The organism is Pseudomonas sp. ICBG1301 (assembly GCF_016918385.1).
GTDB classification, from domain to species: domain Bacteria; phylum Pseudomonadota; class Gammaproteobacteria; order Pseudomonadales; family Pseudomonadaceae; genus Aquipseudomonas; species Aquipseudomonas palleroniana.
Genome location: NZ_JAEKGB010000008.1, coordinates 57,672 through 282,644, shown reverse-complemented (window position 1 = coordinate 282,644; position 224,973 = coordinate 57,672). Strand labels below are relative to the sequence as shown.

Genomic DNA, 224,973 nt, shown 5'->3' with positions numbered 1-224,973 from the left:
ATCGAAGACACCCTGTCGATTGGCGATTGGGTGGTGCTGGACTCCGGCCACGCCGGTACGGTCGAGGGGCTGACCATCCGAACCCTGCGCCTGCGCGACGGTAAAGGCTTTGTGCACTCGGTGCCGTTCGGGCAGATCAAGGCGGTCACCAACCAGTCGCGGCAATTTGCCTATGCGTTCTTCTCGGTGCAGTTCACCTACGACACCGACGTGGATAAAGCCGTGGAGCTGATCCGCGAGGCCGGCCAGTCGATCCGTGATGACGTGTTCCTCAAGTACAACCTGCAAGGGCCGCTGGAGGTCTTCGGCGTCGACAAGATGGACCTCAATGGCGTGGTGCTCACTGCGCAGTTCCGCACGGTGTCGGGCGGCCAATATGCCGTCAGCCGTGCGTTCAACCAGCGCCTGAAAAAGCTTGTGGATAACTGTGCGCAGGTGCACTTCGCGCAAACTTATCCACAGCAGGTTCTGTTGCCCAAGCGCAACGCCCAGGTGGATGAGCCGGATGAAGAGGCACCGGCGTCAGGGGTGCTGACCGAACAACCGCGCCCTCAATGACCGGGTCGTTTTTTCCGGCATTCCCCTTGTGGGAGGGGGCTTGCTCCCGATGAGGCCCCCCATTTCAATGCCTGATCAACTTCTCCTGCACCGCCTGCTGATCCGTATCCACCAGCAGTTGCTGCTTGCCACTCACCAGCACCGCTGCGGGCAACCCGTCGCGGTACACGATCCGGTTCCCACTCAGTGCCGGCACCTTGCTACCCGGCAACAGGGTACCGACCAGGTTCAACGGGTCCGCGCCACATACGGCAACCAGGCTGCCGTCGTGTGGCCTGCGGCGTACTTCGCGCAGTAACGGGATCGCCTCCGGCAACGCAAACTGTTCCCCCGCCAAGCCACTGACAAAGCGTCCGCCTCGGATTTCCCCACGCGCCTCCAGCCGGTGAAAGGTGCGCAGCAACTCTCGCCAGCTCGGCAGCCACTCCGCCTCGCGCTCCAGCAAACGCCAGAACACCACGCCATAACGGCGCAGCAGCGTCATCGCTACATGCTCCAGCGTTTCGGCCGAATGCGCGCCGGCGGCGCTGGTTGAGCGGCGCACCAAGGCCCAACGGCCGGCATCGTCCATGCCACCGACAAAGGCGCCACGCCCGCGCCGGCTGCTGCGCGCCTGGCGTTTGCTGGCGGGCGTGGTCAGCGCACGCAGCCCGGCAAAGCTGTCGGCATTCACCAACCCGGCACCCACCAGTTCCTGCAATGCGGTTTCCAGTTCACTGCGCAGCAGGTGAGCTTCATGCACCAGTTCATCAAAAAACAGCGCGCCCTGTTCACGCAGGGCTTGGTGGACTTTCTGCGCCTTGGGCGACAACGTCGCGCTGTCGGTCAGTTCGGTCAGCCCACTCCACAATGGCGCCTGGCTGCGGGGCAACAGCACGACCGGGGTACTGCGCAATGCGCTGGCGCTGGCCTTGTTACTCAAACGCATCCACACCAGCTTGCCGCTGCGGCACAGTTCATCGAGCCAGGTGCAGGTGTAGTCCTTGAGTCGCGCGCTGAGCAAGTCGGTGTCCCAGGCGGATGCGGCTGCGGCATAGCCTTCGAACTGGGCCATGACTTGCGCCAACATGGCGCTGCCCTGGCCGCGTGTGGCGGTGGACAGGTGCTGCCAATCAAACAGAAAACGCATGAAGTCCTGCAACGCCACCGGTTCGATTTCGCGGCGCAGGCGCTTGACCGTGTAGCGATGAATGCGCGCGAGCAAATGCCGTTCGCACCATTGTTCCGCGTTGGCGCCGGGGCTGAAGCGACCGCGCAGCACATAGCCTTCCTGCTCCAGACGCGCCAGTGCCTGGGTGACATCGCTCACCGGCAGTTCCAGGGGCGCGGCGATTTCGCTCAGGCTCAATGGGCCGAATCCGCCCAGGCGTGCGCGCAGCACTTCTACCACCGCTTCATCATAGCTCCAGGGTTCATCGAAGCCCGGCAGCAGCGGCCAGTTGCCGGGATAGATCGACTGCAAGCAACTCAAGCGCTCCACGGCCACCCACAGGCCGTTGGGCAACGGATAGGCGCGCCCAGCCTGGGCCAAGGCCTGCAGCCACGCGGCCCATTGCGGCGTGATTTCACGGGCGGCGATACACGCCAGGCTCATCAGTGCCTCATGCATTTCATCCGGGCCGTTGGGCGCCGGCCAGGCTTCTTCACGCACGCCGGCGATAGCGTCGGCGTCCAGCGCACCGAGGTCGTCGGTGCTCTGCGGGTCGCTCCAGCGCCGGTTGAGTACAGCCTGGGTGCGGCGTTCTTCCAGCGGGGCGTCGTCGAGAAAGGTGTAGGGGCGGGCGCTGAGGATTTCGGCGGCCATGGGCGAGGGCGCCGGCAGGTCGCGGCTGATCAGGCGCACCTCGCCGCGCTCCATGCGTCGCAGCAGGGCCAGCCAGGCATCGCTGTCCATGGCTTCGTGCAGGCAGTCGTCGAGGGTTTGTTCGACCAGTGGGTGGTCGGGGACTTCGCGCTCCCCGGCCAGGTTCTCCAGGCAGGCGATCTGGTCGGGGAACACGCTGGCGATCAGGTCTTCGCTTTTCATGCGCTGGATCTGCGGCGCCACCTTGCGCCCACCGGTAAACCTCGGCAACGCCAGGGCCACGCCGGCGTTCCAGCGCCAGCGCACGCCGAACAACGGCGCATCCAGCACGGCCTGGATCAGGATGTGCTCGGCGCTGTGGCTGTTGAGATACCGCCACACCTCATCCAGCGCAAAGCTGTGGCTGGTGGACAGCGACAGCACGATGGCATTTTCACTGGCGGCGGCCTGCAACTCGAAATTGAACGTGCGACAAAACCGCTTGCGCAGGGCCAGGCCCCAGGCGCGGTTGAGGCGGCTGCCGAACGGTGTGTGGATGATCAGTTGAGTGCCGCCGGACTCGTCGAAAAAGCGCTCCATGATCAACGTGTCCTGGGACGGCAAGGCACTCAGTGCCAGGCGCGCGCGGGCCAGGTAATCGAGAATCTGCTCGGCGCTGGCGCGGTTCAGGCCGAGGGTGTCGGTGAGCCAGCCCAGCGCGGCTTGCAAGTCGCCCGGGCTGGCGCCGAGCAGGGCGTCCAGTTGCCCCTGCAAGCGCGCCACCGCCGCCGACAGCTCGTTGCTGCGCCCAGGCGCTTCGCCGAGCCAGAAAGGAATGGTCGGTGGCTGGCCGTGGGCATCCTCGACGCGCACCTTGCCGGCGTCCACGCGCACAATTCGGTAGGACGTATTGCCGAGCTGAAAGATATCCCCGGCGATGCTTTCCACCGCGAAGTCCTCATTGACGCTGCCGATATTCAAGCCCTGGGGTTCGAGCAGCACGCTGTAGTCGGCGTTGTCGGGGATGGTGCCGCCGCTGGTGACGGCCGTCAGCCGGGCGCCCCGGCGACCGCGCAGGGTATGGGTGACCGCGTCGCGGTGCAGGTAGGCGCTGCGGATGCCTTGGCGCCCGTTATAGCCGTCGCTGAGCATATGCAGCAGCGCCTGATAATGGCGCTCATCCAGCGCGGCGTAGGGTGAGGCACGACGAACCAGGTCGAGCAGCGCCTGTTCCGGCCATTCCTGGGCGCTGACTTCGGCGATGATCTGCTGGGCCAGTACGTCCAGCGGCGCCACGGGAATCTGCAGCGTATCCAGCTCGCCCCGCCTGACGCAGTCGAGCAGGGCGGCGCATTCGATCAAGTCATCGCGGGTAGTGGCAAACAGACGGCCCTTGGGCGTGCCGCCGACCTGATGCCCGGAACGGCCAACCCGTTGCAGAAAGCCGTTGATCGAACCGGGTGAGCCGATCTGGCACACCAGGTCCACGTCGCCGATATCAATGCCCAGTTCCAGCGACGCCGTGGCAATCAGTACTTGCAACTCGCCGGCCTTGAGCCGCTGCTCGGCGTCCAGGCGCAGCTCCTTGGCCAGGCTGCCATGGTGCGCGGCCACGGCAGCCTTGCCCAGGCGCTCGCTCAAATGCCGCGCCAGGCGTTCGGCCAGGCGCCGGGTATTGACGAATATCAGGGTGGTGCGGTGTTCGCGGGCCAGTGTGGCGAGGCGGTCGTAGACCAATTCCCACACATCGTTGGCCATCACTGCCGAGAGCGGCACTGGCGGCACTTCGATATCCAGGTCGCGAGCCCGTGCATGGCCGATATCGACGATGGCGCACGCGCGGCCCGTGCCCACCAGAAAGCGCGAGACCGCCTCGATAGGTTTTTGCGTGGCCGACAGGCCGATCCGCGTCAGCGGTTCGGTGCACAGCCCTTGCAGGCGCTCCAGGCTTAACGCCAGGTGACTGCCGCGCTTGCTGGCGGCAATGGCGTGGATCTCATCGACGATCACCGTGCGGGTGCTGCCCAGCATCTGCCGGCCGGAGTCCGAGCCCAGCAGCACATACAGCGATTCGGGGGTGGTCACCAGGATATGCGGTGGACGCTTGCGCATCAGGGCGCGGTCTTTCTGCGGGGTGTCGCCGGTGCGCACGGCGGTGCGGATCACCAATGGCGGCAGGCCCTGGCGCTGTAACTGTGCGGTGATGCCCGCCAAGGGGTTTTGCAGGTTGATCTGGATGTCGTTGGACAGCGCCTTGAGCGGCGACACATACACCACCAGCGTTGCATCCGGCAGTTGCCCGCCATGGGCCAGGCCCTGATGGACGAGGTCATCGAGTACCGCCAGGAAGGCGGTCAGCGTCTTGCCGGAGCCGGTGGGCGCGGCGATCAGGGTCGAGCGACGCTGGCGGATCAGCGGCCAGGCCTGTGCCTGCGCATCGGTCGCCGAGGGGAAGGTATTGCGGAACCAGGCGCTGACGGCGGGGTGGAAGCCGTCCAGGGCCGTGTCCGTGGATTCAGGAAGGTTCATGCGCTCAGTTATGGCGCCGGCCCCGACAAGTTGCAACCCCACACTTTTATCCGTGACGGTTGCGCGATAAACCCGCAAAATGCAACGATTCTTACAAATATCCAAAAACCTTCGTTCCACACAGACCGGGCCTGCTCAATCTATGCGAATGCGCCTTATGTTACTGGGCGGCGGGAATGCCCTCGGGCAGGCGCTGATTCGCCTCGGTGCAGAGGAAGACATCGGTTTCCTCGCACCCAAACCGCCCCAAGATGGCTGGGATGCCGCGAGCCTCACCCAACTGCTCGACGACACCCGTCCCGATGCGTTGATCAACCTCGCCTACTATTTCGACTGGTTCCAGGCCGAGGCCGTCAGCGAAAGCCGTCTGGCCGCCCAGGAGTTCGCCATCGAACGCCTGGCTGAACTGTGCCAGCACCACGGCATCACCTTGCTGCAACCGTCCAGCTACCGCGTGTTCGACGGTTCCCGCGCCACCGCCTACAGCGAAAAAGACGAGCCGGTGCCTTTGGGCCTTCGCGGCCAGGCGTTATGGCGTATTGAACAGAGCGTGCGCGCGACCTGCCCGCAGCATGTGTTGCTGCGTTTTGGCTGGCTGCTGGATGACAGTGTGGAGGGCACCCTGGGGCGCTTTCTGGCCCGTGCCGAAAAAACCGATGAGTTGTTGATGGCGGACGACCGTCGCGGCAACCCGACGCCGGTGGATGACGCTGCGCGGGTGATCATTTCAGTGCTCAAGCAACTCGATTGCGCGGCACCGCTGTGGGGCACCTATCACTACGCCGGCCAAGAGGCGACCACGCCGTTGGCCCTGGGCCAGGCGATCCTCACCGAAGCGCGCAATTATCACGCGCTGACCATCGAATCGCCCACCGCTCAGGCCCACGCGGCACGGCCGGATGCGAGCGATGAACCGCAACATGCGGTGCTGGCCTGCAAGAAAATCCTGCACACCTTCGGCATCAAGCCAAGGGCGTGGCGGGCGGGGCTGCCGGCATTGCTGGACCGCTATTACCGCCACACCTGACCCACCACAAAACCCCATGTGGGAAAGCTCCAAATGTGGGAGGGGGCTTGCCCCCGATTGCAGTGCGTCAGCCAATATACATTTGACTGATGCACCGCGATCGGGAGCAAGCCCCCTCCCACAATCCCCTCCCACAGGGTGATACGGTGTTGCTTAGAACTTGTAGCCGATACCCACCATGTAGACCATCGGGTCCACGTCCACATTCACCTTGGCGCGAGTGCCTTGGCCCAGCGCGTTGTTGTCCACGGTCGCCTTGGTGCTGATGTCGATGTAGCGGGCCTGGGCGTTGATCATCCACTTGTCGTTGATCATGTAGTCGGCGCCGATCTGCGCGGCCCAGCCCCAGGAATTCTCGGCCTTGAAGTTGCTGAAACCGGCTTGCTGTGCACGGCTGCCGACGTGTTCGTCGTAGATCCAGGTGTAGTTGATACCAGCGCCCACGTAGGGTTGGAACGCCGACTTGCTGTCCAGCGGGTAGTACACGACGCTGAGGGTCGGCGGCAGGTGTTTCAAGGTGCCGAGCTTGCCGTTGGCGGCGCCCAGGGCGGTGTTCTTGATCTTCACGTCATGCTCGAACGGAGTGGCGGCCAGCAGTTCGATACCGACGTGGTTGGTCAGCATGTAGGCGAAGTTCAAGCCCAGCTGGGTGTCGCTGCTCATGGTCGCCTTGCCGCCCAGGTTGGTGCCCGCCAATGGGCCCTGGTCAACTTTCACGTGGCCGCTGTCAGCCTTCGGGTTCACGGTGATAGCACCGGCGCGAACCAGAATGTCGCCCGCTTCGTGAGCGTGGACGGCAGGGGCGGCGAGGGCGAGCGCGAAGAGGGACGCGCCGAGCAGGGACTTGTTCATGGGAGCTCCAAAAGGACGTTTAAAAGTTGTACGTCCAATGGTAAAGATCGTTCCGTTCGATCTTTTGACTCAGCTCAATGAATGGGCAATCAGCGCTAGTCCGGCAGTTCGTAGACGTAAATCTTCTCGGCATCCATTTGGTAACCGGCATCCGCCAACTCGCTGGTGGAGGGTTTGACCTGCATTGAACCCTCGATCCAATACGGTTGGTAGAGCTCATCGAGCTTCACGCCGATTTCGCTTTTCACATGCACGATCTGGTTCGACGGCGGCGGCGGTACGTGAATGCACGCGCCGAAATATGGCACCAGCAGAAACTCGGTGGTGCGGCCTTCTTCGCTGACTTCCAGCGGCACGATATAGCCCGGCAAGCGGATATGCTGGCCGTCCAGGCTTTGCACTACCGGCGCGTTGGGCAGTTCCTGCTTGGCCGCGGGCGCGGCCTCGACCGACAAGGCATCGGCCATGTTCGACAGGTCGTGCAACGGTTTCATGTTGGGGATTTCCGGTGGCGCATCCGGCGGGATCATCTCCTGCCAGGACAGGTCCTTGGGCTGGTCGGCGGACCAGGCGGGCACGCTCACCAGCAGCAACAGCGCAAACAGGGCACGACGCATCGAAGCCTTCCTCATAAACGGATCGACAGGCCATCGGCCAGGGATTGCCGATAGGCGCGCCACGCGGGCACGCTGCCCATCAACAACGCTGCGCATAGGATACCGGCGAGCAATGTCCATTCATATTCGCTCGGCCACGACATCGGCAAGTCCAGCCCGTAATTGGCCTGCAAGTACCCGCGCGATGCGGCGATGCACAGGTACAGCAAACCCAAGCCCGCTACCACGCCGGACAACGCCAGGGCGAAGGCTTCGAAGATCAGCAGCGTGGCGATATGCCAAGGCCGCGCGCCCACCGAGCGCAATATCGCCATTTCGCGGCGTCGTTCGTTGAGGCTGGTGAGGATCGCCGTGAGCATGCCGATCAAACCGGTCAGCACCACAAACAACGAGATCACGAACAGCGCCTTTTCGGCGGTGCCCATCATGCTCCACAGCTCTTGCAAGGCCACGCCCGGCAAGATCGCCAGCATGGGCTCGCCACGGAAATCATTGATTTCCCGTTGCAGGGCGAAGGTGGAAATCTTGTTGTTCAGCCCGAGCATGAACGCCGTGATGGCTTGTGGGGTGAGGTCCATATTGCGCGCCTGATCGGCACTGATGCGGCCTTTGCCCTGCGCCGGTACGCCGTTGTGCCAGTCGATATGGATCGCTTCCATGCCGCCGAGGCTGATGTGCAGCGTGCGGTCTACCGGAGTGCCGGTGCGCTTGAGAATGCCGACCACGGTGAACGGCTTGTCATCGTGTTTCACCAGGCTGACGACCGCCACGCCGTGGGCCAGTACCAGCTTGTCACCGAGTTTGTAATGCAGCGCGTCGGCCACTTCGGCGCCCAGTACCACTTCGAACGGGTCGGTGGCGAAAGCGCGGCCGCTGGCCAGTTCGAGGTTCTGTTTGCGGCCGTACTGGTAATGCTCGAAATAGGACTGGTTGGTGCCCATCACGCGGTAACCGCGATGGGAGTCACCGAGGGAAATCGGGATCGCCCACTTCACTTGCGGGCTGGCGGCGAAGTGCTCGAAGCTGTCCCAGCGGATGTTGTTGGTCGCGTTGCCGATGCGGAACACCGAATACAGCAACAGGTTGACCGAGCCTGAGCGGGCGCCGACGATCAAATCGGTGCCGCTGATGGTGCTGGCGAAGCTGTTGCGCGCTTCGGTGCGTACCCGCTCCACGGCGAGCAACAAGCACACTGAAAGCGCGATGGCGAAGGCGGTGAGGATCGCGGTAAAGCGGCGGTTAGCCAGGCTGGCCATGGCTAGACGGAACAGATACATCTCAAACCTCTGCGGGCGTGGCGGCGCGATTGAGTTCGGCCAGCGACAGGTTGCGGTCGAACAGCGGTGCCAGGCTCTGGTCGTGGCTGACAAACAACAGACTGGCGCCCGCTTCGCGGCATTCGGCGAACAGCAACTGGATGAACGCTTCGCGGGCGTCATGATCCAGGGCTGAGGTGGGCTCGTCGGCGATCACCAGTTCCGGCTGGCCGATCAGCGCACGGGCGGCGGCCACCCGTTGCTGCTGGCCGATGGACAGCGAGTCGGCACGGCGCTCCAGCAGGTCTGGAGCGTTGAGCCCCAGATGCGCGAGCAAGGTGGCAGCCGCCTGATCGACACTGCCGTGACGCTGAACCGCCCGTTGCGCGCGCAGCCTGGAGAAGTGGCAGGGCAGTTCGACGTTCTCGCGTACCGACAGAAACGGCAGCAGGTTGAACTGCTGGAAGATATAGCCGGTGTGGTCGACGCGGAAACGGTCGCGGGCACCCGCCGACAGTTCGGTGAGTTCCTGGCCGAGCAGGCGGATGCTGCCGCGGCTGGGTTTCTGCACGCCGCCCAGCAACCCGAGCAGGGTGGTTTTGCCGCTGCCGCTCGGGCCTTTGAGGAACAGGGTTTCACCCGCTTCCAGGCGGAACGCGGGAATGTCCAGCAACTGGGGGTGACCCGGCCAGTTGAAGCCCAGGTCAGACAGTTCGATCAATGCTTGGGTCATGTGTTCAGAACTTCAGGGTGGCTGCGGCGGCCGTCGCTTCAACACCTTGCTGGCCGCTCGGACCGATCAGTTGTACCTGGATTTTCTGGGTCGCGGGGAAGGTCTTGAACACTTGCGTCAGGTCAAGGTTGCTCAATGCCGTCGGCGTGGCGCAGGTGAATTGATAGTGGGCGTGGATCTCGCTGTGATCGTGATGATGCTCGTGGGCGGCGGCGCCTTTGCCGTCGGTGGCATGGTCGTCATCGTCATCGTCGTCGTCATGCTCGGCTTGCGGCTTGTCGCCGAACAGCGGGCTGTTGAGTTCCTGGGTGCTGATCACGCAGCCGGCGGCCTTGGGCAGGTTGAACAGCGCCAGCGGGTTTTCCAGCTGTTTGCGTGCGGCGGCGACCTTGGCCTTGTCGGCGGCGGTGCTGGCCTGGTGTTCGAAACCCACAAGGTTCATGGCCGGGCTGTCGAACTCCACTTCCAGCGCCTGGCCGTCGAGCACGGCGTTAAGGCGGCCGACCCCGTGCTCATGGGCGCCGAGGCTGCCATGTTCATGTTCGTGATCATCATGAGCGTGGGCGACAGCCAATGGCAGCAGGGCAAACGGCAAAGCGAGCAGCAGACGGCGCATGAGAAGGCTCCAGAACATGAAAGTTTTGTTATGTGATCTTATAACAATGTGTGCAGAGTTTGACCGCCCGCTTGGCGTTGCGCAAGCCGCGTGGGAGCATGCCTGTCAGAAAAATGCAGGAGGAAGGACGATGTTGCGAATTCGTGGGACCGTTGGCGATCTGCCGGTGGATTTGACCCTGGAGCTGGACGACGCCGACTGGGCCCGGCTGGGCGCGCAGTTGCAGGCCGCCCCGGCGCCCCTCGCGCCGACTGCTGCGCCAGTCAAGCAGACCGATGATCTATGGCAGAAGGCCCAGGACTTGTTGCGCCAGGCCGGGCAACTCAGCGGGCTGGAATTGCTCGATCAACTGGAAGGGCTGGCCGGCGATGCCGCGTCCGGCAAGCGCCTGTTGGTGCGCTTGCGACACAGTGCCAATGTCAAAGTCGCCAGCGGCGGGGACACGCCGCTGTACCGTTGGGTCGAGGCTTAATACAGCGCGGCGAACAACTTGCGGCGGTATACCGTGACCAGCGGGTGGTCGTTGCCGAGCAATTCGAACACCTGTAGCAGGGTCTTGTGCGGCAAGCCTTCGCTGTAGCTGCGATTGCGGATAAACAGCTTCAGCAGGCCTTCCAGCGCCGCGTCGTACTGCTGGCGCGCCAGTTGTTGAATCGCCAGCTGATAGGCCGCTTCATCATCCTGCGGGTTTTGTGCCAGGCGGCTTTTCAGCTCGGCGGCGTCCGGCAGATCGGCCGCCTGGCGCAGGAAGGTGATCTGTGCCTTCGCCCCGGCGAGTGCGGCTTTGTGATCGTCGCTCTTCACGGCATCCAGCACCGCCTGGGCTTCGCCCAATTCACCGCGTTCGGCCAGGCAGCGTGCGTACAGGATCAGCGCAGCGGCGTGGGTGTTGTCCTCGCCCAGCAGTGCGACCAGCACCGCTTCGGCCTCGCTGATACGCCCTTCGGCAAACAGCGCCTGAGCCTGTTCCAGCGGATCGGCCGCGGCCGGTGGCGGCATCTGCACATGTGGCTCCAGCATCGCCCGCACCGCCGACTCCGGCTGCGCTCCGGCAAACCCGTCCACCGGCTGGCCATCCTTGAACAACACCACCGTCGGCAGGCTGCGAATGCCAAAACGCGCAACGATATCCTGCTCGGCCTCGCAGTCGACCTTGGCCAACAGCAACTCGCCCTGATAACTCTCGGCAATCTGCGCCAACAGCGGCATCAACGCCTTGCACGGGGCACACCACTCGGCCCAGAAATCCACCAACACAGGCTTGTGGAACGAGTTTTCGATGACTGCCTGATCAAAGGTGGCAGTGGTGGCATCGAAGATGTACGGCGTGGGCTCACTCATGGGGCGTCTCGAATAAAGCGGGAATGGGGCAACTATAAGGGCTGGCGCGGGCTACCGGAAGCGGCTTGGCGTTCACTCGCGAGCGGCGTGCCAAAAGGCGTCTTCATACCAATCTCGGGGAAAACCCATCGACTTAAGGTTAACGGCGGGAAACTCACTGATCAGGTGATATAAGCGTTGGTCCCAGCCATATACCAGTGGCTACCGTAGGTAGGTCCCATGGGTTGCTGATAACGGCGCGGGATGCAATCTCAACTCTTTCGATGGCATCCATCGTTAGTAATCGAAGGCGCCGGTCAAAATCGTACAGTTGGGTTAACTGGCGGAACTGGCTGCCCTCACGGAACCGATGGTCGAGACCTTCCGGCTTTTGGAAAGGCCGCATGTAAGGGCTTAATCGAAAGAAACTGACGGCCTGTAAAAAGGACTTGGCGCGGGCTGATGCCAGTCAGTTAAAGGGTGGGCTGTAGAACACATGATCTGTAGTGAGCGGGCTTGCCCCGCGCTGGGTGGCGAAGCCGCCCCAAACCCAGGCACTTCGGTCCTTCTGAAGTACGGCGGCGTCTTTGTTGGGGCGGCTGCGCCACCCAGCGCGGGGCAAGCCCGCTCACTACAGAGTTTGGTTGCGGCAGGTTCTCTTAACTGACTGGCATTACTCGGCGCGGGCCTCATTTTGAATGTGCAAACCGCGCTGCTTGAGCAGTTCCAATTGAGCAGGAACGTCTATGGCAGGCTTGTTGAATGTCCTCATGCTCAAAAAATACCGAGCATAAAAAAACCGCACAATTTGTGCTTGGTTACTGACGCAACCAGAGGCATGGCGGGTGTATTACTGCGAAGGCTAGGCAGCTGCCCGGCGTTTTGCAAGCCCTTCATACGACCGGCGATAGGCGACGGGGTCTGGAAATGCATGCTGATTAATTGTCCAAGTGCGTGCAAAAGGAGGGCATTTTCCACAGCCATTCCTTTTATGTCTCAGCGAACGTATTGCCAGAAATTTGTAACGTTCGGGTTTAACGCCGCGAATGGTACAGGCTCACCTTGCGAAACTCCCAAGGCTCGGCCAGGTCGGGCAGTGTCAGTGCCTCAAGGATCTGCAACCGCCGGTAATCCGGGTGCTGGAAGTCCCTGACCCGCGAGTCGGCCACCAGCGCTTCGCGGCCACGGGTGAGGAATTGATCCAGCAGCGGCAGGTTGGCCCGGTCGTAGAGCACGTCGGCCACCAGGATCAGGTCGAAGCGGTCGGCTTCGGCGAAGAAGTCTGCCGAATAACCCAGCGTCACACCGTTGAGTTCGGCATTGGCCCGGCAGGCGGCCAGCGCCAGTGGGTCAAGGTCACAGGCCACCACTTCGCGTGCGCCCGCCTTGACGGCGGCAATCCCGGCCACGCCGGAGCCGGCGCCGAAGTCCAGTACGCGTTTGTCGGCAACCCACTCGGGGTTGGCCGCCAGATATCGCGCCAGTGCCAGGCCGCTGGCCCAGCAGAAACTCCAGTAGGGCGGCTCATGCAGGATACGCCGGGTTTCTTCCTGGCTGAATTCGCGGTCCATGTTGTCCGCATCCAGCAGCCACAATGACAACTCGGTGCCCGGCAGCGGGCAGGGCACCAGTTGGGCGTCGCCGATCAGCTCGCTGAGGGCGCGCTGCAGAGGCAGCGGTGGCGTCATGGTGCCTTGACGAGTTGCAAGGGACCGGTGGTCTGGGTAATCGCCTGGGTGATACGCACGGCAGGCAGGTGCAGGATCAATTGACCGGACTGGCTGGCGCGGCCGCGTAATTCAACCCGCGCACCGGCCGGGAACGCCTCGGGGTTGAAGCGCAGGCGGAAGGCCAGGGGCTTGCCGTTGGCGGACAACACGCTGCTGGCGAGCAATTGTTGCGGGCGGTTGCGCTCATCGATCACCAGCAGTGCCAATTCGACTTCGGCATTGGCCGGCACGCCGTTGAGGATGCCGCTGATTTCCCGCTGATACGCCGGCAAGGGGCCAAGGTCTTCAATACCCGGGACTTTTTTCTCTTGGGCTGGTGTCGGTTGAGGCGCGGTCGGCTTGGGGGCTTCGCTGCTGCAGGCGACCAGAAAACTGAACAGGCCGAGTAAAACCAGTGGTCGTAACTGCATGTACGGCTCCAGAAGTGACAAAATCCGTGGTTTGAAAATCAAGAAACATAATAGCCCGCCTATATACCGTAAAGGCTATGGCTTGTCTTGCCACGGGGATGCGCTACCATGGCCCTCCCTTTTTTTGTTGCCTGCCACCATGCACTGTCCCTTCTGCGGTGCCAACGACACCAAGGTCATTGATTCGCGTCTGGTCGCCGAGGGCGATCAAGTGCGTCGCCGGCGCGAATGCCTGGCCTGCGGTGAACGTTTCACCACCTTCGAAACCGCCGAACTGGTATTGCCGCGTCTGATCAAGTCCGACGGCAGCCGCCAGCCTTTCGACGAAGACAAACTGCGCGCCGGTATGCAGCGCGCCCTGGAAAAACGCCCGGTGAGTGTCGAGCGGCTGGAGGCGGCGCTGGTGCACATCAAGCACAAGCTGCGCGCCACCGGCGAGCGCGAGGTCAAGAGCCTGGTGGTTGGAGAACTGGTGATGGGCGAGCTGCAAAAGCTCGACGAAGTCGCCTATATCCGTTTCGCCTCGGTGTATCGACGCTTCCAGGACCTCAATGAGTTCCGCGAAGAGATCGACCGCCTGGCCCGTGAGCCGGTCAAAGAATGAACCCGTCTTCCACTGCCGAGCAGGCTGTCCTCGACGCTCATTACATGGCCCGCGCCCTGGAACTGGCGCGCAAGGGCCTGTACACCACCCACCCCAACCCGCGTGTAGGCTGCGTGATCGTGCGCGATGGGCAGGTGGTCGGCGAAGGCTGGCATGAGCGCACCGGCGAACCCCACGCCGAGCCCAACGCCCTGCGCGCCGCCGGCGACAAGGCGCGTGGCGCCACGGTGTACGTGACCCTTGAACCCTGCAGCCATCATGGGCGTACCCCGCCGTGTGCGGATGCATTGGTGAGTGCCGGTGTGGCGCGTGTCGTCGCCGGGATGCAGGACCCGAACCCGGAAGTGGCCGGGCGTGGCATGCAGCGCCTGGCTCAGGCCGGTATCGAGGTGCAGAGCGGTGTGCTGGAAGCACAGGCGCGTGCACTGAACCCGGGCTTCCTCAAACGCATGGAGCACGGCCTGCCGTTTGTGCGGGTCAAGCTGGCAATGAGCCTGGACGGCCGCACCGCCATGGCCAGCGGCGAAAGCCAATGGATCACCGGCCCGGCTGCCCGCGCCGCCGTGCAACGCCTGCGTGCCGAAGCCAGTGTGGTGCTGACCGGCGCCGACACCGTGTTAGCCGACGGCGCCCGCCTGACCGTGCGTGCTGCCGAACTGGGCCTGGATGAGGCGACCACCGCCTTGGCCATGTCGCGTCCGCCCTTGCGCGTGCTGATCGACGGCCGCCTGCGCGTGCCGCTTAACGCGCCGTTCTTCAAGGCCGGCCCGGCCCTGGTCATCACCTGCGTCACTCCGGAGAATCAGTTCCCGCGGGGCCCTGAATGCCTGGTGGTGCCGGGGGTTGATGGCCAGGTCGACCTGCGTTCGGCCCTGGTTGCCCTGGCCGCGCGTGGCGTCAACGAGGTGCTGGTGGAGGCCGGTCCGAGCCTCGCAGGCGCCTTCGCCCAGCAGGGGCTGGTGGACGAGTACGTGATTTTCGTCGCCGGCAAGTTCCTTGGCTCCGCCGCTCGGCCTTTGTTGGACTGGCCGCTTGAGAAACTGGCGGATGCCCCCCAACTCAAGATCACTGAAATGCGCGCTGTGGGCGACGACTGGCGAGTCACTGCCATTCCTTTGCCAGTAGCGAGCGTATAATTTCCGGCCTGCGCCCGGCGCAGCCCTGTTTTCCTGGAGAAGGCCATGTTCACCGGCATTATCGAATCCATCGGCAGCATCCGCGCCATGACCCCAAAAGGCGGCGATGTACGCCTGCTGGTTGAAACCGGCAAGCTCGACCTCGGCGACGTCAAGCTGGGCGACAGCATCGCCGTCAACGGCGTATGCCTGACCGTCATCGAATTGCCGGGCAACGGCTTTGCCGCCGACGTCAGCCGGGAAACCCTGGACTGCACGGCGATGAATGACCTCAAGGCGGGCAGCCCGGTCAACCTGGAAAAAGCCCTGACCCCCACCACCCGCCTGGGCGGTCACCTGGTCAGCGGCCATGTCGACGGCGTCGGCGAAGTGGTGGCGCGCAGCGAAAACGCACGTGCCGTGGAATTTCGCATCCGGGCTCCCAAAGAGTTGGCCAAGTACATCGCCCACAAAGGCTCGATCACCGTCGATGGCACCAGCCTGACCGTTAACGCGGTCAATGGCGCCGAGTTTGAATTGACCATCATTCCCCACACGCTCAGCGAAACGATCATGGCCTCGTACCAGCCGGGTCGCCGGGTGAACCTGGAAGTGGACTTGCTGGCCCGTTACCTGGAGCGCCTGCTGTTGGGCGAAAAGGCCGCAGAGCCAACCGGTAGTAACATCACTGAAAGTTTTCTGGCCGCTAACGGCTACCTGAAATCCTGACCAAGGGGGTGCCGCGTGGCGCTCAATAGCATCGAAGAACTGGTTGAAGACATCCGCCAAGGCAAGATGGTCATCCTGATGGATGACGAAGACCGTGAAAACGAAGGCGACATCATCATGGCCGCCGAGGCCTGCCAGCCTGAGCACATCAACTTCATGGCCAAGCACGCCCGCGGGCTGATCTGCATGCCCATGAGCCGCGAGCGCTGCGAGTTGCTCAAGCTGCCGTTGATGGCGCCGCGCAACGGCTCGGGTTTCGGCACCAAGTTCACGGTTTCCATTGAGGCGACCACCGGCGTCACCACCGGTATCTCCGCCGCTGACCGCGCACGCACCGTGCAAGCCGCCGCCGCCAAAGATGCCAAGGCGGAAGACATCGTCAGCCCGGGTCACATTTTCCCGTTGATGGCCCAGCCGGGCGGCACCCTGGCACGTGCCGGCCACACCGAGGCGGCCTGCGACCTGGCGCGCATGGCCGGTTTTGAGCCGAGCGGGGTGATCTGCGAGGTGATGAACGACGACGGCACCATGGCCCGTCGTCCTGAGCTGGAAGCTTTTGCCGCTGAACACAACCTCAAGATCGGCACCATTGCCGACCTGATTCACTACCGCATGATCCACGAACGTACCGTTCAGCGGATTGCCGAGCAGCCTCTGGACAGCGAACTGGGCCAATTCAATTTGGTGACCTACCGTGATTCAGTGGAAGGCGACGTGCACATGGCCCTGACCCTGGGCAACATCTGCGCCGAAGAACCGACCCTGGTGCGGGTGCACAACATGGACCCGCTGCGTGACCTGCTGATGGTCAAGCAACCGGGGCGCTGGAGCCTGCGGGCCGCCATGGCTGCGGTTTCCGAGGCCGGCAGCGGTGTGGTGCTGCTGCTCGGTCACCCGCTCGATGGTGATGTGCTGCTGGCGCATATCCGCGAAACCGCCGACCACGCGCCGGTGAAAAAACCGACCACCTACAGCATCGTCGGTGCCGGTTCGCAGATCCTGCGTGACCTCGGTGTGCGCAAAATGCGCCTGATGAGTGCACCGATGAAATTTAATGCGATATCCGGTTTCGACCTGGAAGTTGTAGAATACGTGCCCTCCGAATAAAGGCCGGCGATTTTTGCCCCTTGTTCGCGGTTAAATCATCACTAAGGGGCGCCTTTTTCGCGTCCCGGCTCTTTAAGAGATTTGTCGAATGACCCTGAAGACCATCGAAGGTACCTTCATCGCCCCCAAAGGCCGCTATGCCCTGGTGGTTGGCCGCTTCAACAGCTTCGTGGTTGAAAGCCTGGTAAGCGGTGCCGTGGACGCCCTGGTTCGCCACGGTGTGAGCGAAAGCGACATCACCCTCATCCGTGCCCCTGGCGCCTTCGAAATTCCGCTGGTTGCGCAAAAAGTCGCACAGCAGGGCGAATACGCGGCGATCATCGCCCTGGGCGCGGTCATTCGTGGCGGTACTCCGCATTTCGAATACGTGGCTGGCGAATGCACCAAGGGCCTGGCCCAGGTGTCCATGGAATTCGGCGTACCGGTTGCCTTCGGCGTGCTGACCGTTGACTCCATCGAGCAAGCCATCGAGCGCTCCGGCACCAAGGCCGGTAACAAAGGCGCCGAAGCTGCCCTGTCCGCCCTGGAAATGGTCAGCCTGCTGTCGCAGTTGGAGGCCAAGTGATTTCCGACGAGAGCGATCGTTTCAACCCACGCGACCCACGCCCAGCGGATGCCGGCAAGCCATCGAAGAACGAGAAGCGTCGTGCTGCTCGTCAGCTGGCGACCCAGGCGCTGTACCAGCGCCACCTGGCGGGTGCTTCGTTGAACGAAATCGAAGCGCAGTTTCGCGTCGACAACGATTTTACCTTTGCCGACCTGCCGTACTTCCACGACATCCTGCACGGTGTGCATGCCCACCTGACCGAGATCGATGCGGCCCTGGCACCGTGCCTGGACCTGACCATCGAAGAGCTGGACCCGGTTGAACTGTGCGTGATGCGCTTGTCGGCCTGGGAACTGCTCTATCGCGTCGACGTACCGTACCGCGTGGTGATCAACGAAGGCATCGAGCTGGCGAAAGTCTACGGTTCGACCGACGGCCACAAGTTCGTCAACGGCGTGCTCGACAAGCTGGCCCCGCGCCTGCGTGAAGCCGAAGTGAAGGAACACAAGCGCTGATCTGCGCTTGAGTCCCTGATGGGTGAGTTCGAGCTGATCCGCAACTACTTCGCCGCCGCGCCCTGTGCGCAAGGCGGCGAAGGCATTGCCTTGGGGATCGGCGACGACTGCGCCTTGCTGGCGCTCCCGCCTGGGGAGCAGTTGGCAATCTCCACGGATACGTTGGTGGCCGGCGTGCATTTTGCCGACCCTTGCGATCCGTTCCTGCTCGGCCAGCGCTCGTTGGCTGTGGCGGTGAGCGACCTGGCTGGCATGGGCGCCAACCCTCTTGCGTTTACCCTTGCCCTGACGACGCCGACGGTCGATGCCGATTGGCTGCAACGCTATGCCCAGGGTTTGAACGCCATGGCCCAACGCTGCGGTGTGAGCCTGGTGGGTGGCGACACTACACGTGGGCCGTTGAGCCTGACCCTCACGGTATTGGGGCGTGTCCCGGCTGGGCAGGCGTTGACGCGCAGCGGCGCACGGCCGGGTGACCTGCTGTGTGTGGGCGGTGAGTTGGGCAACGCTGCCGGTGCCTTGCCGCTGGTGCTGGGCCAACGCAGTGCACAGGCGGCCATCGCCGATCCGTTGCTGGCGCATTACTGGTCGCCGCAACCGCAGCTGGCCTTGGGGCTGGCGTTACGGGGCAAGGCCACGTCTGCGATGGATATCTCCGACGGGCTGCTGGCCGATTGCGGGCATATTGCCAAGGCGTCATCTGTCGGCCTGTTGGTCGAACGTCAGAAACTGCCACTGTCCACGGCCTTGCTGGCGTTTGTCGGCGATGACGAGGCGCGTGTGGCCGCCTTGAGTGGCGGCGACGACTATGTGCTGGTATTTACCTTGCCACCGGCCCAGTTGGCGCCGCTGCAGGCCGACGGCTGGCCGATCCATGTGATCGGTCGGGTCGAGGCGGGGCAGGGCGTGAAGCTGCTCGATGTAAACGGGCAGGACATCACCCCGGCCGTGCGGGGCTATCAGCATTTTTGCGAAACGCCATGAACCGGCGAGCTGCGCTACCCTTTATACGGTCCACACTGTGTTGGAGACCGTCACCATGCCTATGCGTCACTGGCTGCTGATTGCGTTGTGTGCCGTCGCCCCGCTGGTGCAGGCGGATGAAGCTTCGCCCCCAGGCAAGATCATGCTGGCCAGCGAGGAATGGAACGACTACACCAACGCGGATGGTACGGGGCTGGCCTGGGACGTGTTACGTCAGATCTTCGAGCCGGCAGGCATCACCTTGCAACACCGCAGCGTGCCTTATACGCGCTCCGTTGGCCTGGCCCAGCGCGGCGAAGTGGATGGCTGGGTGGGGTCGTACCGCAACGAAGCCGATGGCGTGCTGTACCCCCACTGGCACTTTGACTCGGATCACATCTACGCCCTCGGGCTGGCCGCCGCGCCGACACCGAGTATCGCCACGCTGGGCAACTATCGTCTGGCCTGGGTGCGTGGCTATAAATATGAGGCGTACCTGCCCAATGTGAAGCGCTTCCACCCGATTGAGCGGCGCAGCGGCATTCTGCCGATGCTGCAACACGGCCGCGCCGATTTTTACATCGATGCGCTCCCCGAAACCCAGTATGTCCTTGCCCAGGCGGACGATCCCACCCAATTCAAGCTCACCCATATCGCCGATCTGCCGGTGTTTATAGGCTTTGCCGATAACGAGCGGGGGCGTGCCTTGATGGCGGTGTATGACCAGCGCATCGCTGTCCTGGTCAAAAGTGGTGAGCTGAAGCCGATTTTTGCGTGCTGGAAACAGCCCTATCCGTTCTGACCTGCATAGAACCAGGACGAAGGCCAATCGAACCGATTGATCTTTATCAGCGATAATTCAGCTTAAGCGTCTGTAGGAACCTGCTGTTACAATGACCGCCTCTGTGAAATCTAGAAATCAGGAGCACACAGTGCCCGTCGTTTTCGTCGCCGCCTCCAAGCTGCCTACCCCTTTTGCCACCTTCACCATGAACGGCTTCCTTGAAGAGGCCACCGGCCGCGAGCACGTTGTGCTCAGCCTGGGTGACATCGCCGACGGCGCGCCGGTGCTGGGCCGTGTGCATTCTGAGTGCCTGACCGGTGACGCACTGTTCAGCCAGCGTTGTGACTGCGGTTCGCAATTGGAAGCCGCTTTGCGCGCCATCGCCCGTGAAGGCCGTGGCGTGTTGTTGTACCTGCGTCAGGAAGGCCGTGGTATTGGCCTGATGAACAAGATCCGCGCCTATGAGCTGCAGGACGGCGGCGCCGATACGGTGGAAGCCAACGAGCGCCTGGGCTTTGCCGCCGACCAGCGTGACTACGCCATCTGCCTGCCGATGCTGGAGCATCTGGGTGTGAAATCCCTGCGCTTGATGACCAACAACCCGCGCAAGGTCAAAGCCTTGACCGAGATGGGCATCACCGTGGCCGAGCGTGTGCCGCTGCACACGGGGCACAACCCGCACAACAAGCTCTACCTGGCGACCAAGGCCAGCAAACTCGACCATATGATGGGCAACGAACATCAGGGCGAGGTCGACCGCGCGTGACCCGTGGCCAGGTAAAGCGGCGGCTGTCCTTCAATTGGTGGCAGTACCTGGCCCTGGCGTTGCTGCCCTTGTTCTCGATCAACCTGCTGTTCAGCCAGGCCGAACCCATGCTATCGGTGCTGGCCATGCCGTTTTTTATCGCCGGCGTGGCCTCGATGTTTCTGAGCCTGCGCTACTTCAACGGCTATAAACACGCGCTGATCGCCACCTCTAAAGCCCTCGACACCCCCGATGAACCGGCCGCCTGGATTACCCTCGCGGCGCGTCGACGCACGGCGTTGATGGTGGCTGCCCTGCCGGCCTGGATCGGTACGCTGGCGGTATTCGTGGGCCTGGAAGCCGTGCCGTTGTGTTTGCTGGCACTGTCGACCCTGGTGTTGTTCTACCTTTATCGCATCCCGCGTCAGCTGGGATGAGGCGTCATTGGCTGGCGGTGCTGCTGCTGGCATTCAGTGTGCCGGGGCTGGCCGTTGAACGGGTGGTCAGCCTGGCGCCATCTCTCTCTGAAATCGTCGTGGAGCTGGGGGCGGCCGACCTGCTGGTGGGCGTGTTCGACGGCGGCGAACGTCCTGCTGCATTGGCCAAGGTGCCCTCGGTCGGGCATTACGGCCAACTGGATATGGAGCGCCTGCTCAGCCTCAAGCCGGACCTTATCCTGCTGTGGCCCGGCAGCATCGGCCCGGCCCAGCGTGAGCAACTGCAACGCCTGGATATCCCCGTGTATGTCGCCGAACCCCACAGCCTTGAGCAACTGACCGGCCAAATCCAAGCCATCGCCGAGCAGTTGGGGCGGGCCGAGGCGGGTCGGCAGTTGGCGGGGCAGTTGCATAAGCGCTTGGCCGACCTGCGCCAGAGCTACCAACGGGCCGAGCCGCTGCGGGTGTTTTATCAGGTGTGGAACCAGCCGCTGTATACCGTCGGTGGCGGGCAGATCATCAGCGATGCGTTGAGTGTGTGCGGTGCGCGCAATGTGTTCGATGACCTCAAGCTGCCCGCGCCGCAAGTCAGCATCGAGTCGGTGTTGCAGCGCAATCCCGAGGTGATCCTGGTCGGCGATCAACTTCAGTTGGAAGCATGGAAAGCATGGCCTCAAGTCGCCGCAGTGGCGCAGGGGCGGTTGCTAGTGGTGCCGGACAAGGGCCTTGAGCGGCCCAGCGGGCAGATGCTGGAGGCGGTGGCGCGCTTGTGTGAGGTGCTTGCCCGTTAGAGTTCCGGAGTCCAGGTGATGCCAAACATCAGCGTCCTACCTTCTTCGCGGTAGCCATATTGCTGGCCTTGATACTGATACAACGCCCGGCTGTAGCGTTTATCCAGCAGGTTATCGAGCTTCATGTTCAGCGCGATTTCGCGGCTCATGGCCCAACTGGCGCGTAACCCGAGCAGTCCATAGCCGCCCAACGGGTGTTGGTTCTTCGGGTCGTCGTAGCTGCTGCTGACGGCTTGCCAGCTGGCGCCTACGCCGAAACGCTCGAATTGCCGATCCAGGTCCAGGCTCAGGGTACGCCGGGCGCGACGTGCCAAGGTGCGCCCGGTATCGCGGTCGCGTGGGTCAATCATGGCCAGGCCCAGGCTGCCTTGCCAGCCGAACAGATCCTGCCTGAGTGTGGCTTCGAAGCCATTGATGCGTGCCGAACTGACGTTTTGCGGGCCGTCGCTGCCGAACACGATCGCGTCCTGGATATCGGTGCGGTACAGCGAAGCTTCCAGGCGGGCGGTGTCGCTGAGTTGGCTGCGCCACTGCACTTCGTAACTTTTCGAGGTTTCGGGGCGCAGGTTCGGGTTGCTGTTTTTAAAGCCGTATTCGTCCGGGTAGTACAGGTCATTGAACGTCGGGGCGCGAAACCCCTCGCTATAACTGAACAGCAGGTCGTTGTCCGGGTTGACGGGCAGGGTCAAGCTGCCGCTCCAGCTGTTGTGGCCGCCGAACTGCTGGTTCTGGTCGCGACGCAGGCCCAGCTCGGTGGAAAAGTACCGCGCTGCAAAGCGATGCTGGATAAACACCGCACGGTTCCAACGGCTGTCTTCGGCGAGCGCGGTGCTGCTGTTGACCCGATCTTCGTAGCCATCGGCGCCCAGGATCAGGCTGTTCTGATCATTGAGGGTCAGGTCGTTCTGCCAGTTCAGCGAATTGCGGTAGGTGTTGAACACACTGCGTTCATCGCTGAGTTTATCCAGCGACTCTTCGCGGTTTTCGCTGTGGCCCAGTTCGACGCGGGACTTCCAGGTGTCGTTGATCCGCGCATCGATAAAGCTGCTGACGTTACTGACGCTGAAGTCGGTGTAGGGTTTCTGTTGGAAACTCTGGAAGGTGGTCGAGTCATAGCGACCAAACGGGTTGTCGTACTCGCTTTTGCCACGGTTATCCAACACGTTGATGCCGGCGTCGACCTGGTCGCTGAAGGCGTGGCTCAGGCTGAAACTGAGGGCCTGGTTGCGATAGGCATCATGATCGCCATCGCTGGGGTAGGAGGTGTAGGTGCGGTTGATCCCGGCGGTGTCATCCAGGCTGGCGCCGAGGTTGAAGCGGGTCTGCGAGTCGCCCCCGGACAATCCCAAGCTACGTTCCCACGTCTGGCGGCTGCCGAAGCCCAGGTGAAGGCGCGGTTGCAGACCGGACGTCGTATTGCGCCGAGTGAAGATCTGAATCACCCCGCCAATGGCATCACTGCCGTAGATCGCCGAGCGTGAGCCGCGCAGCACCTCGACGCGCTCGATCTGCTCGATATTGAGGTATTGCAGGTTGCTGGTGCCGGTGGTGGAACTGCTGATGCGTTGGCCATCCACCAGTACCAGGCTCTGGGCAGTGGAGGTCCCCCGAATGTAAACGTTGGTCGCGCTGCCGCGGCCACCACTCTGTGCTACCTGCACGCCCGGCACGCGGCTCAGCAAGTCGCTCACGCTGCTGGGCTGCAAGCGGTCGATATCGTCGCGGGTGAAGACCGTGTTGGCGGTGCTGCTGTCACTACGTGCCTGGACCTGGCGGTTGGCGCTGATGACCACGTCGGGGAGTTTCAGGGCGTCGTCGCGGGTGTCGGCGAGCAGTTCGCAGGAAGGCAGAAGCAGCAGGGCGAGGCACAGGCGTTTCATGGTCTTTCCGTAGTTTTGAAGTGAACACCCATCAAATGTGGGAGGGGGCTTGCTCCCGATAGCGGTGCATCAGTCATAGATATCGAGACTGACACACGGCAATCGGGAGCAAGCCCCCTCCCACAGTTTGATGCTTGTTACAGGCCCAGCAGCGTCATGCGCTCACGCACCGCCGCCTCGATACCGGCTTCATCCAGCCCGCATTCAGCCAGCATCTGCGCCGGCTTGGCATGTTCGACGTACACATCCGGCAAGCCCAGGTGCAGTACCGACTTGAGCACATTCTCCCGCGCCAGGAACTCGCTGACCGCCGCGCCCGCACCGCCCATGATGGCGTTCTCTTCGAGGGTCACCAGCAGCTCATGGCTACCGGCGATCTCGCGCACGAGTGCTTCATCCAGCGGCTTGACGAAACGCATGTCGACCACGGTGGCGTCGATCTTTTCGGCCACTTTCAAGGCTTCGGCCAATTGCACGCCAAACACCAGGAATGCCGTCTGGCGGCCTTGGCGGCGCACGATGCCCTTGCCGATCTCGATCGGTTCCAGGTCCTTCTCGATCACCGCATTCGGGCCCGTGCCGCGTGGGTAACGCACTGCAGCCGGGCCGTTGTACAGGTGGCCGGTGCTGAGCATTTTGCGCAGTTCGTTCTCGTCGCTTGGCGTCATCACCAGCATGCCGGGGATGCAACGCAGGTACGACAGATCGAAACTGCCGGCGTGGGTCGGGCCGTCTTCGCCCACCAGGCCGGCGCGGTCGATGGCGAACAAGACGTCGAGATTCTGCACGGCCACATCGTGGACGAGTTGGTCGTAACCGCGCTGCAGGAACGTCGAGTAGATCGCCACCACGGGCTTGGCGCCTTCACAGGCCATGCCGGCGGCGAAGGTGACCGCGTGCTGCTCGGCAATCGCCACGTCGAAGTAACGCAGCGGGAAACGCTCGCTGAACGCCACCAGGTCGGAGCCTTCCTTCATGGCCGGGGTAATGCCCACCAGGCGCGGGTCGGCGGCGGCCATGTCGCACAGCCATTCGCCAAATACCCCGGAATACTTCGGCCCGCTGGCCTTTTTCGGCGCAGCGGCGGGGGCGTCCAGTGGCTCCAGCTTGGTGATCGCGTGGTAACCGATCGGGTCGACTTCCGCCGGCGCGAAGCCTTTGCCCTTCTTGGTGACGATATGCAGGAACTGCGGGCCCTTGAGGTCGCGCATATTGCGCAGTGTGGCGATCAGGGTCGGCAGGTCGTGGCCGTCGATGGGGCCGATGTAATTCCAGCCCAGCTCTTCGAACAGGGTGCCAGGCACCAGCATGCCCTTGGCGTACTCTTCGGTGCGCCGGGCAATTTCCCACGCGCCCGGCAGACGCGAGAGCACTTTCTTGCTGCCTTCACGCATGCTCGCATAAGTGCGGCTGGAGAGGATTTTGGCCAGGTAGTTGGACAGGCCACCGACATTGCGCGAGATCGACATGTCGTTGTCGTTGAGGATCACCAGCATATTGGCGTCCACTTCCGGCGCATGGTTCAGCGCCTCGAAGGCCATGCCGGCGGTCAATGCGCCGTCACCAATCACCGCAATCGCCTTGCGCTCGCTGCCTTGCAGGCGGGCGGCAATCGCCATGCCCAGCGCTGCACTGATGGAGGTGCTGGAGTGGCCGACGCCAAAGGTGTCGTACTCGCTCTCGGAGCGACGCGGGAAGGCGGCCACGCCGTCCTTCTGGCGCAGCGTGCTCATGCGCTCGCGACGACCGGTCAGGATTTTATGCGGGTACGCCTGGTGGCCCACGTCCCACACCAGCCGGTCGTCCGGAGTGTCGAACACGTAATGCAGGGCGATGGTCAGCTCGATAACGCCCAGCCCGGCACCGAAATGCCCACCGGTCTGGCCGACCGTGTAGAGCAATTCCAGGCGCAACTCATCGGCCAGGGTTTCCAGCTCGGCTTCACCCAGTCGACGCAGGCCGTCCGGCGTGGCAGCACGGTCGAGCAGGGGCGTGGACGGGCGCTTGCGGGGAATCTCTTGAAACGTCGTGGGCATCAGGCGAATCGTTATAGGTATAAAAGAGGCGGCAGTTTACCTCAAGCATCGCAAACTGCCCACGCGAAGCGCCGAACTTGGCTGATTAGGCGGCGCGAATGGCCGCACTTGCTCAGTGGCGGCTCAGTGGCGGCGTTCGACGATATACCGCGCCAGGTCGCGCAGCGGCTCGGCGGCCGCGTCGAAAGGTCGCAGGGCCTCCAGGGCCTGGTCGCGCAGTTCCAGGGCATAGACCTTGGCGGCTTCAAGGCCGAGCAGGGACGGATAAGTCGGTTTGTCCCGCGCGATATCGGCACCTTGGCGTTTGCCCAGGGTGGCGGTGTCACTTTCCACATCCAGAATGTCGTCCTGCACCTGGAACGCCAGGCCGATGGCCCGGGAGTAGGTCTGCAGGGCTGCCAATTGCGCAGCTTGCGCGCGGCCACTGGCCAGGGCGCCCAGGTGCACGGCGGCTTCGATCAGCGCGCCGGTCTTGTGGCGATGCATGTGTTCCAGGGCGTGCTGGTCCAGCTTGAGGCTGACGGAGCCCATGTCGATGGCTTGCCCGCCGACCATGCCGGCCGGGCCGGCGGCGTGGGCGAGTGTGGTCACCATGCGCAGCCGGATCTCGGCATTCACGCTGCTCAAGCGCGGGTCCAGCAAGGCGCTGAACGCCAGGCTCTGCAGGCCATCACCGGCCAGAATCGCATAGGCCTCATCAAAGGCTTTGTGAGTCGTCGGCTGGCCGCGACGCAGATCGTCGTCGTCCATGGCCGGCAAATCGTCATGCACCAGGGAGTAGGCGTGAATCAGTTCCACCGCACACGCCGCGCCATTGGCCTCCTCGGCCGGCGCACCCAGGGCTTCACAGGCGGCATACGCCAGCAATGGGCGCACGCGCTTGCCGCCATTCATCACGCTGTAGCGCATGGCGGCATACAGGCGGTTCATTTCCGGGCTGGGCGCCACAAACAAGGGTTCCAGCGCCGCGTTGACCCGGGCTTGGCTACTGGCCTGATACGCGTCGATCATTCCGGCTGTTCCGCATCGAAAGGTTCCTCGGCCAGCTCCCCGTCACGTTCCAGCAGCACTTGCACCTTCTGCTCCGCCTGCGCCAACGCGCTCTGGCAGTCGCGAGTCAGGCCGATGCCTTGCTCAAACGCCGTCAACGAGTCTTCCAGCGACAACTCGCCGTTCTCCAGACGCTCGACCAGGGCTTGCAGGTCGGCGAGGGATTGTTCGAAATCGAGTGCAACTTTTTTGCGGGCCATGGCGGCTATTCCGGTAGACGGTAAACCGGCGCGACACTAGCAGACATGGGGGATTGGGGCAAATGAGTGGGGGCGGATGCTCATTCAGTGAGCCGAATGATCGGCTTATTCGGCTCACTGAATGAGCCGATTAGCCACTTTATTCGGCTCACTGGCTATCACGCGGTCTTTGCCAATGTTGAGCACTGTCTTTGTGCATCTTTTAATTGGCTTTCGAACTCAAGCAATCCTGCCTGCATCTTTTGCAGGGCCACGATCTGCACAGACAGTTCGTGTTTCTTGCTGGCGATGGCCTGTTCCGCCCGTTCCCAAGGCAATGCGTCACCCTGATGGCCCTGGAGGATTTCCTGCAACTCCTTGAGTTTGAACCCCAGCTGTTGCGCGCACTTGATAAACATCAGCAACTCAACGCTCTGCTCCGAATAGACCCGGTATTGGCCTTGGCGCTGCGGTTCTGGCAGCAGCCCAATCGCCTCATAGTGACGGATCGCCTTGATGGTCGTGCCTGACAACTGCGCGGCTTTGCCGATGTACATGAAAGCTCCCTTTTCCTATTAAAGCGCCGGCCTGTTTCAGCCACTTGTCTCGCTGCGCCGCAGTAGAGCCCAGCACCGGCCCGAACTGCAACGTCTTGACCGGCTTGATGCCGCAAAACGCCAGTGTGGTCTTGCGCATCTGATGGATGCCCGGCATGCGATAGAACCAGCGGTAATACCAGGGTGGTGTGTCCAGGGTCACCAACAAGTGTGCGGTCCGGCCCTGCAGCAGCTTGTCAGGGAACGCCTTGCCGGCTCGGTATTTGAAGGCGAAGCCGGACAGGAACACGCGATCGATGAAGCCCTTCATCAAGGCGGGGATGCCGCCCCACCAGACCGGGAAAACAAACGTCAGATGGTTGGCCCAAAGGATGTCGCATTGCGCGCTGAGCAGGTCGAGCTCCAGTGGTTGGGCCTGGCTGTAGCCGTGGTGCAGGACGGGGTCGAAAGCCAGCTCCCCCAGGCGCAACACGCGTACTTCATGGCCGGCGGCTTTTGCGGCATGGATGTAGGCGTCGGCCAGGGCCGAACAGAAGCTGGCGTTAGAGGGGTGGCCGAGAATAACCAGAGTGCGCGGCGGCATGAGGTGGGGTCCTGAACAAGGTGTTTCAGGGTAAGGGTTGCCGTATAGGGGAGAGTCAAGCGTGGGGTCCGCAATGCGCCGATTTGTCATTGCCAGCAGGACGTTTCGGTAATCCTCGGAAGGCTGTTCCTGAACCGCCCTTGGCCCCTTGTGACAGCCAATACCCCTGACTAGCCTGCCTCAAAACTCAACGAGTGAAACGGCATGAGCGAAACCTGTATCGGCTTGACTACGCCTCCAGCGGGCTACAGCGACTGGCTGACGGACCTGAAAGGGCGTATTCACGCGGCGCAACAGCGCGCCACATTGGCGGTCAATCGGGAGCTGGTGTTGCTCTATTGGCAGATTGGCCACGACATCTTGACCCGCCAGGCCGAGCAGGGGTGGGGGAGCAAAGTCATTGATCACCTGGCCCAGGATTTGCGCACGGCTTTTCCCCGCATGAAGGGGTTCTCGCCGCGAAATCTCAAGTACATGCGCGCTTTTGCCGAGGCGTGGCCAGACTCGGAATTTGTGCAAGAGGTGCTTGCACAATTGCCTTGGTATCACCAACTTGCGCTACTGGACAAACTCCCCAGCCCCGAAACCCGGCGCTGGTATATCGCCCAGGCAATCGAGCACAACTGGTCGCGTAATACCCTGGTCATGCAGATCGAAAACCGATTGCTGGAGCGCAGTGGCAAGGCTGTCAGCAACTTCGAATATCACCTGCCCAAACCGCAATCCGACCTGGCGCGGGAATCGCTAAAAGATCCCTATCGTTTCGATTTCCTCAGCCTGGGCCTGGACGCGCAGGAGCGTGATATCGAAAACGCCTTGATCAAGCACGTCACCGATTTCTTGTTGGAGCTCGGTGCGGGTTTCGCCTTCGTTGGCCAGCAGGTATTGCTGGACGTCGGCGGCGATGAGTTCTTCGTCGACCTGTTGTTCTATCACTTGAAGCTGCGCTGCTACGTGGTGATAGAACTGAAAGCGGGCAAGTTCAAACCCGAGCACTTGGGGAAGTTGAGCTTTTATCTCGCGGCTGTCGATGCCCAGCTTAAGCATCCACAAGACGGACCCACCATCGGCCTGCTGTTGTGCAAGAGCAAGGACGAAGTCGTCGCCGAATATGCGCTGCGCGACAACAATCGACCGATTGGCGTGGCGCAATACCAGTTGGTTGAGTCGTTGCCCGCAGAGTTGCAAACCAATCTGCCGAGTATCGAGCAGATCGAACGGGAACTGGCGGGCTGAGTCGCTGGACGGCTAGTGGCCTCAGAACCCCGGCGGGATATACCCCGGCACGAACGGCACATTGAGGCACTTGCCATGGAGGATGCGGCCATCTTCAATCCGGAACAGCACGATCTTCTTGGCCTTGTTCACCGTCGCCTCAAGTTTGCAATCCGAACTGTGCCCCACGGTCTGGTAATACTCCGTATAAACCATCCCGTTGCCGGTGTGGTTCATTGAAGTGCCTGCGGCTTCCGTGGTGGTCCAGGACGCGGATTTGTGCCAGGTCATCACCACCTGGGTTTCGCCATTGGCTGCGTTTTGCTTCGTCATTGAGTCGGGTTTGCCGAATAAATTCAGCGCTTCCTGGACGTCGCGGCCTTCCCAGCGCGATTGTGCGATCAGGTGGCACCCATTGATAAACAGCGTGGTGGGTAACAAGAGCCCCGCGAGTAACCGCCTTGTCCATGTAGGCATCATGAGTCCTTTTTGTCGGTAGCTCGGTTCAGTGTTTATTGCCCAGCATGTCGTCGAGGTCGTCGATCATCTGGCTCTTTTCCTGGGTTGGCCCCAATTGCTCGAGCATCGCCTTGGTGGTCTGGATCATCTGCAAATGGGTCATCTTGCCCATCGCGATGGTGTCCTTGCTTTTGCCCGGCTCACAGACAAAAGCGAGGGTGCGATCGAGCCAGAACTCCTTCGGCGTCTGCCAGGTATTCGAGACTTTCAAGTGTGTGAGGGTGTAGGAAAATGGCGCGACCGATTGCCCGTTGAGAAAGCGCAGCTTTCGCGTCGAGCACTGCACCTCGAGGTTGTAGGCATCGATCATGGGCTTGCCCGGTGCCTCATACACCAAGGTCACCGCGACCAACTGGGCGCCCTTGGTATGGTTCGATGCAACCACCGAAGTGCGGTCGGCCACATACATCACATTTTGATGCGCCCGGCCGCTGCCGTAGATGATTGACCAGTCGCCCACCGGTGTTTGCTCGGCGGCGAATGCCAAAGGGGGGCAGGCCAGTAATGCTACCGGCAGTGCAAAGTAACGACCGACCTTGGTTAATGTCTTCAACAGCGTCCTTCCTTGAGGCCCGAAACAAGGAAATGACTTTAGTGATGAGCCTACCCAGTCACAATTAGGGCGGGTGTGCTAATGGCGAATGGCTAGTTAGCAACTAAAAAAGCCTGCTGTTCAAGGCAGGCTTAGTGGGTGCAGCAGTGGACTCAGTCTTTGCGCGCCGTCAGCGCCGAATAACTATTCATCAAGTTGCGATAGTTAGGGATGCGCTGGGACAACAGGTTCCCTAGCCCTTCAATGTCGTTGCGCCAGTCGCGGTGCAGCTCACACGCCACCGAGAACCAGTTCATCAACTGCGCCCCGGCTTGGGTCATCCGGCTCCACGCCGCTTGCTGCACCGTGGTGTTGAACGTACCGGACGCATCGGTGACCACAAACACCTCAAACCCTTCGGCCAATGCCGACAACGTCGGGAACGCTACGCACACATCCGTCACCACACCGGCAATGATGATCTGCTTGCGGCCGGTGGCCTTGATCGCCTTGACGAAATCTTCGTTGTCCCACGCATTGATCTGACCAGGGCGAGCGATGTACGGCGCGTCCGGGAACATTTCCTTCAGCTCCGGCACCAGTGGGCCGTTAGGGCCTTGCTCGAAGCTGGTGGTCAGGATGGTCGGCAGGTTGAAGAACTTGGCCAGGTCGGCCAGGGCGAGCACGTTGTTCTTGAATTCGTTGGGGGAGAAGTCCTGCACCAGAGAGATCAGGCCGGTCTGGTGGTCAACCAGCAGAACGATGGCGTCGTCTTTGTTGAGGCGGTTGTAGGTTAGAGTGCTCATGGTTGAATCCTTTTTGTTTAAGTGGGTTTGGCGTTGCGTTCAACATGGGCACAGATTACTGGGGGAGTGCTGGGCGATAAATCGGCTGAAACAAGTCATACCGTCAACTCAAAAGGGACAATCATGGATGGCTAAAAATCTCACGCGTGAGCTATTGAGCCCGGCAAGCATTACCTGTAGATTTTCTCACGCGTGAGTTTTTCAGAGCGAGGTCAGTGGTATGAACAGCAGCTCTCCATCGAGCCCGTCAGCAGGGCCCGAGACCGATTCAGCAAGCCTTCAGGGAGAGCGCTTGAAACCGTCCGCGAAAAAACCATCGAGCTTCTACATGAAGCAGATGCGCGCGGGCCTGGCGGCCGCCGGTTATGTGAAACACGAGACTTGGGTGCTTCCCGAAAATCGAAGCCTGCTCAAGCAAATGGAGAAACAGCTTCGCCAGCCGATTCTAGCTGGCTCATTCTTGTCGGAGACTTATATGAGCGCAGGTACTAACTGGAACATCGATCGCCTCTTCAGCGCGCTTCAGGCCCTGGACGAGGTGGTCAACAAGGACATCACGCTTTCTCTGCTTCAAGGCTCCGAGTCCAGTATCAAGCTGGAAATGAACGACTTCGGTGGCTTGCCGATTTACATCGCGGTGGTGGGCGAGCAGATCATCGTGGATACCGTGCTGGTCGACGTCGAATCCATCAACGATGTACCCCGGTTCAATGACGCGGTGCTGCGCAGCCGGGAAATGTTCCCGCTGTCTTCCATCGGTATCGAGTCCATGCCTAACGGGCAGGTCGTCTACAACATGTTCGGCGCGTTGAGCTCCGACTCCAGCCTGACCAACATCGTGACCGAGGTGAAAACCCTCGTCGACAACGTGCAGCGCGCCAGCGAAGCCTTTGAACGTTTCTTCAATTAAGTATTCGGGAGTATCCAATGACTCAATCCATCTGGAGCAAACTGTTCACCGCGCTGCGTGGCGGTGCCAACGAAGTCGGCGAATCGATCGTCGACCAGCAAGCCTTGCGTATCCTCGACCAGGAAATCCGCGATGCCGACAGCGCCCTGGCCAACGCCAAGCGTGAACTGGTCAGCATCATGGCCAAGCACAAACTGGCGACTGATCGCGTCAATGAGTACAACGCCAAGATCTCTGACCTGGAGGCCAAGGCGATGGCCGCGATCCAGGCCAATCGTGAAGACCTGGCCCTTGAAGTGGCCGAAGCCATTTCGACCCTGACCAACGACCGCGACGTCGAGCAAAAGCAGGCGGCCGAGTTCGGTGGCTATGCCGACGGCATGCGCAAGGACATCACCAAGGCCGAAGGCCGGATCAAAAGCCTGCGCCAGCAAGTGGATATGGCCAAGGCGCGTGAAAGCGTGCAGAAGGCTCAGGTCAGCGCTTCCATCGCCAGCGGCGGTGCCAACGGCAAGCTGGAAACCGCCGTCGGTACGCTCAATCGTCTGCAGGCCAAGCAGCAGCAACGCGCCGCTGAGCTGCAAGCCCAGGACGAACTGGCCGATGCATCGACCGGTACCGACCTCGAGCGCAAGCTTCGCGAAGCTGGCATCACGCCGAACGAAGGCAGTGCCAATGCGATTCTGGAGCGTCTGAAGCAAAAGTCGGCCGAGTAAATACAGCCGCAACAAGAAGGGCGCTGTCTGCCCTTCTTTTATGTCGAGGTCAGGATGGACGCCCTGAAAGGTTTCAAGACAATCGCAGGCCTGGCTCTGTTCATGGTCGCGCTGCAACTGCTGAATGTAGCGACCGGCTACAGCCTCATGGCGTTTGGTCTGATCCCAAGAACACTGCAGGGGTTGGCCGGCATCCTCACGTCACCGTTTTTGCATGCGTCTTTCGCCCACCTGAGTGCGAACCTGATTGCCTTCCTGGTACTGGGCACGCTGGTGATTATCGAAGGGCTCAATCGATTCGTGACCGTCAGCGCGATCATTATTCTGCTGGGCGGTTCGCTGGTCTGGTTATTCGGTTTTGCGGGCATACACGTGGGGGCCAGCGGTTGGGTATTCGGCTTATGGGCCTACCTGTTGTCTCGCGCCTGGTTTCACAGGAGCTGGGGCAACCTCATAACAGCGGGTGTCGTGGCGGCTCTGTACGGCGGCCTGGTCCTGGGCTTTCTTCCTCGCCAAGGGGTTTCCTTCGAAGGGCATCTGTTTGGTGCATTCGCCGGATTTATTGCTGCCAAGGTACTTCTCTCCAAACCACGTAGCAGGTTTAATGCCGGCTGAGCGCACTCGAGCATCCAGATGCCGAGGCGACGACATCAGGAAGCAAGAACCCAGGGAACCAGGGACGAAATGTCGATTTTTCTTCTATTGCGCATGTACGCTTCCTCCCTTTTTCACCGTTTCGGCTGGGCAGGTCTGGTCATTGCCTTGGGCGTTCACATGAGCACGGCTTATCTGGGCCTGGTATATCTGGGCGAGCAACACCTGACCGCTCTCGCCACATTTGTTTACTTCTATCTCACCACCACGCTGACCGTCGGCTATGGCGACCTTGCGCCGCAGACTTCGGCAGGCCGAGTGTTCGTGGCGGCTTGGGTCATGCTCGGAGGCATCGCGCTGCTGACCGCAGCCATCGGTAAAACCACCAGCAGTGTCATCGATGCATGGAGAAAAGGCATGAAGGGAAAAGGCGATTTCACCGGCAAGGTCGGCCATACCGTGCTCATCGGCTGGGAAGGCGCATCCAGTGAGCGGGTCATTGAGTTGTTGCTGCAAGACGAGACCTCGAACGACAACCTGATCGTCATCTGCGATTGCACCCTCGACGAAAACCCGATGCCGGGCAAGGCGGCATTCATCCGCGGCGAAAGCCTGTCTTCCATCGCGTTATTGCTGCGTGCGGGGGTGCCCGGTGCAGAGCGCGTACTGGTGCGGACCCCCTCTGACGATCTGACCCTGGCCACCGTGCTGGCGGTGAACCAACTCAATCCTGTCGGGCATGTGGTCGCCCACTTCAATGACAGTGAAATCGCCGCACTGGCCAGCTCCTATGCACCCCGCCTGGAGTGCACCTCAAGCATGGCCATCGAGATGCTGGTGCGCGCCTCTCAGGATCCGGGCTCGTCGGTGGTCATTAATGAGCTGCTGTGCGTGGGGCAGGGTGCCACCCAATACCTGATGAAATTGCCCGAAGCCTTTGAAGCCACCTTCGGTGACCTGTACACCCGGATGAAAGAACAGCACAACGCCACGCTCATCGGCTATCGCGCCAAAGATGCCCAGCAACCGTCGATCAACCCGCCCAGCGCCACCCGCGTTGAAGGCGGCGAACTTTTCTACATCGCCTCCACCCGCCTCAAGGAAATCTCCAATGGGATGGTTTAAACAATTGATGGGGCTTGAGGCCCCGAACGCGAATACCCCAGCGAACCGGGCCGCCGCCGAACCGCTGCCGACGACCGGGCCGCTGGGCCTGGCGCCGGGCAAAGGCGTGATGTTCGACAGCAGCCTGAAGTTGCTGCTCGACGGGCAAACCACAGTGGTCATTCCCGGCTCCCAGGAAATCTGGAGCAACGGCACCATTGACCTCGAGCAGTCGACCTGGCTGTCGCGTTATTACATGAACGATGAAGATTACTGGTTGCAGGTGCACACCACAGGCGACATCGCCGGCCAGGTGGAGTCAGTGATCCTGTTCAACTACCTGAGTTACGTCACTATCAGCAGCGAATCGGAACTGCGTCGGCTGGCCGGCCCGCAAAGCCTGATCGGGTTGCCGACCTACACCCACGACGGCGTTGAATACGCGCGCGTATGGGGCAGCGAAAATGGCCAGACAGAACTGGTAGCGATGAGCGAGCAGGTGATAAACCCCGAGACCTCCTACAGCGTCGAGCACCGCTCGATGCTATATGCCCGTGATACCGGCCTGACCGATCGCCGGGAGTTCCTGCTGTTCTCCGTCGAGGAAGACGCTGAAGGCACCGTCAGCCTGAGCACGTCGCTGGGCATCTCGCTGTACACAACCGATTTGAATGTGCTCTAAAAAAGGAAGAAGTCCATGCTCGAAGCTCTCTCTATTTCCCTGAACAAAGCGGCCGTGTTCGGGTTTGTCATCTATATCCTGGGGGCTGCCGTGCTGTTCGGCCTGTTCCAGTTCATCTACACCCGCGTCACCCCGCACAAGGAGTTCGAGCTGATCCGTGCGAACAACGTGTCGGCGGCGGTCGCGCTGGGCGGTGCGATTATCGGTTTCGCGATTCCGGCCAGCAATGTGATTGCGTACTCGATCAACCTCCTCGACTTCGCCGTCTGGGCGGTGATCGCAGCCGTCGTCCAGCTGTTGGCGTTTCTGCTGACCAGCCTGGTGCTCAAAGGCACGTCCGAGCGCATCAAGAACGGCGAGCTCGCGGCCGGTATCTACGTGGCCGCCGTCGCCATCAGCGTCGGCATGTTGAATGCCGCGTGCATGACGCCTACCCAGAACTGATTGCGCACGGAGCCTTTGATGAAACGAAGCAAGTATGTCCAGTTGTCGCTGGCTGCGTCGGTCGCCATGGCGATATCCGGTTGTGGGCCGACGGAAAAAACCTACGATTTGCAGAAGAAGTACAACTTCCAGTCGGTTCAGCAATGCGCCGATGAAAAGCTTCCGGTGGACGTCTGTTCGGATGCCTACATGACGGCCATGGCTGAGCACCGCCGCATTGCGCCGGTGTACGACAGCCAGGCCGATTGCGATGCCGACTTTGTCGCCGACTGGTGCCAGCAGGACTCCACCGGCAAGTTCATCCCCAGGCTGGGCGGTTTCGAACTGACCGCGGCGGGCCAGGTGACACAGTCCCAGGTCGACGCTGCCAACGCCCAAGTGGCTGGCGCGCAAGCCAGCGGTGGCGGCTCCGGCTTCTCCACCAGCAGCCTGCTGACCGGGCTGCTGATCGGCAACATGCTGAGCAACAACCGCAACAGCTACAGCTCCGAGCCGGTGTATCGCTATCGCGATGATCGCGGCAACTACGCCTCCTCGACGCTCAACCAGCGCGTGTCCAATGGGGCTACATTCGGCCGCTCGAACCAGGCCCGGTACGGCAGCAGCAACTACTCGAACACGCTGCGCTCTTCGAGCAAGCCGGTGTCCGTTGCATCGTCCACCTCCCGTGGCGGTTTTGGCAGCAAGGCCAGCGCACGCAGCGGCTGGGGTGGCGGCGGGTCGAGCAGTTAAGGAAATCTGGCCATGAAGAAGATCCATTGCGCAGAGCGTCATGACTGGAAACAGACGGCCGAAAGCCTCGGCTTTCTGTTCCATACCATTGACGACGAACCCTACTGGGACGAGCGCGCGTATTACCAGTTCACGCTCAAGCAAATCGAGCAAGACCTCGAAGACCCGACCACCGAGATCCATGACATGTGCATGGACCTCGTGGCCCGCGTGGTCCACAGCGAAGAGCTGCTCGGGCGCCTGAGCATTCCCGCAGCCTTCTTCGACATGATCCGAACCTCATGGCTCGAAGGGCACCCGCACTTGTATGGGCGCATGGACTTCTCCTACAACGGCGCCGGGCCGGCCAAGTTGCTGGAACTCAACTACGACACACCGACCAGCTTGTATGAAGCGGCGGCGTTCCAGTGGGGCTGGTTGGAACAATGCATCGAGCGCGGCTTGCTGCCCAAGCATGCCGACCAGTTCAACAGCATCGACACCAAACTGCACCAGGCCTTCGCCCAGTTGCAGGTCAAGCAGCCATTCTACTTCGCCTCGATGAAAGACTCGGTCGAAGACAAGGGCACCACCGATTACCTGCGCCTGGTCGCGGAAACAGTCGGCATCGAATCGCGCCACATCGACATCGAAGACATCGGCCTGACCAGTGAAGGCCGTTTCGTCGATCTCGAAGATCGCTGGATTCCCCACCTGTTCAAACTGCACGCCTGGGAATTCATCTTCCACGAGCCTTTTGGTGCGGCGATCGCCCAGAGTGACACGCAGTTTTTCGAGCCCGCCTGGAAATCCATCCTCTCCAACAAAGGCATCCTGCCGCTGTTGTGGGAGTTCAACAAAGGCCACCCGAATCTGCTCGCGTCCCACCTGGATACCGCCCCCGGCAAGGCCGTGCCGAAGGGCTGGGTGCGCAAGCCGTTCTTCTCGCGGGAAGGTGCGAATATTGAGCTGCAAACCGCTGACGGCCTGATCGTGAAAGAGGACGGGCCTTACACGGATGCGCCGTTTATCCTTCAAGAGTTTGCGCCGCTGCCACGGTTTGGCGACAGCTACACGCTGATTGGCTCTTGGGTGATTGGCGATCAGGCCGCAGGCATCGGCGTGCGGGAGGACAATAGTCTGATTACCAAGGATTCGAGCCGGTTTTTGCCGCACTTGATATTGGACTGAGCACATCCGCTGGGGTACGAATGATCAGCGGCGGGCAGCCAGGGTTTCCAGGCCGCAGAGGAGGGTGTCGACGTAGAACGTGAAGCTGTCATTCAGCGCCGCGTCGACACCATTTTGCCAACGCAGGCTGAAGCCGCGATTGCTCAATTGGTCCATGTTCTGCGCGAGCGTGGGGTGTTGCTCCGCGTCGACGGCCCGCAGGTTTTCCTGCACCTGGCGCTGCCAGGCAGCGGTGTTCTCCGGCAGGGGGGCGAACTCCAGTGTGGTGAACCCGGCGAGGGCGGCGATAAAGGAGTTATAGGCCCCAGCCAGGGAAGGGCCGCTGAAACCGGCCTGTTGCAACGCGGCCAACACGCCTTCGACCAACTTGAAATCCGTGCTGGCGTTGGACACCAATTGCGAACCTAGCAGTGGTGCGATATTCGGATGCCGGCGTACCGCGTCATGGCAGTTGACCATCGCTGCACGCAGATAATCCTGCCAGCGTTCCTGAGGGTCGGGGGCTACATGTTCCAGGACTTTGGCCAGCACTTCGCTTAACAACAACTCCCGCGACGAGACATACCAATAGATGGCCGTCGGGTATACGCCCAGGCTGCCGGCCAGGTTGCGCAGGCTGCATTTCTCCAGACCCTCGCGGTCGATCAGCGCCAATGCGGCGCTGATGATGGTGTCTTTGTTGAGTGGGTTTTTGGCCTCTTCGCCAGCGGCTTTTTTACGCCTGCCGCGTGGGTTTGCGGTTTTGCTGGTCATGGTCAGGGCTCCGGTTAAGCGACGGCGAAAGGATAGCGGTTCACCGATTCGCTGTCGCTCTTCCGGGGGGTGGCGTCAGTGGCCTGCGTAGCGCTCGACGAACAACTGCGTGGCCGTCACCAGTCGGTTCAGTTCGTGCTCGGTCAGGGGTAGGCTCAGCGCAAACAACCCGCGTCGCGCACTGTAGATCCCAGATTCGAGCAGGTGAAAGAAGAACAGATCACGCAGGTGGTTCTGGCCCGTCGGAATATCCGCGGGGCGCCTGATCGGCAAGCCGCTGGGATGCAGGTTCATCACCGAACCTTGTCCGGTAAATTGCATCGATACAGGTGCCAGCACCGCATTGAGTTGCTCGCGCAGCCGGTCGCCACGGGCGTTGAGTTTCAAGGCTGCGTCGCGGGTATACACCTGCTCCAATCCCGCGATCCCCGCCGCCATGGTCAGCACATTGTTGTTGAATGTGCCGGCATGGGAGAGGCCGCCACGCCGAGGGTCAAACAGCGCCATGATCTCCTGCCGGCCGCCGAGTACGCCGCACGGCATGCCGCCGCCGAGGTACTTGCCCAGGGTGATCAGGTCGGGCGTGATCGCGAGTTTTTCCTGCAGGCCACCGGGGCCCAGGCGTGAGGTCATCACTTCGTCGAAGATCAGCAGCGTGCCATGGGCCTGGCTCCGCTCCCGCAACCCTTGGAGAAAACCTGGCGCGGCGCAGATACATCCACCCGCACCCAACATGGGCTCCACCAGGATTGCCGCAATGTCGACCTGTTCATGCAGCAGCCTCTCCACGCTGCCCAGGTCGTTATAGTCGGCCAGGTACACCCGGTGCGGCACATTCATCGGCGTGTGCGCCCCGGCAAAACTCAACACGCCACCGTGATAGCCGCCGTTGAAGGCGATGACACCACTGCGCCCGGTGTAGGCTTTTGCCGCCGCCAGCGCGAGTAAATTCGCCTCGGTGCCGGAGTTGGTAAAGCGCACCTGCTCGATACAAGCGAAGCGCTCCACAATCAACGTCGCCAGGCGCGCCTCCCACTCCGTGTGGGCACTCAGGTTCAAACCGTTTGCCATGGCGCTCGCCAGGGCATGGGTGATGATCGGGTGGGAGTGCCCATACAGCGCTGCGGTGTATTCGGCCAGGAAGTCGACGTAGCGATGCCCGTCCAGGTCATCAAGAAAACACCCGCTGCCTCCCTTCATCACCAGTGGGAAGGGTTCATAAAACAACACCGACCGCGTATTCCCGCCAGGCATCACCCGCGCCGCCCAATCCAACTGGCGGGCACTGTTGGGGTTGGCGCGAATGTAGCGTTGGATGCAGCGCTCAAGCTCAAGCATTCCAGGCATCACTCACCCCCTTCTTCGACGCGGCGCGTTTCGGATACACCAGCATCAACAGCGCAAACCACGCCGCCGCCACATAAAACGCCGCGCGCGTCTCCGGGTCGCGGATCACCAGCACCGTCAGCACGCTCAGGTAACCCAGCACCAGCACACTGCTGACCTGGGGCCAGGGCAAGCGATAGTGCACCTCCTTCAATTCGTTGCGCCGCACCTTGCGGCGATAGGCCATATGCGCCGTGATAATCACCACCCACACCCAAATCAGCAAGCCCAGGATTCCGGTCATCAACAGGCTGAAAATGCTCTCCGGGATCCAGTAGTTGAGCAGCACGCCGACCAGCAAAATCGCGGTCGATACCATCAAGCAGCGGGCCGGCACCTGGCGTGGGCTCAACACCTGCAGTTGGCGGGGCGCTTGCTGAAGATGCGACAGCGCAAACAACATCCGGCTGGTGGCAAACAGCCCGGTATTACACGAAGACGCCAACGCACTGATCACCACAAAATTGATAAGCCCGGCGGCCATCCCCAGCCCGAGACTGTCGAACACCATCACAAACGGGCTTTGCGCCGTATCGATCTGATTCCACGGATACAACGCCATGATCACCGCCGTCGACCCGAGATAAAAAATCGCCATGCGCCACAGGATGCTGTTGATTGCACGCGGCAACGTACGCTGCGGCTGCGCCGTTTCCGCCGCCACCAAACCCACCACCTCAACCCCCGCAAAGGTAAATGCGGCGACAGGTACCGCGAACCAAAAGCCGCTCCAGCCATTCGGAAAAAAGCCATCATGCCGCCAGAGATTGGCCACCGAAGGTGCCGTCTGCGCCGAGGTTTCCAACCCAAACAACAGAATTACCAACCCTGCCGCAATCAGCCCGACAATCGTCAACACCTTGATCAACGCCAGCCAGAACTCCACCTCGCCAAATGTCTTCACCGCAAACAGATTGATCACCATCAACACGCCCACGGTGACCAACGCCGGAATCCACTGCGGCAAATCCGGGTACCAATACTTCATCAACAAACCAATCCCGGTGACCTCCAGCACCCCCACCAGAATCCAGATCATCCAATACGACCACCCCGTGATAAACGCCACCCGCGGCCCCAGAAACTCCTCCGCATAGGTCGCAAACGACCCACTGCTGGGCCGATACAACGACAACTCCCCCAGCGCCCGCGCAATCAGATAAACCATCCCCCCACACAACGCATACGCCAGCAACAACGCCGGCCCCGCCGTGGCAATCGCCTTGCCCGAGCCCAAAAACAAACCGGCCCCGATAATCCCGCCAATCGCAATCAGCATCACATGACGCTCCTTGAGCGACCGCGCCAGGCCATGGTTGGAAGAGTGAAGCGGTGTTGTAGTCATCAGCATTCCCCGAGCTGCATTGCGCAGCAGTGGTTGACATGAATCCGGCTCAGGCCGGTTTTATTGTACGGTGTGCAATAAGCAGGTTTTGGGCCAGCGCAGAAGGGAGGCGTGGGTATTGGAGTTAAACGGTTTGTTTAGATATGCGTGTAGGACGTTTCATCTGGCGTTTATCGGGAAGGGCAAGGCGGGCAAGTGTCACCAGAGAACACAGGTGGGTGGGCGGAACACAGGGGCGAGAATGCGCTGACTTCCAAGGGCCAGCAGGGCGGGTCGCTTTCATTTGCGGGACGTTTCCGAGAGAATCCCAAGCGCATTGCGCCAGCGGGGATGCGTGACTAGGCTGCGGTTTGTCACTGCTTATTCAGTGATCGGGTTTAGTCGCCCGGATTCGATTGGCGCATTAGCAACTCATGAGTCAGGCACCCCTTCGCCTGCATCTTATGGTGGCTGTGCGCAGGGCACCTCCGGGTGCGCCGGGCCCAATCGACCGGTCGACTAACCTGCGTACAGCTGCCGCCTTTTGTTTAGTCGCACGAAGTGGCAGCTCCAAATTATCGATTGGAGATTTGCTATGGGTAACGTTGTTTCTGATTCGTCGTCGGTCACCAAGCCTTTTGTCGTAAATGAAGAGCTGAGCTTTGAGGACGCTTGGGTGCGGGTTGCGGAGTTGCTGCAGTGCGCGGTGGCGACGTCGCAGGGGCTCGGAGAGCCGCTGGGTGCGCCGCAGAGGGCGGTGATGCATTTGGTGGAAATGGCGAAGATGGTGGCGGATCGTGCGGTGGAGTGTTTGCAGCCTGGCTAACACCCTTCGGAGGCGGATGTGCAGTATGCAAGCCATCCACTATTGATCATTTAGTTGTCCAACAGTCGTTGGACAACTGTTTGGGGATTTTACAGACATTAAAAAGCCGGCTTGTGGCCGGCTTCTCGGGGACTGCCTCAGCTTGTTTTTGACAAACCTCAGCAGCCTTCAAATCGCTCAGCCAACATCGCGTCTGGCTGAATAGTAGGGGCATCCGCGGGAACTCCTCCGCTTCGCCTGGCAGGGTGTGTGGCTGAAAGCCTCCCCTGCCCAATGTGCCGCGCATGATACCCACATTCACCTCAATTGCCCACCTCCGGTTCCGATTTAGAGCCTTCCCAGCCCAAAAGCTGGTCATCCAGCGGCACGGGTGGGCGGCGGTTGTTGAGGGTGGACCACCAGAATACCCAGCCCACGATCTCAAAGTTCTGTTCGAAGCGTTGTTCGTAGGTGAGGTATTCGTCGGGGTGTTCGGCGGCGTTGTGGCTGCGCATGCGCAGGCCGCCGCCGGGGCGGTTGTAGAGGTATTTGATGCGTAGCATGCCGTCGTGTTCGACGGCGTAGATTTCGCCGTCGATGATTTGGGTGCGGCCACGGTCGACGGCGAGGGTGGCGCCTTGTTGGATGATCTCGATCATGCTGTTGTCGACCATGTAGGCGCCACAGGCGCGGTCAGGGTTTACTGTGAGGAGGTCGAGGGTGTGCCGGGAGACGCGGATGCGTTCGGTGGAGGTGAATGTGGGGTGGAGGGGGATCTCCACGTCGAGTTTTTCCGCAGGGCAGGCCGGGCCTGTGAGGTATTTGCCGGTGTCTTCGCGGGTGAGTGCAGTCCTTGCAGTGGGGCCGTCCAACAGGAAGTTGGCCGGTGGATGTTTGGGGCCCAGGCCGGTGTTCAGCCACCGGCTGGAGACGCATAACAACTCTGCGATCTCGTTGAGTCGGCCCATGGGGACGCCGCGCTTGAACCAGTTGTTCACGTGTTGAGGCGTGACGCCGCGGTTCTTGGCGAAGTCGGAGGCGGAAAGATGAACTTCCCGTAATAGCGCTTTTAAACGATCACCTGATGTATTCATAAACGCAGAGTTTACTGGCCGGGAAAACTAATCAAATAAACTATGCGTTGAATTGCGCTTGTAGGCTTTTACTGGGTTGTAGCCGGATTTTTCTATAGTTTCAGGATATTAAACATCGGTAGTTGTTAGTTGAACTTGGTGTTTAATTTCATGCATAAAAAAGCCCCGAATAGTCGGGGCTTTTTTGTATTGCCTAAGCAATGAAGAGCCGGTATCAGCCTTTGTAGGCGGCAACCGACTTCATGATCTCGGCGCGGGCGGCGTCTGCGTTGCCCCAACCGTCGATCTTCACCCATTTGCCTTTTTCGAGGTCTTTGTAGTTCTCGAAGAAGTGCTTGATCTGTTCCAGCAACAGTGGTGGCAGGTCGGTGTATTCCTTCACGTCCACGTACAGCTGGGACAGTTTGTCGTGGGGGACTGCGATAACTTTGGCATCGCCGCCGCCATCGTCGGTCATGTTCAGGATGCCGACCGGGCGTGCACGGATAACCGAGCCTGGGGTCACCGGGTAAGGGGTTACCACCAGCACGTCGAGGGGGTCACCGTCGTCAGCCAGGGTGTTGGGGATGAAACCGTAGTTGGCCGGGTAGAACATTGGGGTGGCCATGAAACGGTCAACGAACAGGCAGTCGCTGTCTTTGTCGATTTCGTATTTGATCGGCGCGTGGTTGGCCGGAATCTCGATGGCGACGTAGATGTCGTTCGGCAGGTCTTTGCCAGCCGGAATCTTGCTGTAGCTCATTGGGCGTTGCCCCCGTTAATTGGCCAAGAAACTTGGCCGGATTGGCCTAAAAGTGGCGGCGATTATAGGCATATTCTGACGCTGATGCCATGCGCCAGACGTCGTAAGCTCATTCGCCGTGCGGCGAGTAGCGCGGGTCATGGGCTTGCAGCCGGACCAGGCGTTCCAGCGGGTCCTGGCGGTAAAAACGGCTGAGTTGCGCGTATACCTGCGGATAATGGCTGACCAGTAAATCCGGGGCACTGAAGAAATATTCGCTGGTGACGGCGAAGAACTCCGCCGGGTTTTCGGCGGCGTAGGGGTCGATCTCGGTTTCGGCGTCCGGGTTGGCGTCCAGTTGGCGATTGAGGTCATCAAACGCGCTTTGCATCACGCTGGCCCATTCCTGCACGCGCATGTCGTGATGCAGCGGCGGCAGGCCGTTGGCGTCGCCGTTGAGCATGTCGAGTTTGTGCGCCAGTTCGTGGATCACCAGGTTGTAGCCTTCCCAGTTGCCGCTGGCCAGGACGCCGGGCCAGGCGAGGATCACCGGGCCTTGTTGCCAGGCCTCGCCGCTGTGTTCGCCGTCCCATTCATGCTCGACGCCGCTGGCATCGCGATGGCGCTGCGGGCTCAGGAAGTCGTCGGGGTACAGCACGATTTCATGGAAGCCCTGGTACCAGTCCAGGTCTCCCAGATTCATCAAGGGCAGTTGCGCCTGGGCGGCGAGCAGCAGGCGTTGTTCCTGATGCAGTTCGACGCCGGGCAGGGCGGTGAGGTGCTTTTCGGCGAGGAACACCACGCAGGCTTCGCGCAGCCACTGGTCTTGCTCGGCGCTGATGCCGTCGAGGAAGGTCAGGTGGTGGCGCACCCGCTGCCAGGTGTCATCGGCAATCGGGTGCTTGGCCAGCAGGCGCCGGCGACGCCAGGCGCTGAGGGACCACATCGGTGATCAGGGCTTGGCTTCGGAGGAAGCGTTGCCGAAGCGGCTGCGGATCACGCCGATGATCATCGGCACCAGGGACAGCAGAATGATGAACACCACCAGCAACGACAGGTTTTTCTTGATAAAGGGCACGTTGCCGAAGAAGTAACCCAAGGTCACCAGGCCACCGACCCAGATCACGGTGCCGAACACGCTGAACCCGAAGAAGCGCGGGTAAGGCATCTTGGCGATACCGGCGACGAACGGGGCAAAGGTGCGCAGGATCGGCAGGAAACGCGCCAGGGTCACGGTTTTGCCGCCGTGCTTGTCGTAGAAATCGTGAGTCTTTTGCAGGTAGTCGCGGCGGAAGATCTTCGAGTTCGGGTTACTGAACAAGCGTTCTCCCGCCGTTCGTCCGATCACATAGTTGGTGCTGTCCCCCAGGATCGCCGCCAACATCAACAGGCCGGCCAGCAACACCGGGTCCATGCCGCCACCTGCGGCGACGGCGCCGGCGATGAACAGCAGCGAATCACCTGGCAGGAATGGCATGACCACCAGGCCGGTTTCACAAAAAATAACCAGGAACAAAATGGCGTAGATCCACACACCGTAGTTTTTCACCAGCATGTCGAGGTACACGTCGAGATGCAGGATAAGGTCGAGCGGGTTGAAATCCATGAAAGGCACCTGTGTGAATGGCCCGGCTCAGCAGGCCAGTGCGGGGGGGCTACGGTTAAGTTGGGCTACAAGCTTATGTCGTGATTCTTACAACCGAAAGAGGCCCGCATTATACGGATCGGCAAGTGAAAAGCGTGTTGGTTTTGTAGCGGGGGATGTCGCGATTATCAAAGCTATACATCAATTCAGGTGCGGGAGATGTGGGAGGGGGCTTGCTCCCGATAGCGCAGTGTCAGTCGATACATCGATTGGCTGACCTGCCGCTATCGGGAGCAAGCCCCCTCCCACAGGTCACCTTCCACAGGTGATTGAGGGTGTTCTGCGGTCAGTCTTCACTGATCGGCAATACATAGTTCTTGAACTCGGTGTCTTCACGAAACCCGATCGACTCGTAGGTCTTCTGCGCCACCTTATTGTCACTGCTGGTGGATACTCGCAGCCGCACCGCCTGGGTTTCCTTGGCCATCTTCTTCGCCGTGCGCATCAGGTTGTCCGCCACCAGTTGTCGGCGGGCGTCTTCGGCGACGTAGATGTCGTTGAGAATCCACACGCGCTTGAGCGACAACGACGAAAAGCTTGGGTACAGCTGGCAGAACCCCAGCAGTTTCTTGTCGTCGTCATCCGCCAGGGCCAGGTAAATCACCGACTCCTTGCGCCGCAGGCGCTTTTCCAGGAAGTTTCGCGAGGAGTCCGGGAACGGCAGTGCGCCGTAGAATTCGCGGTATTTGACGAACAGGGGCGTCAGCAGGTCCAGGTGTTCCAGGGTCGCTTGAGTAATCCGCATGTCAGGCCTCGACGTCAAATGGGGGGATGACCACGCAAGCGGCCGTGACTCGATGCTGCCTAATGGCGCTAAAAAGCGCAATCACGCGGCTATCGGTCATCCGCTGGGCTAAGCAGGAAATTCCCTTTCATCAGGTCCGGATCATCCGACTCGATGGTCTGAACCTGCGCCTCGTCCTTGAGGTTGACGCCCGACAGTTGCCGGCGGCACGCCTCTTTCATCAAGTAAAGCAGGCGATGAGCCGCCATGCCGTAACTGAGCCCCTCCAGGCGCACATTCGAGATGCAATTACGGTAAGCGTCGGTGAGGCCGACCTTGGGGTTGTAGGTGAAATACAGCCCCAGGCTATCTGGCGAGCTTAGCCCTGGACGTTCACCGATCAGGATCACGACCATCTTGGCGCCGAGCAATTGGCCGATTTCGTCGGCCACCGCCACACGGCCCTGTTCCACCAGAATGACGGGAGACAAAGACCAGCCTTCGATGTGGGTCTGTTCTTCCATGCGCGTCAGAAATGGCAGCGTATGTTTATGCACCGCCAGCGCCGACAAACCATCCGCGACCACCACGGCCAGGTCGACCCCGCCAGGGTGGGCGCTCGCGTAGTCGCGCAACTGTTGCGCCGAGTCATCGCTCAGGCGTCGCCCCAGGTCCGGGCGTTGCAGGTACATATGCCGGTCGACGGCGGCGCTGTGCAGCAACAGGCTGTCACGGCCACGTTCGGCCAGTTGGCGGCTCAGGCCGGCGTGGTCGAAGGGCAAGTGCACCGCGTCACGCGCCTGGGCGTGGGCGAATTGAAAATCCAGCTGCGCCTGGGTGGGAATGCTGGTGCCGGTGCGGCCCAGCGCAATGCGCGCCGGCGTCAGGCGGCGCAGTTCCAGCCAGGGGTTGTCGGGGAGTTCTACGGGTTGCACAGGCGGCTCCTTCATCCCAATTGCGCCAAGGCGTGGCGAAACGCTGGTGGCAGGCTGTTGCCGAAGTGCACCTTGCCGTCGGCTTGCGTGAAGATGCCCATTTTCGCCAGCCACTGTTCAAACTCCGGTGCCGGTTTCAGCCCCAGGGTCTGGCGGGCGTACAAGGCATCGTGGAACGAGGTGGTCTGGTAGTTGAGCATGATGTCGTCGGAGCCCGGGATGCCCATGATGAAGTTGATCCCGGCCACACCCAGCAGGGTCAGCAGGGTGTCCATGTCATCCTGGTCGGCTTCGGCGTGGTTGGTGTAGCAGATGTCGCAACCCATCGGCACGCCCAGTAATTTGCCGCAGAAGTGATCTTCAAGGCCGGCGCGGATGATCTGTTTGCCGTTGTACAGGTACTCCGGGCCGATAAATCCTACGACTGTGTTGACCAGAAACGGCTTGAAATGCCGCGCCACGGCGTAGGCACGGGTTTCGCAGGTTTGCTGGTCCACGCCAAAGTGTGCGTTGGCCGACAAGGCACTGCCCTGGCCGGTTTCGAAATACATCAGGTTCTGGCCCAACGTGCCGCGGTTCAGGCTCAGGCCGGCGTCGTAACCTTCCTGCAGCACGCTCAGGCTGATGCCGAAACTGGCGTTGGCCGCCTCGGTACCGGCAATCGACTGAAACACCAGGTCCAGCGGCACGCCACGGTTGATCGCCTCGATGGAGGTGGTGACATGGGTGAGCACGCAGGCTTGGGTGGGGATTTCGTAGCGTTGGATGATCGCGTCGAGCATTTCCAGCATGGCGCAGATCGAGGCGATGCTGTCGGTGGCCGGGTTGATGCCGATCATGGCGTCGCCATTGCCATAGAGCAGGCCATCGAGAATGCTCGCGGCGATGCCTGCCGGTTCATCCGTCGGGTGGTTGGGTTGCAGGCGGGTGGATAAGCGCCCGCGCAGGCCCAGGGTGCCGCGAAACTTTGTGACCACGCGGATCTTCTGCGCCACCAGCACCAGGTCCTGCACGCGCATGATCTTCGATACGGCGGCGGCCATTTCGGGTGTCAGCCCTGGCGCCAGGGCGCGTAGGGATTGTTCATCGGCGGCGTCGCTGAGCAGCCAATCGCGCAGGCCACCGACGGTCAGGTGGCTGACGGCGGCAAACGCCTGTTGATCATGGGTGTCGATGATCAGCCGGGTGACTTCATCGCTTTCATACGGGATCAGCGCTTCCTGCAGAAAGTGCTTAAGCGGGATATTCGCCAACGCCATCTGCGCGGCCACCCGTTCACCGTCGTTCTGCGCGGCTACGCCAGCAAGAAAATCCCCGGAGCGTGCAGGGCTGGCCTTGGCCATCACGTCCTTGAGACTGTCGAAGCGGTAGGTTTGCGTACCCACCGCGTGAGAAAAACTTGCCATACAGTGTCTCCTTGGCGGCACGGGCAAGGCGCCCGCGTCGAGGTTTACGGCATTTCAGTGCAAGGCGGCTTCCGCGGCCTGGATCGCCGCGAATTCCTCTTCCGGCGTGCCTGCTACCAAGTGATGCCGGCTGTAGAAAGCAAAGTAAGCAATTAATACTCCATAGATGATCGCGGCGCCAATGACGACGCGAGGGTCGACCAGAAAGCCCGCCACCACGGCCACGCAGGCCAGCACCAGGGCGACACCCGAGGTAAAGATCCCGCCCGGTGTGCGGTACGGACGGTCCATTTTGGGGCGGCGGATGCGCAAGGTGATGTGCGCGGCCATCATCAGTACGTAGGAAATGGTCGCGCCAAACACCGCCACCAGAATCAGCAAATCACCTTGGCCGGTCAGCGACAGGCCAAAGCCGATGATGCCGGGGATCACCAAGGCAAAGACCGGTGCTTTGCTTTTGGTGGTCTGGGACAGTTTGCGCGGCAGGTAACCGGCGCGGGACAAGGCGAAGATCTGCCGCGAATACGCGTAGATAATCGAGAAAAAGCTGGCGATCAACCCGGCCAGGCCAACCAGGTTGACGAAGCCGCCCATCCAGGTCGAACCGCCGTAGGACAGCGCCAGCGCTTCAACCAGCGGGTTACCCGACTTGATCAGCGCATAGGTGCCCGCGCCGCCGGGTGCAATGACCAGAATCAGCAAGGCGAAACTGGTCAGCACCACAATGGCGCCGATCAGGCCCCGAGGCAGGTCGCGCTTGGGGTTCTTGGTTTCTTCGGCGGCCAGGGGCACGCCCTCTACGGCGAGGAAAAACCAGATCGCATAGGGGATCGCCGCCCACACCCCGACGTAGCCGAAGGGCAGGAAGGTGCTGGCGCCCTTGGCTTGCGTCACCGGTATATCCAACAGGTTGGCGACGTTGAAGTGCGGCGCCATCGACACCAGGAACACCCCCAGGGCAATGGCTGCGATGGCGGTGATCACAAACATCAGCTTCAGGGCTTCGCCCACGCCGAAGATGTGGATGCCGATAAAAATGATGTAGAACGCGAGGTAAATCATCCAGCCGCCAATGCCGAACAGCGACTCGCAATAAGCCCCGATAAACACCGCGATGGCGGCTGGCGCAATGGCGTATTCAATCAGGATGGCGGTGCCCGTGAGGAACCCGCCCCAAGGGCCGAAGGCACTGCGGGCAAACCCGTAGCCGCCGCCGGCGGTTGGGATCATCGAGGACAGTTCGGCCAGGGAAAAACACATGCACAGGTACATGGTGGCCATCAGCAATGTCGCCAGGAACATGCCGCCCCAGCCACCTTGGGCCAGGCCGAAGTTCCACCCGGCGTAGTCGCCGGAGATGACATAGGCAACGCCAAGGCCGACCAACAGCACCCAGCCGGCGGCGCCTTTTTTCAGTTCGCGTTGTTGGAAGTATTCGGAGTCGACTTTTTCGAAGTCGACGGAAGAACTCGTGGGTTCGCTAGGCATGGGAAGTACCTTCCATTCTTATTGTTTTTAACTCGGCCTCTGTGTGCCGAATGTGGGAGGGGGCAAGCCCTAATGCCAGTCAGTTAAGAGAATCTGCCGCACCAAACTCTGTAGTGAGCGGGCTTGTCCCGCGCTGGGTGGCAAAGCCGCCCCAACAAAGACGCCGCGGTATTTCAGGAGGACCGAGGTGCCTGGGTTTGGGGCGGCTGCGCCACCCAGCGCGGGGCAAGCCCGCTCACTACAGATGATGTGTTCTACATCCCACCCTTTAACTGACTGGCATTAGGGCAAGCCCCCTCCCACAGTTGAGTGCATTTCAAATGCAGGAGAGGGGTATTAGTTAGAAAAAGCCCAACGGATTAATGTCGTAACTGACCAGCAAGTTTTTAGTCTGCTGGTAGTGATCCAACATCATCTTGTGCGTTTCACGGCCCACGCCGGATTTCTTGTAACCGCCAAACGCGGCATGCGCCGGGTACAGGTGGTAGCAGTTGGTCCACACGCGACCGGCCTTGATCGCCCGGCCCATGCGGTAGGCGCGGTTGATGTCGCGGGTCCATACACCGGCGCCCAGGCCGAACTCGGTGTCGTTGGCAATGGCCAGGGCTTCGGCTTCGTCCTTGAAGGTGGTGATGCTCACCACCGGGCCGAAGATTTCTTCCTGGAACACGCGCATCTGGTTGTTGCCCTTGAGCAGGGTCGGCTGGATGTAATAGCCGCCGGCCATGTCGCCGCTGAGCTGCTCGACCTTACCGCCGGTCAGCAGTTGCGCACCTTCGCCCTTGGCGATATCCAGGTAGGACAAGATCTTGTCGAACTGCTGCTCGGACGCCTGGGCGCCGACCATGGTGTCGGTGTCCAGCGGGTCGCCCCGTTTGATCTGTTCGATCTTCTTCATCACCACCTTCATGAAGTCGTCGTAGATCGACTCTTGCACCAGCGCCCGCGACGGGCAGGTGCACACTTCACCTTGGTTGAAGAACGCCAGCACCAGGCCTTCGGCGGCTTTTTCGATAAACGAAGGCTCGGCCTTCATGATGTCTTCGAAGAAGATGTTCGGCGACTTGCCACCCAGTTCAACGGTGGACGGAATAATGTTGGTGGCCGCTGCATGCATGATGTGCGAGCCCACCGGCGTGGAACCGGTGAAGGCGATCTTGGCGATGCGCTTGCTGGTGGCCAGGGCTTCGCCGGCTTCTTTGCCGAAGCCATGCACCACGTTCAGCACGCCCGGCGGCAGCAGGTCGCCGATCACTTCCAGCAGCACGTTGATCCCCAGCGGGGTTTGCTCGGCAGGCTTGAGCACCACGCAGTTGCCGGCGGCCAGGGCCGGGGCGAGTTTCCACGCGGCCATCAGCAGCGGGAAGTTCCACGGGATGATCTGGCCGACTACGCCCAGGGGTTCGTGGAAGTGGTAGGCGGCGGTGTGTTCGTTGATTTCGGCGCTAGTGCCTTCCTGGGCACGGATGCAACCGGCGAAGTAGCGGAAATGGTCGGCGGCCAGCGGGATGTCGGCGTTGAGGGTTTCACGCACGGCCTTGCCGTTGTCCCAGGTTTCGGTGATGGCCAGCAGTTCGAGGTTCTGCTCGATGCGGTCGGCGATTTTCAGCAGCACCAGCGAGCGGTCCTGGGCCGAGGTCTTGCCCCAGCCGTCAGCGGCGGCATGGGCGGCGTCCAGCGCCTTGTCGATGTCTTTGGCTGTGGAACGGGGGAATTCGGCGATAGGCTTGCCGTTGACCGGCGAGGTGTTGGTGAAATAGTTGCCCTCGACAGGCGCAACGAATTCGCCACCAATGTAGTTGCCGTACTTGGCCTTGAACGAAACGATCGCGCCTTCAGTACCGGGGTGTGCGTAACGCATGGTGGGTATCTCCTGGCTTTTATGTTTATTGGAGTGCAGCGCAAAGCGCTTGATAAAGCGTAGAGCAAAGGTTGGGCCACTGCTGCGCGAGCCAGGCAAATCAAGGGGTTAGGGTTTGTTGCAAGGCATTGCTGTGACGTAGCTGGTACAGGCGGTGTGACAGTTTGTGCCACACGCGATACAGCCTGTGACCGGTGAGTCTGCCCGGGATTGCAATGGTCGGATGGCTGGGGGATGCTGGCTGTTCTCACGCAGGGAGAATAATAAGAACATGCACAACGATCATTTCAGTCGCCATGCCCAGCAAGTCTTGACCGTCACCCGTGGGCAAGACCTTTCCCAGGGCCCGGGCAGCGACCCGTCCATCGCCCGCTCCTGGCTGCGCTGCCTGGAGGACTATCACCTCGACCCCGCCCAGACCCTCGCCCCCACCGTGCTTGAACACGGCCGCCTGCTGGAAAGCCGCGAGCGCCTGCAACAAGTGCTGCACATTGCGGGCAGCGAAATGAACAGCCTGCACCAGCAATTATCGGGCGCCGGCCATGCCGTGCTGCTCACCGATGCGCGCGGGGTGATCCTCAACTGTGTGACCGCGCCGTCCGAGCGCAAGATTTTCGAGCGCGCCGGGCTGTGGCTCGGCGCCGATTGGAGCGAGGCCTGTGAGGGCACCAATGGCATCGGCACCTGCCTGGTGGAGCGCCAGTCCCTGACCATTCACCGCGACGAGCATTTTCGCGGCCGTCATACCGGGCTGACCTGCTCGGCGAGCCCGGTGTTCGACCCGCAAGGTGAATTGCTCGCGGTGCTGGATGTGTCATCTGCGCGGGAGGCGGTCTCGCGCCAGAGCCAGTTCCACACCATGGCACTGGTGAACCTGTCGGCGAAGATGATCGAGAGCTGCTATTTCCTGCGGCATTTTGAACATCACTGGCTGTTGCGCTTTCACCTGCAAGCCGAGTCGGTGGGGCTGTTCAGCGAAGGGCTGGTGGCGTTCGATGGCGACGGGCGTATCTGTGCGGTCAATCAGAGCGCATTGAACCTGCTGGGGCAGGGGCGCAGTGGCCTGTTGGGGCAGCCGGTGGAAGCCTATTTCGACTGCTCCCTGGACTTGCTGCTGGGCCGGGCCAGCGCCAATGCCACGGCCAGTTGGCCGCTGCGCACCCGTGATGGCCGGCAGTTGTTCGCCGCTGTGAGGGGGCAGTCGCGCAGCGTACCGGTCGCCATGCCGGTTCCTGCGGTGAAGAGCGAGCCGCCTCGCCAACCGGGGATCTGCCTGGGCGATCCGGCCCTGCAAAACGATTTTCGCAAGGCGCTGCGGGTTTTCGAGCGCGACGTACCGTTGCTGGTCAGCGGTGAAACCGGGTCCGGCAAGGAAGCGTTCGCCAAGGCCGTGCACCAGGCCAGTCAGCGCGCCGATAAAGCCTTTATCGCCCTCAACTGTGCGGCCATCCCGGAAAGCCTGATTGAAAGTGAACTGTTTGGTTATCGTGCCGGCAGCTTTACTGGCGCCCGTAAGGAGGGCATGCAGGGCAAGTTGCAACAGGCCGACGGGGGTACGCTGTTCCTCGATGAAATCGGTGACATGCCGCTCGCGTTGCAATCGCGGCTCTTGAGGGTGCTGGAAGATCGCATGGTGGTGCCCCTGGGCGGCGAGCCCCAGGCGGTGAATGTCAGAATTGTCAGCGCCACGCACCGCAATCTGATTGAGCGCGTGCAGGAAGGCAGCTTTCGAGAGGACTTGTACTATCGACTGAACGGCCTGGAAGTTTCTTTGCCCGCAGTGCGTGAGCGCACTGATAAAGAGCAGTTGCTGGCGTTTGTGCTGGAGCAGGAAGCCAGCGGGCAGCCGGTTTCGCTGCACGCCGCAGCGCGCCAGGCACTGTTGGCGTATGCCTGGCCGGGCAATGTGCGGCAGTTGCGTACGGTGTTACGCACGTTGGTCGCGTTGTGCGATGACGAATGGATCGGCCTGGATGACTTGCCCGCCATGATTCGCCAGGCGTCACCGCGCCAAGGCGTGGCGGATGTGCCGTCCCGCTCGATGCTGGAGGATGCCGAGCGCCTGGCGTTGGTCAGCGTCCTGGAACAACAGCGCTGGCAGATGACCCGTGCCGCCGAGCAGTTGGGGGTCAGCCGTAATACCCTCTATCGAAAGTTGCGTAAGTATGGCGTCGAGTTGCGTATTAAACGTGAACAGGGGTAATTATGTAGTTTCTACTGTGTGTGGATATGTGGAACTGGGGAATTTTTTTTTCCACTTATTGAGTGCCACTGAATGATTGGCTCAATAAGGTGATTGCGATGAGAATTCCCGCTATTTTTAACCCGTTTAAAAGTGCTCTCCATAAAATCAGCCCGCCAAAAGTTGAGGTACCTGCTGCGGGTACTGCAGGTAAGTACCTACCTGTTCCCCGTACGAACTTGCCCAACGTTCCGTCTGATCCCCATCGAGTGCTAGCTAATCAGAACTTCAAAAAACTCTTGTTGGATATGAAGAGTCCTGGTGCCGCGGGTGCCAAGCTTCCTTCACATTCGCACCCTGCTCCAAAGACGATGGGTGACGTTGTACAGAACATGATCACGGCGGACCGCTTGGTCAAGGCGGGTGTTTTCAAGACTGGGCCAGACTTGAAAACGGTGACCCGCGACGCTTTTGTCAATGCGGCGGTCAATGGGCTGGTCAGCACGCCCCTGAGCATTGCGACCTATGCAGGCTCCGTCTGGAGTGGTGAGCAGATCAAGGGCGCGTTCTCCGCCAATACGCCCTTGTTGCCTGCGGCGCACCAGCCGGCACCCAGCCAACAGTCCAAAGGGGTGGCAGGCTTGGGCAATGAGCTGCCCAAGCCATCGGCGCAAGATCTGCAGTTACGCCTGGAAAACGCGGAATTAAAGCTGCTGTTGACGGTTAATACCATCCAGTCATTTGCCGAGGGAGGTAAGGGGCTTGCTTTGGATAAGTCGGCAGGCTGGCCAACTGAGTCGAGTGCACGTCTTGATCATCTGGAAAAGTTATATGACGCCGCCGAAACTTCCTTGAAAGCGCTCGCCGAACATAACGAGTTCATCTTCAAACCTTATAAAAATCCATTGCTGACGCCTGAAACTTCCATGACGTCGCGCCTTGATGTGCTGGATAAGAGAAACGAAGTTATCCAGAAAATGATTGTTCGTATGCTTAATGTCTTGCAGGAAGAGGCGCCTCAGGAATCTGCGCAAGTCGTTTAATAATAGCGTTTGGTCGGGTACTGGCGCAGTGTCCGGGCATCGGACTCCGGGGGGAGGGGGCGGCAGCCTGCCAGGGCAAGCGCCGTGTGTAGGTAAAAGAGTGCCATTTGCCCCTCCCTGCGCTAACCTGCCTCGATGTTTTACGAGGTCGACTATGCACATTCATATTCTTGGTATCTGCGGCACATTCATGGGCTCGATGGCGGTTCTGGCCAAAGAGTTGGGCCATCATGTCACCGGCTCCGATGCCAACGTCTACCCCCCCATGAGCACGCAACTCGAGGCACAGGGCATCGAGCTGACCCAAGGCTATGACCCGTCGCAATTCGACCCGGTGCCCGACCTGGTAGTGATCGGCAATGCCATGTCCCGTGGCAACCCGGCGGTCGAGTACGTGCTCAATAAAGGTTTGCCTTATGTCTCCGGCCCGCAGTGGCTGGCGGACCATGTGTTGCAAGGCCGCTGGGTGTTGGCGGTGGCCGGCACGCACGGCAAGACCACCACCAGCAGCATGCTGGCCTGGGTGCTGGAGCACGCGGGCATGAGCCCGGGTTTCCTGATCGGCGGTGTACCGCAGAACTTCTCGGTGTCGGCGCGCCTCGGCGATACGCCGTTCTTCGTGATTGAGGCGGATGAGTACGACAGCGCGTTCTTCGACAAGCGTTCCAAATTTGTCCATTACCGCCCGCGCACGGCGATATTGAACAACCTTGAGTTCGATCACGCGGATATCTTCCCTGACCTGGCAGCGATCGAGCGGCAGTTCCATCATCTGGTGCGCACCATCCCGAGTGAAGGCCTGGTTATCCACCCGACCACTGAGCCTGCGTTGCAGCGCGTGATCGAGATGGGCTGCTGGACCCCGGTGCAAACCACCGGCGCGCACGGGCAGTGGCAGGTCAAACTGCTGAGCGGCGATGGTTCAAGGTTTGAAGTGCTGTTTGAGGGTGAGTCCCAGGGCATTGTCGATTGGGGCATGACCGGCCAGCACAACGTCGCCAACGCGTTGGTCACCCTGGCGGCGGCACGCCATGTGGGCGTGGTGCCCTCCATGGGGATTGCCGCGTTGAGCGCTTTCAAGAGCGTCAAGCGCCGTATGGAAAAGGTCGCCGAGGTGAATGGGGTGACGATCTACGACGACTTCGCCCACCATCCGACGGCGATTGCCACCACCCTGGACGGCCTGCGCAAACGTGTTGGCGACGCGCCGATCATTGCCATTGTCGAGCCGCGCTCCAATTCGATGAAGCTTGGTGCGCACCGTGATGGCTTGCCGGAAAGCGTCAACGACGCCGATCATGTGGTCTGGTACGCGCCGGCCAACCTGGGGTGGGACCTGCCGGCCATTGCGGCGCTGTGCACGGTGCCGTCGAAGGTCTGTGATTCGATCGAAGGCATCATCGAACACGTCAAGCAACGGGTCACGCCTGGCACTCACGTCGTGGTGATGAGCAACGGCGGTTTTGGCGGCCTGCACGGTAAATTGGCCGAGGCGCTGAAATGAGCGGCCCCGAGCGCGTCACCCTGGCGATGACCGGCGCCTCCGGCGCGCCCTATGGGCTGCGCCTGCTCGATTGCCTGGTACGCGAAGACCGTGAAGTGCACTTCCTGATCTCCAAGGCGGCGCAGTTGGTGATGGCGACCGAGACCGATGTCGCGCTGCCGGCCAAGGTCCAGACGATGCAGGCGTTCCTCACCGAATACACCGGTGCGGCGGCGGGGCAGATCAAGGTCTACGGCAAAGAAGACTGGATGTCGCCGGTCGCCTCCGGCTCCGGCGCGCCGGCCGCGATGGTGGTGGTGCCGTGTTCCACCGGTACCTTGTCGGCGATTGCGACGGGTGCTTGTAACAACCTGATCGAGCGGGCGGCGGATGTGACGCTGAAGGAGCGTCGCCAGTTGATCCTGGTGCCACGCGAAGCGCCGTATTCGAGCATTCACCTGGAACACATGCTGAAGTTGTCGAACATGGGCGTGACCATCTTGCCGGCCTCGCCAGGCTTCTATCACCAGCCGCAGACCATCGATGACCTGGTGGATTTCGTGGTGGCGCGCATTCTGAACCTGCTGAATATTCCCCAGGACATGCTGCCACGTTGGGGTGAACATCATCTGAGCAATGATGAGTAAGGCGCTGTTGCTGTTACTGGCGCTGCAACTGACGGGCTGCGCGACCGCACGCACGCTGGATGCGGCGCAACCTGGCGCGCCGGTAGTGTATGCCGGCACGCGCTTGGACCTGTATGCAATGAACGGCGGTTGCTGCGCCAAGGACCGGTTTGGCGCTGAGGCCCCGGCTTATCCTGGCGTGGACCTACCGGCAAGCGCAGTCCTGGATACGCTGCTGTTGCCACTGTCGGTGTTGACGGTACTGGGCGTGGGATTCAACGCAACGGGTGGCCTCTGACCTGAGTCTTCAAAACCCCACAAAACCATTGTGGGAGGGGGCTTGCTCCCGATAGCAGTGTGCCAGTCAGCTTATCTGTAACTGACCTGCCGCCATCGGGAGCAAGCCCCCTCCCACAGGTTTTTGTGTTGCCAGGTCTTTAAATGGGTTATTTGCCGAGCGTGCGCAGCTCATCCGACTTCAGTACCCGCACTCCATCTCTGGCATGGATCTACCGGCAAGCGCAGTCTTGGATACGCTGTTGTTGCCACTGTCGGGGGCTTCAAAACAACATAAAACCATTGTGGGAGGGGGCTTGCTCCCGATAGCAGTATGTCAGTCAGCTTATCTGTAACTGACCTGCCGCTATCGGGAGCAAGCCCCCTCCCACAGGGTTTTGTGTTTTCAGGTCTTTAAGTGGGTTATTTGCCGAGCTTGCGCAGCTCGTCCGACTCCACCACCCGCACGCCATCCTGCTCTTCCAGCGCCAGACGCCACATGGCGCGGGCCAGTTCACAGACTTCGATGCCGCGGTATTTGCCCGGGATCAATCGCGACAATGGCCCGGCCAATTGTTCGGCCAATCGCGGCTCCAGGCGCTCCCCCAGCAATAGCGAAGGCCGCACGATGGTCAGTTGCGGCCAGTCCTGTGCCTTCAACGCCAGCTCCATTTCGCCTTTGACCCGGTTGTAGAAAATCGAGGATTTCGGATCGGCGCCAATGGCGCTGATCACGATCAAGTGGCGCGCGCCCAATTCCCGTGCGCGCTTGGCAAAGGCCACCACCATGTCCAGGTCAACGGCGCGAAAGGCGGCTTCCGAGCCCGCTTGCTTGATGGTGGTGCCCAGGCAGCAGAAGGCGATATCCACCTGGCCACCCAGTTGCGGCAGAAGCACGGCGGGGTCACCTACAGGGTTCTCCAGGCGCGGGTGTTCGGCCAGGGGTTTGCGGCTCGGCGCCAGTACGCGGGTCACCGTAGGCTCGTTGAGCAAGCGGTCGAGCAGATGCTCGCCGGTCAGCCCGGAAGCTCCGGCCAACAGGATATGTTGAGGTGTCAGGTACATGGTGTTTCCCCCCTTGTTACACGTTACAGCTTAGTTGCCTTTGGCTTCCTTGCTATTCATTGAGACGCTTTCGAGCGCCTTTCGGGCCTGCTGTTTACGTAAGAGTTGCCAATGGGCAATCACGCCTTTGGGGGCCCACATCTGCGGTTCCGAGGCTTCGAAGTTGTCAGCTTGTTCGCGCTCGGCCACGTGTAGTTGTGCCAGCTTGAACGCGTGTTGTAAATCGTCGGTCTGGTTGAAAGCCTGTACGAAAAGGGCATCGCCAAAGTAGGTAAAGTCTGCTTCTTCTGAGCAGCCGAAGGACACGCGATCAGCGCGCGAAGCGGTCATGATCAAGGTGCGTTCATCCTTGAGTGCCGGAATGAAGCCGCCGGAATAGCAGGCGGAGATTACGATGATCTTGTCACGGTTTTTCAGCGGCTCGAGCACGGCGGCCAATTCGTCGGCGGGCAGGTCGGCCAGTTCCATGCGCGGCTGGTCCAGCACGAACTCATGTTCGTGGGTGCCGTGGCTGGTCATGTAAATGAACACCAGGTCTTCCGGCCCGGTGCGTTCGGCCAGGGTCTGCACGGCGCGGCGCAGGCTCTCGCGAGTGGCCAGCGGGCGGTCGGTGATATGGTCGCGGTGGTTGACCAGGCGAATCTGCCCTCGCGCACCGAAGCGGCTGGCGAGCATATTGCTGACGTAGTCGGCTTCGCGCAGGAACACGCTTTGCTTGCCATCGCCGGCTATGGCCAAGGTGTAGAGCTCGACGGCGGGCGTGGAGGGCGGCACCGCCGCGAGGGCCGCCTCGAGCAAGCGGCCTTGGGCCAGCACGCCGATTTCCAGCGGGTCGGGCAGCAGCTTGCCGTCGGCATCACGCACGCGCATGCCGTTGACCCAGGTGCCGGCCTGTACCGTGCCGTCGGTGAGGACGAGGGTGCCTTTGCCTTGATAGTTGTCGCTGTCGAAACCACCGATATAGAAGCTGCCATCGGTGAGGTTCAGGCGACCCTCGCCGGTAAAGCGCCATTCGCTGAACTGGCCCACATAGTGGCTGCCATCGATGCCGATCAGCTCGCCCTTGCCGCTCAGTGCGCCTTCCTTGAACTGGCCGATCCACACGTCGCCGTCGGCGTTTTCATAGCGGCCTTTGCCGTTGAGCTGGTTCTGCTTGAACTGGCCGACATAGATATCACCGTCGGCGCTGTTGAAGGTGCCATTGCCTTCGAGCTGGCCATCGACGAAGTGGCCGCTGAACTGGTTGCCGCTGTCGTCGTTGCGCTGGCCTTCGCCATTGGGTTTGCCGTGGGCGAACTGCCCCTGGTACTGGCTGCCATCAGCCAGCTCGAGGCGACCGAGGCCGGAATACTGGTCGTCGAGGAACTCGCCGCGATAGGTCATCTGCCCTTCTTTGAGGGTGCCTTCGCCGTTGCGTCGACCGTTTTTGAACCCGCCGACGTAGCTGCTGCCCGGGGTGGTCAGGCTGCCCTGACCGTCGAACAAGCCTTGCTTGAACTGGCCTTTATAGACCTCGCCGTTGCTGCCATGCCATTCGCCTTGGCCGTGCCACTGGCCCTTGTCGAAATGGCCGGCGTACCAACTGCCGTTGGGGTAGTCCACACGGCCCTGGCCTTGCAACAAACCGTCGACCACATCGCCACGATAGCGGCCGCCATCGGGCAGGCGCGCATCGGGCGGCAACAGCGATTCGCCGTCTCCGCAAGCGGTGAGCAACAGGGCAAGGGCAAGGGGAGCAAGTGGGCGCATAGCGGGATCCGGATAATTGAGCGCCGAGTATGCCGCAGCTGCGAGGTTCATACATAAATTTACATACACTGTGGCAAGGTTTATCACCTCACCACAGGCACGCCGTTACACGAAGCAGAGTGACAGCGACTCGGCGATGTAAGCGGGTTTTTCCTGGCCTTCGATTTCCAGGGTGGCGGTGGCTTTAAATAGCCATTGGCCAGGTTTCTTCTCAGTGACGTCGGTGAGGGTGACGTTCAGGCGGACCTTGGAGTTCACTTTCACCGGCTGGATGAAACGTACGCTGTCCAGGCCATAGTTGACCGCCATCTTCAGGCCCTCGGGCATGATCAGGATGTCTTCCATCAGCTTGGGCATCAGCGACAGCGACAGGAAACCGTGGGCGATGGTGCTGCCGAACGGTGTCTGGGCGGCCTTGACCGGATCGACGTGGATGAACTGATGATCGCCCGTGGCTTCGGCGAACAGGTTGATACGCGCCTGGTCGATGGTGAGCCATTCGGAACGTCCCAGTTCCTTGCCGACATAATCTTTGAGCTGCGCTACAGGTACATAGGGCATTGCGACTCTCCTTGGTTCATCGGTTTTTTATAGGGGGCCAGATCCATGGTAGATCATCATGGGCAATCAGCCCGGTCAACCCACCATGCCTTTGGCGAATGCCGGAGCATAGGGCGGGCATGCTTATAATGCGGGCGAGTCTTGAGGGGGGAGAGAGCGGATGCTGTTACGTGGCCTGACCTGGCTGGTGCTGTTTCAATTGATCGGTACGGCGATCAACCACTTGCTGTTGCCGGTGCTGCCGGGGCCGATCATTGGCTTGCTGCTGATGCTGGGTTTCCTGATCTGGCGCGGTGAAGTTGGCGAGCCCCTGAGCCTGGCGGCCGGCAGCCTGTTGCGTTACTTGCCGCTGCTACTGGTGCCGCCGGCGGTGGGGGTGATGGTGTACGCCAAGGACATTGCCGCCGACTTCTGGGCTATCGTCGGTGCGCTGGTGGTGTCGTTGGTGATCGCCATGGGCTTTGTCGGCGTGCTGATGCAACAGCTGGTCAAGCGCAAGGAGAAGGACCAATGACCTTCGACTGGTCGGGCGCGTGGGTGGCGGTGATTCATCATCCGCTATTCGGTATCGGCATCACCCTGGGCGCCTATCAACTGGTGTTGGCCGGTTTCGAGAAAACCCGCTGGATCTTCTTGCAACCCGTGCTGGTCTCCATGTTGCTGGTGGTCGCGGTGCTGCTCACCTGTGGCCTGAGTTACACCGAATACCGCAAGAGCACCGAGATCATGGGCATCCTGCTCGGCCCCGCGACCGTCGCCCTGGCTGTACCGCTTTATCTGAATTTGCGGCGGATTCGCCAATTATTCTGGCCGATTTTTACTACGCTGGTGGTAGGCGGGGTATTGGCCACCGGCCTGTGCGTGTGGCTGGGCTGGTGGTTTGGTGCCGAGCATATGATGTTGATGACCATGGCACCCAAGTCGGTGACTTCACCGATCGCCATGCTGGTGGCTGAGCAGATCGGCGGCGTGGCGGCGTTGGCGGCGGTGTTTGTGCTGATCACCGGAGTGATCGGCGCGATGATCGGGCCGGCGTACCTGTCGGCACTGGGCGTGCGCAGCCCTGAAGCGCGTGGCATGGCCCTGGGCATGACCGCCCACGCGGTGGGCACGTCGGTGGCCTTGCAGGAAAGCGAAGAGTGCGGCGCCTTTGCGGCGCTGGCCATGAGTCTGATGGGCGTGGCCACGGCAGTGTTCCTGCCGTTGGCCGTGTCGGTGATCGTTTAAACCGGGGTTAAGGAAACCTTTATGAGTCTGGCGCTGTTCCCGCTCAATACCGTGCTGTTCCCAGGCTGCACCCTCGATTTGCAGCTGTTCGAGGCGCGTTACCTGGACATGATCAGCCGTTGCATGAAACGGGGCGAAAGCTTCGGCGTGGTGTGCATCCTCGATGGCAAGGAGGTCGGCCAGGCGCCCGACGGTTACGCGCTGATCGGCTGTGAAGCGTTGATCCGCGACTTCAAGCAGCAGGACAACGGCCTGTTGGGCATTCGTGTCGAAGGCGGGCGGCGTTTTCGCGTGCGGGAGGCCGGTGTGCAGAAAGACCAGTTGCTGGTGGCCGAGGTGCAATGGCTCGAAGAGCTGCCGGACCAGCCGCTGGAAGAGGAGGATGCAGACCTGCTGGCGCTGCTGCAGGCCCTGGCCGAACACCCGATGGTTGCCTCGCTGGACATGGGCACCCAGGCCGAGGGCCAGCAGGCCCTGGGCAATCAACTGGCTTATCTACTGCCGTTCACCGAGGCGGACAAGGTCGACCTGCTGCAACTCGACGATCCGCAACAACGGTTGGATGCCATCCAGATGTTGCTCGACGAGTTGCAGGGCGAACTTTTCGCTCAGTAGGCGTAGCGCAGCAGGGCGCTGGAGGTGCCGGTGAAGGCGATGACACTCAGCACCGCCACGATCACCGGCAACAGCAACCACCAGGTTTTTTGCGGCATGGCGGGCAGCGGGCTGCGGTATTGGCTGGCGGTCAGGCTCAAGGCACACACGCTCATCGCCAGCAGCGTGCCGGCCAGAATATCCGTTGGCCAATGCGCGCCCAGGTAAACCCGTGACAGCGCGATGAATGCGGCGGGAATGCAGCCCAGCAGCAGCCAGGTCAGGCGCAGGCGTGTGGGTTGGCCGCGACCGGCCAGCACGGCCAGGGCGAGGAAGAACGCAAATGAACCTGAGGCGTGCCCGCTGGGCATGCTGAAACTGGTCAAGGGGTCGGTGAGGATTTCAGGGCGGCCACGAGCGAAAAACAACTTGGTGCCCGTGTTGATCACCGCCGCCCCGGCCAAGGTCGCGCCGACGAACAGGGCATGGCGCCATTGCCGCGCCAAGAACAGCAGGCCGGTGAACACGGCGCTGGCGACAAACATCTTCTTGAACTCGCCCAACTGGGTGACCATCACCATGGCCTCGTCCAGCCACGGGCTGCGGTGTTCCTGCACCAGTGCGCTCAAGCCCTGATCGAACGCGTCGAGGTGCGGGTAGCCGATAAACAGTGCAACCAATAGCGTCAGGCTGGCGCAGCCTATCCATAAAGTGGCACGACGATGGCCGCGCAAGCTGGCGTTCAAGCTCAGCCCCAGCAGCACCGCGAGGCAGGCGGCGACCACCCCGGCCTGGGGCCAGAAGCCTTCGGGCAGCGGCAAGCGGAACGCTGCGCCCGTCGCCCAGCCCGGCAACAGATAGGCCACCGACCAACCTGCCGCCGCCACAAGGCTCACGGCGGCGAAGCGTGGGAAGGGCATGTCGCACATGCCGGCCACCATCGGCAGCATGGGGCGCAACGGGCCTATGAACCGTCCTACCAACAGACTGGCGATGCCGTACTTGTGGAAATAGGTTTCGGCACCGTTCATCCATTCTGGATGGTGGCGCAGGCCGGGCAGGCGCCGGATATTCTGATGGAAGTGTCGGCCCAGGTAGTAGGAAACCCCATCTCCCAGCAAGCCGCCGAGGAAGCCCAGCAACAGGGTTTCACTCAAGGACAGCGCGCCGCTGCCCGCCAGCGCGGCAATCGCAAACAGCAACACCGTGCCGGGTACGATCAGCCCGGCAATGGCCAGGCACTCCACGCACGCGACGACAAACACCGCCACCGCCAGCCATTCGGGGTTCAGCGTCAGCCAGCCGGTAATGCTATCGAGCCATTGGCTCATAAATCCTCACTCCCACATGCCTTGTTCACAATAAAAAATAATCGCGGCCTTCGACCTGGCCCCGGCGCAGCGGGTTCCGCGTGCAATAAGCGGCGTAGCCGGCATCGACAAAGCGGTACATCAGGTGTTCGTCGCGCCCGCTGGGGATGCCCAGGCGAGTGGTCTGGAGGATATGCGTCGGCGCCTGGCCGACGTCTTCCACGTAGAGCGATTGCGGGTCAAAACGTTTGGCGTCCCACATCGGCACTTTCAGACCCAGCGCTTTGCACAGCAGGGTCTGGCCGGCGCACAGCTTGTGCGAGGGGCGCGGGTGGCCGTTGGCGTCCGGGTTGTTCAGCAGCATCTGCGCCAGGCTGGCCGGGCCGGACACTTCGTCGACCCAGGGATAGGCTGATTTGATCAGCACGGCATTGCCGGGGCCCTTGGCGCTGAAGTTCAGCGAATCGCCACCGCGGGCGTAATACATATAGATATGACCACCATCCAGAAACAAAGCCTTACGCTTTTCTGTGTAGCCGAGTGAGGCGTGGCTGCCTTTTTCGGCCACGTAGTAGGCTTCGGTTTCAATAATTCGCGCTGAAAGCCAGAGATCGCCGACGCGATGACGTATGACTTTTCCGAGTAAATCGCGTGCAAGCATTTGCGCGTCGCGGTCGAAAAAGCTGTCGGGCAGCGCGCTGGCGGGGTGTTCGGGCAAAAAAATCGACATGGCGGTAGGGGGGAATACGGCTAAATGTGACGGAATCATAACAACTCCCACCTTAATTACCGCTGAACCTCGGATTTTTACAGTTCATTTCGACCATCCGCCCCTCACCGCTGTCAGTCGAGCGGCGTCACAGCTATAATCTGCCGCTTTCCTCCCTGCCAAGACTCCCTGACTATGACTGAGTCCGTTCTTGACTACATGACCCGCCTGGGTCGCGCCGCCCGTCAGGCCTCGCGATTGATCGCCCGTGCGAGCACCGCGCAGAAGAACCGCGCCCTGATGGCCGCCGCCGATGCTCTGGACGCCTCGCGCTCCGAGCTGACCGCCGCCAACGAGCTGGACCTGGCCAACGGCCGCGCCAATGGCCTTGAGCCAGCCCTGCTGGACCGCCTGGCGCTGACCCCGGCGCGTATCGACGACATGATCGAAGGCCTGCGTCAGGTGGCCAAGCTGCCTGACCCCATCGGTGAAATCCGCGATATGCGCTACCTGCCGTCCGGCATCCAGGTCGGCAAGATGCGCGTGCCCCTGGGCGTGATCGGCATCATCTATGAGTCGCGCCCGAACGTGACCATCGACGCCGCGAGCCTGTGCCTCAAGTCCGGCAATGCCACCATCCTGCGCGGCGGTTCCGAGGCGATCAATTCCAACCGCGCCATTGCCGCGTGCATTCAGCAGGGCCTGGCAGTGGCCGAGTTGCCGGCCGAAGTGGTGCAAGTGGTGGAAACCACCGACCGCGCTGCCGTAGGTGCGCTGATCACCATGCCGGAGTTTGTCGACGTCATCGTGCCACGCGGTGGCAAGAGCCTGATCGAGCGCGTCAGCCGTGATGCCAAGGTGCCAGTGATCAAGCACCTGGACGGCGTGTGCCACGTGTTCATCGACGTCGCCGCCGATATCGACAAGGCCATCCGCATTGCCGACAACGCCAAGACCCACCGCTACGCTCCGTGCAACACCATGGAAACCCTGTTGGTGCACGCCGGCATTGCCGAGCGCGTGCTGCCGCCGCTGGCTGCCATCTACCGGGACAAGGGCGTGGAACTGCGCGGTTGTGTGCGTACCCGTGCGTTGCTGGGCGCGGACGTGATCGAAGCGACCGAGCTGGACTGGTACACCGAATACACCGCGCCGATCCTGTCGATCAAGATTGTCGACGACCTGGACGAAGCCATCGAACACATCAACACCTACGGTTCCAAGCACACCGACGCCATCGTTTCCGAGCATTTCAGCGATGCCCGGCGTTTCCTCAACGAAGTGGACTCCGCTTCGGTGATGATCAACGCCTCGACGCGTTTTGCCGACGGCTTCGAGTATGGCCTGGGGGCGGAGATCGGTATCTCCACCGACAAGCTGCACGCTCGCGGCCCGGTGGGCCTGGAAGGCCTGACCAGCGAGAAATACGTGGTGTTCGGCGACGGTCATGTGCGCACTTGATGACTAAACGCATCGGGCTGCTCGGCGGTACCTTCGACCCCGTGCATATCGGCCATTTGCGCAGCGCGCTGGAAGTCGCGGATGCCCTCGCGCTGGATGAGCTGCGCATGATGCCCAACGCACGGCCGCCGCATCGTGATACGCCGCAGGTGTCACCGCAGCAGCGCCTGGAAATGGTGCGCCTGGCGGTGGAGGGCATTGCGCCGCTGGTGATGGACGACCGCGAGCTCAAGCGCGATAAACCGTCCTACACTGTTGACACCCTGGAGCTGATGCGCGCCGAGTTGGCTGCGGATGACCAGTTGTTTCTGCTTTTGGGCTGGGACGCATTTTGCGGCCTGCCCTCTTGGCATCGCTGGGAGGAACTCCTCCAGCATTGCCACATCCTGGTTTTGCAACGCCCGGATGCCGACAGCGAACCGCCGGATGCCTTGCGCAACCTGCTGGCCGCGCGGTCGGTAAGTGACCCCTTGGCCCTGACCGGGCCGAACGGGAATATTGCATTCGTCTGGCAGACCCCGCTTGCGGTGTCCGCCACCCAGATCCGTCAACTGCTGGCCAGCGGGAAGTCGGTACGTTTCCTGGTGCCTGACGCGGTCCTGGCCTACATCGATGCGCACGGGCTTTACCGTGCGTCGAACTGAAAAGGCGCGCTTGAACGCACGCACAGTCGTGCAGCGAGCGCCCGAACATACGAGCAAAACGAGTTTTATATGACGAACAAAGACGTAAGCAAAGTTAAGCGCAAAGGCACCTTCAAAAGCGCGCCACTGCCGGTTGAAGCCCATGTTGGCCCGGAGCTGGCCGGCGAAGAGCTGGTGAAGGTTGCCGTGGCCGCCCTGGAAGACGTCAAGGCCCAGGACATCCAGGTGCTGGACGTACGCGACAAGCAGAGCATCACCGACTTCATGATCATCGCCACCGGTACTTCGAACCGCCAGATCGGCGCGATGCTGGACAAGGTCCGCGAAGCCGTCAAAGCCCAGGGCGTGAAGCCGCTGGGTGAAGAAGGCAAGGGCGACAGCGACTGGGTGCTGCTGGACATGGACGACGTGATCGTTCACATGATGACGTCCAACGCCCGCCAGTTCTACGACCTGGAGCGTCTGTGGAAAGGCGCCGAGCAGAGCCGCGCGGCTGACGGCAAGCACCACAGCCCGGAAGTGGGCCACGCACACTTCGACAAGCTCAACAAAGACCAGGAATAAGGAACGGCTGTGCGCCTGCGTCTGATCGCTGTCGGTTCACGCATGCCCAAGTGGGTGGAAGAAGGCTGGCACGAGTATGCCAAGCGTCTGCCCGCTGAGCTGTCGCTGGAACTGGTGGAAATACCGCTCAATACCCGGGGCAAGAATGCCGACGTGGCTCGCTTTATCCGTCAGGAAGGCGAAGCCATGCTGGCCAAGGTCGGCCCCAACGAGCGCATAGTCACCCTCGAAGTGCACGGCAAACCCTGGAGCACCGAGCAGTTGGCGGTGGAGCTGGATCGCTGGCGCCTGGACTCGCGCACCGTCAACTTCATGGTCGGCGGCCCCGAAGGGCTGGCCCCGGAAGTCTGTGCGCGGGCCGACCAGCGCTGGTCGCTGTCGGCGCTGACGTTGCCGCACCCGTTGGTAAGGATCCTGATCGGTGAACAGCTGTATCGCGCCTGGACAGTGCTGTCCGGGCACCCTTACCACAAATAGTCTGCGCCCCTCCCGATGACCCAGCCGATCCGCATCAAGGACCACGAGAAAGACGCACGTCTGGTACGTTCGCGGGTGGTGTTTGGTGCGATTCTGGTGGTCACGCTGCTGGGTGTGCTGATTGCGCGCCTGTATTTCCTGCAGGTGATCCAGTACGACTATCACTCCACGTTGTCGGAGAACAACCGGGTGCATGTGCAGCCGATTCCGCCGACCCGTGGCCTGATTTTCGACCGCAATGGCGTGGTGGTGGCGGACAACCGACCCAGCTTCAGCCTGAGCATGACCCGCGAGCGTTCCGGCGACTGGCAGCAGGTCCTCGACGTGATCGTCGAGGTGCTGCAACTGACGCCGGAAGACCGGGCGATCTTCGAGAAGCGCATGAAACAGGGGCGTCGGCCATTCGAGCCGGTGCCGATCCTGTTTGAGCTGACCGAAGAACAGATCGCACGGATCGCGGTGAACCAGTTCCGCCTGCCGGGTGTGGAAGTGGTGGCGCAGTTGGTGCGGCATTACCCGCAAGGGCCGCACTTTGCCCACTCCGTAGGCTATATGGGGCGGATCAACGAGAAAGAGCTGAAAACCCTCGACCCGGTCAATTACAGCGGTACTCACCATATCGGCAAAACCGGTATCGAGCGGTTCTACGAGCCCGAGCTGCACGGCCAGGTCGGTTACGAAGAAGTCGAGACCAACGCTCGCGGCCGGGTGCTGCGGGTGCTCAAGCGTACCGATCCGGTGCCGGGCAAAGACATTGTGTTGAGCCTGGACATCAAGCTGCAGGAAGCGGCTGAGATGGCGCTGGGTGGGCGTCGTGGCGCCGTGGTAGCGCTGGACCCGAAGACAGGCGAAGTGCTCGCGATGGTCAGCCAGCCGAGCTTCGACCCGAACCTGTTTGTCACCGGCATCAGCTTCAAGGCCTACGCCGAGCTGCGCGACTCCATCGACCGGCCGCTGTTCAACCGCGTGCTGCGCGGCCTGTATCCGCCGGGTTCGACGATCAAGCCCGCCGTGGCAATTGCCGGCCTGGATGCTGGCGTGGTGACAGCCTCCAGCCGTGTGTACGACCCCGGCTATTACATGCTGCCCAACTACGATCACAAATACCGTAACTGGAACCGTACCGGCGACGGCTATGTCGACCTGGACACTGCGATCATGCGTTCCAACGACACTTATTTTTACGACCTGGCCCATAAGCTGGGGATCGATCGCCTGTCCGCCTATATGAGCAAGTTCGGCCTCGGTCAGAAAGTCTCCCTGGACATGTTCGAAGAATCCCCCGGCCTGATGCCGTCGCGGGAGTGGAAGCGTGCGACCCGTCGCCAGGCCTGGTTCCCAGGTGAAACCCTGATCCTCGGCATCGGCCAGGGTTATATGCAGGCCACGCCTTTGCAACTGGCCCAGGCGACGGCGCTGGTGGCCAACAAAGGGATCTGGAACCGCCCGCACCTGGCCAAGACCATCGAAGGCGAGAAGCCGGTGGATGAAAACCCGATCCCGGACATCGTGCTGCGCGACTCGTCCGATTGGACCAAGGTCAATCACGGCATGCAGCAGGTAATGCACGGCGCCCGTGGTACGGCGCGCAAGGCGGCAATCGGCGCTCAATACCGCATCGCCGGCAAGAGCGGTACGGCCCAGGTGGTCGCGATCAAGCAGGGCGAGAAATACGACCGCTCCAAGGTTCAGGAACGCCACCGTGACCACGCGTTGTTTGTTGGTTTCGCTCCGGCGGACGACCCGAAGATCGTGGTGGCCGTGATGGTCGAAAACGGTGAGTCCGGTTCCGGCGTTGCCGCGCCCGTGGTGCGCCAAGTGATGGACGCCTGGTTGTTGGCCGACGACGGCAGGCTCAAGCCCGAATATGGTGGCCCCCCTTCAAGCCCCGAGGTTACGGCCCGTGAAGAGTAATTTTGACCGCATCCTCTCCAGCGACGATGTGATGCGTCGCCGTGCGACGCTGCTGCAGCGCATGCACATTGATGGCCCGTTGTTGATCCTGCTGCTGACCCTGGCGGCCGGCAGCCTGTTCGTGCTGTATTCGGCCAGCGGCAAGAACTGGGATTTGCTGATCAAACAAGCGTCCTCGTTCGGCCTGGGCCTGTTGTCGATGGTGGTGATTGCCCAACTGGAGCCACGGTTCATGGCGCGCTGGGTGCCGCTGGGTTACGTGGCCGGTGTGTTGCTGCTGGTGGTGGTGGATGTGATGGGGCACAACGCCATGGGCGCGACTCGCTGGATCAACATTCCAGGGGTGATTCGCTTCCAGCCGTCGGAATTCATGAAGATCCTGATGCCGGCGACCATCGCCTGGTACTTGTCCAAGCGCACCTTGCCGCCGCAGCTCAAGCATGTGGGCATCAGCCTGATCCTGATCGGCGTACCGTTTATCCTGATCGTGCGCCAACCCGACCTTGGCACCTCGCTGTTGATTCTCGCGGGTGGTGCGTTCGTGCTGTTCATGGGCGGGCTGCGCTGGCGCTGGATTCTCAGCGTATTGGCTGCCGCCATCCCCGTGGCCGTGGCCATGTGGTTCTTCTTTATGCACGATTACCAGAAGCAACGGATCTTGACCTTCCTCGATCCGGAAAGCGACCCGTTGGGCACCGGCTGGAACATCATCCAGTCCAAGGCGGCCATTGGCTCGGGTGGCGTATTCGGCAAGGGCTGGTTGCTGGGCACCCAGTCGCACCTGGACTTTTTGCCGGAAAGCCACACCGACTTCATTATTGCGGTGATGGGCGAAGAGTTCGGCCTGGTGGGCATTTGCGCGCTGTTGCTGATCTATCTGCTGTTGATCGGTCGCGGGCTGGTGATTACCGCCCAGGCGCAGACGCTGTTCGGTAAATTGCTGGCCGGCAGCCTGACCATGACTTTTTTTGTTTACGTTTTCGTCAACATCGGTATGGTCAGTGGCCTGCTGCCGGTGGTGGGGGTGCCGTTGCCGTTCATTAGCTACGGCGGAACTTCGCTGGTGACATTGCTGTCAGCGTTTGGGGTTTTGATGTCGATTCATACGCATCGCAAGTGGATCGCACAGGTTTGAATAAGGTGAAGATGTCAATGCAAGTAATGCGCGGCTGGGCGACTCGGCACGCGTCCTGGATGGGCCTGATCGGGCTGCTGGGCGCGACGCAGGAGGCGCTGGCCGGTGACTACGATGGTTCACCCCAGGTTGCCGAATTTGTCGGTGAAATGACCCGCGACTACGGTTTCGCTGGCGAGCAGCTGATGGGTGTGTTTCGCGAAGCCCAGCGCAAGCAGGCGATCCTCGACGCGATTTCGCGCCCCGCCGAACGCGTGAAGCAGTGGAAGGAATATCGTCCCATGTTCCTCACCGATGCCCGCGTGGCGCGTGGTGTGGACTTCTGGCGTCAGCACGAGGCTGCACTGGCCCGCGCCGAGCAGGAATACGGTGTGCCGGCCCAGGTCATCGTTGCGATCATCGGCATTGAAACCTTCTACGGGCGCAATACCGGCAGTTACCGGGTGATCGACGCCTTGTCGACCCTGGGTTTCGATTACCCGCCACGCGCCGAATTCTTCCGTAAGGAGCTGCGCGAATTCCTCTTGCTGGCTCGCGAAGAGCAGGTTGATCCGTTGACCCTCAAGGGTTCCTACGCCGGCGCGATGGGCCTGCCGCAATTCATGCCGAGCAGCTTCCGGGCTTATGCGGTGGATTTCGACGGTGATGGCCATATCAATATCTGGAGCAACCCCGACGACGCGATTGGCAGCGTGGCCAGCTACTTCAAGCGCCACGGCTGGGTGGCCGGCGAACCTGTGGTGATCCGTGCCGATGTGACCGGCGATCGCGCCGATGAAGGCCTGACCCAGGGCATCGAGCCTGCCAAGACGGTCGGGGAGTTGCGGGCGCTGGGCTGGTCGAGTCAGAATGCGCCACGCGATGATATGCCGGTGACGGCGTTCCGCCTGGAAGGTGAAAATGGCCCGGAATACTGGATGGGCCTGAAGAATTTCTACGCAATCACGCGTTATAACCGCAGCGTGATGTACGCCATGGCCGTGCATCAGCTGTCAGACATGCTGGTCCAAGCACGGGGCAACAAGTAATGCGGGTATCGCCGTTCAATAAACCGCTCAAGCTGGTGGCGTTTGCCGCGTTGTCCTTGCTGGTTGTCAGTTGCTCCTCCACGACCAGTCGCGCACCGGCGCAGAAGGGCGGGGCTATCGTCCGCGCCCAGCCGGGTCTGGACATCAACCGCGCGCATAAAGATGGCGCACCGTGGTGGGATGTCGATGTTTCGAAGATCCCGGACGCCACCCCAACCCTGCACACCGGCCCGTACAAGGCCAACCCCTATACCGTGCTGGGTAAAAACTACTTCCCGTTGCAGGAATCCAAGAGCTACTCGCAAACGGGTACGGCGTCCTGGTACGGCACCAAGTTCCACGGCCAGAACACCGCCAATGGCGAAGTGTATGACCTGTACGGCATGAGCGCGGCCCACAAGACCTTGCCGCTGCCCAGCTATGTGCGGGTGACCAACCTGGACAACAACCGCACGGTGATCCTGCGGGTCAATGACCGTGGGCCGTTCTATTCCGACCGGATCATCGACCTGTCCTACGCGGCCGCCAAGAAGCTCGGTTATGCCGAGACCGGTACGGCGCGGGTGAAGGTCGAAGGTATCGACCCGGCGCAGTACTGGGCCCAGCGTGGCAAGCCGGCGCCGTTGATGCTCAACGAACCGCAGACGCCGCAGCCACAGGTCACCGCTTCGGCCGGCAAGATCGAACAGTGGACGCCGCCGCCGGCGCAGCACGCACCGGATACCGTGGTTGTACCGCGTGCCGCACCCGGCGCCTCGATGGCCGGCGGGCAATACCTGCAAGTGGGCGCTTTCGCCAACCCGGACGCGGCGGAACTGCTAAGGTCGAAACTCAGCGGTATGGTCAGGGCGCCGGTATTCATCAGCTCCATCGTGCGTAACCAGCAGACCCTGCACCGTGTGCGCATGGGCCCGATCGGCTCGCCGAGCGAGGTTGCGCAAGTACAGAACAGCGTGCGTCTGGCCAACCTGGGGCAACCCAGCGTGGTCACCGCAGAGTAAAAGTAAGGGATTGATGGCTTGGGCCCGCACGCGGGTTCGAGCCTTGGTTGTTGGCTCGTTGAACAATAAAAACCCAGGGGCAAGGGGTGAGCGGGCAACCGAACACGCGACAGTCTGGAAGCGGGCTGTCTGAATAGTTTTGCCCGCGAGGGCAAGTTTTTATAAGCAATTTCGAGAGACGGATGAACATCACCACCTTAGCCAAACGCACGTGCCTGCTTCTTTCGCTGATCATCACCCCGGCCGCCTGGGCGGCTGAGATGGTGCCGGCTTCCCCGCAACTGGCCGCCAAGGCCTGGGTCCTCATGGATGCCGCCAGCGGCAACGTGCTGGTCGAGAGCAACGGTGACGAACGCCTGCCACCGGCCAGCCTGACCAAGCTGATGACGGCTTACATCGCGACCCTGGAAATCCGTCGCGGCCAGATCGGCGAGAACGACCCGGTGACCGTCAGCGAAAACGCCTGGCGTACCGGCGGTTCGCGGATGTTCATCAAGGTGGGTTCGCAGGTGACTGTCAGTGACCTGCTGCACGGCATCATTATCCAGTCCGGTAACGACGCCAGCGTCGCCCTGTCCGAGCACATCGCCGGCAGCGAAGATGCATTCGCCGACCTGATGAACAAGACCGCCGGCGACCTGGGCATGACCAATAGCCACTTCATGAACCCGACCGGCCTGCCGAACCCTGAGCATTACTCGTCGGCGCATGACATGGCGGTGCTGGCTCGCGCCATCATCCGTGTCGACCCGGTTCACTACGCGATCTACTCCCAGAAAGAATTCTTCTGGAACAACATCAAGCAGCCTAACCGCAACCTGTTGCTGTGGCGTGACAAGACCGTCGACGGTCTGAAAACCGGCCACACCGACGAAGCCGGCTACTGCATGGTGTCGTCCGCTGTACGTGATGGCCAGCGTCTGATCGCTGTAGTCTTCGGTACCAACAGCGAGCAGGCTCGTGCGGCCGAGACGCAAAAACTGCTGACTTACGGCTTCCGTTTCTTCGAAACCCAGACCTTCTACAAGAAGGGTGCCGAGCTTGCGACCGCGCCGGTATGGAAAGGCGCCACCTCCCAGGTCAAGGCCGGCCTGGCTGAAGACCTGACCCTGACCATGCCGAAAGGCCAGCTGAAAAAGCTCGCCGCCAGCATGACCATGAACCCGCATCTGGTTGCGCCAATCGCCAAGGGCGACGTGATCGGTAAGGTCGAAGTGAAGCTGGACGACAAAGTGGTGCACAGCGCCGACTTGATCGCTCTGGACGCCGTCGATGAAGGTGGTATCTTCCGCCGCGTGTGGGATAGCATCCGTCTATTCTTCTACAGCTTGTTCAACTGATAGTGTGCACCTGCAAAGCCCCGTGTCGACCCGACACGGGGCTTTGCCCGTCGCCACGGCTTACGCTTACGAGGCCGTTACGCCATGACCGATAAAGAAGTAAAGGCGCCAAAGATCGAATTCCCAGTGACTGATTATCCAGTCAAAGTGATCAGCGATACCGGTGTAGGCAACAAGGACAAGATTCTCGAGATCGTGCGTAAACACGCCACGATCAACGACAACCGGGTGGACGAGCGTTCGAGCACCAACGGTAAGTACACCACGATCCAATTGCACATCGTTGCGACGGATCAGGACCAGCTCTACAACATCAACAGCGAACTGCGGGCCACCGGCTTCGTACACATGGTGCTGTGATGTCGCAGGTCCTGGGCTTTCGCGAGCTCGGCCGGATGGACTACGAGCCCGTCTGGCATGCCATGCAGCGCTTCACCAACGAACGCGGTACCTCGGCTCCCGACGAAGTCTGGCTGGTGGAACACCCGCCGGTGTTCACCCAGGGCCAAGCCGGCAAGGCCGAGCATCTGCTGCTGCCGGGTGATATTCCGGTGGTGCAGGTCGACCGAGGTGGCCAGGTGACTTACCATGGGCCTGGTCAACTGGTGGCTTACCTGCTGCTGGACGTACGCAAGCTGGGTTTCGGCGTACGCGATCTGGTCAGCCGCATGGAGGCTTGCCTGATCGAGCTGTTGGCCAGTTACGGCGTGACGGCCGCGGCCAAGCCCGATGCGCCGGGTGTGTACGTGCAAGGCGCGAAAATCGCTTCGCTGGGGCTGCGTATTCGTCATGGGTGTTCCTTTCATGGCCTGGCCCTGAACGTGGACATGGACCTGGCGCCGTTTCGCCGGATCAACCCGTGCGGTTACGCCGGGCTGGCCATGACCCAATTGAGCGAGCATGCCACACCGATTAAATTTGCCGAGGTAAGTGCCCGGCTGCGTGCGCAGCTCGTCAAACACCTCGACTATGCTGAGCAGACGACCCTGACGGGCGGAATCGACTGATTATGACTACTGATGCAGTGCAAACCATGATCCCGACGGTGGACGTTACCGAACGTCCGGCCCCGGCCCCGCGTGCCAAGGTGGAAGCCGGCGTCAAGCTGCGCGGCGCCGAGAAGGTTGCACGCATCCCGGTGAAGATCATCCCGACCACCGAACTGCCGAAGAAACCTGACTGGATCCGCGTGCGCATCCCGGTTTCCCCGGAAGTCGACCGTATCAAGTCCCTGCTGCGCAAGCACAAGCTGCATAGCGTGTGCGAAGAGGCCTCCTGCCCGAACCTGGGCGAATGCTTCTCCGGCGGCACCGCCACCTTCATGATCATGGGTGATATCTGCACCCGTCGTTGCCCGTTCTGCGACGTTGGCCACGGCCGGCCGAAGCCATTGGACGTCAACGAGCCGGAAAGCCTGGCCATCGCCATCGCCGACCTGCGCCTCAAGTACGTAGTGATCACTTCGGTAGACCGTGACGACCTGCGCGACGGCGGTGCCCAGCACTTTGCCGACTGCATTCGTGAAATCCGCAAGCTGTCGCCGAACGTGATGCTGGAAACCCTGGTGCCGGACTACCGCGGCCGTATGGACGTAGCGCTTGAAATCACCGCTGCCGAGCCGCCGGATGTGTTCAACCACAACCTGGAAACCGTGCCACGCTTGTACAAGGCTGCACGTCCTGGTTCGGACTACCAGTGGTCGCTGACCCTGCTGCAGAAATTCAAGCAGATGATGCCGCACATTCCGACCAAATCCGGCCTGATGCTCGGCCTGGGCGAGACGGACGAGGAAGTGATCGAAGTCATGAAGCGCATGCGCGAGCACGACATCGACATGCTGACCCTGGGCCAGTACTTGCAACCGTCGCGCAGCCACCTGCCGGTGCAGCGTTTCGTGCACCCGGACACCTTCGCCTGGTTCGCCGAGGAAGGTTACAAGATGGGCTTCAAGAACGTGGCTTCCGGCCCGTTGGTACGCTCCTCGTACCATGCCGATGAGCAGGCCAAGCTGGTCAAGGCAAGCCTGGTTTCCTGATAGGGATTCAGACCCAATGTGGGAGGGGGCTTGCTCCCGATAACGGAGTATCAGGCAGCTTATGTGCTGCAGATGTACCGCTATCGGGAGCAAGCCCCCTCCCACATTTCGTTGCGTGTCAGTTAGGGAGAGTTGTGTATGACCGTAGCCGTTCCAGCCCTGCGTTCCGAAGGCACCATTGCCCTGATCGCACCCGCCGGCCCCGCCGCGCTGGATGTCGAAAAAGCTGGCCAGTGGATGCGCGCCCGCGGCTACCAGCTGCGAATCTTTCCTGGGGTCTACGAGCGCGACGGCTACCTTGCCGGCAGCGATAAAACCCGCCTCAACGATCTTCACAAGGCGTTTGCCGACCCTGACATCGACGCGATCTTCTGCCTGCGCGGCGGCTACGGCACGCCCCGGCTGCTCGATAGCATCGATTTCGACCTGCTACGCACCCACCCCAAGCCTTTCGTGGGCTATAGCGACATTACCGCGCTGCACCTGGCAATCAGCCGTTACGCCGGGTTCGTGACCTTCCATGGCCCCATGCTCAATGCCGACCTGTTGGGCGACAAGCTGCCACCTACCGAGTCTTCATTGTTCGCCATGCTGCGCGGCCAACTGGGCACCGGCAGCGTGCTGGCGCACCCGGTGGCCTACCCGTTGAGCACCGTCTCGCCGGGCATTGCCTGCGGGCGCTTGCTGGGCGGCAACCTGTCGATGATCGCGGCAGTGATGGGCACGCCTTACGAGATCGAGGCTGAGGGCATCATCCTGTTGATCGAAGACGTCAACGAACCCCTTTACCGGATTGACCGGCTGCTGACCCATTTGCGCCTGGCAGGCAAGTTGGCCCAGGTCGCCGGCGTGCTGGTGGGGGATGTCGCCGGGGTGGATCAAGCGGCGTTAGAGCGCCTGCTGAAGCAAACCTTCGAGCCGCTGTGCATTCCGGTGCTGTCCGGCTGGCGCAGTGGGCATTGCGATCCGAACCTGACACTGCCGATGGGCGCGTTGGTGCGGTTGGATGCGGGGGAGCAGCGGGTGGTGTTGGAACAGGATGTGGTGTTTAAACCCTGAAACCGCCATCGGGAGCAAGCCCCCTCCCACACTTGCTGTATTCACATATCTGAATTTGTGAACACCGTCAGTGTGGGAGGGGGCTTGCTCCCGATGGCGTCAGTCGCCATAAGCTGATCTACCGGCTCTGCAACGACTCCAGCAGCTTCACTGTCGGATACCCATCCGCCGGCCAGCCCAATGACTGCTGCGCCGCGCGAATGGCCTTGCGCGTATTCGCGCCGATGATCCCGTCTGCGTTGCCCGCGTCATAACCCTTGGCGCTGAGCACTGTCTGCAAATCTATACGCTGGGAGCGGCTCAGCGGCAGCTCGTCCTTCGGCCAACTGCCGAGGATCACACCTGCTCCGCTGAACCGCTGCGACAACAAGCCCACCGCCAGCGCATAGGATGAAGAGTTGTTGTACTTGAGGATTGCCCGGAAGTTATCCAGCACCAGGAATGCCGGGCCTCGATAACCGGCCGGCAGCAGCAGGGCGGCGGAGAGTTGCTCGACATTCGGCGGCATACTGCTGCCGGGCGGCAGTTGGATACCCAGCCGCATCCATTCGGCGACGGTCTTGCGGATGCCGCCGTCGGCCAGGCTGTAGTCGAAGTTGGCTGGCAATTGCCGTACTTCAAAGCCCCACGGCTGGCCGCGCTGCCAGCCGGAGCTCTGCAGGTAATGGGCGGTGGAGGCGAGGGCGTCGGCCGGGCTGTTCCAGATGTCGCGGCGACCGTCGCCGTCGAAGTCGACCGCGTGGGTGTTATAGGTGGTCGGGATGAACTGGGTCTGGCCCATGGCGCCGGCCCAGGAGCCTTTCATCTGGTCGGCAGCGATATCGCCATGCTGGATGATTTGCAGCGCCGCCAGCAGTTGGGCCTGGGCGAACGCCGGGCGACGGCCTTCATAGGCCAGGGTCGCCAGGGAGCGAATCACCGAATTGTTGCCCTGGAACTGGCCGAAGTTGCTTTCCATGCCCCAGACGGAGACCAGTGCTTGGCGATCAACGCCGTAACGCTCCTCGATGCGTTGCAGGATGTCGGCGTATTTGATCAGCAAGGCCTGGCCATTACGTACACGCAGCGGCGACAGTGCACCGTCGAGGTATTCCCATACCGGGCGGGAAAACTCTGGTTGGCTGCGGTCGGCGCGGATAACCGCCATATCGGGAGTGACCCCGGCAAAGGCGTTATCGAACACCGCCGGCGTGATGCCGGCCTTCAGGGCTTCGGCACGAAACCCGGCCATCCACTCGGCAAAGGTTTGGGTCGGCTGGATATCGAGATTGTCCACCGCCAACGGGGCCACCACTGCGGGCGCTACGGCCGGCGCGGTCTGGAGTTTAGGCAGGGGCTGGGCATCTGCGGCGGTGGGTTTTTCCGCGCAGGCGACAAGCAGAATGAGGCTGGAGGCAGCGATCAATTGGCGAAGGTGCCAACGACGGGAAAGACTAGAGGGCATGCACAGGTCCAGGAATTACAGATCAGGTGCAGACCTTATCATGCCGGAGGGGCGCTTGCCTTCAGGCAGCCAGAAAGTAAGAAGCCTCCCAGCTATTAGACTGGAAGGCTTCGCGGCGGTAACTGCCTTTGCCCTTGCCGGCGCGTTCCTGACGGCTGCGGAACAGTGGCTGGGCGATGATGGATTTGGCCTTGTTGGGGCCATGCTTGGATGGCTTTTTGCTCATGGTGGGTACTCTCGTTGGGGGGGAAGAAGCGGTGCAAATAATCTGCCGAAGTTGTGCGGCTGTAAAGCCTGAGAAGTTTCTTGGAATGTAAGCGCAGTCAAAATCTGCGAAGGACGGTTATTCGGCGGGAAGGCTGAGCCGCTGACCCGCCATCAACAGCGACAAGCGACTCAGGCTCATCCACGGCGAACCTGCCGCCTGGCCCTTGATCTGCGCGTCAATGCGTTGTGCCTCCAGCAATAACTGCGCCCAGCGTTGCGCCGAGTGCCGTTGCAGGGCTTTGCTCATCAGGGGTTTGCGTTTGTCCCAGACGGGTGGCTTGGCCTGGCTGAAGGCTCTGTCCAGGGGCGTACCCTGGCTGTATTGCAGGGCAATATTGGCCAGCACCCGTAGCTCCCGGGCCAGGGCCCAGAGAATCACCGGCGGTTCGACGCCTTCGCCGCGCAACCCTTCGAGCATGCGCAGGGCGTGGGCGGGCTCACCGTTGAGGATCGCATCCACCAGCCCGAATACATCGAAGCGCGCGCTGTCAGCCACTGCGCCTTGCACGGTTTCGACGGTGATCTGCCCGTCTTCGGCCATCAGCTTGAGCTTTTCGATCTCCTGGGCGGCGGCAAGCAGGTTGCCTTCGACCCGCGCAGCGATCAGCTCGACCGCGTCTTGCGTCGCCGACAGCCCCGATTGGGACAGCCGTTGACGAATCCACTGGGGCAACTGGTTGCTGTCTACCGGCCAGATCTGGATGAACTGAGTCTGCACACCCTCAACCAGCGCCTTGCCCCACTTGGTCTTCTGCGCACTGCCATCGAGTTTGGGCAAGCTGATCAGTAAGACCGTGTCTTCGGCGGGGCGTGAGCAGTATTCCAGTAAGGCGGCTGCGCCCTTGTCACCGGGTTTGCCCGAAGGCAGGCGCAGTTCCAGCAGGCGTTTTTCGGCGAACAGCGACATGCTCGCGCCGGCTTGCAGCAACGTCCCCCAGTCGAAACTGGCATCGGCGCTGAACACCTGGCGTTCATCGAAGCCCTGCTGGCGCGCAGCCACGCGGATAGCGTCGGCAGCTTCCTGGCACAGCAGCGGGTCATCCCCGCTGACGATGTAGACAGGCGCGAGGCCACTTTGCAGGTGTTTGGCGAGTTGAGCGGGAGCGAGTTTCATAGGCAGGGCGAACGGGGCGCCTGGGGCGCCCCGTATGGCTTACTCGGCTGGGACTTCAACAGGCGATTGTTTCGGCGTGTTGTCTTCATACTCCTGCGCGGCTTTCAGGGCATCGGCGTCAGCCTTGGCCTTGTTGTCAGCCGTCTGTTGCAGGGCTGCCAGCTTTTCCGGGGTCAGCTGTTGCAGGCGGACCATCAGACGCTGGATCAGCTCACGACGCATTTCCTTGCGCACCTGGATAATTTCCGAGTCCGAGCCCACCAGGTTGTTGCCGTCGTGGCTGACGACCTTCTGCACTTCAACCTTGTCGCCCATCAATGGCAGTTGATCACGGCCACGCAGTTCATACACGACTTTGGTATTCAGCTCGATGTCCGACGCACGACCGGCGCTGGCGTAGCTGAGGTTACGCTGGGTTTCCTGCTCGTCGATCAGGTTCAGCTTGTAGGTCGCACCGTTGTAGACGTGCACGCCGCTGTTTTCCAGGGTCTGGCGCAGTTGCTTGACGGTTTCGCCGTAGGCGTTGCGGGCGCTGACGTCGAGTTCCTTGAGTGACAGCTCGTTGGTGCCGGTACCGCGCAGCTGGAAGCCGCAAGCGCTCAGCAGCACGGCAAGGCCCATTACCAGCAGGTTGCGTTTGATCATTTTGTTGCTCCCCTTGAAACCATGTGGGCCCTATCGAGGCCCTGAAGGCTTTGTTCGGCGCAGGGCCCAAGCCCTGCGCCCGATCCGATTAGCTAGCGACGATATTGACCAGTTTGCCAGGCACCACGATCACTTTGCGGATCGTCAGGCCTTCGGTAAAGCGCAGCACGTTTTCGTTGCAACGCGCCGCCGCTTCAACTTCCTCGCGAGAGGCGCTGGCCGGCATGTCGATCTGGCCGCGCAGTTTACCGTTGACCTGGATCACCAGTTGCAGCGTGTCCTGTACCAGGGCGCTGTCGTCCTGCACTGGCCAGCGCGCATCGATGACCGCGTCGCTGTGGCCCAGGCGGCTCCACAGTTCGTGGCTGATGTGCGGCGTGATCGGTGCCAGCAACAGGGTGACGGTTTCCAGGCCTTCCTGGATCAACGCACGGTCCTGTTCGGTGGCTTGCGGTGCTTTTTCCAGCACGTTCATCAGCGTCATCACCTGGGCGATGGCGGTGTTGAATTTGTGGTTCTGGCCCACGTCCTGGCTGGCTTGGCGGATAGCCAGGTGAGTGCTGCGGCGAACGGCTTTCTGCTCATCGCTCAAGGCTGCAACGTCCAGCTTGCCCGGCAGGCCCTGGCTGACATGGGCGTGCGCCAGACGCCAGACGCGCTTGAGGAAGCGGTGTGAACCTTCGACGCCCGAGTCGGACCATTCGGCGCTCATGTCGGGCGGCGAGGCGAACATCATGAACAGGCGGCAGGTGTCGGCGCCGAACTGGTCGATCATCGACTGTGGGTCGACGCCATTGTTCTTCGACTTGGCCATCTTCTCGGTGCCGCCGATTTCCACCGGCAGGCCGTCGGCTTTCAGCTTGGCGCTGATCACCTTGGCTTTGCTGTCGCGCTCAAGCTCCACGTCCGCCGGGTTGAACCAGGTGTAGGCGCCATTGGCTTCGCGGCGATAGTAAGTCTCGGCGATCACCATGCCCTGGGTCAGCAGGTTCTTGAACGGTTCATCGGAGCTTACCAGGCCTTCATCGCGCATCAGCTTGTGGAAGAAACGCGCGTACAGCAGGTGAAGAATGGCGTGTTCGATACCGCCGATGTACTGATCCACCGGCAGCCAGTGGTCGGCCGCGGCTTTTTCCACCAGGCCGCCCTCATAGTGCGGCGAGGCGTAGCGGGCGTAGTACCACGAGGACTCGACGAAGGTGTCCATGGTGTCGGTTTCACGCTTGGCCGGCTGTCCGCATTTCGGGCAGTTGCACTCGTAGAACTCGGGCATGCGCGCCAGCGGCGAACCGGCGCCATCCGGCACCACGTCTTCCGGCAGTACCACCGGCAATTGGTCTTCCGGCACCGGTACGTCACCGCAGCTTTCGCAGTGGATGATCGGGATCGGGCAGCCCCAGTAGCGCTGGCGGCTGATACCCCAGTCGCGCAGGCGGAACTGGGTGCGCGAGGCGCCGAGGTTTTTCTTGATCAGGGCGACTTCAATGGCGTCGAAAGCGCCCTGGAAATCCAGGCCATCGAACTCACCGGAGTTGATCAGCGTGCCGTGCTCGCCATAGGCGTCTTGCCACGGGGCCGGGTTGGTGTCACCGGAACTGGTGCGCACCACGGATTTGATCGGCAGGCTGTACTTGGTGGCGAACTCGAAATCGCGTTCATCGTGCGCCGGCACAGCCATTACCGCGCCGTCACCGTAGTGCATCAATACGTAGTTGGCGACCCACACCGGCAGCTTCTCGCCGGTCAGCGGGTGTTCGACGAACAGGCCGGTTGGCAGGCCTTTCTTTTCCTGGGTGGCGACGTCGGCTTCGGCCACGCTGCCGCCTTTGCATTCGGCGATGAATGCCTGCAGCTCAGGGTTGTTCTGCGCGGCCTGGGTGGCCAGCGGGTGTTCGGCGGCGACGGCAACGTAGGTTGCGCCCATCAGGGTGTCCGGACGGGTGGTGAAGACTTTCAGTGCGCCCGCTTCGCCGATCGAATCGACGTTGTACGGGAACTGCACTTCCATGCCCTTGGATTTGCCGATCCAGTTGCGCTGCATGGTCTTGACCTGTTCCGGCCAGCCCGGCAAGTCGTCGAGGCTCGACAGCAGTTCATCCGCGTAGGCGGTGATCTTGAAGTAGTACATCGGGATTTCGCGCTTTTCGATCAGCGCGCCGGAACGCCAGCCGCGACCGTCGATGACCTGCTCGTTGGCCAGTACGGTCTGGTCGATCGGGTCCCAGTTCACGGTGCCGTTCTTGCGGTAGATCACGCCTTTTTCGAACAGGCGCGTAAACAGCCATTGTTCCCAGCGGTAGTAGTCCGGCTTGCAGGTGGTCACTTCGCGCGACCAGTCCACCGCCAGGCCCAGGCTGCGCAGCTGGGTCTTCATGTAGGCGATGTTTTCGTAGGTCCACTTGGCGGGCGCCACGTTGTTTTTCATCGCAGCGTTTTCCGCCGGCATGCCGAAGGCGTCCCAACCCATGGGTTGCAGGACGTTCTTGCCGAGCATGCGCTGGTAGCGGGAAATGACGTCGCCGATGGTGTAGTTGCGCACGTGCCCCATGTGTAGCTTGCCGCTGGGGTAAGGGAACATCGATAGGCAGTAATAAGTCTCCTTGCCTGGCTGTTCACTGACTTCAAAGGACTTTTGCTCGTCCCAGAAGGTTTGGGCGGCATTTTCTATTTCACGGGGCTGATATTGTTCGTGCATGGCTACTTTTGAACTGAATAGGGGTGGCCTAATCCTCTTCGGTACAACATTCAGGTGATCGACGCCAAAAAGCGGCGCGTCTGTGCCCAAACCCTGCGGGAAGTGGAGTTACAGGAAGCGCCGTAGCATACATGACCCCACTCTATCGAGGGAAACCCTGATTGCGCGGTCGAGGCCGTCTGTCGCGGCGCCGGGCAGGCACAGTCACGCAGACTACGCTGTTTATTGGGGAGCAAGTATTTCTTCAATGAGGTGAGGGGATGGGTGAATCGCAGCGAACCTTAACGAAACCGCAATTGTATGAAGGGCTGATCGACCGTTTGGGTCGGGCATTGGATGCTGCAAAAACCGCAGGCCGATTGCGTGATGAGCGGCCTCTGGAACTGGAGTTGCGAGGCTTGAGCCAGGCTGAACTTGAACTGATCAAGCGCTACCTGGAATTGAATCAACATCGCGCCTCTTCTGGGCAGGCTTCCCCGCCGTCCCAGTCTCAAGAGCCGACGCGTTCAGCCAAGGTGATCTGGCTGAAGGACCTGTCCGCCGGGCGGGCAGGCGACAAACTCAAGGCGGTGAGGTGCAAGTGAAATAAACCGCGTGTCTGTCGTTGGTTTTTCTCGGAATGTGCTGGTAAGGATTGTCGCTGAACCCCGTTGCATCTAGGCTTCGGGCATCTTAGGAGATGCCCGATGCCTTTTCGTTATTTCATCAAACAACTATTGCTGCCGCCCGGCATCTTCTTGCTGTTGCTGGCGTTCGCCTGGTGGGTTCGTCGCAGCCGCCCGCGCCTGGCAGGGTTTTGCTTTGCCCTGGATTTGGGGGGCATGTGGCTGATGAGCCTGCCGGTGATGGTGCAATGGGGAGCGCATGCGCTGGAGACCGAACCACCCCTGGCCCGTGAAGAGTGGGCGAGCCTGGCGCAACGGGCCGATGCGATTGTGGTGCTGGGTTCGGGGCGCGAGCGCGGTGACTCCGCATGGGGAACCGACCAGCCGACCGGGATCGGGTTGGAGCGCGAGCGTTATGCCGCACGTCTGGCCAAGGCATCCGGCTTGCCGGTGTTGACCAGCGGCGGCTTGCACTACGGCACGCCGCCCAGCGAGGCCGAGCTGATGGCTGTGTCGATGCAGGATGACTTTGGCGTCACCGTACGCTGGAAGGAAGAGCGTAGCCGTACCACCTGGGAAAACGCGCAGATGAGTGCCGAGATCCTGTTGCCCCAGGGCATCAAGCGCGTCGTCGTGGTGACCCAGGCCTGGCATATGCCGCGTTCGGTGTGGAGCTTCGAGAAGGCCGGTTTCACGGTGGTGCCGGGGCCGGTGGGGTTCCTTGGCGTAGACAATGCGCGACCGCTAGGAGGCTGGATGCCCGAGTTCAAGTCGGTGTGGCAGAGCGGGCAGTTGCTCAACGAGGCCGTGGGGCAGGTAGGGTATCGGTTGTTCTACCGATAACACCGCAGATCAAAATGTGGGAGGGAGCAAGTCCCCTCCCACATTCTCGGTTAGAGCGCCTTGGACATCCGGCCGGCCAGCAGCGCCCAGCCAAACAGCAGCACGCACACGATGATCAGCGGCCACGAACGCCATTGCAGGTACGGCGTGAGGTTGTGCATCGGCACGACCTCTCCGTAGAGAATCCCGCGTTCGAACTGTGGGATCTGCGCAGTGATCTGCCCGAATGGGTTGATCAGGCCGGTCACGCCGTTGTTGGTGGCGCGGATCATCCAGCGACCGGCTTCCAAAGCCCGCATCTGCGCCATTTGCAGGTGTTGCAATGGGCCGATGGAGCGGCCGAACCACGTGTCGTTGCTGATGGTCAGCAGCAGGTCGCTCTGGGCCGCCAGGCCTGCGGCAAACTCCGGGTACACCACTTCGTAGCAAATGAACGGCGCAACGTGATAGCCCTTGGCCTGGAGCATGGCCTGGTCAGAAGGGCCTCGGGCGAAGTCCGACATGGGCAGGTCGAAGAAGGCGATCAGCCCGCGCAACAGGTCTTGCAGCGGCACGTACTCACCGAAAGGCACCAGCTTTTGCTTGAGGTAGGTGCCGTCGCCTTCGCCTACAACCGTGATGCCGTTGAAGTAGCGCTTCTCGTGATGGACTTCCTGGCGAATCGGTACGCCGGTGATCAGCGCGGAATTCCGCTCGGCGGCGAACTTGCCCATCATGCCCAGGTAACCTTCGACGGACTCCTTGAGCACCGGTACAGCGGTTTCCGGCCATATCAGCAGGTCGGTGCGCTTGGCGCTGAAGCTCATGTCGCGGTACAGCGCCAGCTGCGCATTGAGTTGCTCGGGGTCCCACTTCATGCTTTGTTCGACGTTGCCCTGGATCGCGGCCACGCTCAGTGGCGCGCCGGCAGGGCTGGTCCAGGCATGGTGTTTAAGTGCAAAGCCGACGGCCCATGGCCCAACCAGCAGCACCAGGCCCGCGCCGATAAAAGCGTTGCGCTTGCCCGCCAACAGGCGGGGCAGGTTGCACAGCAGGGCCGCCGTGAGTGCCAGGGCAAAGGAAATCAGCCACATGCCGCCCAGCGGGGCGAGTCCGCTGAGCGGGCCGTCGAGCTGGCTATAGCCGGAGTACAGCCACGGGAAGCCAGTGAGGAACCAACCGCGGAACGCTTCCTGGCCGACCCACAACGCAGCAAAGGCCAGCGCGTCCGCCAGCGGCGCCTCATTACGGCGCAGCCAGCGCGCCCATAGCCACGCGGGCAGGGCGAAGAACCAGGCGATGGCGGCGGTGAACAGCAGCATCAGGAAGCCGGCCAGCAGCGCCGAAGCACCACCAAAATGGTGGATGCTGTAGTAGATCCAGCTGGTGCCGGCGCCAAACAGGCCGAAACCGAAACACCAGCCACGGCCCAGGGCCTGGCGTGGCGTCAGTTCCCGGAGCCCGACATAGAACAATCCGACGGCCACCAGGGCAAACGGCCACAGGTCGAACGGTGCCAGGGCCAGGGTGGTGACGGCGCCGGCCACCACGGCCAGCAAGTTACCGGGCCAGCCGGGGGCTATAAAGCGGCGCATATCAGTCCTTAGCGGGCAATAGGTGTCAGGCGGATCAAGTGGATGCGACGGCTGTCCGCATTCAGGATGCGAAAGCGATACGCACCGATTTCGGTAGTTTCGTTACGCTTTGGCAGGTGCCCGAACGCATTCATTACCAGGCCGCCTACTGTGTCGAACTCATCGTCGGAGAATTCGCTGTCGAAGAACTCGTTGAAGTTCTCGATCGGCGTCAGCGCCTTGATCAGGAAGTCACCGCTGGGCAGGGGCTTGATGTAGCTGTCTTCTTCGACGTCGTGTTCGTCTTCGATGTCGCCGACGATCTGCTCCAGTACGTCTTCGATCGTTACCAGGCCAGCCACGCCACCGTATTCGTCGATCACAATGGCCATGTGATTGTGGTTGGCGCGGAACTCGCGCAGCAACACATTCAGGCGCTTGGATTCAGGCACGAAGGTGGCCGGACGCAGCAGGTCCTTGATGTTGAAGTTGTCACCGTTCTCCTTGAGGATCAGCGGCAACAGGTCCTTGGCCAGCAGGACACCCATGACATCGTCATGGCTTTCACCGATCACCGGGTAGCGCGAGTGCGCCGAGTCGATCACGGCCGGGAGGAATTCCCGTGGGGTCTGGGTCGCCTTGATGCTGATCATCTGCGAGCGCGGTACCATGATGTCCCGTACTTGCAGGTCAGCGACCTGGATGGCGCCCTCGACGATGGCCAGCGCTTCGCTGTCCAGCAACTTGTTCTGATGGGCTTCGCGCAGCAGCTCCAGCAGCTCCTGGCGGTTTTTCGGCTCGTGGGCAAAAGCCTGGGTCAACTTGCCCAGCCATGACTTCTGCCCGTTGCTCGATCGGTCTTCGCTCATAGCGATTACTCTGAATCCTTTGTTGTATAGGTTAAGTGTTGATCAGTTTTCGTCATCTGCATAAGGGTCAGGGTGACCCAGTTCTGCAAGCAACGTTTGTTCCAGTGTTTCCATTTCCTCGGCTTCGTCATCGTCTATATGGTCGTAACCCAAGAGATGCAAGCAGCCGTGGATGACTAGATGGGCCCAGTGGGCTTCAAGTTCCTTGCCTTGTTCACGCGCCTCGCGCTCCACCACCGGCACGCAGATGACCAGATCGCCCAGCAGGGGAATATCCAGTAACTCATCCGGTACGTCGGCGGGGAAGGACAGCACGTTGGTGGCGTAATCCTTTTGCCGCCAGGTGTGATTCAACTCACGGCCCTCAGGCTCGTCCACCAGGCGGATGGTCAGCTCAGAGTCGGCGGTGCGCTGGCGCAGGGCCAGGGCGCACCAGCGGCGAAACTGTTCTTCACTGGGCGCGGGCGCGTCGGTCGCCAGTTGCAGGTCTAGCTCAAGCATCGTGGCGTGCGTCCTTCGGGGCGTCGCCCTGGTGTTCGAAGCGCTCGTAGGCTTCGACGATGCGCTGCACCAGCGGGTGGCGCACGACGTCCTTGGGCATGAAATGCGTGAAGCTGATGCCCGGCACATCCTTGAGTACCTCGATCACCTGGCCCAGACCCGATTTGGTGCCCTTGGGCAGGTCGACCTGGGTGATGTCACCGGTAATCACGGCGGTGGAGCCGAAACCGATACGGGTCAGGAACATTTTCATCTGCTCGACGGTGGTGTTCTGGCTCTCGTCGAGGATGATGAAGCTGTTGTTCAAGGTGCGACCGCGCATATAGGCGAGCGGGGCGATCTCGATCACCTGGCGCTCGATCAGTTTGGCCACGTATTCAAAGCCGAGCATCTCGTAAAGTGCGTCGTAGAGCGGGCGCAGGTACGGGTCGATCTTCTGCGCCAGGTCGCCGGGCAGGAAGCCGAGTTTCTCGCCGGCTTCGACCGCTGGGCGCACCAGCAGGATGCGGCGTACTTGCTCGCGCTCCAGGGCATCCACCGCGCAGGCTACGGCCAGGTAGGTCTTGCCGGTACCGGCGGGGCCGATGCCGAAGTTGATGTCGTTGCCGAGGATTTCCTTGACGTAGCGCTGCTGATTCAAGCCGCGTGGGCGAGTCATGCCTTTCTTGGTGCGCAGGGCCACGCTGGCTTCGGCCACCGGGTTGTTGGCCAGGTCTTGCACGGCGGATTCCTGCAGGTACAGGTGCACGGTCTCCGGCGACAGCTCACTACCTTTGGTTTCGCGGTAGAGGCGACGCAGCAGGTTTTCTGCCGACGTGGTGTGCTGGGGTTCGCCAATCAGCTCGAACTGATTACCGCGGTTGCGGATCTCGATGCTCAGACGTTGTTCGATCAGGCGCAAGTGCTCGTCGAACTGTCCGCACAGGTTGGCGAAACGGCGAGCCTCAAAAGGCTCGAGGAGAAAACGATGAGGTTCTATGGGTGCGTTCAAGGTCGCTTTTAGCCGCCCTTTGGCTGTTGAGGTGAAAGAGAGGATAACGCCAGCCGCCGGTGTGCGAAAGCACTTATATAACCCGAATTCGGCGTAATCCCAGTGTGGGAGGGGGCTTGCTCCCGATAGCAGTGGTCCAGATAAAGCATCTGGGGCTGACACGCCCTCATCGGGAGCAAGCCCCCTCCCACATTTGATCTGTGTCGTTCACAAGGTCACGGCAATAACGACCCGCGCAACGAGTGCGGTTGTGCCGCGTCGATGTGCACGTCGGCGAATTGGCCGATCAGGGTCGGATTGTCGCAGCGGAAGTTGACGATTCGGTTGTTCTCGGTGCGGCCTTGCAGTTCGCCCGGGTCTTTTTTCGAATAGTCGGTGACCAGGATGCGTTGGATCGAGCCGACCATTTGTCGGCTGATCTCGAAACCTTGCTGGTTCAGGCGATGTTGCAGTGCGTTCAGGCGTTCTTTTTTCAGCGCTTCGGGGGTGTCGTCCGCCAGATCGGCGGCCGGGGTGCCCGGGCGCGGGCTGTAGACGAACGAGTAGGAAAAGTCGAAACCAACATCTTCGATCAGCTTCATGGTCTGCTCGAAGTCTTTTTCGGTCTCGCCCGGGAAGCCGACGATGAAGTCCGAGCTGATGCAGATGCCCGGCACCGCCGCCCGCAGTTTGCGCAGTTTGGATTTGTATTCCAGGGCGGTATGGTTGCGCTTCATGGCCGCCAGAATGCGGTCCGAGCCCGACTGCACCGGCAAGTGCAGGTGCTTGACCAGTTCCGGCACTTCGGCGTGGGCCTGGATCAGGCTGTCGGAGAACTCCAGCGGATGGGAGGTGGTGTAGCGAATGCGTTCGATGCCGTCGACCGCGGCCACCACGCGGATCAGCTCCGCCAGGTCGGCCATTCGTCCGTCATGGGTCTGGCCGCGATAGCCATTGACGTTCTGGCCCAGTAGGGTCACTTCGCGCACGCCGTTTTCGGCCAGGTGGATGATTTCCGACAGCACATCGTCAAACGGCCGGCTGACTTCTTCACCGCGTGTGTAAGGCACTACGCAGAAGGTGCAGTACTTGCTGCAACCTTCCATCACCGACACGTAGGCGCTCGGCCCGTCGATGCGCGGCTCGGGCAAGTGGTCGAATTTTTCGATTTCCGGGAACGAGACATCGACCTGCGGCAACTTGGTCACGCGGGCGGCGTCGATCATTTCCGGCAGGCGGTGCAGGGTCTGTGGGCCGAAGACCACATCGACATAGGGCGCGCGGTCGCGGATCGCAGCACCTTCCTGGCTGGCCACGCAGCCGCCGACGGCGATTACCATCTCCGGGTTCGCCAGCTTCAATTCGCGCCAGCGGCCCAGCTGGGAGTACACACGGTCCTGGGCTCGTTCGCGGATCGAGCAGGTGTTGAGCAGGATCACGTCGGCATCTTCGGCGCGGGCGGTGACTTCCAGGGCCTGGTGTTCGCCCAGCAGATCGACCATGCGCGAGCTGTCGTACTCGTTCATCTGGCAACCGTGGGTTTCGATGTAAAGCTTCTTGGCCATGGGGATCGTCAACTGGTGGTAAAGAACCGCGCATTATAGGGGGCATGCCCATGGGTTCCTAGCGTTGTGCATCGGGTGGCATGCTATAGTTCGCGCCCCCTTTTATATCCCCCGATGTGTTGTTTGCCCGCCATGACCAAACGTGAAGCTCCAATCTACAAGGTGATTTTCCTCAACCAGGGCCAGGTGTTCGAAATGTACGCCAAGCAGATCTATCAAAGTGATCTGTGGGGCTTCCTGGAAGTGGAAGAGTTCGTCTTTGGCGAGCGCACCCAGTTGGTCGTCGACCCGGGCGAGGAAAAGCTCAAGGCGCAGTTTGAAGGCGTGGTGCGCAGCTTTGTGCCGATGCATTCGATTGTGCGCATCGACGAGGTGGAGCGCCTGGGCACGCCGAAGATCAGCGAGGCCCGGGGCGTGGGCAATGTCATGCCGTTTCCGATGCCGATGCCTGAGAAATAAAGCGTGGTAGTGAGCGGGCTTGCCCCGCGCTGGGTGGCGAAGCCGCCCCAACAAGGACGCTGGTGTGTTTCAGGTAGACCGAGGCGCCTGGGTTTGGGGCGGCTTTGCCACCCAGCGCGGGACAAGCCCGCTCACTACAGGTTCTGATCAGGGGAGGGGGGAGAAGGGCGAGCGCCCATCGGCACTCTGCAATTCCTGCAGGTAATTGCGGAAGATCTGGCCCAGTACTTGGGTGGCTACTTCCAACTCATCACGCTGCATGTGTTCGGCGACTTCGTCGGCGGTGTCCAGCGCGTCTTCGGCGCCGTTGACCGCGGCCATTTTCAGCACGATATACGCCTGGACGTTATTGGCCGGTACGCCTTCGCCCTTGAAGAACATGTTGCCCAGCTGGAATTGCGCCTGGGCGTGGCCCTGCAACGAGGCTTTCTCGAAGTAGCTCAAGGCTTTGTTGAGGTCGCGGGCCGGATTTTTACTGTCGTGGTAATACTCACCCAACTCGTATTGCGCCTGCGCATCACCGCCGTCGGCCTGTTTCTGGCACGCGCTCAAGGCTTCGGCCTGGCTGTCTGGCTGTGTATTGAGGGTGCAACGACCCATCGCTGGGATTAACAACGAGTTGCCGCCTGCTTGTGCATGTGCCAGCAGCGGCTGAAGGAGCAACAGGCAGCCCAGTACCAGGGTGCGGCCGGTGCGTTTCATGGGAATCGACTTACCTCTGACGGGGCGCGTGGACCCTCGGGGAGTCCAATGAGCGCGCATTATGAAATAAGCAGGCCCCTGCTTACAAAGTCTTTACTCGATTTTCTGCTGCGAGGGCAAGTTATCTGCCGGATTGCAGGGAGATTCTCGAAAAAACTAGGAAAAGTCTGTAGGCAAAGTAGTAAATCAGGCGTCGCCCAAGGCAACGCCTGACGTGTTGTCACTGTTATTTCAACGCGGCGAAGGCACGCTCGGCAGCATCCAGGGTCAGTTTCAGCTCGGCTTCGCCATGGGCGATCGAAGTGAAGCCGGCTTCAAAGGCGCTCGGAGCCAGGTACACACCGCCTTCCAGCATCAGGTGGAAGAAGCGTTTGAACAGGTCGGCATCGCTGCCCATGACGTCATCGAAGGTGACGATGTCGTCGGCACCGCTGAAGTACAGGCCGAACATGCCGCCCGCCTGAGTGGTGACAAACGGGATGCCCGCGGCATCGGCGCGCAGTTGCAGGCCGTCCAGCAGGCGCGTGGTGTAGTCGGTCAGCTCGGCGTGGAAGCCTGGGCGGCTGATCAGGCGCAGGGTGGTCAGGCCGGCCGCCATCGCCAACGGGTTACCCGACAAGGTGCCGGCCTGGTACACCGGGCCCAACGGTGCGATGTGCTGCATGATTTCGCGTTTGCCGCCGAAGCAGCCTACTGGCATGCCGCCACCAATGATCTTGCCGAAGGTGCTCAAGTCCGGCGTGACGCCGTAGTAGGCCTGGGCGCCGCCGAGCGCGACTCGGAAACCGGTCATCACTTCATCAAAGATCAGCACCACACCATGTTTGTCGCACTGTTCGCGCAAGCCTTCGAGGAAGCCTGGCGCCGGTGGTACGCAGTTCATGTTGCCGGCCACCGGTTCGACGATGATGCACGCCACGTCTTGGCCGACTTCATTGAGCATCTGCTCGACGGCGGCGATGTCGTTGAACGGCAGGGTCAGGGTGTGTTTGGCGAACGCCGCCGGTACGCCGGCCGAGCTTGGCACACCTTGGGTCAGCAGGCCGGAACCGGCTTTCACCAGCAGGCTGTCGGAGTGGCCGTGGTAGCAGCCTTCGAACTTGATGATGCTGTCGCGGCCGGTAAAGCCACGGGCCAGGCGGATCGCGCTCATGGTGGCTTCGGTGCCCGAGCTGACCATGCGCACCATCTCCATGGATGGCACGATGGCACACACCAGGTCGGCCATCTCGGTCTCCATGGCGGTCGGCGCGCCATAGGACAGGCCGTGTTCCAGTTGCTTGCGCACGGCGTCGAGTACGTCCGGGTGGCTGTGGCCGAGGATCATCGGGCCCCAGGAACCCACGTAATCCACATAGCGTTTGTCATCTTCGTCGGTGACGTAGGCGCCTTCAGCATGCTTGAAGAACAGTGGCGTGCCACCCACGCTCTTGAACGCACGCACGGGGGAGTTCACACCGCCGGGGATGTGTTTCTGGGCATTGGCAAACAGCGTTTCGGAACGGGACATGTCGGGGCTCTCTGAATTCAGGTGTGTTGTCTATTTAAGGCGCAGAAGGTCGTTGAATGCGCGGGCGCGGCGCGTGACTTCCTGGGTGCTTTCGGCACCGAACAGGCCATGCACCACGGCCAGCAGGTCGGCACCGTGGGCCACCAGTGGTTCGGCGTTTTCCAGGGTGATGCCGCCGATTACGCAGATCGGCAACTGCAACCGGGTGCGGGCCTGGGCGAGCATTTCGACGGTGGCAGCGGGGGCGCCAGGCTTGGTATTGGAATTGAAGAAACGGCCGAAAGCGACGTAGCTTGCGCCTTCCCTGGCGGCCTGCTCCGCCAGTTCGATCTGGCTGTGGCAGGTGGCGCCGATAATCGCCTTGGAACCCAGCAGGGCGCGGGCAGGGGTCAGCGGGCCGTCGGTCTGGCCCAGATGCACGCCGACGCCCAGGCGTGCGGCCAATTCGGCGTCGTCATTGATAATCAGCTGGGTCTTGTAGCGCGAGCACAGCTCTCGCAGCTTCTCGGCTTCGCGCAGGCGCCGTGCTTCGTCGCTGCTTTTGTCGCGGTATTGCAACAGGCTCACACCGCCTTCCAACGCCGCTTCGACGTAGGCGAGGAATTTGCCGGCCAACAGTTGGCTGTCGGTTATGGCATACAGGCCACGTAGTTTCATCGGGCAGGCCTCTTGCTTTTAAGGACGAAAAGTTACGAGCAGAAATCCAGCGGCAGCCGGCGCGGCACGAACTGGCCCTGGCCGAGTTGTTCGGCGTCGCGCAGGGTCCGCCAAGTGTAGTTGAGCGCCGATTGCACGGCACTGGCCAAGCCTTCGCCCTGGGCGATGCGGCCGGCCAGCGCACTGGCCAGCGTGCAACCCGAGCCGTGATAACTGCCGGGCAAGCGCTGGCAGGTAAAGGTCTGGCGGCTGCCGTCACGGCTGTACAGGCGGTTGTGCACTTCGTGCTCGTCGCCATGGCCGCCGGTGATCAGCAGGTGCTTGATATAGGGCAACAGCTTCTCGGCGCATTCGTCCGCCGTCCCCTCAGGCAACTCGGCGAGGATGCGCGCTTCAGGCAGGTTCGGCGTGGCGATCAGCGACAGCGGCAACAGGCGCTCACGCATCGCATAGCCGACTTCGTCCTTGCCCAGGCTGCCACCACCGCCGGCGCGCAGCACCGGGTCGCACACCACTGGCAGGTGCGGATGCGCCTGTAGCAGTTCGACCACGGTGTCGACCATTGCGATGGAGCCCAGCATGCCCAGTTTGACCGACGCCACTTCGGAGTCGCCGAGCACGGCATTGGCCTGGGCCAGCACCCATTCGCGGTCGAGCACGCGGAAATCACTGACGTTGACCGTGTTCTGCACGGTCAACGCGGTGACGGCCGGGGCCGCATGGCAGCCTTGGGCGAGCAGGGCTTCGATATCTGCCTGCAAGCCGGCGCCACCACTGGGGTCGTGGCCGGAGAGACAGAGGACAACGGGACGAGAGCTGTAGATATTCATGGTGCGCGAGCTTACCACCAAACGCTTTTGGCGTGGCTGTCGGGCGTGGGGGGAATTAATGGCTTGAAAACCTCCTGGATATTCCCCGCCAACGATCTGACTGAGCCGATGAAAAAGCGCTGAAAGCCTCGTGATAGAGGCTTTCAAAAAATTATTTCAATAGTGTCTAATGGCCTTTACTGGCTATGCTAGAGTGGATTCAAACAACTCACGGTATCGCCGGTGTACGTCTACTCAAAAGGAATGGGGGGCTTTTGACATAACCGGACAGTCCACGCTGGGGCTCTATGCGCTATTTGCTGATCTTATTGTTGTGCGGGTTGCCGCTGCTCGCCAACGCCGTCGACTTCGATCAGGAGACTCGAAGCCTGCCGCTGGGCCGGGTCATGCAAGTGCTCGAAGACCCCACGGATGCCCTCACCATCGCCGAAGTCAGTTCCCCGGCTTACGCTGCCCAGTTCAAGACCCATGACAAAGCCACCCTCAATGCCGGCTATTCACGCTCGGTGTTCTGGCTCAAGGTCGACCTGCATTACCTCGCCCAAGACCCTCGCGCCCCGCGTGGCTGGTTTCTGGAACTGGCCTATCCGCCGCTCAACCATGTGGACCTGTACCAGAAGGACGGCACCGGTCACTACCGCCTGACGGCGCGCACGGGCAGCGCCCTGCCGTTTTCCAGCCGTGAGGTCCGCCAGAGCAACTACCTGTTCAAGCTCAACTTCGTGCCCGACCAGCAGGAAACCGTCTATCTGCGCCTGCAAAGTGAAGGTTCGATCCAGGCGCCGCTGACACTGTGGTCCGGCACCGCCTACCTGGAACAGCAACCACTGCGCCTTTACGTGCTCGGGGCCATCTATGGCGTATTGCTGGGGATGCTGGTCTACAACCTGTTCATCTACTTGAGCGTGCGCGACACCAGCTACCTCTATTACATCCTCTACATTGCCTCGTTCGGCCTCTATCAGCTGGCGGTCAATGGCGTGGCGATGGAGTATTTCTGGCCGAACAGCCCGTGGTGGGCGAATGCGGCGGTGCCGTTCCTGATCGGCTCGGCAGCGCTGTTCGGCAGCCTGTTCGCACGCAGCTTCCTGCACACGGCGCAGCACAGCCGCTGGCTTGATCGTCTGTTGCTGGCGTTGGCGGCCTGCGGCGCGGTGGTGATGGTGCTGGCGCTGCTGACCAGCTATGCACTGGCCTTGCGCCTGGCGACCGGCCTGGCGCTGGTGTTTACCGTGACCATCTTTTTCACGGCCATCAAGGCCTGGTTCTGTGGCCAGCGCATGGCGCGTTATTTCATCATTGCCTGGTCGGCGTTCCTGTTGGGCGGGGTGGTCAACACGATGATGGTGCTGGGCTACCTGCCCAATGTGTTCCTGACCATGTACGCCAGCCAACTCGGCTCGGCCATTGAGGTGGCGTTGCTGTCCCTGGCCCTGGCCGATCGCATCAACGGCATGCGTGAGCAACAGGCGCAAATCCTCTTCGATGCCAGCCAGAAGCTCGAAGTGCTCAACCAGCAATTGGCCCGCAGCAACCGTCTCAAGGATGAATTCCTCGCCACGCTGACCCACGAGTTGCGTACGCCGATGAATGGCGTGATCGGTTCCCTGGAGCTGATGCACACCGTGCCGCTGGACGATGACTTGGCGCAGTACCAGCAAACGGCTGCCGGCTCGGCGCGGGACATGATGCGCATGGTCAACGGCATCCTCACCTTGACCGAGCTGCAAGCCGGGCGCCTCACCGCTCAGCCCCAGGTATTCAGCCTGCGCGGCACCCTGGATACTTTGCGCCAGCAGTTCAGCGCCAGCGCCCAGAGCAAGGGGCTGGCGTTTTCCATCGATGTCGCCGATGAACTGCCGGACCGCATGATCGGTGACGCGGGCAAACTCACTCAGTGCCTGGATTGCCTGTTGGACAATGCCTTCAAGTTCACCCACGAAGGCAGTGTGCGTTTGCGCGTGGTGGGCGTGCCCCATGCGGATGGCGGGTTGCGCTTGAGCTTTATCGTAACCGACACCGGCGTGGGCTTCGCCTTTCTGGACGAGGCCACGCTGTACCAACGCTTCTTCCAACTCGATGGTTCGACCACCCGCGAATACGGCGGCCTGGGTATTGGCTTGGCGATTTGCCGGCAGTTGATCGAGTTGCTGGGCGGGCGTCTGACCCACCATTCCGAGCCGCGTAAAGGCAGCCGGTTCCAGTTGGAGATGGAAGTCGGCGCGGCGCCGTCTGAACTGAAAGTGCCGTCTGAACCGAAAGTCGCCCTCGACAGGCAGCGTGCTCCTCAGGATTGCGCGGTGCTGTTGGTGGACGACAACAGCGTGGGCCAACTGGCGGTACGCGGGATGTTGCTCAAGCTCGGTTACCGGGTGAAAACCGCAGACAGTGGCGCGTCAGCCCTGGCGCTCCTGCAAGACGAAACCTTCGATGCCGTGTTGCTGGATGTGCCCGAAGGTGGTTTCTCATTGTGCTGTCAGATCCGTGCCTTGCCGGGGTGCGGTGAGTTGCCGGTGATTGCCCTGAGTACCTCGTTGCAGGTGCCGGAACGTGAGCGTTGCCACGGTGTCGGCGTCAGCGACCGCCTGTCAAAACCCGTGCGCTTCGACGCTTTGCAGGCGGTGCTGGAGCGGCGTGTGCTGTGCTCGGTAGAGGGCGAAAGCGCCGGACATTCGGCGTTTATGCCACTTTTTAAAGGCCGATGACGGTGCTTAACTGAAACTTCGGCCCTACCGGTAGGCAGCGTGCAGGAGCGAGCAAGCTCGCTCCTGTAAACCGCCTTGATCGACGTGGCCTTTATTTCAGGAGGCCCGCCATGAACCTGCACTCGTTCGCCGAAACCCACGACGTCACCAACCAGCCGCCCTCCCTGGACGGTACCAACCTCTACCGCGTCGACTTGCCCCTGCAAGAATGGTCGCGGCGTTTCGGCGCCGGCTGGGCGCAGACACGTATCGATGCTTACGGTGCGCTGGCCGGTGGCCCGTTGATGGAAGCCGGGTTCCTGGCCAACCAGAACAAGCCGGTGTTCAACAGCCATGACCGTTATGGTCATCGCATCGACCTGGTTGAATTTCACCCGGCTTATCATGAACTGATGCGCACCGCCGTCGAACATGGCCTGCCGTCGCTGCCGTGGGCCCATCCGCAGCCCGGTGCCCATGTGGCCCGCGCGGCGATGACCTACCTGCACAGCCAGGCCGAAGCCGGCACCGGTTGCCCACTGACCATGACCTTCGCCTGCGTGCCGGCGCTGCGCCTGCAACCGGACCTGGCGCAGACCTGGCTGCCCAAAGTGCTCAATACCCAATACGACCCGCGCAATGTCGGCATCGCCCACAAGGGCGGTGTCACCATCGGCATGGCCATGACCGAAAAACAGGGTGGCACCGATGTGCGCGCCAACACCACCCGTGCCTACCCGGTGGGCGCGGGCGGCCCCGGGCAAGCCTATGAACTGGTGGGGCACAAGTGGTTCTGCTCGGCACCGATGTGCGACGCGTTCCTGACCCTGGCCCAGACCGACAAGGGGCTCACCTGTTTCCTGCTGCCCAGACACCGCCCGGATGACACGCGCAACGAGTTCTACATCCAGCGTCTGAAAAACAAACTCGGCAACTGCTCCAATGCGTCCAGCGAAGTGGAGTTTCGCGGCGCCCTGGCCTGGATGATCGGCGAGGAGGGGCGTGGCGTGCCGACCATCATCGAGATGGTCGCCATGACTCGCTTCGATTGCATGGTCGGCTCCAGTGCCCTGATGCGCCAGGCGCTGACCCAGGCCAGCCATCATTGCGCCCATCGCTCGGTCGGCGGCCGCGTGCTCAGCGAGCAACCGCTGATGCAAAACGTACTGGCCGACCTGGCCCTGGAGAGCGAAGCCTCCCTGGCATTGAGCCTGCGCATGGGGCGGGCATTGGACCATCTCGCTGACGAGCAGGAAGCCAAGTTCGCCCGGCTGGTCACGGCGGTGGGCAAATATTGGATCTGCAAGCGTGCGCCGGCGATGATCAACGAAGCGGCCGAATGCATGGGCGGCGCCGGGTATGTGGAGGACAGCATCCTGCCGCGTCTGTACCGCGAGGCACCGGTGAATTCGACGTGGGAAGGTTCGGGCAATGTGCAGTGCCTGGACGTGCTGCGGGCGTTGTCCAAAGAGCCGGGCGTGCTGGAGGGACTGTTCGTCGAACTGGGCAGCGGTCACGGCGATAAACAACTGGCGCGGCATATCGAACAGTTGAAGACGGCGTTCATGGACACCCAGGATATCCAGTACCGCGCACGGCAACTGACCGAGGATATCGCCCTGGCCTTACAGGCAAAGCTGTTGCTGGAAGCGGGGAATGCGGCGGTCAGTGATGGGTTTATCGCCAGCCGGCTGGGGGCATCGTCCGGCCGCGTGTATGGCACCTTGCCGCGAGGGGTGGAGGTCGAGGCGATTGTTGCGCGTTCCACGCCAGCCCTTTGATGCGCTCGGTCAAGCCCACACATTTTGCTCGCATTTCAATCCTTGGTTTCCGTCCAGCAGGGATACAGGCAAGATAAAGGCCTGCAAGTCAGAACACAGGATGCTTACCGTGACCGAAGCTTTTGTTGTCGTTCAAACCGCTGAAGAAGCCGTGGACCGGCTGGCGGCTCTGCATGAGCGCGCTACCGGCGCGCTCAATCAGGCTCTCAAGCAATACCTCAAGAACCGCGTCGAACCCGACGCCGAACAACGCGCACTGTTTCGCTACCCGGAACTGCGCCTGACCTATCACTGCCACGGTGAAGTCCCACAGACCACCCGGGCATATGCCAAGGTCCAGCTGCCGGGAACCTACAGCGTTACCGTCACCCATCCTGCGGCGTTCCGTAAGTATCTGCTGGAGCAACTGGTGCCGCTGATGCACGACTTCACCGTGACGGTGGAAGTGGGCGTCAGCCAGCAGAACATCCCTTACCCGTACGTGGTGGAGCAGGGCGACGAACTGGCCGGCTCCGGCGTTACCGCTGCGACCCTGGCTCGCGTATTCCCCAGCACCGACCTGTCCGCCGCCACCGACGGCATTGCCGATGGCCTCTACGATTGGGAAAACACCGACCCGCTGCCTCTGGCACTGTTCGATGCGGCCCGCGTGGACTTTTCCCTGCGTCGCCTGGTGCACTACACCGGTAGCGACTGGCGCCATGTGCAGCCGTGGATTCTGCTGACCAACTACCATCGCTATGTTGACCAGTTCATCGTGCATGGCCTGGAGCAACTGCGCAGCGACCCGCGCTTTATCCGCATGGTGCTGCCGGGCAACGTGGTGATCGACAAGAGCATGGATCACGGCGAAGCCTCGGCGATTGCCGCCGGTGTGGTCTGGCACCGCTATCAGATGCCGGCCTACCACTTGCAGGCCGCTGACGGCCACGGCGTGACCCTGGTGAACATTGGCGTCGGCCCGTCCAACGCCAAGAACATCACCGACCACCTGGCTGTGCTGCGCCCTCATTGCTGGCTGATGATCGGCCACTGCGGCGGCCTGCGCCAATCCCAGACCATCGGCGACTACGTACTGGCCCACGCCTATATGCGCCGCGACGGGATTCTCGACCGCGTCGTGCCGCCGAACATTCCGATCCCGGCCCTGGCCGAAGTGCAACTGGCGTTGCAGCAGGCCGCGGCGAATGTCACCGGCGAGAAAGGCGAAGAGCTGAAAAAACGCCTGCGCACCGGCACCGTGCTGACCTACGACGACCGCAACTGGGAACTGCGTTGGGCCCAGGAACGGCCGCTGATCAACCTGTCCCGCGCCGTGGCGGTGGACATGGAAAGCGGCACCATTGCCGCCCAGGGCTACCGCTTGCGTGTGCCTTACGGCACCTTGCTGTGTGTGTCGGACAAACCGTTGCACAGTGAGATCAAGCTGCCAGGTTCGGCCAACGCGTTCTACGAGCGTGCGGTCAGCCAGCACTTGAAGATCGGCATCGAGGCGGTCGACCTGTTGCGCACCGAGCTCAACTCGCTGCACTCGCGCAAGCTGCGCAGCTTCGACGAACCACCGTTCCGCTAAGCGGTTGGGATGGTCATTTAGCGGTCAGGCCACTAGCATTGTCGGTCCTGACCGTTAGATGTTCTTTTTGCCATGTCCCGTCCCACTCGCCCCGATTCGCGCCGCCCTGGCGTGAAACCTCCGTATACCGCTGCGCGGCGTGTCGCCAAGGCGCCCCCGGCCGAGCCGAAGCTGATCCTGTTCAATAAGCCGTTCGATGTACTGACCCAGTTCAGCGACGAAGGCGGGCGTGCGACCCTCAAGGACTTTATCGACATCCCCGGTATCTACCCGGCCGGTCGCCTGGACCGTGACAGCGAGGGGTTGTTGTTGCTGACCAACGATGGGCAACTGCAGGCGCGGATTGCCGACCCCAAGCATAAGCTGGCGAAAACCTACTGGGTGCAAGTCGAAGGCGAGCCAACGCCAGAGCAGCTGCAACGCCTGCGTGACGGCGTGGAGCTTAACGACGGCATGACCCTGCCCGCCGAAGCGCGCCAATTGGATGAGCCCCAGTTGTGGCCACGCAACCCACCGGTACGCTTTCGCAAAAGCGTGCCGACGTCGTGGCTGGAGTTGGTGATTCGCGAAGGCCGCAACCGCCAAGTGCGGCGCATGACGGCGGCGGTTGGGTTGCCGACCTTGCGCCTGGTGCGGGTACGCATTGGCGGCTGGTCGATCGATGGCCTGGATCAAGGCCAGTGGAAGGAAGTGCCGGCGCGTTTATAGGGCGCCGGATTCGATCAGGCCGATCACCACGCTTTTGATGATGAACGCCGCCACGCCCAGCCCCAGTACGAAAAACAGGATGAACGAGCCAAAGCGACCGGCTTTGGACTTCTTCGCGAGGTCCCAGACGATAAAACCCATGAAAATAATCAGGACAGTGACCAGGCCGGTCATCATCCATTCTTCAAACAGGGCGGGGTCGATGTTGTTCATGGGGATTTTTCCGACAGTGAAGGCGGCGAGTATACGGCAGCGCTACTGACGCAATATTGACCTGGATCGAAGTCCGTTCCAACTGTGGGAGGGGGCAAGCCCCCTCCCACAGTTGGAACGCCATTGTTCTTGGGGTCAGGTGCGCAGGTGGGTCAGGGGCAGTTCGGTGCTGTTCAACACCTGGTTCAGCACAAAGCTCGACCGCACGCTGGTCACGCCTTCGATGCGGGTCAGGTGGCCCAGCAGCAATTTTTGATAGTGGTCCATATCCGGCACCACGACTTTCAATTGATAGTCCGCATCCATCCCGGTCACCAGGCTGCATTCCAGCACCTGGGGCAGGGTGCGGATGGCCGCTTCGAAGTTCTCGAAACGCTCTGGCGTGTGACGGTCCATGCCGATCAATACATAGGCTGTGAGGCTCAGGCCCAGCATCTTGCGGTCGAGCAAGGCGACCTGGCGGGCAATGTAGCCGTCGTCTTCCAATTGCTTGACCCGGCGAGAGCAGGGCGACGGTGACAGGCCGATGCGCTCGGCCAACTCCTGATTGGAGATCCTCGCGTCGCGCTGCAATTCCGCCAAAATACTCAGGTCGTATCGGTCAAGCTTGCTCATTGGGTTGGCCTTTGTCGTAACTATTGCGGTGAATTATCTATGAAGGGTTAAAAATTGCGCAAGCACTGTTTATTGACGCAATCTTCGCAATCATCTGTCGGGCACACGCGGGTATCGTTATCAACAGAATCACCGCCTGGACAACAGTCCACTCCCAGCGAGCCCAATCAGGCACGCTGCGGCCGCCGCCCCAGCAGGGTTGAGCCGGCCTCCAGGCTGCACACTGTCTACCAGACGGCGTGAGGTGAGCCAACGTCAAAAGCGTTGAGCCAGGACAAAATTCTCAAGGGGTGGCCGACGGGTCGCCCCTTTTTCTTTGCCTTGAGAAAATTGTTCTCGTGACTGATAACCTGTCTCAGAACCGGGTGAGGCTTTTCCAGTCTCATATATGAGGCCGGGTATCCAGGCCCTAATCCGCAGTGAGGAATAGCATGAAACGCATCTGGCGTTTGGCAGGTGTAGGTTTGCTGATGGTCACCGTCAGCGCGCAAGTGATGGCTGATGACCCCCGTTCTGAAGGCGGCGGCCAACATGAAAGAGGGCCGGAGGGTGGGCGGCAGGGCAACGAACCGCCCCGCCCGCAAAACAACCAGCCCCGTCCACAGAATCAACATTTCGAGAACAATGCGCCGCGCCCGCAAAACGAGCATTTCGAGCGTGGCGAGCAGCAGGGGCACGGGCAGTGGCAAGGCCGGCCGCAAGGCGCCGAATCGCCTCGGCCAGCGCCGCAGCCTGCGAATAACCTGCCGATCCAGGGGCGCCCGGACACCGTTCGGCAAACCCAGGAGCCGCGCCAGGGTTACTATCAGGACATCCCACGGCGTAATGACGGCAATCCGCACTGGCAGCCCGGTAATGGCCCCGGGCCGCGTCCCGGTGGCGGTTTCAACAATGGCCGCCCCGATGACCACCGCTGGCCAGGCCGCCCCGATGGGCACGGCAACGGCTGGGGCCCAGGCCCGCAATACCGACCGGGCTATGTCGTCGACCGTTTCCCCGAGCGTAATTACCGCGTTCCCTACCGTGGCCAGGATTATTTCTACTCTGGTGGCTATTGGTATCGCCCGCAAGGCCCGCGTTATGTGGTGGTAACGCCGCCGTACGGTATCCGCGTGCAATACCTGCCGGATTACGCACGGGAAGTGTGGGTGGGCAGTGCGCTGTTCTTCCTCGCGGCCGGCGCCTATTACACCTACGAAAGCAGCACCCAGCAGTACGTGGTGGTGCAACCGCCGACCCAAGTGCCGACGCCGCCGCCGGCGCCACAGGGCAATGGTTACGACGTGGTGGCCTACCCGGCCAACGGCCAGTCACCGGGCCAGGTGCAACAGGATGGTTATGACTGCTATCGCTGGGCGGTGCAGCAAAGCGGTTTTGATCCGCAGGCGGTGACCTACGCCCCGGCGCCTGCGGTGGTGCAAACCTACCGTCAGGCCCAGGGCAACTGCCTGAGCAGTCGCGGTTATCAGGTGCAGTATTAGGTTTTATTGCCAGTGACCACTTCCCGCGGGTCGGCGTGCACCAGCACTTCGGCACGCGGGTAGGCTTGGTGAATGGCGTCGGCGGCTTGATCGCTGATGCCATGGGCGACTGACAGCGTCAATTCCCCCGGCAATTCCAGATGCAACTGCACGAACCAGTGGCTGCCGGAGATTCGCGTGCGCAAGTCATGGGCGCCCAATACACCGGGGACGCCACGGGCCAGTTCCAGCATGTGCTGGCTCACGTCCGGTGGCAGTTCCTCGTCCATCAATACCGCAAAGCTCTCCCGAGCGATCTGGATGGCGCTCCACAAGATGTAGGCGGCAATGCCCAGGCCGAACCAGGCGTCGACCTGATGGTAACCAAAACCCGCCAACACCAGCGCCACCAGGATGCTGCCGTTGAGCATCAAGTCCGAGCGGTAGTGCAGCGAGTCGGCGCGTACCGCGTTGGAGCCGGTTTCACGGATGACCCGGTGTTGCAGCATCAGCAGCGCCACCGTCATCAACAGCGAAAAGACGATCACCCCGATGCTCAACCACGGCGCGCCGACGGGTTCCGGATGCTGCAAGCGCTGGTACGCCTGGAACGCGATCAACACCGCGCTGCCGGCGATAAACAGCGCCTGGGCCATGCCCGACAGCGATTCCGCCTTGCCGTGCCCATAACGGTGGTCGTCATCGGCCGGGCGCAGCGCGTAATGCACGGCGAGCAAATTCAGCAGCGAGGTCACGCCATCGAGCAGCGAGTCGGTCAACCCGGCGAGCATGCTCACCGAGCCGCTGAACCACCAGGCGATGGCCTTGGTGATAATCAGCGCGGAGGCCACGCCCACTGAAGCGCGGGTGGCCAGGCGCAGGAGCCTGGCGTGTTCAGGACTGCTGGTCATGGACGATCCTTAGGCAGCGGGTTGCAGGCCCAGGGCGGCCAGTTGTTGCACGCTGCCCTTGAACTGGATCAGACGCGGGTCATCCAGTGGCAGGCTGCGCCCGGTTTCTTGCTGGATGATGGTTTGCAGCTTGGCGTTGTCGACCTTGCCGTCTGCGCCAATGGCGTCGTGGAGTTTTGCCGGGTCAACCTGGGCGGTCTTGCCCGGTTCGAAGTAGATGGCGCCGGTGGCGAAGTCCACGCCGAACGCGATCAGGCCGGGGATTACATAGAACAGCAGGCCCACGGCGTCGAGCACGGCAATCGCCGGGTCGATCTTGCCGTCGATCTGGCCACGGCGGTCCGGGTAGAAGATCGAACCGCAGGCGGTCAGCTGGCTCAACAGGGTGACGGCGAGGACACCGCCGATGATGCGGGAAGCGATACGCATGGAAACTCTCCTGAACACGTTTTAAGGGTGAATATAAGCCAGTTTTGTCAGGCGACGATGATCAAGTGTGGGAGGGGGCTTGCTCCCGATGGCAATGTGTCAGGCAACTGCTTGGCTACTGACCCACTGCTATCGGGAGCAAGCCCCCTCCCACAGTTGACCGCGTCGACAGCCCAGAACCGTGGTGTTGTTGAGACCATCATCGGCATCCGGCAGTTCGCCGTTATACTCGCCGCTCTGTTCTGGAGCCAGTATGAATTCGTTGCCGATTGATGAAGTTTTACCCGCCCTGCGTGACGCCTTGGCGATTCGCCATGAAGCCGTGCTGGAAGCGCCGCCCGGCGCCGGTAAAACCACCCGCGTGCCCTTGGCCTTGTTGAACGAGCCGTGGCTGGCCGGGCAAACCATCCTGATGCTCGAACCCCGGCGCCTGGCCGCTCGCGCCGCGGCCGAACGCCTGGCCAGTGAGTTGGGTGAAAAAGTCGGCGAAACCGTCGGTTATCGCATTCGCCTGGACAGCAAGGTCGGCCCGAACACCCGTATCGAGGTCGTCACCGAAGGCATTCTCACCCGTCGCCTGCAGGACGATCCGGCACTGGAGGGCGTGGGCTTGCTGATCTTCGACGAATTCCACGAGCGCAGCCTCGATGCCGACCTGGCGCTGGCCCTGAGCCTCAATGGCCGCGAGCTGTTTCGTGATGAGCAGCCGCTGAAAATCCTGTTGATGTCGGCCACCCTCGAAGGTGAACGCCTGGCGAGCCTGCTCGATGATGCGCCGATCCTGCGCAGCGAAGGACGCATGTTCCCGGTGCAGGTGCGTTGGGGGCGGCCGTATCAGGCCGGTGAATTTATCGAGCCGCGTGTGCTGCAGACCATCCTTGAGGCCTTGCAGGACGAAGCCGGCAGTGTGCTGGTGTTCCTGCCGGGGCAGGCGGAAATTCGTCGGGTCAACCAGCAACTGGCGGACGCCCTGGGCGAGCGCAATGATGTGCTGCTCTGCCCGCTGCATGGCGAACTGGACCTCAACGCCCAACGCGCCGCCATCGACCCGGCGCCTGTCGGTAAACGCAAAGTGGTACTGGCTACCAACATCGCTGAGACCAGCTTGACGATTGACGGTGTGCGCGTAGTGATCGACGCCGGGTTGGCGCGGGTGCCGCGTTTCGACCCCGGCAGCGGCATGACCCGCCTCGACACCCAGCGCATCTCCCGCGCCAGTGCCACGCAGCGCGCCGGCCGGGCGGGGCGTCTGGAGCCGGGGGTGTGTTATCGGTTGTGGTCCGAGGATCAGCATGAAGGTTTGGCGGCGTATGGCAGCGCGGAAATCCTCGCGGCGGATCTCGCGGGCCTGGCCTTGCAACTGGCGCGTTGGGGCGTGGCCCCGACGCAACTGGTGTGGCTGGATGTGCCGCCGACCGCCGCCTATGCCCAGGCTCAGGACTTGCTGGTGCGCCTGGGAGCGCTGGAGGACGACAAGCTGACCCCGCATGGTCAGAAAATGGCCGAGTTGCCGGCGCATCCGCGTATCGCTCATTTATTGCTGCGTGGGCAGGACCTGGGCTTGGCGGCCACGGCCTGTGAGGTGGCCGCCCTGTTGGGCGAGCGCGATATCCTGCGCGGTGGCGGTGCCGATTTGCACAGTCGGTTGGCCTTGCTGTCCGGCGAAGAGCGCGCACGCGGCACCCAGGGTGGTGTGCAAAGAGCCAGGCAACTGGCCCGGCAGTACCGTGGTTATCTGCGCGGCAAGGCGACTCAGGCGGTGGCTGATCCCGACCACCCGCGCTGGCTCGGCGCCTTGCTGGCCCTGGCCTACCCGGACCGCGTCGCACAACAACGTCGCCCGGGTGGCGCCGAATACCGCCTGGCCAATGGGCGCGCCGCGCTGTTCGCCGAGGCTGACAGCCTGATGAAGCAACCTTGGCTGGTGATCGCCGACCTCGGCAGCCGCCAGGGCCAGCGGGAAGAACGCATCTACCTCGCGGCGGATTTCGACCCGGCGCTATTCGATACGGTATTGGCCGAACAAGTGCGCAACGTCGACCAGTTGGATTGGGACGAGCGCGAAGGCGTGCTGCGCGCCGAGCGCCAACGCAAAGTCGGCGAACTGGTGCTCAGCCGCGAGCCCCTGACCGGCCTGGATGAGTCCGCCCGCAGCCAGGCGTTGGTCAACCTCATCCGCCGCAAGGGGCTGGCGCTGTTGCCCTGGACCCCTGAGCTGCGTCAATGGCAGGCCCGTGTCATGCTGCTGCGCCAGCTGGACGCTGGAAAAACCAGCGAATGGCCCGACCTTAGCGACAGTGCCTTGCTCGCCAGCCTGGAGCACTGGCTGATGCCGTACTTGGGCAAGGTCTCGCGCCTCAGTCACTTTTCCAATCTGGATATCTCCAGTTTCCTCCACAACCTGCTGCCCTGGCCGCTGCCCCAACGCCTGGACGAACTGGCACCGCAGCATGTGAAGGTGCCATCGGGTTCGTCGGTGCGACTGGACTACAGCGAACAGCCGCCGATCCTGGCGGTGCGCCTGCAGGAATTGTTCGGGTTGGCGGATACGCCGCGCATTGCCGGTGGGCGGCAGGTGGTGAAGCTGCACTTGTTGTCGCCTGCGCGGCGCCCGGTGCAGGTGACGCAGGACCTGGCGAACTTCTGGCGCAGCACCTATGCCGAGGTGAAGAAGGATTTGAAAGGGCGCTATCCAAAGCATTACTGGCCGGATGATCCATTGGTCGCCGAGGCGACGGCCCGGATCAAACCCCGCAAGTAGCAACCACCAAGAACAATGGTGGGAGGGGGTGCCTGTCAGGGCGCGGCGGGCAGCAGGAACCGGGCAATCACCGGCAAATGGTTGGAAATGCGCAACGTATCCTCCTGCCGTACCTTGGCTTCGACCCGCTTGATGCGTGGGCTGTAGAACAGATAGTCCAAGGTGCGATCCGGGCCGTCGAGGCTTGGGTCGTTGGGGTAGTGCGTCAGCCATTTCGCACGGTCGATGCCGCTGGCTTCGCTGTTGCTGGGGATCATCGGGTATTTGTCCCACAGCAAATGCAACTCGCTGTCCGGCGAATACTGACCGCGCTTGCCCGCTTCCAGGCGCAGGAACTGCCCCAGCGGTAGCAGGTTGAAATCCCCGCCGATCAACCAGGGCGTGCCTCGGCCTTCGAGCTTATCCAGCAATTTCACCGTTGCCTTGACTTGCTCATCCACCGCCGAGCGCCCAGGCATATCGCGACCCAGACGCGTATTGAGCACCGCCAGTTGGCCGCCATCGCTCAGCGGCAGATACGTCAGCAGCAAGGCCGGTTTGGGTTGGAACTGGCGGCTGATGAAGTTGCCGGGCGATACCGGCAGTTGCAGGCGTTCGGCGTGTTCGATCTGGTAGCGGCTCAGGGTCGCCAGTTTGCGGCCGACACTGCCGAAAATATGCAGGCTGGGGATGAAGTCAGCTTTCCAGTCGAACGCCTGGGCGCTGCACGGGTAAAGGTCGACCAGGCGTTCCTGCAACAGGGCCAGCTGGTCTTGATAGTGGGATGGCTTGGCGTTTTCGTCGAGTTCCTGCAGCTGCAGGATGTCGGGTTGTTCGTCACGGATCACCCGCGCCACTTCATCGAGGCTGTAGGCCATGTCTTCCACGGTCGGACGGTCGTCCGGGCCGCTGCCGTCGGGAGTGTCGTACCAGAACACGTAGTTTTTGCCGGCCAGGTATTGCACGTTCCAGGTCATCACCTTGAGCGCCTGCCCCGGCAGCAGGGTCGGCGCGCGGGGGGCGCCACAGCTGACGGGCAGAGTTTGCTTGTCGGCAGGGCGCCAGGTCAGGCTGTAGATCAGGGCAGTGAGCAGGCCTGCGATGATCAGCAGGCCCAGCAGGAAGATGCGCAATAAACGGGTCATTGGCTCGGCTTATCAGCGTGTCAGGACAGGCACGGAGCATATCACCGTGCGTCGGCGTCGCCACCGATCAGCATGAATAAACGGAACAACACCACACTGGTAAACAACTGCAGGAAACTGTGGGCGCTGTCCATCAACAGCCCCAGTAACGGACCCGGGTCTGGATAGGCCGCGGCGCTGGCGCCCTTGAGCAACCACAGCGGCGTCATCACGCACAGCAGGCAGACCAGGATTCGCCAGAAGTGCCCACGGCTCAGGCGAAAGCTTTCCTTCATCGCGTCCAGTGCCGGCATGCCGCGCAGCACCAGCAGGTACTCGGCAAACGCCAGCACCACCATCAGCCACAGGCCGGGCAGGAAGTACAACGACAAGCCCAGCAGAATCAGCAGCGTGCTCATGGCCGTCAGCAGGGCGAAGCGTGGCCACAGGGTCAGGGCCATGGCCCAGACATCTTTAGTGCGCGGCGACTCGCCGCGGGTGCGCGCATCCAGAAACAGGATCAGGGCGCCGGTGTACAGCGGATACACCAGCAGCCCGACGACCACGCTGTAACCGGGGAACGCATCCGGCCCCAGCGTGTGGTCCAGCACCTGTTGCAGCAGGGCTTCGAGGATCACCAGCGGCAGGCACAGCTGGACGATGGCGCCCAGGTTGCGTTGGGTGAAACGGAAGGAGTCGCGCAGTACGTCTAACGGATTCATCAGGTTCATCGCAGGCCAAAAAGCAAGGCCCACACTTTAACCGATCAGGGCTGGCGTTAAGCAAACGTAAACCTTACGTAAAGACTATTGAAACGTCTGGTAACAGCCCCATAACTAGTCGCGTAGCTTGCCTGGTCCCAGGCAGGCCCATGATTTCTACCGGCAATCTAACGAGGTCGCCATGAACAGCGAAGAGCAAACCCTGATCGATGGACTGTTTTCACGGTTGCAACAAGCCGAAAAGGACTCAGCCCCCCGCGACGCACTGGCCGAAGCGCGGATCAAGGAACACATGACTCGCCAACCGGCCGCCGGGTACTACATGACCCAGTCGATCCTGGTGCAGGAACACGCGATCAAGAGTCTCGACGCGCAGAACAAGCAGCAGGCACAGCAGATCCAGCAATTGCAGGATGAGCTGCAACAAGCCCGTTCCCAGGCGGCCCAGCCTGCGCCGAGCAGTGGCGGTTTTCTGTCGAGCATCTTTGGCGGCGGTTCCCGCGATCCGCAACCGGCTCAGAGCGCGCCGGCGTCGACGGGTGGCGGCTGGCGTGAACCGGGGCGGCCATCGTTCGGCCAGCCTGCGCCGCAACAAAACTACGCTGCACCGCCGCCTAACTATCAACAGCCGCAACAGGCACCGGCAGCGCCGATTGGCAGTGGTTTTCTCGGTGGCGCCCTGAAAACCGCCGCTGGCGTGGCCGGTGGTGTGATGCTGGCCGAAGGCATCAGCAGCTTGTTCAACCACAACTCTCAACAGCCGCAGGTCGTGGAAGAAATCATCCGCGAAGAGCCCGCGCCGGCCAGTGACAACGGCAACTGGGGCAATGACGACCAGCGTTTCGCCGGGAATGACAGTTGGGGCGGCAACAACGCTGACAACTTTTCAGACAGCGATTATTCCGACAATTCCTCGTCTTTTGACGACGACGATTCCTACGTCTGACCCGCATTCACCCGGGGCGCTTCGTCGCCCCGGGCTGATTTTTCTCGGAAACTTTCCCATGGCTGGCATACTGGCGCCTTTGCGGACCTTCGTGTCCGGCGTCCAAGTGGTAAGCCTGGGGAAGTGCGGTGAAAAAAATTGCGGTGTTCGCCGATGTACAAAACCTCTATTACACCGTGCGCCAAGCCTATGGTTGCCACTTCAATTACGCCGCCTTGTGGGCTGACATCGGTTCACGCGGGCAGATCGTAGAGGCGTATGCCTATGCCATCGACCGTGGCGACAGCAAGCAGCAGCAATTCCAGCAGATCCTGCGCAACCTGGGCTTTACGGTAAAACTCAAGCCTTACATCCAGCGCAGCGATGGCTCGGCCAAGGGCGACTGGGACGTGGGCATCACCCTCGACATCATGGATGCCGCCGACCACGTCGACGAAATCGTACTGGCCTCCGGCGACGGCGATTTCGACATGCTGCTCGAGCGCGTTATCCACAAGCATGGCGTCGAAGCCGTGGCCTACGGTGTCCCGGGGTTGACGGCCAACTCACTGATACGCGCCGCCAGCCGCTATGTGCCGATCGAAGGCGCGCTGCTGCTCAAATAGCACGCTGCGGCTTGATAAACAGTTAGACGGAGTTGGAACGGGTTTGGAACGTATAGCGGTCATCGACTTTGAAACCACCGGCATCACCCCGAGCAGCCACTGCCGGGCCACGGAAATCGCGGTGGTCATCCTCGAGCGCGGCCAGATCGTGGATCGCTACCAGAGCCTGATGAACGCCGGTGTGCGTGTGCCGGGCTTTATCGAGCAACTCACCGGCATCAGTAACGCCATGTTGCGCAGCGCACCGCCGGCCGAGCGTGTGATGAACGAGGTCAACGAGTTCGTCGGCACGACGCCACTGCTGGCGCACAACGCGGCATTCGACCAGAAGTTCTGGGACTATGAGCTGGGCCTGATCCGCCGCACCCGCCTGCAGAAATTTGCTTGCTCGCTGTTACTCGCCCGCCGCCTGATGCCCGCGGCGCCCAACCACAAACTCGGCACCCTCAACAGCTACGCCCAGTTGCCCCACACCGGCAAGGCTCACCGGGCGCTGGCGGATGCGGAGATGGCGGCCAACCTCACGGCGTACCTGGCCCAGGAACTGCGCGGGACTCATGGCTTGCGCGAACTCTCCCACGACCTGCTGTGCACCCTGCAGAAAGTGCCGGCGGCGAAGATCACCGAACACCTGAAGAAGCACCGCGGGTTCTGAGCCCCTGACAATGAAACTCCAACTGTGGGAGGGGGCTTGCTCCCGATAGCGGTGTGTCAGCTCCAGATTAGCGGGCTGGTCCACCGCCATCGGGAGCAAGCCCCCTCCCACAGTGTCGTCAGGGAATAAACGCCATCACCGATGCGGGCGACCCTGATCCGCCTTCGAGCGCCAAGACACCTATCACCAATGTTGCACCCTTGGCCGGCAGGCGGTCGAGATGGGTCAAACACTCCAGCACAATCCCATTCCTGGCCAGCACCGCACGATTGGTCGCGAATGCAGTGCTCTGCCCCGGATCAACCCCATGGGTATCAATACCGACCCCGGCGATCCGACGCTGCTCAAGCAAAAAACCAATCGCCGTCTCGCCGATCCCCGGAAAGTGCGAGCCTTGCGCGTCCAGCCCGAAGAACGCCGCCGGGTCGTGCCAAAGGTGTTGCCAGCCGGTGTATATCAAGACCACCGAGCCGGGCTCGATTGGCCCGTGCTGGCGTTCCCACTCTTCAATATCCTGCAGGCTGATTGCGTAATCGGGGTTGCCCTGGGTTTTACTGCGCACGTCCACTACCACTGCCGGCCGCACCAAGTCTTCGGGTTGATAACCGTCGATCCCCATTGCGTCGGCGTAGAAGCTGTTCGGCGCATTCATATGCGTGGCGCTGTGTTCACCCATGCTGAAACGTCGCAGGAAATAGCCATCCTTTTCCAGGGCGGCGACCTCTGCAAAAACCACCGGAGGGTCGCCCGGCCATAGCGGGATACGTGGGCTGACCGGGTGGCTGAGGCTGATGACCTTGCGCTGTTTATCCAGCATTTCTGGCCTCCAACTGCCCCAGCGGCACCCGCCGCTCTATCGCGCTCGACAAAATGATCGAGGTCTTGCTGAACCCGAATTTTGCGATCCGGTTGATCAGGTTCTCCAACTCCGGCATCGAGCCCACGGCGGCTTGCATGATCACGCACGGGTCACCGGTCACGCGGTGACATTCGGTGAGCTCGGGAATTTCGGATAAGGCGTCATACACCTTCTGGCTGCCGTGATTGGTCAGGCGCAGCTCAATCACACACTGAATCGGCAAACCCACTTTGGACAGGTCCACCTTGGCCTGATACCCGGTGATCACGCCACTGGCCTCCAGCTTGGCCACGCGCTCAGCCACGGCGGGGGCGGAGAGGTTGACCGTGCGAGCCAGTTGCGCAAACGAGGCGCGGCCGTCTTCGAGCAAGGCACTGAGGAGCATGCGGTCGTATTTGTCCAATGATAAGGCTCCGTAATGTGCGGCTTTCGAATCTATGGTTTATATCCCTCATAACCGTGTTTTGAAAAGTGTATTGGCGTTTTAAACAGGTTTTGTAACTTATGTTTATCAACCTGCCTTTTTAGAATATGTCTTCTGTCCTCCTGCCATAGAGCCGCCCAATGCCTGGCCCACGTCGCTTTCCCTTACCGTTGATCGCCGCCTTTTTTGCGTTGTACGTGATCTGGGGGTCCACCTACCTGGTGATTCGTGTCGGCGTGGAGTACTGGCCGCCGTTGTTGCTGGCCGGGATTCGGTTTTGCACGGCCGGGGTGTTGATGTACGGCTTCCTCAGGTGGCGCGGGGTGCCGGCGCCGACCTGGGCTCAGTGGAAAGCGGCCGGGATGATTGGCATCTTGTTGCTCACCATCGGCAATGGTGGCGTGAGCATGGCTGAACATATGGGCGTGTCGTCCGGCGTGGCGGCGTTGGCCGTGGCAACCGTGCCGTTGTTCACTTTGCTCTGTGGGTATTTCTGGGGCGCACGTAATACCCGTCTGGAATGGGCCGGGGTGATCCTGGGCATTATCGGCATTGCCATGCTCAACATGGGCAGCACGTTGCAATCGAGCCCCATGGGCGCTGTTCTGCTGTTGGTGGCGGCCGCGTCCTGGGCGTTCGGTTCGGTGTGGAGCCGGCAATTGCCGCTGCCCCAGGGCGCCATGGCCAGTGCTGCGGAGATGCTGGTCGCCGGTGTGGCGCTGCTGCTGGTCAGCGCGCTTTCCGGTGAGCGCCTGCAGGCCGTGCCGCCACTGGAAGGCTGGCTGGCGCTGGCCTACCTGACCGTGTTCGGTTCGATCATTGCCTTCAACGCCTACATGTACCTGCTCAAGCACGTGCGGCCGGCGGCGGCGACCAGCTATGCCTATGTGAACCCGGCAGTGGCCGTGTTGCTGGGGATCGTGTTCGTCGGTGAGACCATCGGCATGGAAGAAGCCTTGGCAATGCTGGTGATCATCAGCGCGGTGCTGTTGATCAGCCTGCCCCAGTGGCGAAAGCCCCGGCCGGAATAAGGTAAACTGCGCCGAATTGCGGTTTTTTTACCCGCTCATGCGCTGAATTTTCTTACGGTAGACACATGACTTTCGCCACCCTTGGCCTGATCGAACCCTTGCTGCGCGCCCTTGAGACGCTTGGCTACCAGACCCCGACGCCGGTGCAGGCGCAGGCCATTCCGGCGGTGCTGGCCGGTCGCGACCTGATGGCCGCGGCCCAGACCGGCACCGGCAAGACCGCAGGTTTCGCTGTGCCGCTCCTGCAATTGCTGACCCTGGAAGGGCCGAAAGTCGCCCCCAACTCGGCGCGCGCGCTGATCCTGTGCCCGACCCGCGAGCTGGCCGAGCAGGTTCACGCCAGTGTCGCCGAGTACGCTCAACACCTGCCGCTGACCACTTATGCGGTGTACGGCGGCGTGAGTATCAACCCACAGATGATGAAGCTGCGCAAAGGTGTCGACATTCTGGTCGCCACCCCTGGCCGCCTGATCGACCTGTTCCGCCAGAACGCGCTGAAACTCAATCAGCTGCAAACCCTGGTGCTGGATGAGGCCGACCGCATGCTCGACCTGGGCTTTTCCGAAGAACTGGCGAACATCTACCGCATGCTGCCGAAAAAGCGCCAGACCCTGCTGTTCTCCGCGACCTTCTCCGATGACATCCGCCTGCTCGCCGGGCAGATGCTCAACGACCCGCTGAGTATCGAAGTCAGCCCGCGCAACGTCGCCGCCAACACCGTCAAGCAATGGGTGGTGCCGGTGGACAAGAAGCGCAAGCCAGAGCTGTTTGTGCACCTGATGCGCAAAGGCCGCTGGAAGCAGGTACTGGTGTTCGCCAAGACCCGTAACGGCGTGGATGCGCTGGTGGATAAGTTGCAGGGCCTGGGCGTCAATGCCGATGGCATTCACGGTGACAAACCGCAGGCCACCCGCCAACGGGCGCTGGACCGCTTCAAGGCCGGCGAGGTGCAGATCCTGGTGGCCTCCGATGTGGCCGCCCGTGGCCTGGATATCGAAGACTTGCCGCTGGTGGTCAACTTCGACCTGCCGATCGTCGCCGAAGATTACATCCACCGTATTGGCCGCACCGGGCGTGCGGGCAACACCGGTGAGGCGATCTCTTTGGTGTGCGCCGATGAAGTGAACATGCTGTCGGCCATCGAGATGCTGACGCGTCAGACCTTGACCCGCAAAGTCGAGCCGGATTTCGAGCCCGAGCACCGCGTGCCGGACACCGATGCCAGTGGGCAGGTGGTAAAGAAACCGAAAAAACCGAAGAAGCCCAAGGCTTCGGGCGGTGGCGGCAAACGTAACCTGGGCAAATGGGTGGACAGTGGCGAAGTGGCGCCGGCGGAGCCATCGATCAAACCGGTGCGCAAGGTGCCGGTGTTTAACACCGGGCCGCGTAAGAAGAAGTAATTTGCTGCGTGGCTGATAGCCTCATCGGAAGCAAGCCCCCACATTTTGAATCTGTTCGCCGTTCAAAATGTGGGAGGGGCTTGCCCCCGATGGCGGCATTAAAATCACCACAAATCTTAGCGCTTGAGCCACTCCAGCATCCCATGCCCCGCCGCTTTGCCGCTGGCAAAACACCCCGTCAGCAAATACCCGCCCGTCGGTGCTTCCCAGTCCAGCATCTCTCCCGCACAGAACACCCCCGGTAACTGCTTGAGCATCAAGCGCTCATCCAACGCCTCGAACGGCACGCCGCCCGCGGTGCTGATCGCTTCATCGATTGGCCGGGTTTTAACCAGTGTCAACGGCAGCGCCTTGATAGCCACCGCCAACTGCGTCGGATCATTGAAGCGTTCAGCTGGCGTCAGCTCCCGCAACAAGGCCGACTTGACCCCATCCAGGCCCAACTGGCTGTGCAAGTGCTTGCTCATCGAACGCGAGCCACGGGGCTTGGCCAAGGCGGCTTGCACCTTGTCCAGCGGCTTGCTCGGTAGCAGGTCGAGATGCACGGTGGCTGAACCGTCGCGATGGATCGCTTCGCGAATCGGTGCCGACAGCGCATAGATCAAGCTGCCCTCGATGCCCGTGGCGGTGACCACACATTCCCCCAGCCGCGGCTTGTCATCCGCCAGGCCGACGGCGACGTTTTTCAGTGGTGCACCGGCGAATTTGCTGATCATCAAGTCGCTCCAGGCCGACACCTCGAAACCACAATTGCTCGGCTGCAAAGGGGCGTACGGCACGCCTTGATCTTCGAACAGCTTAAGCCAGGCACCGTCGGAACCCAGGCGCGACCAACTGCCGCCACCAAGGGCCAACAATACGGCAGGGCTGTGGACAGTTTTTTCGCCGTCCGGGCTGTGGATAACCAGCCCGCCGTCTGCGGTCCAGCCCACCCAGCGATGGCGGGTGTGGATAACCACGCCCTGGTCGCGCAAGCGCTTGAGCCAGGCGCGTAACAGCGGGGCGGCCTTCATGTCCGTAGGAAAGACGCGGCCCGAAGTGCCGACAAAGGTCTGTATGCCCAGGCCGTGAATCCATTCGCACAACGCCTGGGCACCAAACGCGCGCAGCAATGGCGCCATTTGTGGGGCGCGCTCGGCATAACGCGACAGGAACGCCGGGTACGCTTCCGAATGGGTGATGTTCATGCCGCCTACACCCGCCAGCAGGAACTTGCGCCCCACCGACGGCATGCCGTCGTACAGGTCGACCCGCACACCTGCCTGGCTCAAGACTTCAGCGGCCATCAGCCCGGCAGGGCCGCCACCGATAATGATGACGTGTTGGGAAGGGGTATCGGGCATGGGGCAGGGCTACGGTCGCTTGAATAGGCCGAGCATTCTACCCGACGACAGCGCAAACGCCTGATCAAAAAACATACAGCTTCCTACAGGCCTTACGTAAAGCAGCGTTCAGACGCTTACGCTCAAGTTATCCACAGGTGGTTCCACAGGCATTGTGGGTAACGCCCAGGTTTCAATGACAACCTGATGACGCCCACACCCGCTGGGCGCTGTGATGCAAGATGCCGTGGCGACGGGCCAGGGCGGGGCGGTCTTTGCTGTAACCGCCGCCGATCACGCCCATCACCGCAATATCACGGCCCAGGCAGTGGCGCATCACGCTTTCGTCGCGGGCGGCGACACCTGCGTCGGTCAGCTTCAGGTAGCCGAGGGCGTCGTCCTTGTGCACGTCGACGCCGGCGTCGTACAGCACCAGGTCCGGCTGGTAGAGCGGCAACAGGTAGTTGAGTGCGTCGTCCACCACCTTGAGGTAGTCGGCGTCCCCCATGCCCATGGGCAGCGGGATGTCCCAGTCGCTTTGGGCCTTGCGTGCCGGGAAGTTCTTTTCGCAATGCAGCGACACCGTGACCGCCTCCGGCGTGTCGTGGAGGATACGTGCGGTGCCGTCGCCCTGATGCACGTCGCAGTCGAAGATCAGCACGCGGTTGACCCGGCCGCTGGCCAGCAGGTAATGGCTGATCACCGCCAGGTCGTTGAAGATGCAAAAGCCCGCCGGGTAATCGTAATGGGCGTGATGGGTGCCGCCCGCCAAGTGGCAGGCCAGGCCGTGTTCCAATGCCTGCTCCGCCGCCAGTAGCGAGCCGCCGACCGCCCGCACGGTGCGCCGGGCCAGGGCTTCGCTCCAGGGCAGGCCGAGGCGCCGCTGGTCTTCACGGGACAACTCGCCGCTCATATAGCGCTCGATATATCCACGGTCATGCGCCAGGGCCAGAATCTCGGGTGGGCACAGTTGCGGGCGCAGCAGTTGGCGGTCTTCGGTCAGGCCGCTGTCGACCAGGTGGTCGCGCAGCAGGCGGAATTTGTCCATGGGGAACCGATGGTCCGCCGGGAACTCGGGGCTGTAGTCATCGTGATAGATCAATGGCAAGGGCATGGGATTTTCTGACGGGAACCTGCGACGCATCTTACCCGCGTTGTACACTCACGCACATGGCAAGGGAGGGGACCCATGGAGCCGATACTGGAATTGGAAAGCGCACGCCTGGTGCTGCGCCAATGGCGCGACAGCGACCTGCCGGAATTTGCGCGCATGTGCGCCGACCCGCAGGTGATGCGCTATTTCCCGGCTAAATTGAGCCACCTGGAAACGGCTGCGTTGATCGGGCGGATTCGCGGGCACTTTGCCGAGTACGGCTTTGGTTTTTGGGCCTTGCAGCGCAAGGACACTCGCGAGTTTATCGGCCTGACCGGGCTGCAGAATGTCAACTTCGAGGCCGACTTTACCCCGGCCGTGGAGATTGGCTGGCGCCTGGCCCGCGAACACTGGGGCCTGGGTTATGCCAGCGAGGCGGCGTGGACCGCCTTGCGTTGCGGCTTCGATCGTTTGCAGGTGGATGAGATCCTGGCCTTCACCACTGAGTCCAATCTGCCATCACAAAAAGTCATGCAGGCCATCGGTATGCATTACGATCCCCAGGCAGATTTTGAACACCCCAAGGTCGCAGCCGATGACCCGCTGCGCCATCATGTTTTGTATCGCATCACCCGCGCCCAATGGTTGGACACGCTGCACGGATAAGCAGACCGGAATGCCCCATAGATTGTAGGAGTTGCTCTATGAGCCAAGTATTGGAAGATCTGGTGGACCTGCTGACCCTGGAGCCGATCGAGGAAAACCTCTTTCGTGGCCGCAGCCAGGACCTGGGGTTTCGCCAACTGTTCGGCGGCCAGGTGCTCGGCCAGTCGCTGTCGGCGGCCAGCCAGACCGTAGAAGACGCGCGGCATGTGCATTCCCTGCATGGCTATTTCCTGCGCCCGGGCGATGCCGCATTGCCGGTGGTGTACTCGGTGGACCGCGTACGTGACGGCGGTAGTTTCAGCACGCGCCGCGTCACCGCGATCCAGAAGGGCAACCCGATCTTCACCTGCAGCGCCTCGTTCCAATATGACGAGGAAGGTTTTACGCACCAGAGCACGATGCCTGTGGTGGTCGGCCCGGAAAACCTGCCCTCCGAGCTGGAACTGACCCAGCAACGCGCCCACCTGATCCCCGAGCACATGCGCGACAAGCTGCTGTGCCCCAAGCCGATCGAAGTGCGCCCGGTGACCGAGAAAGACCCGTTCAACCCGCAGCCGTCCGACCCGGTCAAGTACGTATGGTTTCGTGCCGACGGCGCCCTGGCCGACTTGCCCGCGCTGCATAAGTACCTGCTGGCCTACGCCTCGGATTTCGGTCTGCTGACCACCTCGCTGCTGCCCCACGGCAAGACCGTGTGGCAGAAAGACATGCAGGTCGCCAGCCTCGATCATGCGCTGTGGTTCCACGCCGACCTGCGTGCCGATGACTGGCTGCTTTACGCCATGGACAGCCCGTGGGCGGGCAACTCCCGCGGCTTCTCCCGTGGCAGCGTGTACAACCGCGCCGGGCAGCTGGTGGCCTCGGTGACCCAGGAAGGCTTGATTCGTCATCGCAAGGATTGGGCATGAGCCTGGCGCATATCCAACATTGGGTCTTTGACATGGACGGCACCCTCACGGTGGCCGTGCATGATTTTGCAGCGATTCGCGTGGCCCTGGACATTCCGCCGGAGGACGACATCCTCACCCACCTGGCGGCGTTGCCGGCCGATGTTGCAGCGGCCAAGCATGCCTGGTTGCTGGAGCATGAGCGCGAGTTGGCGGTGGGCTCGGTTGCCGCGCCAGGCGCGGTGGAGCTGGTGCGCGAGCTGGCCGGGCGTGGTTATCGCCTGGGCATCCTGACCCGCAATGCGCGGGAGCTGGCGCATATCACCCTGGCGGCGATTGGCTTGGCGGACTGCTTTGCCGCCGAGGATGTATTAGGCCGTGATGATGCGCCGCCCAAACCAGACCCGGGCGGCTTGCTGAAGCTGGCGGCGGCCTGGGATGTTTCGCCGAGCCGGATGGTGATGGTGGGGGATTACCGCTTTGATCTGGATTGCGGCCGGGCGGCGGGAGCCCGGACGGTGTTGGTGAACTTGCCGGAGAACCCGTGGCCAGAGTTGGCGGATTGGCATGCCGCAGACTGTGTGGCATTGCACCAGATGATCCAGGCCAGCCACTGAAAAAGCGAAGTGTGGGAGGGGGCAAGCCCTAATGCCTGTCAGTTAAGAGATAGAGCGGACGATGGATAACCTGTGGGAGGGGGCTTGCTCCCGATAGGCCGCGCAGCGGCCTCAAAAATGGGCCTGCTACGCAGTCCATCGGGAGCAAGCCCCCTCCCACATTTTGAGTTGGTTTATTCAGTGCTTACTGGGTAAACAGCACCTTCTCGCCCGCAGGCGAGGTGAACATCTTGTCGCCGTCATGGCCCACGCCCGGTACTTCCACCAGCTTATGGCTCAGTTGCGGATGGCGCGTCTTGAGGTAGTCAAAGTAGTTGTGCCCACGAACCAGCCGGTACGCGCCCTGGGTTTCGGCTTCGCAGCTTTTATCCAGGGCCGGGTGGTTCGGGTCGGTGTCCTGCTGGCCCAGCAGGTAGGTGATGTCGCGTGACACGTAAGCCTGCTCAAGCTGCTCGGCGCCCTGGCCTGTTGCGTAGGCGGGCAGGTGCTGCATGCCGTACTTCCATTCGTTGAAGCTTGGGCAACTGGCCACATCGAACTTCACTGGGCGCTGCGGGCTGAAATAGGCGTACGACGAGGGGTTCGCCACCACGTAACGCAGGCTGATGCCTTCGGTTTGCAGCAGCGGGTGATCGTGGCCGGTGAGGGCAAAACGCTGCACCACTTGGCCGCCGCCGGAGTGGCCGGCGACCACGATTTCTTTCAGCGCCGGGAACAGTTTGCGGTTGCCCAGGTGCTTGATGACCTGGTCCAGCGCACCGTAGGAGCTGAGTTGGCCCGGGCCGGTCGACAGTTCGCCGGCCATCCAGTCATTGCCGTGCCAGCGCAGCACCTGCTTATCCAGATGATTGCGTTGCACGTCCAGCTCGTTGAGAAACTGCGGTGCGATCACCAGGGTATGGCTGGCAACGCCTGCGTGTGCGGCGGCATCTTCGCCACTTTTGAGATAGGTCTGCGCATTGCGCAAGCGACCGTGCACGATGATCAGTGCACGGGTGACGTCGGGCAGCGGCTGGCGCCAGTCCTGGCTCAGGCCCAGGCTCAGGTCACCCGCCTGCAGATGGAAACGCTCGGGGCTGACCACTTTGACGCCGTGCGCTTGCTCGGCGGCCGAGGTGTTGGCGGAACAGCTGATCATCAAGCCCAGCAGTAGACCCAGTCGTTGGTTCATTTAGAGGCTCTTGGCGGCAAAGGTATCGCATTGAGTGATCTGCCCCTCGGTAAAGCCGGTCTTGAACCAGCGCACGCGCTGTGCCGAGGTGCCGTGGGTAAACGAGTCCGGCACGACGCGCCCTTGACCCTGTTGCTGCAAGCGGTCATCGCCAATGGCGTTGGCGGCATTCAGTGCGGCTTCAATGTCGCCGGGCTCCAGCCAGTTCAGGCGTTTTTGCGCACGGTTGGCCCACACCCCGGCGAAGCAGTCGGCCTGCAGCTCCTGGCGTACCAGCAAACCGCCGTCACCTTGCATTTGCCGGCCTTGCTGGCGCGCGGCCTGGATCTTGGACGAGATGCCCAGCAGTGTCTGCACGTGGTGCCCGACTTCGTGGGCGATCACATACGCCTGGGCGAACTCGCCGGCGGCCTGGAAACGTTGCGACATTTCCCGGAAGAAATCCAGGTCCAGATAGACTTGCTGGTCGGCCGGGCAGTAGAACGGGCCGCTGGCCGAGGTGGCGCTACCGCAGGCTGAGTTGACCCGGCCACGGAACAGAATCAGCTTGGGATTCTTGTAGACCAGGCCATTTTCCTTGAACACCTGGCCCCAGGTGTCCTCGGTGTCGCCCAGCACGGCGCGCACGAAGTCAGCCTGTTGGTCGTTGGCCGGCGGTGCCTGGCGGGTTTGCGTGCTCACCGAAGGCGCTTGCTCCATCTGGCCGGTCAACTGGCCGAGGATCTGCAGCGGGTCCTGGCCGGTCAGCCAGCCTATGCCGACGATCAGCACAATCGCCGTGAGGCTCAGGCCCTTGCCGCCACCAAAGCGCATGCCTCCACCACCGCCGCCACTGTCATCGCGGGCATCCACCACGTTGTCGCTGCGTCGGCCTTTTTTCCATAGCATGGGGGCAATCCTCTCGGTAAACGGTCTTACATTAATTGGGAAAGAGTATGGCCGTTAATCGCGGCAATAACCTTCGCCGGTATCGACAATCAAGCAGTCCTTTTTATCCGCCAGCCATTTCAGGCCGGTGGCCTCGCCGTCGCCGGCGCTCAATTGCTGCGGGCCGTCGGGGCGGGTAAAGGTAATGCCGTCTTCGTTGGCTTCCCCTTTGAAGGTGCCGGCGTCGTCGTTATCCAGGCCGTATTTCATGGTCAGCAGGTAGTGGCCACGGCCGATGCTGTCGTCCTTGGCGATGGTCAGGCTCAAGCCTTCGACGCCGATCCACTTGCCAACCCATTTATCGGTCGGCGGGGTTGCCGGTACCAGCGTGGCCTGTACCGAGGCGGGAGCGGGCTTGGGCGCGGGCGTTGGCTCTTTATTGCAGGCGGTGAGCAGGGCAAGGGCAGGCAGAACAAAGAGTATTTTTTTCATAGCGACATGGCCTTGATCAAAAAGTGTGCAGCCCTTGGGCAAACGTGCTGCGTTGGACTCGAATACCGTGATTTAGTGCGCTGTTCGCACGGTGTTTGGTTATGCTCTTGGGGCAGACTCCGACCCGGCTGCTAGATTACCGGGTTGAGTGCTGCCGTGTTCAGTGCTCAGCGTTCAGCCCGCCATGCAAGAGAATTCAATGACCGTCAGCACCCCCCTTTCCGGCGTCAACCGTCCCTTCAAAGGCATTTTGCTGATTGTGGTGGCGACCTTTCTGTTTTCCAGTCACGACGCCTTGTCCAAATACCTGGCCGGGTTCTATCCGATCGTGATGGTGGTGTGGGCGCGTTACCTGGTGCACACCCTGTTGATGGCCGGGATCTTCCTGCCGCAATCGGGCTTGCGGGTACTGCGCAGTAAACGCCCGGGCATGCAGGTGGTGCGCGCTTTGTGCCTGTTGGGCACCAGCCTGTTTTTCACCACGGCGCTGCATTACATCCCGTTGGCGGAAGCCACGGCGGTGAACTTCCTCGCGCCGATCCTGGTGACGGCGCTGTCCGTGCCGCTGCTCGGCGAGCATGTCACGCGTGGCCAGTGGCTGGCGGTGATCTGCGGGTTTGTCGGGGTGCTGGTGATCATCCATCCGGGGGGCGAGTTGTTTACCCCGGCGGTGTTGCTGCCGCTGTGTTCGGCGCTGTTTTTCTGCTTCTATCAACTACTCACGCGCATCCTCAGCCAATACGACACACCGACCACCAGCAACTTCTTCGCCGGCCTGTGCAATACCCTAGTGATGAGTGCCATGGTGCCGTTCTTCTGGCAAATCCCCACGTTATGGCACGCGGTGTTGATGCTGGCGTTGGGGACGTGCGGGATGACGGCGCACCTGCTGTTGACCCAGGCGTTCCGCTTCGCGGCGCCGGCCTTGCTGGCGCCGTTCGGCTATTGCCAGATCGTGTTCGCAGGGTTGTTGGGCTGGCTGGTGTTCAATCACATCCCGGACCTGACCACGGTGGTCGGGATCGGGGTGATCTGCATGAGCGGGTTGGCCGCCGCCTGGCAGCAGCGGCGTAGATAGCTCAGGGGATAGCTCCGGGGGGTAGCTCAGACGTCTACGGTAGGAATTCTGCGCGGTGCCATGAAGTACATCCAGGTCAGGGCAATGAAGTACATCGCCGGGATCAGAGTGAACAGCACCGTGTAGTTGTTGTTCGTGACCGTGAGGATATGCCCGACGATCTGGGTCATGAACATGCCGCCGATCGCCGCGCACATGCCACCGAAACCGAACACCGTGCTCATCATGTGCTTGGGCGTGTAGTCCATCACCAGGCTCCAGATATTGGCGGTCCAGGCCTGGTGCGCGCCGATGGCCAGGGAAATGGCAAACACTGCGACCCACAGCTGGCTGGAACCGGCGGCCATGATCACTCCGATGATGCAGCAGGCAAACAGCAGCATCGACAGCAACCGCGCCTTGATCGGGTTCATCCCGCGGCCGATCAGGAACGACGACAGAATGCCCCCGCCCACACTACCGAAGTCGGCAGTCAGGTAAATGATGATCAGCGGAATGCCCATCTGGGTCACGTTGATGCCCAGGTTGTATTGCTGGTTCAGGAACGGCGGCAGCCAGTACAGGTAGAACCAGAACACTGGTGCGGTCATTGCGTAGGCAAGGGCGAAGGCCCAGGTACCACGCATGCGCAGGATGCGGCTGAACGGGACGCGAGGTTGTTCCGGTTCGAGTTCCTGCTGTACGTAATCCAGTTCGGATTGTTTAACGGTGGGGTGGTCTTCCGGGTTGTAGTACTTCAGGCCCCAGCACACCAGCCAGATCCCGCCGAGTGCCGACATGCACAGGAATGCCGCCTGCCAGCCCCACACGTGCAGGATCAACGGCAGCAGCATCGGCGTCACCATCGCACCGACGTTGGTGCCGGCGTTGAAGATGCCGGTGGCGACTGCGCGCTCACCCGCCGGGAACCACAGGCGCGTGGTCTTGACGCAGGCCGGGTAGTTGGCGGCTTCGGTGATGCCGAGGATAAAACGGCAGACCATAAAGCCGACCGCCGAGGTGGCCAGGCCGTGGGCGCCGGTGGCCAGGCTCCACAGCAAGACCGCGCAGAAGAACACGCGCTTGACGCCGATGCGGTCGATCAGCCGGCCTTGCAGTACAAAACCGATGGCATAACCCACCTGGAACCAGAAGTTGATGTTGGCGTAGTCCATCGCCGTCCAGCTCATTTCCTTGGCCAGGATCGGTTGCATCACGCCCAGGGCGGCGCGGTCGATGTAGTTCAGTGTGGTGGCGAAGAACACCAGGGCCAGCATGCCCCAGCGGGTTTTACCCACGGCCAGGGCGCCGCGGATCTTGTCGCCGATGCCGGCGTGCGGGTTGCCCGGGCGCGCGGCCAGGACGGAGTTTTGCGAAGGCATGAGGTGGTACCCGTTTTTGAAATTGTTATGGTGTGTGCTGGGCTTCTTTTTCGGGTGTAGCTGCGAGAACGATGGTGCGTAGCGGTTAAAAAATCGTCAATTCGCCAAAGGGGCTTAGTGTTCGATAATCGCACCAAAAACTAACCGGTTCGTACATTTTAATTGCTGCGTGTAGGCTGGGGGCGAATAATTTGCCACAAACAACAATTGCCGGGAGTCGCCCCATGCAACGTTCCATTGCCACCGTTTCCTTGAGCGGTACTCTGCCGGAAAAGCTTGAAGCCATTGCCGCCGCCGGGTTTGACGGGGTCGAGATCTTCGAGAATGACTTGTTGTATTACGACGGCAGCCCGCGGGAAGTCAGGCAAATGTGTGCTGACCTGGGCATTGCCATCACCTTGTTCCAGCCCTTTCGCGACTTCGAGGGCTGCCGCCGCGACCGCCTGGTGCGCAACCTTGAGCGGGCCGAGCGCAAGTTCGATTTGATGCAGGAGCTGGGCACCGACCTGGTGCTGGTGTGCAGTAATGCTTCGGCCGATTGCGTGGGCGATGAACGCATTTTGCTCGACGACTTGAGCCTGCTGGCCGAACACGCCGGGCGCCGTGGCCTGCGCATTGGTTATGAAGCGCTGGCCTGGGGCAAGCATGTCAACACCTGGCAGCAGGTGTGGAACCTGGTGCGCCAGGTCGATCACCCCAGCCTCGGCGTGCTGCTCGACAGCTTCCACACCTTGTCGCTCAAGGGCGACCCGGGCGCGATCGCGCAGATCCCTGGCGACAAGATCTTCTTTGTGCAAATGGCTGACGCGCCGATCCTGGCCATGGACGTGCTGGAGTGGAGCCGGCACTTCCGTTGCTTCCCCGGGCAGGGCGAATTCGACCTGGCGGGGTTCCTCGCACCGATCATCCAGAGCGGTTACACCGGGCCGTTATCCCTGGAGATCTTCAACGATGGTTTCCGCGCGGCACCCACCCGGGCGAATGCGGCGGACGGCTTGCGCTCGCTGCTGTACCTGGAAGAGAAAACCCGTGAACGCCTCCAGCAGCAAGCGCCTGCCCAGCCCGTCGATATCCTGTTCGATACCCCGCCCGCCAGCGAATACGGTGGCATCGAGTTCCTGGAGTTCGCCGTGGATGAAAACCTCGGGGCCAGGCTCACTCAATGGCTGGAGCGCCTGGGCTTCGTCAAGGCCGGGCAGCACCGTTCCAAGAGTGTGAGCCTGTTGCGCCAGGGGGATATCAACCTGATCCTCAACTGTGAGCCGTATTCCTTCGCGCACAATTTTTTCGAGGCCCATGGGCCATCGTTGTGTGCCACGGCGATTCGGGTCAAGGACAGCGCCAAGGCGATGGCACGGGCAGTGGCCTACAAAGGCCAGCCGTATCGCGGATTGGTGGGGCCCAACGAGTTGGAACTGGGCGCGGTTCGCGCACCGGATGGCAGCCTGATTTACCTGGTGGACCCAAGCGAAGGCGATTTGTACGACACTGATTTCAACCTGCAGCCGGCAGCGCTTTCCAGCGGCGGCCTGCTGCGCATTGACCATATGGCGATGGCCTTGCCGGCCGACAGCCTCGACAGTTGGGTGCTGTTCTACAAGAGCCTGCTGGATTTTGAGGCCGATGACGAAGTGGTATTGCCCGACCCTTACGGCCTGGTGAAAAGCCGTGCACTGCGTAGCCGTTGCAGCTCGATCCGCCTGCCGTTGAATATTTCCGAGAACCGCAACACCGCCATTTCCCACGCACTATCGAGCTATCGAGGCTCGGGGGTGCACCACATTGCGTTCGACTGCGCGGATATTTTCGCCGAGGTGAGCCGGGCGAAGGCGGCAGGTGTGCCGTTGCTGGATATCCCGCTCAACTACTATGACGACCTGGCGGCGCGGTTTGATTTCGACGATGAGTTCCTCAGCGAGTTGGCGTATTACAACGTGCTGTACGACCGCGACGCCCAGGGCGGTGAGTTGTTTCATGTGTACACCGAGGCCTTCGAAGGGCGGTTTTTCTTCGAGATTATCCAGCGCAAGAACGGTTACGCCGGTTATGGCGCGGCCAACGTGGCGGTACGTCTGGCGGCGATGGCCAAATCCCGTAGCGGCGCGGCGCGGCAGGCACGTTTATAACGGCGGGTCAGGTGCTTCCTTCGGCGGGCGGCGCGGCCCATAATCACCGCCTGCATAACACTGGCCGTGAGCGCACCATGACCTCCGAAGCACCGCGCAAGAGTCGTAAGAACAATCCGGAAAAGACCCGCGAAAACATCCTTCAGGAAGCCATCGTCGAGTTCGTTCAACAGGGCCTGTCCGGCGCTCGCGTGGATGCGATCGCCGAGCGCATCCACACTTCCAAACGCATGATCTATTACTACTTCGGCAGTAAGGAGCAGCTCTACGTCGAAGTACTGGAGAAGCTCTACGGCGACATCCGTAATACCGAAACCCGTATGAACCTCACCGCGCTGGAGCCCCGTGAAGCGATCCGGCGCCTGGTGGAGTTCACCTTTGATCACCACGACCAGAACGTGGATTTCGTGCGGATCGTCAGCATCGAGAATATCCACAACGCCGAATACGTGAAGCGTTCGGATGCGATCAAGGCGATGAACAGCAACATCCTTGAAGCGCTGGGCGCCACTTTGCGTCGGGGGGCCGAGATGGGGCTGTTCCGCGAGGGGCTGGAGCCGTTGGACGTGCACCTGCTGATCAACTCTTTCAGCTTTTACCGAGTGTCCAACCGCCATACGTTCAGTGAGATTTTTCAGATCGAGCTGTCGGACGAGGCGATCAAGCAGCGCCACCGCGAGATGATTTGTGATTCGGTGATGCGTTACTTGCAGGCCTAAGGCTGAAACAGGACGCATGTGGGAGGGGGCTTGCTCCCGATAGCGTTGTGCCAGTCAGCAGTTTTTCGACTGACTTGCCGCTATCGGGAGCAAGCCCCCTCCCACAGGTTAACCATCGTCCGCTCTATCGCTTAACTGACTGGCATTAGGGCAAGCCGCTCCCACATTGGGATTTTTTGCCGGTCAGGTATTCATGCTCTGGAAGTGCGCCAACATGCGGTCGGCATCCGGCGCCTTGCCACTGAACAACTCAAACGCCTTCACCGCCTGAAACACCGCCATGTTGCCGCCATCCAGGGTGCGGCAACCCAAGGCGCGGGCGTCGCGCAGCAGTTGGGTTTCCAGGGGAAAGTACACAATTTCCGCGACCCATAATTCAGCCCGCAACAGCGCGGGCGGCACCGGCGTGCCCGGCAGTTTGGCCATGCCCATCGGTGTGGTGTTGACCAACCCATCGGCTTCGGCCATGGCGCTTTCCAGGTGGCTGCCGACCTGGGCACGCCCGCTGCCGAAACGCTGCGCAAGGTTATCGACAAGGTCGCGGGCGCGGCTGATCTCCACGTCAAAAATACTCAAGTGCTGTACGCCTTCGGCCAACAGTGCGTGGGCCACGGCCGCTCCCGCACCGCCGGCGCCCATCTGAACCACGCGTTGGCGCGCGACATCATTGAAGTTGCGCCGAAACCCTTCGGCAAACCCCAGGCAGTCGGTGTTGTGGCCGATTCGCTTGCCGGCCTTGAATACCACGGTGTTGACCGCGCCGATGCCTCGGGCTTCGTCGGAGAGTTCATCGAGCAACGGCAGGATCGCCTGCTTGCACGGGTAGGTAATGTTCAGCCCGGTGAAGTGCATCAACTCGGCGGCGCGCAGCAGCTCGGGCAGGGCGTTGATGTCCAGGTGCAGCGGTGCAAGATCAATCAGGCGATACAGGTAACGCAGGCCTTGGGCGTCACCTTCCTGCTCATGCAGCGCCGGGGTGCGGGAGGCCTGGATGCCCGAGCCGATCAGGCCGGCGAGAATGCGCGGTTTCATCGGGTCGATCCTTTTAGCAACTGGCTGAAGTGGCTCAGGGCCAAGTGGTAGCCGTGGCTGCCGAAGCCGGCCAGCACTGCGGTGGCGACCGGCGATACAAAGGAGTGATGCCGAAACGCCTCACGCGCATGCACATTGGATAAGTGCACTTCGATCACCGGCACTTCACTGGCTACCAGTGCGTCACGAATCGCGACCGAGGTGTGGGTCCAGGCGGCCGGGTTGATCACGATCCCGGCGCAACGGGCGCGGGCGCCGTGGATCCAGTCGAGCAGTTCGCCTTCGTGGTTGGTTTGGCGAAACTCCAGTTTCAACCCCAGTTGTTCAGCGCTGCGGCCACACAGGGCAGCGATGTCGGCCAGGGTTTCATGGCCGTAGGTGGCCGGCTCACGGGTGCCGAGCAGATTGAGATTGGGGCCGTTGAGCACCAGGATGAGGGGCGGCATGGGGTGTCTCCACAATTATTGTTCGTTGTGGAGGTAAAATGTACTGAATGGTTAATTTGGTCAATCGACGGCAGTATGCCCCGGTTGGCATGTGTTCGATTATCGAACCATTAATCCAGGGCAGTCGCTGCAGAAGGTGCGCCGCCCGAATACGGGCGGCGCACGGGTCAGCGTCGGGTCAACAACACGCCGGATTCCATGTGGTGCGTCCACGGGAACTGGTCAAACATTGCACAGCGGGTAATGCGGTGCGTGTCATGCAGTTGCGCGATGTTCGCGGCCAGGGTCTCCGGGTTGCAGGAGATGTACAGGATGTTGTCGAAGCGCCGGGTCAGCTCGCAGGTGTCCGGGTCCATGCCTGCGCGGGGCGGGTCGACGAACACGCTGCCGAATTCGTAGCTCTTCAGGTCGATGCCTTGCAGGCGGCGGAACGGACGCACTTCATTGAGCGCCTCGGTGAGTTCTTCGGCAGACAGGCGCACCAGGGTGACGTTGTCCACAGCGTTTTCATCGAGGTTGGCCAGCGCTGCGTTCACGGAGGTTTTGCTGATCTCGGTGGCCAGCACCTTACGCACGCGGGTGGCCAGCGGCAGGGTGAAGTTGCCGTTGCCGCAGTACAGTTCCAGCAAGTCATCCGGGCGATCGCCCAAGGCTTCATACGCCCAGTTGAGCATCTTCTGGTTCACCGTGCCGTTGGGCTGGGTGAACGCGCCTTCGGGTTGGCGATAGCTGAAGGTACGGCCGCCGACTTCGAGCCTTTCCACCACGTAGTCATGGCCGATCACATCGCGCTTGCCCTTGGAGCGGCCGATGATGCTGACATTCAAGTCGGCGGCCAGTTGGTTGGCGGCGGTGTGCCAATGCTCATCCAGTGGGCGGTGATAGCACAGGGTGATCATCGCGTCGCCGGCCAGTGTGGTGAGGAACTCCACCTGGAACAGCTTGTGGCTCAGGGCGGCGCTGGCTTGCCAGGCGGCCTTGAGTTGCGGCATCAACTGGTTGATGCGGTGGCTGGCGATGGGGAACTCTTCGATCAGGATCGGCGTGCGCTTGTCGTCCTGGGAGAACATCGCGTAGTGGCGTTCACCGCCTTCGCGCCACAGGCGGAACTCCGCCCGCAGGCGGAAGTTCTGCAGCGGCGAATCGAAGACCTGTGGCTCGGGTGCGTCGAACGGTGCCAGCAGGTCACGCAAGCGCGTGACCTTGTCTTGCAGTTGAGCGGTGTAGCGTGCGGCGTCAAAAGTCATGCGTTGAACCAGCCCAGCTTGATCACGAACAGAATCGACAGGATCACCAGTGCCGGGTTCAGCTCACGGTAGCGGCCCGAAAGCAGCTTGATGGCGGTCCAGGCGATGAAACCGAAGGCGATGCCGTTGGCGATGGAGTAAGTGAAAGGCATCGCCAGGGCGGTGATCACCACCGGTGCTGCCACGGTAATGTCATCCCAGTCGATTTCCGCCAGGCCCGACGTCATCAACACGGCCACGAACAGCAGCGCCGGTGCGGTGGCGAAGGCCGGCACGCTGGCGGCCAGTGGCGAGAAGAACAGCGCCAGCAGGAACAGGATCGCCACCACGATGGCGGTCAAGCCGGTACGGCCACCGGCGCTTACGCCTGCGGCGGACTCGATGTAGCTGGTGGTGGTCGAGGTGCCCAGCAGGGAACCGGCCATGGCGGCGGTGCTGTCGGCGATCAGCGCACGGCCCATTTTCGGCATGTGGCCATCCTTGCCCATCAGCCCGGCCCGCTTGGCGACGCCGATCAGGGTGCCGGAGTTGTCGAACAGGTCGACGAACAGGAACGCGAAGATCACGCTGACCAGGCCGATATCCAACGCGCCTTTGATATCCAGTTGCAGGAAGGTCGGCGCCAGCGAGGGTGGCATCGAGGTCACGCCGCCGAACGGGGTGAAGCCCATGACGATGGAGACGATGGTCACCGCCAGGATGCCGATCAGCACCGCGCCGCGCACGGCCAGGGCTTCCAGCGCCACGATCAGCGCGAAACCGAGGGTGGCGAGGATCGGCGCCGGTTGTTTCAGGTCGCCGAGGCCGACCATGGTGGCCGGGTTGCTGACCACGATACCGGCGTTATGCAGGGCGATCAGCGCCAGGAACAGGCCGATACCGGCGGCAATCGCCGAGCGCAGCGGCAGCGGGATGCTGTTGATGATCCACTCACGGATACGGAAGATCGACAGCAGGAAGAACAGCACTGCCGAAATGAATACCGCACCCAGGGCAACCTGCCAGGTGTGGCCCATGTGCAGCACCACGGTGTAGGTAAAGAAGGCGTTGAGGCCCATGCCCGGTGCCAGGGCGATCGGGTAGTTGGCGATCAGGCCCATCACGGTCGAACCGATGGCGGCCGCCAGGCAGGTCGCGACGAACACGGCGCCCTTGTCCATGCCGGTTTCGCCGAGGATGCTCGGGTTCACGAACAGGATGTAGGCCATCGCCAGGAACGTGGTGATACCCGCGAGAATCTCGGTGCGCACGTTGGTGTTGTGTGCTTTGAGTTGAAACAGCTTTTCCAGCATGCCGGCTCCCTGTGACGCTATCTTGCGTCGTTATTTGTTGACCTCTAAGTCAAAGCACAAACTGCGCCAAGCGCCTGTGGTTTCAGAGAGGATCGGAAAAAGCGGCGCATCATACCAGCAGCCGAGGCCGTGTGGCGCACGGGGTTGGCTTGGCGATGCATGGCTGTGGATCATGGCCTTGAGGCATACTGCGCCGACGTTCAAGGCAGGGTCGTTAACAGCATGAAAAAAGCCAACGCGTGGAGTCTAGCTCTGATCGCCAGTCTCAGCCTGTGGTGGGGTGCGGCACCAGCGTGGGGCGCAGCTGCACCGCCCTTGAGCGAGGTGCGGGTGTTCAAGGTCGAGTCGGCGCGTTGCAGCGAGAAAGTCGCGGAAGGCGCCCAGAGTACCCAGATGTGCGAGCACCGTGGCCCGACCCAGGTTTCGGTGATGGAAGTCGGCCTGGGTAACAGCCCCATGGGCCGCTTCAATGGCGCCGAGTTGGACGGGCGGCGCACGCCGGTGTGCCAGGTCGGCAATATCAGCGAGGCGTGCAATGGCGTGGGCACGCTGATGGGCTACATCTATGTGTTTGACTTGAATGTCGAAGCCCAGGGGTGGTTCGAGTTCAGCAATACGTCGATCAACGGCCCGCAAAATACCTTGAAGGTGATGCTCAATATCCGCTGATCAATCCTCTTGAACGCTCATAACCACGGGTAGTCGTACCCCAGAGACGGCGACTTTCCCGAACGCCGCGAACGGACTTCAACCCGTGAGGTGTTTATGAGCGCAATCCCCAATGACGCGGCGGCCCGACCGTTCGTCAGCCACCCGATACACCTGACCCTGAACGGCCAGCAGCGCCAGCTGAACGTGTTGCCCTGGACCACCTTGCTCGACCTGCTGCGCGAACAACTCGACCTGGTCGGCAGCAAAAAGGGCTGCGACCACGGCCAATGTGGTGCCTGCACGGTATTGCGTGACGGCAAACGCGTGAATGCCTGCCTGACCCTGGCGGTGATGTGCGACGGTGCCGAGTTGACCACCATCGAGGGCTTGGCTGACGGCGACGAGCTGCATCCGATGCAGCAGGCGTTTATCAAGCATGACGCGTTCCAGTGTGGCTATTGCACGCCTGGGCAGATTTGTTCTGCCGTTGGCCTGGCCAATGAGGGGCGGGCCCAGGACCCCGCGCAGATCCAGGAACTGATGAGCGGCAATCTGTGCCGCTGTGGTGCCTACAGCAACATCCGCGATGCAATTGAAGCGGTCGTGCTGGGAGACAAACCATGAACCCTTTCCAGTACAGCAAGCCGACCGACGTACATGAAGCGGTGCGGCTGAGTAGCGCCGCCTCGCGCTTTATTGCCGGCGGCACCAATTTGCTGGACCTGATGAAAGAGAACATCAGCCGGCCCGAACACTTGATCGATATCACCGGCCTGCCACTGCATGGCGTTGAACCTACGGCCAGTGGTGGCGTGATGATCGGCGCCCTGGTCAGCAACGCCGACCTGGCCTGGCACCCGTTGATCGAAGCCCGTTACCCTTTGCTGTCCCAGGCGATCCTCGCCGGTGCGTCACCGCAGTTGCGCAACATGGCCAGTACTGGCGGCAACCTGTTGCAGCGCACCCGTTGCTATTACTTCTATGACACCGGCGTGCCCTGCAACAAGCGCGAGCCGGGCAGTGGCTGCCCGGCGCGAACCGGCTTGAACCGCATTCATGCCATTCTCGGCGCCAGCGAGCAGTGCGTGGCGACCCACCCCTCGGACATGTGTGTCGCCCTGGCCGCCCTGGAGGCTCAGGTGCATGTGGAGGGGCGTGGCGGTTCGCGGGTGATTGAGTTTGCCGATTTCCATCGCTTGCCGGGCGACACGCCGCAGCGCGACAACCTGTTGGCCGATGATGAGCTGATCACGGCCATTGAGTTACCGGCCGACCGTCTGGCGGGCCACAGTCATTATCTGAAAGTGCGCGACCGTGCGTCATACGCGTTTGCCCTGGTGTCGGTTGCCGCCGCATTGGAACTGGATGGCGACACCATCGCCGACGCCCGCCTGGCCCTTGGCGGCGTGGCGCACAAACCCTGGCGGGACCGTGCGGTGGAAACCGCGCTGATCGGCCGTACGGTCAGCCGCGAAACCTTCAGCAGTGCCGCTGACGCCTTGTTGCAGGATGCCGAGCCGCTGGAACACAACGCCTTCAAGATCAAGCTGGCGCGTCGGGCGATTATCCGCGCCCTGAGCGATGCCGCTGTCGCAGGAGAACGCCCATGACCGCTATCGGAAAACCCCTGGACCGCGTCGATGGTCTGCTCAAGGTGACGGGCCAGGCACGTTATGCCGGTGAGTTTGCCGGTCAGGACCTGCTCCACGGCAGCGTGGTATCCAGCACTATCGCCAAGGGGCGAGTGGTCAGGATTGATGCGTCCAGAGCCCTGGCATTGCCCGGCGTGGTCATGGTGCTCGATCACCTCAACCGGCCGAAACTCGCCAGTTACGACGACGCGTTTGCCGATGCCGATGCAGCGGACGGTTCGCCGTTTCGCCCGTTGTACAACGACCGCGTACTCTATAGCGGCCAGCCATTGGCCCTGGTGATCGCCGATAACCTGGAGCTGGCGCGACACGCCGGTTCGCTGGTGCATATCGAGTACGAGCGCGAGGCGTTCGACACCGACTTGCTGGCGATGCAGGAGCAGGCCCACGCTTCCCCGCAAACGCCGCCCAAGCCGCGTGGCAACTTTCAGGCGCAGTGGAGCGCCGCCGCCGTCAGCCTGGATCTGCACTACAGCACGCCCATCGAGCATCACAACCCTATGGAGCCGCATGCCAGTACGGTGCTGTATCAACCGGATGGCACCCTGCATATCCATGACAAAACCCAAGGCCCACAGAACTGCCAGGCCTATGTGCATAAGGTGTTCGGCCTGGATAAAAGCCAGGTGCGCATCTTTGCCGCTTTCGTCGGCGGGGCGTTCGGCTCGGGCTTGCGTCCGCAATATCAATTGCCGCTGGCGGTGATGGCGTCGCTGGCGCTCAAGCGTTCGGTACGGGTCTCCCTGACGCGTCAACAGATGTTCACCTTCGGCTACCGGCCGCGCACCTTGCAGCGCCTGCAAATGGGCGCCGCCGCCAACGGGCAACTGCTGGCACTTGGGCATACCGCAATCGGCCAGACTTCGCGTTTCGAGGACTTCAGTGAGCACGTGGTCGAATGGAGCGGCATGCTCTACCACTGCGACAACGTGCAACTGACCTACAAACTTGTGCCGCTCGATGTATTCACCCCGCTGGATATGCGTGCGCCTGGCGCTGCCCTGGGGGTGATCGGCCTGGAGTGCGCCATGGACGAACTGGCGTGTGCCTTGGGCATGGACCCGGTGCAACTGCGCCTGATCAATTACGCCGAGCGTAACCAGAACGAAGACAAACCTTGGTCGAGTAAAGCGCTGCGTGAGTGCTACCGCGAAGGCGCCGAACGTTTCGGCTGGCAGCGGCGCAACCCGGAGCCGCGCAGCATGCGAGAGGGCCGGCAATTGATCGGCTGGGGCATGGCCGGCGGTGTGTGGGAGGCCATGCAGATGAAGGCCAGCGCCAAGGCGCGGATCGACGCGCAGGGCAAGCTGACGGTGAGCAGCGCCACCACGGATATCGGCACCGGAACTTATACCGTGATGACCCAGATCGCGGCCCAGGCCAGTGGGGTGGCGGTCAAGGACGTGGCGTTTCTATTGGGGGATTCATCGTTGCCTACGGCGCCGCTGCAAGGGGGCTCGTTCACCGTCTCTTCCGTCGGGACCGCCGTTCAGCAAGCGTGCGAAGCGTTGAACGCCAAGTTGCTGAAAGTCGCCCGGCAGACTTACCCGGTTTTTAAAGGGGCTGAAGCGGTGCGCTTCGAAGACGGCCAACTGCACTGCGGGGATGTCAGTGTTTCGCTGGCGCAGTTGGTCAAGGACAGCGGTGAAGAGGCGTTGGAAGTCCAGGTCGACAGCGAGCCCGACAAAAAGCGCGAAGGCTACGCCACCGCCACCCATTCAGCGGTGTTCGTGGAGGTGCGGGTGGACGAAGACCTCGGCACTGTCCACGTCAGCCGGGTGGTCAGCGCCGTTGCGGCCGGGCGTGTGGTCAACCCCAAGATGGCCCGCAGCCAGATTCTCGGTGGGGTGGTGTGGGGCATCGGCATGGCGCTGCACGAAGAAACCCAGGTTGACCATCAGCTGGGTCGTTACATGAATCACAGCCTGGCCGAGTACCACATTCCGGTAAACGCCGATATCGGTGACATTGACGTGCTGTTCGTCGAAGAACACGACGAGATCGTCAATGCCCTGGGTTCCAAGGGGGTCGGTGAAATCGGCATTGTCGGGGTGGCGGCAGCCGTCGCGAATGCGGTCTACCACGCCACCGGCAAGCGGGTCAGGGACTTCCCGATCACCCTGGATAAGGTGCTTTAAACCTTGGCCTCTTCGACCGGAACATGCATCCGGTCGCGGTTGGCCAGGGTCGGGAACAGCTTGATCCACACCCCGGTGACCAGCAATGTCCCGACCCCGCCCATGACCACGGCGGGCACGGTGCCGAACCAGTGGGCGGTGATCCCGGACTCGAACTCGCCGAGTTGATTGGACGCGCCGATGAACAGGCCGTTGACCGCACTGACGCGCCCGCGCATTTCATCCGGGGTTTCCAGTTGTACGAACGAGGCGCGGATCACCATGCTGATCATGTCCGCCGCGCCCAACACTACCAGCACCCCCAGGGAGAACCAGAACGAGGTCGACAGGCCGAAGGCGATAGTTGCCACGCCGAATACGCCTACGGCGGTGAACATCACGCGTCCCACGTGCCGGTCCACGGCAAACCGCGCCAGCCACAACGACATCAACAACGCACCCACCGCCGGTGCCGAGCGCAGCAGGCCCAGGCCCCAGGCACCGGTCAGCAGGATGTCCTTGGCGAACACCGGCAGCAACGCGGTGGCGCCGCCCAGCAGCACGGCGAACAGGTCCAGGGAAATGGCGCCGAGGATGTCCGGGCGGCTGCGGATGAAACGGATGCCGGCCAGCAGCGAATCCAGGGTGGCCTTGCCTTTATTGAGTGGGGTCTGGCGGGCGGGCAGGTTGAGGGTCAGCGTGCAGGCAATCAGGTAAAGCACCACGGTAGGCCCGTAGACCCACACGCTGCCGAATGCATACAGCAAACCGCCAAGCGCCGGCGCGACGATGGTCGCCAGTTGCTGGGCCGACTGGGATGACGCCACCGCCCGTGGGAACAATGCGCTGGGCACGATGCTTGGCAGCAGCGCCTGGGTGGTGGGCATTTCAAAAGAGCGTGCGGCGCCCAACAGGAACGCGAGGATGAAGATCATCTCGCGGGTCACGTGGCCGGTCAGGCCGCCGATGGCCAGGCTCAGGGCAATCAATGCCTGCACGGTCTGGCAGATGGCGGCCACCTTGCGGCGCTCGTAACGGTCGGCCACATGCCCGGTATGCAGCATGAACAGTACGCGCGGCACAAATTCGACCAAACCCACCAAGCCCAGGTCCAGCACGTTGCCGGTCAATTGGTAGAGGTTCCAGCCAATCGCCACGGTGAGCATCTGGAAGCCGCTGGCGGTAAAGATCCGCGCCAGCCAGAACGCGATGAAAGGGCGGTGATGGCGCAACAGCAACAGGGGTTCGCTTGGCATCGGGAGTTCAGGTCAGGGCCGGAGAAAGGCCGAGATTATCATCAAGTTGTAACAGATGGTTGCAGGAACTGAGCTGAGGCAGTCTGTCACGCGGCAAAAGACCACGCCGTCCTGCAACGAAAATGGGACTACTCTTTCAGCAATGCTTGATCCAGATCAAAACCGGCCCCGGAATTGTTCTGGCGGCCGCAAGGCCAGAATCCCCGCGTGGTGGGTAAAAAAAAGAAACGAATTGAAATTCGCCAGGCTCCATATCCGTGGGGGCAGTGGGTGCAGGCTCCCGCCAGCAGCCGGTATTACCTGACAGAGGAAAACTTATGTTCGGTTTGGAGGCGCTAGATCTCGCCCGAATTCAATTTGCGTTCACCATCTCGTTTCACATCCTGTTCCCGGCGATCACCATCGGCCTGGCCAGTTACCTTGCGGTGCTGGAAGGTTTGTGGCTCAAGACCCACAACGACACCTACCGTGACCTCTACCACTTCTGGTCGAAGATCTTTGCCGTCAACTTCGGCATGGGCGTGGTCTCCGGGTTGGTCATGGCCTACCAGTTCGGCACCAACTGGAGCCGCTTCTCGGACTTCGCCGGCTCCGTTACCGGCCCGCTGTTGACGTATGAAGTGCTCACGGCGTTCTTCCTGGAAGCAGGCTTCCTGGGGGTGATGCTGTTCGGCTGGAACAAAGTGGGGCGCAAGCTGCACTTCTTCGCCACGGTGATGGTGGCCGTCGGTACGTTGATCTCCACCTTCTGGATCCTGTCGTCCAACAGCTGGATGCAGACGCCGCAGGGCTTTGAGATCGTTGACGGTCGCGTGATCCCGACCGATTGGTTCGCGGTGGTCTTCAACCCGTCGTTCCCTTACCGCTTGGCGCACATGGCCACGGCGGCGTTCGTAGCCACCGCGTTCTTCGTCGGCTCCTCGGCGGCCTGGCACTTGTTGCGTGGCAAGGACAACCCCGCAATCCGCACCATGCTGTCGATGGCCATGTGGATGGCCCTGATCGTCGCGCCTATCCAGGCGGTCATCGGCGACTTCCATGGCCTCAACACCCTCAAGCACCAACCGGCAAAGATTGCCGCGATTGAAGGCCACTGGGAAAACGTCGGCGACGAACCGACGCCGCTGATCCTGTTCGGCTGGCCGGACATGAAGGCCGAAAAAACCAAGTTCGCGGTGGAAATTCCGTACTTGGGAAGCCTGATCCTGACCCACTCCCTGGACAAGCAGGTGCCGGCGCTCAAGGAGTTCCCGCCTGAGGACCGCCCCAACTCGACCATCGTGTTCTGGTCGTTCCGGGTCATGGTTGGCCTGGGTTTCCTGATGATCTTCACCGGCTTGTTCAGCCTCTGGCTGCGCAAGGGCGACAAAATGTACTCGTGCAAACCGTTCCTGTACCTGGCGTTGTGGATGGGCCCGTCCGGGTTGATCGCGATTCTCGCCGGCTGGTTCACCACCGAAATCGGCCGCCAGCCGTGGGTGGTTTACGGTTTGATGCGCACGGCGGATGCGTCTTCCGGACACAGCTTGGCGCAGATGACGATCACCCTGGTGTTGTTCGTAGTGGTGTACTTCGCGCTGTTTGGCGCAGGTCTGGGTTACATGATGCGTCTGGTACGCAAAGGTCCGGTTACTCACGAAAGTACCGAGCCAACCCACGGTGGCCCTGGCCAGAAACGCACACCGGCGCGTCCGTTGTCGGCGGCCGATGACGGCAGTGATGACCAACACGCCGACATCCAGCACAAGGGGAATTGAGATGGGTATTGATCTTCCGCTGATCTGGGCCGTGATCATCATCTTCGGCATCATGATGTACGTGGTGATGGACGGCTTCGACCTGGGTATCGGCATCCTCTTCCCGTTTATTCCGGGCAAAGTCGACCGTGACGTGATGATGAACACCGTCGCCCCGGTATGGGACGGCAACGAGACCTGGCTGGTACTGGGCGGCGCGGCGTTGTTCGGCGCTTTCCCGCTGGCCTATTCGGTGGTGTTGTCGGCGCTGTACCTGCCGCTGATCCTGATGCTGGTCGGGCTGATCTTCCGTGGCGTGGCGTTCGAGTTCCGCTTCAAGGCCAAGGACCACAAGCGCCACCTGTGGGACAAGGCGTTTATCGGCGGCTCGATTGCCGCGACGTTCTTCCAGGGCGTGGCGCTGGGGGCGTTCATTGACGGCATCCCGGTGGTGAACCGTCAGTTCGCCGGCGGCTCGCTGGACTGGTTGACGCCGTTCACGATGTTCTGCGGTGTCGCCCTGGTGGTTGCGTATGCCCTGCTGGGTTGCACCTGGCTGATCATGAAAACCGAAGGCAAGTTGCAGGAGCAGATGCACAACCTGGCGCGGCCATTGGCCTTCGTGGTGTTGGCGGTGATCGGTATCGTCAGCCTGTGGACGCCCCTGTCGCACCCGGAAATCGCCTCGCGCTGGTTCACCTTGCCGAACCTGTTCTGGTTCCTGCCGGTGCCGATCCTGGTGTTGGTGACCATGTACGGGCTGATTCGCGCAGTGGCACGTAATGCCCATTACACGCCGTTCCTGCTGACGCTGGTGTTGATCTTCCTCGGCTACAGCGGCCTGGGGATCAGCCTGTGGCCAAATATCATCCCGCCATCAGTTTCGATCTGGGATGCCGCCGCACCGCCGCAGAGCCAGGGTTTCATGCTGGTGGGCACGTTGTTCATCATTCCGTTCATCCTGGGCTACACCTTCTGGAGCTACTACGTGTTCCGCGGCAAGGTCACCCATGAAGACGGTTACCACTAGGAGGGAGCGTCCCATGTCCGGCAAACCGACGTTGCACGAGATTGAACAGGCCGAGAAACAGCCGTTGTGGCGGCGCCTGGGGTGGTTGGCGATGATCTGGACCGGCAGCGTGCTGGCCCTGTTCATCGTGGCCAGCCTGATGCGCCTGTTCATGAACGCGGCCGGCTTGACCACGCACTGACATCCCAATCCGGGCCTCACGGCCCGGCTTTCAGCCCTGCCATTTGCACGAGTGGCAGGGTTTTTTTATTTGCGCGCTTTGATAATCACGAATTTTGGCGTGGTGGCGATTTGCTCGACACCCCGGAACAACCGGGCCAGTTTGGTGTGGTAGCCCAAGTGACGGTTGCCGACGATGTAAAGAGCACCGCCGACGACCAGGGTTTCCCGCGCCTGCTGGAACATGCGCCACGCGAGGAAATCGCCGACCACCTGTTGCTGATGGAAAGGCGGGTTGCAGAGCACCACGTCCAGCGACTGTGCCTCCTGGCCGGCCAGGCCGTCGCCTGCGCGTATCACCACATCGCGCTCACCCAGCGCGGCGCGCCAGTTCTCGGCGGCCGATTGCACCGCCATAAAGGACTCGTCCACCAAGGTGTAGTGCGCAGCAGGGTTTTGCAAAGCGCTGGCGATCGCCAACACACCGTTGCCACAACCCAGGTCGGCCACTCGGGCGTTGCCCAGGTTTTTCGGCAGGTGGGGCAGGAAGGCGCGGGTGCCGATATCCAGGCCTTCACGGCAGAACACGTTGGCGTGGTTGAGCAGTTCGATGGCCGGGGTGTCGAGGGCGTAGCGGGTGGGGTAGGGCGAGAGGGCGGTGGGCCGTTGGTCGACGGTCGCGATCAACAAGCGTGCCTTCTTGACCGCCAGTGAGGCGTGCATCGGCCCTATGTAGCGCTCCAGCAATTCCCCCGCAGCCCGTGGCAGGTGCTTGATCATCGCCCCGGCGATCACTTCGGCACCCGGTGCCAGCTGACCCTGCAGGCGGATCAACTGTTCCTCCAGTAATGCCAGGGTTTTCGGCACGCGGATCAGCACCCGGTCGAACGGCCCCATGGGCACCTGGCTGGCCGGGATGAACGGCACCGCATCAAACGTCTTGTCGTTGCGTACCAGGTTTTTTTCCAACCCCAGCGCGGCAAGAAACGAATCACCGCTGGAGGTCACTTGTACCTGCCCCTGGAGGCTGGCGGCCAAGGCGCCAAAGCTGTCATTGAGCACCAGCACGCGAGTGGTCGCCGCCGGTTGCTGCTGCGCCAGATAGTCGAGCAGGTATTCGTCGGCGGCATCGAAGGCTTGCAGCGGATCGTTATGTTGCTCGGGTTGGCGGATCAGATCGAGCTGGGCGAACGGGCTGTGGAGCAGGGGCATGGCGGGGGAGGCTCTGGGTGATCATCGGCGGAACCGTCTGAGTGAACTACGAGGTGACACCTGAAGGCGCCGCTCAACACTCAGAATGGGTCGTAAATGGTACTTTTTTTTGAGCCTGATGACATGTGGTGTTTCCGTGCCGGCTAAAACAACCCCGCTTTGGAGGCTCTGAGGACGGCGGCGATCTTGTTGTTGACCCCCAGTTTGTTGAACGTGCTTTTGATGTGAAAGCCTACGGTGCGCTCTGACAGGCACAGAATGGTCGCAATATCCCCGGCGGTCTTGCCCAAGGCTGACCATTTGAGTATTTCGGTCTCCCGAGGGGTCAGTTTGCAGCAGGGCGACGCACTGGGCTCATCGGTGTACTTGCGTGCAACCACCGAGTGCATTGCATGGCAAAGCCATAACACCTGGCCGGCTTTTTCATACAGCTCCTGCGGGCTCACTTCACCACTGCTGCGTGCAAGGGTCAGCATGCTGTAGACACCTTGGAAGTCGTGCACCGGCTGCGTCCAGGCACAATCCACACCAAACGTCTGGGCCAACGACCATAAGTTGGGTGAGGAGTCGAATGCCTTTTGCTCCCAGACAATAGGCAGTACACAGCGTTTACAGTGGGCAACAACAGGGTCGATGGGGAAGAAGTGCGCCTGTTGATACAGCTCGTTCCATTCCTTTGGGTAGTTATTGACTTGAATGGGTTTTGTTTGGTCGTCAGCGAGTTGGGTACTCATAGTAAAGGAACAGAATTGGAAGCCGAGTTCATTGGTACGGTTAAGGACCATGTCAAATACACTGGTAATCTCGTTTTCACCTTCCAGTTTGGGGAGCCGGGTATTGCGCCATTTCACCATTTGTAACTCTCCATGAATTTTGCGTGGCGTGGGTACGTCCTCCTCCCGACGCTGCACGAAAATTAGTGTAGGACATCGCCTACAGGGCCGTGGAAAAAATGTTCTGTTTAACTAGACGTGAGTTGGGTATTGTCTTGTACGGCTATTGCTGGCGTGTACAAGAATTTTTCTCCCCGATAACTTCTTTATGGAATTTAATGAGTTGTGGATAGTGTCAGACTGATGGCGCGTTGGGGCGCTGTTCCATCTGTCGTTAAAAGTTCGCTGGGCTAATAGCTAAATAGTTTGTTTGAACTAATGTGCCGTTATCGGCAACTGTTTTTGATATTGACAAAATCTGTACCGGTGCGCATTGCGACCCCTTCGGCAATGCCAGTACAAATCAGCGGTGTTTGCGCAGGCTGCTTTGAGGGACACTAGGGCTCTGTGCAAAACGGAGTTCCCCATGACGGCCAGTGCTGAGAAATTTACCCGCCAGACCTTGCTCGACGTGCAGTCGCTGACCCCCAGTCTGTTTACCCTGCGCACCACGCGCGACTCCGGCTTTCGGTTTACCGCCGGCCAGTTCGTGCGCTTGGGGGTGACCAAGGCGGATGGCAGCACCGTATGGCGCGCCTATTCCATCGTGTCTGCGCCCTTTGACGAGCACTTGGACTTTTTTTCGATTGTCGTCCCGGGGGGCGAATTCACCAGCGAGCTGAGCCGCTTGCAGGTGGGGGATACGCTGATGGTGGAGCGTCAGGCCACCGGCTTCCTGACCCTGAACCGCTTTGTGGATGGGCGTGATCTCTGGCTGCTGGGCACGGGGACCGGTGTGGCACCTTTTCTGTCGATGCTGCAGGACTTCGAAGTCTGGGAGAAATTTGAGCGTATCGTGCTGGTGTACAGCGCCCGCGAGGCCAAGGAGTTGGCCTACCAATCGTTGATCCACACCCTGGGCGAGCGGGAGTACCTGGCTGAGCACGCCCACAAGCTGACTTATATCCCCATTGTCACCCGTGAACAGCATCCGGGTGCGCTGAATGGGCGCATCACCACCTTGATCGAAAATGGTGAGCTGGAGCGTGCGGCCGGTGTCGAGTTAACCCCGGAACACTCTCGCGTACTGATCTGCGGTAACCCGCAAATGGTCGACGACACACGCCAATTGCTCAAGCAGCGCGATCTGCAACTGAGCCTGAGCCGTCGTCCGGGCCAGGTGGCCGTGGAAAACTACTGGTAGAAAAAAGGCGCCTCGAAGGGCGCCTTTGGGTTGCATCGGTTAAAGCGGCTTGTTGTTCTGAGCCTTGAGCAAGTCGCGGATCTCGGTGAGCAACTCTTCTTCTTTGGTCGGCGTCGGTGGCAAGGTTGGAGCCACCGCTTCTTCGCGCTTGAGACGATTGATGGCCTTCACCCCCATGAAGATCGCGAACGCGATGATCACAAAGTCGATGATGCTCTGGATGAACTTGCCATAGGCCAGTACCACCGCCGGAGCGCCGCCTTGTGCGGCCTTGAGTTGCACCGCCAGGTCCGCGAAGTCCACGCCACCGATCAGCAGGCCGATAGGAGGCATCACCACGTCGCCTACAAACGAGGAAACAATTTTACCGAAGGCGGCACCGATGATGATACCGACGGCCATGTCGACGACATTGCCTTTGACCGCGAAGGCCTTGAACTCACTGATCACGCCCATAGGTTATTCCTTGTTACAGATGAGAAGGGTGGAGGTCAGTGTAAGTCAGTCACAGCAGGCTTGCTTGACACAACTGTTAACACTGACGGCTTTTATCGACACATTAAATCGTAATTAGTTTGCAAAGTGCCATCAATCGCGCGCGAAATACGCCTGAATTCAGTGGTTTACCACATTATTTTCTTAATCGGCCCTGTGGCGTTTTTCTATTTATCTTCTGACTCCCAGGTCACTAGCCTCTGGCAAGCACAACTGAATGTGCACTAAAAAAACCAGAGGAAACCTTGATGAACACTCTCATTCGCCGCAAGCCGGTATCGGCGCGCAGTGCGCTGGCACTGGTGACCGCCAGCCTGCTTTCCCTCTCCGTGCAAGCCGCCAACCTGACCCGTGACAACGGTGCAGCCGTCGGTGACAACCAGAACTCACAAACCGCCGGCGCCAACGGCCCGGTACTGCTGCAAGACGTGCAATTGATTCAGAAACTGCAACGCTTCGACCGCGAGCGCATTCCGGAGCGTGTGGTACACGCCCGTGGCACCGGCGCCCATGGCACCTTCACGGTCACGGATAACCTCAGCGACCTGACCAAGGCCAAGGTGTTCGCCGCCGGTGAAACCACCCCCGTGTTTGTGCGCTTCTCTGCGGTGGTTCACGGCAACCATTCCCCGGAAACCCTGCGTGACCCACGTGGCTTCGCCACCAAGTTCTATACCGCCGAGGGTAATTGGGACCTGGTGGGCAATAACTTCCCGACGTTCTTCATTCGCGACGCCATCAAGTTCCCGGATATGGTCCACGCCTTCAAACCGGACCCACGCACTAACCTGGACGACGACTCACGCCGTTTTGACTTCTTCTCCCATGTACCGGAGTCCACCCGTACGTTGACCGAGTTGTACTCTGACTCCGGCACCCCGGCCAGTTACCGGGAAATGGACGGCAATGGCGTACATGCCTACAAGTTGATTAACGCCAAGGGTGAAGTGCACTACGTCAAGTTCCACTGGAAGAGCCTGCAAGGCATCAAGAACCTTGATCCCAAGCAAGTCACCGAAGTACAGGGCCGTGATTACAGCCATATGACCAATGACTTGGTCACCCATATCAATAAGGGCGATTTCCCCAAGTGGGATTTGTATGTGCAAGTGCTCAAGCCCGAAGACCTGGCGAAGTTTGATTTTGACCCGCTGGACGCCACCAAGATCTGGCCGAATGTACCGGAGCGCAAAGTCGGGCAAATGGTGCTGAACCGCAACCCGGCCAACGTGTTCCAGGAAACCGAGCAAGTCGCCATGGCCCCGGCCAACCTGGTACCCGGCATCGAGCCGTCGGAAGACCGCTTGCTGCAAGGTCGGGTGTTTTCCTATGCCGACACACAAATGTACCGCCTGGGGCCGAACGCCCTGCAACTGCCGATCAACGCCCCACGGGTGACCGTCAACAACGGTAACCAGGATGGCGCGATGAATACCGGCAAGACCACCACCGGTGTGAACTACCAGCCGAGCCGCCTGATGCCGCGGGAAGAGCCGCAAACCGCGCGCTACAGCCAGTCGGCGCTGTCGGGCAGCACTCAGCAGGCGAAGATCCAGCGTGAGCAGAACTTCAAGCAGGCCGGTGATCTGTACCGCTCCTACAGCAAGAAAGAACGTCAGGACTTGATCGACAACTTTGGCGGCTCCCTGGCCACCACCGATGACGAGAGCAAGCACATCATCCTGTCGTTCCTCTACAAAGCCGACCCGGAGTACGGCACCGGCGTGGCCAAGGTCGCCAAGGGTGATTTGGCGCGTGTGAAGGCGCTGGCTGAAAAACTGACTGACTGATCCGTTGGTTCCGATCGACGCTCCCTGGGGCGTCGATCTCTGACAGGAGAACCCTATGCGAATTTCCATCGGTTTGCTGATGGCCATGCTGGCGTTTGTCGCCCATGCCGAATCCCCTGAACCGGCGGCACTCAAGGCGCAGCTTCAGGATTATTACTTTGACGCCGCCCGCCGTGGCGACCTCGACATGCTCAATACCTTTATCGAGTCCGGCTACAGCCTCAATACGCAGGACGACAAGGGTTACACCGCGCTGATCCTCGCCGCCTACCACGGCCAGGGCCCGTTCGTGGAACGTTTGCTCAACGCCGGCGCCGACGCCTGTGTGCAGGACAAACGCGGCAACACCGCGCTGATGGGCGCGATCTTCAAGGGCGAACTTAAAATCGCCCAGCGCCTGCTGGCCACCGACTGCAACCCCGACCAACGCAATGGCGCCGGGCAGACCGCGGCCATGTACGCCGGCTTGTTCAAGCGCGTCGAGTTGCTGGATGCGCTGAAAGCCAAAGGCGCTGATCTCAACGCCGAGGACCCGATCGGCAACAGTGCTTCACGATTGGCCAGTGGTGAAATCCGGACCCCGGCGCCGCGCTGAGCTATCATCGCGGTTTTTCGGTTGGAGGTTCTCAAATGGCAAAGGCCAAGCGCATGTACGGCTGCACGGAGTGCGGCGCGACCTTTCCCAAGTGGGCCGGCCAGTGCAGCGAGTGCGGCGCGTGGAATACCCTGACTGAAACCATGATCGAAAGCGGCGGTGCGGCGGCGCCTGCCGGGCGTGCCGGCTGGACCGGGCAACAGGCGCAGATCAAGACGCTGGCCGAGGTCAGTGTCGAGGAGATCCCGCGGTTCTCCACGGCATCCGGTGAGCTGGACCGCGTGCTCGGCGGCGGCCTGGTGGATGGCTCGGTGGTGTTGATCGGTGGCGACCCGGGCATCGGCAAGTCGACCATCCTGCTGCAAACCCTGTGCAGCATCGCCAGCCGCATGCCGGCGCTGTACGTCACTGGCGAAGAGTCGCAACAGCAAGTGGCCATGCGGGCCCGGCGGCTCGGTTTGCCCCAGGACCAACTGCGGGTGATGACCGAGACCTGCATCGAAAGCATCATTGCCACGGCCCGTCTCGAAAAGCCCAAGGTCATGGTGATCGACTCGATCCAGACCATTTTCACCGAACAACTGCAATCGGCGCCGGGCGGGGTGTCCCAGGTGCGCGAAAGCGCGGCGCTGCTGGTGCGTTATGCCAAGCAGAGCGGTACGGCGATCTTCCTGGTCGGCCATGTGACCAAGGAAGGGGCGCTGGCGGGGCCACGAGTACTTGAGCACATGGTCGACACCGTGCTGTATTTCGAAGGCGAATCCGATGGTCGTCTGCGTTTGTTGCGGGCGGTGAAGAACCGCTTTGGCGCGGTCAACGAACTCGGTGTGTTCGCGATGACCGACAGGGGGTTGAAAGAAGTCTCCAACCCGTCGGCAATTTTTCTGACGCGTGCCCAGGAAGAAGTCCCGGGAAGCGTGGTGATGGCAACGTGGGAAGGCACTCGCCCGATGCTGGTGGAGGTCCAGGCGCTGGTGGATGACAGCCACTTGGCCAACCCGCGACGGGTCACCCTCGGCCTGGATCAGAATCGCCTGGCGATGCTCCTGGCGGTATTGCACCGTCACGGCGGTATTCCCACCCATGACCAGGACGTGTTCCTCAACGTGGTCGGCGGGGTCAAGGTACTGGAAACCGCCTCCGACCTGGCGTTGATGGCGGCGGTGATGTCCAGCCTGCGCAACCGGCCATTGCCCCATGACCTGCTGGTGTTCGGCGAAGTCGGCCTGTCTGGCGAAGTACGCCCGGTGCCCAGTGGCCAGGAGCGCTTGAAGGAAGCTGCCAAGCATGGTTTCAAGCGCGCTATCGTGCCCAAGGGCAACGCGCCTAAAGAGTCGCCGGCAGGTTTGCAAATTATTGCTGTCACGCGCCTGGAGCAGGCGTTGGACGCACTGTTCGAATAAATCGGGAAGGGACGCTATGCAACGATTGAGTTACCCGGGCCTCGCGGCCCTGTTTGTCCTGCTGGTCGGCGCACCCGCCATGGCCTGGGCTGTGGAGCTACCGGCCGGTTACCGCCTGGCGCAGACGCTGACGATCGAAGAGGGCCGTCAGTTGCAGGTGCTGGAAGACCAGCGCATCAGCCCGCAGCTGCACAAGGACAGTTGGGGCAACGGGCAGCTTGAAGACTCGTTTGACGAGCCTGGCGACCTGGTCGACAACCCGCTGCTTGAAGCCCGCGTGCGGCTGGTGTCGGCTGCCGGTGAGGAGATCGCGCAGCAGGACCTGGGCTACCCGTTGGCCAAGGTCAAGAAAGCTGCGCTCAACGGGCTGCCCGAACCTGTGTATTTTTTGATCGTTGATCAAACCGCGCCGATGGGCACCTACAGCGGCCCGGCCACCCAACTGTTGCAGCCGGCTACACAGCAACTCAAGCCGATGAGCTACAAGAATGCCGAGGGCAAAGTCCAGCCGTTGACCCTGGCCCACACGGGCAAGGCGGCCTGGAAAGTGGCTCATCCGGCCAGCGGCGGGCCGGATGAGCTATTGCAGGTGTCATGCTTCATGGAGGGCGAGGGTGAAGGTGAAGAGGATGATTTCACCACCCGTTATCAGACTTATCGCTTTGTCGACGGGCAATGGCAGAGCACTTCAAGCCAGAAACAGGGTTACTGGGACACGGAAAGCGACTTCCCGGCACGAACCGCATTTCCCTGAGGGATCACACTTCCAGTAAGGCGCCGAGTTCGCGCTCGAGTTCTTCCGGGTCACCCAGGTTCAGCTCGATCAGCCGGCGCAGATGGCTGATCGACTCCAGGTCGATTTCCTTGCACACAAACCCTAATTGGTCGTCGCCATCGTGGGCCAGTTTCACCTGCATCTTGATGTGCGCCTTTGGGTCCAGGCGGATATCGACCTCGAACGGTAATGCCTTGTTACCCTTCCAGGCTTCGGGTCGTTTTATTGCCAAACCCTTCAGTGACAAGTCCACTAATTTAACCGGCCATTCGTGGCCGTTTTGCCGAAGTTCGGTCACAGCGTCCATTGCGATCCGGCGGAAGCAGCGACGTTCAGGCGGGTGTTCGGTCATGGTGAATCCCTCTGTGGATAGAAGCAGTGTAGCCCTGCGCCATCATCGGGCGTGGTTTTCTGCTTTTTTTGCCATTGCAAGGCTCTAGACCAACGTAGGGGGGTGGTCTTTGAAGCCAACAGCGCTAAACTCGGGGTGGCTGTCCTTCTGTCCACCCTGGCTGGAATATAAAAATGAAAAATAATAATAGCCTGCTACGCCACCTACCCTGGCTGGTGCTGGCAATTGTAGGAGCGTGCGCCCTGGGCGTAGTGGCCTTGCGCCGCGGCGAGGCGATCAACGCCTTGTGGATTGTGGTCGCGGCGGTGGCCATTTATCTGGTTGCCTATCGCTACTACAGCTTGTTCATCGCTAATAACGTGATGCAACTCGATTCACGGCGGGCCACCCCCGCAGTGCTCAACAATGACGGTCTGGACTATGTGCCGACCAACAAACATATTCTGTTCGGTCACCACTTCGCGGCGATTGCCGGTGCAGGCCCGCTGGTCGGTCCGGTGTTGGCGGCGCAAATGGGCTACCTGCCCGGCACCCTGTGGCTGATTGCCGGTGTGGTACTGGCCGGTGCGGTGCAGGACTTCATGGTGCTGTTCCTGTCCACCCGTCGCAATGGCCGTTCGCTGGGCGACATGGTCCGCGAAGAGATGGGCCGCATCCCGGGAACCATCGCGCTGTTCGGCTGCTTCCTGATCATGATCATCATCCTCGCGGTGCTGGCGCTGATCGTCGTCAAGGCACTGGCCGAGAGCCCATGGGGCATCTTCACGGTGATGGCGACCATCCCGATCGCGATGTTCATGGGCGTGTACATGCGCTACATCCGCCCGGGCCGCATTGGTGAGATCTCGATCCTCGGGGTGTTGCTGCTGCTGGGTTCGATCTGGCTGGGCGGGCAGATCGCGGCCGACCCGGTCTGGGCCAAAGCCTTTACCTTCACCGGTATCCAGATCACCTGGATGCTGATCGGCTACGGTTTCGTCGCTGCGGTGCTGCCAGTGTGGCTGATCCTCGCGCCACGTGACTACCTGTCGACCTTCCTGAAAATCGGCACCATCATCGCCCTGGCAATCGGCATCCTGGTCACCATGCCAGAGCTGAAAATGCCGGCCCTGACCCAATTCATCGACGGCACCGGCCCGGTCTGGAAGGGCGGCCTGTTCCCGTTCCTGTTCATCACCATCGCCTGTGGCGCGGTGTCGGGTTTCCACGCACTGATTTCCTCGGGCACCACGCCCAAGCTGCTGGATAACGAAACCAACGCCCGCTACATCGGTTACGGCGGCATGTTGATGGAGTCGTTCGTGGCGATCATGGCCATGGTTGCCGCCTCGGTGATCGAGCCAGGCGTGTACTTTGCCATGAACAGCCCGGCTGCCGTGGTCGGTGGTGATGTGATGGCCGTGGCGCAAACCGTCAGCAGCTGGGGCTTTGCGATTACGCCCGAGGCGCTGCAGGCCGTGGCCCACGACATTGGTGAAACCACCATCCTGGCCCGTGCCGGTGGTGCGCCGACCCTGGCGGTGGGTATCGCGCAGATCCTGCACAGCGTACTGCCGGGTGAAAACACCATGGCGTTCTGGTACCACTTTGCGATCCTGTTCGAAGCGTTGTTCATCCTCACGGCCGTCGACGCGGGCACCCGTGCCGGTCGCTTCATGCTGCAGGACCTGCTGGGCTCCTTCGTGCCGGCGCTCAAACGCACCGAATCCTGGACCGCCAACCTGATCGCCACCGCAGGGTGCGTAGCGATGTGGGGTTACTTGCTGTACCAAGGCGTGATCGACCCACTGGGCGGCATCAACACCTTGTGGCCGCTGTTCGGTATCTCCAACCAGATGCTCGCGGGTATCGCGCTGATGCTGGGCACTGTGGTGCTGATCAAGATGAAGCGCCAACGCTACATCTGGGTCACCCTGCTGCCGGCGGTATGGCTGCTGATCTGCACGACCACCGCAGGCTTCATCAAGCTGTTCGACGCGAACCCGGCGATCGGTTTCCTGTCGCTGGCCAAGAAGTACAGCGATGCCCTGGCGAACGGCCAGATCCTGGCCCCGGCCAAGAGCATCGACCAGATGCAGCACGTGATCTACAACGCCTACACCAACGCAACGCTGACGGCGCTGTTCCTGTTTGTGGTGTTCAGTATCCTGTTCTATGCGCTCAAGGTGGGTGTCGCCGCCTGGGGCAACAAGGAACGTACGGATAAAGAAGCCCCATTCCAGGCTGTACCAGACGCGTAATCGAGGGTTGCAATCATGTTCAATGACATCAGTCGCCTCGGTAAATACCTCGGTCAGGCCGCGCGCCTGATGGTCGGCATGCCCGACTACGACACTTACGTCGAGCATATGCAAACCAAACACCCGGACAAACCGGTGATGGACTACAAGGCGTTCTTCCGGGAACGCCAGGAGGCCCGTTACGGTGGCAAGGGTGGGCCCAAGTGCTGCTGACCCGTTAGCGCGGGTTGGCGGTTTTCTACTGTGGGAGGGGGCTTGCTCCCGATAGCGGTGTGACAGTCGACGAATGTGTTAACTGAAGCACTGCTATCGGGAGCAAGCCCCCTCCCACATTTGTTTATGTATTGCTTCAGGAGAATTGCGCTTGTCCTCTCCCATTCCGGTCACGGTCCTCAGCGGTTTCCTGGGCGCCGGCAAGACCACCTTGCTGCGGCACCTGCTAAAAGCCGAGCACGGCCTGAAAATCGCCGTGATCGAAAACGAATTCAGCAACGCCGGTATCGACACCCAACTCCTGGGTGATGAGCCGGTGCAAGTCATGACCCTGTCGAACGGCTGCGTGTGCTGCACCATCCACACCGACCTGACCAAAGCCCTGTACCTGCTGCTTGAACGCCTGGACAGCGGTGAGATCGCCTTCGACCGCCTGGTGATCGAATGCACCGGCCTGGCCGACCCCGCGCCCGTGGCCCAGACGTTTTTCATCGACGAAGAACTGCGCGAGCGCTACATCCTCGACGGCATCATCACCCTGGTGGACGCCGCCCATGCCGAACATCACCTGACCCAGACCATCGCCCAGGCGCAGATCGGTTTCGCCGATCGCCTGTTGGTGAGCAAGCGTGATTTGGTGGATGACGCGACGTTTGACGCCCTGAGCCAGCGCCTGACCCGCATCAACCGCCGTGCGCCGATTCGTGTGGTGGACCATGGCGCCATCGATCTGGCCGAACTGCTCGATGTGCGCGGTTTCAACCTCAACGCCGGCATGACACTGCGCCCGGTGAGTGCCGCGCCTTCCATCGACCGCATCTCAAGCCTGGTGCTGCGCACCGACCAGCCGCTGGATATCGATCGTCTCAGCGCGTTCATGAACGAGTTGCTCGAAGATCACGGCAAGCAACTGCTGCGCTACAAAGGCGTGCTGAACATTGCCGGGGAGGATCGACGCCTGGTGTTCCAGGGCGTGCTCAAGCTGTACGGGTTCGATTGGGATACCGAATGGGCCGAGGGCGAGGCGCGGGAGAGTGTGATCGTGTTCATTGCCGATGAGTTGCCGGAACAGAAGATTCGCGACGGGTTCCAGCAGGTTTACCAATCCTGACTTGAAATACAGGCAACTGTGGGAGGGGGCTTGCTCCCGATGACGGGGTGCCAGGCAGTTATCTATCACTGACATACCGCCAATCGGGAGCAAGCCCCCTCCCACAGTTGATGGCATTTCATATTCAAATTGGCATAAAAAAACCCGGCTCTGGAGCCGGGCTTCTTATTCAAACCACTGCAATCAAGCGCCGTATACCGGCAGCTTTTTGCAGATGGCTTTGACCTTCTCACGGACCGCGTCGATCACGGCTTCGTTGTTCAGGTCAGCCAGGATGTCGCAGATCCAGCCGGCCAGTTCCTGGCACTCTGCTTCCTTGAAGCCACGAGTGGTCACAGCCGGGGTGCCGAAGCGCAGGCCGGAGGTGACGAACGGCGAACGTGGGTCGTTCGGTACCGAGTTCTTGTTCACGGTGATGAAGGCTTTGCCCAGGGCAGCGTCAGCATCTTTACCGGAAATGTCCTGCTTGATCAGCGACAGCAGGAACAGGTGGTTTTCAGTACCGCCGGATACCACGTCAAAGCCGCGGTCGATAAACACTTTGGCCATGGCCTGGGCGTTTTTCACCACTTGTTGCTGGTAAGCCTTGAACTCAGGCTGCAGGGCTTCCTTGAAGCAGATCGCCTTGGCCGCGATCACGTGCTCCAGCGGGCCACCCTGGGCGCCTGGGAAGACGGCGGAGTTCAGCTTCTTCTCGATGTCGGCGTTGGCGCGAGCCAGGATCAGGCCGCCACGTGGACCGCGCAGGGTCTTGTGGGTGGTGGTGGTGACCACATCAGCGTAAGGCACTGGGTTCGGGTAGACGCCTGCGGCGACCAGGCCCGCCACGTGGGCCATGTCGACGAACAGGTAAGCGCCGACTTTGTCAGCGATAGCGCGGAAGCGTGGGAAATCCAGGATCTGCGAGTAGGCAGAGAAACCGGCCACGATCATTTTCGGCTTGTGTTCAACCGCCAGGCGCTCGACTTCGTCGTAGTCGATCAGGCCGTTGGCATCGATACCGTATTGAACGGCGTTGTACAGCTTGCCGGAGGAGGAAACGCTGGCGCCGTGGGTCAGGTGACCGCCGTGGGCCAGGCTCATGCCCAGGATGGTGTCGCCGCCTTGCAGCAGGGCCAGGTACACCGCGCTGTTGGCTTGGGAGCCGGCGTGCGGCTGGACGTTGGCGTAATCGGCACCGAACAGTTCTTTGGCGCGATCAATCGCCAACTGCTCGACCACGTCGACGTACTCGCAACCACCGTAGTAGCGCTTGCCTGGGTAGCCTTCGGCGTATTTGTTGGTCAGAACCGAACCTTGAGCCTCCATCACCGCAGGGCTGGTGTAGTTTTCCGAAGCGATCAGCTCAATGTGCTCTTCCTGGCGCTGAGCTTCTTGCTCCATGGCGGCGAAGAGATCGGCGTCGTACTTGGCAATAGTCAAATCACGGCTGAACATGGCGGTCCTCAAGGATCGGGGGGCAGAAAAGGAAGGCATTCTAACTCAATGGGTTTTAGATGGCATATGAAAGGACATCATGTCGCGGACAAGTGGGGCTCATCCACGGATCAGCGGTGCCATTGTGTGGGAGGGGGCTTGCTCGCGATGAGGCCAGTTCAGTCGAACATGAACAGCGCATCATTGCTGAACTGCGCCTCGAACCGGTTGGCCGGCATCGGCCGCCCAAACAGATAACCCTGCACCTCATCACAGCCATGCTCACGCAGGAAGTCCAGTTGCTCATGGGTTTCCACGCCTTCAGCGATTACCGCCAGGTTCAGGCTGTGGGCCATGGCGATAATGGCGCGGGCAATCTGGGCATCCTGTTCGCCTGACGGCAGGCCGTCGACAAAGGTACGGTCGATCTTCAGTACGTCGATGGGAAACTGCTTGAGGTAATTGAGCGACGAATAGCCGGTGCCGAAGTCATCCACCGCAATGCTCAGGCCCAGGTTTTTCAGGCCGGCGAGGATTTGCAGGGCTTCGTTGACCTCGCGCATCAGGATACTTTCGGTCAGCTCCAGCTCCAGGCACGCCGGCGGCAGGCCCGTGTCCTTGAGGATGGTGGCGATGCGTTCACCCAACTGGCCATCCGAGAACTGCCGCGCCGAGATGTTCACCGAGACTTTGGGCACCCGTACCTTGTTGTGGTGCCAGGTCTTGAGTTGACGGCAGGCTTCACTGAGCACCCAGTCGCCCACATCCACCACCAGGCCCAACTCTTCCAGCACCGGGATAAAGTCCCCCGGTGGCACCAGGCCGCGACGGGGGTGGCGCCAGCGCAACAGGGCCTCGGCGCCCGTCAGGCGTTTGCCGTCGCCGCTGAATTGCGGTTGGTAGTAAAGCACGAATTCGTTCTGCTCCAGGGCGTGGCGCAAGTCGCTTTCCAGCTCCAGGCGCTCCAGGGCGCTGGCGTTCATGTCGGCCTGGTAGAACTGGAAGTTGTTCTTGCCGCGCTCCTTGGCGTGATACATCGCGGTGTCGGCGTTTTTCATCAGCTGGCTCAGCTCGTTGCCGTCCTGCGGGCTCAAGGCGATACCAATACTGGCGGTCACGAAAAACTCGCGGCCTTCCAGTACAAAAGGCCGCACCAGGCTGGCGAGAATCTGCTCGGCCACCGTGATCGCACGGTTCAACGCCATCTCACGGCTGACCCGCGGTTGCAGGAGCAAGGTGAACTCGTCGCCGCCCATGCGTGCCACGGTGTCGTCCTCGGCGACACAGCCCAGCAGGCGGGTGGCCATCTCCTTGAGCATGCGGTCGCCGGCGGCGTGGCCGAGGGAGTCGTTGATCGGCTTGAAACGGTCGAGATCGAGGAACATCAGCACCACCCACGACTTTTGCCGCTCGGCCGACTGCAACGCGGTGTGCAGGCGGTCCTGGAACAGCGTGCGGTTGGGCAGGTGGGTCAGGGCGTCGTAATACGCCAGGCGGTGGATGCGTTGTTCGCTGGCCTTGCGCTCGCTGATATCACTGAAGAAACACACGTAGCTGGCCAGGTCGCCTTCATCGTCGAACACGGCGGTAATGCCGACCCAGGCCGGATAATGTTCGCCGTTGCGACGCTTGAGCCACACTTCGCCTTCCCAGGTGCTGTGCTGGTGCAACTGCTTGAGCACGTAGCGCAGGTGAGCTTCCTGTTGTTCGTCGACGGTGAGCATGTTGGGCAACTGGTCGAGCACATCCGCCACGTCATACCCGCTGACCCGGCTGAACGCCTCGTTGGCCTGCACGATATAGCCCGCCGGGTCGGTAATCAGGATCGCCGACGTCGAGTGTTCGAATACCGTGGCCGCCATGCGCAGGTCTTTCTCCGCGCGGCGTTGCTGGCTGATATCGCGGCCCACGCCGAGGATGCCTTCGAACGCGCCGTGCTCATCCCACACCAGCACCAGGCGCAACTCGATCGGCACCTTGCGGCCATCGGCGCGCAGGCAGTCGAACAGGAACAACTGGGTCTGTACCTCATCGCGCAGGGTATTCAGTGCGTCGGCATCACCCAGGGCACGGCTGACTTGCTCCATCAGGGTATAAATGCCGGTCAATTGCTGCGGGTTGGCGATAATCGACTGCCAGCCGTTCTTGAACACCCAGTCCACGTCATACCCGAGCACGGCGTTGACCGACGGGCTGATGTAGTTGAGGGCCAGTTGGCTGTCGGTGGAGCAGATCACGTCACTGATGCTCTCGGCCAGCATGCGGTAGCGTTGCTCGCTGTCGCGCAGGGATTCGCTGGCTTCGATCTGGTCGGTAATGTCCTTGGCCACGCCGATGATCCGCGTGACCACTGCGCTCTTGTCGCGTGCCAGGGCTTGCTCGCGGATATCGAAGCGCCGCCACTGGTTATTGCGATGGCGAAAGCGCAGCTGGCATTGCAATTGGGTCGAATAACCGGCCTGGCGCTGTTGCTGGCGCAGGTCGTGGTAGTACTCGGCGTCTTCGGGGTTCAGCAGGATTTCCCAGAAATACTCACCCATTTGCTGCAGTTCGGCCTTGTTGTAGCCCAGGGTGTGGCCCAAATGGTGGTTGCTGAAGATCATGCGCTGGCTGATGACGTCCTGCACATACAGGTGATCGGGCACGGTGCGCACCACGTCCGACCAGAAGCTTTCGCGCTCCACCAGCGACAGCTCGATCAGCTTGCGGCTGGTGATATCGCTGATGCTCAGGATCACCGCATTAAAATCGTCCTGCTGCTCCGGCAGGCGCATGACCAGCCACAGGTATTGCTCGTTGCCGGCCAGGTCCTTGCAGCGGATTTCCAGCTCCAGCTGGTTCTGGTGAGTGCGCAACGCTTCGAGTATCTGGTGGCCGATGGACGTGGCGTTGTCCGGGCAGTCATTGATCAACCGCTGCCAGGCTTCCTCGCAGGACGACACATTGAGCAGGCGCACCGCAACCTGGTTGACCTCGGTGATGCGTAACTCTTTGAGCAACTGCTTGTGCCCGTGGGGGTTGTCTTGCAGCCAAAGATTCAGTTGCTCGCGGGTCTGCAGGTAGGGCTTGTCAAAAAAGCTGTTGAGGCCCGACAAGTCCAGCACGCACAGGGCCACGCCGGTGCCTTCGAAAATGTCCTGATAGCGCCGCCGGCCTTCATGCACCTGGCGTTGGCGGCGGCGCATGTTCAGCAGCACGATCACCGGCACCAGCGAGAAGGCCAGGCCCAGCAGGCATTTGCCGATAAACGCCGGCAGCAGTTGCTCCAGCACCGCACTGCGGTCGAACAGCCCGCGCAATTGCCAGTCGCTTTTGCTCAAGGGCGTGACCAGCACGCTTTTATCCAACTCGTCCGGGGTCAGCGCAGCAGGCCAGTGAGCCGGCATTCCACTGTCACGGCTGACTACGCGCTGGTTCAGGCGGTTTTCAATCGCCCACATCGGGCGCGGGCCCTGGCCGTCCTGGGGCGTGAGGTTGGTCAGGTAGCTGGGGGCCAGGCGCAAGGCCCAATACACCTTCGAGCCGCCGCTGGGCTGGTGCAGCAGCAGATAAATGAGGGTGCCGTCCTTGTTGTTGCTCAGGTAATAGGACTGGGAATGGCTGCGCTTGACCAGTTCTTCCAGCCAGGCGCCGTCCTGGCTGTCACTGGCGGTATCGCTGATCATCGCGCCGCTGGGCGCGAGCAGGGCGAAGCTGCGCAGCTCCGGCAAGGAGCGCTGTAAGCTGCGCATCAAGGCCTGTTGCTGCTCGGGAGTGCTTGGCGGCTCGACAATGGGCAGCAGGTTGAGAGCGATCTGCGCGCTCAGGGCCATGTTCAGGCTGATCTGTTCAGCCAGGTCGGCACTGTAATCGATGGTGTACTGCTGCTGGTTTTTCTGGTTTTGCTGCAGTTGGTCCAGCAACTGCCAGAACAATAGGGCGAGCAGCATGAGGACAAGCGTCGCCAACGCGCCTTTGAGGGTGCCGTGCAGGGGCGCTCCCGGCGCAATATGAGCGGCGCGCAAGGGAATTGGCGGCGTGACTTTGGACAAGCTGTGATCCTGCGGTTTGGCTGGACTGGCGCGCGACGTGCACTATAAGCCGGACGCCCGAAGGGCGGCTAGCATGCCTTGAGTTGTGGCAAAGTGCCAGTCCCGCTTGGCTGGACTGACCAAGCGCATTGAGGTAGCTTTGCCGGTTACGCGGGGGCGTTCCAGCCCCAGACATTCAGGCTTTTTCCGCACGCAGGCATTGATTTCCGTCAACGGCCCGCGTGGCGCATGGCCTGCACGGGCTTCGCCCGCTTAATCCATCAGTCACTGACGCTAGGTTTACCATGGCTCAATACGTCTTCACCATGCATCGGCTGGGAAAAGTTGTTCCGCCGAAGCGGGAAATCCTGAAAAACATTTCGCTGTCCTTCTTCCCTGGCGCCAAGATCGGCGTGCTCGGCCTCAACGGTTCGGGTAAGTCCACGCTGCTGAAAATCATGGCCGGCGTCGACACCGAGTTCGAAGGCGAAGCCCGCCCGATGCCGGAACTGAACATTGGCTACCTGCCGCAGGAGCCGCAACTGGACCCGGCCAAGACCGTACGTGAAGTGGTCGAAGAGGCCGTCAGCGTTATCAAGGACGCCCAGGCGCGCCTGGACGAGGTCTACGCCGCTTACGCCGAACCGGATGCCGATTTCGACAAGCTTGCCGCCGAACAGGCCAAGCTCGAAGCCATCCTGCAGGCGGGTGACGGTCATAACCTGGAGCGCCAGCTGGAAGTCGCCGCCGATGCGCTGCGCCTGCCGGCGTGGGACGCCAAGGTCGAACACCTGTCTGGTGGTGAAAAACGTCGCGTGGCCCTGTGCCGCCTGCTGCTGTCGGCGCCCGACATGCTGCTGCTCGACGAACCGACCAACCACCTGGATGCCGACTCCGTCGCCTGGCTGGAACACTTCCTTCACGATTTCCCGGGCACCGTGGTTGCGATCACGCACGACCGCTACTTCCTGGACAACGTTGCCGGCTGGATTCTGGAGCTCGACCGCGGCGCCGGTATTCCTTACGAGGGCAACTACTCTGGTTGGCTGGAAGCCAAGTCCGAGCGTCTGGCCGCCGAATCCAAGCAGCAATCGGCCCACGAAAAAGCCATGAAGGAAGAACTGGAATGGGTGCGCAAAGGCGCCAAGGCCCGCCAGTCCAAATCCAAGGCTCGTCTGCAACGCTTTGAAGAAATGCAATCGCAGGAATTCCAGAAGCGCAGCGAGACCAACGAGATCTACATCCCGGCCGGCCCGCGCCTGGGTGACAAGGTCATCGAATTCAAGAACGTCACCAAAGGCTATGGCGACCGCGTGTTGATCGACAACCTGTCGTTCTCCATGCCAAAAGGCGCGATCGTCGGTGTTATTGGCGGTAACGGTGCGGGTAAGTCCACGCTGTTCCGCATGCTGATGGGCAAGGAGACACCGGACTCCGGCAGCATCGAGATCGGCGAAACCGTGCAGCTTGCCTGTGTGGACCAAAGCCGCGACGACCTCGACGGCAGCAAGACCGTGTTCCAGCAGATCTCCGACGGCTCCGACCAGATCCGCATCGGCAACTATGAAATCCCGTCGCGTACCTACGTGGGGCGCTTCAACTTCAAGGGCGGTGACCAGCAGAAGTTCGTCAAGGACCTGTCGGGTGGTGAGCGCGGTCGCTTGCACTTGGCCCTGACCCTGAAAGAGGGCGGCAACGTGCTGCTGCTCGACGAACCGTCCAACGACCTCGACGTTGAAACCCTGCGTTCCCTGGAAGAAGCCCTGCTGGACTTCCCGGGCGCCGCCATTGTGATCTCTCACGACCGGTGGTTCCTTGACCGCGTCGCGACCCACATCCTGGCGTACGAAGATGACTCCCAAGCGGTGTTCTTCGAAGGCAACTACACCGAGTATGAAGCGGACCGTAAAAAGCGCCTGGGCGAAGCAGCTGCCCAGCCGCACCGTGTGCGGCACAAGAAACTGGCCTGATTTGGCTGGTGGATATAAGAACGGAGCCTTCGGGCTCCGTTTTTTTTTACCTTCATCCGGGAGACCGAGGTGGCTTCGTTCGCGAGCAAGCCCGCTCCCACATACGACCGCATTCCAAAGTCTGGAACCCAATCAAGTGTGGGAGGGGGCTTGCTCCCGATAGCTCTCCAACTGTTGGTGCGTGCCTCAGGTTGAAATCACTTTTTTGGTGCAAATAAGCCCAGTTATTTATATTCAATGCACCATTTAAATTCACAAAGGCGACATTTTGCGCTTTTCAGGTGCGATATGAATTGTTAAGGTCCGGGTCAAATCGACCCTGATTACAATAAAATTGCCGAGACTTTTCATGATCGAATCCGTCGAATCCTTCCTCGCTCGCCTCAAGAAACGCGACCCCGACCAGCCGGAATTTCACCAAGCCGTGGAAGAGGTCCTACGCAGCCTGTGGCCGTTTCTTGAAGCCAATCCCCACTACCTGACGTCGGGCATTCTCGAGCGCATCTGTGAGCCGGAACGCGCCATTACCTTCCGGGTGTCTTGGGTGGATGATCACGGCAAGGTCCAGGTCAATCGCGGGTTCCGCATCCAGATGAACAGTGCCATCGGCCCCTATAAAGGCGGCTTGCGTTTTCACCCGTCGGTGAACCTCGGCGTACTGAAATTCCTCGCCTTCGAACAGACCTTCAAAAACTCCCTGACCTCGTTGCCCATGGGCGGCGGCAAAGGCGGCTCGGACTTCGACCCGAAAGGTAAGAGCGATGCCGAAGTCATGCGTTTCTGCCAGGCTTTCATGAGCGAGTTGTACCGCCATATCGGCGCTGACGTGGACGTACCCGCCGGCGATATCGGCGTGGGCGCGCGTGAAATCGGCTTCCTGTTCGGCCAGTACAAACGCCTGAGCAACCAGTTCACCTCCGTGCTGACCGGCAAGGGCATGACCTACGGCGGCAGCCTGATCCGACCTGAAGCCACCGGTTTCGGTTGCGTGTACTTCGCCGAAGAAATGCTCAAGCGCGACGGCCAGCGCGTTGAAGGCAAGCGCGTGGCCATCTCGGGTTCCGGCAACGTCGCGCAATACGCGGCGCGTAAGGTGATGGACCTGGGCGGCAAGGTGATTTCCCTGTCCGACTCCGAGGGCACTCTGTACGCCGAAAGCGGTTTGACCGAGGCGCAATGGTCGGCACTGCTGGAGCTGAAAAACGTGCAGCGCGGTCGCATCAGTGAGCTGGCTGAACGCTTCGGCCTGGAATTCCGTAAGGGTAAAACCCCTTGGGAACTGGCCTGCGATATTGCCCTGCCGTGTGCCACCCAGAACGAACTCGACGCCGAGGCCGCCCGTACCCTGCTGCGCAACGGCTGCCTCTGCGTCGCTGAAGGTGCCAACATGCCGACCACGCTGGAGGCAGTGGATCTCTTCATCGACGCGGGCATCCTGTTTGCGCCGGGCAAGGCGTCCAATGCCGGTGGCGTGGCCGTGAGTGGCCTGGAAATGTCGCAGAACGCCATGCGCCTGTTGTGGACCGCCGGTGAAGTGGACAGCAAGCTGCACAACATCATGCAGTCGATCCATCACGCCTGCGTGCACTACGGCGAAGAAAACGGCCGGGTCAACTACGTGAAGGGCGCGAACATCGCAGGCTTCGTGAAAGTGGCCGACGCGATGCTGGCCCAAGGCATCGTCTAAGCCTCGGGCTCGATACGCATCACTTCGATCAACTGATCGCCGACGGGGCGCTTCCACAGCACCTCGTCGCCCACTTGGGCGCCCAGCAATGCGCGGCCCAGCGGCGAGCCCCAATTGATCAAATGGGCGTGGGCATCGGCCTGGTCTTCTCCGACCAGTTGAATGCGCTGCTGCTCGTCTTGCTCATTGGCAAAGGTCACCCAACTGCCGATCTGCACCTTGTCGGTCGACAAGGCGGGAGGCACCACCTGAGCGCTCTGAACGCGTTGGTTGAAGTAACGCAAATCCCGCTCAAGGTCGGCCTGGCGCTGTTTGTCGGCCTGCTCGCCCTTGGCGGCTTCGGCGCTGTACGCGTGCTGCAATTGCGCAACCCTGGCCTGCAACTGCGCCAGCCCTTGAGCGGTAAGGCGATTGGGCTGGCCGCTGACCTGACGCTCAACCGGCTGGTCGGCCTGGGCGGCGGCGTTGTCTTCATTAACAAAAGCTCGGCTCATGACATTCTCCCTCTATGGAGCTTGGGCCATGTTCGCCGCGCTTTAGTTTCGGCGGATGTCTGAAAGCGACCTATTGCGAGCGATAAGCCCGGGCGGCGTCGCGGTCCTTTTCCTGCTGCCAGGCGCGCTCACGCTCGTCCCAGTGGTTGTCCTTGTAGTCACGCAGCTCTTCGTTCTCACGCATGGCCTTGCACTGGCGAAAGCCATCTTCCCAACCCGCGGCGTATTCGCGTTCTTTCAGATAACGCGGCACGTTCTTGCGAAACTCCCCGCTGATCACCCCGGCAGCCTGGCGACCGCTGCTGCAGCCATCATCGAAGCCATCGGCAAAGGCCGGTGGATAACCCTTGGCCAGCAACTCTTGATGGGTTGACTGGCAACCCGACAACCACACTGCCGCACACAGCATTACCGCATACCGCCACATTGCTTGCTCCCTGGCCGTTTCACGGCTGATAGGGGAAGTCTAGAAGGGAATTTGTCGGGGCGGCGTGAAAGGGGTGTGAGAACGGTGTTGGGTTGATCGTCAGCGCCGCACACTCCGCCAATTCCTGCTGAATAAACGCTGACGAAAGTGTGGGAGGGGGCTTGCTCCCGATAGCGGTGTGTCAGTCAATGGCTACTTGGCTGATGCAATGCTATCGGGAGCAAGCCCCCTCCCACACTTGGAATCAGTAGTGGTACCACTTCACTTCAAGCATCACTTCATTCATCGGCGTCGACAGGTGGCTGTACTCGCGCTGCGCACTCAAGCGTAATCCGAGGTTACGTGACAACTCCCATTGCTGGTTCAGGCTGATACTGCGCCGCACTTCACCATTGGTGAAAAAGTCTCCCTTGGCCTCCAGGCTCAAATTCCCCAGCGGATTTTTCCACAGCACGCCGGTGTTGAACCCGGCCGCTGGGGAGATGGCTTCGCTGAAGTCGTTGTTATGCTCCACGCGTACGGTGCCGAGGGCGAAGCCGAGCATGTCGTCACTCAGTTGCCAGGTGCTGCCGGCGCCACCGTTGACGTGGGCCACCAGGGTTTGGTCGTCGTGCTTGCCCGGCACGCGTTCCAGGCCGCCGGTGACTTGCCATGACCAGGGTTGCAAAAGGGCGTTGCGCGGGGTCAGGGAGCGGATGGTGGCGAGGTCCAGTTGCTGCAGCTGCCAGTGGTTGCCTTCGTACTGGCGCAGTTTCATTTGCAGGATTTCGATCTGTGCACCAAGCGGGAAGCCTTCGGCGTTGTCGTTGAGGTCGTGGTAGGCCATGCGCAGGCCGTATTCGCCGAAGGTCTTGCTGCCACGTGTGCCGACACCGGCCTGCCAGGTGCGTGACTCATGGCCGTTCTCGGGCAGCCCGGGGCGTTCGATCTTGAGGTCGGGCGCCGGGTTCTGGTTGATGGCGCGCAGCAGTTCGAAGCTGCGCTGGGAGCGTTCGCTGTCGCGCTCCAGGCCATTGGCGCGGTAGCGACCGAGGCGGTAGGCCGCGTCGATGATCAGCGCCTGGCGCTCGCGGGGCAGGGCTTTGAAGGCCGGCGCCTGCAATTGCTTCTGGTCGTCGCTGATTTTCAGCACCCATTGCTGTTCATCGCCATCCAGTGGCTTGGCGCGCTCCAGCAGCTCGCGCTCGCGGGACGGGCGATAGTCGATCTTCTCGACCAGCCCCGCATCCTTTACCGCCTTGACGGTGTCGGTTGGAATGGCGGTCAGCGGGAATTGCTCCGTCAGACGCAAGCCGGGGCGGGCCACTTGCAGCAGCTCCAGCAGGCGGTACGAGCAGTTTTCGTCGAAGAAGAAGTAGTCGAACTGAATCTGCTTGAGCTCCCACACATGCTCGACCATGCGTTCGGTTTCGACCTGGGTCAGGTTCAGGCGGTATTCCCACAGGTCGCGGTTTTCGAGGCTGCGGTACTCCGAGAGTTTTTCCTGGTAGGGCACCAGCGCGAACAGGCCGGGATAACCGCCCATCAGGCCCTTCCAGGCGTAAAGAATGCTGTTGTCGGAGCCTTCGATATAGGCGCCGAAGTTGATTGCATAGCTGAGCAGGGCGGTGTTGTTGCTTTGCACGTCAGCCTGGTCGATGCGCAGCAGCGTGTGACCGAACATCGACGACGGGCTGTTGAGGTAGGCCGCCGGGAAGATCATCACGGCGCTATGGGGCGCGACGTCCTTGAACCATTGCTTGAACTCTGTGCAGTCCACGGCGGGCAGGTCGGTCAGGTGCAACTGGTCCTTGAGCCAGCGGGTGCGTGCGGGGTACACGCATTGGGCGTGTTTTTCACCCAGGCTGGCAGGTTGGTACAGCGCCTGGACGGTGGCCTTGAGTTCGGCATCCGGGTGGTGCGCGCCATCGGCAGCAATGAAGAATTTCTTGTCGCTGACATAACTGCGCCAGCCACTGATTTTGCCGGCTTCGTAATGGCCCAAAGATAGCCAGAACGGGTCGTTGGCCAGTTGCTGCAAACGTTGATCATCAATAGGCGCGGCCGCATACAGCGGGGCGCAAGCGAAGAGTGCCAACCAGGCAAAGCGTTTGAGCATAGGGGCAACTTAAGTCGGAATAAGTGAGACCCAAAGGGGGGCGGGTCCAAAAAATAAGGCCCGCGTCTCGCAAGACGCGGGCGGGTCGAGCTTAAGCTTGGGTCGCGTATTTCGCCAAGCGGGCATCGCCTTTCAGTACAGCGAGGGTGTTGGTGTGCACGTCGTCGGCGGTCACGTCAGCTTTGCTGAAGATCTGCTGGAAGTGCTCGTGGGTCACTGCCGCAAAGTGCTCGCGGTCCTCAGGGGCTACGCCCAGTACCACCGCGTAGGTGGTCAGTGCTTCGCCATTGCCTTTGGCCATGTCTTCGGACAGCTCGTTCATCATGCCATTCATGGCAATCCAGGACTTGCCGCCGTAGGTCAGCTTGCTGTTGGTGTTACAGCCGTTGGTGCCCGAGGTCATGCCGAAGGTGGCGTTACCCGAGGTGCCGTTGGTGGTCGACGCGAGGAAGTGCGCCGGAGTACCGCGCTGGCCTTCGAACAGCATGTTGCCCCAACCGCAGTTCGGGCCGCCTGGTGCTTCTGCCATAGCATTGAGGGAGACAACGGTGAAGAGAGTACCAAGAAGGATCCGTTTCATAGCTTTGTTCTCTTTGTGTGCAAACCAATGGACAAGGGGTTCAGGCGCTTCGCAGCGCCCTAAGGGGCCAGTTATTAGTCCAACCCGCGCAGTTTGGAGTTTAGGCATGATCCTGGGGTTCCGTTATTTTTTATAAAACAATCGGCCTTATCGCGATTTTTTTTGCAGGGCGCCTACCGCAGCGCAGCTTTCCCAACGGCGCGCCTTGCCATAGCGCGCAAGCGAGAGCCAGAATGCCGTCATCTGCCCCGCCTGATGTAAGGAAGCCCGATGCCTGATCCTGTTGCTGCCAGCTTGCGTCTAGCGCCCGAAGCGCTGACTCGCCCTTTCTCCGCTGAACAGTTCAGCTTCTCGACCACCAATGATTTGGAGCCTTTTCGCGGTGTGCTTGGCCAGGAACGTGCGGTCGAAGCCTTGCAGTTCGGTGTGGCCATGCCACGCCCCGGTTACAACGTGTTTGTCATGGGCGAGCCCGGTACTGGCCGCTTTTCGTTCGTCAAACGCTACCTGAAGGCCGAAGGCAAACGCCTGCAGACCCCGGCAGACTGGGTCTATGTGAATAATTTCGATGAGCCGCGCGAACCGCGTGCCCTGGAGCTGCCAGGCGGCGCCGCCGCAGCGTTCATCGCCGATATCAACGGCCTGGTCGACAACCTGGTGGCGACTTTCCCGGCGGTCTTCGAACACCCGACTTATCAACAGCGCAAAAGCGCCATCGACCGCGCCTTCAACCAGCGTTACGACAAGGCGTTGGACGTCATCGAACGCCTGGCCCTGGAAAAAGACGTAGCGCTGTACCGCGACAGCTCCAACATCGCCTTCACGCCGATGCTCGACGGCAAGGCGCTGGACGAAGCCGAGTTCTCGCAATTGCCGGAAGCTGACCGCGAGCGCTTCCACACGGACATTTCCGAGTTGGAAGAACGCCTCAACGAGGAACTGGCCAGCCTGCCGCAGTGGAAGCGTGAGTCGAATAACCAACTGCGCCAATTCAACGAAGAAACCATCACCCTGGCCCTGCAGCCATTGCTCGCTCCGCTGTCGGAAAAGTACGCGGAAAACGCCGCCGTCTGCGGTTACCTGCAGGCCATGCAGGTGTACCTGCTCAAGACTGTGGTCGAGCAACTGGTGGACGATGCCAAGACCGACGCCCAGGCCCGCAAGCTGCTCGAGGAGCAATACTGCCCGAGCCTGGTGGTAGGCCACCCGACCAATGGCGGCGCGCCGGTGGTTTTCGAACCGCACCCGACCTACGACAACCTGTTCGGTCGTATCGAATACAGCACCGACCAGGGCGCGCTCTACACCACTTATCGCCAGTTGCGCCCGGGTGCCCTGCACCGTGCCAATGGCGGTTTCCTGATCCTTGAAGCGGAAAAAATGCTCGGCGAGCCGTTTGTGTGGGACGCGCTCAAGCGTTCCCTGCAATCGCGCAAGTTGAAGATGGAGTCGCCCCTGGGCGAGCTGGGCCGCTTGGCCACCGTGACCCTCAACCCGCAGATGATTCCGTTGCAGGTCAAGGTCATCATCATCGGTTCGCGCCAGCTCTACTACGCGTTGCAGGACGCCGATCCGGACTTCCAGGAGATGTTCCGCGTGCTGGTGGACTTCGACGAAGACATCCCGATGGTCGACGAAAGCCTGGAGCAGTTCGCCCAGTTGCTTAAAACCCGCACGTCAGAAGAAGGCATGGCACCGCTGACGTCGGATGCGGTGGCGCGGCTGGCCACCTACAGTGCGCGGCTGGCGGAACATCAGGGGCGTTTGTCGGCGAGGATTGGCGATTTGTTCCAACTGGTCAGCGAAGCGGACTTCATTCGCCATCTGGCGGGTGACGAGATGACCGACGCCGGCCATATCGAACGTGCGCTCAAGGCCAAGGCCACGCGCACCGGGCGTGTGTCGGCGCGGATTCTCGACGACATGCTCGCCGGGGTGATCCTGATCGACACCGCCGGTGCAGCCGTCGGCAAGTGCAACGGGCTGACAGTGCTGGAAGTCGGTGATTCGGCCTTCGGCGTGCCGGCGCGGATTTCCGCCACGGTGTATCCCGGCGGCAGTGGCATCGTCGACATCGAGCGTGAAGTCAACCTCGGCCAGCCGATTCACTCCAAGGGCGTGATGATCCTCACCGGTTACCTGGGCAGCCGGTATGCCCAGGAATTCCCGCTGGCGATCTCGGCGAGTATCGCGCTGGAGCAGTCCTACGGTTACGTGGACGGCGACAGCGCGTCCCTGGGCGAGGCGTGCACGTTGATTTCGGCGTTGTCGAAAACGCCGCTCAAGCAGTGTTTTGCGATCACCGGTTCGATCAACCAGTTTGGTGAAGTGCAGGCGGTGGGCGGGGTCAACGAGAAGATCGAAGGCTTCTTCCGCCTCTGCGAGGCCCGTGGGTTGACCGGCGAGCAAGGGGCGATCATTCCCCAGGCCAACGTCGCCACGCTGATGCTCGACGAGAAGGTGTTGCAGGCGGTGCGCAACGGCCAATTCCACATCTATGCCGTGCGTCAGGCGGATGAGGCCTTGAGCTTGCTGGTGGGCGAGCCTGCCGGCGAGCCGGATGCCGAAGGGCAGTTCCCGGAAGGCAGCGTGAATGCGCGGGTGGTTGAGCGCCTGCGGGCGATTGCGGAGATGATCAGCGAGGAAGACCTGAAGGAAGCCGAGAAAGAGCTGGCACAGCAAGCCCTGGCTGAAACCCCACCCACCTGAATTCGGGTTTGACGCGGGAAGTGTGGGAGGGGGCTTGCTCCCGATAGCGGTAGGTCATCACTGAATAGGTTGACTGACACACCGCTATCGGGAGCAAGCCCCCTCCCACATTGGGTTGGCGGTGTATTTTTTGGGGGTGGCCAGCCAATAAATTGACGCTTCTTGAGGGGCCATGCCCGTTGGTCCCTACAACCTTGGTTTGTTGTGGTTTTCCTCTATTCTGAACTTAAGGGATATCCACAGGAGTCGCAGGATAGAAACAGCCTCGCCATGTGCCTGAGGTTGAACACCGATCTACCGAGGGTCGCCGCCATGTCGCGCAACCTCAGCCTTACCCGCCAGTGCCTGGGCCTGGTCACCCGTATCGAATGCTCCATTCGTCCTCTGGCAGGGGATAACGGGATGTGGACGTTGTTGTTTGCCGCCGGAATGACCGGCGAACAGCCTTCCACCATCAAGTCCCAAGGCCCGTTTCATGGACCCTTCGTGGCAGAAACCATTCTTCAGTCGATTGTCGACAGCCTGACCCTGCACGGTTACGAGCAGGCGGACGATCCGCAGATCTGGTGCCTGCATATGCAGGCACACCTGCGACAGCTCAACGGTAGCCAGGAACGCCTGGCGCTGTAGCCAGGTTATTGGCTCTCAGGTTTGTCCAACTTGACCTCAAAGCCGTATTGCACGGTGCTCAGGTCGGTGCGCTGGTAGCTTTCCAGAGTGGTCGGCTTGCCATAGAAATAATGCACGTCGAACATGGCCGTGCCGTATTCCTCTGCGCGGTGGCTGACACCGAGGATTTCCTTGAGATAGTTGCCGCTGGCGTCCTTGGCGTAGAAGCGCCAGCTGTCGGAAGGGAACGCCTTCTGGTCGACGATCAGGGCGTTGTCCTTGAGTGTCAGGCCCTTGGGCAGTTTGGCGACGTCCATCGTGCTTTTCTCGATGTTCGCCAGGAACAACGGAATCGAGCCCACCACGTATGCCGGGGTTTCCGGGAACAGGTTGAGGTCGTAGGTGAGCGTGCCTCGCGCCGGGTCCAGCTCAAAGGCTTCGCTGGGCAGCTCGATGGGTTCGCCACGTTCGCCTTTTTCGTCCGCAGTGAAGAAGGTGATGGGTTCGTCGCTGCTGCTGTGGTCGTTGCCCACCAGTTCGTCGTTGAAGGTGAAGGGGTGGTCAAACACGATCCTGGCGGCGCTGGCATCGTCGGTCGACTGGCTGATTGTGATGCTTTTTTTCAGCTGGTCTTCGCTCATGCTTGCGTCTTTGAGCCAGCCGGCGGCGCTGTCGTCGTACACCGTGACGGGCATCGGCAAGGCTTGCACCGTATTCTGCAGGCTGTTCTTGTCAAAGCGCATCACCGGCAGGTCCAGGTCCTTATGCGTCAGTGTGGCTTTGGAAAAATCCAGGACGTTGACCTGCAGCGTGTCGATCAGGCCATTGAAATACACCTTGGCATAATGGCTGGTCTGCTTGTGCTCAAAGGCTTTTTGCTCGTCGGTGAGCTGCTTCTCGAAAGCATCGGACCACGTCTTCTGCTTGCGCATCTCGGCCAACTGCTGCTCATAGAACGCCACTTGCGCGGCACTTTCGTTGATTGAGCCCGAACGCGTCAGAAACTGCCCGGTGCTGTCGCGTGCCTGCACCAGCAACGGGTTAGGCGAGTCGTCGCCGACTTCGGCGGCCAGGGGCTCGCTGTTGGTCAGCTCGATCTCGGCGTAGTTTTTTTCAAGCAATACCAGGTTGAGGGTGATGTTGCCTTCGGTGCGCTTGCGGCCCACGTCCTTTTTTGACAAGTCAAAGGTCAGCACCTTGCCCGGTGCCACCACGTCAACCGTGCCTTTGAGGCTGACCGGTTGGGGCTGGCTCTTGTTGTCCGTCTCGACCCCTTCGATAAACGGGTAGCTCACCGTCAGGTCGTCGGGGTTGGTCAGGTTGGAGCTGCTCGGGCTCAGTTGAATGCCGGGATCGGTTTCCGACCATTCCGGTTGGAAGGGGATCACCTTGTTGTTGCTCAACGTCACCGACTGCCATTCGAGGCTGTGAGGGAAGGGGAACTGGTCGGGGCTGTTGAAGCTGAACGGGAAGACCGGCTGCAAATCCGTGAGGTAGTCGGAATGGGAGGTCTTGCGCAGCACGAACAGGCCGTTGATGTAGGTGTCCACCAAGGCTTGGGGCGTGGGGTAATGCTTGAGCAAGGCCAGCGTGTCTTCGCCGTATTCGGCTTCGATCGGCTTGTTGGCGAGCTTGACGCGTGCCCGTTCCAGCAGCAGCAGCGAACCGCCAAGGTCGGCGATGGCATCCCGCAGCTTGGGGTCTTGGATGCTGTCCAGTGACTGTTCGAATTTTGCGGTTTTCTCTTCGAGGGTCGCCTGTTTCTGCTCTTCTTTGGGTGAGCAGCCGCTGGCTATCAGCAACGCCGCACACAGGCCGAGGCTGGCCAAAGGGGATCGCACATCCATCATCTGAGTCTTCCTGTCCGACATCATCGAGCCGAGTTCATGGGCTCGACACTAGCAGAAAAAATCTCTTACAGATGCCACCTGGGTCAGTTTTCTCGCGGTGACAGCGATCAGGTAGCGGCTGGTATACTCGCGGCCATTTTTAGCCAAGCTGTGTGAGATCCAATGGAACGTTTTATCGAAAATGCTATGTACGCTTCGCGCTGGCTGCTGGCGCCCATCTATTTCGGCTTGTCCCTGGGGTTGCTGGCGCTGGCGTTGAAATTCTTCCAGGAAGTGGTGCACCTGCTGCCGAGCGTGTTCTCGATGGCCGAATCCGACTTGATCCTGGTACTGCTGTCGTTGATCGACATGGCCCTGGTTGGCGGCTTGCTGGTGATGGTGATGATTTCCGGCTACGAGAACTTCGTCTCGCAGCTGGATATCGATGAGAACAAGGAAAAGCTCAACTGGCTGGGCACGATGGACTCCTCCTCGCTGAAGATGAAAGTGGCGGCGTCCATCGTGGCGATTTCCTCCATCCACTTGTTGCGCATCTTCATGGACGCCAAGAACGTCGATCCACAACACCTGATGTGGTACGTGATCATCCACATGACCTTCGTGATCTCGGCGTTCGCCATGGGTTACCTGGACAAGGTCACCAAGCACTGATGACCCGCGCTGGCCTTACTGCTCCGCGAAGTAGTAAGGCTGGCGGCCGATTGCCATCTGCTTGATCACCGTGACCTTTTCATTCAGCCGGTCGGTGTGATCCATCAGCGCCACATTACCCGGTTTGGCCGTGAGGAAGGCGCGCAACTCGTCTTCGGTTTGCAGGATGGGCACGTACGCTTGCATGTAGAACACCCCGGCACCGAAGATCCGTTCGTTAGGTTGGAATATTGCCACTTCCCGGCCTTCTGCCTGCAGTGCCTGGAGCTGGCTGATCACTGGCACGAATGACTCCACGGCGTCCGCCTTGGGCGCGAACCAGAATGCAGCGCTCATATAGCAGGCAATGAGCACGCCGAATACGCCGCCGATCACCTGGCAGTGGTAGCGGTACACGCCAGGCTTGCGCTCTTTCAAGCGCTCCAGCAGCACCCACCCATATTCGGCTGCGAGTACGGCGGCGGCCGGTGTGAGCGACATCAGGTACACGGTGCGCTTGCTGGAGGCCAGGGTCAGCAGGGTGAATTGCGCCACCAGCCACACACTGAAAAATAGACGGTAGCGATTGCGCACCAGGCTTTTGCGAAAGTGCCACAGGCCCAGGTACACCAGGATGTTCCAGGGCAAAAACGCTTGAGGCAATTTCGCGAGGTAGTAGTAGAACGGCTCGTAATGCCCGGCTTCCACAAATGAGCCGCTGAAGCGCCCGACGCTGTTGGTCCACAGTACTTCACCGACCGCCTGCATCCCGCCACGCTGGTACAGGAACCCCAGCCAGATCAGCAGCGGTACCAACGCCAACAGCGTAAACAGCGCCGGCTTGAGCCAATCGCCGATGCGCAAGCGCTTGTCCATCAGGCTGGTCGCGGCCAGGTACACGAAGATCACGATGCCCGGCATCGCCAGGCCCAGCACACCCTTGCTCAGGGTGGCGATGACCATGCCCAGCGTAAACAGTGCCCAGGCCCATGTGTTGGAGCCCTGGCGCTCGGACTCGGGCCGCATCGCCTGGTAGAACGCCAGCAACGCGGTGGTCACACCGAGGCTGAGCAATGAGTCTTCACCCACGCCGCGCACATTGCCCCAGTAGCTGGCCATGGTTGCCAGGATCAACGCGGCGCAGAACGCCAGCGACTTGGGCCGGCCAAACTTGCGCAGCATGCCGTAGAACAGCATCACGCTGAACAAGCCGGCAAACGCCGAAGCCAGGCGCACCGCCCAGGTCGACGCGCCAAACAGGCGAATGGCGCCGGCATCCAGCCAGAGGCTCAGGGGCGGTTTTTCCAGGAAGGGTTCGCGAAACAGGCGTGGGATCACCCAGTCATTGTCCAGGTGCATAGCCATGGCGATCCCGGCGACGCGGGCTTCGGTGGAGCCTTGCAGCTCATGGCCGCCAAGGGCGCAGAAAAATAACAGTCCAGCGAGAAGAAGCAGCAGAGAGGCGGGGCGCGTCATGGAGTCTGGCTACCGGGAAAGGGGACCGATCGGGGGATCGGTCCTGGGCGATCCAGCAGTATACGAAAGCGATTCTTAATATTTGGTGAATCAATGTGGGGTTTTTGTAAGGCTGGCCGAGCCTGCCGTTCAGGGCTGTTTCAAGCGGGGCAACGCCGCTTTGCCTGCCTCGGTCAGCACCGGTGTCAATTGCTCCCAGGTGAAATTCAGCTCGTTATCGCAGCCGTCACCCGTGGCGCGCGTCGCGAGCTGCAAGCCTTGGGTGTTGAAGGTCAGGTCGAAGGTGGAATAGCTGGTGATCGCCGGGCAGCCTTCGTCGGTAGTGGTCTGCCGGGCCAGCCATTGGCTGAATTTGGCCGGCAGCTTCACGTGCCCGGCGTAGGCGTCATACCACTCCTGGCGCCCGCCGAGCCATGCCCAGGGATCGACGCTTTCACCGGTTTGCAGGTCCCATGAGTGCAGGCCCCAGCTGATACCGCCGGCGCCGGTGCCTGCGGCCCATCGGTAAAACCTGACGGTCATGAATTGAGATGACCAATACGTGGGCGCCACTTCAATTTCGCTGGTGTAGGCCGAGCCGTTGCGGCCCAGGTACTCGCGCCGTTCCTGCAAATACTCCTTCTGATCATCGTCGCTCACGGCCAGGGCCGCGAGTTGCTGGTTGATCTTCTGGATGGCCTGGCCATCGCCCTCGAGCTTGAGCGTGACCTGGGCGCCTTGGGTCTTGAGCTGATAGCGGTGCTCACCGAAGGTTTTCTTCTCAGTCTTGATCGGTAGCGGCGCGGCTTCCATGGGCGCGTTGTAGGCGTCGCTGCCACAGCCTTGCGTGTCGACGCGTTGCAAGTTGAGTGGCAGCGGTGTGCCGCCCGGGTTTTTGCTCCAGGCGCCTGAAAGCCTATCGCCTTGCGGGGGTTGCAGCGCCCAGAAACCGGTATTTGCGGCTTCCACCCAGGGCGCGTTGTCGCTGGCTTGAGTCAGCTGGATAGGTGTGAGGATGCGCTGATAGTAATAACTGCCGTGCTCGCCATCGGCGCCGTTGAAACAGGCAACGATGGCGGATTTGCCCAGGGTGCCTTTCCACACCCCGGCCAGGTCGGCGGCGTTGGTCAACAAAGGCGTACAGGCGAGGGCAATGGCGGCGAGGGGCTTGAGCACGGGTATCTGACTTCCGGTTGTCTGATAGAGGCCGTCAGGGTAATGCGTCGTGGGGCCGGATTCCAGCCGTCCTTTCAGGCCGGGCTGTAGATCCGCGGTGCGCTTCGATGCGGTACGTGGATCAGGTTGAGCTGGTGTTTGCGTGCCCATTGCACCGTCAGGCTGGTGGGCGCCGACAAACTGACCAAGGTGCCAAGCCCGGCCCTCACGGCCTTGTGAATAAGCTCCAGGCTGCAACGACTGGTGACGACCGTGAACCCGCTGCGCGCATCGACCTGTGCCTGTTGCATAGCGCCGATCAATTTATCCAGTGCGTTATGCCGGCCAATGTCTTCACGGCACAACAAGGCTGAGCCGTCAGCGTCGAAATGCAGCGCCGCATGCAGGGCGCCGGTACTTTTCCCCATGACCTGGGCGGCGTCGATGCGCTCACGCAGGCCCTTGAGGTGATGCGCGGGCGGCAGGGGCGCCGGTTGCAGGATGTCCAGTTGGGGCAGTGCCTGTTCCAGCGCCTCCACGCCGCATAATCCGCAGCCGCTGGTGCCCGCCATCTGCCGCCGGTGATCTTTCAGCGCCCAGAACGCCCGACTGGAGATGTTGACGTCGGCCTGGCAGGCCTGATCAAAATGCGTGAGCTGGATATCGTAGATTTCACCCTGGTTGTCGATGATCCCATTACTCACGCTGAAGCCGCGGATGAAGTCCTCGATGTCGCCAGGTGAAACCATCATCACCGCCTGGCTTAAGCCGTTGTAACTGATGGCCAGCGCGATTTCCGCCGCCAGCGCCGCCTCGGCGACCTGCGCGCCTTCGTCATACTCCCGATAGGCAACGTTGCGAGGCTGCGGTGCCGGTGCATTGGCATCGCCTGCTTCAGCGGCGTGTTCGACTCGGCAAATCATGGGCAAACCTCCGTTACTCGCCTGCGCCCTTGGCGATGAGCAATTTCCTGGCCTCGGCAAAACATTTTTCGGCGATGGCCGAGCGCGGCTCGGTCTTGCGCATGACCATGCCCAACGGCGCGAGCACGCTGGCATCGGGCAGGTTGATAAACGCCAGATTCTCGATAGGGCTTTCCAGGCCGCTGTCCAACGGCATGATCGCACAGCAAAACCCTTCGTGGATCGCCTGGAACAACTGATAGGTCGAATCGCTCTCCAGGATGGGCTGGGGGTCGAGACCGCGACTGCGGAAACTCAGGTCAATGGACTTACGATAGTGCATGCCATTGCTGATCATCCCCAGGGGCAACTCGGCGGCGTCTTCCCAACTCATCTCGGTGCCTTCGAAATGAAAGTGCCGGGTGTCGTACAACAGCCCGACGCGGGTCTCACCCAGCTCGAAAAAGTCCAGGTAATTGGGGTTCACGTGCTCCAGGTAACACACGCCAAGGTCCAGTTGGTTGGTGCCCAAGGCTTCGATGATCTTGTCCGAGCTCATGGACGACAAGCTGAACTTGAGTTCGGGGAACGTATGAGACAGGCCCTGGATGTAACTGATCGGGTTGAACCCGCTAAGCGGCACCAGGCCCAGGCGCAAGTTACCGACCAACTGACCACGACACGCCGCCGCTTCGGCGAACAACCCATCATGCGCGGCCAGCAACGTCCTGGCCCACGCCAACACGCGCTCCCCGGCTTCGGTGAAGCCTTCGAAGCGCTGGCCACGGGTAACCAGCTCCAGGCCCAACTCATCTTCCAGATTGCGCAAGCGCATCGACAGTGTCGGTTGCGTGATATGGCAGCGCGCGGCCGCCTGGCCGAAGTGACGGGTTTGCTCCAGTGCGATCAGGAATTTGAGTTGCTTTATGTCCATTAAGGCGCCTGCTTGGGTAAGTAAGAGGTCGTTATGAGTGCCAGTGTCTGAAGCTTGCAAAGCGCAGCGAGCGAGAGAGCAGACCATCTCATTGTAAGGCCCGTGCGTCCAATCGCCTGTATTGAAGGCGTGATCGATTCGCTCGATAACCGAAGAATTCATTGCAGGAAAACCAGTGATAGAAACGCTCGATAACTCAGTCAGCCGTAACGATTAGACAGCCTTGGTTTGAGCGCCTTAGCCTCAAGCAAATGGTTTTGTTAAAAGTCTGCCGGAGGGTCCCATGAGCGTAACGTCGGATGCGTTGTTCGTACCGTTGAATATTGCAGTGTTAACCGTCAGTGATACCCGGGAATATGCCAACGATACTTCCGGGCAATTGCTGGTCAGCCGCCTGTTGGAAGCGGGGCACAGCCTCAGTGAACGCAACCTGCTCAAGGATGACCTCTACAAGATCCGCGCACAGGTTGCGACCTGGATCGCCAGCGAGCAGGTTCAGGTGGTGTTGATTACTGGCGGCACCGGCTTCACCGGCCGCGACAGTACACCCGAGGCGGTGAGCTGCTTGTTGGATAAGCAGATTGAGGGCTTCGGTGAGTTGTTCCGCGCAATCTCCATTCTCGATATCGGCACCTCCACAGTGCAAAGCCGCGCCTTGGCCGGGCTGGCCAACGGAACGTTGGTGTGTTGCCTGCCGGGTTCCACGGGGGCCTGCCGCACCGCGTGGGAAGGCATCCTTGCCGAGCAGCTCGATGCCCGCCACCGGCCGTGCAATTTTGTGCCACACCTCAAGCCCGTGGCGCTGTGCGGGACGCGAGGATGAAGGGGGCGCCGTTGATGTCAGTGGAGGCGGCCATTGCGTCACTGCTGGCTATGGCGCAGGAGCACTGCCTGCAAGACAGCGAGTCGGTGGCCCTGAGTGATGCACGGCAACGGGTCCTGGCCAGTGACCTGGTTGCGACCCTGGACCTGCCGCTGTGGCCAAACAGTGCCATGGACGGCTACGCCCTGAATCTCGGCGATTGGCAAGGTGAGCCGCTGGCGGTATCGCAACAGATATTTGCCGGTGTTGCGCCCCAGGCCCTGCTGCCTGGCACCTGCGCGCGCATCTTCACTGGCGCTCCGCTGCCCGAAGGCGCCAATTGCATCGAGATGCAAGAAAACGTCGAGGTGCTGCAGGGCGGTCGTGTGCGTTTTAGGCAGCCGCTGCGCGTGGGGCAGAATATTCGCCCCCGAGGCCAGGAGAACAAAGCGGGCGAGGTGTTGCTCAACGCCGGTAAGCGCCTCGGGCCTTTCGAACTGGCCATCGCGGCGGCACAGGGTTGCACGCATGTGCCGGTGGTGCGCCGGCCACGGGTGGCTCTGCTGTCCACGGGCAACGAACTGGTGGAGCCGGGGGCGCCCCTCCGGCCGGGCGGTATCTACAATAGCAATCGCACATTGCTCAGCCATTGGTTGAGCGAATTGGGTTGTGAAGTGATCGATGGCGGCATTCTTCCTGACGAGCCGCAACTTACCCGGCTCAAATTGGAACAATTGCCGCCTGCAACCGACCTGATCCTGACCACTGGCGGCGTCTCTGCCGGCGATGCCGATTACCTTGGCCAAGTGCTGCGCGAGTGCGGTAAGCCGTTATTCTGGAAACTCTCGATCAAACCGGGCAAACCGCTGACCGTGGGCTATTTCGGTAATGTGCCGGTCATCGGCCTGCCCGGTAATCCGACCTCGGCACTGGTCACATTCGGTCTGTTGGCGCGGGCTTACTTGCTGCGTATCCAGGGTGTCGAAGACGTCACACCCCTGAGCTTTGCGGTCAGCGTAGGGTTTGACTGGCCGAAAGCTGGCAACCGCCGCGAATTCCTGCGCGCCAGGCTGGAGCACGGGCAGGCCGTGCTGTATCCGAACCAGAGTTCAGGTGTGCTGTTGGGGGCCTCTTGGGCGGATGGGCTGGTGGAAATCCCCGAGGGCTGCACCCTGCGCTCCGGTGACACGGCGCGTTTCATTCCGTTCTGCGATTTGTTCTGAGGCTTATGCGTCCCAGCGCTTGGCGGCCTGCTGATCACTTTCCCGGCCTTCTACCCAGCGCTCACCGGCCGGCGTCTGTTCACGTTTCCAGAAGGGCGCGCGGGTCTTCAGGGCATCCATCAGGAACGCGCAGGCGTCGAAAGCCGCCTGGCGGTGTTCGCTGGCAACGCCGACAAACACGATGGGTTCGCCCACCTTCAACGCCCCCACGCGGTGCACGACGGTTACCCGCTGCAAGGGCCAGCGTGCCTGGGATTGATCGACGATCCGTTGCAAGGAGCGCTCGGTCATCCCCGGGTAATGCTCCAGGAATAACTCGCTAACCTGATCCCCTTGGTTGATATCGCGGACGTACCCCACAAACGTGGCGACGGCGCCCACGCCCGTGTCGCCGGCGTGGACACTGCGGGTCAGTTCGTCGAGGTCAAACAGCGCGGTCTGAACGTGAACCGGCATGGCTCAACCTCCTGTCACTGGAGGGAAGAACGCGACTTCGTCGAAGTCTTCTATCACCGCGGCGGGCGTACACAGTTCATGGTTCAGCGCACACATCAGGCTGCTTTCTCCAAGCACCTGCTGCCAGATCGGGCCTCTGGCGCACAACTGCTGTCTCACGTCTTCAATCGTGCGCAACGAGCTGTCCAGCGCAATCTTCTCACCGCCTATCCCCAACTGATCCCGATAGCGCGCAAAGTAGCTGATCAGAATCATCAGGCGTCTCCAGCGATAAAGGTGCCCGACTTTCCACCTTGTTTTTTGAGCAATTGGATCTGATCGATGATCATCCCGCGATCCACGGCCTTGCACATGTCATAGAGGGTCAATGCCGCCACGCTCGCGGCGGTCAGGGCTTCCAGCTCGACGCCGGTCTGGCCGTTGAGCCGGCAGGTACTGACGATTTTCACGCGGTCGGGTGCGACGGCGCTCAGTTCAAGGTGGATCGAACTGAGTAGCAACGGATGGCAGAGCGGGATCAGTTCGTGGGTTTTCTTTGCCGCCATGATTCCGGCGATACGGGCGACCGCAAACACGTCGCCCTTGGGGTGCCCATGATGCTGGATCAGGCGCAATGTCGACGGTTGCATACGCACCCAGGCCTGGGCTTGCGCTTCACGCGTGGTTGCAGCCTTGTCCGTGACGTCGACCATGCTGGCCCGCCCTGCGGTGTCCAGGTGCGTCAATGTAGAGGAGCTTTGGTTCATGAGTGACCTCGGATCAGTTCAAGATAAAGTCGATGGGTTGAAGCACTGCGGGCAGCTCCGTCGCGCCGTTGGCGTGAAGGACTTCGCGTTCGATGGTGCGCACAATCGCATCGGTCGGCAGATCGTTTTCGTCGTAGCCGAACGGGTCTTCCAGCTCATCGCCAATCGCGTCCAGGCCGAAAAATGTGTAGCTCACGATCGCCGTGAATAGCGGCGTCAGCCAACCCAATGGCTCGGCCATGGCGAAGGGCAGCAAGATGCAAAACATGTAGCTGGTGCGGTGCAGCAAGAGTGTGTAGGGGAAGGGCAACGGGGTATTTTTGATGCGCTCACACATCGTCTGTGTCCGGGTCAGGTTGCTCAAATGGCCGGCCATCAGCTGATAGCGCCATTCACTGATGGCGCCTGATACGGCCAGCGCTGAGCACTGTTGGGTGACGCGGCTGAGGATGCTTTCCGGGATATTGGGAGTGCCGGGCGACGGCAGCCTGTCCAGCCAGATCTCTGCCACGCCTGACTCGTCCTCGTGGCGCAACCTGGCGTTCAAGGCGTGGGCGAACCCGCACAGGTTGCGCAGGATGGCGCTGCGCTGGTGCGCATCCTCGATAACCTGGGTTTCCCGGATCATGGCGCGTATATCCATCACCATGGCGCCAAGCGCTTTGCGCCCTTCGTACCAGCGGTCATAACAGGCGTTGTTGCGAAAACTCATGAAGATCGAGAGCGACAAGCCCAGCAATGTAAAGGGCGTGGCATTGACCTTGGAGAAGTACGCCGGGTGAAGGGTTTCGATCAGCACAATTGCCGAGGCCAATAGGGTTACCAGCAGGCTGCGCAGCGCAATGCGCCTGGCCACGGAACCCTTGAGTGAAATCAATACGCCGATCAGGTTGGGTTGGGCTCTGACGATCATGGGCAACAGCCTCCAGCAAAGGGGAGTTCAGAACGGCTAGCCGCCCGTCATGTTCATGAAACGGACAACCTGCACGTCATCGTTGAGCTCGAAATTGTGCCGATAGGGTTTGATCTTCATCGCCTCGATAATTGCGTTTTCCAGGCGTTTCGGTTCACCCGGATAGCGGCGCAATACCGCCTTTAGATCGACCGAGTGCTCGTTGCCCAGGCACAACAGCAGGCGGCCTTCAACGGTCAACCGCACGCGGTTGCACGTACCGCAGAAATTGTGGCTGTGGGGCGAAATAAAGCCCAAGCGAATGGTCGGGGCCTCGGCCAGGCGCCAGTAGCGTGAGGGCCCTTGGGTCGACTCTGCGGAGTCGATCAGTGTGTAGCGCTCGGCGATACGCTCGCGTACCTGCGCGCTGGAGTAGAACGCCTCGGCACGGCTGTGTTCGCTGATGACGCCCAAGGGCATTTCTTCAATAAACGAAATATCCAAACCACGGTCGATGGCGAACGCTACAAGGTCATTGATCTCATGATCGTTGCGTCCTTTCATCACCACGCAGTTGAGTTTGGTGCGTTGAAAGCCCGCGGCATTCGCAGCGTCGATTCCGGCGATGACGGTGGCCAGGTTGCCCGTGCGCGTCAGCTCACGAAAACGCTGGGGGTCAAGGCTATCGAGGCTGATGTTCAAACGTTTCAGGCCCGCCTCGAACAGCGGTGCTGCCAGCTTGCTCAACTGCGAGCCGTTGGTGGTCATGCACAACTCGCGCAGGCCCGGGAGTGCGGCGATGCGCTTGCACCATTCAACGACGCCGGGACGAATCAAAGGCTCTCCGCCGGTCAGGCGAATTTTCCGCGTGCCCAGCGCCACAAAACGTTCGGCCAGTTGATAAAGCTCTTCCAGCGTCAAAACGCGTTGGCGCGGCAGGAACTTCATGTCTTCGGCCATGCAATAGACACAGCGGAAATCGCAGCGGTCGGTCACCGACATCCTGAGGTAGTCAACCTGACGAGAAAAACGGTCCGTCAAAATCGGCGCGGTCATTAAAACCTCCGGCAGCGACTCAGTGCATGTACGCACTGTATGAGTGTTGGGGGTGTAAGTAAGTGAATCTTTGAGTGGAGGCTAAAGTTGTTTTTTATCGCCGTCTAATCACTATTAACAACTGGATGATCGAGGGAATCTATGAGGGTTTGATTGGGCTATTTTTGTGAATTTTAATTAAATAAGTGATTGAAAAATAAAAATAATTTACTTGATAGATTGTTTCGATTGTTTGGTCATTATTTGTGATTAGACAGCTTGTTTGCACGCGGCATAGTCTAAAAGCGTAACCCGATAGCAAGCCCGTGGAACAGGCCGGTGCGAACCATGTTGGACAAGTTTCAAATAGGTTTGCGTTCCGCACCGGCTGAAAAACAATCATCAATAATGGCTTTCAGTTAGGCCGTCTATGCGTGAAGTCTTGGAGAAAAATCATGAGCGAAGTTGAGCGTTATAAACCGTATAAGGGGGCGGCCGCAGGTTGGGGCGCGCTGATTGCGGTGACGAAAAACTGGCTGGGCAGTGAAAACGCCTTCAAGAACATCCGCGCGATGCTCAAGACCAACCAGAATGGCGGCTTTGACTGCCCAGGTTGTGCCTGGGGCGAGTCGCCGGAAAACGGTATGGTCAAGTTCTGCGAGAACGGCGCGAAGGCAGTCAACTGGGAGGCCACCGGGCGCCTGGTCAACCCGGCATTCTTCAATAAATACACGGTGTCGTCGCTGGCGGCACAAAGTGATTATTGGCTCGAGTACCAAGGGCGCCTGACTCACCCCATGCGTTATGACGACTCGCTGGATCGTTATGTCGAAACCACTTGGGACGACGCCTTTACCCTGATCGCCAAGCACCTGAAAGAGCTGGAGTCGCCGGACCAGGCAGAGTTCTATACCTCGGGACGCGCCAGTAACGAAGCCGCTTATCTCTATCAGTTGTTCGTTCGTGCCTATGGCACCAACAACTTTCCCGACTGCTCGAACATGTGCCACGAAGCCAGCGGCCTGGGCATGGACGACAGCGTCGGTGTGGGTAAAGGCACGGTAACGTTTGAAGACCTGGGGGAAGCCGACGCGATCTTTGTTATCGGGCAGAACCCCGGCACTAACCACCCACGCATGCTCGAACCATTGCGCGAGGCGGTGAAGCGCGGTGCCCAGGTGATTTGCTTCAACCCGCTTAAAGAGCGTGGGCTGGAGCGTTTCCAGCATCCCCAGCACCCGCTGGAGATGCTCACCAACGGCTCCGAACCTACCTCGTCGGCATACTTTCGTCCGGCACTGGGCGGCGACATGGCGGCCTTTCGTGGCATCGCCAAGTTTTTGCTGAAGTGGGAGCGCGAGGCCCTGGAAAACAATGGCGAGGCGGTATTCGACCGCGCCTTCATCGCCGAACACACCTCGGGTCTGAACAGCTACCTGGAACAAGTGGACGCGACCTCGTGGGAGCACATCGTCGAGCAATCCGGCCTGAGCCTTGAAGAGATCGAGCTGGCCGCGCGCATGTATCGCCGTGCCAAACGCGTGATCATGTGCTGGGCGATGGGGGTGACCCAGCACAAACACTCCGTAGTCACTGTGCAGGAAATCATTAACGTGCAGTTGTTGCGCGGCAATATCGGACGGCCAGGGGCCGGGCTGTCGCCGGTACGTGGGCACAGTAATGTGCAAGGCGACCGCACCATGGGTATCAACGAACTGGCGCCACCGGAACTGATCAATGCACTGGAGGCACGCTTTAACTTCCAGGTGCCGCGTCACCATGGCCACAACACAGTGATGGCGATTGCCGCCATGGAGGAGGGGCGTTCCAAGGTGTTCATCGGCCTGGGCGGCAACTTCGCGCAAGCGACGCCAGATAGTCCACGCACCCACGAGGCACTGCGCAACTGCGACCTGACCGTGCATATCGCCACCAAACTCAATCGCAGCCATTTGGTGACGGGCCGCGAAGCCTTGATCCTGCCGTGCCTGGGGCGCACCGATATTGATATGCAGGAAGAAGGCCCGCAGGGCGTGACGGTGGAAGACACCTTCAGCATGGTGCACATTTCCCACGGCCAACTGAAACCCAAGTCATCTTTGATGCGCTCGGAACCCGCGATTATCGCTGGGATCGCCAATGCGACCTTGGGGAAACACCCGATCGACTGGCTGTGGGCGGTGGCCGACTACTCGCGCATCCGCGACCTGATCGCCGACACCATTCCTGGTTTCAAGGACTTCAACAAGAAACTGCTGCACCCAGGTGGTTTTCACTTGGGCAACAACGCCGCTCAGCGCATCTGGAAAACCGCCAGTGGGAAAGCCCAGTTTGCCTCCAGTGTGCTGCCCGCACACCTGGTCAGCGAAGGCGTGCGTGACCTTGATGTAAAACCGGACCTGATCCTGCAAACCATGCGCTCCCACGACCAATACAACACCACGTTGTACGGGCTTGATGACCGTTATCGCGGTGTTTATGGCATGCGCGATGTGGTGTTCGTCAACGAGCAGGACATTCGCAAGCTGGGTTACGAGCCTGGGCAGAAGGTCGACATGGTTTCGCTCTGGGGGGATGGCTTGGAGCGTCGAGTCAGTGGTTTTACCTTGATTGCCTACGATATCCCGCCTGGCCAGGCGGCGGCCTATTACCCGGAGACCAACCCTCTGGTGCCGCTGGAGAGCTACGGCGACCGCACCTATACCCCGACGTCGAAGTTCATCGCGATCCGCCTTGAGCCCGCGCCGGCCAGCAACCTGATTCAGTCTATCGGCGCATGAGCCGGGCCGGGGCGGCCTCGGCGCCGCTCCGGGTTTTGCTGATCACCAGACATCTGTTCGCTGCGGGCCGCGAGGCTCAATGAGGGTATCGTCATGTTAAATCCTGGGGCGCTCGACCTGGCGCGGATTCAGTTCGCGTTTACGGTCTCGTTTCACATTATTTTTCCCGCCATCACCATCGGCATGGCCAGTTTCCTGGCCGTGCTGGAAGGGCTATGGCTGAAAACCAACAACTCGGTCTACAAGGACCTGTACCACTTCTGGTCGAAAATCTTCGCAGTCAACTTCGGCATGGGCGTGGTCTCGGGCCTGGTCATGGCGTACGAGTTCGGCACCAACTGGAGCCGGTTCTCGGATTTCGCCGGGAGTATCACCGGGCCTTTGCTGACCTATGAAGTGCTGACGGCGTTCTTCCTCGAGGCGGGTTTCCTTGGGGTCATGCTGTTTGGCTGGAACCGGGTAGGGCGTGGGTTGCACTTCTTTTCCACGGTGATGGTTGCCATCGGTACGTTGATCTCGACGTTCTGGATCCTGGCCTCCAATAGCTGGATGCAGACACCGCAAGGTTTTTCCATCGTGGATGGTCGGGTGATGCCGTTGGACTGGTTCGCCATCGTCTTCAACCCGTCGTTCCCGTTCCGTCTGATGCACATGGCGATCGCCGCCTTTGTCGCCACGGCGTTCTTTGTCGGGGCCTCTGCGGCCTGGCATTTGCTGCGCAAGAACGACACGCCGGCAATCCGCACCATGTTGTCGATGGCGATGTGGATGGCGTTGATCGTGGCGCCGATCCAGGCAGTGGTCGGCGACGCCCATGGCCTGAACACCCTGGAGCACCAACCCGCGAAAATTGCCGCGATTGAAGGGCATTGGGAAAACGTCGATAACCAGGCGACGCCACTGGTGTTGTTCGGTATTCCCGACATGGAGGCCGAGAAGACGCGTTATGCGATCGAGGTAGCTTACTTGGGCAGCCTCATTCTCACTCACAGCTTGGATAAGCAGATCCCGGCGCTCAAGAGCTTCCCCAAAGAAGACCGGCCGAACTCGACCATCATTTTCTTCAGCTTCCGGATCATGGCCGGGCTGGGGATGTTGATGATCGTCACCGGATTGCTTGGGCTGGCTTTGCGGCGTCATGGCGCGCTGTATCGCAACCGCCTGTTTCTGCGCCTGGTGTTGTTCATGGGGCCAACTGGCCTGATCGCGATGCTGGCCGGGTGGATCACCACCGAGGTGGGTCGCCAGCCGTGGGTGGTCTACGGGCTGATGCGCACCGCTGATGCGGCGTCCAATCATACCGTCACGCAACTGAGCATCTCGCTGGCGTTATTCGTGCTGATCTACTTCTCGGTATTCGCCGTGGGCATCGGCTACATGATGAAGCTGGTACGCAAGGGGCCGCAGCCCCATCAAGACCACCCGCCCCATGGCGGCCCCGGCCAGGAGCGCACACCACGCCGTCCCCTGTCCGCTGTCACCGAGACGCTGGCGTCCGGCGACCACACCAACTGATCAAGGGGATTGAACATGGGCATTCAAGGCATAGACCTGTCGTTGATATGGGGCGTGATCATTGCCTTCGGCGTGATGATGTACGTGATCATGGACGGCTTCGACCTGGGGTTGGGCATCCTGTTTCCGTTGATCCCGGACGAGCAGGAGCGCGACGTGATGATGAACACCGTGGCGCCGGTGTGGGACGGTAACGAAACCTGGCTGATCCTTGGCGGGGCGGCGTTGTATGGTGCGTTTCCGCTGGCTTACTCGGTGATCCTGGAAGCGTTGTACTTACCGCTGATCTTCATGCTGGCAGGGCTGATTTTTCGCGGGGTGGCGTTTGAATTCCGCTTCAAGGCCAGCCCGCAGAAGCGGCATATCTGGGACATGGCGTTTATCGGCGGCTCGTTCCTGGCGACCTTTTGCCAAGGCGTGGTGATCGGTTCCTACATCGCCGGCATTGCAGTGGTGAACCGCCAATTTGCCGGTGGCACCTGGGACTGGCTGTCACCCTTCCCATTGTTTTGCGGCGTCGGGCTGGTGGTGGCGTACGCGTTGCTGGGTAGCACCTGGCTGCTGGTCAAGACCGAAGGCATGCTGGAATCGCGGATGCGCCTGTTCAGCCACTACCTGGCATTCGCCTTGATGGCAGTGGTGGCCGTGCTATGTGTATGGACACCCTGGTTGCACCCGGAGATCGCCACGCGCTGGTTCACCCATGCGCACATCGTGGTGTTCGGGGCACTGATGCTGCTGGGCGTACTGGCATTGGTCGGGCTATTGAAGACCTTGCGCCAGCATCACTCCCATTGGCCATTCGTACTGACCCTGGTACTGGTTTTCCTGGGCTACATCGGCCTGGCCTTCAGCATCTGGCCAAACATCGTGCCGCCGTCCATTAGCTTGTGGGACGCCGCATCACCACCTTCCAGCCAGCTCTTCATCCTGATCGGCACGCTGTTCATCCTGCCGATCATCCTGATGTACACCTGCTGGAGTTACTACGTGTTCCGCGGAAAAGTGAGGATCGGCGATGGCTACCATTGAGACCAAAAAACAGAGGCCACGTCAGGCCGGCCCCTGGTACCAGCGCGTGTTTTGGCTGGTCGCTATCTGGTTCCTCAGCGTGATTGCACTCGGCATCGTCGCCAGTGCGATGCGCTGGATGATGCACATGGCCGGCATGACCAGCCATTGAGGCATATCTAACCCAATCAAGATCCGGCGCCAGAGGTGGCGCCGGCTCAAGGAGGCACTTATGTCGGCACGCATTGATAAATCCCATCCTGTTGAATACAAGACGAAGAGGGGTGTCACGGTACAGATCGGCTTCAGCTGGAGCCCGCCGCTGGATGTTCCTGTCGGTGCGACATTGACCCTGGTCGGCCCAAGGCCACTCACGGTTTATGTGGAGGGTGATCACTGGGACAGTTATGAGCAGGCGTTCCTGGAGGCGCATGAGGCGGCGGAGCATTGGGTGAACCTTTTGGCGGGGTGAGGTGCATCGAGGAGGTTGGCTTGGTATTTATGCGCGGGTGCGTTTGATGGTGGAGGTTGGGAGCATTGAATGATGGGTACAAAAAAAGACGTCTTGGACGTCTTTTTTTTGTTGAGCCGGGGCAAGTTGAATGGGCCTTTTAAGCTTATGATTTTAATAGGTAATTTTATTCTATGTATTTGTGTGGAATACCTTTTGGAATACCAGAGGTTTCCGCAGGTTGTTGAGATTTTCAGCGATATCTCTGCCGATTGTCTTGACTAAGCTGAAACGCTTCCACCCTCACAGTGCTAAGGCCTCCGTAGTTTCGACATGCGGACCTTCGCTTCAGTGATATCCAGTACACTTGCCGTATCCCTAGCCCGCCAGCGGAGCAGGCTACCCGAACAGCTGCTCAAGTTTTTTCGAGTAAAAATGACCCTGATTAAATTAAAAGACCTTGACGCGCACCTATGGCACGCCGCACACATCATCACCGGCCCCATCGACGCCTCCGACTACAAAACCTACATATTCCCGATCCTGTTCTTCAAACGGATCTGCGATGTATATGACGAAGAGTTTGAAGAGGTGCTGGCTAAGGTCGGTAGCGCGGACCTGGCGCGCGAGAAAATCTTCCACCGCATCCAGGTTCCTGTTGGCAGCCACTGGGATGACGTCTTCGCCAAGTCCCACGATATCGGCAAGGCACTTAAGGATGCTTTTCTAGGCATAGAGCAAGCCAACACCCAGTTGCATGGCATCTTCGGAGATGCCAGTTGGACCAATAAGGAGCGCTTGCCGGATGAACTGCTAGCCACGCTGCTCAACCACTTCAACAAAGTTGATCTCGGGGTTGCCAGCGTTCGTAACGACGATATGGGTCGTGCCTACGAATACCTGATCAAGCGCTTTGCCGACAAAGCCAACAAGAAAGCCGGTGAGTTCTACACCCCGCGCACCATTGTGCGGCTGATGGTCAACATTCTTGACCCCAAAGCGGGTGAAAGCGTTTATGACCCGGCTTGCGGTACGGGCGGCATGTTGCTGGAGACCATTCACCACGTTCGAGAAAACGCGGGTGATCCACGGCTGCTGAAGCTCAAAGGTCAGGAAAAGAACTTGACCACTGAAGCTATTGCCCGCATGAATTTGTTTCTCCACGGCCAGGAAGACTTTGAGATTGTCCGCGGCGATACCCTGCGTGAGCCAAAATTCCTAATCTATGACCGGCTCGAAACCTTTGATTGCGTGATCGCCAATCCGCCGTTTAGCCTCAGCGAGTGGGGACATGAGCAGTGGGCGGCGGACGCATACTGCCGCAACTTATACGGCCTGGCCCCTAAAACCAACGGTGACTTCGCTTGGGTGCAGCACATGTTCGCCTCCCTCAATGCCGATGGGCGCATGGCAGTTGTGCTGCCCCATGGCGTGCTGTTTCGCGGTGCAGCCGAGGGCCGAATCCGCACCCGCCTGCTCAAAGAGAACTACATCGAAGCCGTTATCGGCGTGGCCCCGAACCTGTTTTACGGCACCTCTATCCCAGCTTGCATCTTGTTGCTGCGCAAGCAGCGCCTTGATGAGCATCGTGACCATGTACTGATCATCAATGCCGAGGAGATTTTCACCAGAGGCCGTGCGCAAAACACCCTGAGCAATACCCAGGCGGACCGGATTTACCAGATCTACTTGGATCGGTATCAGCAAGGCCCTTCTGCCACAGCATTGGAAGGATTAGCGCGCTGGGTGCCGTTGGGTGAAATTGCTGAAAACGACTTCAGCTTGAACATTGCCCGCTATGTGCAAAAGCCAGTGGAAGAAGAAACCATCACCGTCGAAAAGGCGTTGAAAGTCTTTCAGCAGAAACTGGCCACGTTAGAGCAGGCCGAGCAGGAGCTGGAAAAGTTGCTGATCAAGGAAGGGTTCGAGCTATGAGTAGGGATAGCGCCGACAGCAACACCTCGCAGTTCATCATCTACCAGGGCGAAACCGCTCGCGCAGATAAACGTCTCGCCGACCTGAGCCAGCTTGCTCGTCACCTATCAAACAAGACTCACAAGAATGATTGATTACCAGAAGAACCAAGCCTCCCAGCTCGGCAAAAAGAAACTTGAAGACCTGCTCTGGGGGGCGGCCGAATTTCTGCGCGGGCAGATCGACGCCTCCGACTACAAGCAGTACATCTTCCCATTGCTGTTCTATAAGCGCTTGTCCGACGTTTACCTGGAAGAGTATGTCGAAGCGATGGAGGTCAGCGAAGGCGACGCTGACTACGCCATTATGCCTATGTTTCACCGCTTCCATATTCCACAAGAGGCGCTCTGGGAAAAGGTGCGCCACACCAGCAAGAACATCGGCGAAACCATCCAGAATGCCCTGCGCATGATCGAGACCCACAACGAACGTCTGCACGGCGTATTCGGCGATGCTCAGTGGACCAACAAAGAGCGTCTACCCGACCATCTGTTGGCTGACCTGATTCAGCATTTCAGCAAGATCCCCCTAGGCATCAAGTCGGTGGCTCAGGACGACCTGGGCGAAGCTTACGAATACCTGATCAAGAAGTTCGCCGACGACTCCGGTCACACTGCCGCCGAGTTTTACACCAACCGCACTGTGGTGCACCTGATGACCCGAATCATGGGGCTCAAACCCGGTGAGACCGCCTATGATCCTACCTGCGGCACTGGCGGTATGCTACTTAATGCGGTGATGGATTTGCGTGCGGCAAGCAAGGGGGCAGCAGCGCAGAACCAGGAGTGGCGGAGTGTCAAACTCTATGGTCAGGAAGTTAACCTGCTTACCTCCGCCATCGCCCGAATGAACATGTTCCTGCACGAAATAGAAGAGTTCGAGGTGTTACGCGGCGATACTTTGGGTGAGCCTAAATTTATCGAGGACGACCAACTTAAGCAGTTTGACGTGATTTTCGCCAACCCGCCGTACTCCATTAAAAAATGGAACCGCGAAAAGTTCGCCGCTGACCCTTATGGTCGCAATCTCTACGGCGTACCACCGCAGGGCTGCGCTGACTATGGCTTCTACACCCATATTATCAAAAGCCTTAAGCCTGATACAGGGCGTGCCGCCATGCTCTGGCCCCACGGAGTACTGTTCCGTGACTCGGAACAAGCCATCCGTAAGCAGGTGATCGAGTCGGACATTATCGAAGCAGTGATCGGCCTAGGCCCCAATCTTTTCTACAATTCGCCGATGGAGTCCTGCGTGGTGGTGCTCAACTGCAGTAAGCCCACTGAGCGCAAAGGCAAAGTCCTGTTTATCAATGGAGTTAAGCATGTCACGCGCGAGCGCGCGCATAGCCGTCTCTCGGATGATGATCTGGTTGTACTGACCGAAGCATACTTTGAACCGAGCAACCAGCAGGCCATTACCGCGTTAGTGGATATAGAGGCGATTCGCGAGAATCAACACAATTTATCGATTCCGCTCTATGTGCAGGCGCTCTGCGATGAAGACGTGCATGACATTGAACATACCATTGAAGTTTGGAAGGTGGGTCGGTTACAACTGAGTAAAAATAACAGGAAACTATTAAAGAGCTTAAGTGAGTTGGGGTATCAGATTGATGGCGAGGAAGCTCTGTGATTAGTGACAAACAGACAGTGAGCTTTGGTGATCTCTGTCGCGAGATCAAGCTGACTACCAAAAATCCAATTGCTGACGGGTATGAGCGCTATATTGGGTTGGAGCATTTGGACTCTGGGTCATTAAAAATAAAACGTTGGGGGGAAATCGCTGAAGATAATCCAGGATTTACGCGTGTGTTTAAGAAGGGGCATGTTCTTTTTGGTAAGCGTCGTCCATATTTAAAAAAAGCGGCAGTTGCAGAGTTTGATGGGATCTGCTCGGGAGATATTATCGTTCTGGAGTCAACGGCGAGATTGGCGTACCCGGATATTCTTCAGGTGATTGTTCAGTCGCAAGGCTTCTGGAACTATGCTGTAAGTAACTCGTCAGGTTCCTTGTCGCCGCGTACGAAATTTAAGCTATTAGCTAATTACAAGTTGGAGCTCGGAGATGAGCTTTGGCAAAAGAGTAAGCTCTCCGTGTTTTACGCCTTTCAGTCCGCAAAATTCTGCGCAGCAGAAGCACAATCGTATTTTCAAATTCTTTTTACTTCGTTACTTAAGGAGAAGTTGGTACTAAAAGCTGAGGGGAATGAAAAAAGTCTAGAGGATGTATGTACTATAGCTAGGGGGAGCTCACCTAGGCCCAAGGGGGATGCAAGGTACTATGGTGGAAATATACCTAGATTGATGGTTGAGGACATTGTTCGTGATGGTAAATATGTAAGCCCTTGTATTGACTATCTTACAGAAGAGGGTGCACAGAAAAGCCGGTTAAAAGAAGAAGGAGCTTTGGTGATCGTTTGTAGTGGTACTCCTGGAACTGTGGGTAGACCGGCGATTCTTAATTTTCCTGCATGTATACATGACGGAATTATATCGCTAGATAAAATTGATGAGACCATTGTAAGAAGGGATTATTTGTATTATTTGTTGCTACTAAATCAGCGGCAAATATACAATCTGGCAACCCATGGTGGGACTTTTGTTAATCTTACAACCTCTATAGTGAAAAAAATGAGATTTGTTTTTCCCTCGTTAGAGTATCAGGATAGCATTGTCTCGGTGCTTGAATGTTTTGAGAGGCAGGTTGGCTTGTTGAGTTTGAGGTCAGACAATATTGGTGATCTAGAGATGTTAATGGGTTCGCTATAAGGACTGCTATATGTTTAACGAACAAACCGTCACCGAAAATGGAGTTGTTGATCGCTTAAAAAATTTAAGCGGGATAAAGTGGGCCTACTGTCATGGCGAGAGCCTGCCGAAGAAGGCGCAGGATATCTTTGTCGACGAATGGCTAAAAGATGCGTTATGTTCGTTAAACCCAGCGATCGGCAAACAGCCGGATTACGCCGATGAAGTGATTCACAAGTTACGCGGTATACTGCTGGAGGCTCCGCATAGTGGCTTGGTCCGGGCCAACGAAAATTTCCAGGCGTGGCTGCTGGCTGAAAAAACGTTGGCCTTTGGCGAGAACGGCGAGCACGTCACCATCAATCTGATCGACTTCGACAACCTCAACAGCAACCACTTTGTGGTGGCCCAACAAGTGCACTATGTGGCGGCTGGAGAGGTGTTCTTTGATATCGTGCTGTATGTAAACGGCATCCCGCTGGTGGTTGGGGAAGTGAAAAGTGCCACTCGCCCCAGTGTCAGTTGGCAAGACGGTGCTGCTGACTTTATGGGCGGAAAGAAGCACTATTGGCAGCATGTGCAGGCCTTCTTCGTGCCCAACCTGCTTTGTTTCGCTACCGAGGGCAAAACCTTTGCCTACGGAGCGATCAACGCCCGGGTCAAGGATTGGGGCCCCTGGCACCACACCGATCAGCGTGAGGACATTCCCGCCACCCTGGCCTCCGTGTTGGCGAGTACCGAAGGTCTATTGAACCCGCAAACCCTGCTGCAACTGCTGGCTTCGTTTTCGCTGTTCTCTACCCATAAAACCGGTAAAGACACGCCGCCCAAACGCATTAAACTGCTGCCACGTTACCCACAGTTCGAGACAGCCAAGCAGATTGTCGAGCGGGTCAAGCAGGGTTACCCGAAAAAAGGCTTGATCTGGCACTTCCAAGGTTCTGGCAAGTCGCTGCTGATGCTCTATGCAGCCAAGATGCTGCGTGCCGACAACGAGCTGAAAAACCCTACTGTGCTGATCGTTGTCGACCGCCGCGACCTAGACAGCCAGATCAGCGAGACCTTCGGCGGTGCCGATGTGAAAAACCTAATAAAGGTGCAGAGCTGCAAAAAGCTCGGTGAACATATCGAGCAAGACAGTCGCGGGATTCTGATTACGACCATTTTCAAGTTCAAGGATGTCGAGGTTGATGAGCTCAACCCGGATGGCCTGAACAATCGCGACAACATCATCGTACTGGTGGATGAAGCCCACCGCACCCAAGAAGGCGGGCTCGGCGAGAAGATGCGCTGGGCGCTGCCCAATGCCCACTTCTACGGCCTGACCGGCACGCCAATATCCGGTATCGAGCGAAATACCTTCAAGCTGTTCGGCGCCAATGAAGACCCCGGCCGCTATATGAACCGCTACAGCTACAAACAGTCGATCCGCGACGGTGCCACGAACCCGGTTAAGTTCGAGCCCCGTTTGGCCGAATTGCGTGTCGACCGTGCGGCGATCAATGAAGAGTTCGAGCAACTGGTTAAAGACAACAACCTGGACGAGGATGAAAAATCCGTCCTGTCCAAACGCGCCGGTAAGCTGGCCGTGATGCTCAAGGCACCGAAGCGCATGGAGGCCATCAGCGCCGACATTGCCGAACACTTCACCAGCCATGTACAGCCGAAAAAGATGAAGGCCATGGTGGTGGTCTATGATCGCGATGCCTGCGTGCAGATGTATTACCTGCTTGGTAACAAGCTGGGTTTCGACGCACTAGAGGTGGTCATGAATCTCGACCAGGCGCCGGTGAAGGATGATAACGGCAAGCTCAACAAGGACTGGAACAAGTGGAAGGAAGAGCTCGAACTACCGATCAATCAAGTCGACTTTGAGCGCTGGCAGAAATTCGATGGTGAAGAGCAGGCGCAGAAAAACCTGCTGGAAACCTATAAAGACCCGATGCAATCCCTGCAACTGCTGATCGTGACCGCCAAGCTGCTGACCGGTTTCGATGCGCCGATCTGCTACTGCATGTACCTGGACAAACCACTGCGCGACCACACATTACTGCAGGCCATGTGCCGTACCAACCGCCTGTATGAAGCGGATGGGGTGGTCAAGCGTATGGGCTTGATCATCGATTATCTGGGCGTATTCGAAAACCTGCGCACAGCGCTGGCCTATAACCCGGAAGAGATCGACGGGATTGTCGAAGGCATCGAGAAATTCAAGGAGTTGCTGCCAGAGCAGTTGAAGCTTTGTCTTGCCTTCTTCCCGAACGTGGACCGTACTCTGGCAGGCTTCGATGGCATCCTGGCCGCACAGGAATGCTTGCCGGACAATAAAAGCCGCGATGAGTTTGCCGCAGCCTTTGGTGTGTTGGCCAAACTCTGGTCGGCCATCAACCCTGACCCTTTCCTGACGCCCTACCGCCAAGATTACAAATGGCTGGCGCAAATCTATGAATCAGTACGCCCGGTTGGTCAAACGGGGGCGCTGGTCTGGGCCGCGTTAGGGCCGGAAACCATCAAAATGATTCATGAGCACACTGATATCAGTCGCATACGCGATGATATCGATGAGCTGATCATGGATGAACACGCGGTCTTCACCCTGACCGAGAAAGAGCAGGAGAAACGTGCTCGTCGGCTGGAAATAGACTTGATGGGACGCCTGCGGGCCCATGATGAGGCTGTATTCGTCGAGCTGGGCGAGCGCCTGGAGAAACTGCGTCGAGAATATGAAGCGGGCGTAATCAAGGCCATCGACTGGCTCAAGGGTCTATTGGATGCCGCCAAGGATACGGTGCAGGCCGAGCGTGAAATCGGTGAATCTGTGGTGACTGAGGCAGATAACAAGCAGGCGCTGACCAAACTCTTTCTAGAAACCCGCCCGGAAACAACGCCGAAGCTGATTGGTGATGTGGTAGAGCAGATCGACAAAATTGTGAACGCTACCCGCTTTGACGGCTGGCAGAACTCCAACAGTGGCCCACGCGAAATCCAGAAAGCACTGATGCTAACTCTGGCGCAGTTTGGCCTAAGCAAAGACAAGGACCTGTTTGAAAGAGCATACGCCTATATTGAAGAACATTACTAATTCGATGATGACGTACGGCCGTGAAATGAGGTTAGCGAAACGCCCCCCACCGTGAAGACGGTGGGATTTAGAAGCGCTTACATTGTATCGACGAAATACATGCTACATCTGCTTTGGGACGCAGCTGTGGGTCACAACTGGCAGTTTTCGACCCAACGCTGCACTTCACAAGAAAAACGCTAAAGTCTCCTCGACCATTAAGCCCGATTTTAAAAAGTAAAAAGGGCCGTTTTCTGATTGAGAGAGGGCTTTGTACCATTGGGAACAGGGATTTTAGGTCAAACGCCTGGTTTTGGTCGGACGGTCTTCTTGCGGTCTGTTTTTTTATTTTTGGAGGCTTTTGCTGCAGTTTTCTGGGCGACACTAGCAAGGTGGGCGGCAGATTCTGGAATATGCATCAACTTTACCCCGTAGCCGTATGAGGTGATGGTCTTTCCATAGTTTTGTAGTGTTACCTTACTGAAAAAAGGTATATCTAGAGCTTTCGAGGCTGGTCCATCAATTATGGCATAAACAATGTCATTGCCACGCGCCTCGAAATTAACAGGAATTTCGTCAAACCCATTCTTCGCTAGTTGCAAGTTCACATCCTTTACAAAGTCTTGCTCTCTTACCATGAGGGTCGAGGCCACAAAACCCTGCGCGAATAGATGACTTAGCGTCGATGAACCACGACCGCGTTTAACATGAATAAACTCACCTCGTTCGTTTTGGGTTTTAACTTTGTAAATGTCACATACCTCAATTTTATCGTAGCTACCACCAAATCTGATCATTTGTCTGTCGAGCATTGCATGGGTACTCAGCGCTTGGGCGCAAACGTACTCATTGTACGGACCTTCACCAGCGTGCGAATACTCTGTAAAGGGTGGCGCGAACTGTTTTCTCGGTAGTTCCGAGAAATATTTCTCTACTGCTGTCTGAAAGGACGCTTCTACCTTAAACCAAATTCCTGCATTTAAAATATATAAATTTGCATTGTGCTTAACTTCCGCATAGATGCATTTGAATGCAGGAAATGACCTTGGAGGACTGCCACTTGAAAGGATCAGAAAAATTTCGCGTCGCTTTAGCGTATCTAAAGTCGCTCCTTTTCTAAAAGTAGAAAAAAATCTTCCCAGATCTAGCACAGGGTCAATATCGTCACTGTCAGGAGTTTGACTGTATGCGAATCCTGTAATGGAGGTCCAGTCAATTAGATCCGGTATGGCGAGCCACATATTTTGGGTTTGATTAGAAATTAGAGAGTTCCAAAGTTGAATGTCGAGAGCCTCGGAAAGATCTTTGTCTTTAACTGGGAGTAAGTTTTCAACCCAAGAAAACTCACTGGCATGTCCGTCGGCATCTTTAGCGAGGTACTCTTTTGATGCGGAGCGCTCTAAAGCCAGTTGCAGGAAGTTGCTTAGATCAGATAGATCTATCGCTATAGACGCCTTGAATGAGTCAATGCCGGCGATTATTTTTCCAAAAATATCTGAGTAAGCGCTTTTTGTGTGTCCTACTAGTCCGCGTAGCAAATCCTGCTCAGCATTAATCATATAATCTGACACTGATGCGGCTTTGATCGTTTGTGTCCTACTTAGTCGCGGGGATGCGTCGAATGTCTGACGATCAATTGATGCTATTTTGTCGGGGGAGACACTGTTTAAAACGACTTTTATGCCAAATCTATCCTCGATTAACCTCGGTTCAATCAGATAACGCCCATATCCAAAAGAAATAGCAAACTGGCGAGAGCCATTTTTCACAATCAGAATGGCGGAGATGCTTTTATTTTTCCACTTGGAGGTTTTCACTCCATCATCTAGGCCTTTCTGAATGAAGTTCAACCATTCTGGAGCGGCCTCTACAAAAGGTTTCCGAATAAAAAGAGTACCGTATTCCCCTTCAGGGCCAAGAGGATACTGTTCTGTCCCAATTTTTTTAGGCTTTCCGTTCGAGCCTATAGGGCTCGCTATAAAATCTTTATCTGTCCAGTAAGACGCCGAATTTGGTGCCTCTTTGAGTAAGTAAACGTTCAGCGTAATCCTTTTGGGCTTTCCTGTGCTCATCAACGCTCCTCCTAAGCTTTGCGTCCGGTGTTTTGCTATCTCCGGCCTGATCGCTCCGTAGATTTGGAGCGTGGCCTATAGCCATGACTTAGCTTACGTTAGAACTGGAGCTACTGTCAGTATTCGCTTTCATGGATAGGTCCACCCCATCCTCATCCAGATCATGGCGGCGTTTAGTCGATAATAATATTGAGTAGATCCGGAACGGTCGTTGAGATACTGAGCAAAAAACCAATGCACGTGTTCAGTTGCCAGGACCGGGATTTATCGTGCTGCCATCGTTGTTGAATGGCAGCTTGCATGATTTTGGCTTGCCGTAGGTGGCGTTGCTATGTGCTCTTCGAGCTGATCAGTATGCCGCTCAGGAACAGCGCCATATCGGAGGGCTTGGTCACGTTCTATCTCCAATGTAAGCCGAAACCACATCAATCCGGTTATGCCCCAGCTCAAGGATGATTTGTTGGCTCGCCCGTTGATCAAGAAGGTCGCGGTTAATTCGATAGCAGTGGTCATCATTGACTAGGGCCGCGTGGCCAGTGAGCTATTCGTACGCTCGCAAGCATCGGCCGCTCGCAGTTCATGAAAGGTCTTCAGCCCTTGTTCATCCAGCACTTCGCGGGCGGGGAGTAAGGTTTGTTGCAGGAGTGCGGCGTAGCTGTCGTCTCGGGCCAGAAAGTTACGGCTGCGAGGCTGCGACGCATAACGAGCAAACTGCTGCACTGTTTTCACCACTTCATCGGCCATGACCCAGCACGGTGCTGATGCCCCCAGGCGGCTGCCTTTGGTGCCGTCCTGGATGTCGATACGTCTCAAGTGTTCGGCCTCGCGTTGCAGTCGTAGTAAGTCAGCCAGAATCGCTTCGCGCAGGCATACCGGTTGTTCGGATCAACAGAACAATTGCCGCCACCCGCTCGTGGTGCTGTTCGCCGAGCTCTTCAATCACTCGCTGTACTTGCTGGCAGTCTTGGTCATCCGGCGCTCGGGTGCGTATGTTCGAGCACTGCTGTCCCGACGCCTGGCTCGGGTTGGCGATCCTCATTTCTTAATCTCGAACCTAGCGGTGGCCTCGTCCTCGGATCAATGCTCTGCGCGAGCAGTTGCATGCTTCGACTGCCAGATTTTGGTCGTTCGCCATCGATAGTTCGGGGTAGATCCCGAAGCCGGCGTTGATGCGCTTTTTGATCACCGGTTCGCGGTAGTTGAAATTCCACACCAACGAGCCGTTGCTGTGAACGCGGAGCTGCAAACCGTCACCGTCAGTCAGGACGTAATCCTTGGACGCGGGTTTGATTCCCTTGAGCTGTCGATCGGAGAGGCGGAGGTTTTGAGCAGGCATGGGATTGTCCTCAGGCATTGATTCGGTATTCCAAGGATTAGCATCGGACGGACTGGAATACCCGAATGGCCGGAACTCAAAAGCTCTCAAAAGATCGAAAAAAACGTACAGGATGCCGCGTCTTTACTGGGTCGCAGGCACAAAAAAAGACGTCCGTGGACGTCTTTAGATGATGAATTGGTGGAGCCGGGGGGATTTGAACCCCCGTCCGCCAGTACTCCGCTGTCGGTACTACATGCGTAGCCGTGTCTATTAAGTTAACCCTCAGCGACCCGACGGGCAGGGTGCTTTGGGCGAGTTGTGTAAGTTTTAGCCGCTTCGTCCACAACGTACTGCACGGCGATTCTGTTCTATATGACAATCATTTTGGGTTTACAGACATCCCCTGATGATTGCTGAGCCCGAAGGCATCAGGAGTGCATGTCAGCTGCAATTAAGCAGCGAGAGCAGCACCGTATTGGTCGTCATTGGCAACTATAAGAAGTTGCAACAGTGGATTTACGAGTTCTGTTACCAACTCGGCATGCACCTAAAGTTTCGCGACCGGCGTCGAATCCTAAACGGCCCCGTGCTTGTAACTCGTTGTTTCATAGTGAGTGACAAGCTTGTGCAGTGTACGCCAAACGGTCACAGAAGGCCAACCCGAAGGTTGGCCTTGAGCGTCGGCGCGCTATTGGTTGCCACCTTTGTCGCTATTCTGCAGGTCTTGCAGGGCTTTGGAGGTGATCTCGATGCACTTCTTGTCATCACCGGCGGCGTGGGCTGCCTTGGCTTGGGAGACGGCGGTGTCGATTTCGCCGCTTTTGCCGGAGGTGTCGGTGGCCAGCAGAGCTTTACCGTTGTTGATTTTGTCGAGGTTGATTTTGCACAAATCAGGCTCACCGGCCGCGAAAACAGGGGAGGCCAGCATCGCCGCAGTGATGAACAAGCCAGCAAGAGCAGTGCGCTTCATCGGTATTCTCCTTGTACACGTAAGGCTCGATGCTGCTCCCGGGTTGGGGCAGCCAGCGAAGTCGTTGAGGCCTTCGTCACGAAGACCTATGCAGATGACTACGCCGGCGCGCTGGGGTTCTGTTTTTTTGCAGGTTTAATCTGCGCGGGCCTGGGTGACGCGGTCCACCAGGTATACCAACCCGTGGTAATCGATGCCGCCATGCTGGCTCAGGCCGATTTCGCAGGTGCGGCTGGTGGAAATCCCTTCGCTGCAGTATTGCACCGCGTCCTTGAGGGTTCGCAGTGAGTGGGCGTTGAGCTCCGGCGTGGTGAAGCCCTTGTCGCCGGCAAAGCCGCAGCAGTGGATTCCTTCCGGGATCACCACGGTCTTGGCGCAGCGTCGCGCCAGGTCGATCAGCGCCTGGCTTTCGCCCAGGTGCTGGGTGCTGCAGGTGACGTGTACGGCGATGGGCGCTTCCTGGGGGGTGAAGTCGAGGCGGTCCATCAGATGGGTGCGAATGAAGCGGACCGGGTCGTAGAGGTCCAGGCGCGTTTCGCCGAGGTCCTGCATCAGCCGCAGGGTGCAGGGGCTGGTGTCGCAGTAGATCGGGTCGAGGCCGCCACGACTGGCGTGGAGCAGGGCGCCGAGCATTTCCTGGCGCTTGTGCTCGGCTTGTTCGGCGTAGCCCTTGGATGCGAAGGGCTGCCCGCAGCACAGGTTGTCCAGGTGCTCGGGAAATACGACTTGGTAGCCGGCTTTTTCCAGCAGGCCACGGGTCTTGTCGTACAGCGACATCTGCTCTTTATCACCGGCTGCGGGGCCCATGGCACGCGAGACGCAAGCCGCCAGGTAAACCACGCGGGGGCGCTCGTCGGTCATAGGCGGGCTGAAGCGAATGGCTTTCTCCGGCTGCGGCATGGCGTTGGTCCACTGCGGGATCTGGCCTTGGGACAACCGGGTGAGGTTCGCCGAGAGTTTTGCAAGACGCGGTGCGCCCAGCAGCATGCGCGCACCATTGGCAACGTGCAGGGTGAAGCGTGCACCTTGCAGGGCGGTGGCGAAATGGCTGGCCAGCCATTCGGCGGTTTTCGTACGGTTGGCGTCGCGAGAACGCAGCTTTTTCACCAGGTCACCGGTATTGATACCTACAGGGCAGCGTTGGGCGCATAGCCCGGTGGCGGCGCAGGTGTCGATGCCCTGGTAGTGGTACGCCGCTTCCAGCTCGGTGGTGTCGACGCCGGCGCGCCGTCTGGCCTGGATGTCGCGCCAGATCACGATGCGCTGGCGCGGGCTCAGGGTCAGCCCCTTCGACGGGCACACCGGCTCGCAGAAACCGCACTCAATGCACTTATCCACCAGCTCATCGGCGGCGGGCAAGGGCTTGAGGTGTTTGAGGTGGATTTGCGGATCTTCGCTGAGCACCACGTCTGGATTGAGAATGCCGTTGGGGTCGAGCAGGCGTTTAAGCTGCCACATCAATTGATAGGCGTCGCTGCCCCATTCCAGTTCGACGAAGGGCGCCATATTACGGCCGGTGCCGTGTTCGGCTTTCAGCGAGCCACCGAATTCCACGGCCACCAGCTGCGCGACGTCGTCCATGAACGCTTGGTAGCGTGCGACTTCTTCGCTGCTGTTGAAGCCTTGCGTGAAGACAAAGTGCAGATTGCCTTCCAGGGCGTGTCCGAAAAGGATCGCTTCGTCGTAGTGATGCTTGTCGAACAGTTCGATCAAGCGATTGACGCCGATGGCCAGTTGTTCGACCGGGAAGGTCACGTCTTCGATGATCACCGTGGTGCCGGTTTTGCGCACGGCGCCGACGGCGGGGAAGGTGTCTTTGCGGATGGCCCATAACCGGGCGTTCTCCACTGGGTCTTCGGTGAAGTCGACCTGTTTTTCCACAGGGAAAGGCGCCAGGGCGGCCATGATCAGTCTGATCTGTTCCTGCAGCAGCGATGGCGATGCCGCACGGGATTCGATCAGCAACGCGCAGGCGCTTTCCGATAGGTGTTGTACGAAAGCCGGCATACCCGGTTTGTTCTGTACCGAGCGCAGGCTGCGCCGGTCGAGCAATTCGACCGCCGAGACCGGTTGGGTTTTCAAGACAGTCACTGCGTTGCAGCAGGTTTCGACGTCCGGGAAGACAATCAGCGCCGACGCCTTGTTCGGGTGATCAATCACCGTGTCGTACGTGACCGCGCTGATAAAGCCCAGCGTGCCCTCGGAGCCCACCAGCAGGTGGCTGAGGATATCCAGGGGCTCGTCAAAGTCGACCAAGGCATTGAGTGACAAGCCGGTGGTGTTTTTCAGACGGTATTTGTGGCGGATCTTGGCTGCCAGTTCGGCGTTGGCTCGCGTCTCGCGGCCCAATGTCGCCAAGCGCTCGAGCAGTGCACCATGTTGTTGCTCAAAGGCTGCGACGCTGGCTGGATCTTCGGTGTCCAGGCGGCTGCCGTCAGCCAGTACCAGGCGGATGCCCGCCAAGGTGTGATAGGTGTTTTGTGCCGTGCCGCAGCACATGCCGCTGGCGTTGTTGGCAACGATACCGCCGATTTTACAGGCGTTGATCGACGCCGGGTCAGGGCCGATCTTGCGCCCGAACGGCGCCAGCCAGGCGTTGGCCTGAGCGCCGATCACCCCGGGTTGCAAGCGGATCTGCGTGCCTTGCCCACGAATCTCGCGACCGTTCCAGTTGTCGCCCAACACGATCAGCACCGAGTCAGAGATGGCTTGGCCAGACAAGCTGGTGCCTGCCGCACGAAAGGTCACGGGAACGTGATCGCGTTGGGCCAGTTGCAGCAGCGCCACCACTTCGTCTTCCGACTCTACACGGACCACCAGTTGTGGGATCAGTCGATAAAAGCTGGCGTCGGTGCCGAAGGCCAGGGTGGAAAGCGGGTCGTCGAAGCGTCGATCTTTCGAAATCAGCTGTGCGACGTCGCGCAGAAAAGCAGCAGGCAGGCTCATCGGTCCTCCAGGAATAGTTGACGCCGCACCTTGGTCCGGCGTCGATGCTTACCCTATTACGTGCAGGTCTTTAGTGCACCAGCATACCGGTGAACCAGTAGGCCTGTGCCAGGGTGATCAGCCCCACGATCGTGGCGAAAAACAGGCTGTGCTTGAGGGTGAAGCGGAACAGGTCGGATTCCTTGCCCACCAGGCCCGTCGCGGCGCAGGCCACGGCGATCGATTGCGGCGAAATCATCTTGCCGGTCACGCCGCCGCTGGTATTGGCGGCCACCAGCAGGGTGTCGTTGACGCCGATCTGGTGCGCGGTGGTGGCTTGCAGCGAGCTGAACAGCGCGTTGGACGAGGTGTCGGAGCCTGTCAGGAAAACCCCCAGCCAGCCGAGGAACGGCGAGAAAAACGGGAAAGCGGCGCCGGTGGCCGCCAATACCAGGGCCATGGTCGACGACATGCCGGAGTAGTTGGTGACGAAGGCGAACGCCAGCACCATACCGATGGACAGGATCGGCCAGCGCAGTTCGTAAAAGGTTTCTTTTAAAGTGGTCAGACCAGTTTTGATGTCAATTTTCAACACCAGCATTGAGATCAGCGCGGAGAAGAAAATCGCGGTGCCGGTAGCCGAAATCGGGTCCAGTTTGAAGACGGCCGGAATGGCGGTCGGGTTGGTGACGATCGGCGCGACCTTGATCACCATTTGATCCAGGTGGGGAATGGCGAAGTTGAACACCCAACTGTACATCGAGCCGCCTGCAGCGAACATTGCCTTGAAGGGCTTGAGGGTCCAAATGGTGACCAGTACGGTCAGGATCAGGAACGGCGACCAGGCTTTGAAAATCTGCCCCAGGCTATAAGGCGAGGCCACTGTGCTGCGCGGCTGGCCGAAGCCCCCGGCGCTGGCGGTGATCGTCGCGCTGGGGGTGACACCGGCGATCTGTGCGCCGGCAGTGCGCTTGGGCTGCCAGACTTTCAGGAACAAGGTCAGAGCAATCAGGCTGGCCAGGGCCGAGGTGATGTCCGGCAGTTCAGGGCCAATGAAGTTGGAGGTGAAGTACTGCGTGACCGCAAAGCTTGCGCCCGCCACCAACGCTGCCGGCCAGGTTTCGCGAACGCCGCGCAGGCCGTCCATCATGAACACCAGCCAGAACGGAACGAACAGCGACAGCAGCGGCAGTTGGCGGCCCGTCATGGCGCCGATCTTGAACGCATCGATACCGGTCACTTGGCCGGCGACAATGATCGGAATGCCCAGCGCACCGAAGGCGACCGGCGCGGTGTTGGCAATCAGGCACAGGCCGGCAGCGTACAGCGGGTTGAAGCCCAGGCCTACCAGCAGGGCGGCGGTGATCGCCACCGGCGCACCGAAACCGGCAGCGCCTTCCAGGAAGGCGCCGAAGCAGAAACCAATCAGCAATACCTGCAGGCGTTGATCGTCGGTAATCGACAGCACCGAGCTGCGGATGATCTCGAACTGGCCGCTTTTGACCGTCAGTTTGTAGAGGAAGACCGCGGCGACGATGATCCACGCGATTGGCCACAGCCCATAGGCAAAACCGTAACCTGCGGCGGCGAGCGCCATGTCTACCGGCATCTGGAAGGCGAAGATTGCCACCAGTATCGACAGCGCCAGGGTGATGCTCCCGGCGACATGGCCTTTGAGGCGAAACACGGCCAGGGCCAGGAAGAAGAATACGATTGGGATAACGGCGGCCAATGCGGACAGGCCGAGGCTGCCGAGAGGGCTGTAGAGCTGTTGCCAGGTTTGCATATGGGGTGGCCCCTAATTGTTGTTGGTCAGGCGCGATTCAGTCATCTTGGATAATTGGTAAGACCAATTTACAAGCGCTGTCGGCTAGAGTAAAAGCCTTGGCGTGGGTGTGTCAATTTGCCGCTTGGCAAACTTTGGTCGTAGCGTCGTCGGCGAGGGGGTTCTGGTTGGGTCAATCGAGGGTGTTCTGATAGGTGCTGCAAGCGCGGCGATAGGCGAGAATAGAGGCCCCGGCGAATGGTCGGGGTTGTGGGGAGTGAGTTATGGGATTTGATCAGGTGCGGCAGCGCCGTTTGTCTGACGATATTGTCGAGCAGCTTGAGGGCATGATCCTCGAGGGCACGTTGAAGTCAGGCGAACGCTTGCCGGCAGAGCGTGCTCTGGCGGAGCGGTTTGGCGTGTCGCGTCCGTCGTTGCGTGAGGCGATCCAGAAGCTGGCGGCCAAAGGGTTGTTGGTCAGTCGCCAGGGCGGGGGTAACTATGTGGCGGAGTCGCTGGGGTCGACCTTCAGTGATCCGTTGCTGCATCTGTTGGAAAACAACCCCGAGGCGCAGCGTGACCTGTTGGAGTTTCGCCAGACGCTTGAGGCGTCCTGCGCCTATTACGCGGCGCTGCGCGCCACCGAGGTCGACCGTGAGCGGCTGACCGCAGCGTTTGACGCGTTGCAGGATTGCTACACGCGGGCCGACGAGGTAAGCCGCCTGGAAGAGGGGGCGGCCGATGCGCGGTTTCATTTGGCGATTGCCGAGGCCAGCCATAACGCGGTGCTGTTGCACACCATTCGGGGGCTGTTCGATCTGCTCAAGCGCAACGTGGTGACCAATATCGGTGGCATGTACCAGCAACGTACCGAGACGCGCGACATGCTGATCAGCCAGCATCGGGACTTGTATCTGGCAATTATCGAGGGGCGGGCCGAGCAGGCACGGGAAGTCTCAACACGTCACCTGCTGTATGTGCAGGAAGTGTTGGAGGAAGTGCGTCAGGAGGTTCAGCGCGTGGCGCGGGCGGAGCGGCGTAAAGGCATGTAGCCGGGGTGAGCCACCCCAGGCTACAGCCTCGCAAGGGCTACTCTTCCTTGCCCTTGTTGCGCACGGCGCGATGCAACTCACGGTTGGAGTCGCGTTCGCGCTCGGTATCGCGCTTGTCGTATTCCTTCTTGCCCTTGCCCAGCGCGATCTCGCACTTGACCAGGTGCTTGCTCCAGTACCAGGACAAGCAGACGCAGGCATAGCCTTTCTGCTGTACGGCTGCCGCGAGTTTATCGATCTCGCGGGCATTGAGCAGCAGTTTGCGCGTGCGTACCGGGTCGGCAATCACGTGGGTGCTCGCGGTGGTCAGCGGGGTGATATGACTGCCAAGCAGCCATGCCTCGCCATCCTTGAGCAATACGTAGCTGTCGACCAGTTGCAGCTTGCTGGCGCGCAGACTTTTTACTTCCCAGCCGGCCAGGACCAGACCAGCCTCGAACCGATGTTCGATGAAGTAATCGTGTCGCGCCTTTTTATTTTGCGCGATGGTCCCTGTGGGGTGTTTCTTTTGTTTAGCCATAGGGGCGGCATTATAGGGAGTTGCGAGCGTGTCGGCTACGGTCAACCTGCGTGCTTGAGCGTGTTCGACGAATCCCGGACAATGCAGACAGTTCTTTGATCTTTTTCGCTCGCGGATCCGGCTGTTCTTTTCGCGATGTTTGCCTCAGCAGTGGAAATCACGCTCACATGACGACGCATATTCAACGTTCGGCTCTGCTGCCCTATCCGGCGCAGGCGCTCTATGACCTGGTCAACGACGTGGCGCGTTACCCGGAGTTCCTACCGTGGTGTTCTACTGCGCAAGTGTTGGAAAGTACTGATGAACATATGGTTGCCAGTGTCGGGGTGGCCAAGGGAGGTCTCAGCCAGCACTTTGTTACGCGTAATGTGCTGGTGCCTGGACAATCCATCGAAATGAACCTGCAGGAAGGCCCCTTCACTCAATTGCACGGAGTGTGGGTTTTCAAGGCGCTGACCGACAAAGCCTGCAAGATCAGCCTGGACCTGTCCTTCGATTACGCGGGCCCGGTTGTGCGGGCGACATTGGGCCCTCTGTTCAATCAGGCCGCCAATACGCTGGTGGACGCATTTTGCCAGCGAGCCAAACAACTGCATGGTTGAGATTGAAGTGGTGTATGCCGCCGAGGATCGCCAGGTGTTGTTGGCGGTAACGGTACCGGTGGGCACGAGCTTAAGGGGTGCGGTGCGGGCGTCGGGGATTGCGGCGCAATTTCCCGGGGTGGAGTTGGCTGAGTATCCCTTGGGTATTTTCGGCAAGGTGGTCGAAAAGCCGGATGAGCGTACCGTCAGCGCGGGTGATCGTATCGAGATCTACCGGCCGTTGCTGGCAGACCCTAAAGAGGTGCGTAGGCTGCGTGCGGCCAAGGCTGCGATGGCCAGGCAGCAAGGCACATAAGTTCGCCAGATGACACGCAACAAAAAGCCCGGCATGCCGGGCTTTTTTGTTGCTTGCCGCGCAGTTACTGCGGGCTGGCGTCCAGAGGTTCTGGTGTCGGGACCGGGACGGTCTTCACGCCGTCGACGTCCTTCTGGATCTGGTCCAGCAAGGAGCCGGGCTTGGCAGGCTCTTCGGACTTCGGCTTCTCGGCGTCCTGTGCAGGCGCGCTCACGTTCGTGCCGTTATCCTTGCCGAGCAGGGCGTCATCGCGGCTTACACCGGGCTTGAAGTCACCTGACAGGCTGACAAGCTGGTCGTTGCCATTAAAAATAACGCTGACGCGTTCCTGCTGGCGTTCACCGCCACCAGGCTGGATGCTGTAGAGATAATCCCAGCGATCGGCATGGAAAGTGTCGGTCAACAGGGGGTTGCCCATGATAAACCGTACTTGCCGTCGGGTCATTCCCGGGCGTAACTGGTCTATCATGTCCTGCGTGACGACATTGCCCTGTTGGATGTCGATTTTGTAAACCCCGGGGAATGAACAACCGGCGAGTGCGAGCAGTCCCACAAAGGTGAAACTGGTTAGCAAGAGCTTGGTGTTTTGCATCGGTGGGCGACTTCCACTATCTTGGCTGGGACAACGTTAAACGCCGATCATACCCGTATTAAGAGAAGCTGCGAAGCAGCATCCGCGAGAAAGCTAACCATGGTTGAAAATAGCGAACTACGCAAAGTCGGTCTCAAAGTGACTCTGCCACGAGTCAAAATTCTACAAATGCTCGATTCTGCTGAGCAGCGCCACATGAGTGCCGAGGATGTCTACAAGGCGCTGATGGAGTCTAACGAGGACGTTGGCCTGGCCACGGTTTATCGTGTGCTGACCCAGTTTGAAGCCGCAGGGCTGGTGGTTCGCCATAATTTCGACGGCGGTCATGCGGTGTTTGAATTGGCTGACGGTGGTCACCATGACCACATGGTTGACCTGGATACCAATGAGGTTATCGAGTTCACCAGCCCCGAGATCGAAGCTCTGCAACATAAGATTGCCGAGGACCATGGATTCGAATTGGTCGACCACAATCTGGTTCTGTACATCCGTAAGAAAAAGTAAAAATGACGCGGATTCACTCCGCGCAACGATCGAAGGCGACCTCAGGGTCGCCTTCGTGTTTTCTACCTCTATATAAAGAAAGGCTTGGCTAAGCCTTGGCGGCTACCACCATTTTCTTGGCATGAGCCAAGGACTCTTTGGTCAAGTCTATACCGCCCAACATGCGTGCCACTTCTTCCACGCGTTCCGATTTGTTCAGCTTGGACACTGCGGTATGCGTTGCATCACTGCCCCGCACTTTATGTACAAACAGGTGCTGATGCCCTTGGGCAGCTACCTGCGGCAAGTGAGTCACCGTCAGTACCTGGCCGCGATCTCCCAAACGTCGCAACAGCTGGCCAACAATCTCCGCAGTCGGCCCGCCGATCCCAACGTCCACTTCGTCGAACACCAGGGTGGGGACGCGTGAGGTCTGGGCCGTTATCACCTGTATGGCCAGGCTGATGCGCGACAGCTCGCCGCCGGACGCCACTTTGGCCAGTGCCTTGAGCGGCTGCCCTGGGTTGGCGCTGACCAGCAGCTCTACCTGCTCCAGGCCGTGGGGTTGTAGTTCATTGGTGGCGTTGGTGCGCAACTCGATGGTAAAGCGGCCGCCCGGCATGCCTAGGCGCTGGATTTCCTGTTCCACCGCAGCGGCCAGACCAGTGGCCGCTTGACGGCGCAGGTCACTGAGTTCTCGTGCTTTCTCTTGGTAATGACGGGCAAACGAAGCGAGCTCTTCACCCAGGCGTTCGATGGATTCGTCATTTGCGTTGAGGGTTTCGATTTCATCCAGCAATTTCTGCTGCATCGTCGCCACTTCGGTGGGTTGGATCCGGTGTTTGCGCGCCAGGGTGTAGATGGTGTCCAGGCGTTCTTCTATTTCCTGGAGGCGAGCAGGGTCGGCATCAAAGTGATCCAGGAAGCGATTCAGTTCGCCCACCGCCTCCTCAACCTGGATCTGTGCGCTGGTCAGCAGGGTGGTGGCTTCGCTCAATGAGCCGGATGCGCTGTTGACGCTGGACAGCCGATTGAGGCTGGCCGTGAGTGCATTGAGCACATTGCCCGAATCGCTCTCGCTGCACTGCTCCACTACCTGGCGACAAATGCCCAGCAGGGTTTCTGCGTTGGTGAGGTTCTTGTGTTCCTGTTCCAGCTGCTCCAGCTCCGTCTCGCCCAGGCCCAGGCTTTCCAGTTCTTCAAGTTGATAGCTGAGTAACTGGTGGCGAGCGCGTTGTTCGTCGCCGGAGTTGGACAGGCGCTCCAGCTCCTGGCGGGTCTGGCGCCAGCGTTGGGCGGCAAGCTGCACTTGGCGGGCCAGGTCGGTGGCCCCGGCGTATTCGTCCAGCAGTCGACGGTGGGTATCGGTTTTCAGCAGAGACTGATGTTCGTGCTGGCTGTGGATGTCGATCAGCAGCTCGCCCAGCGCTTTCAGGTCGCCAAGGGGGCAGGGTGTGCCGTTGATATAGCCGCGTGAGCGCCCTTCGGCAGTGATGACCCGGCGCAGGATGCATGGGCCTTCGTTATTGAGGTCGCGTTCGGCCAACCAGGCTTCCGCTTCCGGGATGTCCGCCAGATCAAAGGTGGCGAGGATATCGGCCTTGTCCGCGCCGGGGCGGACCACGCCGCTGTCGGCACGGTCGCCCAGGGTCAGGCCCAGCGCGTCGAGCATGATCGACTTGCCGGCGCCGGTTTCGCCTGTGATTACGCTCATCCCGCGATCCAGCTCGAGATCAAGGTGTTCAACAATGGCGTAGTTATGTACGGACAGGTGCACCAGCATGACGGCCGCTCCCAGGCTTTAGGTCTGGTTATTTATACAGTGTTTTGTTCGGGCCTGACAATCCTGGCGCTTAGCTCGATTTGCTTGAGTATTGTTTTTTCTTAGTGCGATACGGAATGAATGCGACGGAAATGCTCCCGGGCCTGTGAAAGACTTTTGGTAACGCCTGCGCCCTTGAACCTGGAAATTGTGACCCCATATACCGGAACAGAAGCGCGAGTCGAGTTCGCGCATGATTTTGAAAGGAGAAATCTATGGCTGACGAACAGACGCAGGATACGCAAACTCCAGACGCCAATTCGGCTGTCGGCGATGAGCTGGCAACTCGTGTACAAGTGCTTGAAGAGCAATTGGCCGCTGCGCAGGATCAGTCTTTGCGTGTTGCCGCCGATCTGCAGAACGTCCGCCGCCGTGCCGAGCAGGATGTAGAAAAGGCTCACAAGTTCGCGCTGGAAAAATTTGCCGGCGACTTGCTGCCGATTATCGACAGCCTGGAACGCGGCCTTGAGCTGTCCAACCCGGACGACGAAAACATCCGTGCGATGCGTGAAGGGATCGAGCTGACCCTGAAAATGTTCCAGGACACCCTGAAGCGTTATCAGCTGGAAGCGATCGATCCACAAGGCGGCGAGCCGTTCAACGCCGAGCATCACCAAGCCATGGCCATGCAAGAGAGCCATGACCTTGAGCCTAACAGTGTGTTGAAAGTGTTCCAGAAGGGTTATCTGCTTAACGGTCGCTTGCTGCGCCCGGCAATGGTGGTGGTGAGCAAGGCTCCTGCACCCGTTTCACCTTCTATTGATGAGCAGGCTTGAAATCAGTCGTAACGGCCCCATCTATAAGTCAAGCGTTTAAGTGCTACCGCGGTTAGCCACCACTGCTGCGGCATCCAAATTCAAGTTTCGGGAGAGTAAATCATGGGCAAAATTATCGGTATCGACCTGGGGACTACCAACTCCTGCGTCTCCGTGCTGGAAAACGGCGTTGCAAAAGTCATTGAAAACGCCGAAGGCGCGCGTACCACGCCGTCGATCATTGCATACGCCAACGACGGTGAAATCCTCGTCGGCCAGTCGGCCAAGCGTCAGGCCGTGACTAACCCGCATAACACGCTGTATGCGGTAAAACGTCTGATCGGTCGTAAGTTCGACGAAGAAGTCGTACAGAAAGACATCAAGATGGTGCCTTACAAAATCGCCAAGGCTGACAACGGTGACGCCTGGGTTGAAGTAAACGGCAACAAGATGTCTGCACCGCAAATCTCGGCTGAAGTCTTGAAAAAGATGAAGAAGACTGCCGAAGATTACCTGGGTGAAACCGTGACTGAAGCGGTGATCACCGTTCCGGCCTACTTCAACGACAGCCAGCGCCAGGCGACCAAAGACGCCGGCCGCATTGCGGGCCTGGACGTAAAACGTATCATCAACGAACCTACCGCGGCGGCTCTGGCCTACGGTATGGACAAGGCCAAAGGCGACCACACTGTGATCGTTTATGACCTGGGTGGCGGTACCTTCGACGTTTCCGTGATCGAGATCGCGGAAGTCGACGGCGAGCACCAGTTCGAAGTGTTGGCCACCAACGGTGACACGTTCCTGGGTGGTGAAGACTTTGACATTCGTCTGATCGACTACCTCGTTGACGAATTCAAGAAAGAAAGCGGCATGAACCTCAAGGGTGACCCGCTGGCCATGCAGCGCCTGAAAGAAGCCGCTGAGAAAGCCAAGATCGAGCTGTCCTCGAGCATGTCGACCGACGTGAACCTGCCGTACATCACTGCAGACGCCACCGGTCCGAAGCACTTGAACGTGAAGATCTCGCGCGCCAAGTTGGAAGCGCTGGTTGAAGACCTGGTTCAGCGCACTATCGAACCTTGCCGCATCGCCCTGAAAGACGCAGGTATCGACGTTGGCTCCATCAACGACGTGATCCTGGTGGGTGGTCAGACCCGTATGCCACTGGTGCAGCAGAAAGTCACCGAGTTCTTCGGCAAGGAAGCACGTAAAGACGTGAACCCGGACGAAGCGGTTGCCATGGGTGCTGCTATCCAGGGCGCGGTACTGGCTGGTGACGTGAAAGACGTACTGCTGCTGGACGTCAGCCCGCTGACCCTGGGTATCGAAACCATGGGCGGCGTGATGACTGCGCTGATCGAGAAAAACACCACGATTCCTACCAAGAAATCGCAAGTGTTCTCGACTGCCGACGACAACCAGGGCGCCGTGACTATTCACGTGCTGCAAGGTGAGCGTAAGCAGGCTGCACAGAACAAATCCCTGGGCAAGTTCGACCTGTCCGAGATTCCGCCAGCACCACGTGGCGTGCCACAAATCGAAGTGACCTTCGACATCGACGCCAACGGTATCCTGCACGTAGGTGCGAAAGACAAGGCGACCGGCAAAGAGCAGAAGATCACCATCAAGGCCAACTCCGGCCTGTCTGATGAAGAAATTCAACAGATGATTCGTGATGCCGAAGCGAACGCCGACGCGGACGCCAAGTTTGCAGAATTGGCCGGTGCGCGTAACCAAGGCGATGCCCTGGTTCACTCGACCCGCAAAATGGTCGCTGATGCTGGCGATAAAGTGACTGCTGAAGAGAAAACTGCAATCGAAGCTGCCGTGGTTGCCCTGGAAGCCGCTGTCAAAGGCGACGACAAGGCTGCCATCGAAGCCAAGATCGAAGAGCTGTCGAAAGTCTCCGCGCCAGTCGCTCAGAAAATGTACGCCGAACAACAGGCCCAGCCTGAAGGCGGCGCGCAACACGCTGAGCCTGAAGCCAAGCACGACGACGTTGTCGATGCTGAGTTCGAAGAAGTCAAAGACAACAAGTAAGTTGGTCGTCCGGTTGACCGCTATCAAGCGGTGACTGGTAGGATGTCGCCGCGCGGGAGCTTGCTCCCGCGTTGGCGTGTCTGGGGTACGCGAATTTTTACAGCATGCGACAGCGTTCGGGTGCTGGCGGTGTGATCGGGAATGCTCCTGCTTCCCGAGCAGTAAATACCGCGTTTTTGATCGGGGCTCCGGTTAAAAAGTAGTAATGACCAGGATCGTTGAATTGACGTGAGTTGGGTCCGGGCCTGTATTGGGGCTCAACGAGTTTGGCGGGGCTCAGGAGGGTCTGGCTGAACGTCCTTAAGAGTGCAAAGACTTATGGCAAAGCGTGACTATTACGAAGTATTGGGTGTGGAGCGCAGCTCCAGCGAGTCGGACCTGAAGAAGGCCTACCGTCGCCTGGCGATGAAGCATCACCCGGACCGTAATCCGGATAGCAAGGAATCCGAAGAACTGTTCAAAGAGGCTAACGAAGCCTACGAATGCCTATCTGACCCTAACAAGCGTGCGGCCTACGACCAGTACGGCCATGCCGGCGTCGATCCGAGCATGGGCGGTGGTGGCGCCGGTTTTGGTGGTCAGAACTTCTCCGATATCTTCGGCGATGTGTTCAGCGACTTCTTTGGTGGTGGCCGTGGTGGCCAGCGTGGCGGTGCCCAGCGCGGCAGCGATCTGCGCTACACCCTGGAACTGAACCTGGAAGAAGCGGTACGCGGTACCAGTGTCAATATCCGTGTGCCGACGCTGGTCAACTGCAAGCCGTGTGATGGCTCGGGTGCCAAGAAGGGCTCCTCGCCGATTACTTGCCCGACCTGTGGGGGTATCGGCCAGGTTCGCATGCAGCAAGGTTTCTTCTCGGTGCAGCAGACCTGCCCGCGCTGCCATGGCCAGGGCAAGATCATTTCCGACCCGTGCGACTCCTGCCACGGCGAAGGGCGTGTCGAAGAGTACAAGACCCTGTCGGTGAAAGTGCCGGCGGGTGTGGATACCGGTGATCGTATTCGTCTGTCGGGCGAGGGCGAGGCGGGTACTCAGGGCGGCCCTACGGGTGACTTGTACGTGGTGATCAACGTGCGTGAGCACTCGATCTTCCAGCGTGATGGCAAGCACCTGTTCTGTGAAGTGCCGATCAGTTTTGTCGATGCGGCTTTGGGTGGCGAGATCGAGATTCCGACGCTTGATGGGCGTGTGAAACTCAAGATTCCTGAAGGCACGCAGACCGGCAAACAGTTCCGCATCCGTGGCAAAGGCGTTGCGCCGGTGCGCGGCGGTGGCGCCGGAGACCTGATGTGTCGCGTGGCGGTGGAAACGCCGGTCAACCTGAATCGCCGTCAGCGTGAATTGCTTGAAGAATTCCGCAGTTCGTTGGAGGGGGATCACTCCCACTCTCCGAAGACCACTGGCTTTTTCGATGGCGTGAAGCGCTTCTTCGGCGACCTGTAAGGAAGTGAGTATGCGACGTATAGCCGTAATGGGCGCTGCAGGGCGCATGGGCAAGACGCTGGTCGAGGCGGTGCAGCAGCGCTCGCCGGCTTCCGGGCTGACCGCGGCCATCGTGCGCCCCGGTAGCACATTGATCGGTGCGGATGCCGGTGAGCTGGCCTCGTTGGGGCGTATCGGCGTTTCGCTGTCCGGCAACCTGGAACAGGTGGCTGACGAGTTCGACGTATTGATCGATTTCACCCTGCCGGACGTCATGCTGAAGAACCTGGCGTTCTGCCGCAAGGCCGGCAAGGCCATGGTGATCGGTACCACGGGCTTGAGTGCCGAGCAGAAGCAGTTGTTGGTGGAGGCGGGCAAGGATATTCCTATCGTCTTCGCCGCCAATTTCAGCGTGGGGGTGAACCTTTCGCTCAAGCTGCTGGATCTGGCGGCTCGCGTGCTGGGTGATGAGGCAGATATCGAGATTATCGAGACTCATCACCGCCACAAGATCGATGCGCCGTCCGGTACCGCACTGCGTATGGGGGAGGCAATTGCCGATGCGTTGGGGCGTGATTTGTCGAAAGTCGCCGTTTACGGTCGCGAAGGCCATACCGGTGCGCGCGCGCATGACACTATCGGGTTTGCCACGGTTCGCGGTGGTGATGTGGTGGGAGATCACACTGTGTTGTTCGCCGCTGAAGGCGAGCGCCTGGAAATCACTCACAAGGCGTCTAGCCGTATGACGTTCGCCAAGGGCGCGGTGCGTGCCGCGCTTTGGCTGGAAGGGCGTCAGGCTGGCCTTTACGACATGCGTGACGTGCTGGATCTGCACTAATCAGTAGCTAAAAGGGGGTCTCAAGCTTATGCTTAGGCCCCGTTTTTACCCGCTAGGCGACGTCCTGTCGCATTCCCCTGCCTTTAAGGCTCATTAGCGGTGGACCAAAAAAGCCTTTTTCTGTAAGCTACAGCTTTAGTGTGTCCACTAAAAGCGCGCAGAATAATTCAGTGAACAAGCGGGGTGACGTGTCCATACGTCACTCCGCTTTTTTACAACCTGCGATCGCCCTTTCAGGCTTTATTTACGGGAGGTCTTCTTGACTAAGCCAGCCATACTCGCCCTTGCTGATGGCAGCATTTTTCGCGGCGATGCCATTGGAGCCGACGGTCAAACCGTTGGAGAGGTAGTGTTCAACACTGCCATGACCGGCTATCAGGAAATCCTTACTGATCCTTCCTACGCCCAGCAGATCGTTACCCTGACCTATCCGCACATCGGCAACACCGGTACTACACCGGAAGACGTCGAGTCTGATCGTGTCTGGTCGGCGGGTCTGGTGATTCGTGACCTGCCACTGGTTGCGAGCAACTGGCGTAACACGATGTCGCTGTCCGATTACCTGAAAGCCAACAACGTTGTGGCGATCGCCGGTATCGACACTCGCCGCCTCACACGCATCCTGCGTGAAAAAGGCTCGCAGAACGGCTGCATCATGGTCGGTGACAATATCTCCGAAGAGGCGGCGATTGCCGCGGCGCAAGGTTTCCCTGGCCTGAAAGGCATGGACCTGGCGAAGGTCGTCAGCGTCAAAGAGAAGTACGAGTGGCGCTCCACGGTCTGGGATTTGAAGACTGATGACCATGCGACCATCGAAGCCGCTGAGTTGCCTTACCACGTAGTGGCCTACGACTACGGCGTCAAGTACAACATCCTGCGCATGCTGGTCGAGCGCGGCTGCCGCGTGACGGTGGTTCCGGCGCAAACCCCGGCCAGCGATGTGCTCGCCCTGCAACCGGATGGCGTGTTCCTGTCCAACGGCCCGGGTGACCCCGAGCCATGCGACTACGCTATCCAGGCGATCAAGGACGTGCTGGAAACCGAGATTCCGGTATTCGGCATCTGCCTGGGCCACCAGTTGCTGGCCCTGGCCTCCGGCGCCAAGACCCTGAAAATGGGCCACGGCCACCACGGTGCCAACCACCCGGTACAAGACCTGGACACTGGCGTTGTGATGATCACCAGCCAGAACCACGGTTTTGCGGTGGATGAGGCAACCTTGCCGAGCAACGTCCGCGCTATTCACAAGTCGCTGTTCGACGGTTCCCTGCAGGGTATCGAGCGCACCGACAAGAGCGCGTTCAGCTTCCAGGGCCACCCTGAAGCCAGCCCGGGCCCGAACGACGTCGCGCCGCTGTTCGACCGTTTCATCAATGAGATGGCCAAGCGACGCTGACTGAGCGGCTTGCGGGCGGCCCCGGACCTCGGTGGCCCCCGCAGGCGCTTCAAAGATTGTTCAAGACGGCTTGCCGACTGACCTGCGGATTTGAGTGACAAACCCATGCCAAAACGTACAGACATAAAAAGCATCCTGATTCTCGGCGCTGGCCCGATCGTGATCGGCCAGGCCTGCGAATTCGACTACTCCGGCGCCCAGGCTTGTAAAGCACTGCGCGAAGAGGGTTACCGCGTCATCCTGGTGAACTCCAACCCGGCCACCATCATGACCGACCCGGCCATGGCCGACGCTACCTACATCGAGCCGATCAAGTGGCAGACCGTTGCCAAGATCATCGAGAAAGAGCGTCCGGACGCGCTGTTGCCGACCATGGGCGGCCAGACTGCTCTGAACTGCGCCCTGGACCTGGAGCGCGAAGGCGTCCTGGAGAAATTCGGCGTAGAGATGATCGGTGCCAATGCCGACACCATCGACAAGGCTGAAGACCGTTCGCGTTTCGACAAGGCCATGAAGTCCATCGGCCTGGCATGCCCACGCTCGGGTATCGCCCACAGCATGGAAGAAGCCAATGCGGTCCTTGAGACCCTGGGTTTCCCGTGCATCATCCGTCCATCCTTCACCATGGGTGGCACCGGTGGCGGTATCGCCTACAACCGTGAAGAGTTCGAAGAAATCTGCGCCCGTGGTCTGGACCTGTCGCCGACCAAAGAGCTGCTGATCGACGAATCCCTGATCGGTTGGAAAGAGTACGAGATGGAGGTTGTCCGCGATAAAAAGGACAACTGCATCATCGTCTGCTCTATCGAAAACTTCGACCCGATGGGCGTGCACACCGGTGACTCGATCACCGTGGCTCCGGCACAGACCCTGACCGACAAGGAATACCAGATCCTGCGTAACGCCTCCCTGGCGGTACTGCGCGAGATCGGCGTGGAAACCGGTGGTTCCAACGTACAGTTCGGCATCTGCCCGAACACCGGCCGCATGGTCGTGATCGAAATGAACCCGCGTGTATCGCGTTCGTCGGCCCTGGCTTCGAAAGCCACCGGCTTCCCGATTGCCAAGGTCGCGGCCAAGCTGGCTGTGGGTTACACCCTGGACGAGTTGTCGAACGACATCACCGGCGGCAAGACCCCGGCGTCTTTCGAGCCGTCGATCGACTACGTCGTGACCAAGCTGCCACGTTTTGCTTTCGAAAAGTTCGCCAAGGCCGACGCGCGCCTGACCACTCAGATGAAGTCTGTGGGTGAAGTCATGGCCATCGGCCGTACCTTCCAGGAATCCCTGCAAAAAGCCCTGCGCGGCCTGGAAGTGGGCGTTTGCGGCCTGGACGAGAAGCTCGACCTGGCCAGCCCGGAAAGCATGAGCGTGCTCAAGCGCGAGCTGACCGTGCCGGGCGCCGAGCGTATCTGGTACGTGGCTGACGCCTTCCGTGCCGGCATGACCGTTGAAGACATCTTCGGCATGAACATGATCGACCCTTGGTTCCTGGTCCAGATTGAAGATCTGATCAAGGAAGAAGAGAAGGTCAAGACCTTGGGCCTGGCCAGCATCGACCGCGACATGATGTTCCGCCTCAAGCGCAAGGGCTTCTCCGACCAGCGCCTGGCCAAACTGCTGGGTGTGACCGAGAAAAACCTGCGCACCCATCGTCACAAGCTGGAGATCTTCCCGGTCTACAAGCGCGTTGACACCTGTGCTGCCGAGTTCTCCACCGACACCGCCTACCTGTACTCCACCTACGAGGAAGAGTGCGAAGCCGCGCCGTCGGGCCGCGACAAGATCATGATCCTGGGTGGTGGTCCGAACCGTATCGGCCAGGGTATCGAGTTCGACTACTGCTGCGTGCACGCCGCCCTCGCTCTGCGCGAAGACGGTTACGAAACCATCATGGTCAACTGCAACCCGGAAACCGTTTCCACCGACTACGACACCTCCGATCGCCTGTACTTCGAGCCAGTGACCTTGGAAGACGTGCTGGAAATCGTGCGCGTCGAGAAGCCTAAGGGCGTGATCGTCCAGTACGGCGGCCAAACCCCGCTGAAGCTGGCGCGTGCCCTGGAAGCTGCCGGTGTGCCGATCATCGGTACCAGCCCTGACGCCATCGACCGCGCTGAAGACCGTGAGCGCTTCCAGCAAATGGTCGAGCGCCTGAACCTGCGCCAGCCACCAAACGCCACCGTGCGCAGCGAAGACGAAGCGATCCGTGCAGCCAGCAAGATCGGCTACCCGCTGGTGGTGCGTCCGTCCTACGTATTGGGCGGTCGTGCGATGGAAATCGTCTACGAAGAAGAAGAACTCAAGCGTTACCTGCGTGATGCGGTGAAAGTGTCCAACGACAGCCCGGTGCTGCTGGACCACTTCCTCAACTGCGCCATCGAAATGGACGTGGACGCTGTTTGCGACGGCACCGACGTAGTGATCGGCGCGATCATGCAGCACATCGAACAGGCCGGTGTTCACTCCGGTGACTCCGCTTGCTCGCTGCCGCCTTATTCGCTGCCGGTACACATCCAGGACGTGATGCGTGAACAGGTCAAGAAAATGGCCCTGGAGCTGGGTGTAGTCGGCTTGATGAACGTACAGTTGGCGCTGCAAGGCGAGGACATCTACGTCATCGAAGTCAACCCGCGTGCTTCGCGTACCGTACCGTTTGTTTCCAAGTGCATCGGTGTGTCTCTGGCCATGATCGCTGCCCGCGTGATGGCGGGTAAGACTCTGAAGGAAATCGGCTTCACCCAGGAAATCATTCCGAACTTCTACAGTGTGAAAGAGGCGGTGTTCCCATTCGCCAAATTCCCTGGTGTGGACCCGATCCTGGGCCCAGAGATGAAGTCCACCGGTGAAGTGATGGGTGTGGGCGATACCTTCGGTGAAGCGTTCGCCAAGGCCCAGATGGGTGCCAGCGAAGTGCTGCCGACCGGCGGTACTGCGTTTATCAGCGTGCGTGATGATGACAAGCCACTGGTTGCAGGCGTGGCCCGTGATCTGATCAACTTGGGCTTCGAAGTCGTGGCCACTGCCGGGACCGCCAAGCTGATCGAGGCTGCAGGCCTGAAAGTGCGTCGCGTGAACAAGGTGACGGAAGGCCGTCCGCACGTGGTCGACATGATCAAGAATGACGAAGTCACTCTGATCATCAACACTACCGAAGGTCGCCAGTCGATCGCGGACTCTTACTCCATCCGTCGTAACGCCTTGCAGCACAAGATCTACTGCACCACGACTATTGCTGCTGGCGAAGCCATCTGCGAAGCGCTCAAGTTCGGTCCGGAAAAGACCGTGCGTCGCTTGCAGGATCTACACGCAGGATTGAAGGCATGACCAAATACCCCATGACTGTCCAGGGCTTCAAGGCCCTGGAAGAGGAGCACGCCCATCTGACCAAGGTCGTCCGTCCGAAGCTGAGCCAGGACATCGGTACGGCCCGTGAGCTGGGTGACTTGAAGGAGAACGCCGAATACCACGCTGCTCGTGAGCAGCAGGGTATGGTCGAGGCGCGTATTCGCGATATCGAAGGCCGTCTTCAGAACTCGGTGGTTATCGATGTAACGACCATTCCCCATACGGGTAAGGTGATCTTCGGCACCACCGTTGAAATCGCCAACGTCGAGACCGATGAAAGCGTGACTTACCACATCGTGGGTGAGGACGAAGCTGACATCAAGCAGGGCAAGATCTCTGTAGGTTCGCCGATTGCCCGTGCCTTGATCGCCAAGGAAGAGGGTGATGTGGTGGCTGTGAAAACGCCAAGTGGCGTGATCGAGTACGAGATTGTTGAAGTTCGTCACATCTGAAAGACGGCGCCCATTTAGTGTGGGCGCCATGCTTTGGCAGCTCGCCCAGATGCTTTGGGTGGGTGGCCTGTGGCTGTTTCATGTTGGCGTATTACCGGTGCTGGGCTTGATTGGCCTGGCGCCGTTGCTGATCGATGAGATCGACGGATTGCTCAGTGCGCTGCTGGTGGATTTTGCGGCGGCGTGCGTGACGCTCCAGGTGCTGGTGCTGATCAAGGCCGAAGGCTTGGGGAGTTTGTGGCGGGATGTTCGCGGCCAACTGCTGTTGATGGCGCTGTATGCATGCGCAATGTTTTGCGTGGTGCATGTGTGGCTGCCGGAAGCGTTGCGCTGGCAGCTATTCAGCTATCTTGTGCTAGGGTTCTGCGGGTTGGTGCTGGTTTTACAGCCGGCGCCAGGGTGGAGTGGCGGGGCGCGCGAGGCGCGCCCGTGACCCTTGTTACTTGAAGCGATGAACGTTCGACAATTGCTTGTTGACGCTGAAATTCTTGCGATACAGCAGCGCCATCTTGCCGATGACCTGAACCAGGTCCGCTTTACCGACCTTGCACAGTTCTGCAATGGCGGCCAGGCGTGCTTCGCGATCAAGGATGTTGACCTTGATTTTGATCAGTTCATGATCGTTCAGTGCGCGTTCAAATTCGGCTAACACACCTTCAGTCAAACCGTTGTCTGCCACAATCAGAACTGGTTTCAGATGGTGGCCAATGGATTTGTACTGTTTCTTCTGCTCTTGAGTGAGCGGCATAATCTGACCCCTGCGTCTGATCTTGTAAAAAAGCGGCGGCCAGTTTACCCGAGCGAGTCCGGGACCGCCCAGTTAATCACGACCCGTTTTATTTTTCGAGGTGGCCCGTGGCCCGTTCCAAAACTAGCCTTAAGTGGCTGCAAGAGCATTTCAACGATCCTTACGTCAAAAAGGCGCAAAAGGATGGCTATCGTTCCCGGGCCAGTTACAAACTGCTGGAGCTCCAGGACAAGGACAAATTGTTTCGCCCCGGCATGAGCGTGATCGACCTCGGGGCTGCCCCGGGTGGCTGGTCCCAGGTGGCCAGTCGTCTGATTGGTGGGCAAGGCCGGTTGATCGCTTCCGACATCCTTGAGATGGACAGCATCCCGGATGTGACCTTCGTGCATGGCGACTTTACCCAGGATGCCGTGCTGGCCGACATATTGGAGGCTGTGGGAAATTCGCAGGTAGACCTTGTGATTTCCGACATGGCCCCCAATATGAGTGGATTACCGGCTGTTGATATGCCGCGAGCCATGTTCCTCTGCGAGTTGGCACTGGACCTGGCGGGGCGGGTATTGCGTCCGGGTGGTGATTTCCTGGTCAAGGTTTTCCAGGGGGAGGGCTTCGACGAGTACCACAAGAACATCCGCAAGCTGTTCGACAAGGTGCAGATGCGCAAACCAGACTCCTCCCGGGACCGATCTCGCGAGCAGTATCTGTTGGCGCGGGGGTTCCGCGGTATCGAAGGCGCCGCCAGTGATGAGCGTCTTTGAGGTTTTTAAGAGAGCCGATAGGTTTTTTTATATCGCTTTCGTCACGAAGCTTTACGAATATTGTGTAGTCAAAGTTTCACAAAGGGTTACAGACGGCGCCTGCCAGAGTTGTAGGTAATGTAGTAAGTTAGGCCGGTGAATATCATGCGAAGCGCGCGCCAGTAGCGGAGCTTGCTTCAGAGGGTAGTTAATTGAACGATATGGCAAAGAATCTGATCCTGTGGTTGATCATCGCGGCTGTCCTGGTGACGGTGATGAACAACTTCTCCAGCCCTAACGAGCCGCAGACCCTCAACTATTCCGACTTCATCCAGCAAGTTAAGGATGGCAAGGTCGAGCGCGTGGCGGTTGATGGCTACGTGATCACCGGCAAACGCAACGATGGCGACAGCTTCAAGACCATTCGTCCGGCCATTCAGGATAACGGTCTGATCGGCGACCTGGTGGATAACCACGTGGTTGTCGAAGGCAAGCAGCCTGAACAGCAGAGCATCTGGACTCAACTCCTGGTGGCGAGCTTCCCGATCCTGGTGATTATCGCCGTGTTCATGTTCTTCATGCGCCAGATGCAAGGTGGCGCGGGAGGCAAGGGCGGGCCGATGAGCTTCGGCAAGAGCAAGGCGCGCCTGCTCTCCGAGGACCAAGTGAAAACCACACTGGCTGACGTTGCCGGTTGCGATGAAGCCAAGGAAGAAGTGGGTGAGCTGGTCGAGTTCCTGCGTGATCCGGGCAAGTTCCAGCGCCTGGGTGGTCGCATCCCTCGTGGCGTGCTGATGGTAGGTCCTCCAGGTACTGGTAAAACCTTGCTCGCCAAGGCGATTGCCGGCGAGGCGAAGGTGCCGTTCTTCACCATTTCCGGTTCCGACTTCGTCGAAATGTTCGTCGGTGTTGGTGCCAGCCGTGTTCGCGATATGTTCGAACAGGCTAAGAAACACGCGCCATGCATCATCTTTATCGACGAAATCGACGCCGTTGGTCGCCATCGTGGTGCTGGCATGGGCGGCGGTCATGACGAGCGTGAGCAGACACTCAACCAGTTGCTGGTCGAGATGGATGGCTTTGAGATGAATGACGGCATCATTGTCATTGCCGCGACCAACCGTCCGGACGTGCTGGACCCTGCGCTGTTGCGTCCGGGGCGTTTCGACCGTCAGGTTGTCGTCGGTCTGCCGGATATCCGTGGCCGCGAGCAGATCCTTAAAGTGCACATGCGCAAAGTACCGATGGGCGATGACGTCGCTCCGGCGGTGATTGCCCGTGGTACTCCAGGCTTCTCCGGTGCTGACTTGGCCAACCTGGTGAACGAAGCCTCATTGTTCGCTGCTCGTACCGGCAAGCGCATCGTCGAAATGAAAGAGTTCGAACTGGCGAAAGACAAGATCATGATGGGCGCAGAGCGCAAAACCATGGTCATGTCCGAAAAAGAGAAGCAGAACACCGCTTATCACGAAGCCGGTCACGCTATTGTCGGTCGCGTTGTGCCTGAGCACGACCCGGTCTACAAAGTATCGATCATTCCTCGTGGCCGGGCGCTGGGTGTCACCATGTTCCTGCCGGAAGAGGATCGTTACAGCCTCTCCAAGCGTGCATTGATCAGCCAGATCTGCTCGCTGTACGGTGGTCGGATCGCTGAGGAAATGACCCTTGGTTTCGATGGTGTAACGACCGGCGCCTCCAACGACATCATGCGTGCCAGCCAGATTGCGCGGAACATGGTGACCAAGTGGGGCTTGTCGGAAAAACTCGGCCCACTGATGTATGCCGAGGAAGAAGGCGAAGTGTTCCTGGGACGTGGCGGTGGTGGTCAGAATGCCAGCTTCTCCGGCGAGACAGCCAAGCTGATCGACTCCGAAGTGCGCAGCATCATCGACCAGTGCTATGGCACGGCCAAGCAGATCCTCACCGACAATCGCGACAAGCTGGATGCGATGGCTGATGCGCTGATGAAGTATGAAACCATTGATGCCGACCAGATCGACGACATCATGGCCGGGCGCGCACCGCGTGAACCTCGCGATTGGGAGGGTGGTTCGGGTACCTCGGGCACCCCGCCAGTGGTACAGAATGAGCGCCCTGAAACCCCGATCGGCGGCCCGGCAGCTGACCACTAAGGTTTGAAATGACTTCTGCGTTGTCCTCTACCACCCGGTTGCCTTGCGGCAGCCGGGTTCTTGATTTGGCCCATACTCATGTGATGGGTATTCTTAACGTAACCCCCGACTCCTTTTCCGATGGCGGCCGCTTCAGCCAGTCGGATGCCGCATTGCGTCACGCTGAAGCAATGGTGGCTGCGGGGGCGACGCTGATCGATGTCGGCGGTGAGTCGACTCGGCCTGGTGCTCGCGTGGTTTCTCCATTGGAGGAGCTGGAGCGGGTAGCACCGATCGTCGAGCGTATTGCACGCGAGCTGGATGTGATCATCTCGGTCGATACATCGACCCCGGCTGTGATGCGCGAAACGGCGCGTTTAGGGGCGGGGCTGATCAATGATGTGCGATCTCTTCAGCGGGATGGCGCACTGGATGCGGCGGCGGCGACCGGTTTGCCGGTCTGCTTGATGCATATGCTGGGGGAGCCCGGCAATATGCAGGACAGTCCTCATTACAATGACTTGGTCGGTGAGGTCAGTGAGTTTCTTGCTGAGCGTATTGCTCAATGTGTCACTGTGGGCATTGCACCCGAGAAGATCATCCTTGACCCCGGTTTTGGTTTTGCCAAAACGTTACAGCACAATTTGAGTCTGTTTAAGCACATGGAATCCTTGCATGTGCTGGGTCGGCCTTTGTTGGTCGGTGTTTCGCGTAAGAGCATGATAGGGCTGGCCTTGAATCGCCCGGTGGGCGAGCGGCTATATGGCGGTCTTGCGCTTGCAGCGCTCGCAGTGGCCAAGGGCGCGCGTATTTTGCGTGTGCATGACGTCGCAGAGACTGTCGATGTGGTGCGCATGATCGAGGCTGTAGAGTCCGCCAAATAAGAATGATGGAGTATTTATGACTAAAAAGTATTTTGGCACCGACGGCATTCGTGGTCGTGTCGGCGAATTCCCTATTACTCCTGACTTTATGCTGAAGCTAGGTTGGGCGGCAGGTATGGCGTTCCGTAGCATGGGCGCGTGCCGCATCCTGGTAGGCAAGGACACCCGTATTTCGGGCTACATGTTTGAGTCTGCACTGGAGGCCGGTTTGTCCGCCGCAGGTGCCGATGTGATGTTGCTGGGGCCTATGCCGACACCGGCAATCGCTTACCTGACCCGTACATTTCACGCTGAAGCCGGTATCGTGATCAGTGCTTCGCACAATCCTCATGATGACAACGGCATCAAGTTTTTCTCGGGGCAGGGCACGAAGCTGCCGGACGAGATCGAGTTGATGATTGAGGAGTTGCTGGACGCGCCAATGACGGTGGTCGAATCCAGCAAGCTGGGTAAGGTATCGCGTATCAACGACGCCTCCGGCCGTTACATCGAGTTTTGCAAGAGCAGCGTACCCACCAGTACCAATTTCGCTGGGCTGAAGATTGTTGTGGACTGCGCTCATGGGGCTACCTACAAGGTAGCGCCAAGCGTGTTCAAGGAGTTGGGCGCTGATGTGACGGTGCTGTCGGCCCAGCCCAACGGTTTGAACATCAATGAAAACTGTGGCTCCACCCACATGGGACAGCTGCAGGCCGCAGTTCTTGCGGAGCATGCTGACCTGGGGATCGCTTTTGACGGTGATGGCGACCGGGTTCTGATGGTGGACCACACCGGTGCGGTGGTCGATGGTGATGACCTGTTGTTCATCATTGCTCGCGACCTGCATGAGCGTAATAAGCTGCAAGGGGGGGTCGTCGGTACGCTGATGAGCAACCTTGGCTTGGAATTGGCACTGGCGGATCTGGGAATTCCCTTCGTGCGGGCCAACGTGGGGGATCGCTATGTCATCGCCGAGTTGCTTGAGCGCAACTGGCAGGTGGGTGGTGAGAACTCCGGGCACGTGGTCTGCTTCCATCACACCACCACGGGTGATGCGATTATTGCGGCCTTGCAGGTTTTGCTGTCCCTGCGCCGTCGTGATGAGAGCCTGGCTCAAGCGCGTCAGGCTCTGCGCAAGTGCCCGCAGGTTTTGCTCAATGTGCGTTTCGCTGGGGGTGAAAACCCAATCGAACACCCTTCTGTCAAGGAGGCTTGCGAGCGCGTGACCCTGGCGATGGCGGGGCGTGGCCGTGTGCTGCTGCGTAAGTCCGGCACAGAGCCTTTGGTGCGCGTTATGGTCGAGGGTGATGATGAAAATCAGGTTCGCGGCCATGCCGAAGACCTGGCAAAACTGGTAACTGAAGTTTGCGGCTGAATTCGGCTTGCCAGTGAGGGTGTGGTTGGGTAACATCTGCGCCCACTTTGACCGACGGGGTACAGCATGCGTCGCACTATGGTAGCTGGTAACTGGAAGATGCACGGTACCCGCGCCAGTGTCGCTGAGCTGATCAATGGCCTTCGTCACCTGGCCTTGCCTAGCGGTGTTGATGTTGCGGTTTTCCCGCCTTGCTTGCATATCAATCAAGTGATTGATGGTTTGAAGGGCAAGTCGATTCAGGTCGGCGCGCAGAACTCTGCGGTGGAACCCATGCAAGGTGCGTTGACCGGCGAGATATCGCCGAGTCAGCTGGTTGATGCGGGTTGTTCCTATGTGCTTGTCGGGCACTCCGAGCGTCGT

At 60.3% G+C, this 224,973-nt stretch carries 212 protein-coding genes, 1 other RNA gene and 3 pseudogenes (2 of these 216 running past the window's edge); 115 read left to right on the top strand and 101 right to left on the bottom strand.

Going from position 1 to position 224,973, the window contains the following annotated elements:
• Positions 1-558, top strand: the 3' end of a protein-coding gene (locus JBE38_RS20715; protein ID WP_205345021.1) for a mechanosensitive ion channel family protein. It extends 1,560 nt beyond the left edge of the window; the window shows 558 of its 2,118 coding nt (coding positions 1,561-2,118); its start codon lies off the left edge, out of view; its stop codon occupies positions 556-558.
• Between the two features lie 64 nt (positions 559-622).
• Here the strand turns inward: JBE38_RS20715 and JBE38_RS20710 are convergent, their stop codons facing one another.
• A complete protein-coding gene (locus JBE38_RS20710) occupies positions 623-4,870 on the bottom strand; it encodes an Lhr family helicase (protein WP_205345020.1) in 4,248 nt (1,415 codons plus the stop codon).
• A 142-nt stretch (positions 4,871-5,012) separates the two neighbouring features.
• On the opposite strand from JBE38_RS20710, the gene JBE38_RS20705 reads away from it, so the two are divergent.
• Positions 5,013-5,897 (top strand): sugar nucleotide-binding protein, encoded by an 885-nt coding sequence (locus JBE38_RS20705; RefSeq protein ID WP_205345019.1) that lies wholly within the window; start codon positions 5,013-5,015, stop codon positions 5,895-5,897.
• A 153-nt stretch (positions 5,898-6,050) separates the two neighbouring features.
• On the opposite strand, the gene JBE38_RS20700 is transcribed toward JBE38_RS20705, so the two are convergent.
• The 5 genes from JBE38_RS20700 to JBE38_RS20680 all read right to left on the bottom strand — a co-directional run bounded on the left by JBE38_RS20700 (position 6,051) and on the right by JBE38_RS20680 (position 9,971).
• Complete coding sequence (locus JBE38_RS20700; RefSeq protein WP_060755268.1) at positions 6,051-6,749, bottom strand: OmpW/AlkL family protein; 699 nt, start codon at positions 6,747-6,749, stop codon at positions 6,051-6,053.
• 95 nt (positions 6,750-6,844) lie between these two features.
• Positions 6,845-7,366, bottom strand: coding sequence for a DUF3299 domain-containing protein (locus JBE38_RS20695; RefSeq protein ID WP_060755267.1), 522 nt, complete (start codon positions 7,364-7,366; stop codon positions 6,845-6,847).
• 11 nt (positions 7,367-7,377) lie between these two features.
• Positions 7,378-8,643, bottom strand: a complete 1,266-nt coding sequence (locus JBE38_RS20690; protein WP_205345018.1) for an ABC transporter permease — start codon at positions 8,641-8,643, stop codon at positions 7,378-7,380.
• A gap of 1 nt (position 8,644) precedes the next feature.
• Positions 8,645-9,355: an ABC transporter ATP-binding protein gene (locus tag JBE38_RS20685; RefSeq protein WP_060755265.1), complete on the bottom strand. Its 711-nt coding sequence runs from the start codon at positions 9,353-9,355 to the stop codon at positions 8,645-8,647.
• Positions 9,356-9,359: 4 nt separating this feature from the next.
• Positions 9,360-9,971: a DUF2796 domain-containing protein gene (locus tag JBE38_RS20680; protein ID WP_205345017.1), complete on the bottom strand. Its 612-nt coding sequence runs from the start codon at positions 9,969-9,971 to the stop codon at positions 9,360-9,362.
• A gap of 130 nt (positions 9,972-10,101) precedes the next feature.
• Here JBE38_RS20680 and JBE38_RS20675 point away from each other — a divergent pair, with 130 nt between their 5' ends.
• Positions 10,102-10,443 (top strand): hypothetical protein, encoded by a 342-nt coding sequence (locus JBE38_RS20675; RefSeq protein ID WP_205345016.1) that lies wholly within the window; start codon positions 10,102-10,104, stop codon positions 10,441-10,443.
• Here the strand turns inward: JBE38_RS20675 and trxA are convergent.
• The 4 genes from trxA to JBE38_RS20655 all read right to left on the bottom strand — a co-directional run bounded on the left by trxA (position 10,440) and on the right by JBE38_RS20655 (position 13,431).
• Positions 10,440-11,312 carry a thioredoxin gene (gene trxA, locus JBE38_RS20670; protein ID WP_198762254.1) on the bottom strand — a complete coding sequence of 291 codons (873 nt, stop codon included), beginning with the start codon at positions 11,310-11,312 and terminating at the stop codon, positions 10,440-10,442. The two genes, JBE38_RS20675 and trxA, sit on opposite strands and share 4 nt — an antisense overlap.
• 154 nt (positions 11,313-11,466) lie before the next feature.
• A complete protein-coding gene (locus JBE38_RS20665) occupies positions 11,467-11,697 on the bottom strand; it encodes an Abi family protein (protein ID WP_235863162.1) in 231 nt (76 codons plus the stop codon).
• Between the two features lie 628 nt (positions 11,698-12,325).
• On the bottom strand, positions 12,326-12,979 hold the full coding sequence (locus JBE38_RS20660) for a class I SAM-dependent methyltransferase (RefSeq protein ID WP_205345015.1): 654 nt from the start codon (positions 12,977-12,979) through the stop codon (positions 12,326-12,328).
• Positions 12,976-13,431, bottom strand: coding sequence for a YbaY family lipoprotein (locus tag JBE38_RS20655; RefSeq protein WP_060755258.1), 456 nt, complete (start codon positions 13,429-13,431; stop codon positions 12,976-12,978). The genes JBE38_RS20660 and JBE38_RS20655 overlap by 4 nt, the downstream gene beginning before the upstream one ends.
• A gap of 139 nt (positions 13,432-13,570) precedes the next feature.
• On the opposite strand from JBE38_RS20655, the gene nrdR reads away from it, so the two are divergent.
• The 11 genes from nrdR to JBE38_RS20600 all read left to right on the top strand — a co-directional run bounded on the left by nrdR (position 13,571) and on the right by JBE38_RS20600 (position 21,768).
• Entirely contained in the window at positions 13,571-14,035 is a 465-nt protein-coding gene (gene nrdR, locus JBE38_RS20650) for a transcriptional regulator NrdR (RefSeq protein ID WP_029299433.1), read from the top strand.
• On the top strand, positions 14,032-15,171 hold the full coding sequence (gene ribD, locus JBE38_RS20645; protein ID WP_060755257.1) for a bifunctional diaminohydroxyphosphoribosylaminopyrimidine deaminase/5-amino-6-(5-phosphoribosylamino)uracil reductase RibD: 1,140 nt from the start codon (positions 14,032-14,034) through the stop codon (positions 15,169-15,171). Before nrdR ends, ribD begins: the two co-directional genes overlap by 4 nt.
• Positions 15,172-15,216: 45 nt before the next feature.
• Positions 15,217-15,879, top strand: coding sequence for a riboflavin synthase (locus JBE38_RS20640; protein ID WP_060755256.1), 663 nt, complete (start codon positions 15,217-15,219; stop codon positions 15,877-15,879).
• 15 nt (positions 15,880-15,894) lie between these two features.
• The gene (ribBA, locus tag JBE38_RS20635) at positions 15,895-16,986 is read left to right on the top strand and encodes a bifunctional 3,4-dihydroxy-2-butanone-4-phosphate synthase/GTP cyclohydrolase II (RefSeq protein ID WP_060755255.1); all 1,092 of its coding nucleotides are present in this window, start codon (positions 15,895-15,897) and stop codon (positions 16,984-16,986) included.
• A gap of 88 nt (positions 16,987-17,074) precedes the next feature.
• Entirely contained in the window at positions 17,075-17,551 is a 477-nt protein-coding gene (gene ribH / locus JBE38_RS20630) for a 6,7-dimethyl-8-ribityllumazine synthase (protein WP_003194576.1), read from the top strand.
• Positions 17,548-18,048: a transcription antitermination factor NusB gene (gene nusB, locus JBE38_RS20625; RefSeq protein WP_060755254.1), complete on the top strand. Its 501-nt coding sequence runs from the start codon at positions 17,548-17,550 to the stop codon at positions 18,046-18,048. Before ribH ends, nusB begins: the two co-directional genes overlap by 4 nt.
• An 18-nt stretch (positions 18,049-18,066) precedes the next feature.
• Positions 18,067-19,032: a thiamine-phosphate kinase gene (gene thiL, locus JBE38_RS20620; protein ID WP_205345014.1), complete on the top strand. Its 966-nt coding sequence runs from the start codon at positions 18,067-18,069 to the stop codon at positions 19,030-19,032.
• Positions 19,033-19,087: 55 nt separating this feature from the next.
• Positions 19,088-19,813: a substrate-binding periplasmic protein gene (locus JBE38_RS20615; protein WP_205345013.1), complete on the top strand. Its 726-nt coding sequence runs from the start codon at positions 19,088-19,090 to the stop codon at positions 19,811-19,813.
• A 130-nt stretch (positions 19,814-19,943) separates the two neighbouring features.
• On the top strand, positions 19,944-20,561 hold the full coding sequence (gene ribA / locus JBE38_RS20610; protein ID WP_060755251.1) for a GTP cyclohydrolase II: 618 nt from the start codon (positions 19,944-19,946) through the stop codon (positions 20,559-20,561).
• Positions 20,558-20,977: an MFS transporter gene (locus JBE38_RS20605; RefSeq protein ID WP_126844872.1), complete on the top strand. Its 420-nt coding sequence runs from the start codon at positions 20,558-20,560 to the stop codon at positions 20,975-20,977. The genes ribA and JBE38_RS20605 overlap by 4 nt, the downstream gene beginning before the upstream one ends.
• Positions 20,974-21,768 (top strand): cobalamin-binding protein, encoded by a 795-nt coding sequence (locus tag JBE38_RS20600; RefSeq protein ID WP_205345012.1) that lies wholly within the window; start codon positions 20,974-20,976, stop codon positions 21,766-21,768. The genes JBE38_RS20605 and JBE38_RS20600 overlap by 4 nt, the downstream gene beginning before the upstream one ends.
• Here JBE38_RS20600 and JBE38_RS20595 read toward each other — a convergent pair.
• The 6 genes from JBE38_RS20595 to JBE38_RS20570 all read right to left on the bottom strand — a co-directional run bounded on the left by JBE38_RS20595 (position 21,765) and on the right by JBE38_RS20570 (position 28,053).
• Entirely contained in the window at positions 21,765-23,648 is a 1,884-nt protein-coding gene (locus JBE38_RS20595) for a TonB-dependent receptor domain-containing protein (protein ID WP_205345011.1), read from the bottom strand. The two genes, JBE38_RS20600 and JBE38_RS20595, sit on opposite strands and share 4 nt — an antisense overlap.
• Before the next feature lie 137 nt (positions 23,649-23,785).
• Positions 23,786-25,684: a 1-deoxy-D-xylulose-5-phosphate synthase gene (gene dxs / locus JBE38_RS20590; RefSeq protein WP_060755247.1), complete on the bottom strand. Its 1,899-nt coding sequence runs from the start codon at positions 25,682-25,684 to the stop codon at positions 23,786-23,788.
• Positions 25,685-25,807: 123 nt separating this feature from the next.
• Complete coding sequence (ispA, locus tag JBE38_RS20585) at positions 25,808-26,695, bottom strand: (2E,6E)-farnesyl diphosphate synthase (RefSeq protein ID WP_090365606.1); 888 nt, start codon at positions 26,693-26,695, stop codon at positions 25,808-25,810.
• Positions 26,692-26,934, bottom strand: coding sequence for an exodeoxyribonuclease VII small subunit (locus JBE38_RS20580; protein WP_003194556.1), 243 nt, complete (start codon positions 26,932-26,934; stop codon positions 26,692-26,694). The genes ispA and JBE38_RS20580 overlap by 4 nt, the downstream gene beginning before the upstream one ends.
• Positions 26,935-27,092: 158 nt before the next feature.
• Complete coding sequence (locus JBE38_RS20575) at positions 27,093-27,470, bottom strand: MerR family transcriptional regulator (protein WP_198762245.1); 378 nt, start codon at positions 27,468-27,470, stop codon at positions 27,093-27,095.
• A complete protein-coding gene (locus JBE38_RS20570; protein ID WP_090365611.1) occupies positions 27,409-28,053 on the bottom strand; it encodes an NAD(P)H-dependent oxidoreductase in 645 nt (214 codons plus the stop codon). The genes JBE38_RS20575 and JBE38_RS20570 overlap by 62 nt, the downstream gene beginning before the upstream one ends.
• 204 nt (positions 28,054-28,257) lie before the next feature.
• On the opposite strand from JBE38_RS20570, the gene JBE38_RS20565 reads away from it, so the two are divergent.
• Entirely contained in the window at positions 28,258-29,289 is a 1,032-nt protein-coding gene (locus JBE38_RS20565; protein WP_205345010.1) for a PDDEXK nuclease domain-containing protein, read from the top strand.
• Positions 29,290-29,310: 21 nt separating this feature from the next.
• Here the strand turns inward: JBE38_RS20565 and JBE38_RS20560 are convergent, their stop codons facing one another.
• The 3 genes from JBE38_RS20560 to ycaC form a co-directional block, all read right to left on the bottom strand.
• Positions 29,311-29,745 (bottom strand): hypothetical protein, encoded by a 435-nt coding sequence (locus JBE38_RS20560; protein ID WP_205345009.1) that lies wholly within the window; start codon positions 29,743-29,745, stop codon positions 29,311-29,313.
• A gap of 28 nt (positions 29,746-29,773) precedes the next feature.
• Positions 29,774-30,340: a hypothetical protein gene (locus JBE38_RS20555; RefSeq protein WP_205345008.1), complete on the bottom strand. Its 567-nt coding sequence runs from the start codon at positions 30,338-30,340 to the stop codon at positions 29,774-29,776.
• A 152-nt stretch (positions 30,341-30,492) separates the two neighbouring features.
• Entirely contained in the window at positions 30,493-31,125 is a 633-nt protein-coding gene (gene ycaC / locus JBE38_RS20550) for an isochorismate family cysteine hydrolase YcaC (RefSeq protein WP_205345007.1), read from the bottom strand.
• Between the two features lie 328 nt (positions 31,126-31,453).
• On the opposite strand from ycaC, the gene JBE38_RS20545 reads away from it, so the two are divergent.
• The 8 genes from JBE38_RS20545 (at position 31,454) to JBE38_RS20510 (ending at position 37,477) form a co-directional block, all read left to right on the top strand.
• Positions 31,454-32,035, top strand: a complete 582-nt coding sequence (locus JBE38_RS20545) for a YjfI family protein (RefSeq protein ID WP_060755240.1) — start codon at positions 31,454-31,456, stop codon at positions 32,033-32,035.
• Between the two features lie 17 nt (positions 32,036-32,052).
• Entirely contained in the window at positions 32,053-32,751 is a 699-nt protein-coding gene (locus JBE38_RS20540; RefSeq protein WP_205345006.1) for a PspA/IM30 family protein, read from the top strand.
• A gap of 54 nt (positions 32,752-32,805) precedes the next feature.
• On the top strand, positions 32,806-33,366 hold the full coding sequence (locus JBE38_RS20535; protein WP_205345005.1) for a rhomboid family intramembrane serine protease: 561 nt from the start codon (positions 32,806-32,808) through the stop codon (positions 33,364-33,366).
• A 69-nt stretch (positions 33,367-33,435) separates the two neighbouring features.
• Entirely contained in the window at positions 33,436-34,470 is a 1,035-nt protein-coding gene (locus tag JBE38_RS20530; RefSeq protein WP_205345004.1) for an ion channel, read from the top strand.
• Positions 34,457-35,131, top strand: a complete 675-nt coding sequence (locus JBE38_RS20525; RefSeq protein WP_205345003.1) for a DUF2491 family protein — start codon at positions 34,457-34,459, stop codon at positions 35,129-35,131. The genes JBE38_RS20530 and JBE38_RS20525 overlap by 14 nt, the downstream gene beginning before the upstream one ends.
• Before the next feature lie 15 nt (positions 35,132-35,146).
• The gene (locus JBE38_RS20520) at positions 35,147-35,575 is read left to right on the top strand and encodes a DUF350 domain-containing protein (RefSeq protein WP_060755235.1); all 429 of its coding nucleotides are present in this window, start codon (positions 35,147-35,149) and stop codon (positions 35,573-35,575) included.
• A gap of 18 nt (positions 35,576-35,593) precedes the next feature.
• A complete protein-coding gene (locus JBE38_RS20515) occupies positions 35,594-36,307 on the top strand; it encodes a DUF1190 domain-containing protein (protein ID WP_060755234.1) in 714 nt (237 codons plus the stop codon).
• 12 nt (positions 36,308-36,319) lie between these two features.
• The gene (locus JBE38_RS20510) at positions 36,320-37,477 is read left to right on the top strand and encodes a glutathionylspermidine synthase family protein (RefSeq protein WP_205345002.1); all 1,158 of its coding nucleotides are present in this window, start codon (positions 36,320-36,322) and stop codon (positions 37,475-37,477) included.
• A 24-nt stretch (positions 37,478-37,501) separates the two neighbouring features.
• On the opposite strand, the gene JBE38_RS20505 is transcribed toward JBE38_RS20510, so the two are convergent.
• From JBE38_RS20505 to JBE38_RS20495, 3 genes are all read right to left on the bottom strand, one after another.
• Positions 37,502-38,230: a TetR/AcrR family transcriptional regulator C-terminal domain-containing protein gene (locus JBE38_RS20505; protein ID WP_161548455.1), complete on the bottom strand. Its 729-nt coding sequence runs from the start codon at positions 38,228-38,230 to the stop codon at positions 37,502-37,504.
• A gap of 75 nt (positions 38,231-38,305) precedes the next feature.
• A complete protein-coding gene (locus JBE38_RS20500; protein WP_205345001.1) occupies positions 38,306-39,577 on the bottom strand; it encodes an aspartate aminotransferase family protein in 1,272 nt (423 codons plus the stop codon).
• Positions 39,561-40,961 carry an amino acid permease gene (locus tag JBE38_RS20495; protein ID WP_205345000.1) on the bottom strand — a complete coding sequence of 467 codons (1,401 nt, stop codon included), beginning with the start codon at positions 40,959-40,961 and terminating at the stop codon, positions 39,561-39,563. The genes JBE38_RS20500 and JBE38_RS20495 overlap by 17 nt, the downstream gene beginning before the upstream one ends.
• Before the next feature lie 574 nt (positions 40,962-41,535).
• Here JBE38_RS20495 and JBE38_RS20490 point away from each other — a divergent pair.
• The gene (locus JBE38_RS20490; RefSeq protein ID WP_205344999.1) at positions 41,536-41,766 is read left to right on the top strand and encodes a hypothetical protein; all 231 of its coding nucleotides are present in this window, start codon (positions 41,536-41,538) and stop codon (positions 41,764-41,766) included.
• A 302-nt stretch (positions 41,767-42,068) separates the two neighbouring features.
• On the opposite strand, the gene JBE38_RS20485 is transcribed toward JBE38_RS20490, so the two are convergent.
• From JBE38_RS20485 to exaC, 9 genes are all read right to left on the bottom strand, one after another.
• Positions 42,069-42,839, bottom strand: a complete 771-nt coding sequence (locus JBE38_RS20485) for a LexA family transcriptional regulator (protein ID WP_090365621.1) — start codon at positions 42,837-42,839, stop codon at positions 42,069-42,071.
• Between the two features lie 214 nt (positions 42,840-43,053).
• Positions 43,054-43,581 (bottom strand): inorganic diphosphatase, encoded by a 528-nt coding sequence (gene ppa / locus JBE38_RS20480; RefSeq protein ID WP_003176323.1) that lies wholly within the window; start codon positions 43,579-43,581, stop codon positions 43,054-43,056.
• 109 nt (positions 43,582-43,690) lie between these two features.
• Positions 43,691-44,506, bottom strand: coding sequence for a M90 family metallopeptidase (locus JBE38_RS20475; protein WP_060754750.1), 816 nt, complete (start codon positions 44,504-44,506; stop codon positions 43,691-43,693).
• Between the two features lie 6 nt (positions 44,507-44,512).
• Positions 44,513-45,166 carry a DedA family protein gene (locus tag JBE38_RS20470; RefSeq protein WP_060754749.1) on the bottom strand — a complete coding sequence of 218 codons (654 nt, stop codon included), beginning with the start codon at positions 45,164-45,166 and terminating at the stop codon, positions 44,513-44,515.
• Positions 45,167-45,491: 325 nt separating this feature from the next.
• The gene (locus JBE38_RS20465) at positions 45,492-45,950 is read right to left on the bottom strand and encodes a GNAT family N-acetyltransferase (protein ID WP_060754748.1); all 459 of its coding nucleotides are present in this window, start codon (positions 45,948-45,950) and stop codon (positions 45,492-45,494) included.
• 89 nt (positions 45,951-46,039) lie between these two features.
• Entirely contained in the window at positions 46,040-46,879 is an 840-nt protein-coding gene (eutC, locus tag JBE38_RS20460) for an ethanolamine ammonia-lyase subunit EutC (protein WP_060754747.1), read from the bottom strand.
• On the bottom strand, positions 46,876-48,270 hold the full coding sequence (locus JBE38_RS20455) for an ethanolamine ammonia-lyase subunit EutB (protein WP_060754746.1): 1,395 nt from the start codon (positions 48,268-48,270) through the stop codon (positions 46,876-46,878). The genes eutC and JBE38_RS20455 overlap by 4 nt, the downstream gene beginning before the upstream one ends.
• Before the next feature lie 54 nt (positions 48,271-48,324).
• Positions 48,325-49,758 carry an ethanolamine permease gene (eat, locus tag JBE38_RS20450; RefSeq protein ID WP_104996071.1) on the bottom strand — a complete coding sequence of 478 codons (1,434 nt, stop codon included), beginning with the start codon at positions 49,756-49,758 and terminating at the stop codon, positions 48,325-48,327.
• A gap of 340 nt (positions 49,759-50,098) precedes the next feature.
• The gene (gene exaC / locus JBE38_RS20445) at positions 50,099-51,619 is read right to left on the bottom strand and encodes an acetaldehyde dehydrogenase ExaC (RefSeq protein WP_090365625.1); all 1,521 of its coding nucleotides are present in this window, start codon (positions 51,617-51,619) and stop codon (positions 50,099-50,101) included.
• Between the two features lie 271 nt (positions 51,620-51,890).
• Here exaC and JBE38_RS20440 point away from each other — a divergent pair, with 271 nt between their 5' ends.
• The 6 genes from JBE38_RS20440 to JBE38_RS28080 all read left to right on the top strand — a co-directional run bounded on the left by JBE38_RS20440 (position 51,891) and on the right by JBE38_RS28080 (position 57,585).
• Entirely contained in the window at positions 51,891-53,822 is a 1,932-nt protein-coding gene (locus JBE38_RS20440) for a sigma-54-dependent Fis family transcriptional regulator (protein ID WP_205344998.1), read from the top strand.
• Between the two features lie 98 nt (positions 53,823-53,920).
• On the top strand, positions 53,921-54,844 hold the full coding sequence (locus tag JBE38_RS20435; RefSeq protein ID WP_060754742.1) for a hypothetical protein: 924 nt from the start codon (positions 53,921-53,923) through the stop codon (positions 54,842-54,844).
• A gap of 154 nt (positions 54,845-54,998) precedes the next feature.
• Positions 54,999-56,348 carry a UDP-N-acetylmuramate:L-alanyl-gamma-D-glutamyl-meso-diaminopimelate ligase gene (gene mpl / locus JBE38_RS20430; RefSeq protein ID WP_205344997.1) on the top strand — a complete coding sequence of 450 codons (1,350 nt, stop codon included), beginning with the start codon at positions 54,999-55,001 and terminating at the stop codon, positions 56,346-56,348.
• On the top strand, positions 56,345-56,974 hold the full coding sequence (gene ubiX, locus JBE38_RS20425) for a flavin prenyltransferase UbiX (protein WP_205344996.1): 630 nt from the start codon (positions 56,345-56,347) through the stop codon (positions 56,972-56,974). Before mpl ends, ubiX begins: the two co-directional genes overlap by 4 nt.
• Complete coding sequence (locus JBE38_RS20420) at positions 56,967-57,251, top strand: YceK/YidQ family lipoprotein (protein WP_205344995.1); 285 nt, start codon at positions 56,967-56,969, stop codon at positions 57,249-57,251. Before ubiX ends, JBE38_RS20420 begins: the two co-directional genes overlap by 8 nt.
• A 94-nt stretch (positions 57,252-57,345) precedes the next feature.
• Positions 57,346-57,585, top strand: a complete 240-nt coding sequence (locus JBE38_RS28080; protein WP_446731251.1) for a YceK/YidQ family lipoprotein — start codon at positions 57,346-57,348, stop codon at positions 57,583-57,585.
• Positions 57,586-57,652: 67 nt separating this feature from the next.
• Here JBE38_RS28080 and JBE38_RS20410 read toward each other — a convergent pair whose 3' ends face one another.
• The 3 genes from JBE38_RS20410 to JBE38_RS20400 all read right to left on the bottom strand — a co-directional run bounded on the left by JBE38_RS20410 (position 57,653) and on the right by JBE38_RS20400 (position 60,604).
• A complete protein-coding gene (locus JBE38_RS20410; RefSeq protein WP_090365631.1) occupies positions 57,653-58,294 on the bottom strand; it encodes an oxidoreductase in 642 nt (213 codons plus the stop codon).
• A gap of 30 nt (positions 58,295-58,324) precedes the next feature.
• Entirely contained in the window at positions 58,325-60,043 is a 1,719-nt protein-coding gene (locus tag JBE38_RS20405; protein ID WP_060754737.1) for a C13 family peptidase, read from the bottom strand.
• Positions 60,044-60,148: 105 nt separating this feature from the next.
• Positions 60,149-60,604 (bottom strand): MaoC family dehydratase, encoded by a 456-nt coding sequence (locus JBE38_RS20400; protein WP_003194496.1) that lies wholly within the window; start codon positions 60,602-60,604, stop codon positions 60,149-60,151.
• 160 nt (positions 60,605-60,764) lie between these two features.
• Here JBE38_RS20400 and JBE38_RS20395 point away from each other — a divergent pair, with 160 nt between their 5' ends.
• Genes JBE38_RS20395 through JBE38_RS20385 form a run of 3 tightly spaced genes read left to right on the top strand, consistent with a single transcriptional unit; the run spans position 60,765 to position 62,446 of the window.
• Positions 60,765-61,118, top strand: coding sequence for a CidA/LrgA family protein (locus JBE38_RS20395; protein ID WP_090365632.1), 354 nt, complete (start codon positions 60,765-60,767; stop codon positions 61,116-61,118).
• Positions 61,115-61,831, top strand: coding sequence for an LrgB family protein (locus JBE38_RS20390; RefSeq protein WP_090365634.1), 717 nt, complete (start codon positions 61,115-61,117; stop codon positions 61,829-61,831). Before JBE38_RS20395 ends, JBE38_RS20390 begins: the two co-directional genes overlap by 4 nt.
• 21 nt (positions 61,832-61,852) lie before the next feature.
• Positions 61,853-62,446: an LON peptidase substrate-binding domain-containing protein gene (locus JBE38_RS20385; RefSeq protein WP_060754733.1), complete on the top strand. Its 594-nt coding sequence runs from the start codon at positions 61,853-61,855 to the stop codon at positions 62,444-62,446.
• Here the strand turns inward: JBE38_RS20385 and JBE38_RS20380 are convergent.
• Both JBE38_RS20380 and JBE38_RS20375 read right to left on the bottom strand, forming a co-directional pair.
• A complete protein-coding gene (locus JBE38_RS20380) occupies positions 62,440-63,756 on the bottom strand; it encodes a bifunctional DedA family/phosphatase PAP2 family protein (RefSeq protein ID WP_161548430.1) in 1,317 nt (438 codons plus the stop codon). The two genes, JBE38_RS20385 and JBE38_RS20380, sit on opposite strands and share 7 nt — an antisense overlap.
• A gap of 25 nt (positions 63,757-63,781) precedes the next feature.
• Positions 63,782-64,465 (bottom strand): DNA-3-methyladenine glycosylase, encoded by a 684-nt coding sequence (locus JBE38_RS20375; protein ID WP_060754731.1) that lies wholly within the window; start codon positions 64,463-64,465, stop codon positions 63,782-63,784.
• A gap of 174 nt (positions 64,466-64,639) precedes the next feature.
• Between JBE38_RS20375 and JBE38_RS20370 the strand changes: the two genes are divergently transcribed.
• The 13 genes from JBE38_RS20370 (at position 64,640) to JBE38_RS20310 (ending at position 77,102) form a co-directional block, all read left to right on the top strand.
• Positions 64,640-65,905, top strand: a complete 1,266-nt coding sequence (locus JBE38_RS20370) for a glutamate-5-semialdehyde dehydrogenase (RefSeq protein ID WP_090365639.1) — start codon at positions 64,640-64,642, stop codon at positions 65,903-65,905.
• On the top strand, positions 65,905-66,549 hold the full coding sequence (gene nadD / locus JBE38_RS20365; protein ID WP_060754729.1) for a nicotinate-nucleotide adenylyltransferase: 645 nt from the start codon (positions 65,905-65,907) through the stop codon (positions 66,547-66,549). Before JBE38_RS20370 ends, nadD begins: the two co-directional genes overlap by 1 nt.
• A 69-nt stretch (positions 66,550-66,618) precedes the next feature.
• Entirely contained in the window at positions 66,619-67,113 is a 495-nt protein-coding gene (rsfS, locus tag JBE38_RS20360; protein WP_003176298.1) for a ribosome silencing factor, read from the top strand.
• 9 nt (positions 67,114-67,122) lie between these two features.
• Entirely contained in the window at positions 67,123-67,590 is a 468-nt protein-coding gene (gene rlmH, locus JBE38_RS20355; protein ID WP_003176297.1) for a 23S rRNA (pseudouridine(1915)-N(3))-methyltransferase RlmH, read from the top strand.
• 15 nt (positions 67,591-67,605) lie between these two features.
• Positions 67,606-69,504: a penicillin-binding protein 2 gene (gene mrdA / locus JBE38_RS20350; RefSeq protein ID WP_205344994.1), complete on the top strand. Its 1,899-nt coding sequence runs from the start codon at positions 67,606-67,608 to the stop codon at positions 69,502-69,504.
• Positions 69,505-69,535: 31 nt separating this feature from the next.
• A complete protein-coding gene (gene rodA, locus JBE38_RS20345) occupies positions 69,536-70,639 on the top strand; it encodes a rod shape-determining protein RodA (RefSeq protein WP_057703348.1) in 1,104 nt (367 codons plus the stop codon).
• A gap of 17 nt (positions 70,640-70,656) precedes the next feature.
• Entirely contained in the window at positions 70,657-71,667 is a 1,011-nt protein-coding gene (gene mltB / locus JBE38_RS20340; RefSeq protein WP_198762230.1) for a lytic murein transglycosylase B, read from the top strand.
• Positions 71,667-72,668, top strand: coding sequence for a septal ring lytic transglycosylase RlpA family protein (locus JBE38_RS20335; protein ID WP_090365644.1), 1,002 nt, complete (start codon positions 71,667-71,669; stop codon positions 72,666-72,668). Before mltB ends, JBE38_RS20335 begins: the two co-directional genes overlap by 1 nt.
• Before the next feature lie 182 nt (positions 72,669-72,850).
• A complete protein-coding gene (locus JBE38_RS20330; RefSeq protein WP_060754725.1) occupies positions 72,851-74,008 on the top strand; it encodes a D-alanyl-D-alanine carboxypeptidase family protein in 1,158 nt (385 codons plus the stop codon).
• Between the two features lie 84 nt (positions 74,009-74,092).
• Positions 74,093-74,368 carry a DUF493 domain-containing protein gene (locus JBE38_RS20325; RefSeq protein ID WP_090365645.1) on the top strand — a complete coding sequence of 92 codons (276 nt, stop codon included), beginning with the start codon at positions 74,093-74,095 and terminating at the stop codon, positions 74,366-74,368.
• A complete protein-coding gene (lipB, locus tag JBE38_RS20320; protein WP_104996062.1) occupies positions 74,368-75,015 on the top strand; it encodes a lipoyl(octanoyl) transferase LipB in 648 nt (215 codons plus the stop codon). Before JBE38_RS20325 ends, lipB begins: the two co-directional genes overlap by 1 nt.
• A 26-nt stretch (positions 75,016-75,041) precedes the next feature.
• A complete protein-coding gene (lipA, locus tag JBE38_RS20315; protein ID WP_161548486.1) occupies positions 75,042-76,043 on the top strand; it encodes a lipoyl synthase in 1,002 nt (333 codons plus the stop codon).
• A 138-nt stretch (positions 76,044-76,181) separates the two neighbouring features.
• Positions 76,182-77,102, top strand: coding sequence for a S66 peptidase family protein (locus JBE38_RS20310; RefSeq protein ID WP_090365650.1), 921 nt, complete (start codon positions 76,182-76,184; stop codon positions 77,100-77,102).
• Between the two features lie 118 nt (positions 77,103-77,220).
• Here JBE38_RS20310 and JBE38_RS20305 read toward each other — a convergent pair whose 3' ends face one another.
• From JBE38_RS20305 to leuS, 5 genes are all read right to left on the bottom strand, one after another.
• Positions 77,221-78,546, bottom strand: a complete 1,326-nt coding sequence (locus JBE38_RS20305; protein WP_205344993.1) for a lytic murein transglycosylase — start codon at positions 78,544-78,546, stop codon at positions 77,221-77,223.
• Positions 78,547-78,607: 61 nt separating this feature from the next.
• The gene (gene arfA / locus JBE38_RS20300; protein WP_003176285.1) at positions 78,608-78,772 is read right to left on the bottom strand and encodes an alternative ribosome rescue factor ArfA; all 165 of its coding nucleotides are present in this window, start codon (positions 78,770-78,772) and stop codon (positions 78,608-78,610) included.
• 117 nt (positions 78,773-78,889) lie between these two features.
• On the bottom strand, positions 78,890-79,927 hold the full coding sequence (gene holA, locus JBE38_RS20295) for a DNA polymerase III subunit delta (protein ID WP_205344992.1): 1,038 nt from the start codon (positions 79,925-79,927) through the stop codon (positions 78,890-78,892).
• A gap of 39 nt (positions 79,928-79,966) precedes the next feature.
• Complete coding sequence (locus JBE38_RS20290) at positions 79,967-80,572, bottom strand: LPS-assembly lipoprotein LptE (RefSeq protein ID WP_090365654.1); 606 nt, start codon at positions 80,570-80,572, stop codon at positions 79,967-79,969.
• Positions 80,573-80,660: 88 nt separating this feature from the next.
• Positions 80,661-83,267 (bottom strand): leucine--tRNA ligase, encoded by a 2,607-nt coding sequence (leuS, locus tag JBE38_RS20285; RefSeq protein ID WP_090365655.1) that lies wholly within the window; start codon positions 83,265-83,267, stop codon positions 80,661-80,663.
• A gap of 260 nt (positions 83,268-83,527) precedes the next feature.
• On the opposite strand from leuS, the gene JBE38_RS20280 reads away from it, so the two are divergent.
• Both JBE38_RS20280 and JBE38_RS20275 read left to right on the top strand, forming a co-directional pair.
• Positions 83,528-83,851 carry a hypothetical protein gene (locus tag JBE38_RS20280; protein WP_060754716.1) on the top strand — a complete coding sequence of 108 codons (324 nt, stop codon included), beginning with the start codon at positions 83,528-83,530 and terminating at the stop codon, positions 83,849-83,851.
• A gap of 102 nt (positions 83,852-83,953) precedes the next feature.
• Complete coding sequence (locus tag JBE38_RS20275) at positions 83,954-84,715, top strand: YdcF family protein (protein WP_205344991.1); 762 nt, start codon at positions 83,954-83,956, stop codon at positions 84,713-84,715.
• A 50-nt stretch (positions 84,716-84,765) separates the two neighbouring features.
• Here JBE38_RS20275 and lnt read toward each other — a convergent pair whose 3' ends face one another.
• The 5 genes from lnt to miaB all read right to left on the bottom strand — a co-directional run bounded on the left by lnt (position 84,766) and on the right by miaB (position 90,173).
• Positions 84,766-86,289: an apolipoprotein N-acyltransferase gene (gene lnt / locus JBE38_RS20270; RefSeq protein WP_090365660.1), complete on the bottom strand. Its 1,524-nt coding sequence runs from the start codon at positions 86,287-86,289 to the stop codon at positions 84,766-84,768.
• Between the two features lie 8 nt (positions 86,290-86,297).
• A complete protein-coding gene (locus JBE38_RS20265; protein WP_017735641.1) occupies positions 86,298-87,137 on the bottom strand; it encodes an HlyC/CorC family transporter in 840 nt (279 codons plus the stop codon).
• A 42-nt stretch (positions 87,138-87,179) separates the two neighbouring features.
• Positions 87,180-87,638 (bottom strand): rRNA maturation RNase YbeY, encoded by a 459-nt coding sequence (gene ybeY / locus JBE38_RS20260; protein WP_060754712.1) that lies wholly within the window; start codon positions 87,636-87,638, stop codon positions 87,180-87,182.
• Positions 87,631-88,629: a PhoH family protein gene (locus JBE38_RS20255; protein WP_205344990.1), complete on the bottom strand. Its 999-nt coding sequence runs from the start codon at positions 88,627-88,629 to the stop codon at positions 87,631-87,633. Before JBE38_RS20255 ends, ybeY begins: the two co-directional genes overlap by 8 nt.
• Before the next feature lie 215 nt (positions 88,630-88,844).
• Complete coding sequence (gene miaB, locus JBE38_RS20250) at positions 88,845-90,173, bottom strand: tRNA (N6-isopentenyl adenosine(37)-C2)-methylthiotransferase MiaB (protein ID WP_104996058.1); 1,329 nt, start codon at positions 90,171-90,173, stop codon at positions 88,845-88,847.
• Between the two features lie 132 nt (positions 90,174-90,305).
• Here miaB and JBE38_RS20245 point away from each other — a divergent pair, with 132 nt between their 5' ends.
• A complete protein-coding gene (locus JBE38_RS20245) occupies positions 90,306-90,632 on the top strand; it encodes a DUF1820 family protein (protein ID WP_040071161.1) in 327 nt (108 codons plus the stop codon).
• Between the two features lie 147 nt (positions 90,633-90,779).
• On the opposite strand, the gene JBE38_RS20240 is transcribed toward JBE38_RS20245, so the two are convergent.
• The 4 genes from JBE38_RS20240 to JBE38_RS20225 all read right to left on the bottom strand — a co-directional run bounded on the left by JBE38_RS20240 (position 90,780) and on the right by JBE38_RS20225 (position 94,331).
• Positions 90,780-91,334: a tetratricopeptide repeat protein gene (locus JBE38_RS20240; protein WP_090365663.1), complete on the bottom strand. Its 555-nt coding sequence runs from the start codon at positions 91,332-91,334 to the stop codon at positions 90,780-90,782.
• Between the two features lie 226 nt (positions 91,335-91,560).
• Complete coding sequence (gene hemL / locus JBE38_RS20235; RefSeq protein ID WP_161548422.1) at positions 91,561-92,844, bottom strand: glutamate-1-semialdehyde 2,1-aminomutase; 1,284 nt, start codon at positions 92,842-92,844, stop codon at positions 91,561-91,563.
• A gap of 30 nt (positions 92,845-92,874) precedes the next feature.
• Positions 92,875-93,501, bottom strand: coding sequence for a thiamine phosphate synthase (thiE, locus tag JBE38_RS20230; protein ID WP_090365665.1), 627 nt, complete (start codon positions 93,499-93,501; stop codon positions 92,875-92,877).
• Between the two features lie 32 nt (positions 93,502-93,533).
• On the bottom strand, positions 93,534-94,331 hold the full coding sequence (locus JBE38_RS20225) for a hydroxymethylpyrimidine/phosphomethylpyrimidine kinase (RefSeq protein WP_090365667.1): 798 nt from the start codon (positions 94,329-94,331) through the stop codon (positions 93,534-93,536).
• Between the two features lie 287 nt (positions 94,332-94,618).
• Between JBE38_RS20225 and JBE38_RS20220 the strand changes: the two genes are divergently transcribed.
• The 4 genes from JBE38_RS20220 to JBE38_RS20205 all read left to right on the top strand — a co-directional run bounded on the left by JBE38_RS20220 (position 94,619) and on the right by JBE38_RS20205 (position 101,077).
• The gene (locus JBE38_RS20220) at positions 94,619-97,036 is read left to right on the top strand and encodes a hybrid sensor histidine kinase/response regulator (RefSeq protein WP_205344989.1); all 2,418 of its coding nucleotides are present in this window, start codon (positions 94,619-94,621) and stop codon (positions 97,034-97,036) included.
• Between the two features lie 110 nt (positions 97,037-97,146).
• A complete protein-coding gene (locus JBE38_RS20215) occupies positions 97,147-98,796 on the top strand; it encodes an acyl-CoA dehydrogenase family protein (RefSeq protein WP_205344988.1) in 1,650 nt (549 codons plus the stop codon).
• Between the two features lie 100 nt (positions 98,797-98,896).
• Positions 98,897-100,369 carry an AMP nucleosidase gene (amn, locus tag JBE38_RS20210; protein ID WP_161548420.1) on the top strand — a complete coding sequence of 491 codons (1,473 nt, stop codon included), beginning with the start codon at positions 98,897-98,899 and terminating at the stop codon, positions 100,367-100,369.
• A gap of 72 nt (positions 100,370-100,441) precedes the next feature.
• Entirely contained in the window at positions 100,442-101,077 is a 636-nt protein-coding gene (locus JBE38_RS20205; RefSeq protein WP_240202557.1) for a pseudouridine synthase, read from the top strand.
• Here the strand turns inward: JBE38_RS20205 and JBE38_RS20200 are convergent.
• Together JBE38_RS20200 and JBE38_RS20195 are read right to left on the bottom strand one after the other, a co-directional pair.
• Positions 101,072-101,281 carry a DUF2788 domain-containing protein gene (locus tag JBE38_RS20200; protein ID WP_032884769.1) on the bottom strand — a complete coding sequence of 70 codons (210 nt, stop codon included), beginning with the start codon at positions 101,279-101,281 and terminating at the stop codon, positions 101,072-101,074. The two genes, JBE38_RS20205 and JBE38_RS20200, sit on opposite strands and share 6 nt — an antisense overlap.
• A 144-nt stretch (positions 101,282-101,425) precedes the next feature.
• Positions 101,426-101,905 (bottom strand): Lrp/AsnC family transcriptional regulator, encoded by a 480-nt coding sequence (locus tag JBE38_RS20195; protein ID WP_003194418.1) that lies wholly within the window; start codon positions 101,903-101,905, stop codon positions 101,426-101,428.
• A 431-nt stretch (positions 101,906-102,336) separates the two neighbouring features.
• On the opposite strand from JBE38_RS20195, the gene JBE38_RS20190 reads away from it, so the two are divergent.
• Positions 102,337-103,386: a DUF6515 family protein gene (locus tag JBE38_RS20190; RefSeq protein ID WP_090365673.1), complete on the top strand. Its 1,050-nt coding sequence runs from the start codon at positions 102,337-102,339 to the stop codon at positions 103,384-103,386.
• Here JBE38_RS20190 and JBE38_RS20185 read toward each other — a convergent pair.
• Both JBE38_RS20185 and JBE38_RS20180 read right to left on the bottom strand, forming a co-directional pair.
• Positions 103,383-104,276, bottom strand: coding sequence for a cation diffusion facilitator family transporter (locus JBE38_RS20185; protein ID WP_090365674.1), 894 nt, complete (start codon positions 104,274-104,276; stop codon positions 103,383-103,385). The two genes, JBE38_RS20190 and JBE38_RS20185, sit on opposite strands and share 4 nt — an antisense overlap.
• 9 nt (positions 104,277-104,285) lie before the next feature.
• A complete protein-coding gene (locus JBE38_RS20180) occupies positions 104,286-104,705 on the bottom strand; it encodes a polyribonucleotide nucleotidyltransferase (protein WP_090365676.1) in 420 nt (139 codons plus the stop codon).
• A 253-nt stretch (positions 104,706-104,958) separates the two neighbouring features.
• On the opposite strand from JBE38_RS20180, the gene hrpB reads away from it, so the two are divergent.
• Positions 104,959-107,466, top strand: a complete 2,508-nt coding sequence (hrpB, locus tag JBE38_RS20175) for an ATP-dependent helicase HrpB (protein ID WP_205344987.1) — start codon at positions 104,959-104,961, stop codon at positions 107,464-107,466.
• A 35-nt stretch (positions 107,467-107,501) separates the two neighbouring features.
• On the opposite strand, the gene JBE38_RS20170 is transcribed toward hrpB, so the two are convergent.
• A complete protein-coding gene (locus JBE38_RS20170) occupies positions 107,502-108,590 on the bottom strand; it encodes an endonuclease/exonuclease/phosphatase family protein (protein WP_205344986.1) in 1,089 nt (362 codons plus the stop codon).
• A gap of 41 nt (positions 108,591-108,631) precedes the next feature.
• Complete coding sequence (locus tag JBE38_RS20165; RefSeq protein WP_126870832.1) at positions 108,632-109,291, bottom strand: YciC family protein; 660 nt, start codon at positions 109,289-109,291, stop codon at positions 108,632-108,634.
• Positions 109,292-109,472: 181 nt separating this feature from the next.
• Here JBE38_RS20165 and JBE38_RS20160 point away from each other — a divergent pair, with 181 nt between their 5' ends.
• The 3 genes from JBE38_RS20160 to JBE38_RS20150 all read left to right on the top strand — a co-directional run bounded on the left by JBE38_RS20160 (position 109,473) and on the right by JBE38_RS20150 (position 111,497).
• The gene (locus JBE38_RS20160; RefSeq protein ID WP_205344985.1) at positions 109,473-110,237 is read left to right on the top strand and encodes a DUF2076 domain-containing protein; all 765 of its coding nucleotides are present in this window, start codon (positions 109,473-109,475) and stop codon (positions 110,235-110,237) included.
• Positions 110,238-110,365: 128 nt separating this feature from the next.
• Positions 110,366-110,842, top strand: a complete 477-nt coding sequence (locus JBE38_RS20155; RefSeq protein ID WP_104996049.1) for a LabA-like NYN domain-containing protein — start codon at positions 110,366-110,368, stop codon at positions 110,840-110,842.
• 43 nt (positions 110,843-110,885) lie between these two features.
• Entirely contained in the window at positions 110,886-111,497 is a 612-nt protein-coding gene (locus tag JBE38_RS20150) for a 3'-5' exonuclease (protein WP_104996048.1), read from the top strand.
• Between the two features lie 118 nt (positions 111,498-111,615).
• Here the strand turns inward: JBE38_RS20150 and JBE38_RS20145 are convergent, their stop codons facing one another.
• On the bottom strand, positions 111,616-112,314 hold the full coding sequence (locus tag JBE38_RS20145; protein WP_205344984.1) for a cyclase family protein: 699 nt from the start codon (positions 112,312-112,314) through the stop codon (positions 111,616-111,618).
• Positions 112,304-112,759 carry an Lrp/AsnC family transcriptional regulator gene (locus tag JBE38_RS20140; protein WP_090365685.1) on the bottom strand — a complete coding sequence of 152 codons (456 nt, stop codon included), beginning with the start codon at positions 112,757-112,759 and terminating at the stop codon, positions 112,304-112,306. The genes JBE38_RS20145 and JBE38_RS20140 overlap by 11 nt, the downstream gene beginning before the upstream one ends.
• Positions 112,760-112,920: 161 nt before the next feature.
• Here JBE38_RS20140 and yedA point away from each other — a divergent pair, with 161 nt between their 5' ends.
• Positions 112,921-113,811: a drug/metabolite exporter YedA gene (gene yedA / locus JBE38_RS20135; RefSeq protein ID WP_090365686.1), complete on the top strand. Its 891-nt coding sequence runs from the start codon at positions 112,921-112,923 to the stop codon at positions 113,809-113,811.
• Between the two features lie 65 nt (positions 113,812-113,876).
• Positions 113,877-115,211: a DEAD/DEAH box helicase gene (locus tag JBE38_RS20130; protein WP_205344983.1), complete on the top strand. Its 1,335-nt coding sequence runs from the start codon at positions 113,877-113,879 to the stop codon at positions 115,209-115,211.
• 116 nt (positions 115,212-115,327) lie between these two features.
• On the opposite strand, the gene JBE38_RS20125 is transcribed toward JBE38_RS20130, so the two are convergent.
• Both JBE38_RS20125 and JBE38_RS20120 read right to left on the bottom strand, forming a co-directional pair.
• Positions 115,328-116,554, bottom strand: coding sequence for a TIGR03862 family flavoprotein (locus JBE38_RS20125; protein ID WP_205344982.1), 1,227 nt, complete (start codon positions 116,552-116,554; stop codon positions 115,328-115,330).
• A 172-nt stretch (positions 116,555-116,726) separates the two neighbouring features.
• Positions 116,727-117,647: a histone deacetylase family protein gene (locus JBE38_RS20120; protein WP_205344981.1), complete on the bottom strand. Its 921-nt coding sequence runs from the start codon at positions 117,645-117,647 to the stop codon at positions 116,727-116,729.
• Between the two features lie 75 nt (positions 117,648-117,722).
• Here JBE38_RS20120 and JBE38_RS20115 point away from each other — a divergent pair, with 75 nt between their 5' ends.
• Genes JBE38_RS20115 through JBE38_RS20105 form a run of 3 tightly spaced genes read left to right on the top strand, consistent with a single transcriptional unit; the run spans position 117,723 to position 119,796 of the window.
• Positions 117,723-118,292, top strand: coding sequence for a GNAT family N-acetyltransferase (locus JBE38_RS20115; RefSeq protein WP_060752337.1), 570 nt, complete (start codon positions 117,723-117,725; stop codon positions 118,290-118,292).
• Positions 118,293-118,330: 38 nt separating this feature from the next.
• Positions 118,331-119,200 carry an acyl-CoA thioesterase II gene (gene tesB, locus JBE38_RS20110; protein WP_060752336.1) on the top strand — a complete coding sequence of 290 codons (870 nt, stop codon included), beginning with the start codon at positions 118,331-118,333 and terminating at the stop codon, positions 119,198-119,200.
• Positions 119,197-119,796 carry an HAD family hydrolase gene (locus JBE38_RS20105; protein ID WP_205344980.1) on the top strand — a complete coding sequence of 200 codons (600 nt, stop codon included), beginning with the start codon at positions 119,197-119,199 and terminating at the stop codon, positions 119,794-119,796. The genes tesB and JBE38_RS20105 overlap by 4 nt, the downstream gene beginning before the upstream one ends.
• 184 nt (positions 119,797-119,980) lie before the next feature.
• On the opposite strand, the gene JBE38_RS20100 is transcribed toward JBE38_RS20105, so the two are convergent.
• The 3 genes from JBE38_RS20100 to JBE38_RS20090 are packed head-to-tail and all read right to left on the bottom strand — an operon-like array spanning position 119,981 to position 122,326.
• The gene (locus JBE38_RS20100) at positions 119,981-120,967 is read right to left on the bottom strand and encodes an alpha/beta hydrolase (protein WP_205344979.1); all 987 of its coding nucleotides are present in this window, start codon (positions 120,965-120,967) and stop codon (positions 119,981-119,983) included.
• Positions 120,968-121,855, bottom strand: a complete 888-nt coding sequence (gene ypfJ, locus JBE38_RS20095; RefSeq protein WP_060752333.1) for a KPN_02809 family neutral zinc metallopeptidase — start codon at positions 121,853-121,855, stop codon at positions 120,968-120,970.
• 54 nt (positions 121,856-121,909) lie between these two features.
• Complete coding sequence (locus JBE38_RS20090) at positions 121,910-122,326, bottom strand: membrane lipoprotein lipid attachment site-containing protein (RefSeq protein WP_060752332.1); 417 nt, start codon at positions 122,324-122,326, stop codon at positions 121,910-121,912.
• Between the two features lie 199 nt (positions 122,327-122,525).
• Between JBE38_RS20090 and JBE38_RS20085 the strand changes: the two genes are divergently transcribed.
• The gene (locus JBE38_RS20085) at positions 122,526-123,404 is read left to right on the top strand and encodes a DMT family transporter (protein WP_205344978.1); all 879 of its coding nucleotides are present in this window, start codon (positions 122,526-122,528) and stop codon (positions 123,402-123,404) included.
• A gap of 26 nt (positions 123,405-123,430) precedes the next feature.
• On the opposite strand, the gene JBE38_RS20080 is transcribed toward JBE38_RS20085, so the two are convergent.
• Positions 123,431-124,765 carry an MFS transporter gene (locus JBE38_RS20080; protein ID WP_205344977.1) on the bottom strand — a complete coding sequence of 445 codons (1,335 nt, stop codon included), beginning with the start codon at positions 124,763-124,765 and terminating at the stop codon, positions 123,431-123,433.
• A gap of 224 nt (positions 124,766-124,989) precedes the next feature.
• On the opposite strand from JBE38_RS20080, the gene quiC reads away from it, so the two are divergent.
• Entirely contained in the window at positions 124,990-126,891 is a 1,902-nt protein-coding gene (quiC, locus tag JBE38_RS20075) for a 3-dehydroshikimate dehydratase QuiC (RefSeq protein ID WP_205344976.1), read from the top strand.
• A gap of 77 nt (positions 126,892-126,968) precedes the next feature.
• On the top strand, positions 126,969-127,610 hold the full coding sequence (locus tag JBE38_RS20070; RefSeq protein WP_060752328.1) for a TetR/AcrR family transcriptional regulator: 642 nt from the start codon (positions 126,969-126,971) through the stop codon (positions 127,608-127,610).
• Positions 127,611-127,793: 183 nt separating this feature from the next.
• Here the strand turns inward: JBE38_RS20070 and JBE38_RS20065 are convergent, their stop codons facing one another.
• The 4 genes from JBE38_RS20065 to JBE38_RS20050 form a co-directional block, all read right to left on the bottom strand.
• Entirely contained in the window at positions 127,794-128,642 is an 849-nt protein-coding gene (locus tag JBE38_RS20065; RefSeq protein ID WP_205344975.1) for a shikimate dehydrogenase, read from the bottom strand.
• Positions 128,639-129,088 (bottom strand): type II 3-dehydroquinate dehydratase, encoded by a 450-nt coding sequence (gene aroQ / locus JBE38_RS20060; protein ID WP_060752326.1) that lies wholly within the window; start codon positions 129,086-129,088, stop codon positions 128,639-128,641. Before aroQ ends, JBE38_RS20065 begins: the two co-directional genes overlap by 4 nt.
• A 167-nt stretch (positions 129,089-129,255) precedes the next feature.
• Positions 129,256-130,335, bottom strand: a complete 1,080-nt coding sequence (gene trmA, locus JBE38_RS20055) for a tRNA (uridine(54)-C5)-methyltransferase TrmA (RefSeq protein WP_205344974.1) — start codon at positions 130,333-130,335, stop codon at positions 129,256-129,258.
• Positions 130,332-131,627, bottom strand: coding sequence for an NCS2 family permease (locus tag JBE38_RS20050; protein WP_034100857.1), 1,296 nt, complete (start codon positions 131,625-131,627; stop codon positions 130,332-130,334). The genes trmA and JBE38_RS20050 overlap by 4 nt, the downstream gene beginning before the upstream one ends.
• 222 nt (positions 131,628-131,849) lie before the next feature.
• Here JBE38_RS20050 and JBE38_RS20045 point away from each other — a divergent pair, with 222 nt between their 5' ends.
• The 4 genes from JBE38_RS20045 (at position 131,850) to JBE38_RS20030 (ending at position 136,068) form a co-directional block, all read left to right on the top strand.
• The gene (locus JBE38_RS20045; RefSeq protein ID WP_090365702.1) at positions 131,850-132,296 is read left to right on the top strand and encodes a DUF4879 domain-containing protein; all 447 of its coding nucleotides are present in this window, start codon (positions 131,850-131,852) and stop codon (positions 132,294-132,296) included.
• A gap of 96 nt (positions 132,297-132,392) precedes the next feature.
• The gene (locus tag JBE38_RS20040) at positions 132,393-132,902 is read left to right on the top strand and encodes a (2Fe-2S)-binding protein (RefSeq protein WP_090365703.1); all 510 of its coding nucleotides are present in this window, start codon (positions 132,393-132,395) and stop codon (positions 132,900-132,902) included.
• Entirely contained in the window at positions 132,899-133,888 is a 990-nt protein-coding gene (locus JBE38_RS20035) for an FAD binding domain-containing protein (RefSeq protein ID WP_205344973.1), read from the top strand. Before JBE38_RS20040 ends, JBE38_RS20035 begins: the two co-directional genes overlap by 4 nt.
• On the top strand, positions 133,885-136,068 hold the full coding sequence (locus JBE38_RS20030) for a xanthine dehydrogenase family protein molybdopterin-binding subunit (protein ID WP_205344972.1): 2,184 nt from the start codon (positions 133,885-133,887) through the stop codon (positions 136,066-136,068). The genes JBE38_RS20035 and JBE38_RS20030 overlap by 4 nt, the downstream gene beginning before the upstream one ends.
• On the opposite strand, the gene JBE38_RS20025 is transcribed toward JBE38_RS20030, so the two are convergent.
• Positions 136,065-137,303, bottom strand: a complete 1,239-nt coding sequence (locus JBE38_RS20025) for an MFS transporter (RefSeq protein WP_090365708.1) — start codon at positions 137,301-137,303, stop codon at positions 136,065-136,067. The genes JBE38_RS20030 and JBE38_RS20025 overlap by 4 nt on opposite strands.
• Before the next feature lie 317 nt (positions 137,304-137,620).
• Here JBE38_RS20025 and JBE38_RS20020 point away from each other — a divergent pair, with 317 nt between their 5' ends.
• The 3 genes from JBE38_RS20020 to JBE38_RS20010 are packed head-to-tail and all read left to right on the top strand — an operon-like array spanning position 137,621 to position 140,250.
• Positions 137,621-139,060: a cytochrome ubiquinol oxidase subunit I gene (locus tag JBE38_RS20020; protein ID WP_205344971.1), complete on the top strand. Its 1,440-nt coding sequence runs from the start codon at positions 137,621-137,623 to the stop codon at positions 139,058-139,060.
• 1 nt (position 139,061) lies between these two features.
• Positions 139,062-140,069 carry a cytochrome d ubiquinol oxidase subunit II gene (gene cydB, locus JBE38_RS20015; protein ID WP_060752317.1) on the top strand — a complete coding sequence of 336 codons (1,008 nt, stop codon included), beginning with the start codon at positions 139,062-139,064 and terminating at the stop codon, positions 140,067-140,069.
• A gap of 13 nt (positions 140,070-140,082) precedes the next feature.
• Positions 140,083-140,250, top strand: coding sequence for a DUF2474 domain-containing protein (locus JBE38_RS20010; RefSeq protein WP_081086932.1), 168 nt, complete (start codon positions 140,083-140,085; stop codon positions 140,248-140,250).
• A gap of 65 nt (positions 140,251-140,315) precedes the next feature.
• Here the strand turns inward: JBE38_RS20010 and JBE38_RS20005 are convergent, their stop codons facing one another.
• Positions 140,316-141,440 (bottom strand): methyltransferase, encoded by a 1,125-nt coding sequence (locus tag JBE38_RS20005; RefSeq protein ID WP_205344970.1) that lies wholly within the window; start codon positions 141,438-141,440, stop codon positions 140,316-140,318.
• Between the two features lie 143 nt (positions 141,441-141,583).
• The gene (locus tag JBE38_RS20000) at positions 141,584-142,294 is read right to left on the bottom strand and encodes a helix-turn-helix transcriptional regulator (RefSeq protein ID WP_090365711.1); all 711 of its coding nucleotides are present in this window, start codon (positions 142,292-142,294) and stop codon (positions 141,584-141,586) included.
• A 445-nt stretch (positions 142,295-142,739) separates the two neighbouring features.
• Here JBE38_RS20000 and JBE38_RS19995 point away from each other — a divergent pair, with 445 nt between their 5' ends.
• Positions 142,740-143,516 (top strand): ferredoxin--NADP reductase, encoded by a 777-nt coding sequence (locus JBE38_RS19995; RefSeq protein WP_060752314.1) that lies wholly within the window; start codon positions 142,740-142,742, stop codon positions 143,514-143,516.
• Positions 143,517-143,555: 39 nt separating this feature from the next.
• Here JBE38_RS19995 and mscL read toward each other — a convergent pair whose 3' ends face one another.
• Positions 143,556-143,972, bottom strand: a complete 417-nt coding sequence (gene mscL, locus JBE38_RS19990) for a large-conductance mechanosensitive channel protein MscL (RefSeq protein WP_060752313.1) — start codon at positions 143,970-143,972, stop codon at positions 143,556-143,558.
• 287 nt (positions 143,973-144,259) lie between these two features.
• Here mscL and katB point away from each other — a divergent pair, with 287 nt between their 5' ends.
• From katB to JBE38_RS19970, 4 genes are read left to right on the top strand one after another with little or no spacing between them, the layout of a single operon-like run.
• Positions 144,260-145,801, top strand: a complete 1,542-nt coding sequence (gene katB, locus JBE38_RS19985; protein ID WP_205344969.1) for a catalase KatB — start codon at positions 144,260-144,262, stop codon at positions 145,799-145,801.
• Between the two features lie 55 nt (positions 145,802-145,856).
• The gene (locus JBE38_RS19980) at positions 145,857-146,396 is read left to right on the top strand and encodes an ankyrin repeat domain-containing protein (protein WP_060752311.1); all 540 of its coding nucleotides are present in this window, start codon (positions 145,857-145,859) and stop codon (positions 146,394-146,396) included.
• A 35-nt stretch (positions 146,397-146,431) separates the two neighbouring features.
• On the top strand, positions 146,432-147,799 hold the full coding sequence (gene radA, locus JBE38_RS19975) for a DNA repair protein RadA (RefSeq protein ID WP_205344968.1): 1,368 nt from the start codon (positions 146,432-146,434) through the stop codon (positions 147,797-147,799).
• A gap of 16 nt (positions 147,800-147,815) precedes the next feature.
• On the top strand, positions 147,816-148,553 hold the full coding sequence (locus JBE38_RS19970) for a hypothetical protein (RefSeq protein WP_205344967.1): 738 nt from the start codon (positions 147,816-147,818) through the stop codon (positions 148,551-148,553).
• A 4-nt stretch (positions 148,554-148,557) separates the two neighbouring features.
• Here JBE38_RS19970 and JBE38_RS19965 read toward each other — a convergent pair whose 3' ends face one another.
• Positions 148,558-148,926 carry a PilZ domain-containing protein gene (locus JBE38_RS19965; protein ID WP_205344966.1) on the bottom strand — a complete coding sequence of 123 codons (369 nt, stop codon included), beginning with the start codon at positions 148,924-148,926 and terminating at the stop codon, positions 148,558-148,560.
• Positions 148,927-149,099: 173 nt separating this feature from the next.
• Here JBE38_RS19965 and JBE38_RS19960 point away from each other — a divergent pair, with 173 nt between their 5' ends.
• The 3 genes from JBE38_RS19960 to yjiA all read left to right on the top strand — a co-directional run bounded on the left by JBE38_RS19960 (position 149,100) and on the right by yjiA (position 152,490).
• Positions 149,100-151,166 carry a carbon starvation CstA family protein gene (locus JBE38_RS19960; RefSeq protein ID WP_205344965.1) on the top strand — a complete coding sequence of 689 codons (2,067 nt, stop codon included), beginning with the start codon at positions 149,100-149,102 and terminating at the stop codon, positions 151,164-151,166.
• A gap of 15 nt (positions 151,167-151,181) precedes the next feature.
• The gene (locus JBE38_RS19955) at positions 151,182-151,379 is read left to right on the top strand and encodes a YbdD/YjiX family protein (protein ID WP_003194308.1); all 198 of its coding nucleotides are present in this window, start codon (positions 151,182-151,184) and stop codon (positions 151,377-151,379) included.
• A gap of 151 nt (positions 151,380-151,530) precedes the next feature.
• On the top strand, positions 151,531-152,490 hold the full coding sequence (gene yjiA, locus JBE38_RS19950; protein ID WP_205344964.1) for a GTPase: 960 nt from the start codon (positions 151,531-151,533) through the stop codon (positions 152,488-152,490).
• Between the two features lie 183 nt (positions 152,491-152,673).
• On the opposite strand, the gene glyA is transcribed toward yjiA, so the two are convergent.
• Together glyA and JBE38_RS19940 are read right to left on the bottom strand one after the other, a co-directional pair.
• Complete coding sequence (glyA, locus tag JBE38_RS19945; protein WP_205344963.1) at positions 152,674-153,927, bottom strand: serine hydroxymethyltransferase; 1,254 nt, start codon at positions 153,925-153,927, stop codon at positions 152,674-152,676.
• A 158-nt stretch (positions 153,928-154,085) separates the two neighbouring features.
• Entirely contained in the window at positions 154,086-157,937 is a 3,852-nt protein-coding gene (locus JBE38_RS19940; RefSeq protein WP_205344962.1) for a sensor domain-containing protein, read from the bottom strand.
• A 284-nt stretch (positions 157,938-158,221) separates the two neighbouring features.
• On the opposite strand from JBE38_RS19940, the gene ettA reads away from it, so the two are divergent.
• Together ettA and gdhA are read left to right on the top strand one after the other, a co-directional pair.
• Positions 158,222-159,886: an energy-dependent translational throttle protein EttA gene (gene ettA / locus JBE38_RS19935; protein WP_060752303.1), complete on the top strand. Its 1,665-nt coding sequence runs from the start codon at positions 158,222-158,224 to the stop codon at positions 159,884-159,886.
• 349 nt (positions 159,887-160,235) lie between these two features.
• Positions 160,236-161,573 carry an NADP-specific glutamate dehydrogenase gene (gene gdhA / locus JBE38_RS19930; RefSeq protein WP_090365723.1) on the top strand — a complete coding sequence of 446 codons (1,338 nt, stop codon included), beginning with the start codon at positions 160,236-160,238 and terminating at the stop codon, positions 161,571-161,573.
• Here gdhA and JBE38_RS19925 read toward each other — a convergent pair.
• From JBE38_RS19925 to JBE38_RS19910, 4 genes are all read right to left on the bottom strand, one after another.
• Positions 161,570-162,067, bottom strand: coding sequence for a GreA/GreB family elongation factor (locus tag JBE38_RS19925; RefSeq protein ID WP_090365725.1), 498 nt, complete (start codon positions 162,065-162,067; stop codon positions 161,570-161,572). The genes gdhA and JBE38_RS19925 overlap by 4 nt on opposite strands.
• A gap of 70 nt (positions 162,068-162,137) precedes the next feature.
• A complete protein-coding gene (locus tag JBE38_RS19920) occupies positions 162,138-162,494 on the bottom strand; it encodes a hypothetical protein (protein ID WP_205344961.1) in 357 nt (118 codons plus the stop codon).
• 244 nt (positions 162,495-162,738) lie between these two features.
• A complete protein-coding gene (locus JBE38_RS19915) occupies positions 162,739-164,592 on the bottom strand; it encodes an Lnb N-terminal periplasmic domain-containing protein (RefSeq protein WP_205344960.1) in 1,854 nt (617 codons plus the stop codon).
• A 91-nt stretch (positions 164,593-164,683) separates the two neighbouring features.
• Complete coding sequence (locus JBE38_RS19910) at positions 164,684-165,172, bottom strand: DUF3015 domain-containing protein (RefSeq protein WP_060752297.1); 489 nt, start codon at positions 165,170-165,172, stop codon at positions 164,684-164,686.
• Between the two features lie 270 nt (positions 165,173-165,442).
• Between JBE38_RS19910 and JBE38_RS19905 the strand changes: the two genes are divergently transcribed.
• Both JBE38_RS19905 and JBE38_RS19900 read left to right on the top strand, forming a co-directional pair.
• Complete coding sequence (locus JBE38_RS19905; RefSeq protein ID WP_060752296.1) at positions 165,443-167,881, top strand: Lon protease family protein; 2,439 nt, start codon at positions 165,443-165,445, stop codon at positions 167,879-167,881.
• A 312-nt stretch (positions 167,882-168,193) separates the two neighbouring features.
• Entirely contained in the window at positions 168,194-168,511 is a 318-nt protein-coding gene (locus JBE38_RS19900; protein ID WP_060752295.1) for a PA4575 family protein, read from the top strand.
• 5 nt (positions 168,512-168,516) lie between these two features.
• Here the strand turns inward: JBE38_RS19900 and JBE38_RS19895 are convergent, their stop codons facing one another.
• Positions 168,517-170,340 (bottom strand): hypothetical protein, encoded by a 1,824-nt coding sequence (locus tag JBE38_RS19895; protein WP_205344959.1) that lies wholly within the window; start codon positions 170,338-170,340, stop codon positions 168,517-168,519.
• 162 nt (positions 170,341-170,502) lie between these two features.
• Between JBE38_RS19895 and JBE38_RS19890 the strand changes: the two genes are divergently transcribed.
• Positions 170,503-170,991, top strand: coding sequence for a TIGR00645 family protein (locus JBE38_RS19890; RefSeq protein ID WP_060752294.1), 489 nt, complete (start codon positions 170,503-170,505; stop codon positions 170,989-170,991).
• A 15-nt stretch (positions 170,992-171,006) separates the two neighbouring features.
• Here the strand turns inward: JBE38_RS19890 and JBE38_RS19885 are convergent, their stop codons facing one another.
• From JBE38_RS19885 to JBE38_RS19870, 4 genes are all read right to left on the bottom strand, one after another.
• On the bottom strand, positions 171,007-172,446 hold the full coding sequence (locus tag JBE38_RS19885; protein ID WP_205344958.1) for an ArnT family glycosyltransferase: 1,440 nt from the start codon (positions 172,444-172,446) through the stop codon (positions 171,007-171,009).
• 129 nt (positions 172,447-172,575) lie between these two features.
• Positions 172,576-173,601 (bottom strand): hypothetical protein, encoded by a 1,026-nt coding sequence (locus JBE38_RS19880; protein WP_205344957.1) that lies wholly within the window; start codon positions 173,599-173,601, stop codon positions 172,576-172,578.
• Between the two features lie 74 nt (positions 173,602-173,675).
• A complete protein-coding gene (fdhD, locus tag JBE38_RS19875) occupies positions 173,676-174,503 on the bottom strand; it encodes a formate dehydrogenase accessory sulfurtransferase FdhD (RefSeq protein ID WP_205344956.1) in 828 nt (275 codons plus the stop codon).
• A 13-nt stretch (positions 174,504-174,516) separates the two neighbouring features.
• Entirely contained in the window at positions 174,517-175,416 is a 900-nt protein-coding gene (locus JBE38_RS19870; RefSeq protein WP_205344955.1) for a LysR family transcriptional regulator, read from the bottom strand.
• A 283-nt stretch (positions 175,417-175,699) separates the two neighbouring features.
• Here JBE38_RS19870 and moaB point away from each other — a divergent pair, with 283 nt between their 5' ends.
• Positions 175,700-176,239: a molybdenum cofactor biosynthesis protein B gene (gene moaB, locus JBE38_RS19865; RefSeq protein ID WP_090365737.1), complete on the top strand. Its 540-nt coding sequence runs from the start codon at positions 175,700-175,702 to the stop codon at positions 176,237-176,239.
• Positions 176,236-177,441: a molybdopterin molybdotransferase MoeA gene (locus tag JBE38_RS19860; protein WP_205344954.1), complete on the top strand. Its 1,206-nt coding sequence runs from the start codon at positions 176,236-176,238 to the stop codon at positions 177,439-177,441. The genes moaB and JBE38_RS19860 overlap by 4 nt, the downstream gene beginning before the upstream one ends.
• 3 nt (positions 177,442-177,444) lie before the next feature.
• Here the strand turns inward: JBE38_RS19860 and moaE are convergent, their stop codons facing one another.
• From moaE to moaA, 5 genes are read right to left on the bottom strand one after another with little or no spacing between them, the layout of a single operon-like run.
• On the bottom strand, positions 177,445-177,897 hold the full coding sequence (gene moaE / locus JBE38_RS19855) for a molybdopterin synthase catalytic subunit MoaE (RefSeq protein ID WP_161548395.1): 453 nt from the start codon (positions 177,895-177,897) through the stop codon (positions 177,445-177,447).
• A 3-nt stretch (positions 177,898-177,900) separates the two neighbouring features.
• Positions 177,901-178,152, bottom strand: a complete 252-nt coding sequence (gene moaD / locus JBE38_RS19850) for a molybdopterin converting factor subunit 1 (RefSeq protein ID WP_205344953.1) — start codon at positions 178,150-178,152, stop codon at positions 177,901-177,903.
• A complete protein-coding gene (moaC, locus tag JBE38_RS19845; protein ID WP_205344952.1) occupies positions 178,152-178,643 on the bottom strand; it encodes a cyclic pyranopterin monophosphate synthase MoaC in 492 nt (163 codons plus the stop codon). Before moaC ends, moaD begins: the two co-directional genes overlap by 1 nt.
• A 13-nt stretch (positions 178,644-178,656) precedes the next feature.
• A complete protein-coding gene (locus JBE38_RS19840) occupies positions 178,657-179,556 on the bottom strand; it encodes a bestrophin family protein (RefSeq protein WP_090365746.1) in 900 nt (299 codons plus the stop codon).
• Between the two features lie 36 nt (positions 179,557-179,592).
• Positions 179,593-180,591, bottom strand: coding sequence for a GTP 3',8-cyclase MoaA (moaA, locus tag JBE38_RS19835; protein ID WP_205344951.1), 999 nt, complete (start codon positions 180,589-180,591; stop codon positions 179,593-179,595).
• A gap of 434 nt (positions 180,592-181,025) precedes the next feature.
• On the opposite strand from moaA, the gene JBE38_RS19830 reads away from it, so the two are divergent.
• From JBE38_RS19830 to JBE38_RS19785, 10 genes are all read left to right on the top strand, one after another.
• The gene (locus tag JBE38_RS19830) at positions 181,026-183,350 is read left to right on the top strand and encodes an FdhF/YdeP family oxidoreductase (RefSeq protein WP_205344950.1); all 2,325 of its coding nucleotides are present in this window, start codon (positions 181,026-181,028) and stop codon (positions 183,348-183,350) included.
• A 93-nt stretch (positions 183,351-183,443) separates the two neighbouring features.
• Complete coding sequence (locus JBE38_RS19825; protein WP_205344949.1) at positions 183,444-184,865, top strand: cytochrome ubiquinol oxidase subunit I; 1,422 nt, start codon at positions 183,444-183,446, stop codon at positions 184,863-184,865.
• Positions 184,866-184,880: 15 nt separating this feature from the next.
• A complete protein-coding gene (gene cydB, locus JBE38_RS19820) occupies positions 184,881-185,897 on the top strand; it encodes a cytochrome d ubiquinol oxidase subunit II (protein WP_090365752.1) in 1,017 nt (338 codons plus the stop codon).
• Positions 185,884-186,048, top strand: a complete 165-nt coding sequence (locus tag JBE38_RS19815; RefSeq protein ID WP_090365754.1) for a DUF2474 domain-containing protein — start codon at positions 185,884-185,886, stop codon at positions 186,046-186,048. The genes cydB (JBE38_RS19820) and JBE38_RS19815 overlap by 14 nt, the downstream gene beginning before the upstream one ends.
• Positions 186,049-186,108: 60 nt before the next feature.
• Positions 186,109-186,348, top strand: coding sequence for a hypothetical protein (locus JBE38_RS19810; RefSeq protein WP_205344948.1), 240 nt, complete (start codon positions 186,109-186,111; stop codon positions 186,346-186,348).
• Positions 186,349-186,762: 414 nt separating this feature from the next.
• On the top strand, positions 186,763-188,262 hold the full coding sequence (locus JBE38_RS19805) for a type I restriction-modification system subunit M (protein ID WP_205344947.1): 1,500 nt from the start codon (positions 186,763-186,765) through the stop codon (positions 188,260-188,262).
• The gene (locus JBE38_RS19800; RefSeq protein ID WP_153247002.1) at positions 188,259-188,396 is read left to right on the top strand and encodes a hypothetical protein; all 138 of its coding nucleotides are present in this window, start codon (positions 188,259-188,261) and stop codon (positions 188,394-188,396) included. Before JBE38_RS19805 ends, JBE38_RS19800 begins: the two co-directional genes overlap by 4 nt.
• Positions 188,389-189,933: a type I restriction-modification system subunit M gene (locus tag JBE38_RS19795; RefSeq protein WP_205344946.1), complete on the top strand. Its 1,545-nt coding sequence runs from the start codon at positions 188,389-188,391 to the stop codon at positions 189,931-189,933. The genes JBE38_RS19800 and JBE38_RS19795 overlap by 8 nt, the downstream gene beginning before the upstream one ends.
• Positions 189,930-191,069, top strand: a complete 1,140-nt coding sequence (locus JBE38_RS27880) for a restriction endonuclease subunit S (protein WP_205344945.1) — start codon at positions 189,930-189,932, stop codon at positions 191,067-191,069. Before JBE38_RS19795 ends, JBE38_RS27880 begins: the two co-directional genes overlap by 4 nt.
• Before the next feature lie 10 nt (positions 191,070-191,079).
• Entirely contained in the window at positions 191,080-194,130 is a 3,051-nt protein-coding gene (locus JBE38_RS19785; RefSeq protein ID WP_205344944.1) for a type I restriction endonuclease subunit R, read from the top strand.
• A gap of 278 nt (positions 194,131-194,408) precedes the next feature.
• Here the strand turns inward: JBE38_RS19785 and JBE38_RS19780 are convergent, their stop codons facing one another.
• The 8 genes and pseudogenes from JBE38_RS19780 to JBE38_RS19750 all read right to left on the bottom strand — a co-directional run bounded on the left by JBE38_RS19780 (position 194,409) and on the right by JBE38_RS19750 (position 203,180).
• Positions 194,409-196,181, bottom strand: a complete 1,773-nt coding sequence (locus JBE38_RS19780) for a TIGR04141 family sporadically distributed protein (RefSeq protein WP_205344943.1) — start codon at positions 196,179-196,181, stop codon at positions 194,409-194,411.
• A gap of 129 nt (positions 196,182-196,310) precedes the next feature.
• A pseudogene (locus tag JBE38_RS27705) lies at positions 196,311-196,576 on the bottom strand (hypothetical protein).
• A pseudogene (locus JBE38_RS19775) lies at positions 196,573-197,223 on the bottom strand (integrase domain-containing protein); the annotation flags it as partial. The pseudogenes JBE38_RS19775 and JBE38_RS27705, both read right to left, overlap by 4 nt.
• Positions 197,174-197,517, bottom strand: a pseudogene (locus JBE38_RS19770) (integrase arm-type DNA-binding domain-containing protein); the annotation flags it as partial. The pseudogenes JBE38_RS19770 and JBE38_RS19775, both read right to left, overlap by 50 nt.
• A 178-nt stretch (positions 197,518-197,695) precedes the next feature.
• Positions 197,696-198,085: a transfer-messenger RNA gene (gene ssrA / locus JBE38_RS19765) on the bottom strand.
• A gap of 102 nt (positions 198,086-198,187) precedes the next feature.
• Complete coding sequence (locus JBE38_RS19760) at positions 198,188-198,469, bottom strand: hypothetical protein (protein ID WP_060752284.1); 282 nt, start codon at positions 198,467-198,469, stop codon at positions 198,188-198,190.
• Positions 198,470-198,604: 135 nt separating this feature from the next.
• Positions 198,605-201,415: an FAD-binding and (Fe-S)-binding domain-containing protein gene (locus tag JBE38_RS19755; RefSeq protein WP_205344942.1), complete on the bottom strand. Its 2,811-nt coding sequence runs from the start codon at positions 201,413-201,415 to the stop codon at positions 198,605-198,607.
• Positions 201,416-201,485: 70 nt separating this feature from the next.
• The gene (locus tag JBE38_RS19750) at positions 201,486-203,180 is read right to left on the bottom strand and encodes a lactate permease LctP family transporter (protein ID WP_205344941.1); all 1,695 of its coding nucleotides are present in this window, start codon (positions 203,178-203,180) and stop codon (positions 201,486-201,488) included.
• Between the two features lie 263 nt (positions 203,181-203,443).
• On the opposite strand from JBE38_RS19750, the gene JBE38_RS19745 reads away from it, so the two are divergent.
• On the top strand, positions 203,444-204,211 hold the full coding sequence (locus tag JBE38_RS19745; RefSeq protein ID WP_060752281.1) for a GntR family transcriptional regulator: 768 nt from the start codon (positions 203,444-203,446) through the stop codon (positions 204,209-204,211).
• A gap of 37 nt (positions 204,212-204,248) precedes the next feature.
• Here the strand turns inward: JBE38_RS19745 and smpB are convergent, their stop codons facing one another.
• Positions 204,249-204,731, bottom strand: a complete 483-nt coding sequence (gene smpB / locus JBE38_RS19740; protein WP_060752280.1) for an SsrA-binding protein SmpB — start codon at positions 204,729-204,731, stop codon at positions 204,249-204,251.
• A gap of 167 nt (positions 204,732-204,898) precedes the next feature.
• Between smpB and JBE38_RS19735 the strand changes: the two genes are divergently transcribed.
• Both JBE38_RS19735 and JBE38_RS19730 read left to right on the top strand, forming a co-directional pair.
• A complete protein-coding gene (locus JBE38_RS19735; RefSeq protein WP_060752279.1) occupies positions 204,899-205,333 on the top strand; it encodes a type II toxin-antitoxin system RatA family toxin in 435 nt (144 codons plus the stop codon).
• On the top strand, positions 205,326-205,628 hold the full coding sequence (locus JBE38_RS19730; RefSeq protein WP_198762454.1) for an RnfH family protein: 303 nt from the start codon (positions 205,326-205,328) through the stop codon (positions 205,626-205,628). The genes JBE38_RS19735 and JBE38_RS19730 overlap by 8 nt, the downstream gene beginning before the upstream one ends.
• Positions 205,629-205,692: 64 nt before the next feature.
• Here the strand turns inward: JBE38_RS19730 and JBE38_RS19725 are convergent, their stop codons facing one another.
• Positions 205,693-206,220, bottom strand: coding sequence for an outer membrane protein assembly factor BamE (locus JBE38_RS19725; RefSeq protein ID WP_060752277.1), 528 nt, complete (start codon positions 206,218-206,220; stop codon positions 205,693-205,695).
• Positions 206,221-206,319: 99 nt separating this feature from the next.
• Here JBE38_RS19725 and fur point away from each other — a divergent pair, with 99 nt between their 5' ends.
• Positions 206,320-206,724 carry a ferric iron uptake transcriptional regulator gene (fur, locus tag JBE38_RS19720; protein WP_090365772.1) on the top strand — a complete coding sequence of 135 codons (405 nt, stop codon included), beginning with the start codon at positions 206,320-206,322 and terminating at the stop codon, positions 206,722-206,724.
• An 88-nt stretch (positions 206,725-206,812) separates the two neighbouring features.
• On the opposite strand, the gene recN is transcribed toward fur, so the two are convergent.
• Positions 206,813-208,486: a DNA repair protein RecN gene (gene recN / locus JBE38_RS19715; RefSeq protein WP_060752275.1), complete on the bottom strand. Its 1,674-nt coding sequence runs from the start codon at positions 208,484-208,486 to the stop codon at positions 206,813-206,815.
• A 254-nt stretch (positions 208,487-208,740) separates the two neighbouring features.
• Here recN and grpE point away from each other — a divergent pair, with 254 nt between their 5' ends.
• From grpE to JBE38_RS19675, 8 genes are all read left to right on the top strand, one after another.
• Positions 208,741-209,301: a nucleotide exchange factor GrpE gene (gene grpE, locus JBE38_RS19710; RefSeq protein WP_060752274.1), complete on the top strand. Its 561-nt coding sequence runs from the start codon at positions 208,741-208,743 to the stop codon at positions 209,299-209,301.
• Positions 209,302-209,403: 102 nt separating this feature from the next.
• Entirely contained in the window at positions 209,404-211,320 is a 1,917-nt protein-coding gene (dnaK, locus tag JBE38_RS19705; RefSeq protein ID WP_060752273.1) for a molecular chaperone DnaK, read from the top strand.
• A 318-nt stretch (positions 211,321-211,638) separates the two neighbouring features.
• Positions 211,639-212,763: a molecular chaperone DnaJ gene (gene dnaJ, locus JBE38_RS19700; protein ID WP_060752272.1), complete on the top strand. Its 1,125-nt coding sequence runs from the start codon at positions 211,639-211,641 to the stop codon at positions 212,761-212,763.
• Positions 212,764-212,773: 10 nt separating this feature from the next.
• Entirely contained in the window at positions 212,774-213,580 is an 807-nt protein-coding gene (dapB, locus tag JBE38_RS19695; RefSeq protein ID WP_205344940.1) for a 4-hydroxy-tetrahydrodipicolinate reductase, read from the top strand.
• 259 nt (positions 213,581-213,839) lie between these two features.
• The gene (carA, locus tag JBE38_RS19690; RefSeq protein ID WP_090365778.1) at positions 213,840-214,976 is read left to right on the top strand and encodes a glutamine-hydrolyzing carbamoyl-phosphate synthase small subunit; all 1,137 of its coding nucleotides are present in this window, start codon (positions 213,840-213,842) and stop codon (positions 214,974-214,976) included.
• 105 nt (positions 214,977-215,081) lie between these two features.
• A complete protein-coding gene (gene carB, locus JBE38_RS19685) occupies positions 215,082-218,303 on the top strand; it encodes a carbamoyl-phosphate synthase large subunit (protein ID WP_198762459.1) in 3,222 nt (1,073 codons plus the stop codon).
• Complete coding sequence (gene greA, locus JBE38_RS19680) at positions 218,300-218,776, top strand: transcription elongation factor GreA (protein ID WP_060752268.1); 477 nt, start codon at positions 218,300-218,302, stop codon at positions 218,774-218,776. Before carB ends, greA begins: the two co-directional genes overlap by 4 nt.
• 28 nt (positions 218,777-218,804) lie before the next feature.
• On the top strand, positions 218,805-219,209 hold the full coding sequence (locus JBE38_RS19675; protein ID WP_205344939.1) for an MFS transporter: 405 nt from the start codon (positions 218,805-218,807) through the stop codon (positions 219,207-219,209).
• A gap of 6 nt (positions 219,210-219,215) precedes the next feature.
• Here the strand turns inward: JBE38_RS19675 and JBE38_RS19670 are convergent, their stop codons facing one another.
• Complete coding sequence (locus JBE38_RS19670; RefSeq protein ID WP_010206607.1) at positions 219,216-219,524, bottom strand: YhbY family RNA-binding protein; 309 nt, start codon at positions 219,522-219,524, stop codon at positions 219,216-219,218.
• Between the two features lie 107 nt (positions 219,525-219,631).
• Here JBE38_RS19670 and rlmE point away from each other — a divergent pair, with 107 nt between their 5' ends.
• The 5 genes from rlmE to tpiA all read left to right on the top strand — a co-directional run.
• Positions 219,632-220,282, top strand: a complete 651-nt coding sequence (rlmE, locus tag JBE38_RS19665; protein WP_090365783.1) for a 23S rRNA (uridine(2552)-2'-O)-methyltransferase RlmE — start codon at positions 219,632-219,634, stop codon at positions 220,280-220,282.
• 200 nt (positions 220,283-220,482) lie between these two features.
• Positions 220,483-222,393 (top strand): ATP-dependent zinc metalloprotease FtsH, encoded by a 1,911-nt coding sequence (ftsH, locus tag JBE38_RS19660; protein WP_060752266.1) that lies wholly within the window; start codon positions 220,483-220,485, stop codon positions 222,391-222,393.
• Between the two features lie 8 nt (positions 222,394-222,401).
• Positions 222,402-223,256 carry a dihydropteroate synthase gene (gene folP / locus JBE38_RS19655; protein ID WP_090365785.1) on the top strand — a complete coding sequence of 285 codons (855 nt, stop codon included), beginning with the start codon at positions 222,402-222,404 and terminating at the stop codon, positions 223,254-223,256.
• Positions 223,257-223,272: 16 nt separating this feature from the next.
• Positions 223,273-224,610 carry a phosphoglucosamine mutase gene (gene glmM, locus JBE38_RS19650; protein ID WP_090365786.1) on the top strand — a complete coding sequence of 446 codons (1,338 nt, stop codon included), beginning with the start codon at positions 223,273-223,275 and terminating at the stop codon, positions 224,608-224,610.
• A 66-nt stretch (positions 224,611-224,676) separates the two neighbouring features.
• On the top strand, positions 224,677-224,973 hold the start of the coding sequence (tpiA, locus tag JBE38_RS19645; RefSeq protein ID WP_060752263.1) for a triose-phosphate isomerase. Its footprint extends 459 nt past the window's final position; the window shows 297 of its 756 coding nt (coding positions 1-297); its start codon is at positions 224,677-224,679; its stop codon lies beyond the right edge, outside the window.

What these genes read in the sequence shown, in the direction of transcription:
- JBE38_RS20710 (WP_205345020.1), bottom strand. Translation starts at nt 4,870, where the DNA reads ATGAACCTTCCTGAATCCACGGACACGGCCCTGGACGGCTTCCACCCC.
- JBE38_RS20705 (WP_205345019.1), top strand. Translation starts at nt 5,013, where the DNA reads ATGCGAATGCGCCTTATGTTACTGGGCGGCGGGAATGCCCTCGGGCAG.
- JBE38_RS20700 (WP_060755268.1), bottom strand. Translation starts at nt 6,749, where the DNA reads ATGAACAAGTCCCTGCTCGGCGCGTCCCTCTTCGCGCTCGCCCTCGCC.
- JBE38_RS20695 (WP_060755267.1), bottom strand. Translation starts at nt 7,366, where the DNA reads ATGCGTCGTGCCCTGTTTGCGCTGTTGCTGCTGGTGAGCGTGCCCGCC.
- JBE38_RS20690 (WP_205345018.1), bottom strand. Translation starts at nt 8,643, where the DNA reads ATGTATCTGTTCCGTCTAGCCATGGCCAGCCTGGCTAACCGCCGCTTT.
- JBE38_RS20685 (WP_060755265.1), bottom strand. Translation starts at nt 9,355, where the DNA reads ATGACCCAAGCATTGATCGAACTGTCTGACCTGGGCTTCAACTGGCCG.
- JBE38_RS20680 (WP_205345017.1), bottom strand. Translation starts at nt 9,971, where the DNA reads ATGCGCCGTCTGCTGCTCGCTTTGCCGTTTGCCCTGCTGCCATTGGCT.
- JBE38_RS20675 (WP_205345016.1), top strand. Translation starts at nt 10,102, where the DNA reads ATGTTGCGAATTCGTGGGACCGTTGGCGATCTGCCGGTGGATTTGACC.
- trxA (WP_198762254.1), bottom strand. Translation starts at nt 11,312, where the DNA reads ATGAGTGAGCCCACGCCGTACATCTTCGATGCCACCACTGCCACCTTT.
- JBE38_RS20665 (WP_235863162.1), bottom strand. Translation starts at nt 11,697, where the DNA reads ATGCGGCCTTTCCAAAAGCCGGAAGGTCTCGACCATCGGTTCCGTGAG.
- JBE38_RS20660 (WP_205345015.1), bottom strand. Translation starts at nt 12,979, where the DNA reads ATGACGCCACCGCTGCCTCTGCAGCGCGCCCTCAGCGAGCTGATCGGC.
- JBE38_RS20655 (WP_060755258.1), bottom strand. Translation starts at nt 13,431, where the DNA reads ATGCAGTTACGACCACTGGTTTTACTCGGCCTGTTCAGTTTTCTGGTC.
- nrdR (WP_029299433.1), top strand. Translation starts at nt 13,571, where the DNA reads ATGCACTGTCCCTTCTGCGGTGCCAACGACACCAAGGTCATTGATTCG.
- ribD (WP_060755257.1), top strand. Translation starts at nt 14,032, where the DNA reads ATGAACCCGTCTTCCACTGCCGAGCAGGCTGTCCTCGACGCTCATTAC.
- JBE38_RS20640 (WP_060755256.1), top strand. Translation starts at nt 15,217, where the DNA reads ATGTTCACCGGCATTATCGAATCCATCGGCAGCATCCGCGCCATGACC.
- ribH (WP_003194576.1), top strand. Translation starts at nt 17,075, where the DNA reads ATGACCCTGAAGACCATCGAAGGTACCTTCATCGCCCCCAAAGGCCGC.
- thiL (WP_205345014.1), top strand. Translation starts at nt 18,067, where the DNA reads ATGGGTGAGTTCGAGCTGATCCGCAACTACTTCGCCGCCGCGCCCTGT.
- JBE38_RS20615 (WP_205345013.1), top strand. Translation starts at nt 19,088, where the DNA reads ATGCCTATGCGTCACTGGCTGCTGATTGCGTTGTGTGCCGTCGCCCCG.
- JBE38_RS20600 (WP_205345012.1), top strand. Translation starts at nt 20,974, where the DNA reads ATGAGGCGTCATTGGCTGGCGGTGCTGCTGCTGGCATTCAGTGTGCCG.
- JBE38_RS20595 (WP_205345011.1), bottom strand. Translation starts at nt 23,648, where the DNA reads ATGAAACGCCTGTGCCTCGCCCTGCTGCTTCTGCCTTCCTGCGAACTG.
- dxs (WP_060755247.1), bottom strand. Translation starts at nt 25,684, where the DNA reads ATGCCCACGACGTTTCAAGAGATTCCCCGCAAGCGCCCGTCCACGCCC.
- ispA (WP_090365606.1), bottom strand. Translation starts at nt 26,695, where the DNA reads ATGATCGACGCGTATCAGGCCAGTAGCCAAGCCCGGGTCAACGCGGCG.
- JBE38_RS20580 (WP_003194556.1), bottom strand. Translation starts at nt 26,934, where the DNA reads ATGGCCCGCAAAAAAGTTGCACTCGATTTCGAACAATCCCTCGCCGAC.
- JBE38_RS20575 (WP_198762245.1), bottom strand. Translation starts at nt 27,470, where the DNA reads ATGTACATCGGCAAAGCCGCGCAGTTGTCAGGCACGACCATCAAGGCG.
- JBE38_RS20570 (WP_090365611.1), bottom strand. Translation starts at nt 28,053, where the DNA reads ATGCCGCCGCGCACTCTGGTTATTCTCGGCCACCCCTCTAACGCCAGC.
- JBE38_RS20565 (WP_205345010.1), top strand. Translation starts at nt 28,258, where the DNA reads ATGAGCGAAACCTGTATCGGCTTGACTACGCCTCCAGCGGGCTACAGC.
- JBE38_RS20560 (WP_205345009.1), bottom strand. Translation starts at nt 29,745, where the DNA reads ATGCCTACATGGACAAGGCGGTTACTCGCGGGGCTCTTGTTACCCACC.
- ycaC (WP_205345007.1), bottom strand. Translation starts at nt 31,125, where the DNA reads ATGAGCACTCTAACCTACAACCGCCTCAACAAAGACGACGCCATCGTT.
- JBE38_RS20545 (WP_060755240.1), top strand. Translation starts at nt 31,454, where the DNA reads ATGAAGCAGATGCGCGCGGGCCTGGCGGCCGCCGGTTATGTGAAACAC.
- JBE38_RS20540 (WP_205345006.1), top strand. Translation starts at nt 32,053, where the DNA reads ATGACTCAATCCATCTGGAGCAAACTGTTCACCGCGCTGCGTGGCGGT.
- JBE38_RS20535 (WP_205345005.1), top strand. Translation starts at nt 32,806, where the DNA reads ATGGACGCCCTGAAAGGTTTCAAGACAATCGCAGGCCTGGCTCTGTTC.
- JBE38_RS20530 (WP_205345004.1), top strand. Translation starts at nt 33,436, where the DNA reads ATGTCGATTTTTCTTCTATTGCGCATGTACGCTTCCTCCCTTTTTCAC.
- JBE38_RS20525 (WP_205345003.1), top strand. Translation starts at nt 34,457, where the DNA reads ATGGGATGGTTTAAACAATTGATGGGGCTTGAGGCCCCGAACGCGAAT.
- JBE38_RS20520 (WP_060755235.1), top strand. Translation starts at nt 35,147, where the DNA reads ATGCTCGAAGCTCTCTCTATTTCCCTGAACAAAGCGGCCGTGTTCGGG.
- JBE38_RS20515 (WP_060755234.1), top strand. Translation starts at nt 35,594, where the DNA reads ATGAAACGAAGCAAGTATGTCCAGTTGTCGCTGGCTGCGTCGGTCGCC.
- JBE38_RS20510 (WP_205345002.1), top strand. Translation starts at nt 36,320, where the DNA reads ATGAAGAAGATCCATTGCGCAGAGCGTCATGACTGGAAACAGACGGCC.
- JBE38_RS20505 (WP_161548455.1), bottom strand. Translation starts at nt 38,230, where the DNA reads ATGACCAGCAAAACCGCAAACCCACGCGGCAGGCGTAAAAAAGCCGCT.
- JBE38_RS20500 (WP_205345001.1), bottom strand. Translation starts at nt 39,577, where the DNA reads ATGCCTGGAATGCTTGAGCTTGAGCGCTGCATCCAACGCTACATTCGC.
- JBE38_RS20495 (WP_205345000.1), bottom strand. Translation starts at nt 40,961, where the DNA reads ATGACTACAACACCGCTTCACTCTTCCAACCATGGCCTGGCGCGGTCG.
- JBE38_RS20490 (WP_205344999.1), top strand. Translation starts at nt 41,536, where the DNA reads ATGGGTAACGTTGTTTCTGATTCGTCGTCGGTCACCAAGCCTTTTGTC.
- JBE38_RS20485 (WP_090365621.1), bottom strand. Translation starts at nt 42,839, where the DNA reads ATGAATACATCAGGTGATCGTTTAAAAGCGCTATTACGGGAAGTTCAT.
- ppa (WP_003176323.1), bottom strand. Translation starts at nt 43,581, where the DNA reads ATGAGCTACAGCAAGATTCCGGCTGGCAAAGACCTGCCGAACGACATC.
- JBE38_RS20475 (WP_060754750.1), bottom strand. Translation starts at nt 44,506, where the DNA reads ATGTGGTCCCTCAGCGCCTGGCGTCGCCGGCGCCTGCTGGCCAAGCAC.
- JBE38_RS20470 (WP_060754749.1), bottom strand. Translation starts at nt 45,166, where the DNA reads ATGGATTTCAACCCGCTCGACCTTATCCTGCATCTCGACGTGTACCTC.
- JBE38_RS20465 (WP_060754748.1), bottom strand. Translation starts at nt 45,950, where the DNA reads ATGCGGATTACTCAAGCGACCCTGGAACACCTGGACCTGCTGACGCCC.
- eutC (WP_060754747.1), bottom strand. Translation starts at nt 46,879, where the DNA reads ATGAAGGAGCCGCCTGTGCAACCCGTAGAACTCCCCGACAACCCCTGG.
- JBE38_RS20455 (WP_060754746.1), bottom strand. Translation starts at nt 48,270, where the DNA reads ATGGCAAGTTTTTCTCACGCGGTGGGTACGCAAACCTACCGCTTCGAC.
- eat (WP_104996071.1), bottom strand. Translation starts at nt 49,758, where the DNA reads ATGCCTAGCGAACCCACGAGTTCTTCCGTCGACTTCGAAAAAGTCGAC.
- exaC (WP_090365625.1), bottom strand. Translation starts at nt 51,619, where the DNA reads ATGCGTTACGCACACCCCGGTACTGAAGGCGCGATCGTTTCGTTCAAG.
- JBE38_RS20440 (WP_205344998.1), top strand. Translation starts at nt 51,891, where the DNA reads ATGCACAACGATCATTTCAGTCGCCATGCCCAGCAAGTCTTGACCGTC.
- JBE38_RS20435 (WP_060754742.1), top strand. Translation starts at nt 53,921, where the DNA reads ATGAGAATTCCCGCTATTTTTAACCCGTTTAAAAGTGCTCTCCATAAA.
- mpl (WP_205344997.1), top strand. Translation starts at nt 54,999, where the DNA reads ATGCACATTCATATTCTTGGTATCTGCGGCACATTCATGGGCTCGATG.
- ubiX (WP_205344996.1), top strand. Translation starts at nt 56,345, where the DNA reads ATGAGCGGCCCCGAGCGCGTCACCCTGGCGATGACCGGCGCCTCCGGC.
- JBE38_RS20420 (WP_205344995.1), top strand. Translation starts at nt 56,967, where the DNA reads ATGAGTAAGGCGCTGTTGCTGTTACTGGCGCTGCAACTGACGGGCTGC.
- JBE38_RS20410 (WP_090365631.1), bottom strand. Translation starts at nt 58,294, where the DNA reads ATGTACCTGACACCTCAACATATCCTGTTGGCCGGAGCTTCCGGGCTG.
- JBE38_RS20405 (WP_060754737.1), bottom strand. Translation starts at nt 60,043, where the DNA reads ATGCGCCCACTTGCTCCCCTTGCCCTTGCCCTGTTGCTCACCGCTTGC.
- JBE38_RS20400 (WP_003194496.1), bottom strand. Translation starts at nt 60,604, where the DNA reads ATGCCCTATGTACCTGTAGCGCAGCTCAAAGATTATGTCGGCAAGGAA.
- JBE38_RS20395 (WP_090365632.1), top strand. Translation starts at nt 60,765, where the DNA reads ATGCTGTTACGTGGCCTGACCTGGCTGGTGCTGTTTCAATTGATCGGT.
- JBE38_RS20390 (WP_090365634.1), top strand. Translation starts at nt 61,115, where the DNA reads ATGACCTTCGACTGGTCGGGCGCGTGGGTGGCGGTGATTCATCATCCG.
- JBE38_RS20385 (WP_060754733.1), top strand. Translation starts at nt 61,853, where the DNA reads ATGAGTCTGGCGCTGTTCCCGCTCAATACCGTGCTGTTCCCAGGCTGC.
- JBE38_RS20380 (WP_161548430.1), bottom strand. Translation starts at nt 63,756, where the DNA reads ATGAGCCAATGGCTCGATAGCATTACCGGCTGGCTGACGCTGAACCCC.
- JBE38_RS20375 (WP_060754731.1), bottom strand. Translation starts at nt 64,465, where the DNA reads ATGTCGATTTTTTTGCCCGAACACCCCGCCAGCGCGCTGCCCGACAGC.
- JBE38_RS20370 (WP_090365639.1), top strand. Translation starts at nt 64,640, where the DNA reads ATGACTGAGTCCGTTCTTGACTACATGACCCGCCTGGGTCGCGCCGCC.
- nadD (WP_060754729.1), top strand. Translation starts at nt 65,905, where the DNA reads ATGACTAAACGCATCGGGCTGCTCGGCGGTACCTTCGACCCCGTGCAT.
- rsfS (WP_003176298.1), top strand. Translation starts at nt 66,619, where the DNA reads ATGACGAACAAAGACGTAAGCAAAGTTAAGCGCAAAGGCACCTTCAAA.
- mrdA (WP_205344994.1), top strand. Translation starts at nt 67,606, where the DNA reads ATGACCCAGCCGATCCGCATCAAGGACCACGAGAAAGACGCACGTCTG.
- rodA (WP_057703348.1), top strand. Translation starts at nt 69,536, where the DNA reads ATGCGTCGCCGTGCGACGCTGCTGCAGCGCATGCACATTGATGGCCCG.
- mltB (WP_198762230.1), top strand. Translation starts at nt 70,657, where the DNA reads ATGCAAGTAATGCGCGGCTGGGCGACTCGGCACGCGTCCTGGATGGGC.
- JBE38_RS20335 (WP_090365644.1), top strand. Translation starts at nt 71,667, where the DNA reads ATGCGGGTATCGCCGTTCAATAAACCGCTCAAGCTGGTGGCGTTTGCC.
- JBE38_RS20330 (WP_060754725.1), top strand. Translation starts at nt 72,851, where the DNA reads ATGAACATCACCACCTTAGCCAAACGCACGTGCCTGCTTCTTTCGCTG.
- JBE38_RS20325 (WP_090365645.1), top strand. Translation starts at nt 74,093, where the DNA reads ATGACCGATAAAGAAGTAAAGGCGCCAAAGATCGAATTCCCAGTGACT.
- lipB (WP_104996062.1), top strand. Translation starts at nt 74,368, where the DNA reads ATGTCGCAGGTCCTGGGCTTTCGCGAGCTCGGCCGGATGGACTACGAG.
- lipA (WP_161548486.1), top strand. Translation starts at nt 75,042, where the DNA reads ATGATCCCGACGGTGGACGTTACCGAACGTCCGGCCCCGGCCCCGCGT.
- JBE38_RS20310 (WP_090365650.1), top strand. Translation starts at nt 76,182, where the DNA reads ATGACCGTAGCCGTTCCAGCCCTGCGTTCCGAAGGCACCATTGCCCTG.
- JBE38_RS20305 (WP_205344993.1), bottom strand. Translation starts at nt 78,546, where the DNA reads ATGCCCTCTAGTCTTTCCCGTCGTTGGCACCTTCGCCAATTGATCGCT.
- arfA (WP_003176285.1), bottom strand. Translation starts at nt 78,772, where the DNA reads ATGAGCAAAAAGCCATCCAAGCATGGCCCCAACAAGGCCAAATCCATC.
- holA (WP_205344992.1), bottom strand. Translation starts at nt 79,927, where the DNA reads ATGAAACTCGCTCCCGCTCAACTCGCCAAACACCTGCAAAGTGGCCTC.
- JBE38_RS20290 (WP_090365654.1), bottom strand. Translation starts at nt 80,572, where the DNA reads ATGATCAAACGCAACCTGCTGGTAATGGGCCTTGCCGTGCTGCTGAGC.
- leuS (WP_090365655.1), bottom strand. Translation starts at nt 83,267, where the DNA reads ATGCACGAACAATATCAGCCCCGTGAAATAGAAAATGCCGCCCAAACC.
- JBE38_RS20280 (WP_060754716.1), top strand. Translation starts at nt 83,528, where the DNA reads ATGGGTGAATCGCAGCGAACCTTAACGAAACCGCAATTGTATGAAGGG.
- JBE38_RS20275 (WP_205344991.1), top strand. Translation starts at nt 83,954, where the DNA reads ATGCCTTTTCGTTATTTCATCAAACAACTATTGCTGCCGCCCGGCATC.
- lnt (WP_090365660.1), bottom strand. Translation starts at nt 86,289, where the DNA reads ATGCGCCGCTTTATAGCCCCCGGCTGGCCCGGTAACTTGCTGGCCGTG.
- JBE38_RS20265 (WP_017735641.1), bottom strand. Translation starts at nt 87,137, where the DNA reads ATGAGCGAAGACCGATCGAGCAACGGGCAGAAGTCATGGCTGGGCAAG.
- ybeY (WP_060754712.1), bottom strand. Translation starts at nt 87,638, where the DNA reads ATGCTTGAGCTAGACCTGCAACTGGCGACCGACGCGCCCGCGCCCAGT.
- miaB (WP_104996058.1), bottom strand. Translation starts at nt 90,173, where the DNA reads ATGGCCAAGAAGCTTTACATCGAAACCCACGGTTGCCAGATGAACGAG.
- JBE38_RS20245 (WP_040071161.1), top strand. Translation starts at nt 90,306, where the DNA reads ATGACCAAACGTGAAGCTCCAATCTACAAGGTGATTTTCCTCAACCAG.
- JBE38_RS20240 (WP_090365663.1), bottom strand. Translation starts at nt 91,334, where the DNA reads ATGAAACGCACCGGCCGCACCCTGGTACTGGGCTGCCTGTTGCTCCTT.
- hemL (WP_161548422.1), bottom strand. Translation starts at nt 92,844, where the DNA reads ATGTCCCGTTCCGAAACGCTGTTTGCCAATGCCCAGAAACACATCCCC.
- thiE (WP_090365665.1), bottom strand. Translation starts at nt 93,501, where the DNA reads ATGAAACTACGTGGCCTGTATGCCATAACCGACAGCCAACTGTTGGCC.
- JBE38_RS20225 (WP_090365667.1), bottom strand. Translation starts at nt 94,331, where the DNA reads ATGAATATCTACAGCTCTCGTCCCGTTGTCCTCTGTCTCTCCGGCCAC.
- JBE38_RS20220 (WP_205344989.1), top strand. Translation starts at nt 94,619, where the DNA reads ATGCGCTATTTGCTGATCTTATTGTTGTGCGGGTTGCCGCTGCTCGCC.
- JBE38_RS20215 (WP_205344988.1), top strand. Translation starts at nt 97,147, where the DNA reads ATGAACCTGCACTCGTTCGCCGAAACCCACGACGTCACCAACCAGCCG.
- amn (WP_161548420.1), top strand. Translation starts at nt 98,897, where the DNA reads ATGCTTACCGTGACCGAAGCTTTTGTTGTCGTTCAAACCGCTGAAGAA.
- JBE38_RS20205 (WP_240202557.1), top strand. Translation starts at nt 100,442, where the DNA reads ATGTCCCGTCCCACTCGCCCCGATTCGCGCCGCCCTGGCGTGAAACCT.
- JBE38_RS20195 (WP_003194418.1), bottom strand. Translation starts at nt 101,905, where the DNA reads ATGAGCAAGCTTGACCGATACGACCTGAGTATTTTGGCGGAATTGCAG.
- JBE38_RS20190 (WP_090365673.1), top strand. Translation starts at nt 102,337, where the DNA reads ATGAAACGCATCTGGCGTTTGGCAGGTGTAGGTTTGCTGATGGTCACC.
- JBE38_RS20185 (WP_090365674.1), bottom strand. Translation starts at nt 104,276, where the DNA reads ATGACCAGCAGTCCTGAACACGCCAGGCTCCTGCGCCTGGCCACCCGC.
- JBE38_RS20180 (WP_090365676.1), bottom strand. Translation starts at nt 104,705, where the DNA reads ATGCGTATCGCTTCCCGCATCATCGGCGGTGTCCTCGCCGTCACCCTG.
- hrpB (WP_205344987.1), top strand. Translation starts at nt 104,959, where the DNA reads ATGAATTCGTTGCCGATTGATGAAGTTTTACCCGCCCTGCGTGACGCC.
- JBE38_RS20170 (WP_205344986.1), bottom strand. Translation starts at nt 108,590, where the DNA reads ATGACCCGTTTATTGCGCATCTTCCTGCTGGGCCTGCTGATCATCGCA.
- JBE38_RS20165 (WP_126870832.1), bottom strand. Translation starts at nt 109,291, where the DNA reads ATGAATCCGTTAGACGTACTGCGCGACTCCTTCCGTTTCACCCAACGC.
- JBE38_RS20160 (WP_205344985.1), top strand. Translation starts at nt 109,473, where the DNA reads ATGAACAGCGAAGAGCAAACCCTGATCGATGGACTGTTTTCACGGTTG.
- JBE38_RS20145 (WP_205344984.1), bottom strand. Translation starts at nt 112,314, where the DNA reads ATGCTGGATAAACAGCGCAAGGTCATCAGCCTCAGCCACCCGGTCAGC.
- yedA (WP_090365686.1), top strand. Translation starts at nt 112,921, where the DNA reads ATGCCTGGCCCACGTCGCTTTCCCTTACCGTTGATCGCCGCCTTTTTT.
- JBE38_RS20130 (WP_205344983.1), top strand. Translation starts at nt 113,877, where the DNA reads ATGACTTTCGCCACCCTTGGCCTGATCGAACCCTTGCTGCGCGCCCTT.
- JBE38_RS20125 (WP_205344982.1), bottom strand. Translation starts at nt 116,554, where the DNA reads ATGCCCGATACCCCTTCCCAACACGTCATCATTATCGGTGGCGGCCCT.
- JBE38_RS20120 (WP_205344981.1), bottom strand. Translation starts at nt 117,647, where the DNA reads ATGCCCTTGCCATTGATCTATCACGATGACTACAGCCCCGAGTTCCCG.
- JBE38_RS20115 (WP_060752337.1), top strand. Translation starts at nt 117,723, where the DNA reads ATGGAGCCGATACTGGAATTGGAAAGCGCACGCCTGGTGCTGCGCCAA.
- tesB (WP_060752336.1), top strand. Translation starts at nt 118,331, where the DNA reads ATGAGCCAAGTATTGGAAGATCTGGTGGACCTGCTGACCCTGGAGCCG.
- JBE38_RS20105 (WP_205344980.1), top strand. Translation starts at nt 119,197, where the DNA reads ATGAGCCTGGCGCATATCCAACATTGGGTCTTTGACATGGACGGCACC.
- JBE38_RS20100 (WP_205344979.1), bottom strand. Translation starts at nt 120,967, where the DNA reads ATGAACCAACGACTGGGTCTACTGCTGGGCTTGATGATCAGCTGTTCC.
- ypfJ (WP_060752333.1), bottom strand. Translation starts at nt 121,855, where the DNA reads ATGCTATGGAAAAAAGGCCGACGCAGCGACAACGTGGTGGATGCCCGC.
- JBE38_RS20090 (WP_060752332.1), bottom strand. Translation starts at nt 122,326, where the DNA reads ATGAAAAAAATACTCTTTGTTCTGCCTGCCCTTGCCCTGCTCACCGCC.
- JBE38_RS20085 (WP_205344978.1), top strand. Translation starts at nt 122,526, where the DNA reads ATGACCGTCAGCACCCCCCTTTCCGGCGTCAACCGTCCCTTCAAAGGC.
- JBE38_RS20080 (WP_205344977.1), bottom strand. Translation starts at nt 124,765, where the DNA reads ATGCCTTCGCAAAACTCCGTCCTGGCCGCGCGCCCGGGCAACCCGCAC.
- quiC (WP_205344976.1), top strand. Translation starts at nt 124,990, where the DNA reads ATGCAACGTTCCATTGCCACCGTTTCCTTGAGCGGTACTCTGCCGGAA.
- JBE38_RS20070 (WP_060752328.1), top strand. Translation starts at nt 126,969, where the DNA reads ATGACCTCCGAAGCACCGCGCAAGAGTCGTAAGAACAATCCGGAAAAG.
- JBE38_RS20065 (WP_205344975.1), bottom strand. Translation starts at nt 128,642, where the DNA reads ATGAAACCGCGCATTCTCGCCGGCCTGATCGGCTCGGGCATCCAGGCC.
- aroQ (WP_060752326.1), bottom strand. Translation starts at nt 129,088, where the DNA reads ATGCCGCCCCTCATCCTGGTGCTCAACGGCCCCAATCTCAATCTGCTC.
- trmA (WP_205344974.1), bottom strand. Translation starts at nt 130,335, where the DNA reads ATGACTTTTGACGCCGCACGCTACACCGCTCAACTGCAAGACAAGGTC.
- JBE38_RS20050 (WP_034100857.1), bottom strand. Translation starts at nt 131,627, where the DNA reads ATGCTGGAAAAGCTGTTTCAACTCAAAGCACACAACACCAACGTGCGC.
- JBE38_RS20045 (WP_090365702.1), top strand. Translation starts at nt 131,850, where the DNA reads ATGAAAAAAGCCAACGCGTGGAGTCTAGCTCTGATCGCCAGTCTCAGC.
- JBE38_RS20040 (WP_090365703.1), top strand. Translation starts at nt 132,393, where the DNA reads ATGAGCGCAATCCCCAATGACGCGGCGGCCCGACCGTTCGTCAGCCAC.
- JBE38_RS20035 (WP_205344973.1), top strand. Translation starts at nt 132,899, where the DNA reads ATGAACCCTTTCCAGTACAGCAAGCCGACCGACGTACATGAAGCGGTG.
- JBE38_RS20030 (WP_205344972.1), top strand. Translation starts at nt 133,885, where the DNA reads ATGACCGCTATCGGAAAACCCCTGGACCGCGTCGATGGTCTGCTCAAG.
- JBE38_RS20025 (WP_090365708.1), bottom strand. Translation starts at nt 137,303, where the DNA reads ATGCCAAGCGAACCCCTGTTGCTGTTGCGCCATCACCGCCCTTTCATC.
- JBE38_RS20020 (WP_205344971.1), top strand. Translation starts at nt 137,621, where the DNA reads ATGTTCGGTTTGGAGGCGCTAGATCTCGCCCGAATTCAATTTGCGTTC.
- cydB (WP_060752317.1), top strand. Translation starts at nt 139,062, where the DNA reads ATGGGTATTGATCTTCCGCTGATCTGGGCCGTGATCATCATCTTCGGC.
- JBE38_RS20010 (WP_081086932.1), top strand. Translation starts at nt 140,083, where the DNA reads ATGTCCGGCAAACCGACGTTGCACGAGATTGAACAGGCCGAGAAACAG.
- JBE38_RS20005 (WP_205344970.1), bottom strand. Translation starts at nt 141,440, where the DNA reads ATGCCCCTGCTCCACAGCCCGTTCGCCCAGCTCGATCTGATCCGCCAA.
- JBE38_RS20000 (WP_090365711.1), bottom strand. Translation starts at nt 142,294, where the DNA reads ATGGTGAAATGGCGCAATACCCGGCTCCCCAAACTGGAAGGTGAAAAC.
- JBE38_RS19995 (WP_060752314.1), top strand. Translation starts at nt 142,740, where the DNA reads ATGACGGCCAGTGCTGAGAAATTTACCCGCCAGACCTTGCTCGACGTG.
- mscL (WP_060752313.1), bottom strand. Translation starts at nt 143,972, where the DNA reads ATGGGCGTGATCAGTGAGTTCAAGGCCTTCGCGGTCAAAGGCAATGTC.
- katB (WP_205344969.1), top strand. Translation starts at nt 144,260, where the DNA reads ATGAACACTCTCATTCGCCGCAAGCCGGTATCGGCGCGCAGTGCGCTG.
- JBE38_RS19980 (WP_060752311.1), top strand. Translation starts at nt 145,857, where the DNA reads ATGCGAATTTCCATCGGTTTGCTGATGGCCATGCTGGCGTTTGTCGCC.
- radA (WP_205344968.1), top strand. Translation starts at nt 146,432, where the DNA reads ATGGCAAAGGCCAAGCGCATGTACGGCTGCACGGAGTGCGGCGCGACC.
- JBE38_RS19970 (WP_205344967.1), top strand. Translation starts at nt 147,816, where the DNA reads ATGCAACGATTGAGTTACCCGGGCCTCGCGGCCCTGTTTGTCCTGCTG.
- JBE38_RS19965 (WP_205344966.1), bottom strand. Translation starts at nt 148,926, where the DNA reads ATGACCGAACACCCGCCTGAACGTCGCTGCTTCCGCCGGATCGCAATG.
- JBE38_RS19960 (WP_205344965.1), top strand. Translation starts at nt 149,100, where the DNA reads ATGAAAAATAATAATAGCCTGCTACGCCACCTACCCTGGCTGGTGCTG.
- JBE38_RS19955 (WP_003194308.1), top strand. Translation starts at nt 151,182, where the DNA reads ATGTTCAATGACATCAGTCGCCTCGGTAAATACCTCGGTCAGGCCGCG.
- glyA (WP_205344963.1), bottom strand. Translation starts at nt 153,927, where the DNA reads ATGTTCAGCCGTGATTTGACTATTGCCAAGTACGACGCCGATCTCTTC.
- ettA (WP_060752303.1), top strand. Translation starts at nt 158,222, where the DNA reads ATGGCTCAATACGTCTTCACCATGCATCGGCTGGGAAAAGTTGTTCCG.
- gdhA (WP_090365723.1), top strand. Translation starts at nt 160,236, where the DNA reads ATGATCGAATCCGTCGAATCCTTCCTCGCTCGCCTCAAGAAACGCGAC.
- JBE38_RS19925 (WP_090365725.1), bottom strand. Translation starts at nt 162,067, where the DNA reads ATGAGCCGAGCTTTTGTTAATGAAGACAACGCCGCCGCCCAGGCCGAC.
- JBE38_RS19920 (WP_205344961.1), bottom strand. Translation starts at nt 162,494, where the DNA reads ATGTGGCGGTATGCGGTAATGCTGTGTGCGGCAGTGTGGTTGTCGGGT.
- JBE38_RS19915 (WP_205344960.1), bottom strand. Translation starts at nt 164,592, where the DNA reads ATGCTCAAACGCTTTGCCTGGTTGGCACTCTTCGCTTGCGCCCCGCTG.
- JBE38_RS19910 (WP_060752297.1), bottom strand. Translation starts at nt 165,172, where the DNA reads ATGAAACGGATCCTTCTTGGTACTCTCTTCACCGTTGTCTCCCTCAAT.
- JBE38_RS19905 (WP_060752296.1), top strand. Translation starts at nt 165,443, where the DNA reads ATGCCTGATCCTGTTGCTGCCAGCTTGCGTCTAGCGCCCGAAGCGCTG.
- JBE38_RS19900 (WP_060752295.1), top strand. Translation starts at nt 168,194, where the DNA reads ATGTCGCGCAACCTCAGCCTTACCCGCCAGTGCCTGGGCCTGGTCACC.
- JBE38_RS19895 (WP_205344959.1), bottom strand. Translation starts at nt 170,340, where the DNA reads ATGATGGATGTGCGATCCCCTTTGGCCAGCCTCGGCCTGTGTGCGGCG.
- JBE38_RS19890 (WP_060752294.1), top strand. Translation starts at nt 170,503, where the DNA reads ATGGAACGTTTTATCGAAAATGCTATGTACGCTTCGCGCTGGCTGCTG.
- JBE38_RS19885 (WP_205344958.1), bottom strand. Translation starts at nt 172,446, where the DNA reads ATGACGCGCCCCGCCTCTCTGCTGCTTCTTCTCGCTGGACTGTTATTT.
- fdhD (WP_205344956.1), bottom strand. Translation starts at nt 174,503, where the DNA reads ATGATTTGCCGAGTCGAACACGCCGCTGAAGCAGGCGATGCCAATGCA.
- JBE38_RS19870 (WP_205344955.1), bottom strand. Translation starts at nt 175,416, where the DNA reads ATGGACATAAAGCAACTCAAATTCCTGATCGCACTGGAGCAAACCCGT.
- moaB (WP_090365737.1), top strand. Translation starts at nt 175,700, where the DNA reads ATGAGCGTAACGTCGGATGCGTTGTTCGTACCGTTGAATATTGCAGTG.
- JBE38_RS19860 (WP_205344954.1), top strand. Translation starts at nt 176,236, where the DNA reads ATGAAGGGGGCGCCGTTGATGTCAGTGGAGGCGGCCATTGCGTCACTG.
- moaE (WP_161548395.1), bottom strand. Translation starts at nt 177,897, where the DNA reads ATGCCGGTTCACGTTCAGACCGCGCTGTTTGACCTCGACGAACTGACC.
- moaD (WP_205344953.1), bottom strand. Translation starts at nt 178,152, where the DNA reads ATGATTCTGATCAGCTACTTTGCGCGCTATCGGGATCAGTTGGGGATA.
- moaC (WP_205344952.1), bottom strand. Translation starts at nt 178,643, where the DNA reads ATGAACCAAAGCTCCTCTACATTGACGCACCTGGACACCGCAGGGCGG.
- JBE38_RS19840 (WP_090365746.1), bottom strand. Translation starts at nt 179,556, where the DNA reads ATGATCGTCAGAGCCCAACCCAACCTGATCGGCGTATTGATTTCACTC.
- moaA (WP_205344951.1), bottom strand. Translation starts at nt 180,591, where the DNA reads ATGACCGCGCCGATTTTGACGGACCGTTTTTCTCGTCAGGTTGACTAC.
- JBE38_RS19830 (WP_205344950.1), top strand. Translation starts at nt 181,026, where the DNA reads ATGAGCGAAGTTGAGCGTTATAAACCGTATAAGGGGGCGGCCGCAGGT.
- JBE38_RS19825 (WP_205344949.1), top strand. Translation starts at nt 183,444, where the DNA reads ATGTTAAATCCTGGGGCGCTCGACCTGGCGCGGATTCAGTTCGCGTTT.
- cydB (WP_090365752.1), top strand. Translation starts at nt 184,881, where the DNA reads ATGGGCATTCAAGGCATAGACCTGTCGTTGATATGGGGCGTGATCATT.
- JBE38_RS19815 (WP_090365754.1), top strand. Translation starts at nt 185,884, where the DNA reads ATGGCTACCATTGAGACCAAAAAACAGAGGCCACGTCAGGCCGGCCCC.
- JBE38_RS19810 (WP_205344948.1), top strand. Translation starts at nt 186,109, where the DNA reads ATGTCGGCACGCATTGATAAATCCCATCCTGTTGAATACAAGACGAAG.
- JBE38_RS19805 (WP_205344947.1), top strand. Translation starts at nt 186,763, where the DNA reads ATGACCCTGATTAAATTAAAAGACCTTGACGCGCACCTATGGCACGCC.
- JBE38_RS19800 (WP_153247002.1), top strand. Translation starts at nt 188,259, where the DNA reads ATGAGTAGGGATAGCGCCGACAGCAACACCTCGCAGTTCATCATCTAC.
- JBE38_RS19795 (WP_205344946.1), top strand. Translation starts at nt 188,389, where the DNA reads ATGATTGATTACCAGAAGAACCAAGCCTCCCAGCTCGGCAAAAAGAAA.
- JBE38_RS19785 (WP_205344944.1), top strand. Translation starts at nt 191,080, where the DNA reads ATGTTTAACGAACAAACCGTCACCGAAAATGGAGTTGTTGATCGCTTA.
- JBE38_RS19780 (WP_205344943.1), bottom strand. Translation starts at nt 196,181, where the DNA reads ATGAGCACAGGAAAGCCCAAAAGGATTACGCTGAACGTTTACTTACTC.
- JBE38_RS19760 (WP_060752284.1), bottom strand. Translation starts at nt 198,469, where the DNA reads ATGAAGCGCACTGCTCTTGCTGGCTTGTTCATCACTGCGGCGATGCTG.
- JBE38_RS19755 (WP_205344942.1), bottom strand. Translation starts at nt 201,415, where the DNA reads ATGAGCCTGCCTGCTGCTTTTCTGCGCGACGTCGCACAGCTGATTTCG.
- JBE38_RS19750 (WP_205344941.1), bottom strand. Translation starts at nt 203,180, where the DNA reads ATGCAAACCTGGCAACAGCTCTACAGCCCTCTCGGCAGCCTCGGCCTG.
- JBE38_RS19745 (WP_060752281.1), top strand. Translation starts at nt 203,444, where the DNA reads ATGGGATTTGATCAGGTGCGGCAGCGCCGTTTGTCTGACGATATTGTC.
- smpB (WP_060752280.1), bottom strand. Translation starts at nt 204,731, where the DNA reads ATGGCTAAACAAAAGAAACACCCCACAGGGACCATCGCGCAAAATAAA.
- JBE38_RS19735 (WP_060752279.1), top strand. Translation starts at nt 204,899, where the DNA reads ATGACGACGCATATTCAACGTTCGGCTCTGCTGCCCTATCCGGCGCAG.
- JBE38_RS19730 (WP_198762454.1), top strand. Translation starts at nt 205,326, where the DNA reads ATGGTTGAGATTGAAGTGGTGTATGCCGCCGAGGATCGCCAGGTGTTG.
- JBE38_RS19725 (WP_060752277.1), bottom strand. Translation starts at nt 206,220, where the DNA reads ATGCAAAACACCAAGCTCTTGCTAACCAGTTTCACCTTTGTGGGACTG.
- fur (WP_090365772.1), top strand. Translation starts at nt 206,320, where the DNA reads ATGGTTGAAAATAGCGAACTACGCAAAGTCGGTCTCAAAGTGACTCTG.
- recN (WP_060752275.1), bottom strand. Translation starts at nt 208,486, where the DNA reads ATGCTGGTGCACCTGTCCGTACATAACTACGCCATTGTTGAACACCTT.
- grpE (WP_060752274.1), top strand. Translation starts at nt 208,741, where the DNA reads ATGGCTGACGAACAGACGCAGGATACGCAAACTCCAGACGCCAATTCG.
- dnaK (WP_060752273.1), top strand. Translation starts at nt 209,404, where the DNA reads ATGGGCAAAATTATCGGTATCGACCTGGGGACTACCAACTCCTGCGTC.
- dnaJ (WP_060752272.1), top strand. Translation starts at nt 211,639, where the DNA reads ATGGCAAAGCGTGACTATTACGAAGTATTGGGTGTGGAGCGCAGCTCC.
- dapB (WP_205344940.1), top strand. Translation starts at nt 212,774, where the DNA reads ATGCGACGTATAGCCGTAATGGGCGCTGCAGGGCGCATGGGCAAGACG.
- carB (WP_198762459.1), top strand. Translation starts at nt 215,082, where the DNA reads ATGCCAAAACGTACAGACATAAAAAGCATCCTGATTCTCGGCGCTGGC.
- greA (WP_060752268.1), top strand. Translation starts at nt 218,300, where the DNA reads ATGACCAAATACCCCATGACTGTCCAGGGCTTCAAGGCCCTGGAAGAG.
- JBE38_RS19675 (WP_205344939.1), top strand. Translation starts at nt 218,805, where the DNA reads ATGCTTTGGCAGCTCGCCCAGATGCTTTGGGTGGGTGGCCTGTGGCTG.
- JBE38_RS19670 (WP_010206607.1), bottom strand. Translation starts at nt 219,524, where the DNA reads ATGCCGCTCACTCAAGAGCAGAAGAAACAGTACAAATCCATTGGCCAC.
- ftsH (WP_060752266.1), top strand. Translation starts at nt 220,483, where the DNA reads ATGGCAAAGAATCTGATCCTGTGGTTGATCATCGCGGCTGTCCTGGTG.
- folP (WP_090365785.1), top strand. Translation starts at nt 222,402, where the DNA reads ATGACTTCTGCGTTGTCCTCTACCACCCGGTTGCCTTGCGGCAGCCGG.
- glmM (WP_090365786.1), top strand. Translation starts at nt 223,273, where the DNA reads ATGACTAAAAAGTATTTTGGCACCGACGGCATTCGTGGTCGTGTCGGC.